At 44.4% G+C, this 230686-nt stretch carries 195 protein-coding genes (2 of these 195 only partly in view); 136 read left to right on the forward strand and 59 right to left on the reverse strand.

The genetic code is table 11. The features are described from left to right. Positions 1-587, reverse strand: partial view of a GntR family transcriptional regulator gene (locus tag FK220_RS11130; protein ID WP_238718992.1) — the 5' portion only. It extends 115 nt beyond the left edge of the window; only the first 587 of its 702 coding nucleotides appear in the window; it begins with the start codon at positions 585-587; its stop codon lies off the left edge, out of view. A gap of 108 nt (positions 588-695) precedes the next feature. On the opposite strand from FK220_RS11130, the gene FK220_RS11135 reads away from it, so the two are divergent. The 8 genes from FK220_RS11135 (at position 696) to FK220_RS11170 (ending at position 9570) form a co-directional block, all read left to right on the forward strand. Further along, on the forward strand, positions 696-1895 hold the full coding sequence (locus tag FK220_RS11135) for a T9SS type B sorting domain-containing protein (RefSeq protein WP_166204879.1): 1200 nt from the start codon (positions 696-698) through the stop codon (positions 1893-1895). Positions 1896-2057: 162 nt separating this feature from the next. Then, on the forward strand, positions 2058-2828 hold the full coding sequence (locus FK220_RS11140) for a polyphosphate polymerase domain-containing protein (protein WP_152574406.1): 771 nt from the start codon (positions 2058-2060) through the stop codon (positions 2826-2828). Then, positions 2828-3445, forward strand: a complete 618-nt coding sequence (locus tag FK220_RS11145) for a DUF4956 domain-containing protein (RefSeq protein WP_152574407.1) — start codon at positions 2828-2830, stop codon at positions 3443-3445. Before FK220_RS11140 ends, FK220_RS11145 begins: the two co-directional genes overlap by 1 nt. Before the next feature lie 5 nt (positions 3446-3450). Next, positions 3451-4125, forward strand: a complete 675-nt coding sequence (locus FK220_RS11150) for a DUF2490 domain-containing protein (RefSeq protein ID WP_166204881.1) — start codon at positions 3451-3453, stop codon at positions 4123-4125. Between the two features lie 121 nt (positions 4126-4246). Continuing rightward, positions 4247-5041, forward strand: coding sequence for a hypothetical protein (locus FK220_RS11155; RefSeq protein WP_152574409.1), 795 nt, complete (start codon positions 4247-4249; stop codon positions 5039-5041). A 135-nt stretch (positions 5042-5176) separates the two neighbouring features. Then, on the forward strand, positions 5177-7066 hold the full coding sequence (locus tag FK220_RS11160; RefSeq protein WP_152574410.1) for a CocE/NonD family hydrolase: 1890 nt from the start codon (positions 5177-5179) through the stop codon (positions 7064-7066). A 42-nt stretch (positions 7067-7108) separates the two neighbouring features. Beyond that, positions 7109-7615, forward strand: coding sequence for a DUF4251 domain-containing protein (locus FK220_RS11165; RefSeq protein WP_152574411.1), 507 nt, complete (start codon positions 7109-7111; stop codon positions 7613-7615). 1025 nt (positions 7616-8640) lie between these two features. Continuing rightward, on the forward strand, positions 8641-9570 hold the full coding sequence (locus FK220_RS11170; protein WP_152574412.1) for an EamA family transporter: 930 nt from the start codon (positions 8641-8643) through the stop codon (positions 9568-9570). Between the two features lies 1 nt (position 9571). Here FK220_RS11170 and FK220_RS11175 read toward each other — a convergent pair whose 3' ends face one another. Continuing rightward, a complete protein-coding gene (locus tag FK220_RS11175) occupies positions 9572-10177 on the reverse strand; it encodes a hypothetical protein (protein ID WP_152574413.1) in 606 nt (201 codons plus the stop codon). A gap of 217 nt (positions 10178-10394) precedes the next feature. On the opposite strand from FK220_RS11175, the gene FK220_RS11180 reads away from it, so the two are divergent. After that, positions 10395-11027, forward strand: coding sequence for a class I SAM-dependent methyltransferase (locus FK220_RS11180; protein ID WP_166204883.1), 633 nt, complete (start codon positions 10395-10397; stop codon positions 11025-11027). 65 nt (positions 11028-11092) lie between these two features. On the opposite strand, the gene FK220_RS11185 is transcribed toward FK220_RS11180, so the two are convergent. Continuing rightward, the gene (locus tag FK220_RS11185; RefSeq protein ID WP_152574415.1) at positions 11093-11311 is read right to left on the reverse strand and encodes a hypothetical protein; all 219 of its coding nucleotides are present in this window, start codon (positions 11309-11311) and stop codon (positions 11093-11095) included. 380 nt (positions 11312-11691) lie between these two features. On the opposite strand from FK220_RS11185, the gene FK220_RS11190 reads away from it, so the two are divergent. The 5 genes from FK220_RS11190 to FK220_RS11210 all read left to right on the forward strand — a co-directional run bounded on the left by FK220_RS11190 (position 11692) and on the right by FK220_RS11210 (position 16886). Further along, entirely contained in the window at positions 11692-12657 is a 966-nt protein-coding gene (locus FK220_RS11190; RefSeq protein WP_152574416.1) for a helix-turn-helix transcriptional regulator, read from the forward strand. A 244-nt stretch (positions 12658-12901) separates the two neighbouring features. After that, positions 12902-13357, forward strand: a complete 456-nt coding sequence (locus FK220_RS11195; protein ID WP_152574417.1) for a cold-shock protein — start codon at positions 12902-12904, stop codon at positions 13355-13357. 149 nt (positions 13358-13506) lie between these two features. Continuing rightward, positions 13507-14193, forward strand: coding sequence for a DUF6624 domain-containing protein (locus tag FK220_RS11200; protein WP_152574418.1), 687 nt, complete (start codon positions 13507-13509; stop codon positions 14191-14193). Then, positions 14168-14884, forward strand: coding sequence for a 3-keto-disaccharide hydrolase (locus FK220_RS11205; RefSeq protein WP_152574419.1), 717 nt, complete (start codon positions 14168-14170; stop codon positions 14882-14884). Before FK220_RS11200 ends, FK220_RS11205 begins: the two co-directional genes overlap by 26 nt. Positions 14885-15140: 256 nt before the next feature. Then, positions 15141-16886, forward strand: a complete 1746-nt coding sequence (locus FK220_RS11210) for a patatin-like phospholipase family protein (RefSeq protein WP_152574420.1) — start codon at positions 15141-15143, stop codon at positions 16884-16886. Between the two features lie 18 nt (positions 16887-16904). Here the strand turns inward: FK220_RS11210 and FK220_RS11215 are convergent, their stop codons facing one another. Next, positions 16905-18257 carry a sensor histidine kinase gene (locus tag FK220_RS11215; RefSeq protein ID WP_152574421.1) on the reverse strand — a complete coding sequence of 451 codons (1353 nt, stop codon included), beginning with the start codon at positions 18255-18257 and terminating at the stop codon, positions 16905-16907. A gap of 107 nt (positions 18258-18364) precedes the next feature. After that, positions 18365-19729 (reverse strand): sigma-54-dependent transcriptional regulator, encoded by a 1365-nt coding sequence (locus tag FK220_RS11220; RefSeq protein ID WP_152574783.1) that lies wholly within the window; start codon positions 19727-19729, stop codon positions 18365-18367. A gap of 205 nt (positions 19730-19934) precedes the next feature. Between FK220_RS11220 and FK220_RS11225 the strand changes: the two genes are divergently transcribed. The 17 genes from FK220_RS11225 (at position 19935) to FK220_RS11305 (ending at position 48572) form a co-directional block, all read left to right on the forward strand. Further along, complete coding sequence (locus tag FK220_RS11225) at positions 19935-21281, forward strand: TolC family protein (protein WP_152574422.1); 1347 nt, start codon at positions 19935-19937, stop codon at positions 21279-21281. A gap of 21 nt (positions 21282-21302) precedes the next feature. Next, positions 21303-22553: an efflux RND transporter periplasmic adaptor subunit gene (locus FK220_RS11230; protein ID WP_152574423.1), complete on the forward strand. Its 1251-nt coding sequence runs from the start codon at positions 21303-21305 to the stop codon at positions 22551-22553. Between the two features lie 95 nt (positions 22554-22648). Then, entirely contained in the window at positions 22649-23344 is a 696-nt protein-coding gene (locus FK220_RS11235; RefSeq protein WP_152574424.1) for an ABC transporter ATP-binding protein, read from the forward strand. Positions 23345-23398: 54 nt separating this feature from the next. After that, positions 23399-25825 (forward strand): ABC transporter permease, encoded by a 2427-nt coding sequence (locus tag FK220_RS11240; RefSeq protein ID WP_152574425.1) that lies wholly within the window; start codon positions 23399-23401, stop codon positions 25823-25825. Between the two features lie 35 nt (positions 25826-25860). Then, complete coding sequence (locus FK220_RS11245) at positions 25861-28260, forward strand: ABC transporter permease (protein ID WP_152574426.1); 2400 nt, start codon at positions 25861-25863, stop codon at positions 28258-28260. Between the two features lie 33 nt (positions 28261-28293). Beyond that, the gene (locus tag FK220_RS11250) at positions 28294-30726 is read left to right on the forward strand and encodes an ABC transporter permease (RefSeq protein WP_152574427.1); all 2433 of its coding nucleotides are present in this window, start codon (positions 28294-28296) and stop codon (positions 30724-30726) included. A 40-nt stretch (positions 30727-30766) separates the two neighbouring features. Next, the gene (locus FK220_RS11255; protein ID WP_152574428.1) at positions 30767-33196 is read left to right on the forward strand and encodes an ABC transporter permease; all 2430 of its coding nucleotides are present in this window, start codon (positions 30767-30769) and stop codon (positions 33194-33196) included. A gap of 11 nt (positions 33197-33207) precedes the next feature. Further along, entirely contained in the window at positions 33208-35517 is a 2310-nt protein-coding gene (locus FK220_RS11260) for an ABC transporter permease (protein WP_152574429.1), read from the forward strand. 27 nt (positions 35518-35544) lie between these two features. Beyond that, entirely contained in the window at positions 35545-37941 is a 2397-nt protein-coding gene (locus FK220_RS11265; RefSeq protein WP_152574430.1) for an ABC transporter permease, read from the forward strand. A 117-nt stretch (positions 37942-38058) separates the two neighbouring features. Continuing rightward, positions 38059-40416, forward strand: coding sequence for an ABC transporter permease (locus FK220_RS11270; protein WP_152574431.1), 2358 nt, complete (start codon positions 38059-38061; stop codon positions 40414-40416). Positions 40417-40444: 28 nt separating this feature from the next. Then, on the forward strand, positions 40445-42853 hold the full coding sequence (locus FK220_RS11275) for an ABC transporter permease (RefSeq protein ID WP_152574432.1): 2409 nt from the start codon (positions 40445-40447) through the stop codon (positions 42851-42853). A gap of 49 nt (positions 42854-42902) precedes the next feature. After that, positions 42903-43565: an ABC transporter ATP-binding protein gene (locus FK220_RS11280; RefSeq protein ID WP_152574433.1), complete on the forward strand. Its 663-nt coding sequence runs from the start codon at positions 42903-42905 to the stop codon at positions 43563-43565. 371 nt (positions 43566-43936) lie between these two features. Continuing rightward, a complete protein-coding gene (locus FK220_RS11285) occupies positions 43937-44386 on the forward strand; it encodes a hypothetical protein (RefSeq protein ID WP_152574434.1) in 450 nt (149 codons plus the stop codon). Then, entirely contained in the window at positions 44362-45393 is a 1032-nt protein-coding gene (locus tag FK220_RS11290; protein ID WP_152574435.1) for a hypothetical protein, read from the forward strand. The genes FK220_RS11285 and FK220_RS11290 overlap by 25 nt, the downstream gene beginning before the upstream one ends. A 119-nt stretch (positions 45394-45512) precedes the next feature. Beyond that, entirely contained in the window at positions 45513-47159 is a 1647-nt protein-coding gene (locus tag FK220_RS11295; protein WP_166204885.1) for a patatin-like phospholipase family protein, read from the forward strand. Between the two features lie 120 nt (positions 47160-47279). Continuing rightward, complete coding sequence (locus tag FK220_RS11300) at positions 47280-47768, forward strand: hypothetical protein (RefSeq protein ID WP_152574437.1); 489 nt, start codon at positions 47280-47282, stop codon at positions 47766-47768. Between the two features lie 42 nt (positions 47769-47810). Further along, positions 47811-48572 carry an SDR family NAD(P)-dependent oxidoreductase gene (locus tag FK220_RS11305; protein ID WP_152574438.1) on the forward strand — a complete coding sequence of 254 codons (762 nt, stop codon included), beginning with the start codon at positions 47811-47813 and terminating at the stop codon, positions 48570-48572. 46 nt (positions 48573-48618) lie between these two features. Here the strand turns inward: FK220_RS11305 and FK220_RS11310 are convergent, their stop codons facing one another. Further along, positions 48619-49206 carry a Pycsar system effector family protein gene (locus FK220_RS11310; protein ID WP_238718993.1) on the reverse strand — a complete coding sequence of 196 codons (588 nt, stop codon included), beginning with the start codon at positions 49204-49206 and terminating at the stop codon, positions 48619-48621. Between the two features lie 394 nt (positions 49207-49600). Between FK220_RS11310 and FK220_RS11315 the strand changes: the two genes are divergently transcribed. From FK220_RS11315 to FK220_RS11345, 7 genes are all read left to right on the forward strand, one after another. After that, positions 49601-50077 carry a hypothetical protein gene (locus tag FK220_RS11315; RefSeq protein WP_152574439.1) on the forward strand — a complete coding sequence of 159 codons (477 nt, stop codon included), beginning with the start codon at positions 49601-49603 and terminating at the stop codon, positions 50075-50077. A gap of 22 nt (positions 50078-50099) precedes the next feature. After that, a complete protein-coding gene (locus tag FK220_RS11320) occupies positions 50100-51968 on the forward strand; it encodes an adenylate/guanylate cyclase domain-containing protein (RefSeq protein WP_152574440.1) in 1869 nt (622 codons plus the stop codon). A 137-nt stretch (positions 51969-52105) separates the two neighbouring features. Further along, positions 52106-52822, forward strand: coding sequence for a protein-L-isoaspartate(D-aspartate) O-methyltransferase (locus FK220_RS11325; protein ID WP_152574441.1), 717 nt, complete (start codon positions 52106-52108; stop codon positions 52820-52822). 45 nt (positions 52823-52867) lie between these two features. Beyond that, positions 52868-53920, forward strand: coding sequence for a DUF3667 domain-containing protein (locus FK220_RS11330; protein ID WP_152574442.1), 1053 nt, complete (start codon positions 52868-52870; stop codon positions 53918-53920). A 236-nt stretch (positions 53921-54156) separates the two neighbouring features. Continuing rightward, on the forward strand, positions 54157-55308 hold the full coding sequence (locus FK220_RS11335) for a methionine adenosyltransferase (protein ID WP_152574443.1): 1152 nt from the start codon (positions 54157-54159) through the stop codon (positions 55306-55308). A 135-nt stretch (positions 55309-55443) separates the two neighbouring features. Then, complete coding sequence (locus tag FK220_RS11340) at positions 55444-56163, forward strand: CheR family methyltransferase (RefSeq protein ID WP_166204887.1); 720 nt, start codon at positions 55444-55446, stop codon at positions 56161-56163. Between the two features lie 3 nt (positions 56164-56166). Then, positions 56167-57471 (forward strand): APC family permease, encoded by a 1305-nt coding sequence (locus tag FK220_RS11345; RefSeq protein WP_152574445.1) that lies wholly within the window; start codon positions 56167-56169, stop codon positions 57469-57471. A gap of 54 nt (positions 57472-57525) precedes the next feature. Here the strand turns inward: FK220_RS11345 and FK220_RS11350 are convergent, their stop codons facing one another. Together FK220_RS11350 and FK220_RS11355 are read right to left on the reverse strand one after the other, a co-directional pair. Next, positions 57526-59718 carry an amino acid permease gene (locus FK220_RS11350; protein ID WP_152574446.1) on the reverse strand — a complete coding sequence of 731 codons (2193 nt, stop codon included), beginning with the start codon at positions 59716-59718 and terminating at the stop codon, positions 57526-57528. Between the two features lie 262 nt (positions 59719-59980). Beyond that, the gene (locus tag FK220_RS11355) at positions 59981-61078 is read right to left on the reverse strand and encodes a hypothetical protein (RefSeq protein WP_152574447.1); all 1098 of its coding nucleotides are present in this window, start codon (positions 61076-61078) and stop codon (positions 59981-59983) included. A 282-nt stretch (positions 61079-61360) separates the two neighbouring features. Between FK220_RS11355 and FK220_RS11360 the strand changes: the two genes are divergently transcribed. Then, a complete protein-coding gene (locus FK220_RS11360; protein WP_152574448.1) occupies positions 61361-63328 on the forward strand; it encodes an amidohydrolase family protein in 1968 nt (655 codons plus the stop codon). Positions 63329-63479: 151 nt separating this feature from the next. Here FK220_RS11360 and FK220_RS11365 read toward each other — a convergent pair whose 3' ends face one another. Then, positions 63480-64418: a lysophospholipid acyltransferase family protein gene (locus tag FK220_RS11365; protein ID WP_152574449.1), complete on the reverse strand. Its 939-nt coding sequence runs from the start codon at positions 64416-64418 to the stop codon at positions 63480-63482. 102 nt (positions 64419-64520) lie between these two features. Between FK220_RS11365 and FK220_RS11370 the strand changes: the two genes are divergently transcribed. The 3 genes from FK220_RS11370 (at position 64521) to FK220_RS11380 (ending at position 67239) form a co-directional block, all read left to right on the forward strand. Next, entirely contained in the window at positions 64521-65435 is a 915-nt protein-coding gene (locus tag FK220_RS11370) for a sugar phosphate isomerase/epimerase family protein (protein WP_317168330.1), read from the forward strand. Between the two features lie 453 nt (positions 65436-65888). Beyond that, the gene (locus FK220_RS11375) at positions 65889-66521 is read left to right on the forward strand and encodes an SDR family oxidoreductase (RefSeq protein ID WP_152574450.1); all 633 of its coding nucleotides are present in this window, start codon (positions 65889-65891) and stop codon (positions 66519-66521) included. 46 nt (positions 66522-66567) lie between these two features. Further along, positions 66568-67239 carry an FAD-binding oxidoreductase gene (locus FK220_RS11380; protein ID WP_152574451.1) on the forward strand — a complete coding sequence of 224 codons (672 nt, stop codon included), beginning with the start codon at positions 66568-66570 and terminating at the stop codon, positions 67237-67239. Between the two features lie 291 nt (positions 67240-67530). Here the strand turns inward: FK220_RS11380 and FK220_RS11385 are convergent, their stop codons facing one another. Beyond that, positions 67531-68301: a DUF481 domain-containing protein gene (locus FK220_RS11385; RefSeq protein WP_152574452.1), complete on the reverse strand. Its 771-nt coding sequence runs from the start codon at positions 68299-68301 to the stop codon at positions 67531-67533. Positions 68302-68548: 247 nt separating this feature from the next. Between FK220_RS11385 and FK220_RS11390 the strand changes: the two genes are divergently transcribed. The 15 genes from FK220_RS11390 to FK220_RS11460 all read left to right on the forward strand — a co-directional run bounded on the left by FK220_RS11390 (position 68549) and on the right by FK220_RS11460 (position 87117). After that, positions 68549-70195, forward strand: coding sequence for a tetratricopeptide repeat protein (locus FK220_RS11390; RefSeq protein ID WP_152574453.1), 1647 nt, complete (start codon positions 68549-68551; stop codon positions 70193-70195). Between the two features lie 280 nt (positions 70196-70475). Beyond that, a complete protein-coding gene (locus tag FK220_RS11395; RefSeq protein ID WP_152574454.1) occupies positions 70476-72047 on the forward strand; it encodes an MFS transporter in 1572 nt (523 codons plus the stop codon). A 154-nt stretch (positions 72048-72201) separates the two neighbouring features. Further along, positions 72202-72894 carry a class I SAM-dependent methyltransferase gene (locus FK220_RS11400; RefSeq protein ID WP_152574455.1) on the forward strand — a complete coding sequence of 231 codons (693 nt, stop codon included), beginning with the start codon at positions 72202-72204 and terminating at the stop codon, positions 72892-72894. Positions 72895-73050: 156 nt separating this feature from the next. After that, positions 73051-75012 (forward strand): hypothetical protein, encoded by a 1962-nt coding sequence (locus FK220_RS11405; RefSeq protein WP_166204888.1) that lies wholly within the window; start codon positions 73051-73053, stop codon positions 75010-75012. 6 nt (positions 75013-75018) lie between these two features. Beyond that, positions 75019-75855, forward strand: a complete 837-nt coding sequence (locus FK220_RS11410; RefSeq protein WP_152574457.1) for a DUF2490 domain-containing protein — start codon at positions 75019-75021, stop codon at positions 75853-75855. Between the two features lie 36 nt (positions 75856-75891). Further along, positions 75892-76743, forward strand: coding sequence for an MORN repeat-containing protein (locus FK220_RS11415; protein ID WP_152574458.1), 852 nt, complete (start codon positions 75892-75894; stop codon positions 76741-76743). 299 nt (positions 76744-77042) lie between these two features. Next, complete coding sequence (locus tag FK220_RS11420; protein WP_152574459.1) at positions 77043-78248, forward strand: PQQ-dependent sugar dehydrogenase; 1206 nt, start codon at positions 77043-77045, stop codon at positions 78246-78248. Positions 78249-78502: 254 nt separating this feature from the next. Beyond that, positions 78503-79591: a sensor histidine kinase gene (locus FK220_RS11425; RefSeq protein WP_152574460.1), complete on the forward strand. Its 1089-nt coding sequence runs from the start codon at positions 78503-78505 to the stop codon at positions 79589-79591. After that, the gene (locus FK220_RS11430) at positions 79581-80321 is read left to right on the forward strand and encodes a LytR/AlgR family response regulator transcription factor (protein WP_152574461.1); all 741 of its coding nucleotides are present in this window, start codon (positions 79581-79583) and stop codon (positions 80319-80321) included. The genes FK220_RS11425 and FK220_RS11430 overlap by 11 nt, the downstream gene beginning before the upstream one ends. A 464-nt stretch (positions 80322-80785) precedes the next feature. Beyond that, positions 80786-81637: a phosphatidylserine decarboxylase gene (locus tag FK220_RS11435; protein WP_152574462.1), complete on the forward strand. Its 852-nt coding sequence runs from the start codon at positions 80786-80788 to the stop codon at positions 81635-81637. Between the two features lie 296 nt (positions 81638-81933). Continuing rightward, complete coding sequence (locus FK220_RS11440) at positions 81934-84036, forward strand: elongation factor G (protein WP_152574463.1); 2103 nt, start codon at positions 81934-81936, stop codon at positions 84034-84036. Between the two features lie 218 nt (positions 84037-84254). Beyond that, the gene (locus tag FK220_RS11445; RefSeq protein ID WP_152574464.1) at positions 84255-85118 is read left to right on the forward strand and encodes a universal stress protein; all 864 of its coding nucleotides are present in this window, start codon (positions 84255-84257) and stop codon (positions 85116-85118) included. Positions 85119-85260: 142 nt separating this feature from the next. Continuing rightward, positions 85261-85809: a 2'-5' RNA ligase family protein gene (locus tag FK220_RS11450; RefSeq protein ID WP_152574465.1), complete on the forward strand. Its 549-nt coding sequence runs from the start codon at positions 85261-85263 to the stop codon at positions 85807-85809. Positions 85810-85989: 180 nt separating this feature from the next. Continuing rightward, a complete protein-coding gene (locus tag FK220_RS11455; protein WP_152574466.1) occupies positions 85990-86607 on the forward strand; it encodes a DUF7486 family protein in 618 nt (205 codons plus the stop codon). A 114-nt stretch (positions 86608-86721) separates the two neighbouring features. Further along, a complete protein-coding gene (locus FK220_RS11460; protein ID WP_152574467.1) occupies positions 86722-87117 on the forward strand; it encodes a c-type cytochrome in 396 nt (131 codons plus the stop codon). Between the two features lie 11 nt (positions 87118-87128). Here FK220_RS11460 and FK220_RS11465 read toward each other — a convergent pair whose 3' ends face one another. Continuing rightward, positions 87129-89186, reverse strand: coding sequence for a helix-turn-helix domain-containing protein (locus tag FK220_RS11465; protein WP_152574468.1), 2058 nt, complete (start codon positions 89184-89186; stop codon positions 87129-87131). A gap of 229 nt (positions 89187-89415) precedes the next feature. On the opposite strand from FK220_RS11465, the gene FK220_RS11470 reads away from it, so the two are divergent. The 10 genes from FK220_RS11470 to FK220_RS11515 all read left to right on the forward strand — a co-directional run bounded on the left by FK220_RS11470 (position 89416) and on the right by FK220_RS11515 (position 101210). Further along, positions 89416-89988: an ankyrin repeat domain-containing protein gene (locus tag FK220_RS11470; RefSeq protein WP_152574469.1), complete on the forward strand. Its 573-nt coding sequence runs from the start codon at positions 89416-89418 to the stop codon at positions 89986-89988. 22 nt (positions 89989-90010) lie between these two features. Beyond that, on the forward strand, positions 90011-91096 hold the full coding sequence (locus FK220_RS11475) for an acyltransferase family protein (RefSeq protein ID WP_152574470.1): 1086 nt from the start codon (positions 90011-90013) through the stop codon (positions 91094-91096). A 156-nt stretch (positions 91097-91252) separates the two neighbouring features. After that, on the forward strand, positions 91253-91864 hold the full coding sequence (locus FK220_RS11480) for a hypothetical protein (protein WP_152574471.1): 612 nt from the start codon (positions 91253-91255) through the stop codon (positions 91862-91864). 312 nt (positions 91865-92176) lie between these two features. Then, positions 92177-93865, forward strand: coding sequence for a leucine-rich repeat domain-containing protein (locus tag FK220_RS11485; protein ID WP_152574472.1), 1689 nt, complete (start codon positions 92177-92179; stop codon positions 93863-93865). A 118-nt stretch (positions 93866-93983) separates the two neighbouring features. Further along, the gene (locus FK220_RS11490) at positions 93984-94208 is read left to right on the forward strand and encodes a hypothetical protein (RefSeq protein WP_152574473.1); all 225 of its coding nucleotides are present in this window, start codon (positions 93984-93986) and stop codon (positions 94206-94208) included. A 323-nt stretch (positions 94209-94531) separates the two neighbouring features. Next, positions 94532-96478, forward strand: a complete 1947-nt coding sequence (locus FK220_RS11495; RefSeq protein ID WP_152574474.1) for a PQQ-binding-like beta-propeller repeat protein — start codon at positions 94532-94534, stop codon at positions 96476-96478. A gap of 374 nt (positions 96479-96852) precedes the next feature. Continuing rightward, positions 96853-98007 carry an RtcB family protein gene (locus FK220_RS11500; protein WP_238718994.1) on the forward strand — a complete coding sequence of 385 codons (1155 nt, stop codon included), beginning with the start codon at positions 96853-96855 and terminating at the stop codon, positions 98005-98007. Between the two features lie 130 nt (positions 98008-98137). Next, positions 98138-98797: a response regulator transcription factor gene (locus tag FK220_RS11505; protein ID WP_152574476.1), complete on the forward strand. Its 660-nt coding sequence runs from the start codon at positions 98138-98140 to the stop codon at positions 98795-98797. A gap of 40 nt (positions 98798-98837) precedes the next feature. Beyond that, positions 98838-100709 carry a sensor histidine kinase gene (locus FK220_RS11510; RefSeq protein WP_166204890.1) on the forward strand — a complete coding sequence of 624 codons (1872 nt, stop codon included), beginning with the start codon at positions 98838-98840 and terminating at the stop codon, positions 100707-100709. A gap of 165 nt (positions 100710-100874) precedes the next feature. Then, entirely contained in the window at positions 100875-101210 is a 336-nt protein-coding gene (locus tag FK220_RS11515; protein ID WP_152574478.1) for a hypothetical protein, read from the forward strand. 152 nt (positions 101211-101362) lie between these two features. Here FK220_RS11515 and FK220_RS11520 read toward each other — a convergent pair whose 3' ends face one another. Next, positions 101363-101944 carry a hypothetical protein gene (locus tag FK220_RS11520; protein ID WP_152574479.1) on the reverse strand — a complete coding sequence of 194 codons (582 nt, stop codon included), beginning with the start codon at positions 101942-101944 and terminating at the stop codon, positions 101363-101365. A gap of 480 nt (positions 101945-102424) precedes the next feature. Between FK220_RS11520 and FK220_RS11525 the strand changes: the two genes are divergently transcribed. The 7 genes from FK220_RS11525 (at position 102425) to FK220_RS11555 (ending at position 107937) form a co-directional block, all read left to right on the forward strand. Beyond that, a complete protein-coding gene (locus FK220_RS11525; RefSeq protein ID WP_152574480.1) occupies positions 102425-103468 on the forward strand; it encodes a leishmanolysin-related zinc metalloendopeptidase in 1044 nt (347 codons plus the stop codon). Positions 103469-103903: 435 nt separating this feature from the next. Continuing rightward, the gene (locus FK220_RS11530) at positions 103904-104785 is read left to right on the forward strand and encodes a hypothetical protein (RefSeq protein WP_152574481.1); all 882 of its coding nucleotides are present in this window, start codon (positions 103904-103906) and stop codon (positions 104783-104785) included. A gap of 40 nt (positions 104786-104825) precedes the next feature. Next, complete coding sequence (locus FK220_RS11535; RefSeq protein WP_152574482.1) at positions 104826-106310, forward strand: hypothetical protein; 1485 nt, start codon at positions 104826-104828, stop codon at positions 106308-106310. A 40-nt stretch (positions 106311-106350) separates the two neighbouring features. Beyond that, positions 106351-106581 (forward strand): hypothetical protein, encoded by a 231-nt coding sequence (locus FK220_RS11540; RefSeq protein WP_152574483.1) that lies wholly within the window; start codon positions 106351-106353, stop codon positions 106579-106581. A gap of 188 nt (positions 106582-106769) precedes the next feature. Beyond that, positions 106770-107015 (forward strand): hypothetical protein, encoded by a 246-nt coding sequence (locus FK220_RS11545; RefSeq protein WP_152574484.1) that lies wholly within the window; start codon positions 106770-106772, stop codon positions 107013-107015. A 71-nt stretch (positions 107016-107086) separates the two neighbouring features. Next, positions 107087-107629: a glycoside hydrolase family 108 protein gene (locus FK220_RS11550; RefSeq protein WP_152574485.1), complete on the forward strand. Its 543-nt coding sequence runs from the start codon at positions 107087-107089 to the stop codon at positions 107627-107629. A gap of 56 nt (positions 107630-107685) precedes the next feature. Further along, entirely contained in the window at positions 107686-107937 is a 252-nt protein-coding gene (locus FK220_RS11555; protein WP_152574486.1) for a hypothetical protein, read from the forward strand. 15 nt (positions 107938-107952) lie between these two features. On the opposite strand, the gene FK220_RS20200 is transcribed toward FK220_RS11555, so the two are convergent. Next, a complete protein-coding gene (locus tag FK220_RS20200; RefSeq protein ID WP_262887908.1) occupies positions 107953-108084 on the reverse strand; it encodes a hypothetical protein in 132 nt (43 codons plus the stop codon). A gap of 106 nt (positions 108085-108190) precedes the next feature. Here FK220_RS20200 and FK220_RS11560 point away from each other — a divergent pair, with 106 nt between their 5' ends. The 13 genes from FK220_RS11560 to FK220_RS11620 all read left to right on the forward strand — a co-directional run bounded on the left by FK220_RS11560 (position 108191) and on the right by FK220_RS11620 (position 126617). Then, entirely contained in the window at positions 108191-109690 is a 1500-nt protein-coding gene (locus FK220_RS11560) for a phage tail sheath family protein (RefSeq protein ID WP_152574487.1), read from the forward strand. A gap of 58 nt (positions 109691-109748) precedes the next feature. Continuing rightward, positions 109749-111092: an ATP-binding protein gene (locus FK220_RS11565; RefSeq protein ID WP_152574488.1), complete on the forward strand. Its 1344-nt coding sequence runs from the start codon at positions 109749-109751 to the stop codon at positions 111090-111092. 264 nt (positions 111093-111356) lie between these two features. Further along, on the forward strand, positions 111357-112970 hold the full coding sequence (locus tag FK220_RS11570) for a glycosyl hydrolase family 18 protein (RefSeq protein ID WP_152574489.1): 1614 nt from the start codon (positions 111357-111359) through the stop codon (positions 112968-112970). Positions 112971-113647: 677 nt separating this feature from the next. Further along, complete coding sequence (locus FK220_RS11575; protein ID WP_166204892.1) at positions 113648-116560, forward strand: WD40/YVTN/BNR-like repeat-containing protein; 2913 nt, start codon at positions 113648-113650, stop codon at positions 116558-116560. Between the two features lie 551 nt (positions 116561-117111). Then, positions 117112-117708, forward strand: a complete 597-nt coding sequence (locus FK220_RS11580) for a TIR domain-containing protein (protein ID WP_152574491.1) — start codon at positions 117112-117114, stop codon at positions 117706-117708. A gap of 7 nt (positions 117709-117715) precedes the next feature. Beyond that, positions 117716-118180, forward strand: coding sequence for a TIR domain-containing protein (locus tag FK220_RS11585; RefSeq protein WP_152574492.1), 465 nt, complete (start codon positions 117716-117718; stop codon positions 118178-118180). Between the two features lie 61 nt (positions 118181-118241). Further along, entirely contained in the window at positions 118242-118748 is a 507-nt protein-coding gene (locus FK220_RS11590; RefSeq protein WP_152574493.1) for a toll/interleukin-1 receptor domain-containing protein, read from the forward strand. Positions 118749-118760: 12 nt separating this feature from the next. After that, on the forward strand, positions 118761-119552 hold the full coding sequence (locus tag FK220_RS11595) for a TIR domain-containing protein (protein WP_152574494.1): 792 nt from the start codon (positions 118761-118763) through the stop codon (positions 119550-119552). Positions 119553-119562: 10 nt separating this feature from the next. Continuing rightward, positions 119563-120654: a patatin-like phospholipase family protein gene (locus tag FK220_RS11600; RefSeq protein ID WP_152574495.1), complete on the forward strand. Its 1092-nt coding sequence runs from the start codon at positions 119563-119565 to the stop codon at positions 120652-120654. Between the two features lie 232 nt (positions 120655-120886). Further along, positions 120887-121789, forward strand: coding sequence for a hypothetical protein (locus FK220_RS11605; protein WP_152574496.1), 903 nt, complete (start codon positions 120887-120889; stop codon positions 121787-121789). Next, positions 121786-122997: a TRAFs-binding domain-containing protein gene (locus FK220_RS11610; protein WP_152574497.1), complete on the forward strand. Its 1212-nt coding sequence runs from the start codon at positions 121786-121788 to the stop codon at positions 122995-122997. Before FK220_RS11605 ends, FK220_RS11610 begins: the two co-directional genes overlap by 4 nt. Positions 122998-123021: 24 nt before the next feature. Continuing rightward, positions 123022-125763 (forward strand): TIR domain-containing protein, encoded by a 2742-nt coding sequence (locus FK220_RS11615; RefSeq protein WP_152574498.1) that lies wholly within the window; start codon positions 123022-123024, stop codon positions 125761-125763. A gap of 419 nt (positions 125764-126182) precedes the next feature. Beyond that, the gene (locus tag FK220_RS11620; RefSeq protein WP_152574499.1) at positions 126183-126617 is read left to right on the forward strand and encodes a hypothetical protein; all 435 of its coding nucleotides are present in this window, start codon (positions 126183-126185) and stop codon (positions 126615-126617) included. A 47-nt stretch (positions 126618-126664) separates the two neighbouring features. Here FK220_RS11620 and FK220_RS11625 read toward each other — a convergent pair whose 3' ends face one another. The 7 genes from FK220_RS11625 to FK220_RS11655 all read right to left on the reverse strand — a co-directional run bounded on the left by FK220_RS11625 (position 126665) and on the right by FK220_RS11655 (position 132966). After that, positions 126665-126973 (reverse strand): hypothetical protein, encoded by a 309-nt coding sequence (locus FK220_RS11625; protein ID WP_152574500.1) that lies wholly within the window; start codon positions 126971-126973, stop codon positions 126665-126667. Positions 126974-127714: 741 nt separating this feature from the next. Next, positions 127715-128587, reverse strand: a complete 873-nt coding sequence (locus tag FK220_RS11630; protein ID WP_152574501.1) for a DUF5694 domain-containing protein — start codon at positions 128585-128587, stop codon at positions 127715-127717. A 94-nt stretch (positions 128588-128681) separates the two neighbouring features. After that, a complete protein-coding gene (locus tag FK220_RS11635; RefSeq protein ID WP_152574502.1) occupies positions 128682-129233 on the reverse strand; it encodes a hypothetical protein in 552 nt (183 codons plus the stop codon). Positions 129234-129323: 90 nt separating this feature from the next. Next, positions 129324-130091 carry a TerC family protein gene (locus FK220_RS11640; protein WP_152574503.1) on the reverse strand — a complete coding sequence of 256 codons (768 nt, stop codon included), beginning with the start codon at positions 130089-130091 and terminating at the stop codon, positions 129324-129326. 295 nt (positions 130092-130386) lie between these two features. Further along, positions 130387-131409 (reverse strand): BPSS1187 family protein, encoded by a 1023-nt coding sequence (locus FK220_RS11645; protein ID WP_152574504.1) that lies wholly within the window; start codon positions 131407-131409, stop codon positions 130387-130389. Positions 131410-131833: 424 nt separating this feature from the next. Next, on the reverse strand, positions 131834-132400 hold the full coding sequence (locus FK220_RS11650) for a DUF4251 domain-containing protein (RefSeq protein ID WP_166204894.1): 567 nt from the start codon (positions 132398-132400) through the stop codon (positions 131834-131836). A gap of 221 nt (positions 132401-132621) precedes the next feature. Further along, a complete protein-coding gene (locus FK220_RS11655; protein WP_152574506.1) occupies positions 132622-132966 on the reverse strand; it encodes a hypothetical protein in 345 nt (114 codons plus the stop codon). A 202-nt stretch (positions 132967-133168) separates the two neighbouring features. Between FK220_RS11655 and FK220_RS11660 the strand changes: the two genes are divergently transcribed. Beyond that, positions 133169-133471: an HPF/RaiA family ribosome-associated protein gene (locus tag FK220_RS11660; RefSeq protein WP_152574507.1), complete on the forward strand. Its 303-nt coding sequence runs from the start codon at positions 133169-133171 to the stop codon at positions 133469-133471. 99 nt (positions 133472-133570) lie between these two features. On the opposite strand, the gene FK220_RS11665 is transcribed toward FK220_RS11660, so the two are convergent. Both FK220_RS11665 and FK220_RS11670 read right to left on the reverse strand, forming a co-directional pair. Continuing rightward, positions 133571-133930, reverse strand: a complete 360-nt coding sequence (locus tag FK220_RS11665) for a hypothetical protein (protein WP_152574508.1) — start codon at positions 133928-133930, stop codon at positions 133571-133573. A 151-nt stretch (positions 133931-134081) separates the two neighbouring features. After that, positions 134082-134522, reverse strand: coding sequence for a hypothetical protein (locus tag FK220_RS11670; protein WP_152574509.1), 441 nt, complete (start codon positions 134520-134522; stop codon positions 134082-134084). Positions 134523-134611: 89 nt separating this feature from the next. Between FK220_RS11670 and FK220_RS11675 the strand changes: the two genes are divergently transcribed. Continuing rightward, a complete protein-coding gene (locus tag FK220_RS11675; protein ID WP_152574510.1) occupies positions 134612-135121 on the forward strand; it encodes a YceI family protein in 510 nt (169 codons plus the stop codon). A 14-nt stretch (positions 135122-135135) separates the two neighbouring features. Here the strand turns inward: FK220_RS11675 and FK220_RS11680 are convergent, their stop codons facing one another. Further along, positions 135136-135510 carry a hypothetical protein gene (locus FK220_RS11680; protein ID WP_152574511.1) on the reverse strand — a complete coding sequence of 125 codons (375 nt, stop codon included), beginning with the start codon at positions 135508-135510 and terminating at the stop codon, positions 135136-135138. 163 nt (positions 135511-135673) lie between these two features. On the opposite strand from FK220_RS11680, the gene FK220_RS11685 reads away from it, so the two are divergent. Continuing rightward, positions 135674-136633: a TerC family protein gene (locus tag FK220_RS11685; RefSeq protein ID WP_152574512.1), complete on the forward strand. Its 960-nt coding sequence runs from the start codon at positions 135674-135676 to the stop codon at positions 136631-136633. A gap of 133 nt (positions 136634-136766) precedes the next feature. On the opposite strand, the gene FK220_RS11690 is transcribed toward FK220_RS11685, so the two are convergent. The 12 genes from FK220_RS11690 to FK220_RS11745 form a co-directional block, all read right to left on the reverse strand. Next, positions 136767-137195 (reverse strand): hypothetical protein, encoded by a 429-nt coding sequence (locus tag FK220_RS11690; protein WP_152574513.1) that lies wholly within the window; start codon positions 137193-137195, stop codon positions 136767-136769. After that, positions 137188-137430 carry a hypothetical protein gene (locus tag FK220_RS11695; RefSeq protein ID WP_152574514.1) on the reverse strand — a complete coding sequence of 81 codons (243 nt, stop codon included), beginning with the start codon at positions 137428-137430 and terminating at the stop codon, positions 137188-137190. Before FK220_RS11695 ends, FK220_RS11690 begins: the two co-directional genes overlap by 8 nt. A 3-nt stretch (positions 137431-137433) precedes the next feature. Next, the gene (locus FK220_RS11700; protein ID WP_152574515.1) at positions 137434-137685 is read right to left on the reverse strand and encodes an acyl carrier protein; all 252 of its coding nucleotides are present in this window, start codon (positions 137683-137685) and stop codon (positions 137434-137436) included. A gap of 70 nt (positions 137686-137755) precedes the next feature. Beyond that, positions 137756-139030 carry a beta-ketoacyl-[acyl-carrier-protein] synthase family protein gene (locus tag FK220_RS11705; protein WP_152574516.1) on the reverse strand — a complete coding sequence of 425 codons (1275 nt, stop codon included), beginning with the start codon at positions 139028-139030 and terminating at the stop codon, positions 137756-137758. Then, on the reverse strand, positions 139023-139472 hold the full coding sequence (locus FK220_RS11710) for a 3-hydroxyacyl-ACP dehydratase FabZ family protein (protein WP_152574517.1): 450 nt from the start codon (positions 139470-139472) through the stop codon (positions 139023-139025). The genes FK220_RS11705 and FK220_RS11710 overlap by 8 nt, the downstream gene beginning before the upstream one ends. A 76-nt stretch (positions 139473-139548) precedes the next feature. Further along, positions 139549-140361: an enoyl-ACP reductase FabI gene (locus tag FK220_RS11715; protein ID WP_152574786.1), complete on the reverse strand. Its 813-nt coding sequence runs from the start codon at positions 140359-140361 to the stop codon at positions 139549-139551. Positions 140362-140591: 230 nt separating this feature from the next. Continuing rightward, positions 140592-141647: a type III polyketide synthase gene (locus tag FK220_RS11720; RefSeq protein WP_152574518.1), complete on the reverse strand. Its 1056-nt coding sequence runs from the start codon at positions 141645-141647 to the stop codon at positions 140592-140594. Then, positions 141644-142369, reverse strand: a complete 726-nt coding sequence (locus tag FK220_RS11725; protein WP_152574519.1) for a methyltransferase domain-containing protein — start codon at positions 142367-142369, stop codon at positions 141644-141646. Before FK220_RS11725 ends, FK220_RS11720 begins: the two co-directional genes overlap by 4 nt. After that, complete coding sequence (locus FK220_RS11730; protein WP_152574520.1) at positions 142363-143490, reverse strand: NAD(P)/FAD-dependent oxidoreductase; 1128 nt, start codon at positions 143488-143490, stop codon at positions 142363-142365. Before FK220_RS11730 ends, FK220_RS11725 begins: the two co-directional genes overlap by 7 nt. A 326-nt stretch (positions 143491-143816) precedes the next feature. Further along, entirely contained in the window at positions 143817-144515 is a 699-nt protein-coding gene (locus tag FK220_RS11735; protein ID WP_152574521.1) for an OmpA family protein, read from the reverse strand. Between the two features lies 1 nt (position 144516). Then, entirely contained in the window at positions 144517-144993 is a 477-nt protein-coding gene (locus FK220_RS11740; protein WP_152574522.1) for a lipocalin-like domain-containing protein, read from the reverse strand. A 146-nt stretch (positions 144994-145139) separates the two neighbouring features. Further along, positions 145140-147116 carry an alpha-ketoacid dehydrogenase subunit alpha/beta gene (locus tag FK220_RS11745; protein ID WP_152574523.1) on the reverse strand — a complete coding sequence of 659 codons (1977 nt, stop codon included), beginning with the start codon at positions 147114-147116 and terminating at the stop codon, positions 145140-145142. Between the two features lie 302 nt (positions 147117-147418). Between FK220_RS11745 and FK220_RS11750 the strand changes: the two genes are divergently transcribed. The 6 genes from FK220_RS11750 to FK220_RS11775 all read left to right on the forward strand — a co-directional run bounded on the left by FK220_RS11750 (position 147419) and on the right by FK220_RS11775 (position 152856). Next, positions 147419-148369 (forward strand): isopenicillin N synthase family dioxygenase, encoded by a 951-nt coding sequence (locus FK220_RS11750; protein ID WP_152574524.1) that lies wholly within the window; start codon positions 147419-147421, stop codon positions 148367-148369. Between the two features lie 99 nt (positions 148370-148468). Then, entirely contained in the window at positions 148469-149695 is a 1227-nt protein-coding gene (locus FK220_RS11755) for a porin family protein (RefSeq protein ID WP_152574525.1), read from the forward strand. Positions 149696-149697: 2 nt separating this feature from the next. Further along, a complete protein-coding gene (locus FK220_RS11760; RefSeq protein WP_152574526.1) occupies positions 149698-150024 on the forward strand; it encodes a translation initiation factor in 327 nt (108 codons plus the stop codon). Positions 150025-150155: 131 nt separating this feature from the next. Beyond that, a complete protein-coding gene (locus FK220_RS11765) occupies positions 150156-151088 on the forward strand; it encodes a DUF1835 domain-containing protein (RefSeq protein ID WP_152574527.1) in 933 nt (310 codons plus the stop codon). Position 151089: 1 nt separating this feature from the next. After that, the gene (locus FK220_RS11770) at positions 151090-151959 is read left to right on the forward strand and encodes a nucleoside phosphorylase (protein ID WP_152574528.1); all 870 of its coding nucleotides are present in this window, start codon (positions 151090-151092) and stop codon (positions 151957-151959) included. A gap of 45 nt (positions 151960-152004) precedes the next feature. Beyond that, a complete protein-coding gene (locus tag FK220_RS11775; RefSeq protein WP_152574529.1) occupies positions 152005-152856 on the forward strand; it encodes a substrate-binding domain-containing protein in 852 nt (283 codons plus the stop codon). A 15-nt stretch (positions 152857-152871) separates the two neighbouring features. Here FK220_RS11775 and FK220_RS11780 read toward each other — a convergent pair whose 3' ends face one another. After that, entirely contained in the window at positions 152872-153276 is a 405-nt protein-coding gene (locus FK220_RS11780; RefSeq protein WP_166204896.1) for a response regulator, read from the reverse strand. Positions 153277-153623: 347 nt separating this feature from the next. Here FK220_RS11780 and FK220_RS11785 point away from each other — a divergent pair, with 347 nt between their 5' ends. Next, positions 153624-154058 (forward strand): hypothetical protein, encoded by a 435-nt coding sequence (locus tag FK220_RS11785; RefSeq protein WP_152574531.1) that lies wholly within the window; start codon positions 153624-153626, stop codon positions 154056-154058. Positions 154059-154191: 133 nt separating this feature from the next. Here the strand turns inward: FK220_RS11785 and FK220_RS11790 are convergent, their stop codons facing one another. Both FK220_RS11790 and FK220_RS11795 read right to left on the reverse strand, forming a co-directional pair. After that, positions 154192-154857: a uracil-DNA glycosylase gene (locus FK220_RS11790; RefSeq protein WP_152574532.1), complete on the reverse strand. Its 666-nt coding sequence runs from the start codon at positions 154855-154857 to the stop codon at positions 154192-154194. A gap of 74 nt (positions 154858-154931) precedes the next feature. Further along, positions 154932-155996 (reverse strand): DUF6340 family protein, encoded by a 1065-nt coding sequence (locus tag FK220_RS11795; protein WP_152574533.1) that lies wholly within the window; start codon positions 155994-155996, stop codon positions 154932-154934. Between the two features lie 185 nt (positions 155997-156181). Between FK220_RS11795 and FK220_RS11800 the strand changes: the two genes are divergently transcribed. Continuing rightward, the gene (locus FK220_RS11800) at positions 156182-158365 is read left to right on the forward strand and encodes an endonuclease MutS2 (RefSeq protein ID WP_152574534.1); all 2184 of its coding nucleotides are present in this window, start codon (positions 156182-156184) and stop codon (positions 158363-158365) included. 187 nt (positions 158366-158552) lie between these two features. Here the strand turns inward: FK220_RS11800 and FK220_RS11805 are convergent, their stop codons facing one another. After that, on the reverse strand, positions 158553-160151 hold the full coding sequence (locus tag FK220_RS11805) for a thiol-activated cytolysin family protein (protein ID WP_152574535.1): 1599 nt from the start codon (positions 160149-160151) through the stop codon (positions 158553-158555). A gap of 307 nt (positions 160152-160458) precedes the next feature. On the opposite strand from FK220_RS11805, the gene FK220_RS11810 reads away from it, so the two are divergent. From FK220_RS11810 to FK220_RS11825, 4 genes are all read left to right on the forward strand, one after another. After that, positions 160459-162351, forward strand: coding sequence for a tetratricopeptide repeat protein (locus tag FK220_RS11810; protein WP_152574536.1), 1893 nt, complete (start codon positions 160459-160461; stop codon positions 162349-162351). Then, complete coding sequence (locus tag FK220_RS11815) at positions 162348-164201, forward strand: tetratricopeptide repeat protein (RefSeq protein WP_152574537.1); 1854 nt, start codon at positions 162348-162350, stop codon at positions 164199-164201. Before FK220_RS11810 ends, FK220_RS11815 begins: the two co-directional genes overlap by 4 nt. 24 nt (positions 164202-164225) lie before the next feature. Continuing rightward, on the forward strand, positions 164226-164648 hold the full coding sequence (locus FK220_RS11820; RefSeq protein WP_152574538.1) for a thiol-disulfide oxidoreductase DCC family protein: 423 nt from the start codon (positions 164226-164228) through the stop codon (positions 164646-164648). Positions 164649-164755: 107 nt separating this feature from the next. Continuing rightward, entirely contained in the window at positions 164756-166864 is a 2109-nt protein-coding gene (locus tag FK220_RS11825) for a mucoidy inhibitor MuiA family protein (protein ID WP_152574539.1), read from the forward strand. 93 nt (positions 166865-166957) lie between these two features. On the opposite strand, the gene FK220_RS11830 is transcribed toward FK220_RS11825, so the two are convergent. The 5 genes from FK220_RS11830 to aroC all read right to left on the reverse strand — a co-directional run bounded on the left by FK220_RS11830 (position 166958) and on the right by aroC (position 172675). Continuing rightward, positions 166958-168130 (reverse strand): flavohemoglobin expression-modulating QEGLA motif protein, encoded by a 1173-nt coding sequence (locus FK220_RS11830; protein WP_152574540.1) that lies wholly within the window; start codon positions 168128-168130, stop codon positions 166958-166960. Further along, positions 168109-168954 carry an N-formylglutamate amidohydrolase gene (locus FK220_RS11835; protein ID WP_152574541.1) on the reverse strand — a complete coding sequence of 282 codons (846 nt, stop codon included), beginning with the start codon at positions 168952-168954 and terminating at the stop codon, positions 168109-168111. The genes FK220_RS11830 and FK220_RS11835 overlap by 22 nt, the downstream gene beginning before the upstream one ends. After that, on the reverse strand, positions 168947-169978 hold the full coding sequence (gene gshB / locus FK220_RS11840) for a glutathione synthase (protein WP_152574542.1): 1032 nt from the start codon (positions 169976-169978) through the stop codon (positions 168947-168949). Before gshB ends, FK220_RS11835 begins: the two co-directional genes overlap by 8 nt. Before the next feature lie 76 nt (positions 169979-170054). Continuing rightward, positions 170055-171383, reverse strand: coding sequence for a dicarboxylate/amino acid:cation symporter (locus FK220_RS11845; RefSeq protein ID WP_152574543.1), 1329 nt, complete (start codon positions 171381-171383; stop codon positions 170055-170057). Positions 171384-171610: 227 nt separating this feature from the next. Continuing rightward, a complete protein-coding gene (gene aroC / locus FK220_RS11850; RefSeq protein ID WP_152574544.1) occupies positions 171611-172675 on the reverse strand; it encodes a chorismate synthase in 1065 nt (354 codons plus the stop codon). Between the two features lie 226 nt (positions 172676-172901). Between aroC and FK220_RS11855 the strand changes: the two genes are divergently transcribed. Then, positions 172902-173774, forward strand: coding sequence for a UDP-2,3-diacylglucosamine diphosphatase (locus tag FK220_RS11855; protein ID WP_152574545.1), 873 nt, complete (start codon positions 172902-172904; stop codon positions 173772-173774). Here FK220_RS11855 and FK220_RS11860 read toward each other — a convergent pair. Then, positions 173751-176663, reverse strand: a complete 2913-nt coding sequence (locus FK220_RS11860; protein WP_152574546.1) for an FAD-binding and (Fe-S)-binding domain-containing protein — start codon at positions 176661-176663, stop codon at positions 173751-173753. The two genes, FK220_RS11855 and FK220_RS11860, sit on opposite strands and share 24 nt — an antisense overlap. Before the next feature lie 89 nt (positions 176664-176752). Between FK220_RS11860 and FK220_RS11865 the strand changes: the two genes are divergently transcribed. Both FK220_RS11865 and FK220_RS11870 read left to right on the forward strand, forming a co-directional pair. Further along, complete coding sequence (locus tag FK220_RS11865) at positions 176753-177259, forward strand: hypothetical protein (protein ID WP_152574547.1); 507 nt, start codon at positions 176753-176755, stop codon at positions 177257-177259. A 99-nt stretch (positions 177260-177358) separates the two neighbouring features. Then, on the forward strand, positions 177359-178489 hold the full coding sequence (locus FK220_RS11870) for a TlpA disulfide reductase family protein (protein WP_152574548.1): 1131 nt from the start codon (positions 177359-177361) through the stop codon (positions 178487-178489). 75 nt (positions 178490-178564) lie between these two features. Here FK220_RS11870 and FK220_RS11875 read toward each other — a convergent pair whose 3' ends face one another. Both FK220_RS11875 and FK220_RS11880 read right to left on the reverse strand, forming a co-directional pair. Next, entirely contained in the window at positions 178565-180202 is a 1638-nt protein-coding gene (locus FK220_RS11875; RefSeq protein ID WP_152574549.1) for an LVIVD repeat-containing protein, read from the reverse strand. A 144-nt stretch (positions 180203-180346) separates the two neighbouring features. Beyond that, positions 180347-180997, reverse strand: coding sequence for a rhomboid family intramembrane serine protease (locus tag FK220_RS11880; protein ID WP_152574550.1), 651 nt, complete (start codon positions 180995-180997; stop codon positions 180347-180349). A 55-nt stretch (positions 180998-181052) separates the two neighbouring features. On the opposite strand from FK220_RS11880, the gene FK220_RS11885 reads away from it, so the two are divergent. Continuing rightward, positions 181053-181964 (forward strand): lysophospholipid acyltransferase family protein, encoded by a 912-nt coding sequence (locus FK220_RS11885; RefSeq protein ID WP_152574551.1) that lies wholly within the window; start codon positions 181053-181055, stop codon positions 181962-181964. A gap of 28 nt (positions 181965-181992) precedes the next feature. Here FK220_RS11885 and glmM read toward each other — a convergent pair whose 3' ends face one another. Continuing rightward, positions 181993-183381 (reverse strand): phosphoglucosamine mutase, encoded by a 1389-nt coding sequence (gene glmM / locus FK220_RS11890; RefSeq protein ID WP_152574552.1) that lies wholly within the window; start codon positions 183379-183381, stop codon positions 181993-181995. 94 nt (positions 183382-183475) lie between these two features. On the opposite strand from glmM, the gene FK220_RS11895 reads away from it, so the two are divergent. The 3 genes from FK220_RS11895 to FK220_RS11905 all read left to right on the forward strand — a co-directional run bounded on the left by FK220_RS11895 (position 183476) and on the right by FK220_RS11905 (position 186632). Next, positions 183476-184060: an acyl carrier protein phosphodiesterase gene (locus FK220_RS11895; RefSeq protein WP_152574553.1), complete on the forward strand. Its 585-nt coding sequence runs from the start codon at positions 183476-183478 to the stop codon at positions 184058-184060. Positions 184061-184159: 99 nt separating this feature from the next. Continuing rightward, positions 184160-185851, forward strand: a complete 1692-nt coding sequence (gene ggt / locus FK220_RS11900; RefSeq protein WP_152574554.1) for a gamma-glutamyltransferase — start codon at positions 184160-184162, stop codon at positions 185849-185851. Positions 185852-185918: 67 nt separating this feature from the next. Beyond that, on the forward strand, positions 185919-186632 hold the full coding sequence (locus tag FK220_RS11905; RefSeq protein ID WP_152574555.1) for a hypothetical protein: 714 nt from the start codon (positions 185919-185921) through the stop codon (positions 186630-186632). A gap of 14 nt (positions 186633-186646) precedes the next feature. Here the strand turns inward: FK220_RS11905 and FK220_RS11910 are convergent, their stop codons facing one another. After that, positions 186647-187720, reverse strand: coding sequence for a transporter substrate-binding domain-containing protein (locus FK220_RS11910; protein ID WP_152574556.1), 1074 nt, complete (start codon positions 187718-187720; stop codon positions 186647-186649). Between the two features lie 130 nt (positions 187721-187850). Here FK220_RS11910 and FK220_RS11915 point away from each other — a divergent pair, with 130 nt between their 5' ends. Beyond that, a complete protein-coding gene (locus FK220_RS11915; RefSeq protein ID WP_152574557.1) occupies positions 187851-188279 on the forward strand; it encodes a GNAT family N-acetyltransferase in 429 nt (142 codons plus the stop codon). A 9-nt stretch (positions 188280-188288) separates the two neighbouring features. On the opposite strand, the gene FK220_RS11920 is transcribed toward FK220_RS11915, so the two are convergent. Next, positions 188289-189053 carry an XRE family transcriptional regulator gene (locus tag FK220_RS11920; RefSeq protein WP_152574558.1) on the reverse strand — a complete coding sequence of 255 codons (765 nt, stop codon included), beginning with the start codon at positions 189051-189053 and terminating at the stop codon, positions 188289-188291. Between the two features lie 122 nt (positions 189054-189175). Here FK220_RS11920 and FK220_RS11925 point away from each other — a divergent pair, with 122 nt between their 5' ends. Then, complete coding sequence (locus FK220_RS11925; RefSeq protein WP_152574559.1) at positions 189176-190438, forward strand: putative DNA modification/repair radical SAM protein; 1263 nt, start codon at positions 189176-189178, stop codon at positions 190436-190438. A 2-nt stretch (positions 190439-190440) separates the two neighbouring features. Then, on the forward strand, positions 190441-191217 hold the full coding sequence (locus tag FK220_RS11930) for a TIGR03915 family putative DNA repair protein (protein ID WP_152574560.1): 777 nt from the start codon (positions 190441-190443) through the stop codon (positions 191215-191217). Between the two features lie 57 nt (positions 191218-191274). Here FK220_RS11930 and FK220_RS11935 read toward each other — a convergent pair whose 3' ends face one another. After that, entirely contained in the window at positions 191275-192180 is a 906-nt protein-coding gene (locus tag FK220_RS11935; RefSeq protein WP_152574561.1) for a nucleoside hydrolase, read from the reverse strand. A 58-nt stretch (positions 192181-192238) separates the two neighbouring features. After that, the gene (locus FK220_RS11940; protein WP_152574562.1) at positions 192239-192766 is read right to left on the reverse strand and encodes a hypothetical protein; all 528 of its coding nucleotides are present in this window, start codon (positions 192764-192766) and stop codon (positions 192239-192241) included. 210 nt (positions 192767-192976) lie between these two features. On the opposite strand from FK220_RS11940, the gene uvrA reads away from it, so the two are divergent. The 13 genes from uvrA to FK220_RS12005 all read left to right on the forward strand — a co-directional run bounded on the left by uvrA (position 192977) and on the right by FK220_RS12005 (position 209761). Continuing rightward, complete coding sequence (gene uvrA, locus FK220_RS11945; protein WP_152574787.1) at positions 192977-195826, forward strand: excinuclease ABC subunit UvrA; 2850 nt, start codon at positions 192977-192979, stop codon at positions 195824-195826. A 42-nt stretch (positions 195827-195868) separates the two neighbouring features. Beyond that, positions 195869-196555 (forward strand): LOG family protein, encoded by a 687-nt coding sequence (locus FK220_RS11950; protein ID WP_152574563.1) that lies wholly within the window; start codon positions 195869-195871, stop codon positions 196553-196555. Between the two features lie 14 nt (positions 196556-196569). After that, positions 196570-199425 carry a metalloprotease gene (locus tag FK220_RS11955; protein ID WP_317168331.1) on the forward strand — a complete coding sequence of 952 codons (2856 nt, stop codon included), beginning with the start codon at positions 196570-196572 and terminating at the stop codon, positions 199423-199425. A 161-nt stretch (positions 199426-199586) separates the two neighbouring features. Next, positions 199587-201998: an alpha-ketoacid dehydrogenase subunit alpha/beta gene (locus FK220_RS11960; protein ID WP_152574564.1), complete on the forward strand. Its 2412-nt coding sequence runs from the start codon at positions 199587-199589 to the stop codon at positions 201996-201998. Positions 201999-202106: 108 nt separating this feature from the next. Beyond that, the gene (locus tag FK220_RS11965) at positions 202107-203303 is read left to right on the forward strand and encodes a helix-turn-helix domain-containing protein (protein ID WP_152574565.1); all 1197 of its coding nucleotides are present in this window, start codon (positions 202107-202109) and stop codon (positions 203301-203303) included. 125 nt (positions 203304-203428) lie between these two features. Next, positions 203429-203926: a DoxX family protein gene (locus tag FK220_RS11970; RefSeq protein WP_152574566.1), complete on the forward strand. Its 498-nt coding sequence runs from the start codon at positions 203429-203431 to the stop codon at positions 203924-203926. A 4-nt stretch (positions 203927-203930) separates the two neighbouring features. Beyond that, complete coding sequence (locus tag FK220_RS11975) at positions 203931-204416, forward strand: hypothetical protein (RefSeq protein ID WP_152574567.1); 486 nt, start codon at positions 203931-203933, stop codon at positions 204414-204416. 10 nt (positions 204417-204426) lie between these two features. Then, a complete protein-coding gene (locus FK220_RS11980; protein WP_152574568.1) occupies positions 204427-204825 on the forward strand; it encodes a hypothetical protein in 399 nt (132 codons plus the stop codon). Between the two features lie 10 nt (positions 204826-204835). Further along, entirely contained in the window at positions 204836-205714 is an 879-nt protein-coding gene (locus FK220_RS11985; protein ID WP_152574569.1) for a GIN domain-containing protein, read from the forward strand. Between the two features lie 89 nt (positions 205715-205803). Further along, positions 205804-206187, forward strand: coding sequence for a helix-turn-helix domain-containing protein (locus tag FK220_RS11990; protein ID WP_152574570.1), 384 nt, complete (start codon positions 205804-205806; stop codon positions 206185-206187). Positions 206188-206435: 248 nt separating this feature from the next. Next, a complete protein-coding gene (locus tag FK220_RS11995; RefSeq protein WP_152574571.1) occupies positions 206436-206960 on the forward strand; it encodes a hypothetical protein in 525 nt (174 codons plus the stop codon). A gap of 139 nt (positions 206961-207099) precedes the next feature. Continuing rightward, entirely contained in the window at positions 207100-209352 is a 2253-nt protein-coding gene (locus tag FK220_RS12000; RefSeq protein ID WP_152574572.1) for an aminotransferase class III-fold pyridoxal phosphate-dependent enzyme, read from the forward strand. A gap of 31 nt (positions 209353-209383) precedes the next feature. Next, positions 209384-209761, forward strand: coding sequence for a DoxX family protein (locus FK220_RS12005; RefSeq protein ID WP_152574573.1), 378 nt, complete (start codon positions 209384-209386; stop codon positions 209759-209761). On the opposite strand, the gene holA is transcribed toward FK220_RS12005, so the two are convergent. Beyond that, on the reverse strand, positions 209762-210763 hold the full coding sequence (gene holA, locus FK220_RS12010) for a DNA polymerase III subunit delta (RefSeq protein WP_152574574.1): 1002 nt from the start codon (positions 210761-210763) through the stop codon (positions 209762-209764). 26 nt (positions 210764-210789) lie between these two features. Between holA and FK220_RS12015 the strand changes: the two genes are divergently transcribed. From FK220_RS12015 to FK220_RS12025, 3 genes are all read left to right on the forward strand, one after another. Next, positions 210790-211236, forward strand: a complete 447-nt coding sequence (locus FK220_RS12015) for a type I restriction enzyme HsdR N-terminal domain-containing protein (protein WP_152574575.1) — start codon at positions 210790-210792, stop codon at positions 211234-211236. Positions 211237-211376: 140 nt separating this feature from the next. Beyond that, positions 211377-212381 carry a glycosyltransferase family 2 protein gene (locus FK220_RS12020; RefSeq protein WP_152574576.1) on the forward strand — a complete coding sequence of 335 codons (1005 nt, stop codon included), beginning with the start codon at positions 211377-211379 and terminating at the stop codon, positions 212379-212381. A 97-nt stretch (positions 212382-212478) separates the two neighbouring features. Beyond that, a complete protein-coding gene (locus FK220_RS12025) occupies positions 212479-213336 on the forward strand; it encodes an OmpA family protein (RefSeq protein WP_152574577.1) in 858 nt (285 codons plus the stop codon). Between the two features lie 134 nt (positions 213337-213470). On the opposite strand, the gene FK220_RS12030 is transcribed toward FK220_RS12025, so the two are convergent. The 3 genes from FK220_RS12030 to FK220_RS12040 form a co-directional block, all read right to left on the reverse strand. After that, a complete protein-coding gene (locus FK220_RS12030; RefSeq protein ID WP_152574578.1) occupies positions 213471-214091 on the reverse strand; it encodes an L-threonylcarbamoyladenylate synthase in 621 nt (206 codons plus the stop codon). A gap of 176 nt (positions 214092-214267) precedes the next feature. Next, a complete protein-coding gene (locus FK220_RS12035; RefSeq protein ID WP_238718995.1) occupies positions 214268-215149 on the reverse strand; it encodes a glycoside hydrolase family 16 protein in 882 nt (293 codons plus the stop codon). 66 nt (positions 215150-215215) lie between these two features. Further along, positions 215216-217540 carry an ATP-dependent helicase gene (locus tag FK220_RS12040; RefSeq protein ID WP_152574579.1) on the reverse strand — a complete coding sequence of 775 codons (2325 nt, stop codon included), beginning with the start codon at positions 217538-217540 and terminating at the stop codon, positions 215216-215218. 142 nt (positions 217541-217682) lie between these two features. Here FK220_RS12040 and FK220_RS12045 point away from each other — a divergent pair, with 142 nt between their 5' ends. The 5 genes from FK220_RS12045 to FK220_RS12065 all read left to right on the forward strand — a co-directional run bounded on the left by FK220_RS12045 (position 217683) and on the right by FK220_RS12065 (position 222559). Further along, the gene (locus FK220_RS12045; protein ID WP_152574580.1) at positions 217683-218228 is read left to right on the forward strand and encodes a DsrE family protein; all 546 of its coding nucleotides are present in this window, start codon (positions 217683-217685) and stop codon (positions 218226-218228) included. Between the two features lie 10 nt (positions 218229-218238). Then, complete coding sequence (locus FK220_RS12050; protein ID WP_152574581.1) at positions 218239-219552, forward strand: amidohydrolase; 1314 nt, start codon at positions 218239-218241, stop codon at positions 219550-219552. A 6-nt stretch (positions 219553-219558) separates the two neighbouring features. After that, positions 219559-221133 (forward strand): FMN-binding glutamate synthase family protein, encoded by a 1575-nt coding sequence (locus FK220_RS12055; RefSeq protein ID WP_152574582.1) that lies wholly within the window; start codon positions 219559-219561, stop codon positions 221131-221133. 60 nt (positions 221134-221193) lie between these two features. Further along, on the forward strand, positions 221194-221964 hold the full coding sequence (locus FK220_RS12060) for an OmpA family protein (protein WP_152574583.1): 771 nt from the start codon (positions 221194-221196) through the stop codon (positions 221962-221964). Positions 221965-222040: 76 nt separating this feature from the next. Further along, on the forward strand, positions 222041-222559 hold the full coding sequence (locus FK220_RS12065) for a DUF7935 family protein (protein ID WP_152574584.1): 519 nt from the start codon (positions 222041-222043) through the stop codon (positions 222557-222559). Positions 222560-222624: 65 nt separating this feature from the next. Here FK220_RS12065 and FK220_RS12070 read toward each other — a convergent pair whose 3' ends face one another. Together FK220_RS12070 and FK220_RS12075 are read right to left on the reverse strand one after the other, a co-directional pair. Beyond that, entirely contained in the window at positions 222625-223536 is a 912-nt protein-coding gene (locus FK220_RS12070; protein ID WP_152574585.1) for a patatin-like phospholipase family protein, read from the reverse strand. Between the two features lie 2 nt (positions 223537-223538). Then, a complete protein-coding gene (locus FK220_RS12075) occupies positions 223539-225617 on the reverse strand; it encodes a M1 family metallopeptidase (RefSeq protein WP_152574586.1) in 2079 nt (692 codons plus the stop codon). 81 nt (positions 225618-225698) lie between these two features. Between FK220_RS12075 and recG the strand changes: the two genes are divergently transcribed. Then, positions 225699-227804, forward strand: a complete 2106-nt coding sequence (gene recG / locus FK220_RS12080) for an ATP-dependent DNA helicase RecG (protein WP_152574587.1) — start codon at positions 225699-225701, stop codon at positions 227802-227804. Here recG and FK220_RS12085 read toward each other — a convergent pair. Further along, a complete protein-coding gene (locus tag FK220_RS12085) occupies positions 227797-228906 on the reverse strand; it encodes a DUF2911 domain-containing protein (RefSeq protein WP_152574588.1) in 1110 nt (369 codons plus the stop codon). The genes recG and FK220_RS12085 overlap by 8 nt on opposite strands. A gap of 246 nt (positions 228907-229152) precedes the next feature. Here FK220_RS12085 and leuC point away from each other — a divergent pair, with 246 nt between their 5' ends. After that, on the forward strand, positions 229153-230568 hold the full coding sequence (gene leuC / locus FK220_RS12090; RefSeq protein ID WP_152574589.1) for a 3-isopropylmalate dehydratase large subunit: 1416 nt from the start codon (positions 229153-229155) through the stop codon (positions 230566-230568). A gap of 70 nt (positions 230569-230638) precedes the next feature. Beyond that, on the forward strand, positions 230639-230686 hold the start of the coding sequence (gene leuD, locus FK220_RS12095) for a 3-isopropylmalate dehydratase small subunit (protein WP_152574590.1). Its footprint extends 549 nt past the window's final position; only the first 48 of its 597 coding nucleotides appear in the window; the start codon lies at positions 230639-230641; its stop codon lies off the right edge, out of view.

Here is a 230686-nt window from a genome sequence, read left to right on the forward strand (position 1 = left end):
TGCTGGTTGTCCGAGTTATAGTAAAATGATTCGTCGGACATAAAGGCCTTCTCGTAAAGGAAAACACGGGTTTTTAAATCCCTCAAAATTTGTTGTGCTACGGCGTTCCGATAATTTTTGGTCAACAGGTGGTGAAATTCCATGTAGGCGTTGATTCGATCTAAAGGGTCTTCCGCCTCTTGTATCAATTTTTGCTGTAACCGAAGTGCCGCAATAGTCTCTTCGTCGAAAACCGACTGCTCTAGGGCCAATACTTCCAACTGGGCTACGAGCTCGTATAGGTTTTTAGCCTCGTTATGACTGAGTTCCTTAATGAAAAATCCCCGATTTGGAATGGCCTCGATGACCTGTGATTGCTGCAATTGGGTCAATGCCTCCCGAATAGGGGTAACACTTACATTCAATTTACGAGCCAAGGCCGCTAAATTTACCGATTCTCCCGCATTGAGATTGCCTTCCCGCATTTGCTGCAACAAATACTCCCGTACTTGATCCCTAAAGATGGTTTTAGTAATCATTTTGCTAAAATAGTATATCGTATACGATTTACACAACGTATTGGCGGTCTTTTTTGGTATATATTTCATTTTTTTTGTTCAGTTTTTTAGTATCAGCGTTCAATAGCGACCAATTTTACATCAATACCTGGGAAGATTTAGTATCTTAAAGGGCTATAGTCTGTGAAAATGAAAAAAATGGTGCTCCTTTTTTTGGTGCCTTTACAGTTCGCTTTAGGACAAGCTTTGGATTGTACACAACTCCTTTCTCCGGCAAATGGAGATACCAATGTTCCGTTGACCCCTACGTTTGAATGGAACCAAGCCAGCGGGGCGACGGGATATCTTCTTAATGTCGGAACAACGCAGGGAGGGGTAGAAATTTTTAACGAACGCGACCTGGGTAATGTTGTTTCCTTTGAGTTTCCACAACAATTACCTCCACAGAGTGATATTTACGTGTCCATTATCCCGTACAACGATACCAACAGGAATGACACGTGTGCTGAAATTTTCTTCACGACCGCTCCTCGTACGGTGCCAAGCTGTACTGAAATTATCAATCCTACAGATGGGGATGCCCTAGTATCCGTTTCGGCAAATATAACCTGGATTCGGGACTTTAACGCCAACGGCTATCTGATGACTATCTACGAGGGGGATCCAAATGGTATTTTGATATGGGACAAGGTAGATGTAGGAAACGGCACCAATGCACAACCTCCGGAATTTAAACCGAGAACCCGCTATTATGTAACGATAATACCTTACAACGAATTTGGGGAAGCACCTGGTTGCCAACCAATAACCTTTACCACGGGCGATGGGTTGCCACCACCGGATTGTGCTGAACTGATCTTACCTGAATCCGGGTCTACCGAGGTTCCGGTCGATACCAATTTGGCGTGGGCAGAAGTTCCTGGCGCCGAATCCTATATCCTTTCTGTTGGAACCCGACCTGCCGGTACCGATATTGTCGATAATCGGGATATGGGTCTTTCCACTACTTTTGAACTACCGAACGACCTACCCCAGGGAACGCGAATTTACGTTCAAATACGCACTAGTGAAGGGCTTCGGGAGTCGGAAAGCTGTACCCCCCTTTTTTTTGATACCTTCAAGCCTACGACCACGGCCCTGGAAAATTCCATACCCAGATTTTTCACACCCAACAGTGACGGAACCAACGATGTTTGGTCTGTCGATTCCGTTGAAGACCTGATCGTGGAAAGTGTTTACATTTTTGACCGCTACGGAAAGATGCTAAAACAATTGGCGCCAGGCGAAGGTTGGAACGGTACCTTCAACGGACGCGCTCTTCCATCCGGCTCTTACTGGTACGCTGTGAGCGTTGAAAACTATCCCAAGCTAAAAGGTCATTTTCTTCTCAAACGATAGCTTTCTCCCTTTTTTGTACGATTAAACCAGATAGTCCTAAAGGAGTGTTCAGGGCAACGCACCCAAACGTATTGAGCAATCGGTTTTGTTACCTTTTATATCCGAAACCAATAAGATCGTAAATTAATAATTAGATTTGCTTTAGTCTTAAGATAATCCCCTATGGATGATGCCGCCGCAAGGCCCCTTGAATTGAATGCCGTTATCAATGAATATAGGCCCATTCATTTGAGTCAAATGAATGGGGTTTCCTTGATGGAGCGAATTGACACAAAGTTTCTGTTTCACGGAAGCCAGCTTTGCCCAATTTTGGAAAATGCCGTGAACCGCTACAAAGTACTTGAAATTGATGGTTTAAGAACCCAGAACTACAACAATCAATATTTTGATACGAACAATCGCAAGTTCTATATGGATCATCATAACGGAAAAGGCAACAGAATAAAAGTGCGCATCCGTGAATACACCGAATCTAAAAAGTATTTTCTGGAGGTGAAGAAAAAAAGTAATAAGGGTCGCACGAGTAAAAAACGACACCAATTAAACGATTTCCAGACCAGGTTATCAACGAACTCCCAGAATTTTGTAACACAACAAACAGGATTCAATATACCCTTGGTTCCTATGCTACGGAATTCTTTCCAACGTATCACATTGGTCGATGACCATAGCAGGGAAAGAGCCACATTCGATATGTATCTTTCTTTTGATGATGGTGAAAACGAACTGGACATGGGACCATTGGTCATTGCCGAAATTAAACAACCAGTTTTCAATAGGGCCAGTAAGCTGTTTCAGATTCTGAAACAGGATGCCATAAACCCCTATCGAATCAGTAAATACTGTATTGGCATGGCTAGTCTTTACGATGACCTTAAGTACAACGCCTTCAAGGAAAAAATCATTAAAATCAATAAAATACTGGCTGCCTAATGGAGTTCTTGGAAATCCCCTTCTACGATGACGATTTATTAAAGATGTTGTTTCGCTTTGCCATTAACATATTCTTTTTGACCATCATCATCCGCTATTTGTATTACCCAACCACAGAGCGAAAAGACTACCTCTTCACGTATTATCTGATAAGCATCATCGTGTTTTTTATCTGTTTTACGCTAAAAAAATATGAGTTGGATATCGGCATGGCACTAGGGCTCTTCGCCATTTTTGGTATCATACGGTATCGTACCGATCCCATCGAAATCAAGGAAATGACCTATTTGTTCGTTGTCATTGGGGTTTCGGTCATCAATTCACTGGCGAACAAGAAGTTGAGCTATGCTGAAATTATCATAGGGAATATGATTGTAGTGGGGGCAATAACCATTCTGGAACGCTTCTGGTTGCTAAAAAATGAGGTAAGCAAAGAAATTGTCTATGAAAAAATAGAGAACATTCATCCAGACAATTATGAGCTATTGAAAGCCGATTTGGAAAAAAGAACTGGAATCTCCATCAACAGAATACGGATTGGTGATATCGATTTTCTAAGGGATACTGCACGGCTCACTATCTATTATTACAGTGAAAAGTCCCGTTTAAATAAATGACCTTCATGAAGTTCCCTTTTCAACTTGTAGGCTTCGTCCTCGTACTATTATGGACCAGCATCACCATGGCCCAAAACAGGGACTTTCTAACATGGTCTTCCGTCGAATTAGGTTATGAACCTAGCAAAACTTGGAATTTTGACCTGGAGGGCCAGCTACGGCTCAAAGACGACTCTGCCACCATCGATGAATATTTTGGCCAGTTTCAGGTAAACAGACGTATAGTGAAGGGATTGAATATTCGGTTTGGGATTCGCTACATCTTTGAAAATGATAATCAGGGTCGTGTTCAAGGATACGAGAATCATCTTAGGTACCATACCGACTTGCGATATCGGCACAAGATAGACAGATTTACACTTAAATATCGTTTCAGATACCAAAATAAAAACGAACTCGGTGTCGATGACGACCCCCGTCAGTTCTTGCGACTGAAGGCTGGTTTTGTTTATAATATAAGGGGCTGGAAGTTGGATCCGGACCTGTCCGGTGAACTTTTCAATCGCCTCGTAACCGATGATGGAATAATCGATAAATACCGTATTACCCTGCGAACAAGATACAAGATAAAAAACGCCGGACACATCGGTGCCTTTCTAAGATTTCAGAGCAGTACCGAAGATGAAGATAGGGAATCAGCATTCATAATAGGTTTACAATACGGTTATACCCTTAAATAAAAATCCTGTAAGGGTCGACTGCCTTCTCCCACAATTTGTCCAATTGTTAAAATACCCACCGCCTCACACTAAAAGAGGGGCTATAGGCGTTATTACCCTCTAAACCTTTAATTAGTAAAACATGAAAAGCTTCGTTTTTAACGTAAAACAGTTACTGCTATTATCTGCCGTCTCTTTGATGGTCTTTGCTTGTAGCAAGGATGGGGATGATCCGATCAATGACTCCGCCGAGCTCTCAAAAACAGAGGTCAAAACGGTTTTGGAGGCCGATGAAATTTCAGGGATTACCGACGAGGTTGTCACCGAAATTTTTCAAAACGGTCAATCATCTGCCAAGTCCGCTAAGACGGTAGACTGCTATGAGGCAACCTATACCGAAACAGGCTTCACGGCTACTTTTATTAATTGCGGGGAAGAAGACGGGAATCTTAACGGAACAATCTCCGCAATTTACGAAATGGGGGATGCCGGCACCGTTATAAGCGTCACCTTTACCGATTTCATGGCCGGCGACATTAGCATCAATGGTACGAGAACCTTCACATTCTCAAATACGGATACCGAAAACATCACTTATAACGTTACCAGTGATATGACCATCATTATGGCCGACGGTTCGGTAATCAAGGAAAAAGGTGCGAAAACCTTGGGTCTTGTCTTCGGTGAGAATTTTAGTGAGGGTAAGTTTACCCTTGACGGTAACTGGACTATCGAGGCCAACGGAAATACTTATTTTGCAAACATTACCACCTTGTTAGAAACTACTTTCGGCTGTGAACATGTGGGCACAGGTGTTTTGGTATTGGCCAAGAACGGACTGGAAGTATCCGTTGATTTTGGTGATGGTACTTGCGATGATATGGCAACACTTATCTATCCCGATGGAACAGAGGAAGAATTTTCGTTAAAGGACTAACGAGTATCCAAAAAAATAGAAGGCCCTATCCTTAATCGGATGGGGTTTTTTGTTATGCAAAAATCATCTTGGGTTGCCACGGGATTTTCGTACTTTAGAAACGTAATACGACAAATGCATACAACCCGGGAACTTATGAAGAAATTGTATTTCCTTAACTGCGCATGGCTATTAATTTACCTTACCTCCCCTTATATTTTAAAGGCCCAGGAAGATGTTTTTACACAGCTGGAAGAAGTTGCCGTAGTCGATCAGAAGGTTATGATGCCCATGCGCGATGGTATTCGACTTGCCACGGATATTTATAGACCTAAAACGAATAAGAAGGTACCGATTATTTTTTCAAGGACTCCTTATAACTTTAATTCCTGGAACGATGGGGAGCGGCGTACCAGAACTGCGGAGACTGCTTTGAAGATGGTGAAGCACGGCTACGCCTATGTGGTGCAGAATGAACGGGGCAGATATTATTCCGAAGGCGAATGGGACATTCTAGGGACTCCTTTGACCGACGGGTATGACGCCTTTTCCTGGATGAAAGAGCAGCCTTGGTCTAATGGCAAAATTGGAACTTTGGGTTGTTCTTCGACGGCGGAATGGCAAATGGCCGTTGCCGCCTTGGACCATCCGGCGCATGCTGCAATGGTGCCACAATCTTTTGGCGCCGGGGTAGGAAGGGTCGGAGACTACTATGAACAAGGCAACTGGTACCGGGGAGGTGCGGAACAAATGCTGTTCTTTGCCTGGTTGTACGGGGTAGAACACGACAAGTACAAACCTAGGATTCCCCCAGGGGCCTCCCAAGAAGATCTCATTCGTATCTCAAGGTTCTACGATTTGGCTCCCGAAAACCCAAGGGTAGATATGAAAGAGGCCCTTACCCATCTTCCGATGAAGGATATTCTACAGAATATTCATGGCAAAAGGGAGATTTTCGATAAGATGGTCGTTCGAAAGCCCAACGATTCCGCATGGTATGAGGGCGGACTCTATCATGATGATATGGATATCGGGGTTCCTAGCTTTTGGTTCGGCTCATGGTACGATGTGTCTATTAGTCCGAATATCGCGTTGTTCAACCATGTCCGCAAAAATGCCACGGATGAAGAGGTAAGGGATAATCAATATTTTGTAATTGCGCCTGTATTGCATTGTTCATATACACGGGCAACGGAGAACACCATCATTGGGGAACGAAGTGTGGGCGACGCACGATTGAATTACGAAGAACAAATCTTCGCTTGGTTCGATTGGTGGCTAAAGGGGGAAGAAAACGAATTCAAACAGAAAACGCCTCGAATACAGTACTACACTATGGGTAGCAATAAATGGCAATCAGCGGAAGAATGGCCACCCAAGAAAGCCAAAATGACCACGTATTATTTGACCAGTAAGGGCAAAGCCAACAGCTTGTACGGCGACGGAGGGTTGGTTACTTCAAAACCAAGCAATAACGGTACGCCCGACGAGTTTGTTTATGACCCAATGAATCCGGTACCTTCCTACGGAGGCAACGTCTGTTGTACCGGTAATGCGGTTGAAGGTGGTGCTTTTGACCAACAGGTAATGGAAACACGAAACGATATTTTGGTTTATACTACGGAGCCTCTGAAAAAAGGAGTGGAGCTTAGCGGATTTATCGAATCAAAGCTCTATGTTTCCTCGGATGCCAGGGATACCGATTTTACGATTAAACTTATCGATGTATATCCCGATGGGAGCGCTTATAATTTAGATGAAACGATTCAAAGGGTACGCTATCGGGAAGGATATGATAAAGAGGTTTTCATGGAAAAGGGAAAGGTTTACGAAATAAACCTCACTCCCATGGCCACCAGTAATTATTTTGAAAAAGGACACCGCATACGAGTTGAAATAAGCAGCAGTAATTTCCCACGATTCGCAAGAAATCTGAATACAGGTGGAAACAATTACGACGAGAAAGAGGCGGTGGTGGCCCGCAATAGGGTTCATCACTCAGCGAAATTTCCCTCACAAATAAGGCTACCGCTAATTGCGGAATAGCCTGGTACTATTTTTGATACAAAAAGGTTAAAATGTAGGGCTATGATTAGGCTATTGTTTATGGTATTATTGGGAGTATTGTCTTCAACCCATGCACAGACCAAAAGTCAAAAATCGGGCCATCGATTTGCCCAAACCCTACACCTTGTAGAATCGGGAAGCTTTCTGTTCGAGGCCAATACTGTTACGCCAAGAACGTCCACTAGCTTCAGTCTGGCTAATTTAGATAATTATTTAGCCATTGATGAGGGTCACGTAAAGGCGCGTTTGCCCTATTTTGGGGTCGAACGTTTTCCGGATTATAACGGTCCCAGATCGATTCAAATCGATGGAGTTTGGCAAAGTCACTCCCTAAAAATCAAGGAGAAGAAAAAACGATTGGTCTTGAAGTTCGTCGTTAAGGACGAAACTGGCCAACATACGGTCATCATGATGATCAATGGGTCTGGTTGGACGAATGTTGCCGTACGCTCGTTATCGAGACCCAGTATCTCTTATTACGGAAAGATAAAACCCCTATCGGAGAAGACCCAGGTATCTGTTGAATAGGGATGCCACCCAAAAAATAAGGGGAATATCCTACTGAAAGGATATTCCCCTATGAAATCGGCCTTTGGCCCTTACTAGTGAAGGTAGTGTCTTGATTCGGCCCAACGGATTCTTTTACTTTCCTTAAAATTAGTGAAGTAGGAGAACCTTCTTGATTCCGTGGGTGATTGATTGATGAACGTTTTCATGACTGTTTCGTTTTTTGATGATGATTGATGGCTACCCGTGATTAGCGGTTAAAGTTCCTGTGCTGCGCCCATTGTACCCGTTTACTGTTCCCAAAAGAAGAGAAATAGCTGAACGTTTTGGACTCCGTGGCTGTTCTGTTGATTGATGCTTTCATTTTTTTCGTTTTTTTGATGTTTTTGTTAGATTGATAATCGTGATTAGCGATTAAAGTTCCTGAACTGGGCCCATTGCGCTCTTTTACTGTTGCTAAAGGAGGAAAAATACTGCCCGGATTTTGATTCTGTTGCTGTTTTTGTGATTGACGCTTTCATCTTTTTAGTTTTTAAGGGTTTCGTTTTTTTTAATATGTTGCTCGTAACTTCTGTCTGTATTCCAACCAAATCCTATTCTAAAATATATTTTTGGTCGTACTAAATGTGGATGTATAGTTCTCATGGTATTGTTGTTTTTTGATTGACTTACAACTAATAGACGACGGAGGATTAATTTTGTTACAGTACTATGCATAAAAAGGTACTATTTATATCAATTTTAACATTCAATAGATACTTCCTTTTCGCAATAATACATCATATTCATTTGATATTCAACTCATTAAACTGTTTTATGCTGTTAGTAAGAGGGTTGGATGAACTGTAAATATTTTTCATTTACGGCTGTGTATTGGCAAAACAAGAACAAAAAATGCGTTCAGTAAGCTCGTTTTGGTTACCCTAATAGGGTAGGGGATTTCATCAAGAATTAGAAAGGGCCTAAGAAATAGTAACTATATTTACGAAGAAAGTATTTGCAAGGAAGACGCAATAAAAAAACCTAGGAATATATATCACAATTATATGGGCCAACCGCGGAATACCCTTCTCATCATCCTTGCATTTTTTGCAATCTACGTGATTTGGGGTTCCACCTACTTGCTCAACAAGATCGCAGTGACCGAACTACCGCCGTTCATGTTGGCCGGTATGCGCTTTGTAGTCGCCGGAATGTTGATATTTTTATTGTGCAAGGTAATGGGCATCGATATTGGAATTACAAAGAAACAATTTCGCAATACGGTCATTGCGGGTTTCTTGTTCCTCACCTTTGGCAATGGTGTAGTCGTATGGGCCCTAAAATATGTGGACAGTGGGTTTGCGGCGCTGGAAATTTCAGCCCAGCCTTTGGTGGTGCTTTTGTTGATGTGGGTAGTCGATGGAAAGAAAATAAAAACCATGTCGATTATAGGGGTAGTTCTTGGAATCATTGGCATCTATCTTTTGGTGGGTCAAAAAGAGGTCGTTTCAAAAGAGGGTTCAATAATAGGTATGCTTATGATATTCGCCTGTATGGTTAGTTGGGGATACGGCAGCCTCTTTGTGGGAAGGGCCGATTTGCCCATCAACTACTTTGTCAATACAGGATATCAAATGCTTACGGGTGGCATGCTGCTCTTCTGTGCAAGCTTCTTATTTGGTGAGCAATGGACTTCACCGACTGAATGGAGTACTCCCGTGTTATATTCTATGCTTTTGTTGATTGTTTTCGGAAGTATACTGGCATTTACCTCTTTCAATTACCTGCTAAAAGTGGTTTCCCCAGAAAAAGTGGCAACCTCGACCTATGTGAATCCCATAATCGCCTTATTACTGGGCTGGTATTTTTTGAACGAACAGATTACTGTGCGGTCGATGATAGCCGCAGCAGTGTTGTTAACCGGAGTCTATTTCATCAATACCACTCGAAAATGGGCTACGCGTGAAAAGTTTGGTGACAAAACGATTAAGTAGATCATTCTTTGTTGAGCTCTTCCAAAAGCCGGTCGTAGTTCCCTATAGTAGTGAATAAACGTCCACCTAGATTAATGATAGGTTGTTCTATGGAATCCAAGGGTTGGGAGAAAGATCTTTTTAACTGTTCTTTGATAGCGGGATTCTCGCTTAATTTTAAGGCTTTGAATAGATAATTGCTTTGTTCCAAGGGTTGTAGGAGGCTATCACACCCCACACATCGCTCGGTAATGTACAAAGTAATTGACTTTTTGGGTTTGATTTTAATCCTTTGAAATTCCATTCTCAAGGCCCTTTTTGAAAGGCTATCGTTCACTTTTAAATCAAACGTGTAACTGGGTTTCTTTCCCCTCATCAAAACAATGGTCTTTAAGCGCACCTTCGAAGCTCCCGGAACCCTTACATATCTTGGTCTGGCCTTACTCTGGCGAAAGTTGGTTCCTTTGATGGTGAGCATCACGTCATAATCTTTCTCTGTTTCATTGACTGCGTAAAACGCCAAGCGATTCGAAATTTCCTGGGTCTCTACTTTAATAGGGCCCTGTTGGGCGCTTATTTTTAAAGTAGCCAATAAAATAAACAGGGTAATCCTTTTGATCATCATCATTTTTTCTTGAAAGGGCAAGATAGGTAATTCTCCATTTTTAAGTGTTTAAACCCAATGAAATGCATTCGCGTGACGATAAATGGTATTCTCTTTAACATCGTCCAGATTCATAAGGATGAAAAATGATATAATTGTAAAGGTTTAAGAGTATTTTAAGCAAAACCAATCTTACAGGTCTTAACTTAGTGGAATGCGATTCATAAAATTGTGCCGATACATGGCATTTTTTTCACTTGTGGGTTTCACATGTAAGGCCCAGTACACCAGTGAAGATTGGAACGATAGGGATACTTGGATGCAGGTCCCCAGGTTGATGGCTCTTGCCGAAGTTGGCGAGAATAATAAAGTAGCTGACCTGGGTTGTCATGAAGGCTATTTTACTTTCCATCTTTCTGAAAAGGTAGGCGATAAAGGGAAAGTATACGCTGTTGATGTATCGTTATATCGGTTAGACGACTTAAAAGAGCATTTAAAGGAACGTGCCGTGACCAACGTGGATGTTATTCTTGGCGACCCGGACGACCCAAAGCTCCCGATTTCCTCTTTGGATGTGGTCATGCTTATCGATACCTACCATGAAATCAGAGATTATACAACAGTATTGGAAAAGATAAAGAAGGCCCTTAAACCTGGTGGGCGTCTTTTAATCCTAGAAAAGTTAAAGGCCCATAAAAAGGGCAAAGGAAGAGAGGAACAAGCACTTGCGCATACGTTATCCCCAAAGTATGTAAAACAAGAGCTAGGTGATGCAGGGTTTTTGGTCGGTAAGGAAGTTACCGATTTTGGCACCTGGAATCATGAGGACGAAAAACAAATGTGGGTAGTGGTCGCTACCAAACCCGATGCCTAGTTTTTTCCCGAATCTGTTTTCCTTTCGCTCTTACAATCCTGTCCAACCAAATTGGTAAGAGCCCATCAATGCAATTCATGGCATTGGTAGTCATAAGCATTCATGAGCGCGGTTACAGCTTGGCTGATCTCGGCATTCGCCTCTACCCTTAGGATACGATCGCAATCTTCCAAATCAAAATTCCATCGTCCATGTGGCTGAATCAATTGATTCAACAAGGGTTCCAATTTCCGGACTTCTCTCGAATTGGTCACCGAAGTCTTAAAAACCAATACATTGTTCATATTCGTTTGTTTTAAAAATGGGATTAACCCGTATCGTTAGGAGTTCATTGCCATAAAGCTAACCAGCATCGGTGACAGCAGTTTGTCAGTAATAAAACTATGGTCAAGCTTTTTTAGATTTTCTTCAAAACTTCCCAATTCAATAACACTGTTGAGGCATCAAAATTCTTTTTGCTCCGATTGCCTTCCTAACTGATATTTTCTAATGATAGTATCCGTACAACTAAAACAGACAGCTGCTGACAAACTGCTGTCATCCTCATCTCATTTCTTTGCAATACAATTCTGGTTTGCTATGGGTGATTTACATGTATTCCATAGGGAAGAAAATAAAATAGGCTTATATCCGAAGCCTTATATTTGGGGTTTACATTATTGATATGGGTGTTGATACTATAAAACGATTTGATAGGATAGTGGCCATCATGATTCAGTTACAATCCAAACGGGTGGTCAGGGCGCAGGAATTGGCAGACCGCTTTCAGGTAAGCCTACGAACTATTTATCGGGATATCAGAACGCTCGAAAGCTGTGGTGTGCCCATCGTAGGTGAGGCTGGCCGAGGATATTCGGTGATGGAAGGGTATCGTCTGCCACCTGTAATGTTTACAAGAGAAGAGGCAGGAAGTTTTTTGGCTGCTGAAAAGTTGATGCAGAAGTTTACCGACAGGTCCTTGGGCGCACATTATGAATCTGCCATGTTCAAGATAAAATCGGTTTTAAGGGGCAAGGAAAAAGACTGGATTACGGCCCTGGAAAATCAGGTCGTTATCGAGCCAACACAAAAATTGTTCAATGAAAATAGTCCGGATGCCCTTGAAATACTTTTTGAGAGTATCGTCGAAAAAAAACAGGTTTTCTTGCGATATGGCTCTCTTCGGGAAGAAAAGCCTACGGAAAGAACCATTGAGCCTGTTGCGATTTTTAATGAAAACCATTTTTGGTATGTTCTGGGTTATTGCCATTTCCGAAAAGACTACCAAAACTTCCGTACCGACCGGATGTTACGGGTGCAACGCACCAAGAAGCTTTTCAGTCTGGAGCATGGTACCATCGAAGAGTATCGAAATAAAACCGCACCCATCAAAAAGACAAAAGTGCGTATCCTGGTCGATAAAACCATTGCCCGTTATATCAAAAGTGGAAGGGAACGTTATGGATTCGTTTCGGAGCAATTGAAAGGTGATCAGATAGAAATGACCTTTATGAGTTCGGATATTGAAAATGAATTTCCCAGGTGGTATATTATGTTTGGTGACTATGCCAAAATTCTGGAGCCCCAGCGTCTGAAGAAAAGGGTATTGGACCTGATTACCAAAACCGAATCCAAACTATTTGAATCATGAGGGCCATATGCGATAAATACTCCTTCATTTTACGGTAATAGCAATAATCCGGCCAATAAATGTGTTTTAGTAATATGGAAGTATTATCTTAGTAGTGGTTTAAAGTACAAGGGAATTATATGCCCTGCGATTTAACTGGTTTAACATAGACAAACTGTTTTTTACATTTTTCTTTCCATTGCATTCGTTCCGTATTTTAAATTTCTTTTAAATACAAATTAGTTAACGTATATACAGTAAGCGAATGGCAAAATCCCAGCAAACCTATAACAAGATTGAAAAGGAAAAACAAAGACGTAAAAAGCGCGAGGAAAAGCAAAAAAGAAAAGAAGCCCGTAGAGCCGAGGCCAAGGAAAAGGGTGGAGGAATACAATTTGCCTACGTGGACCATAACGGTAACTTGACCGATACACCGCCTGATCCTACCCAAAAAACACTCGTTGAAGCAGAAGATATTGTTCTGGGAATTCCTAAAAAAGAGGAAACGGATGAGGATAAGTTCAACCCGATTAGAAATGGAAAGGTTAGTTTTTTTGACCATTCCAAAGGATTTGGTTTTATCATAGACACGGAGAATAACGAAAAATACTTTACCCATGTAAGTGGGCTGATCGATGAAATAGTAGAAAACGACACCGTAAGCTTCGAATTGGAAAAAGGAGCCCGTGGTATGAATGCCGTTAAGGTCAGCAAAATTTAATTCAGTACGGATACCGCACAATAAAAAGCAAGACTGGCGTCTTCCCAAGGATTGTTGACAGAAAAATACATACTACCTTCCTATGGTTCCGAGGGGTTGTAACAATCGGGGAAAATAAGTAACTTTTTTGAAAATCAACACCTTTTCCAATGAAGATTCTCTGGATCAGTGTCTTATGCTCGTTCATTTTATGCCCAGTTAGAGACCTACATGCGCAAAAAGACCTTCAACGGCCCAAAGAGACCCTCGATAGTGTCTTACTAACAAAGCTAGATGCGATGAAAAAGGTCGATCAATACTATGCAGGCCAACCCCAAGGAAAATATCAGGGTGATTGGGAAAATTGGTATAAGGCGAGGGATAGTATTAGTAGGCTTCATATTAAGGTGTTAGACAGTATTCTTGATCGACGTGGGTACCCCGGTTTCGATTTGGTGGGCAAACAGGGTTCCTTGAGTTTTTGGTTGATAGCACAACATGCAGATTGGAACCCCGATTTTCAGCAAAAAGTGTTGCTTTTGCTCAAGGAAGAGGTCGACAAAGGCAATGCCAATGCCCAAAACTACGGGTATCTGGTAGACAGGGTACGTATCAATACAAACAGACCGCAAGTTTACGGTACGCAACTTGATTACAATGAAAAAGGACAGGCGTTTCCCAAGAATCTGGAAAATCCAAAGAATGTGAACAAAAGAAGGGCGGAATTGGGGATGGAAGTTCTCGAAATATATCTGAACAGTGTGACCAAGGCACACTTTAAGAGGAATAGGGCATATCTGGTAAAACAAGGGATCATGGCACCAGTCCTGTATGAAGTACCGAAAGACAAATACTAGGATTCTTTTGCTGTTGGGGGCTATCGTTTTTAGCCAGTCCTGTGTATCGCAGGTTTCCAAAAACTTATTCAATGGTAAAGACCTCGATGGCTGGCATATCGATGTTCCCACGATGGATAGTATTCCCAGTGCGATTAATCCGTTTATCGTGCGGGACGGTATGCTCGTGAGTCTTGGAACGCCTCAGGGACATCTGATTACCGACAAAATTTATAAGAACTACCGGTTAGAGATAGCCTATCGCTTTGTGGCAGAACCGGGGAACTGTGGGGTTCTCGTACACGCTTCGACACCAAGGTCGTTATATAAAATGTTTCCCAAATCTATTGAAGTACAGATGATGCATGAACATGCAGGTGACTTCTGGTGCATTGTAGAAGACATAGTAACCGACAATATGATTGAAAGAAGAGGGCCAAAGGAGCATTGGGGCATTACAGAGGGAAAGGCAAGGAGGGTCAAAAACCTAACGGACGGTTCCGAGAAGCCTTTGGGGGAATGGAATACCATGATCATTGAATGCCTTGAAGACAAAGTAAAGGTGTGGGTCAATGGCGATTTGGTGAATTATGGATACAACGCTACGGTCGACAAAGGTCAGATTGCAATACAGGCGGAAGGTTCCGAAGTAGCGTTTAGTAAAATTATGCTTTCCCCCATAACTAAGATGAGCGGCACCACCCCTGAATAATGAAACCCTTATAATTTTGGATAAATCCCTTTAATTGTTGAAGATTTTTCATACTTTAACAAGTAGGGAGGCAATCGCTTCCCATTGAGACTTCCCCTATAAGTTCCCCCTGATGATAAAGTACCCCGACCGATATATACTCGTTCTATTGAACGTTGAAGTCTGATTAGCCCTCATATACGCCGAAATCACAGCGCAAACTGTGGTTTCAAATCGATGTTTAACTTGAATCACTTAACAATAAATCAACTTATAAATGAGCAGTACAACCGAACCTACCTTCCACTTGGGAATTACAATGGCCGGGGCAGTTTCTGCGGGAGCTTATACCGCTGGATTTATGGACTACGTTCTGGAGGCCCTGAATGAGTGGGAAAAAGCCAAGGAGAAAAACCGAAATGCCGTTCAAGGACAATTCGACAAGCGAATTCCCATGTACAATGTACAAATTGATGCTATTGGCGGTGCTTCTGCCGGGGGTATGGTAAGTATGATCACTGCCTTGATGTTTCATTATAAGGAAATGAAACCTGTTCGGGAGGTATCGTATACCAAAACAGGAAACATACTATACGACAGTTGGGTTTTTCTGGATGACGACATGACCGAAAAGGATAGAAATAAAAGGAAAACTACCTTTAGGAAAATGCTCGAAATCGATGACCTTAAAGGTCAAAAGGGAGCCCCTTCATTGTTGAATTCAAAACCTATCGACACGATTGCGGAAAGGGTATTCAACAATCTTCCTTCAGATGCCGGCCCACATAATTTTCCCAAATACGTGTCCAAAGATTTGCATGTATTGCTTACGGTCACAAGCCTACAGCCTTTGGCGTACACGGTTAATTTTAGCCGTATCAAATCCAAGTTTATGGACACGACCCCCGGGCATCGTATTGGAAATCACGACATAGTGGCCCATTTCAAGATTGCCTACGATCCATCCAAGGATAAGGACGAATACTTACCGTTTTCCCCAAATGATAATGATTCCAGGGCGTTACTGATCAAAACCACCAAGGCTACGGGTGCCTTTCCGATAGGATTGGCACCACGACATTTTGAACATGAATTCTCGTCAAAATATGTGCAGTCTAATTTATCGAAAAGAAAGGCGTTTAGTTCCGACACCGATATCAGGTTTGATGACGACGGGGATACCTTCAGGTTTACCGGTGTCGATGGCGGAGCCATAAACAACGAGCCTTTCGATGAAGTCATAAGACAACTGATTGCCAATCATGAAGGTTACGACCCAAAGGAACCAAAATTCGGTACCATTATGATCGATCCGTTTCCAAATTTTGAAGAGCCGGCCAATGGGGATCAAGAACCATTACGGTCGGGCCTTTTATCCTCTTTGGGAAAACTGATCCCAACTATTTTGGATCAAGCCAGAAATAAACGCAATGACAGTTATGGTAACGGACTTTTCAAATTATTGGCTTTTCCCATTAAATGGGAAAGTCCCGGAAAATTGAAACCACATCCGCCTTTGGCAACGGGCGGTATAGGTGGCTTTGGAGGTTTCCTGGATTTGGATTTCAGAATACATGACTTCTTTTTGGGGCGTGATAATGCCCGTAATTTCCTGAGAGCTTTCAATTTTCTTGAATATGACAAAGCAGCGCCTATATATCTTTTTAAAAAGGTCGATCCCGAGGCGGTAGAAGCATTTTCAAGAACCATTACCGACAAAATTACGGGTGAACAAAAAGTTTACATGCCCATTATTCCCGATATCAGTCGCCTAACCGGGGATACAAACCCCTATTATTATACCGTGGATTCCTTTCCAAAACTAGATAGGGAACGATTTAAGACATTAAAAAAACCGCTTAGAAAAAGAATTCGGGCCGTAATCACCGCAGAACTGAACGAACGGGTCGATAGCTGGTTCCTGAGAGGTATTATCGGAACGCTCAAGGGACTGTTGGTACGAAAACTTACCAATTGGGTCATGGAAACGATCGAGAATGATTTTGCGCGCCGCCAGATGTGATAGCCTTTGCCTAAGAGACTAGGCGAATGTCATCACGAAAGAAGTTCCTCTGGAAGGGGCCGAATGCACTTTGATGCTTCCGCCATGGAGGTGCATGATTTGTTTGGACAAGCTGAGTCCGATTCCTGTACCTGTGGTTTTAGTGGTAAAAAAAGGAACAAAAATCTCGTCGATCAGCTCAGGAGGTATTCCTGGTCCGTTGTCCCATACCTCGATAAACTTCTTTCCTTGCCGCGTTATCCCGGAACTCAGTTTGATCATTGCGTTTTCTTTCTCACCGAGGGATTGAAGGGCATTTTTGCTAAGATTAACCAAGTTCTGGGTAATTTGTTTTTCATCTATAAAAAGTTCCAAGTCCTTCGGTTTCACTTGAACCTTGAAATCAACCTTTCCTTGTACGTTTTCTTGGTTCATCAGAAGCAACACTTTGTCTAAAAGTCGCTGTGCGGAAACAAGCGCTTTATCCGGTTTTGGCAAACTGAGGAAGCTGCGATACGATTGCACAAACTGCATTAAATCTCCTCCTTGCTCTTTGATAACTTCCAACCCTTTAACGGTATTGGAAATTTGCTCTTCGTTAAATTCCTTTACGGAGACCAGGCCATTTTTTCCCTTGTAATATTTCAATATCGACTCGGATATCGAGGTGATAGGAGTGATCGTGTTCATGATTTCATGTGTCAATACCCGGATTAAGCGCACCCAGGAATCGGTTTCCTTTTCGTCCAGTTCCTTGTGAATATCTTGAACTACAACCAACAAAAGAGACTTGCCGTCCACCGTGATTGCAGTGGCTTTTAAGGCCAACTGTGAGTTTTCCCGTTCATTGGCCAATTGAAATATTTTGCCTTCGAAAGGCTGTATATCGGCAAAAAGGGCGTACAACTTTGGGTCGATTTGGTTGAATTGTTTAATGTGGTTCAACGGATGGTAGTTCAAAAGCTTCTCAATGGTGCGGTTGGCAAAAAGAATATGTCCTTTTGAATTGATGGTAAGTATACCGATGGCCGCTTGCTTTATAATTTCCTGATAGTACTGTTCCTGCGCCTGTTTTTTAAGATGAATCTCCTGAATCATCGCATTTAACATATTGAGGCTGTGATTTAGTTCTTCCAATGATTTGACACTGAGTTTCTCGGGAAACCGAAGCGTAAAATCCTCGTTCTTGATCGCATCAAAGAAGTAGGCGATTTTTCTGTTGGTCTGATTGATGTATTGGATTAAAAAAATAGTCTGAAGAACAAGTATCAAAAGGAAAAAACCGCTGAGAACGTATTTCGTCTTAAAATAAAAGAAGGCCAATAATAATGCGGAAAGGGAAATGAGGATTATACGAAGTATGAGCTGTAAATAAATGTTGCGACTTACCATTTTATAAGTTCAAGTGTCTGAATAAACCACAGGTCCAAAATTTGCAATAAGGGGTAAAAGGTACCACATTTGAGTATCACTTTTAAATCTTTGGAAACGCATAGGTCCTATTTACCCATTTTCTTCATTTTGTTATAAAGTGTTTGCCTTGAAATACCAAGCTGATCCGCCGCCGCACTGTAGTTTCCTTCATGTTGGTCCAATGCATTCAAAATCATCAAAAGTTCCATTTCTTCCAAGGTGGTAGGGCCACTATCTAAGGTAATACTCGCTTTCACATGAAGGGGGAAGTCGTTGGGCTTTAGAACATTTCCTTCCGATAGGATGACGGCGCGCTCGATGGTATGCAATAATTCACGTACGTTCCCTGGCCAGGCATAGGCCAACAATTTATCTTGGGCGTCTTGGTTCATGCGCAATCCCTGCTTCCCATATTTGGACTTGAATTTGTTTAGGTAAAAATCCGCCAATAGCAGGATATCGCCTTGCCTTTCCCGTAATGGCGGTACTTCGACCTGTATGGTATTGATTCGGTAGAGCAAATCTTCCCGAAAAAGTCCGTCCGCGACCATTTGGTCCAGATTCTCGTTGGTCGCACACACCAGACGAATATCTACGGGTATCGGTCGATTGGAACCAACCCTAACGATAATCTTGTTTTGAATAGCCGATAAAAGCTTTGCTTGAGTCTGTAACGACAAGTTTCCGATTTCATCCAAAAATAAGGTTCCCTTATTAGCCGCCTCGAACTTTCCGGCGCGATCTTCCTTGGCATCCGTAAATGCTCCCTTCATATGTCCGAATAGTTCGCTCTCAAAAAGATTTTCGGAAATCGACCCCATATCGACCGATATAAATACTTCGCCATTTCGCAACGATTGTCGGTGTAGTTCCCGGGCAATTAGCTCTTTACCAGTACCGTTCTCTCCGGTTATCAAGACATTTACTTCCGTTTTGGCGACCTTTCTTACGAGTCCCAACACCGCATGTAGTGCTCTTGAATTACCGATGATATATTCCTTATTCTGGTTGATTACCTGCTTTAGATTGTTTTCTTGTTGTTTAAGTTGATCGATTTCCTTTCGCGATTTTCGTAATGCATAGGCCGATTTTACGGTAGCGAGCAATTTGTCGTTGTTCCACGGTTTTAAAACAAAATCGGCCGCTCCCTCTTTGAGGGCTTGTACGGCCAGGTCCACTGCGCCGTATGCTGTCATCATGATAACCGATATCCCAGGAACTTTCTTTTTGATCTCCCGCAACCAAAACAATCCTTCATTTCCGGTATTGACACCAGCCGAAAAATTCATATCCAATAAAACGATGTCGATATCCCTTAAATCCTTAAACGATGGTATCTGGTTTGGATTCGATAAGGTGCTCACACTTTTGTATTCAAACTGCAACAAAATTTCCAAAGCGCTCAAAACGCTTTTATTATCATCGACCACCAAAATTTTTGCATCCAACATACTAGGGAGATTCAAAAGGACATTTTAAAACTACGATTTGAAAATCGGAATCACTACTAAGTGTCCAATTTTTTGACAATATCTGTACAATTATTTTACAGCTGTCAACAATTTAACGACGCTACCGTTCTTTAAACTTCTGATTTGTAGAATTTTATATTCTTGGCACACCAATAGTTGTCCAAATGGCATACCAATAATGAATATGTTTCAAAAAACGAAAACCATGGTGTTGCTCTTTTTCTTGATCGGCGGTAGTGTAATGGCCCAAGAAAAATGGACGTTGGATGAGTGCGTGTCGTATGCGCTTTCACACAATCTGCAATTAAAGGATTTTCAGTATACCGAAGCCTCCGGCAAGGAAACCTTTAAACAATCTATTCGTAACCTGTTGCCCAACATCAGTGCCAGCTCGAATTATACCATCAATTTCGGACGCAGTACCGATCCGTTTACCAACGATGTCGTCACTACCGACTTTTTCTCCAATAATTATTCCTTGGAAGCGTCTATCGGCCTCTTTCAAGGGTTCCAAAGGTTGCACACTATCAAAGCCTCCAAATTCCTTTATAAGGCCACAAAAGAAGATGCTCTACAGCAAAAATATTTATTGGCATTTAGGGTGATGCAGGCATTTTACGACATCCAATTTTTTGAGGGGCTGGTGGCCATCTCAAAGGAGCAATTGGCTGTTTCGCAAACAAATCTGGATTTGGTAAAGAAGCAGATCGAACTGGGGCTTTTGGCCGCGGCAGATCGTTACGAGGCCGAATCGCTTTTGCTTACCGATAGCCTGAATCTGACCCAAAGTGAAAATCAATTGGCAGCGGCCAAGCTGCGATTGATCCAAGAAATGAATCTCGAAGGGGTTACGGAAATTTCCATTCAAAGCGATTTAATCCAAAATGAGTTATCGATGGAAGACACGGAAATGCACGTAGATTCCATTTATTCGGAAACCACTGGTTTTTTACCGTCACTAAAAGCAAGCGAATTGAGGGCCAATGCAGCAAGAAAACAACTGGCTGCCGAAAGAGGGCGGTTGTATCCATCGCTCTCCCTTTTTAGTGGGGTCGGAACCGGCTATTTTGAGACCACAAGGGATACACTCGGGGTTACGGTACCCTTTAGGGACCAGTTTCGCGACAACACCTTTCAGTTTATTGGAGTGAGTCTCAATATTCCCATCAGCAATGGCTGGTCGGCCCGATCTAGGGTCAAACAACAGAAAATAGAACGGAAGCGTGCAGAGAACAATTTGGAAATACAGGAGCAACTGGTCTATCAGACCATTCAGACCTTGGTTCAGGAACATGACGCACTTTTGGTTGAACACGAGCAAACCACCAAAAATATGGAAGCACAGCGTATGGCTTTCGCCATCGCCCAAAAAAGATATGGGAAAGGACTCATCAATGCCCTGGAACTGTTTACGGCGAAGAACCTGTTTGCCAACGCACAGAACCAGAACCTTCAGGTAAGGATGCGGTCGGAAATCAATAGGAGTACGTTGAATTTCTACCGAGGGCTTCCGGTTTTTAATATCAATTAAGCATTAAAAGGAACTACGTAAATGGACATACAACTCGAGAAGAAAAAAGGATTACGCCCCAAACATTACGGCTATATTGCCCTAGGGCTTTTATTGCTCTTTGCGGGATATCAATTGATCTTCGGAAATTCGGTCGCTACCTTTAGAACCGAAAAAGACAAACTTTCCATTGCCGAAGTAAGTCAGGGCAAATTTGATGATTACATCACTATCAACGGGAATGTGGCGCCGATTTCGACCATTTATATGGATGCGTATGAAGGTGGACGCGTTACCGAAAAATTGATAGAGGAAGGGGCAACGGTCAAAAAAGGGGATATCATCCTCAAATTGGAGAACATGAATCTTTACGAACAGATTTTGGCCAGCGAAAGCAACCTAGCCCTAAAACAGAACGACCTCCGATCTACCAAGTTGACCTTTGATCAACGTCAGGTAGAAGGACGACGGTCATTGGCGACCGCCAGCACGGATCTGCAACGGTTGAAACGGAATTTTGAACAAAACCAGGCTTTATATGACGAGGAGTTGATTTCAAAGGAAGCCTACTTATTATCAAAGGAGAACTATGAACTTTCCAAGAAACAATATGATATTATAAAATTACAGACCGAGAACGATGATCAACTGCGAAAGACTTCATTGACGGGATTGGATGCCGATTTGGCAAGAATGCAAAAAACCTTGGGTATGGTGTATCAACGTTTGGACCACTTGAACGTTCGTGCCCCTGCCGACGGACAATTAGGCTTTTTAGATGCGGAAATAGGACAGAATATCTCCCAAGGCCAGCGTATTGGCCAGATCAATGTGCTCACCGATTACAAAATAGAAGCGAGTATTGACGAACATTACATAGACAGGGTGATTCGGGACCTTACCGCTGTTCTGGAAAGAAACGGGAAGGAATACCCTTTACGGCTTCGAAAAGTGTACCCGGAAGTACGCAACGGTAAGTTTAAGGTAGACCTCGTATTTACCGATGAAAAACCTGAGACCATCCGGACCGGTCAAAGCTACAACATCAAATTACAGTTGGGAGAGTCATCCGATGCCCTTTTATTACCAAAGGGGAGTTTTTTCCAAAGTACCGGCGGGCAATGGATCTTTGTGGTAGATCCCAATGGGGGAGAGGCCCTGAAACGACCGATTCGTATTGGTAAGCAAAATTCCAGATATTATGAGGTGTTGGAAGGCTTGGACCCTGGGGAACAAGTAATCACCAGTAATTATGATAGTTTCGGAGAGGCCGAAAGAATAGTGCTGAAATAACAAAAAAAATGAATTAAAAATTCAAGGGAATACTGTCACACAAAGACTCATATATTCATCTTTAGAAGTAGCATAAACAATAAATCGATCAAAAAATGATACAAATTCAGAATTTAAAAAAGAGCTTTCGCACCGAGGAAGTGGAAACCTTGGCTTTGAACAATGTAAACATGAAAATAGAAGAGGGAGAATTTGCCGCGATCATGGGGCCTTCTGGTTGTGGTAAATCCACCCTCCTCAATATCATCGGTATGCTGGACAACCCCACGGAAGGTAGCTATCAATTTGCCGGCCACGAGGTAGGAGGCCTCAAGGAACGCCAGCGTACCGAACTTAGAAAAGGTAATTTGGGATTCGTATTTCAAAGTTTTAACCTGATCGACGAGCTTACCGTGTTCGAGAATGTGGAATTACCGCTGATTTACCTCAAAATGAAAAAAGCCGAGCGACGTGGGAAGGTAATGACGGTGTTGGAGCGTATGAAAATAGCCCATCGCGAAAAACACTTTCCACATCAACTCTCCGGGGGTCAGCAACAACGGGTGGCCATTGCGCGTGCGGTGGTAACCAATCCCAAGCTGATCTTGGCGGATGAGCCGACGGGAAACCTGGATTCAAAAAACGGAATCGAAGTTATGAATCTATTGACCGAGCTGAACCAGGAAGGTACCACCATTGTAATGGTGACACACTCCGATCGCGATTCCCACTATGCCCATAGGGTCATCAACCTATTTGATGGGCAAATTGTGACCGAAAGCCAGAACAGGGCCATGGGAGCCATGATGTAGGTTTAGGAGATTTATTCATCGATCAATAGCAATCATCATCAAAAAACGAACGTCATGCTCAAAAATCATTTCAAGATAGCTTGGAGGAACATAAAAAAAGACAAGCTATTTACCTTTATCAAAATAGGAGGTTTTGCCATAGGAATTGCTGCTTGCCTATTGATTACATTGTTCGTTTCCGACGAACTCGCCTACGACCGGCACTATCTTAAGAAGAATCGCATCTTTAGAGTGTATACAAAATCCGTGGTAGACGGGGAATTAGAGCAGGATGCGTGGCATCCCGCTCCTTTCGCACGTGCGCTTACGGCCGATTTTCCGGAAATCAAAAAGTCGGGAAGACTTTTGAACAGTGAACTTTTTGGGGCAGGAAGTAAAGAACTTCGGTTAGAAGGTGATGACCAGAGCAATTTCGAACAAGGATTTGTCTTTGTCGATCAAGAATTACTCGAGATTTTAGAGATACCCTTTTCCCAAGGGAATTCGGAAAATGCACTGTCAGAACCAAATACCATTGTCATTTCAGGAGATAAGGCAGCAAAATATTTTCCGGAAGGTAATGCGATTGGCAAAAGTGTCGTACTAGACAATGATCCTGCGAAATCGTACAGAATTACCGGTGTGATGCAAGAGACGGATACTAATTCCCACTTTGATTATGACTTTTTACTAACGACCGAAGGGAGGGATTTTTATCCTGGGGAAGACGACAACTGGGCAGCACAAAACTATTTCACCTACGTATTATTGGAGGATGGCGTTAATACGGCTGATCTCGAAAAAAAATTGGTCGCTATCGTAGAGGACTATCTAGCTCCCCTGGCCCGCGAGATGGGAAGTATAAGTGCCATTGAATATTTAAAAAACACGACCTTCGGGTTACAGCCTATTGCTGAAATTCATCTTAAATCTATTGATATCAATGATGGATTCAAACATGGCGATATTCGCTTTATTTGGCTATTTGCGGCGATAGCGGGCTTTATTCTGCTGTTGGCCTGTATTAACTTCATAAATCTATCCACCGCAAAATCGGCTAATAGGGCAAAAGAGGTAGGACTGCGAAAAACCGTGGGAGCCTTCAAGACCAATTTAGTTTTCCAATTTTTGACCGAGGCCATTCTGTTCAGCGCCCTTTCCTTTATTTTGGGAACTTTATTGGCGTGGCTGCTCTTACCAAATTTCAATAGTATGGCCGCAAAATCAATCACCATGCCCTGGGGGCAATGGTGGTTTATCCCGACCCTGACGATTTCTGCCTTACTGATAGGGGTATCTGCCGGACTATACCCGTCATTTTATCTGTCCTCGTTTCGACCCGTTACTGTTTTAAAGGGAAGCATAAGTGCTGGTAGCAAGAGTCGAAGACTCCGCAGTGGTCTGGTCGTTTTTCAATTTACCACCTCGATCATTTTAATTATAGGCACGCTTATCATTCATAAGCAAATGGATTATATCCTACGTAAAAAACTGGGGTATGATAAAGAACAAGTACTACTCATCAAGGGCGCCAATACTTTGGGTGATAAGATTCAAAACTTTAAGGAACAGCTGTTGACGGTCAACGAAGTGGTAAATGTTTCCATAAGTGATTATTTACCGGTAGAGGGAACCAAACGAAATATGAATCCGTTTTGGAAAGCAGGCATGGAACAACAGGAAAAAGCAGTAGGAGGACAGCTCTGGAGAATCGACCATGACTATCTCAATACATTGGGCATTCAATTGAAAAAAGGAAGAAATTTTTCCCGTGAACTGGCATCGGATTCTACCGACGCTGCCATCATCAATGAATCAATGGCAAGGGGCTTGGGCTTTGTGGATCCTATCGGTGAAAAAGTGTCCAACGGCCAGCATAAAACAATCATCGGTGTCGTTGAGGATTTTCATTTAAATAATTTAAAGGAAGAAATTGTTCCCTTAGTGCTTACTATTGGTAATAGCAGGGATATTGTAACGGTAAAACTGAACACCGAAAAAATGGATGACGCGTTGGAATCGATCACTTCGATTTGGCGGAAAAATGCTCCCAATCAACCAATTAGATATTCTTTTCTAGATCAAGACTTTGCCTTGATGCATGAGGATGTTAGGCGCATAGGCAAAATATTCAACAGCTTTGCGGTTTTTGCTATTTTGGTTGCTTGCCTAGGGCTGTTTGCCCTTTCCGCCTTTTTGGTAGAGCAGCGGAAAAAAGAAATTAGTATACGATTGGTACTCGGGGCCCCTTTCAAGAGCATTTATACCTTGCTCACCCTCAACTTTTTAAGGCTTGTATTCATTGCAATTCTAATTGCGGTACCGATAGGATGGTTCATGATGAGCCGGTGGCTCGAGGATTTTGCATATCCTATAAAGATAGGCTGGGAGATTTTTGTCATGGCAGGGGTCCTTTCACTTATTATTGCGCTGGTGACCATCAGTTATCAATCGGTGGGGGCGGCTCTGATACAACCATCAAAAAGTTTGCGCGCTGAATGAAATAGCATCTGAACCATCATCAAAAAACGAAAATCATGTTTAAGAATTATCTAAAAATCGCCTGGCGGAACCTCAAGAAAAATATGGGTTATTCTGCCATCAATATTGGTGGACTCGCCTTGGGGATGGCCGTTACATTAATCATTGGGCTCTGGGTGAATGACGAGCTTGCATACAACAACTATTTTAAGAAAAAGGACAAAATTGCCCAAGTGTACCAATCCCAGACCTTCAATGGTGAGACCGGTACCGGCCAGGCACTGCCACGGCCTTTGGAAAAGGCATTAAGGGAAGGTTACGGGGATAACTTCAAATATTTGGTAATGGCGTCGTGGACCAATGACCTCTACCTGAAATATGGGGACAAGAGTCTCTCCAGACCCGGGAACTATATGCAGCGGGAAGCCCCTGAATTATTGGAACTGGAAATCATCAAAGGGGAAAAAGACGGTCTACGGGAAATCAATTCCATCATGCTGTCGGAGTCTACGGCGGAAGCCCTTTTCGGAAAAGAAGACCCCATCGGTAAGGTCATTAAAGCCAGTAATCAATACGACCTAATGGTGACGGCCGTGTATCGGGATATTCCCTTCAACAACTCTTTTAACGATACGGAGTACCTTATTCCCTGGGACCAATACGTCGCCTACCGTGAGTGGGTGCAGGAAGCGGAAGACAACTGGGGAAATAACTCCTTTCAGATGTTTGTACAACTTGCCGACAATGCCAATATGGATCGGGTTTCGGCTACTATTAGGGATGTAAAGAAGAATTTGAACGAAGACACGGCTGAATTCAATCCCCAGATATTCCTCTTTCCCATGAAAGACTGGTACCTAAGGGGTAATTTTGAAAATGGAAAACAGGTGGGGGGACGGATCAAGTATGTTTGGCTTTTTGGAATTATCGGAGCCTTTGTACTTCTTCTGGCCTGTATCAACTTTATGAACCTGAGCACGGCCCGTTCCGAAAAGCGTTCCAAGGAGGTCGGCATCCGAAAGTCGATCGGATCTCAAAGACGGCAACTGATTTATCAATTCTTAAGTGAGTCTTTCCTGGTAGTCCTTTTTGCATATGTACTCGCCATCCTAATCGTTTTATTGTCTTTGAACGGCTTTAATGATTTGGCCAGAAAAGAGATTGCATTCCCTTGGTCGAATGGTACGTTCTGGGTCGTTTCCTTGGCTTTTGTACTTTTTACGGCACTATTGGCTGGCAGTTATCCAGCATTGTACCTTTCCTCTTTTCGCCCGGTCGATGTGCTGAAAGGCACCTTTAAGGCCGGAAAATATGCGGGGTTGCCCAGAAAGATATTGGTAGTGCTCCAATTTACCGTGTCCGTAGCATTTATAATCGGCACGGTCATCGTAATGCAACAAATCAATCATGCCAAAAACCGACCTGTAGGGTATGACAAGGAAGGTTTAATTCAAATTCCGACATTCAGCGAGGATTTTTTTGGAAAATACGACTTGATGCGAGATGAGTTTTTAGCATCAGGAGCGGCCATAGAAATGTCAACTTCCAGCAGCCCTACCACCAGGATATGGTCGAACAGGGGCGGGTTTACCTGGGAGGGAAAGCCCGAGGGCTTTCAAGAAGATCTAGCGTGGACCGAGATTTCTCCGGAATACGCCAAATCGCTGAATCTGAAAATTATTGAGGGAAGGGATTTTTCGCGTGAGTTTGCCTCCGATTCCCTAGGGGTCCTCATCAATGAAACCGCAAAGAAATACCTAGGGATGGCCAATCCCATAGGCAAATTTTTAAAGGATGATGACGAGGAAGACCCGAGCCCACCCCTCAAAATTATAGGGGTGGTACAGGACATGATCGCCCAGTCACCCTATGAACCGGTAAAACAAGGGGTATATGTATATGATCGATTCAATAACTCGAGTTTTTACAACCTACGATTGAACCCGAACCAAAGTGCAAGTCAGAATCTGGCAACTATCGAGCGGGTCTTTACCGAACATTTTCCCGACATCCCCTTTCAATATGACTTTGTAGACGATGAATATGGGGAAAAATTCGCCGCGGAAGAACGTATCGGTACTTTATCGGGCATTTTCACGGCCCTTGCCATTCTCATCAGCTGTCTGGGCCTTTTCGGGCTAACATCCTTTGTGGCCGAACAGCGCACGAAAGAGATAGGGGTGCGTAAGGTTTTGGGAGCTTCGGTTTTCAACGTCTGGAACATGCTTTCTAAAGATTTTTTAAAATTGGTGATTATCTCCTGTTTTATTGCCATACCGATTTCCTACTACGTGATGAACGGATGGTTACAGGATTATCCGTATCGAGTCATTCTCGAATGGTGGATATTTGTTTTGGCAGTAATCGGAGCACTTGCCATCACCATTTTGACCGTGAGTTTCCAGGCGATCAAAGCGGCCAATGCCAACCCGGTAAATAGTCTACGAACCGAATAACTAAGTAAGAAGTATCATCAAAAAACGAGAGCCATGTTTAAAAATCATCTAAAAATCGCTTGGAGAAGCCTAAAAAAACAACCTTTTTTTACCTTCCTAAACACCTTCGGATTGGCCATAGGTATGGCCGGGGCGCTTCTTATTGCCTTATACATCTACGACGAACTGAGTTTTGACAAGATGTTCGCCGATGCCGACCGTATCTATAGAATCGATTCCGATATCAAGTTTGGAGGGGCCGAAATGAAAGCCTCCGAGGCAGCCGCTCCCATGGCAGCTGCCATGCAACGGGATTTTTCCCAGGTAGAATCCACGGTACGATTCCGAGATCGAGGAAGTCTACTGCTCAGAAAAAGTGGTACCGAGGCGAATACCAAAGAGCTTAGGGTCACCTTTGCCGATTCTACGGTTTTTGACTTTTTTGGAATCGACTTACTCGTCGGTGATGCAAAGACGGCCTTGACACAGCCCAACACGCTGGTTCTTACCAAAACAGCGGCCGAAAAGCATTTTGGGATTCGTAATGCCCTAGGACAAAATATAATCTTAAACAACACCGACACCTATACCGTAACCGGGGTCATCGACGATTTACCAAAAAATTCATTTCTGAGAGACCATACGGTCTTTATGGCGATGGCAGGCTACCCGGATTCAAGATCCGACAACTGGGGTAGCAGTAATTACTTCACGTTCGTCAAACTGATCCCGTTAGCCAACATAGATGATTTTGACGAACTCTTACAGGGAATGTTGGAACGCTATATGCTTCCTTGGGCCCAGGAATTTTTTCCGGGGATGACCAAGGAGTCCTTTGAGGCTTCAGGGAATTATCTGCGATATCACACTATGGCACTCACGGATATTCATTTGAATTCAAACCGTCAATCGGAGATGAGCGCGAATAGCAGCATACAGAACGTCTATATTCTTTGCTTTATTGGTTTGTTCCTTATCGTACTGGCGAGTGTCAATTTCATGAACCTTTCTACTGCGTACTCGCTAAAAAGGGCCAAAGAGGTGGGAGTCCGTAAAACCTTGGGTTCCAATAAAAGGGAGTTGATTCGACAGTTCTTGACCGAGTCGGGCCTAATTTCCTTTATTTCCCTTCTTTTTGCGCTACTCGTGACCATGGCTGTGCTTCCTTTTTTCAATGAGCTGGCCGGGAAGTCCATTTCCATGCCCTACACCAGCCCGATTTTCTGGGTTATTATGGTCGTGACCACGTTCGGACTAGGGCTCTTCTCCGGCAGTTACCCCGCCTTTTTCATGTCTCGGTTCATGCCTGTAAAGACCCTAAAGGGTGGCGGACAGTCCGAAGTTGGTGGAGGAAGGATTCGAAACGGACTGGTCGTCTTCCAATTTGCCATATCCGTTTTTTTAATCGTGAGCACAATGGTGGTTTTTCAGCAATTGAAATATATTCAAAACAAAGATCTCGGCTTCGCCAAAGATCAAGTCCTTCTGATCAACGATACTTTTGCCGCAGGAAATCAAGTAAAGGCCTTTAAGGAGGAAGTCCTAAAATTGGCCCAAGTAGAAAGCGCTACCATCAGTAGCTTTTTACCGACACCCTCCGCAAGATCGAATAGCTCTTACTTTAAGGAGGGGGCCATGACCCAGGAAAATGCCATTCAGATACAAACATGGGATGTTGATCACGACTATCTAGGGACATTGAACATGGATTTGGTTGCCGGTCGAAACTTCAATAGGGAATATACGGGCGATTCCACTGCGGTCATCATTAATGAGGCGACCCTACCGGTTTTGGGAGTAGACGCCCAAGAGGCCATTGGGATGAAGATATCGCAGGATATCGAGCTTGATAGACCCCAATTCTATGAAGTTATCGGAGTCGTGAAAAACTTTCACTTTGAATCGTTGAGGGAAGATATTGGAGCTTTAGGTCTTTTTCTTCGTTCCTCGACCGGCAATATGGCCATTAAGTTAAAAGCAGGGGATTTTTCCAATTCCATCGCTACCATACAGGCTTTATGGGGCAAACTGGCACCCGGGCAACCGTTTGACTATCAGTTTATGGATGAATCGTTCAATACCACCTACCGGTCAGAACAACGCTTAGGCGAAATTTTTATAGTCTTTACCGTGCTGTCCATTTTAATCGCTTGTTTGGGTCTTTTCGGACTTGCAGCCTTCAATGCCCAAAAAAGGACCAAGGAAATAGGAATTCGAAAAGTGTTGGGTGCCAGTACCGAACAGATTACCTATCGCCTCACCACCGATTTTTTGAAGTTGGTTGGTATCGCAGTGCTTATCGCACTTCCATTAGGTTGGTATGCTATGAACAAATGGTTGGAAGACTTTTCCTATCGAATTGAAATTGCTTGGTGGGTATTTGTCCTGGCAGCCTTGTTGGCGGTACTGATTTCTATAGTCACGGTAAGCTATCAAAGCATCAAGGCCGCTATCGTGAATCCAGTGAAGAGTCTGCGCACTGAATGAAATAAGAACTGATACCGACTATCATCAAAAAACGAAAACCATGTTTAAAAACTATCTAAAAATCGCGTGGCGCAACCTGTCGAAAAACAGAACCTTTAGTCTGCTCAACATCCTGGGTTTGGCGGTAAGCATGTCCGTTTGTCTATTAATTATATTGATTATTGCCGATCAGTACAGCTTCGACCAGTATCATGCGAACAAAGACCGGATTTATAGGGTACATACCACCCGCTATGACTCAAATGGTATGGAAACTGCGAGCTCGGCCCTACCACTGGCCCGAAAATTACGGGAAGAATACCCCATTGTCGAGACCGCGGTAGGACTCAATAAGCAGATAGGAGGGGATTTGATCTACCAAGATCGTTATGCCACGGGAGGGGGATACTTCACGGAAAGCGCTATTTTCGATATTCTCGATTTCACCTTTGTGGAGGGTAATTCCAATACGGCATTGGACCAGCCATATTCCCTTGTTATTACGACAGAAACAAAGCAACTATTGTTTCCGGACGAGCCTGCATTGGGTAAAGTGGTAACGTTCCATGACAAGGGCATATTGGCGATTGGGGTAGAGGAAGGTAATTTTGAGACCGACTACGGTAATTTTACGATTACCGGGGTACTCGCACCCAATCCCGGGAAGACACATTTGCCCTTTACATTTTTGGCTTCCCAGCGTACGATGTTGTCCCTAAGAAACGCAGGGCTCTTTTCCTTTCAAGATAATGACTGGGCCAATGTATGGACCAACTACACCTATATATTGCTTAAAGAGGGCCAACAAAAAGTAGCGCTGCAAAAAGCGCTCGACCAAATTTCAGGGGAACAATATGAAGGCAAAACAACCGATAAATTCGCTTTCAAGGCAATATCGCTCAAGGAAATTACACCAAGTGGTTTTATTGGAAATACCACCCATGTATCGATGCCAAAAATGGTTTTGTTGATTCTTACCATCCTATGTTTGGTCGTTATGTTATCGGCTTGCTTGAATTATACCAACCTTTCCGTTGCACAGGCTTTGAATAGATTCAAGGAAGTAGGGGTTAGAAAGGTGGCCGGTGCCGGTAGGGGCCAGATATTTACCCAATTTATTGTAGAGGCGGTGTTTATTTCCCTGATAGCGCTGATTTTCTCGTATGCCATATTGTGGGCGCTTCAGAATGCCTTCTCAGGACTTTGGCTCAATAGTTTTTTGGATATTTCCTTTCGACAAAACCTACCGCTTATCGGGATTTTTATTGTTTTTAGTATTGTGGTCGGACTCATTGCGGGCACGCTGCCGGCAATTTATATCTCGGCTATAAAACCGATAAGCCTATTCCATAGATTCAGGGGAGTACGTTTATTCAAAGGTGTCGGGGCACATAAGGTGCTCATGGTCGTCCAATTCGTCGTGGCATTGGTATTTACGATTTCAGTACTATTACTTCATGCCCAAGCCAGGCATTTGCTCAATTTCGACTACGGTTTTGACACCCAGAACATTGTTACGGTGAAGCTATACAAGTCCGATAACTATGATAGATTTGCACAAACTAGCAGCAACATTGCCGCTGTAAAAGAGGTGGGCGCAACCTCCATACTACCTGCAGGAGGTATTAGCATGGGTGCTATTGCGATGGTTCAAGACAATCCGAACGATAGTATACAGATAAACTACATCGATATCGATCATAAGGCGGTAACCGTTTTTGAATTGGAAATTCTGGAGGGAGAAAATTTGCCCAAAGGCAATAACAAAAATTATGTCCTGCTCAATGAACTTGCCGTTGAAAACTTCCAATTTATATCCAACGAAGACGCTATTGGCAAAAAAATCCTTTTGGAAAACCAAACGGTAGAGGTGCACGGAGTGGTCAGGGACTTTAATTTTCTGACACCGGATAGGCCCATTGAAAGTCTCATATTGCGAAATAGAGCCGACCAATTTGCTTTTGCTGCCATAAAGATTGATGCCCGCAATCAATCAAAAACAATTACCGCACTTGAAGAAAGTTGGCAACAGGTCAATCCGAACACCAAATTCGTATACAAGTTTTTGGATGACGAATTGTTGTTCATACATACGCTACTGACCGATGTGCTCTATGTAATTGGATTGCTGTCGTTCTTGGCCGTTTTTATCTCATGCTTGGGGCTTCTTGGTATGGCGGCATACAACGCAAAAACAAAGGTGAAGGAAATAGGAGTTCGAAAGGTGTTGGGCTCCGGGGTTCCCCAAATCATCTATCTGCTATCAAAAGGCTTTATTAGGTTATTGTTCATTGCGGTTGTAATTGCCATCCCGTTGGCCTATAATCTCAATAAAACCTGGCTAGAATCCTTCGCTTCCCATGTTAGTGTACACCCTGGATATATCGCTTCGGGAATCCTTTTGGTGTTGGTAGTGAGTTTCTTGATGATCTTCACCCAATCCTATCGGGCGGCTATGACAAATCCTGCCAAAACTTTACGAACCGAATAAAAACGCAAACCATGATTTCGCTAAAAGCCTATCTAAGACATCTTATCAAAAACAAGTTGTACACCTTGGTGACGGTGGTGGGCTTCGCTATATCGCTCACTTTTGTCTTGCTACTGAGCGTCTATATTAAAAATGAACTCTCGGTCGATGATTTTCACAAAAACAAAGACCGCATCTATCGCATAGAAAGTGCCGATACCGACTTTTCCGGACCTATAGCCGTGAACCTTAGGGATACCTACGCTGAAATCCAGGATTTTGTACGAACCTACGAATATCAGGGGATTATAACCCCTAAGGCAAATCAAAATTTTAATATGGGCTACTTGGCGGTAGACAACTCTTTCTTTGAGGTCTTCTCGTATCCATTGATCAAGGGAGACCCCTCTAAAGTTTTGGCGACCAAAGACCAGATCGTATTATCAAAATCGCTTGCATTACGATTGTTCGGAACGGAAGATCCGGTAGGTAAGGAAGTCACTATCGATACCCGTTTGAAGTTTACCGTCTCGGGCGTCATGGAGGATTTTCCCGAGAATACGCATTTAAAGCAACAGGATGCCATTATCAATATTCAAAATATGGTCGATATTTTTGAGTACGAAGGCTTTCTGACCGATATCGGTTTTTGTTCGATGAGCATTTACTTCCTAGAGAAGCCGAATGCGGACCTTAGGGCGAAGACTTCCGAAGTCTTAAAATCCTTTAAAAAGGATTTCTGGTTGTACCAGGAAGGCTATGCGAATACCCTGTACTTCACCCCCCTGAAAGAAATCTATTTCAGTGACAAAGTAGGCCCCGGTACTAAAAGCAATAGCAGAACCTTGGTAGTGGTCTTGTCGGTAATCGTTTTACTTATCCTTTTTCTTGCCATAGGCAACTACGTAAATCTTACCATAGCGCAGTCGACTTTCCGGGGTAGGGAAGTGGCCATCAAGAAGCTGCTGGGCGGTTCCAAGAAACAGCTGTTCCTTCAGTTCATTAAAGAATCCATTATCCTATGTCTCATTGCCGTTTCCCTTTCGCTTCTGTTTGCAAAACTGGTCGAGCCTGTTTTTAATTCCTTACTGGAAACCAAATTGCATCTCAATGCACAGCTTACTCTCGGGAACCTTGTTTTATTTAGTGGTGTTTTTATAGGTATTGGTTTCCTTTCCGGACTGGTACCGGCATTGCGCATTACCAGTTTTAAACCGATCGAAGTCGTAAAAGGCACTTTTCGTAAAAAAGTGAAAGGTGTCTATGGAAAGGCTTTTATCACCTTTCAGTATACGGTAACAATCGCCTTATTGGCATGCAGCTGGATCATTGTAAAACAGACATATTTTCTGACCGAAAAGGATTTAGGATTCAAAAAAGAGAATATTGTTTGGGCGCCCTATCTGGCAGGGACACAGAAAAAAACAGCCGTGAAGGCCGAGTTGATGAAGATTCCCGGGGTCGAGCAAGTATCCCTGGTTTGGGGAAGCCCCTTAGATGGTGGAAGCAACCAATCTTTTGTTTATAAGGAAAAACCCCAGAGCTTTCAGGAAATACGGGTCGATTCGGCTTTCTTTTCAATGTTCGACATCAAAATAAGTCCAACCGATGTGGCCTATTCCAAGGAAGGCGTCTACTTTAATCAAACTGCCTTAAATTCACTTGGTTTTGAATCTGCTCCTGCTTCTTTCAAAATGTATGAGCGAGACGAGCCGATTATCGGTGTTGTCAACGATTTCAATTTCAAGGAACTACGTCAAAACATCGGACCATTGGTCATTCGTCAACAAAATGACAGTGCTTATGCGAGTAAAATGTTCCTAAAAATTAAAGGGAACAATCAGTTGGCCACCTTGAACCAGGTGAAGACCACTTACACTCGACTTATCGACAACCTGCCTTTTGATATACGATTTGTAGATGATACGATTGACCAATGGTACGTAAAAGAGGTCAAAACCGGAAAAATCATCGGCTATTTTACCCTTTTGTCATTCATCATTTCGTTTATCGGCATTTTGGCCATGTCGACCTTTTATATTCAGCAACGCTACAAGGAAATCGGAATTCGTAAGGTAAACGGTGCCTCGATTACCCAGATTCTAGCACTCTTAAGTAAAGATTTTATCAAGTGGGTGGCCTTGGCATTTACCATTGCCGTGCCCATTTCATGGTATGCTATGGGAAAATGGCTGGAAGGTTTTGCGTATCGGACAACCATCAGTTGGTGGATATTCGTCTTGGCAGGGCTGACGGCTTTGACCATCGCTTTGTTGACCGTTAGCTGGCAAAGTTTTCGTGCCGCGGTCGCCAATCCTGTAAACGCCCTAAGGGAAGAGTAATTATTCATCATTCAAAAAAACAGCATCATGTTCAAAACTTATTTAAAAGCTGCTTGGCGAAATATGTTGGAAAAAAAAGGCGAGTCCATACTGAATATAGGAGGACTTGCCATAGGAATGGCCGCCGCCCTACTTATTGGGATGTGGGTCGTTAGCGAATTGTCGTTTAACAAGGAATTCGAAAACTACGACCGTATTGCCCAGGTTATGCAAAGCCAGACCTTTGGAGGGGAAATCAGTACAAACACGTTTCAACCGATGCAGCTGGCTCCGGTACTAAGAGACACCTATGGTGATTATTTTAAACAGGTGGTTACCGGTTCGTTCACGAATGCAATGCTTTTGACCGTGGGAAAGAAAAAGGTATCCCGTACCGGCAATTTCATGGAGCCCGGCATTACCGAAATGCTTTCGCTAAAAATGATGCAGGGCAGGCGCGATGCCCTAAATGATCCCGGTTCAATTTTGCTATCGGAAACCACGGCAAATACGTTATTCGGAAATGCGGACCCCATGGGAAAGGTCGTGAAGATCGGCACAACCATGGAAACCCAGGTAGCGGGAATCTATGAGGATATTCCGGAGAATTCGGAATTCGGCAATCTCACCTTTATTGCACCTTGGGAATTATTGAAGATCACTGCCAATTTTGAGGAAAGGGTAGGATGGGGCAATAATTGGTTCCAAACCTATGTGCAGTTAGAGGACGGAGCCGATTTTAGCACTGTCTCGAACTTGATAAAAGACGTAAAATACAACAACATTAAAAATGGGGACGACCCTTCCAGTATCAGGACGAAGCCCGTGATACACCTTCATCCTATGGAGAAATGGCACTTGTATTCGAAGTTTGAAAACGGCGTCAATACCGGGGGGCTTATAGAACGTGTTTGGCTATTCGGTATTATCGGCGTATTTATTCTTTTGTTGGCCTGTATCAACTTCATGAACCTGAGTACGGCCAAATCGGTCAAACGTGCTAAAGAGGTAGGTATTCGTAAGACAATCGGGTCGGTCAAAGGACAATTGATTACCCAATTTTTGAGTGAAGCCTTACTACTGGTCACCATGGCATTTGCGATATCGTTTGTCCTAGTTCTGTTAGCCCGACCATTCTTCAACGAACTTACCGGAAAAGCACTTGTTATTCCATGGAGTACCCCCCTCTTTTGGGTAGTGTGTGTTTGTTTCGTTCTGACGACCGCAATCATCTCAGGAAGCTACCCAGCCTTTTACTTGTCTTCCTTCGAGCCTGCCAAGGTATTAAAGGGTACGTTTAATAGGGGACAGGGGGCCTCGCGTTTGAGAAAGGGGCTTGTAGTTTTTCAGTTTTCCATCTCGATCGTGTTGATTATCGGTACCATTACGATATTCAGTCAAATCGAATATGTAAAGGAAAGGCCTGTGGGATATGACCGGGAGCAATTATTATACGTCCCCATCACTACTTCTGGGCTTATAACCCATTTTGATACCTTGCGTGACGAACTTTTAGAATCAAGTGATATCGCCGAAGTGGCTGCATCGGATGTCTTGGTGACCGGTACCTTTACCACCAATGGTGGGTTCGACTGGAAGGGAAAAGACCCCAATATGAGTGAGCAATTCAATACGCTACGGGCGACCCATGGATATGGGGAAATGATTGACTGGGAAATTAAGGAGGGGCGGAATTTCTCCAAGGAGTTCAAAAGCGATTCCCTTGCCTTTATCGTCAATGAAACGGCCGTAAAATATATGGGGCTCGAAAATCCCGTCGGCGAATACGTACAATGGGGCGATATAGGTAATTTCAAAATTATCGGGGTTATAAAGGATATGGTCACCCAATCACCTTACGATGAAGTGCGCCCCATGCTTTTCACACTTCATTACGGCGATTTTCTGAATTTCATAAACATCAAAATTGGGAACGACAGTAACACCAAGGATGCGCTGGCCCATATTGAATCCGTATTACAAAAGTATGATCCGGAAAGTCTCTTCACCTATACGTTTTTTGACGAGGAGTATGCCCGGAATTTTATTAACGAGGAGCGAATGGCAAAACTGGCCAGTTTCTTTTCCTTATTGGCCATTTTAATCAGCTGTTTGGGAATTTTTGGTCTTTCGGCCTTTGTCGCGGAGCAGCGTTCCAAGGAAATTGGAATACGAAAGGTGCTGGGTGCCTCGGTCTTGGGACTATGGAAAATGTTATCTAAGGATTTTATCCTTTTAGTAGCCCTATCAAGCTGTATTGCCGTTCCCCTTGGGTATCACTATATGAACGAGTGGGTTCAGGAATATTCCTATCGAATAGCGATTAGCTGGTGGATATTCGCCATCGCGATACTGGGTGCATTGGTGATTACCCTATTGACGGTAAGTTTTCAGGCTTTCAAGGCAGCGGTAATAAACCCCATTAAAAGTTTAAGAACTGAATAATTAACCGCGGTAAAATACAATCATTTAGTATGAAACTTTTTCCATCACCAATGAAAATGGAATGATTATGAAACAAAACAGCGTACCCTTTTAGCGGAACATCGAAAAACAACGATTATGTTAAAACGAAGAATGGTTTTATTTTTAAGAAGGGTTCAAAAATCGAGACGTACCTTTTTAATCAATTTTGTGGGTTTAGCTACCGGCCTAAGCTGTGTATTACTCGTATATTTATGGATAAGTGATGAGTTGAAAGTCGATAAATTTCATGAAAACGACCATCGGCTTGTTCAGACCATGTTGCGGCATAATTCAGGCGACCAAATCAATGTGATTTTCAATAACTCCACCTTACTGGCTCCTGTCCTAAAAGATGATTTTCCAGAAATTGAAGAAGCAGTGAGGACGGTCGATGCAGTACAGAAAAGTACATTGTCCTATGGTGATAATTCCATTAATGGTCAGGGGCTGTATGCGGATAGGGAGTTTTTCCAGATCTTTAGCTTTCATTTACTACATGGTGCCAAAACCGAGGTTCTTTCGGGTGCGGGAAACATTGTAATTTCAAAGAAACTTGCCGCAAAATTATTTGGTTCGGTTGAACAGTCTCTGGGACAATCCGTAACATTCAACACATCACACATCTTTCAGGTATCCGGGGTTTTCGAAAATGTTCCCACCGCGTCGACGATGCAATTCGATTTTGTATTGCCCTTTGACCTGCTTTTTGAACATTATCCGTTCTTTTATGAAGATTGGAGCTTTTCTTTTGCAAATACTTTCTTGCTGCTTAAACCGGAAACCGAGCTCACTGCTTTCAACAAAAAGATTGAAAATGTTTTGGAAATACACGAGGGAGATGAAACAACAACCTTATTCGCAAGACCTTACTCCGAACGGTATCTATATGGTACATACGAAAATGGGGTTCAAACAGGGGGACGTATTGATTATGTGAAATTATTTGCGCTGATCGGCTTTTTCATTTTAGTGATTGCCTGTATCAATTTTGTCAATCTTTCAACAGCTAGGGCTTCCTTGCGGATGAAGGAAGTGGGGGTCAGAAAGGCGCTCGGCATTAAAAGAAGGTCTTTGGTGATGCAATTTCTTATCGAATCTACGCTTTTGGTGGCTTTGTCGCTCGCTGCAGCCATATTCTTAACAATCTTCTTACTTCCGGCATTTAATCGGATTACGGGCAAAGAGATGACGCTTCCGATAAATTGGGAAATAATCCTATTTGGCACAATCATCACACTGCTAACCGGTTTTATTGCAGGAATCTATCCAGCATTCTATATCTCTAGATTCAAGATTGTAAATGCCTTGACCGGAAAGCTTAAAACCGGTGTCGGGGAGTTTATGATTAGAAAGGGTTTGGTGGTATTTCAATTTACCTTATCTATTATTTTAATAATAGGTGTGCTGGTAATTTACCAACAATTGGAGCTGATACAAAGCAAGAACCAGGGATTTGACAGGGAAAATGTAATTTATTTTGCTATGGACGGCAAACTAAAAACGAATGTAGAGACATTTCTTTCGGAGGTCAAGAACATTCCTGGCGTTAAGGAAGCCGCAAGCGCCTCCTCTGGAATCTTTGGAGGAAACGGACGTACATCCGATTTACATTGGAGTGGAAAGGAAGAAGGCGTTGAGCTGGGCATGCGATATTTGGTCGCTGATTACAACCTATTGGAGGTTTTGGACATGAAAATGATAGAAGGAAGAACTTTTTCGAGGGAATATAGTGCCGACAGTACAAAAATTATTTTCAATGAGGCTGCCATTGAATTAATGGGATTGCAGCATCCAGTGGGATCAACAGTACGATTATGGGGTGAGGACAAAGAAATTATAGGAGTGGTTCAAAATTTTCACTTGCAATCGCTTCGTGACCCTTTAGCGCCGACTTTTATCTTCTTACAACCAGATCGTCTGCATACCGTAATGGCAAAACTCGAGAAAGAAGACCTCAACGAAACCATTGGCAGTGTTGCGGCTTTCTACGAAAGCTACAATCCGGGTTTCCCTTTTGAATACCGGTTTTTGGATGAGGATTTTCAAAGACTTTATGAGGGCGAGAACCGAGTATCTGCCTTGTCCAAGTATTTTGCAGGTATGGCCATTCTGATCTCATGTCTGGGGCTTTTTGGCTTGGCGATCTTTACATCGGAAAGAAGAAGAAAAGAAATCAGTATCCGAAAAGTGTTGGGGCAAAGCGTCGCACAGGTAACACTGATGCTCTCCAAAGAGTTTGCTAAACTTGTTGTATTGGCTATTCTAATTGCATTGCCCATAGCCTATTTCTTATCGAATGACTGGCTTTCAGGTTTTGCATATCGCATTCCTTTAAGGCTTTGGTATTTTACGGTAGCAGGTATGGTAGCTTTGATAATAGCAATGCTTTCGGTAGGTAGCCAGGCGATACGGGCAGCGAATCGAAACCCCGTGAACGCCTTGAGAGAGGAATAGTCCTGTATATCAAAGTAAAAAAGTCATCATGCTAAAAAACTATCTTAAAATCGCTTGGCGGAATCTATGGAAAGATAAGACCTACTCAAGCATCAATATACTCGGTTTGTCCGTGGCTTTTGCGGTCGCCATACTCCTGTCAATGGCCGCCTTTTTTGAATTGTCGTATGATAATTTCCATGAGCACAAAGACCGAGTATTTCAGGTCTATAACGTACAACAGACACCCGATGGGCCCGAGGCGGGTACCAGCCAGCCCACCCCTTTTGCGGAAAGTCTGAAAACGGAAGTGCCCGGGGTCGACCATATTACAAGAGTCCTTCATGATAATGCCCTGGCCATCTACATCGAAAAGGAAATCAATCTTGATATCGCTTGGGTAGATCCCGATTTTTTCACCATGTTTACGTTTCCTATTATCGAGGGCGACCAATCAACCCCCTTAAATGAATTGGGATCGGTGGTCATTTCCAATGAAGCCGCAAAAACCCTTTTTGGTGACACCGATATTGTAGGGAAAAGCTTACGGCTTTTAATCAACGGGGAAGAACGGCCTTTTACCGTAGCGGCCGTGATGAAAGACACCCCTCGAAACAGCACTTTTGACTTTGACATGGCCCTACGTTTTGAAAACAACCCGGAATATGCTTCGACAAAAGATAGTTGGCAGGCCCAATACCACGAAGTGTTTGCCATGTTGGCAAATTCAGTATCTGCGGAACGGTTTGAATCGAATAGCCATGCCTTCATCGATCTGCATTACAACGAAGCCATTGAAAACGCAAAACGGGACGGCGCCCAGCCTGATGCGGATGAAAAATATCGTCAGGTTGAACTACTACCACTGCGTGATGTACGTTTCACTAGCTTCCGAAAAGGGTTCGCAGAGGTCAGTAGAAGCAACCCCTATCTGATTTTAAGCGTGGCCTTGCTGATTTTGTTTATCGCGGGTGTCAACTATATAAATATGAGCATGGCAAGGAGTGCAAAACGCCTCAAGGAAATAGGCATGCGAAAAACCTTGGGCGCCAGAGGAAAACAGCTATTTTTTCAATTTTGGGGAGAAAGCCTATTGCTATTTCTGGTGGCGATGGCCCTCGGGATACTCCTAAGCGCCTTGTTGGTAGATCCCTTTAAAAGTATGTTCCGTACGGGGGCGACCTATGACCAATTAAGTTCTCCACAGTTCATCGTGATAGGGGGGCTTTTGGTATTGATCATTAGCCTGATCGTAGGGGGATATCCGGCATTCCTGTTAAGTCGTTTCGGTACGGTACAATCCCTCAAGGGGACCTTGCAGGCGAATGGGGCCAACTGGGTCAGGAATACCTTGATGGTCGTCCAATTTGGTATCGCAATGTTATTAATTACCAGTACCTTGGTATTGCTCGGCCAGATAGATTACATGCGGAACAAGGATCTGGGATATGAAAAAGAGCAAGTCATTTCATTTCCCCTGAACGGGAAAAGAGGTAGTTATGCCGTTTTGGAGCTTCTGAAACAAGAACTAAAGGGAAACCCCGATATCCTGGGCGTCACGGGGGCTGACAACAACCTAGGACGCGGTAGGGATGGCAATCAATATTCGAGTGCCATCGGTTTCGAGTACAAGGGGCGCACGGTAGGTACCAACTTTTTGGTGGTCGACCATGATTATGTAGAAACCTTGGGGCTTGACATGGCCATGGGCCGAAGTTTTAAAAGCCCTGCCGACAGCACGGGTATATTGATCAATGAAGCTATGGTAAAGGAACTACGTGAACAAGACCCCATGTCGGCATACCTGCAGATCAATGGTGATTTGAAGTCGCCTGTCCTTGGTGTGGTGAAAGATTATCATTTTCAGGATCTTGACCGCGCGATTGCGCCGTTGACCTTTTTTATGAGCCGAGATCTGGAACTTGCCTATGCATACGTAAAAGTAGCCCCGGTGAACATGGCGGACTCCTACGAGCATGTTAAGGAGGTCTGGGGGAAAATCGAACCCAATGCAGACTTTTTGGGTTCGTTCCTCGATGAAAATGTAGATCGCACCTTCCGTAGGGAGCAGGCCACCGCCAAACTGATTGCGAGCGGATCGGTGTTGGCCATCCTATTGAGCTGTATCGGTCTTTTTGCAATGTCGATGCTCATAGTTTCACAGCGTGTGAAGGAAATTGGTATTCGAAAGGTCATCGGCGCCAGCGTATCCTCGATTACCTTTATGCTTACCAAGGATTTTTTAAGACTACTACTACTATCCCTTGGTATCGCCGCTCCGATTTCTTGGTGGTTCTTGCAAGAATGGCTTGAAAACTATGCCTATCGTATCGAGTTACATCCTGGGTTCTTTCTAGCTGCCGGGATTATGGTGGTCGTCATCGCTATCTTTACGGTCAGTACTAAAACAATCAAAGCGGCCTTGCAAAACCCGGTCAAAAGCCTAAGGACCGAATGAAGGAAAGAAACCGATAACACAAAACCAACAAATTCAATAAGAACAAACTATGTTACTAGAACTAAACAACATTTTTAAATGGGTACAGCAAGGGGGCCAGCGTGTTTTCCTTCTAAAGGATATCAACCTGAAAGTAGCGGAGGGAGAGTTTATCTCGGTCATGGGCCCTTCAGGTTCTGGGAAGTCTACTCTGTTAAACGTTATCGGCATGCTTGATGGTTTTAATGAGGGAGAATATCACTTCATGGATGAATCGGTACACACTCTCAGGGAGAAGCATCGGGCCGAACTGTATAAGCAGTATATCGGTTTCGTGTTTCAGGCCTATCATTTGATCGATGAACTAACGGTGTACGAGAACCTGGAAATGCCGTTGCTCTACAAAAAAATAAAGGGATCTGAACGCAAGGCGATGGTGGCCGATATGTTAGATCGTTTCAATATCGTTGGCAAAAAAGACCTGTTTCCGACCCAGCTTAGTGGGGGACAACAACAGCTGGTGGGAGTGGCCAGGGCCTTGATCAGCAAACCCAAATTGATACTGGCCGACGAGCCCACTGGAAACTTAAATTCCAAACAAGGACAGGATATCATGGAACTTTTCAAGCAATTAAATAACGAGGGCGTCACCATCATTCAAGTGACCCATTCCGAGAAGAATGCGGAATACGGTTCCCGAATCATTCAGTTGTTGGATGGACGTAAGGTCTAGAACGGGCCAAGTAGTTACTACCTACGTTTTAAAAAATCCCCTCCCTATCTTTCAATAGGATTGGGAAGCCACATCGAAGCCGGGAAATACCTAGGGTTAAAATTCACCTATTTAAGTAAGGGTATGTCTATCTATTCAAATAACTTCTCCTACTTTTTTAATAGCAAAAGTATTTTTTGTAACTTTTGACTATCCTAATCGAGGACTCCACATTTTTTAGCTTCCCCCTGCGTTGTTTAAATCGTTTTTAGCAATATCCCCGAAAAGGGATTTCAAAGCATTTATATCTTGATAAGATTCGGTATTTGAACAACGATTATTAGTACGAACAGATGTCCCCCGTATAATAGCAACCACAAAACCAATTGGAAATGGCAAACCCAGGCTACTGCATGATCGATCCCGAAGGTGGACCACTGCAAGTACAACTATCCGTTAACAATGGAATTAAATCCGCTTCCCTTTTTGTCTTATGGGAAAAACCGGCGGATGAATGGGAGCAAAAGGAATCTTTTAAACTTGTTACGGAAGATGATGGGGTCGATGAACACTTTCTATTGGAAAAACCAGGGAAATTGGAAAACGATGTTCTTGCTTGGAATATTCAAAGCTGTGCCCAAATCGATGGAGCCAATAGAGGAACGTTCCTAGTAAGTATTTATCAAGATGATAAGAAGATTTGGACCAAAGCTTCCAACAGAAAGGTACCCTATTGCAGCAGTGGCGAACATCGTCTCTTTGGCAATGAGGTAATCTTCAAACACAAGATTCAAACCAACTCTAGACACTCGGAACTATGGCTTCTTACGGAAAACCCATAACGCTTATTGCTTTCTTGATAATCATTTTGGTTTCCCATGGTCAGGACGATGGGGGCGGGGACATAGAGAGGGAAGCATACCACTTTAAACTCGACTACAATGTTCCCGAAAGTCCGGCTTTTTCGGTTCTGGATGCGAACCCTACCACTGTAATGCGAGGCAACGCGGCCCAAGAAGTGGTAGTGAACCTAGCGTCTAACTTCATCGGCAGTCAAGGGGTAAATCCTGGTCTCGCGGTAGACTTTAATCCCTATTTTGTTTTTGGAGGTCGACTCAAAAGTTTGAATGAGTACAGGGATAATCCCGGCAAAAGAATGTTGGCCAATACACAAGTTTCGCTGGCGACTGTATCTTCCCAGGATTTTCCGGATGACCTTCTCTTTTCCGGAGGTGTAAGGGTTACCCTGTTCGATTCAAAAGACCTGCAGTACGACCTGTTATTATCAAAGGATATAGACGATGCGCTTTCCGAGTCCATACCGGTACCCATGCCGGGTCAATCCCAGGACCGTATCATTAAAAACCCTTCTTTGAAAAAGGCCTATGAACGAGCCAAAGCCCGATATAGGCATGCAAAAGGAGGATCCCTATCTTTTGGTTATGCGATGGCTGGCAGGGCAGTGAACCGATCTTTTCAGCTGGATAGTATTCTTACGTACCGACATCAGGCGTGGTTCGCAGGTCAGTACGATTTTGGGAAATCACAAATGAGCCTCAACGGAATGTTGATGTACCGATATGAAAAAAATCCTATTGACGACAGTAATGGGGTCATCGGCGGTTTGGCGGTGCGTCATTTTGGAAAAAAAATAATTCTTACCGGGGAGCTGGTATATGATGAATTAGCCAATGAAATTGGTTTTGGCGCCTATATTGAAGCCTACCTGATGCCAAACATTTCGATATATGCATCCGTAGGGCGAGACAGTACCCGCCTGGACGGCAGTAACGATTACGCCTTTAAACCAGGAATCAAATGGAACTTAAGTGAAGCCAAAACTGAATAATGAATATTCGAGAAGAGGAAAGTCCCTTATAAATAACCTAGCAAAGGAATCACCCAATGGGTCGACCGTTTTTGTCACTTGGTTTTTCAGTGTTAATCCCTAACCCAAAACTTGATAGTATGACCGAAGATTTCATCCCATTCAACAGTATTGGTCTTTGCTTTAGCGGCGGGGGCTACCGTGCCACTTTTTACTCATTGGGGGTAGTTAGCTACCTTCATCGTATCCAATATATGAACGAGTCGCTGCTCACCAAAGTAGAAGCGATAAGCACGGTGAGCGGCGGTACGCTGTTGGGGGTCGCCTATGCAAAGGCAGCACAATCCGAAGATTTCGATTTTCCCAAATTCTATAAGGAGTTTTACGAAGCCTTTGAACCTGATAACGACGTGCTCCTCGAAACGGCCATCAGCAAGCTCGAAGACGATGTGGTCTGGAAGGCCCACCCGCATAAGAAACGCTCCTTGATCAATGCGTTTGCCCTTACCTATGCGAGTATGCCGCTTTTCGAGGGTGATTTCAAAATATTCGATAATCCCGAGCACACCAACCTGAAACACGTTTGTTTCAATGCCACCGATTTCTCGTTCGGATTGGCCTTCCGGTTTCAGAATACGGGAAGATTTGGAAACAAACCGCTAAACAATACACAAATAAACCAATTGAAGTACCACATACCACTAGGGGATATTATTGCTTCTTCTTCCTGTTTCCCTTTGGGTTTTGAGCCCTTGGTATTTCCCGATGATTACTTCAAAGATCATAAATCACCTTCCTACAGGGCCTTGAAAAGCCTAGACCGATTTATTGATGGTGTCGGGATTATGGACGGGGGTATCGCCGACAACCAAGGTATTGGCAGTATGATCAACATCAGCCGACAGTCAAAAATGAAGGGTCGCCTTAACCTAATCATTGTAAATGACGTCGGTAGCTTTAAAATGGACCCTTGGAAACCCGATACCACCGGACTCCAACCAAAGAAAACATTGAAGAATGCCGTTCTAAGTTTTTTAAGTCACTTTGGGGTCAAACCGTTGTACTGGATCATTCTTTTGACGGGTGTTTTGCTCTTGGTTCTAAATTCAATGGGAATCATAAAGAACCAGGTATGGCCTGCACTCTATATCGTAGGAAGTATCATTACGGGAATAGGCCTGACACTGCTCATTTTTGGCCTGATAGCATCGGTGGTCAAAACCTTTGGTGTGGGCTGGCTTCGTTCGCTGTTTAAAAAGAATGTTCCGGAAGTGCTTCTAGACGACGTGCTTACCTTCCAAAAATTGGACATCGGACTTATAAAGCGAATGCTCACGGATCGCATAACATCCGGTATTAAAATGATCAACGATATTTTTTTGAAGCAAATTCGTCGCCTCAACTATGACCTGCTGTATCAAACCAAGGAACTACAAAATAAGATTATTACTTCCAGGGTTTATGAATTGAATGGCCAAAGTACGCCTTATCACGATTTTAAGGTCAATGAGGCTATTAAACCTGCGCCTAGTACGTTGCTGAAAAATGTGGGCCTCACTGCTTCGGAAACCCCGACCACCTTATGGTGGGATCAAACCGATAGAAGCGTTGACCGCATGGATACCTTGATTGCTTGTGGTCAGTTCACTACCTGCTATAATTTAATGGACTATATCTTGAAATTAAAGAAGGAGAACATTACAACCGATGAAATCGAAGCTATGTACGAATTGCTGGAAACAGACTGGAAAGCATTTAATAAAGACCCCTTTATGATGTTCCATTAAATTTCTACAAGAATGCAGTAGTCGATGTTCCTTACGTTCAATGGCAGTGGATTGTAAATACCATATCAAAAAAATGTATATTTAGAAATCAAACGTCACGAAGCAAAGGAATTTGGGCCAATGAAGAAAAATTACATTTTAGTATTTCTTATCGCTTTAATCGGCTTCACCGTCAACGCGCAGGGAGCCGGTGACAAAAAATCCAAAAGGGAGCAAAAAAAAATACGACAGTACGAAGGTATAGTCTCGGCATTGATGCAGGCAAAATTCAGCATTGGCACCGAGAACAGGGTAACCCCTTTTGGAGCCTCAAAATTTTCATGGGGGATTCTCATCGTCAATGGCGATGCCGGTGAGGCGCTGGAATTTCAGTTGGAACGCACCAAGGATAAGGATACTCCCATTACGGAGTTGCTGAAAATTTCCAAATATCGGGCCATACAGGACAAAGAGAACCATACGGTCAATGCCTATTTCAATACGGTGCTTCAAGGGAAACCCGTTTCCATTTCCATTACGGCAGGTTTGGGTCGTAAGGCCATCATGAAAATAGCCGAAACAAACGGGGCTATCAACAGCTACGAGGGTCGCATTCGAAGCAAGCTGTAAGGAACCATTTGTGACTGAGGTGGTAAAACGACTAAACAACCAATGATCACAATCGATTTAAGAGGTAAGACAATTTTGGTTACCGGGGCTTCGGACGGTATCGGTAAAGCGACCGCCGATTTTTTGATGACGATGGGAGCCCGGGTGGGGGTACATTATCATAGCAACAAGTCAGCCGCAGAGCAACTGGTGGCAAAACACGGGATTGGGTCGCACACCTTCCAAGCGGATTTGTCCAAAGAGCAAGAAGTCTTCCAACTTTTTGAGTCGGTAATAGCTCATTTCGGCAAAATTGATGTCATCATTGCCAATGCTGGGGTATTCTTATCACATTCCACGAAAGAAAATACCGCTGCGTGGCTAGCGGTTTGGAAAAGGACTATAGAGGTCAATCTAAATTCCGTAGGTATTTTGACCAAATTGGGCATTGATCATTTCAGGACCCATCGGGAAGGGCGGTTCATATACATCGGCAGTAGGGCGGCATTCAGGGGTGAAACCGAGGAATATTTAGCCTATGCGGCTTCCAAGGGTGGTATTACTTCACTGGCTAGAAGCGTTGCCCGGTCTTTTGGAAAAGAAAATATCAAGGCTTTTGTAGTCGCTCCCGGTTTCACCCGTACGCCGATGGCGGAAAGCTTCATTGCGAAATATGGGGAACAACGGGTCTTGGACGAAATCGCTTTGAACCAGTTAACGACACCCGAAGATCTTGCACCTTTGATTGGCATGCTCTGCAGTGGTGCCATGGACCACGCGACCGGTGCCACCATTGACGTAAATGGCGGCAGCCATATCCGTTAGGTTTTCGATTACCCTACTGGGCTCTTAAGGAATTGCTACAAAATCATTAGCCCAAAACAATAATCGCGTGCGCGAACGCGGTTATGAAAAGTAGCAACAGCCCCAAGGCCAATAATAGAATCGATCGATTGACATTCTTAAACTTCAGGGAAGCAATTTTAGAGTTGATGAAAACTTGTTGTCCCAGTTGGTCGAATAATTGTTCTTCATCCAAACTGATACGGTAAAAAGTTTTGGAGAATTCCTCAATAGATCCGTATTTACTGATAACATCTTTAAAAAAGAAGATGTTTTTGTTAAATCTGGATTCGATTCGGGGCATGAAACAACGAATACTAAAAAAAATAGACCCCACGGTGGTAAATCCCCATAACCCGAGCAAGACGTAGAAGAAGGGATATGTAGAGGCCTCTGAAACCACCAAGCCCACATTCTGATATACAAAGCTGAATAGAATACCGTAAAAAGAAAGAATCAATCCCGCTTTCAACTCCGAAGCTTTGATCAATCCAAAAACATAATTGATACTTCCCCAATAATGGTCTACCAATTCTTCGGCATGCCCCTTACTGTTTCGCGTTTCCTGGATAGAAGGTCGTTTTTGCCTTTGCTTTGGTTCCTGTGGTTGGTTCATGGTCAGATTTTTAATATGAGGGGGAACAAAGGGAAAAAAATAGCGTTTCGCCTTTGAAAGATACTAAATTAACCATGAAAGAGATCGTAACCTGCACCAAGAGTATTCGGCATCCCATAAATTGACGAAATTCAACACGTTTTATGTAAGCTTTTCTTAGTCCCCGATAACTCATGGTGGGCATTCGGACAAAAAATAGGAAGCTTTGCACAAATAAGCAGGTAAAAAGGGGAATATGGATTAATTTTCCTAATTTGAGAGCAGTTAGGGTATACGCTTATTACTCCCCCCCACAGCAAATACTTCTAACAAATTTGTTTGTAAGCCGGTCAAATCCGAGGTCGTATGCCTCGAGGGGTCGGTTGACCTTAAAAAAAACCAAATAACCAACTCAATGAAAACCACAGCTATTTATTTAGTGCTCGCGCTATCTGCGAGCCTCGTATCCTTCAGCGGTGTATTTGCCCAGGAAACGCGTACGATTACCTTATCGGTCGATATCGACCGTTTGAACAATGGCAACCCTTCCATGGCCTGTAGTTTTGATACCGATTCCAATACACAGGTATTGGATAATAGCTCCCCAGAAAATTTTACGATTTTGGTCAACGAGGAAGATACCGTCATATGGGAAGCGTTCTCGACAAGCGGAGATGAAATCGATATCGAAAGTATCCAATTCGAAGAGGTCAGGGGCAGAGCGGGCTTGTTCAGCGAGCCAAAGCTTAATGGAATGGGTAATAACGGAAAGAAAAAAGCCAAGGGAACGATAAATAAAAGAACCAAGGGCAATGAATACAAATATGCCATCGAGTTCAGTGTTGATGGGGAGTTCTTTTTAATCGACCCCAAAATTAAGGTAGGGGCTTAATGACCAGCATTAGAGATTCCCCATGAATACAGATTTTTACTTTACTTCCGTATCTAAAAAGGTCTATTTTCTGTTGGGCTTTTTTTTTGTCCTAAATGCTATGATGTATGGCCAGAACCAAAAGCTGGCCGATAGCCTTGAGACCGTCTACTCCAATAAAACCTATCGACCGGAAAATGAGTTGCGTATTCTTGAGAAGCTAGCTTACGTACATCCCGACCCGAACAAAGCACTCGAGTACAGCGAAATATTACTACAAAAAGCACAAGCAGTTGATTCCACGGAATTGGTCATAAGTGCCTACCTACAAAAAGGAAATGCCCTAACCCTTAAAGGGGATGTCAGCGCGGCTTTGGGAAGCTATCTCAATGGGGTGAAACTCGCTTCGGACGAGGGCCAAAACCGAGAGTTGGGCCTTTTATACACTGCGATCGCCGGGGTGTACTCCGTTATGGGAAATCGTGAAAACACCATTTTCTACTATAAGAATGCTATTGCCATTCTGGAAAAAGAAAAAGATAATGACCCCTTGAATTACGCATCGGTCCTGGAGAATTTAGGGGATGAATACAATCTTAATTTTGCACAACCCGATTCGGCCTTGCTATTTTTCAAACAGTCCGGTGCCATTTTTAAGGAGCTTGGTCATAAGCCTGGGATGGCCTATAACCTGGGAAATATCGGTCTCGCCTATGCCCAAAAAGGTGAAAACTCAATAGCTGAAAAAAACATCGTTCAAGCGATGGAAATGCTTAAGGAATTGGGAGATTATTACCCAATATGCGTCTATCTCACCTATATGTCGGACATCTATGCGGACCAGGGCAATCTCGATGCGGCCTTTACCTATGCCCAAAGGAGCTTGGAGCTCGGACAGCAGTATGGGCTTAAGGACCAAATAAGTGATGCCAATTTAGCCCTTTCAGAGCTGTACGAGCGTCAGGGAGATAATGCAGCTTCATTGGCCTACTACAAATCCCACATTGCTTACAAGGATAGTGTGCGCAATATTACCTTGGCACAACAGATGGCTGATCAACGAGCCGATTTTGAAATCTCCCAAAAGCAAATAGAGGTCGACCTGCTCAACCAGCAAAAAGAGAACCAGCAAATAATTGCCATTGCGACCACTATTGCCTTGTTCTTGATTGCTTTACTGGCCTTCGGCCTTTATCGACGAAATCGATTTATCAAAAGAACCAACCAAATAATCAGGAAGGAAAAAGACCGATCGGACACTCTTTTGTTAAATATCCTTCCGGAGGAAACCGCAATCGAATTAAAGGAAAAAGGTAGGGTACAAGCAAAGAAATTTGAATCGGTTACCGTTTTGTTCACCGATTTTAAGGGGTTTACGTCTTTTGCCGAAAATCTTCCTCCCGAAGAATTGGTAAAAAGTGTAGACTTTTACTTTTCAAGGTTCGACAAAATCATCGAAAAACACGGGCTGGAAAAGATAAAAACAGTGGGGGATTCCTATATGTGTGCGGGGGGATTGCCATTTCCCGATAAAAATCATGCGTTCAATGCGGTGCGGGCGGCGTTTGAAATCAACGAATTTGTGGAACAGGCAAAGGAGCGGACTGGGAATGGTACCAGTTTTGAAGTTCGTGTGGGTATTAATACAGGCCCCGTTGTTGCGGGGGTAGTCGGTACAAAAAAGTTTGCCTACGATATTTGGGGCGATACCGTGAACGTTGCCTCCCGAATGGAAACCATGTCAAAACCAGGTAGAATCAATATCAGTGAAAGCACCTATGACTTAATAAAGAATCATTTCAATTGCGAACCCCGTGGGGAGATTTATGTGAAGAACAGGGGAATGATGCAAATGTATTTTGTCAACGGTACCAAGGCGGCCAGTACCTCGGTTACTGCTATGCATCTGTAAAGGCTTGATGTTCAAGTCCAGCTATTTTAGATTTAGAGGGTTTGCTTTAAAACCGTGGTGACCAAGGTCATTTTGAAATTTTGAACAAAACCCTATTTTAGCGTATTGGTTACCGTTACGGTCGAATACCACCCGCTATGAGCAAAACCCTCTTAACAGTTACAATCGTTCTTTTCATAGGTTGTGGCACTTTGGTTGGCCAAACGGACTTTGCAACCCAAAAAGAGCAGATGGTAAGAATACAACTACAGGGTCGTGATATTACGGATATCGAGACGCTTTCGGCACTCTTGAACGTTCGGCGACATGAATTTGTTCCGGAGAATTTGAAAAATCTGGCCTATACCGATGGTCCATTACCAATAGGCAATGGTCAAACGATTTCCCAACCGTATATTGTCGCCTTTATGACCCAGGCCCTGCGTTTAAAGTCAAATCACCGCGTGTTGGAAATCGGGACTGGGTCTGGATATCAAGCAGCGGTATTGGCTAAAATCGTTGATTCGGTATATACCATTGAAATTGTGAAGGACTTGGCCACCACGGCAGAAAAGCGATTAAAACGTTTAGGCTACGACAATGTCAACGTCAAATGGGGCGATGGGTATCACGGCTGGCCCTCAAAGGCCCCTTTTGACGCGGTAATGGTCACCGCGGGAGCCGATTCGATTCCCCAGCCCCTGATAGATCAATTAAAAGTAGGTGGAAGAATGATCATACCCGTAGGCCCGCATCACGGGGTTCGCCAGTTGGTGCTGATAACTAAAAAGAAGAATGAGGTAAGGACCAAAAGCCTGATGGCCGTTCGTTTTGTACCCTTTACCAGGAAAGATTCGATAGACCCGGATAGATGATGGGTTTCAGTAAGTGACAAATACCTAGGAAAATTACACCCCTGCATGGAGTTACCGACCACCAAATGCAAAAATTGTGAAAAAAGTTTCGATGCTACTTTCGACTACTGCCCTTATTGTGGGCAGGAAGCGGCAGACAACCTCACTATCGGGGTGTTGTTCAGCAACACGATCAGCAATTATTTTTCCGTGGATGCCCGTTTTTTTAGAAGCTTTATACCCTTGTTGACCAAACCGGGGGTATTGGCGCGGCGCTTTGTCGATGGAAAACGTGTGACGTACTTGCATCCGGCACAATTCTACCTCTTCATATCGGTGGTCTTTTTCTTCGTGTTCTCCTTTAACGTTCGAAGGGCCGACAACGAAGTGTCGCAAGCATTAAAAAAAGGCTTTGGGAAGGAAAATATTTTGGATTCCCTTCAACTGGCGAAAGACTCCGTGGCTTTGGAAATGGCCCGGGATGCCCTTAAAAAAAATGCCGTTGTCACCGGAATTTCCGAGCAAGACCTAAAGGCAATCGACTCCGTTATTTTAGCAGAGCAAAATAACCCCGACGTATCCTTTTCGTTCAAAAGGGAAGCGTTGGATTCATTGATCGCTATCAACGCCACGAAATCCGAGAAGTTAAAGGCTATGGGCTTACAGGACGATGCCGGTGCTTTCACCCGGATGTTCTATGAACAAATGCTCAAGTTCTATGAGCAACAAGGAGGTGGCATCCTTAAAACCTTGTACGATACCATTCCCATAGCCATGTTCTTCATGTTGCCATTATTCGCCCTTTTGTTGAAGCTATTTTATTGGAAGCGAGGAACCTTCGCACACCACATGGTGTTTAGCTTCTATTTTTTCACCTTTCTTTTCACCACTTTTTGCTTGCTCATTTTAGCCAACCGGCTACTTGACATCCCCACTTGGTTAGAGGTGTTGATCTTTTTATCTTTTGTAATCTATTTGATGTTGGCCCTTAGAAATTTTTACAAAAGTAGCTGGATTGGGGCCTTTTTTAAGGCCAATACCATCTCCTTTATTTACCTTCTTTTTATTGTTCCCATTGCCCTGTTTGGGGTGATGTTCGCGTCTTTTATGTTGTATTAGTTCAGTGACGGTTTATGCACTCGCTTTGATGCCGAACCGTACTGTAACGCCGTGGTTGAATCATCATTCCTCGTCGGGGTCGAAAAAAACGGAACCCAGTAGGGTATATTGACTGAATGACAAGGGTCATTTCAGTCCCGCGACCAAAGTTCTATTTTCGGTACCTCTCAATTTGGAATCAATGGTATATAAGCGTTTTCCCGCTTGATACTGCGACAGCTGGTAATTGGTAAAAAATGACAAATACTATTGTTATAGGAAATCTTGAAGATGACACTATAGAAATGACCGAGCGCAAAGGAATTGGTCACCCAGACACGATATGCGATGTCGTTACCGAGCAGATTTCGGTAGCACTTTGTCAATATTATCTGGAGGAGTTCGGGGCCATACTCCACCACAATGTGGATAAGGCCCTTCTAGTCGGTGGACAGTCACGGCCGGCCTACAATGGCGGAGAGGTCGTTCAACCTATTTCATTGACGATTGCCGGGAGGGCGACCCATCAAGTTGGGGATAAGAAAATACCGGTTCGGGAAATTGCTATCGAAACGGCAAAAAAATGGGTCCGGGAAAACATCCGGCACCTGGATGTCGGGAGGCATCTCCGGGTAGAGGCGAAAATACGCCCCGGTAGTGAGGATCTGGTGAAGCTGTTCCAACGGTTTGGACAGGGGGAAATTCCCCTAGCCAATGACACTTCTTTTGGAGCTGGGTTTTATCCAAATTCCCTTTTGCAAAAATTGATTATTCATATAGAGGAGTTATTGAATATCCCGGAAACAAAAATTAAATTTCCCTTTATAGGGGAGGATGTCAAGGTAATGGGTGTTAAAGGCCCCTCCGGAAACCATTTTACCGTCGCAATAGCCATAATCGACCAATACATAAACGATTTAAACGATTACATCGCAAAAATTGAGAGGGTAAGAGAGTGGGTGGTCACCAGGTTGAATTTATCGGGTTCAACAGTTCAAATCAATACCGCAGATGACTACCCCAGCGAAAGTATTTATCTTACCGTTACCGGCACGAGTGCGGAACATGGTGATGACGGCCAAGTGGGTAGGGGAAATCGAATCAACGGATTGATTACCCCTTATCGTCCGATGAGTCTGGAAGCCACTTCTGGCAAAAACCCAATTAACCACACCGGAAAAATTTATAACTACCTCGCTATGGATCTGAGCCGTGCCCTTGTCGAAAACCAATTGGTGGACGAAGCCAGAGTGTTTCTTCTATCCCAAATCGGGGAACCCATCAACGAGCCGCAGTTGGTGCATCTTCAACTGAAGAATAGGAAGGTTGATAAAAAGTTGATTAAGGATTTGACCCGAGAGAAGCTCCTCGAACTGCCAAACTACTGGAAGCGAATTATATATCAATAGAAATTACGCTTAAGCTACCCTTTGATGAAAAACGATTGTATCAAATTTTTGCAGTGGGCGCTTCCAAGGATGAGGATGCGATGGGCCGGTTTTCGGAAAGTACATAAGCAGGTTTGCAAACGAATACGTCGACGCATGAAAGTTTTGGACTTACAAAGCTTCGAGGAATACCGTAGCAGGCTAACGACCCAAGCTTCAGAATGGAATATACTGGATGAAATGTGTAGAATTACTATTTCCAGGTTTTACCGTGACTGGGCGGTTTTTGATTTGTTGAAGGATGAAATACTCCCTGGATTGGCCTTCAAGGCAAGGTTGGAAAACCGTCCACTTCGATGTTGGTCCGCCGGTTGTGCATCTGGTGAAGAACCCTATACACTTTCCATCATCTGGCAATTGGTCCTTTCAGAGAAATTTACCGAGACGGATTTCGAGATCATAGCAACGGATATAGATGAGAACCTCTTGGAGCGGGCCAAAAAAGGATGTTACCAGTTAGGGAGCCTAAAGGGATTGCCTAAAGATTGGTTGACCAAGGCCTTTTCCGTAAAAGAAGATCGTTATTGTATCCATTCTGGATTTGGTGACCGTATTACCTGGATGCAACAAGATATTCGCAGTACTACACCAGCAGGAAAGTTTGGTATGCTGTTGTGCAGAAACCTGGTTGCCACCTACTTTGAACCTGAACTTCAATTGGCTATTTTTAACCAACTGAAATCGGTTCTTAGACCAGGGGGCATCTTGATATTGGGCTGCCATGAGAAACTGCCGGAGGGATTACAAGGTTTTAACTCGAAAGTCGAAAAATTGAATATCTATGAAAGGACGGGCGACCCACATATCTCTCCATAGCCTATGACAGAATCCAATTCCATAGGATTACCGACGGCGACCGCCATTGTAGTGGCCAACATGATCGGTGCCGGCATCTTCACAAGTTTGGGGTTTCAGTTGATGGATACCACCAATTCCTGGTCGATTCTGATACTGTGGTCCCTCGGAGCGTTAATGGCTTTGTGTGGTGCCCTTAGCTATGCGGAAATAGCCACCTATTGGAAACGTTCGGGTGGGGAATATCATTTTCTATCAAAGGCCTTTCACCCACTCTTGGGGTACCTATCGGGATGGGTCTCCCTTACTATCGGATTTTCTGCGCCGATTGCCCTGTCCGCAATGGCATTGGGAGCCTACATTGGACCATATCTCGGTATTCCAGAACAGGTTTTGGCGGTATTTACCATTGTTATCATCAGTGTTTTCCATTCGATGAGTATTAAACGAAGTAGCATACTTCAAAATACCTCTACCTTGCTCAAGATACTGCTGATTATCCTATTATTATATTTTGGATTGACACGGACCCCCGTCGTCTCCGCTTTCCTTTGGGACGGTAGTTGGAAACAGGAACTCTTCTTGCCCGCCTTCGCCGTCTCCTTCGTCTTCGTTACCTTTTCCTATTCGGGCTGGAACGCAGCGGCCTATATTGTTGATGAGATTCGGGAAGCACGTAAAACACTACCAAGGGCCCTGCTTTTGGGTACCGCTGTGGTAAGTTTGCTTTACTTACTATTGAACTATGTATTCCTCAGACAGAACCCCTTGGAAACCATTAAGGGAGAGTTGGAAATCGGACAGCTCACCGCAATTTCCCTTTTTGGGGAAAAGGGTGGGGAGATGATTAGTTTCGGCATAGCCTTGATGCTCATCTCCAGTATCAGTGCCATGGTCTGGGCAGGCCCGAGGGTAACACAGGTAATGGGCGAGGACCACGCCTTATGGCGTTGGTTTTCCCTAAAAACAAAACGCGCTATTCCACTAAGGGCCATTTGGCTCCAAACAGCAATCACCCTGTTGTTATTATTCACTGGAACCTTTGAACAGGTAATGGTCTACAGTGGTTTTGTATTACAGTTGTTTGCGGCCTTGGCGGTTTCCGCAGTTTTTGTCGTTCGACGTAAAAGTAATACCAAAAGCGGGTTTCGGAGCCCGTTGTTCCCCATTCCACAAATCATCTTCTTGATTCTCAGTGTCTGGGTACTCGTTTATTTGGTATTTGCACAACCCTTGGAAACCGGCCTCGGCATACTTAACCTGGTCGTGGGTTTTCTGGTTTATAAAACGGATGGATTTTACGGCAAAAGGCAGGGATTGCCATCCTGAATATCCCTATCGGATGTAGTATTCACGCGAAAAACCGTCGGTGGGGCAATGCAATTATGCTAAGATACTTTCGTGACCCGAATCTTTGACAAAGAGGCAGGAACTTTGTGTTTTTATCGACATTTCCTTTACAAACTTGAACGGAAGGTCTTCATCCATTCCAAAAATGTTCACATCGGCAGAGGGTGCTTTCTCGACAATAGTACTAAAATTACCAACGTGTACTTCGGTCAATGTCTTCGGCAACCGGGCCAGATTAATCAATGAACTCAAGAATTTTTTAGCGTTCTCTTCTTCTTTGGGGTCGGTAACAACAGTGATCAATCGAATACGTGCGCCCCAATTCATTTTTAATTTATAAGCCACTAGAATGGAAAGATCCAAGTTTCCAATATCCCAACCCAAACTCCAATTGCCCTGTCGGTCACTGACCCAAACATTAATGGTATTACGTTGCCCTAACAAGGCTGTTGGATGCGACAAATACAATAAAACCCCGATTTCCAGTCGAATGGATTCTTTCATCACCGGTCTTAATTCGGTTTCATAATTGTCGTGGTCCTGCATATTCAAAAACACGATGTTGGGGCGAAAAAAAGCACCTTGAAGTGCTTGGCTTCCGTAATTGATGCCATTCGCAAATTCATCGGTGTGAATAACCGTAGAGGAAGAAAAAACTCCCTTTTCCCGAAACGCGGCCGAGATAGACTCCAATTCGGAAGACAAGGTGTTCGATTCGGAAAAGGATTCGATACCTACTAATTTTATAGAACCCTTGGGCTTGGCTATATTCCGCAAAAACTCAAAATTTCCCTTTAGTCCGTTTACATCCCTTACGGGAACCATTAAATTCGCCTTCCAAGCCCGTTGCTGCATTTTTTTCATGCCCCAGGTATGTTTGGCCGCCCATTCCGCAAAGGAGACAAATAGGCCCGAACGCACATCTTCAAAGGGTGTTTCCAAGTTTTGGCGCGACAAATACCAATACACCATCAGCACGATCATGATGGATAACAAGCTTACTGCAGGGTTGATAATGAACATGGCAAAGACCGATGATATTAGTCCAAACCACGGCACCCATTTATGAATCTTGAATACGGGGCGATAACTAATCAATCCAAGTCGCTGCTCAATGATAACAACAATGTTGATCATGGCATAGGTTATCAAAAAGAACAAGGTTACCAAAGGGGCAACAGCGTTGATGTTTCGCAAAAGCAAGGTCAAAAAAATTAATATTCCGGTCACCAGCATAGCGTTTCTTGGCTGACCATTTTTGCTTTGTCCGTATAAGAAATTGGAGTAGGGCAATACTTTGTGTTCCCCCATAGCAAACAGAATACGTGATGAACCCACGATAGAGGCCAAGGCTGATGAAAAGGTGGCTCCTAGGATTCCTGCAATAACCAGAGGGCCTATAAATGCTTTGTCTACCATGATATAATAATTAGTGAGCAGTTCCTGTTCCGTAGCGCTTCTTGCAATCCAGAAGGCTAGTAGCATATAAATGATAAAACTGACTCCTATGGCCCAGAGTGTACCACTTGGAATACTTTTTTTGGGATTTTTAAGTTCACCGGACATATTGGCACCCGCCATGATGCCAGTCGCGGCAGGAAAGAAAACTGCGAAAACAACCCAAAAATTGCTACCACTAAAACCATTTTCGACAGAACCCCTGAATGATCCCCAGCTTAGGGCATCGCTCGTTGGGATTGTCATCACGCCTTCATAAGCGGCGACCACTATTGAAATTAGCGACAATATGATAATTCCCATGATGATGAATTGGGTTTTAATAGCCAAGTTCGCACTTACGTAGGCAATTGAAAAGAGTATTCCAAAAACGATAATGTCTACTAAAAACGCATTATGATCTGGAAAAATACCCAACCAACCCTCCCTAAAACCAAAGATATACATGGTCACGGCCAACCCCTGGGAAATATATCGGGGTATACCCAAACTTCCCCCAACTTCCAAACCCAAGGCCTGTGATACAATAGCATACGCCCCGCCGGCCCCAATGCGGATGTTGGTCGTGATAGCAGACATGGAAAGCGCGGTACATAACGTAATCAAAAAAGAAATTAAAATAATCAACCAAGCACCCAAAAGCCCGGCGTTTCCTACGACCCAGCCAAGGCGCAAGTACATGATAACCCCTAGTATGGTAAGTAAGGTCGGCGTGAATACACCGCCAAACGTTCCGAATTTTTTTAGCTTGTTGGGTTGGTTGTCCATTAAAAGAAACCGTTGGAATTTGATGTTTAATGTACTAATTAAATAGCTATCTATTTTAGATATCCCGAATTATAGCTAGTAACGATAAAAATTTGCGAGCTAGGGTACGTAGCCACCATAGGATTTACCCTATTGGGTCGGAGGGGGTATGCAGCTGTTTGGAGGTGGCTTTTTGTTCCGATAGTCAAGAATTCACCGGTGATATCCAAGTTCAAACGGCCAACGGTGGTATCAAAAGCACAAAGGGGCACAATTCATTCTATTATTCCGGTGTCGCTATTCCTTTCTTAGGAATTGTTTTCTTAAGCTCCAAGTAGAATTGAAGGGTCCTATAGGTGTCGACATCCGGATAACCGTTCGTGGTCGGAGTTAGGGTTTCGTAATGATCGGGGGGGAAAAGTGATTCACTTACCAGGAGGTCGTACATTTCCTTATCGGGGGGAGGTGTAGGCCCCACGGTCATGGTGGGGGGCAGTCTGCCATTTCCTTCCCGACGGATGCCCCAGCGAATATTTCCAGCCCCGTCCCTCACAAATTCAGCAGCCTCCTTGGTATGCACTTCCGAGTCGATGGCCAGGGCCAACCCCCTCGCCTCACCTGGGTGGGAGAACCCGATCATAAAAGCGTATTGCTTTCCGGCTTCCAGAATCAGTTCCGAGGCGTTTAACAAATCACATCGAAAATAGCGTAAATGTCCTTCCTGTTCTCCAAAGGGCTTCCCATCACCCTTATCATACACAAACTGTGTGGTCGGGGGTATTTCTGGAAAAATACCCCCTTCGGAACGATGGAGGAATACATAGTCCACGCCTTCGATATAGTCATCGGCTCGATTGAATTGAACGTCAAAACCATGGGTGGCTTCATCCCCTTTGGTAGTGCCGTTCCCATTGATTCGGATTTCTTGCCCCTTTGCTTTCTCAACTTCATAAAAAACTACATAGAGCGCAGCACCAGGTGTACCGTACATTACGGCATTATCTCCCCGGCTGGTGCGCAAAACCAGGGCATCCAATTGCACATCGTGGGTGGCAGGTACCGTGAATACCTGTCCTAAGTCCCTATTCCGTTGAAAATACCCATATCCATTTCCGTTAGGGTTGCCTTTCCAAACGAGGTGTTCGGCATCCATATTTCGGATACTGGTATTCCCGCCGACCACGTTGTCGTCTTCCTCGATGTGATGGTACAATCCTTGAAGTAGTTTTTCCTTGAGAGGACGGTACTCCTTCCCCAGGTCCTCGATGACCAATCGGTCCGTCTCCATCTCGCAGCCCACTAGAAATAATGAAAAAATCAATAAAATCCGATAGGATACGCGGGTATACTGCATTTTTGATGTAATTGATTCTGCTGCCATCTTTCGTTAACGTTCCAATATAAGGTATAAACCCATTAGTCTTGTCGATACGAGCATCTCTGATAAAATAGTGTCATTTTACGAGAATATCCTTTCATCCATCGGAAAGATGGTGGTACGTAATTTTTATCAAAACTACGGTGGCGTGATATTCAAAGTACGACACTCCAGAGACCCGAAGCAAAAAATCGGAGTGTTCCTGTTACATTTTCCCGTTTCGGGACTATTCAATATAAACCACCTTTACAAAAGGTCATTTTAACAAATCATCAATCTAAAAACATGAAAAAACAACTGCTCTCCATCAGTGTCGTATTTCTTGGGGCACTATGCCTTACGAACTGCGCACCCGACCCATCCTATGATTTGGCCATTCAAAACGTGCTCTTGTTCGACAGTAGGAACAAAAATGTCATCGCAAACAAAACGGTGTTAATCAGTTCCGACACAATTGCCGCCATTATCGACGCAAGTGGGAATTTCGATGCCCAAACTACCATTACCGGTAACGGTCGGTTGCTCGTCCCCGGATTCATCGATACGCATACCCACCTCATGCAAAATTATGGAAGCAGCAGTGAAACTGCCCCTGAACCGCTTCCACAGGATGATTTGGATTTGATAAGGGATTTGATGACCCACCAGTATCTATCCTACGGGGTTACCACAATTATCGATATGGGACAACCCGAGTCTTGGATGGATGTTACCCTCAACTGGCAAAAAAATCCCGATTCCGACCACCCTAATCTGTTCATTTGCGGAGGATCGATCGTTTCGGATGAAGACCGTAGGCAACCCCAGCACCATATTGAGGTGATGGGCCCCGAGGATGGTCGCAGGAAAGTGCGCACCTATGCCGAAATGGGGCTCAAGCATATGAAATTGTATCGCAAACTGCAAAAACAGGATATGGAAGCCATGGTCGATGAAGCCAAAAAATATGGGATTACTATCAACACCCATACGGACAATAACGTGGTCACCATTCAAGAGGCCATGAATATGGGTATTAAAAATTTCGAACATTTCTTTACCGTGACCCCGAGCATTCTCGACTATGATGAACATTGGACCAAAATGAACGAAGAGTACGGTATCCGCATGTCTCCCAGCATCGATGAGTTTGCCGCCCATATGGTATATTTCTTCGGATATATCAACGACCACCCGCAATTTGAGGCACGTCTCAAGGCTTTGTTCGAGCATATGGCCCAAGAAGGTGCCACCTTGAGTACGGCGGTAAATGTGCTCGCCTCTGCAGCCGGTAAAACGGATTTCTTTACTTCCTTCGAATATTTTCCCATTCGAAGAAAACCAATGGTTTCCTATTCCACCACACAAAAGGAACAGTTGGAAAAAGCCTTTGACCACATGATGGGGTACCTAAAAATGGCACATGATAAAGGAGTAAGACTACGTATTGGAACGGATTGTCGCTTCGGAGGGAAATCATTGCTCCGAGAGCTGGAATTATTTTACAAAGCAGGTATTCCCATGACCGATATTTTACAGATCGCCACCTGGAATGGCTATGAGGCCATGAAACTGGAAGATCGATACGGGTCGATTGAAGTGGGCAAGAAAGCGGATGTAGTACTTTTTGACAAAAACCCTTTTGAAGACTTTGAGAACCTGAAATCTGAAAAGATCATCATCAAGGGAGGAAAGCTTTTGGACTATAAAAAATCCCTCGCCTACGACTTACGAGATCTAATGATCGATGAGGGCATCGATGTCGCAAAAGACTGGTTCAACCGGAATAAAAACAATGGGGCCTATGGCGAAATGGACCCCGCGGAGCTGAAAAATGTCATCAGTGAATTGCTGGGTACCGGAAGAATGGAGGAAGCACTAGCAGTGGTCAAAATACGTTCCGAATACTTTCCGGACGTCCCCATGAAGGTAGACGGTATCGGTTTGGTAAATGGCACCTACGCCCTTTTAAGAAACAACGATGTTTCGAAGGCAATCGCTCATTATGAATTCTCTCAAAAACACTTTCCGGAAGCCCGGACCACCCTTCCTTTGGCCCTGAGGATAGCGACTCTACAAGATGGCGTAAAGGCCGGCCAGAAACGTTTTTCGGATTTGAGGGGGAATAAAAGATATACGCTGGAGGAAGCGGAGATGAACGGAGTGGGATACCTTTTAATGCAATTGGATAGGCTAGAGGAAGCCATTGGTGTTTTTGAACTCAACGTTTCGGCTTTTCCAGACTCGTGGAATGTATACGACAGTTTGGGATAAGCCTTCCTGGCAGCTGGAAATAGGACGCTCGCCATTAAAAATTATCAAAAGTCGGTAGAGCTAAATCCTGAAAATCAATATGGTATCGCGGCGTTGAGGAAATTGGGAGTTCACTAAACTTTCCATGCACCTGTGCAAGGGCTTCGTTATGTTACCCATAAAGGTTGTTGAGCTTCCATCTACGGTGGCTCCATAACCAAAGAAAAGGAAACTGTTTGATCGTTTTTTCCAATGTTTTGGAAAAACCATTGATAGGGTCGCTCTGATCATTAGCGCGTTGTGAATTGTGAAAATGCTTGAATTCCAACTCATAGCGCCCCCTTCCGGTTTTGGTCAAATAGGGAAAAAGGAATACCGCATTTGTCCTGGCTCCAATCTTGTCCGGTCCAGTCAGGAATGCGGTACGCATTCCAAAAAAATCCTGCCAAGACTTTTCTTCGTTCAGCCGCGGACTTTGATCCGCTATAAGACAATATAGGACCGCTTTACCACGTTTCATTTGAGTTAAAACCAGACGATAGCCGTCTTTCGCTTTTGTACATTGCACCCCAAAACGTTGTCGAACCAATAGGAACAAATCGTTGAAGTAATTGTTCTGAAGGGGCTTGTAAAATGTATGCATTGAATGTTTTATGTACAACGGCATGCAAACCAACCACTCCCAATTACCCAGATGGGCGGCATAGACCAGTACATTTTGCCTATTTTCCAAATACGTCCCAGGCACCTCGGGATTCTTCACCACGAAACGTCGTTCCATACTTTGTTCGGAGATAGTCAATGTCTTGACCGCTTCGAAACCCAAATCGCAGAAATGTCGGTAAAAAGCGTGTTCGATCTTTTGGATTTCATCCAAGTCTTTATCGGGAAAAGCCGCGACTAAATTTGAACGCACAACTTTTTTACGGTACCCGATACCGTAGTACACCACTAAAAAAAGTACGTCTGAAAATCGATACAGGAGCCACATCGGCAAAACGGACATCAGATAGAAGGGAAAAAAACGAAGTACGGTACCCAATTTCTTCATCAGCTCATGTAAAAAGACCCTTACAAGAACGTCGAAATTACTTTTCTTGACAAAAAACATCAAACCTTTGATTGTTATATTATCGTTAAAATACTTTCATACGGCCACTTGATCATATGGCTAGGATTCCCTATTTTTGAAGGGCCCCCAAACCGGTATCCTGTGAATATATCCAGACCCTTGAAACGACGAACCTTTGTAAAACAAGCCGCGCTGGCACTTTCCGCCACCTTGTTAAATATACCCCAGTTTGCCATGATTCGAAGAAAAAAATATCCTATGGGCCTACAACTGTTTACCGTTCGGGATGCCATGGCCAAAGATCCGGCAGCTACTTTGAGGCAAGTAAAGGACTTGGGCTACGATGATTTGGAAATTTACGGCTATGATGCCGAAAAGAATTCGTATTACGGCTACAAGGCTTCCGATTTTAAGGAGCTACTCAATGACCTGGGATTGACCGTTTCAAGTGGCCACTACGCTTTTTCCGACTATTTCGATAAATCCTCCGATGAGCTCAAACGATATGTAGACCAATGTGTTGAGGGTGCCAGCACGCTTGGCACATCGTACATTACATGGCCGTGGTTGGCACCGGAATACCGAAGCCTTGAAAGCTATAAGGTACTGGCGGAAAAACTGAATGTGATAGGGGAGCGTGTCCATAAAGCGGGGCTTGGTTTTGCCTATCACAACCACGACTTTGAATTTGCAGAACATGAAGAAGGACAGATAGGGTATGACATTATTTTGAGGGAAACCGACCCATTACTCGTAAAACTGCAAATGGACCTTTATTGGGTAATGCATTCTTCAAAAAAGAGCCCGGCAGCATGGATCGCCGAGCAACCGGGGCGCTATGTCATGTGGCATATAAAGGATATGGACACGTTGACCCGGGATTACACGGAATTGGGGAACGGATCGATTGACTATGTGGATATCCTATCAAACATTAATATGGACGCCCTGGAATATTACTATCTGGAACAAGGTGGCAATTTCGCCCATAGTTCGATGCAAAGTATTTCGGATAGTGCCGCTTACTTCAAACAACATTTACGACGTTTCCTGTAATCGGATTCTGAGGGCTCTTTACCGATGTCGGTATATGTGTCTTCTCGTTATCAAATCGGTATTGCACTAAAAAAATATTCTTTTGTGCTCATTTTTAAAGAGGGAATAAAATAGTTTTACGGCAGGTATGCGAGCAGGGAATGACTATAAAGAGCTGAATTCTTCATGGCAAGTCCGTTACAATTCCGGGTAAAAACGGTACCCTTGTGAGTAGATTTTTGTTAGTTAAGAACCATAGGTCGTTATCAGCATAACGGCCTTGGTTTTTTAAAGTTGTGACTACGGTTTCGGGGAATGGTCATCGTCGCTATTTCCGTGAATACCAAATCCCGGTTTAAGAATACCTATGCAATTAATAAGATTTAAGCTTTTTCTGGCATATGGGTCAATAATCTTACAATACGCATTAAATGGCTGTTGAATTAAAACGCATCTTTCCGTAAAATTTTAATTATGGAAAAAGTACTTGTTGCAGGCGCTACAGGAAAAACCGGCAGGAAGGTGGTTCAACTCCTAAAAACCTCCCAATATTTTAGACCTGTTGCCATGGTTAGGAAAGAATCCCAGAAAGCACAGTTTGAAAAAGAACAGATTGATACGGTTTTAGGGGATCTTAAGGAAGATGTTGCCCATACAGTCCAAGATATCGATAAAGTGGTCTTCGCCGCCGGCTCAGGAGGAAAAGAGGTCGTGGCGGTTGACCAAGAAGGGGCCAAAAAGCTCATCGATGCCTCAAAAAAAGAAGGAATCAAGAAATTTGTGATGCTAAGTTCTATGGGAGCGGGAGCGCCGCAAAAAGCAACGGAATTACAGGAATATCTGGAAGCTAAACACAAGGCTGATGAACACTTAAGGGAAAGCGAATTACGTTATGCCATCGTACGCCCAGGACCCCTGACCAACGAAAAAAGTACAGGAAAAATTAAGTTGGGCCAACGGTTGGGCCAAGACGGCTCCATTTCCCGTGAAGATGTGGCCCAAACATTGGTCAGAGCGTTACACGATGACACCGCTAATGATAAGACCTTCGAGATTTTGGAAGGGGATACCTTGATAGGAAAGGCTATGGACAAGATTTCCAGCTAATATCATCGGAACTTCCAATACACATTTAATTCATAAGGAAAGTAATATGGAACATCAGGTACTTCTTAAAAAAATCGAATTCGTAACACATAATGTGCTACATCTGGTCACGGAGAAACCGGAGGGATATACGTTTGTTCCGGGGCAAGCTACTGAATTGGCCATCGACAAGGAGGGGCTGAGAGAGGAAAAAAGACCCTTTACCTTCACCAGTTTGCCCGAGGATGGGGAATTGGAATTCACTATTAAAGTTTATCTCTCCCACGACGGGGTCACCAAACAGTTATTAAATCTCAAAGTAGGGGATAGGTTGATAATTGGCGATTCCTGGGGTGCCATAGAATATAAGGGAGAGGGGAGTTTTATCGCAGGTGGTGCCGGTATCACACCTTTCATTGCCATTCTGAAAGACTTACATCGAAAGCAGCGGTTGGATGGACATCAACTCTTTTTTGGAAATCAAACCGAAAAGGATATTATCTATAAAGGACTTCTGGAAACCTGGTTGGGCGATAATTTTTACAACATCCTTTCCGATGAGGATAAGGAAGGCTATCCGCATGGACATATCGATAAGAATGTTTTAACACAACACGATTTGGATGTTACCAAGCATGTCTATTTATGCGGTCCACCACCAATGATGGATGCACTGCAGGCAGATTTGTATGCGATGGGCCTATCCAAAAAGCTTTTGGTCGCAGAGGGGCTGGATTAAGATACACGATTAGAATGTTCAAATAAAGATAATCTCATGCGCTACTGTCTATACCGATGCAAACAGGCTTGAGCCCATTGGAAGTAACGATTCATTAAAAGTCCCAATGAACTAGTACGAACAACACTATTGGTCGGTAGCCAAAACAAAAAAATTGTCTGGATGTTTGGTGATTTAATCTAAACCGGTCTTTGCAAGAAAATAGACGCTTAGGGATTCAATATTTTTCATGGCTCTTCGAACGTCGATATGTATTGTTTGTCGATATCTACCCAACGGCATCTAGCACAACTATAAAGTAAAGGTGAGTCCTACCCTGAGATTGGAAGATCGGTCATTTTCGGAATTCGGCAAAAAGCTACTGAAGAAATAATTATAGAGCGCTGAAAGACTCACTACTTGGGTTATAGGTACTTCTGCCTTTAGTTCACATAACACCCGATGATTGGAAATGGTGCGATACAGTGGTTGAAAGTAAACCGTTCCCGTAAAATCGATTCTTGGCTTCTCCAATGCTTGATTAACAGATAGATAACTGCTATTTCTGTGGTTATAAAATTCCTGTCCGGTAGCAGCTATTCTCTCCGTTTCATACATATAGGCATTTCCAAAATAAACCTTGGTTTTTTCCTCGGAGACCAATTTCAAACGCACTCCTGCTCCTATCAGGTTTCGAGAGGTAATAATCAAACGCTCGTTGTTCTGATTCTGCAGAAAAGCTTCCAGACGCCATAAGTCGCTGAGCTTTTGATTATACCTAAAATGGAAAAACCAGGAATTTTGAAAATCCTCGTCCCTGGTTCGGATCAGGTTATAATTTCCTATGAAGAAATAGATTTTTTTTAAATCCTTGGATTTAAGTTGTGTGGTTAGGTTAGAGCCGATTTGCAGGATATAGTTACCGTTGTTATCGGTATAGTTGAAGAGAAGGTCGCTCTTCAGCGTCAAACGGACCGAATCGCGCTGCATCCGTTTGGATTCGATATTGACCAACTGTGCGCGAAGGTGGGACAAACCACCCACCAGGAGGCACAACCAAAACATGACCCTAAGAATCTTCATAACCTGCTCGGTTTAAAAGCACCAAAAATATCCAAAATATGCGATGGATGGAATAGCGGGTAATAATTGGGAGATTTGTCTCGGTATTGTCGCAAGTCTTTCACTTTGGTTGTCTTCCATAAATAAGCACACTATCAATTGAAAAGTTGCAGGACAATCATTTCAAGTATTGTTGTAACTTTTCGATCTTGTTTCAGTCCAATAAGCACAGCTATCAAATTACACACCCACGACAAATATCCCTAGCATGAAAAATACTCTTTTGTTCATGGTCTTTTTCTACCTTTTCACTATTGGCGCCCAAGAAAAAATTACTCCTTTGGAATGGCAAAAAGATTTGCGTTTCCTTCAGCAAACGGTGCATGATGATTATCCCTTTTTGTTTAAAAAGACCCGTGCTACCGAATTTGATGCCGCTATCGATAAATTTTACGCGGCCCTTCCCCAAATGCAAGATCATGAAATAGTGGTAGGCTTTGCAAAGATTATTGCCTTATTCAAATATGGCCACACGAGAATGAGCTTTAGCGAGACGGGTATACCTTACCACCGATTACCGTTAGAAGTATACCTATTTCCCGACGGGCTTTACATTACGGGGGCGCACAACGACTACGCCTCACTGGTCGGTTCAAAGATTACGGCAATCGAGGGGAAATCGACCGAAGAAGTTTTGGAAGCGATTTATCCCGTGGCCCCTGTGGAAAATGAGCAGTTTTTTAAAGCCTATGGTTTGGGATATGTACTCATACCGGAGGTGCTTCACGCCCAAGGGGTGACTACGAGCTTAAAGCAAGGCATCGATTTAAGTCTGGAAAAAGGTGGGGAAGCCATGAATACGATGGTAACAGCTTCGAAAGGCGGGGAAGAATTGCCGCTTCAATACGGAGAGGTAAAACCGGGGTCGGACTGGGTAAGTGTTCGGGACGTATCCAATAGCCCATTGTATCTAAAAGATTTGGACAAAATCTACTATTTTGAATATCTCCCGGACCAGAAAGCCGTATACGTTCGGCACAGCCAAATCCAAGACGAACCTAGTGAGAGGATTCCGGCCTTTTACGAACGTTTGTTCGAGTTCATTGAAAACAAGGAGGTAGAGAAGCTGATATTGGATGTACGGTTGAATGGCGGTGGCAACAATTACAAGAACAAACCCATCGTTACTGGCATCATCGAACACCCAGAAATCAATCGGCCCGGGAAGCTTTTCGTCATCATAGGTCGGCGTACGTTTTCGGCCTGCCAGAATTTGGTGAACGAGTTGGATAACTATACCGAAGCGATATTCGTAGGGGAGCCGACTGGCGAGAATATCAATTTTTACGGGGACAATCGACGGGTAGTGTTGCCCAACTCAAAACTCCCGGTATATCTCTCTTTTGCCTGGTGGCAGGACAAGCCACAGTGGGAAAATGCCGATTACACGTCACCACATCTTCCTGTGGTACCTACTTTTGCCGAATATAGCGGCAACAAGGACCCGGCCCTCGACGCAATTCTCAATCTCAAGGGCGAAGTGTTCATAAGAGACCCGATGGGATATCTGACCCAACTCTTTATGGAAGAAAAATTTGATCTGTTGGCCACCGAAGCCCAACGCATGGTAAACGATCCCATGTATCGGTTTTTTAATTTTGAAACAGAATTTGGCAAAGTTGGTTATCGATTATTGGGTAATGATAACGAAGCCGCCCTGTATGTGTTCCAATTGACGGCCCAACTATTTCCTGAATCCGCCAATGCCTGGTTGGGTCTGGGGCAGGCATATCAAGAAATTGGAAACATCGACAAAGCCAAGGAGAGTTTTCAAAAAACCGTGGAGCTAGATCCCGAAGGGCCACTTGCTAGCAGTGCCATAGCCCTGCTCCAACGATTGACCGAGGAGGATTAGAAATACGATTGTAAACAAAGAAATATACCGACCGTTAAGACCTCCTGTAATTCCACTGGTTATTGCGAAGTGGCAAACTGCCGATTACCGCAATCCGCTCAACGGGCTCAGCTAATTTTTTTCTTAAAACAATACATCTAGCATAAAAACGGGATATCTTTAGATTTTAAAGTATACCCTATAAAAGTCGTTTTGGGTATGTATACAGTATCCCTAAATGCTAGGAAGCTTTGATACAGGAAATCAAATAATGAAAATTTTATTGATTTAATCGCCAGCGATGAGTAAGGAAAAAACTACAGGCCCTTATCAAAATACCTTCTTTTTACTCTTTGTAACGGCCACCTTTGTTTCTAATGTAGGTACTTGGTTGTTTTCTGTTGGTTCTGGGTGGTTGATGACCGAGTTGGATTCGTCGGCCTTTATGGTTTCCCTGGTGCAGACCGCTACCTTGATACCCTTATTTGTACTGGCAATCCCTGCCGGTGCCATCGGTGATATTTACGACCAGAAAAAAATCATCGTCATTACCCAGTCATTATTGATATTGAACACGCTGGTATTTGCCTATATCGTTTATTTGGGAAAGGCATCGGTAACCCTCTTATTGGTTTTCACACTGTTGAACGGGGTAGGAGCCGCATTTTCTCGCCCGATCATGGCTGCTTTGGTTCCTAGGCTAGTGCAGCGGTCCCATTTGCGAACTGCCGTAAATCTTACCGGGATTGCCTATAATTTAAGTAGGGCACTGGGACCTATTTTAGGCGGTACACTCATTACCTTATACGCCTTAGACATGCCTTTCTGGATCGATGGCCTTTCGTTTGGGGCCGTAGTATTGGTCATTTTGTTCTGGAAGAACGATACAAATGACAACGATTTGCCAAAACAAAAACTAACGTGGGCAATGGGGGATTCCATTCGATTTTTAAGATATACCCCGGCATTGTACCACAGCATCCTTAGGGCTGTATTGTTTTTCTTTCCAGCCGCCGCCCTGTGGGCCTTAATGCCCCTAATTGCCAGGGAACAGTTTGCAGGAGGTCCCGACCTGTACGGGTATTTGTTAGGAGCGTCGGGATTCGGTGCCGTTAGCAGTGTGCTATTTTCCAAGGTAGCCTCAAAAACTATCGGAACCAATCGACTCACGGTTTTGGTCTCTTGTATGTTGGGAATATGTCTGTTGTTATTGGGTTTTGTTGCTTCCAAATACGTGGCTTTGGGGATTTGCCTTGTCGCGGGAATTTGTTGGCAATTGGCCTTTACCAATTTAATGACCTCTACCCAATATGCACTGCCCAAATGGTATGGTGCCCGGGGAATGGCGTATTTTCTAATGGCGATGTCGGGCAGTTTGGGAATAGGAAGTGCCCTTTGGGGCGTTTTTTCGGATGAGACCAGCCTTACATATGGATTATATGCCGCTGGTATCTTAAGTATCGTAATTGCCTTCATCGGTACTCGATTCCCGTTGGACCAGGCCAAATCGGGGAACTTTACTGCGGCCACCGATATTCCCGAGCTATCGATTCCCACTGAAGGGGAAAATGAGGGATGGGTGTTGATTCATATCGAATACGCGTTGGGAAAGGTAGATAGGCAAGAAGCCATCAATAAAATTCGAACCCTAAGAAATAAACGCTATCGAAGCGGTGCCATCGACTGGAAGTTGTTCTCGCCCGCCGACCGATCCGATACGTTGATTGAATCCTTTTATGAAGTATCGTTGGAACAATACGAGCGGCACAGGGAACAAATAACACAGTACGATCGTGAGCAAATCGAGGAACTCATCGCCTGGTTCAAAGACCATCAGGGTAGCGTTGATCGAAAACATTACCTCGAAGTATAAGTAATTAGTACTAGGTCTGCAGCACCTGTGAACAACAAAACCAAAGAGACAAAATATGATGACATCCACATGGTTGCCTCGGCTTAAAGTAAACCTAAAACGATACAGTTTTATTAAAAAATTACTCCAATTTCTCCCAATCGTCGTGATAGCGATGTCACTTTACCAGTGTCAAGGACAAACAGAAACCCCCAATAAGACCAAGGAGGGGCCCTACACCTACAAAAATGGGGACCCAAACGGAATCGGTAAATGGTACATGGGGCGTGAGATTGCCCATGTTATGGGTTTTCAAGGAATGGGATGGCTCGACCGACCCGAACGGGAAGCGGAGGAAAACACCGCTACGCTCTTGGAAAATATGGCAATATCACCAACAGATACGATAGCCGATATTGGAGCGGGCTCGGGCTACCATGTGTTGAAAATGTCAAAAATGGCATCCAAAGGGTTGGTCTATGCGGTGGACATCCAGGAAGAAATGTTGGCGGCCCTTCAACAAAAGAAAGAGGAGCGCCGGCAAAAGAACATCCACCTTGTCAAAGGGAGCGAAAAAGACGTGAACCTTCCGTCGAACTCGGTCGACAAGGTTTTGATGGTCGATGTATACCATGAATTCAACTATCCGCTTGAAATGATTTCCTCAATTAAAAAGGCCTTGCGGCCCGATGGGAAAATCTATCTCATCGAATATCGAGGTGAAGACCCCAACGTTCCCATCAAAAAACTTCATAAAATGAGTGAAGCCCAAGCGGTTAGGGAGATGAAGGCGGCCGGCCTTAAATTGGAACGCAATATCGATAATCTCCCTTGGCAACACTGTATGGTATTTGTAAAAGCGGAATAGGCTAAGGAGACCATATCCAAAACATCTTTTCCATAAAGCCTTTTTTTTAACGCGGTTCAATGTATTTTTCCCATTGGAACTTCATAAAAAATGCGAAGCCTCTAATTTTCTATAAAATCCGCTGTACTTATAAATTTAATTTAGTTTTTTTGCCGAATGAATCGGTTGAAAAAAGCATGCGCCGTTTGTACTCCGCTACTGGCCCTGATACTAGGCTTGCCTACTATGGTACAGGCCCAAGACCGTCTTCTCTACCAAGGGCCTTTTGAAATTGACAGGTACAAGGGAGAGGCAAAATACTATTATCTAAAAGTAGGTCAAGACAGCCTACTGGATGGTTCTTTCCAATTGCAACGTTCCAATTTGGAGGCCCTTCTGGAAAAGGAGGACGCCGCCTTCTCGATTACCGGAGCTTTCAATAGGGATATTCCCGAAGGTCCATGGCGCTTCCAATTTGGTGAATTTCAATCGGAAAGTGTATCACAGGTAGTCGATTATCAATATCGGGTGAGCGTCAGCGGTACCCAGCAAGTAGCCGAAGGGCGCATGTCCGATGGTAGGCCCGATGGCCCTTGGAAATACGCTGTGCGGCGCATTAAGGACTCCGAAATCGATACCACCCTTTTTGAAAGTACTATCGAATTTGAAGGTGGTATCCCCCAGCGCAGTTTCCGGATAGGGAACGACAAAAGTACCTTGGTCGGAAGATTGCTTCGAAACGGATTGGCCCATGATGAATGGTCACTTTTTGTCAATGATGAAATGGGTACGGTGGAGAGTTGGGTCTTTGAAAACGGAATTTTACGAACCATTCAAATCGAACAAGAAGGTATTTCTACAACTACCCCGGTTTTTGATACTGCCTATGCAATGATGCAAACAATCCCTTTGGACCAGCGTTACCTTCAATTGTTATCGCTGTACCTAACAAAAGGCAATACTCTTGCTCCCATACAAGGAACCATGTCGCAATTGCTAACGGAAAACGCTCGGTACTACAATAAAATCGATACGATATTCTCCAAGCTCGGAAAGGCATCCTTTTCCCCCGGGTTCAAGGTACAGGTACCTTTATTTCCATTGGATTCCTTGGAAAAAATACAACTGGAGGCTATCAAAAGAAATTTCGGAAAATCAAAAACGGTAAGTAGCGACTTCCTGAACGATACACAACTCAACATTCTAAGACGGTCCGATAAAGAAGCACAATTCCTTTATTTGGTCATACAGGCCCTTTCGCGGGATTTTCTAAATCCTATGGAAAAAGTAGTAAGCTACGGGAAATCCAATCTGCTGGAGTACGTACCGCGCAATGTATTAACCGAAAAGTTGTGGCCCTTGGGAAAACCAGGCACTGATATCAAGGTGAATCAAGGTAGTGAGCCTACAGACTCCCCGGTCATTTTTAAGCTGCCGAATGCGGCTCAATTTGATTTTAACGGCGGCAATCTGGCTTCAATACAAGAACTTTCCCGGTATGCAGCGCAAAGTTTGGATTCGATACAGCGTATTTTAGATCTTAAATTAAGCAGGGAACGGGGTCAGCAAGAGCTTGCCGGATTAGAGGAACAACTGATTACCCAGAGCAACATACTGAAAGAACGCATCGATTCGGCCGGTATCCAATTACCGGGAGCACACACCAAGGCCTTGCTAAATATCAAAAAAGTAGGCGAGTCCGGCCTCAGCGATTATTCAGGCTTAAAGGAAGTCACCGCCAAACTTGAACGCGCCCGGATGTTGGTAAAATGTCTTACGGATTTGAATGGTCTTGCCGAGGCGATCATAGTGCTACAGGGGCAAGAAAAAAAAATACAGGAGACCTATCAAGACCGTATTTGGAATCCGTTTACGGCCACTTTAATGGACGAAGAGGTCAAAAAGCGCATTACGACGGCCTATCGAAACATACTAACACCCTATTTTCTTGAAAGGGTACAAACCGACCTTACCTGCGAAAATGCCCGCGATATAGCGAGCCTCATGGGAAGTACCTATGAAAGGATGTTGGCGCTTAGACAAGAGGAGACCTCCAAGCTTGAACGGAAGCTTCGAAAAGAGAGGGATCCCGAGACGGTTCTTCGATTGTTCAACCTGCCATCGGCCACTAAGGAATAACCGGGAATGAAACAGTACCATAACCATTCCTTTCCGTTGCTCTGGATAGCCCTTTTACTTGTTGGTTCTTTTTCGGGGTTAGCCCAAGAAGATGAAGTGGAGGTATTGCCTTCGGAATCCGAATACAAGGAACCCGTTTCCAAAGTATGGTTCAATACCTATGGCAACATCCGGATTTCAAAACGTCTTTTTTGGGACGCACAGACCCACTTTCGATTCGAAGAAACGGGGAGTACACCATTTATCGGACAGATCGCCCAAATTTACAACCGACACGCCATCGGCTATATCTATTCAAAAAAGTTCAATGTAACCCTGGGTGGGGTGGTACGGGTCAATTTCAATACCGACCCCACATCCCCGGATCGGAACGTGGTTCCCGAATGGCGTATTTGGCACCAATATCAGTTTGCCATGCCCCTTGCAACGACGATGATTTACCACCGCATACGGATTGAACATCGGTGGACGCAAGGTTTTGCGGACAACAGCGAGTACATTTTTAGGAACCGTTGGCGGTATATGTTCCGAATGAAGGTTCCCCTTAACAGCCATAAATTCCAACCGAAGACTATTTATGTGTCGCCCGAGGCCGAACTCATCATGCAGAGTGGGAAGGCCGTAGTAGCAAGTCCCATGGAAGACCTGAGGCTCACTACCACCCTTGGGTACATTGTTACTCCCCGTTTGACCTTTGCCGCCGGACTCATGTACTCGCAAGGACAACAATTGGAGAACGGCGGTATTTACAAGCAAAGCTGGACCATGCGCTTCCATATGTACTTCTCCCCGGACTTTAGAAGGGTAAAAAATAAACTTCCCGAAATCCATTTGGATGATTAATCCGTATCTACCAGCGATAGCATACAAAATCTACCAATGACTAATAAACGTATCCCATATATCGTAGCGTTCGCAACAACCGTGGCAGCCGCGGTACTCGTTATCAAATCCCAAGATTTGAAAAGAAAGCTGGAAGCGGTAAATACCGACCGGGCCCTTCTTCAAAATAAATTGCAGGCGTATCAACAGTTTACCAATATTGATTCGTTGCTCCTCAAAGGAGACTACCAAACGGCAGTAAATACCTATCGAAATACGGCGGATTTCGAATCCGAGCAAAAAGGTATTATTCCGTTGCGAATTGCCTTGGCCGAACGCTTATTGGCGGTCAAGACAAAGGAACGGCAGTTTCGGGTCGTCGAGGAAAAAAACGTCGATTCCGCCACTGCACCGGAAAATATTTCACCAATGGCGGCCAGAAAATATGATTCCTTGAGTTTTGTTCTTGAAAAAGCGAAAGTAAAGCTGGCCCGTGCGCAGCGGCAACTGAAAGCAAAGTCCTTTGGGGAATATTTGACTTTTAAGAATAGTAAGGGTCACGTGATGCATTACGTAGGCCAGGTTAAAAACCACAAGGCCAATGGCTATGGAATTGCCATTCTGGATACCGGTGGCCGGTATGAAGGCACGTGGAAAGACAACGAACGGGATGGCGAAGGCACCTATTATTGGCCCGACGGCGAATACTATGTGGGCGGCTATCGGAATGACAAGCGAAACGGCTTTGGTACCTATTATTGGCCCAATGGCGAAAAATACGCTGGCCAATGGAAAGAGGACAAACGAAGTGGTTCCGGGGAGTTTTTTGGAACCGATGGCGATATGGTTACAGGGGGTGTGTGGAACGATGATAAATTGGTACAGACAGATAAAAAGGGGAGAAGGTAAGATTGGCGATCTGGTGGGTTCCTCGTTCACTCCTTCATTTTAAATTGCCGTTGTCTAGAGATTAAGCCGGTGGCACCACAATCATATAAAGGTTTTTAGACGGCCTTTTTTTTTCCGGACCCTGATAAGATTCAAAAAACGTTTTGGTAGTAGTTGATTGTGGAAGGCGCACATGGTTTTCATAAAGCAGCAGTCCGAACGGCCTATTTTTGCTTGTTAATTAATAAGAAGGTCGTACATTTAAGCCTATTTCCGATAGTCTGATGAATCTTGGTTCATCGCTTTCAAAACCCATCGATATGAAAACAACGGCACTCACACAAAGAATGATGACCCTGCTTGCGATAAGTCTTCTTCTTGCAGCATGTAAGGAACAAAAGGACGAGACACCCAAAGAGGTGGAAGAACCCTTGGTACAATATGTGGAGCCGATTTCCAAGTTACCTATTGAACGATTAAAACTTCCGGATGGATTCAAGATCGAAGTCTATGCCGATAGTATCGATGGGGCCCGTTCCATGGCGATGGGGGAGAACGGTACCCTTTTCGTAGGTACCCGTAATGAAAATAAGGTATATGCGATACAAGATCGCGATCAAGATTATAAGGCCGATAAAGTAATGGTGCTAGATACCACTCTTGAGGTACCGAATGGTATTGCCTACAGAAATGGTTCACTGTATGTGGCCGAGGTGAATCGTTTGCTTCGATATGACGATATCGAAGCACAGCTCGATAATCCGCCGCAACCCACTGTGGTCTATGACGATTACCCAACGGAGTTTCACCATGGATGGAAATACATTGCCTTTGGACCGGATGACAAGCTATACGTTCCCGTAGGGGCACCCTGCAATATTTGCGATAGTACGGTAAGTGACCAACGTTTCGCCACCATCACACGTATGGATCCCGACGGAAGCAATCGCGAAATCTACGCCCATGGGGTTCGGAATTCCGTTGGTTTTAGCTGGCACCCCAAAACAAATGAGTTCTATTTCACCGATAACGGTCGGGATATGATGGGCGATGATGTGCCACCCTGTGAACTGAACCGTGTTACCGAAGCGGGCCAACACTTTGGATATCCCTTCTGCCATGGTGGTACGATAAAAGACCCCGAATTCGGGAATCAACGACCTTGTTCCGACTTTGTGGCCCCAGTGCAGCCGTTGGGTGCGCATGTGGCTCCCCTGGCAGTGAAATTCTACACGGGCGATATGTTTCCCGAGAAGTACAAAGACTATGCGTTCATTGCCGAACACGGCTCATGGAACCGCTCTAAAAAAGTGGGGTACCGTATTTCCTTGGTACAACTGGCCGATAACGAGGCGGTCGCCTATGAAACCTTTCTGGACGGTTGGTTGGACGAGGCCTCCCAAGAACAGTTTGGGCGACCGGTCGACCTATTGTTTCTGAACGACGGTTCACTACTGATTTCCGATGACTACGGGGATGCGATTTATCGTGTGACCTACGAGGGTACTCCCGTGGCGAGCAACTAGCCCCGGGTACTGACTATGCTTTGGGAATAATTGCCCAGGCGGATACCATTTTTCGTCTACCGAAGATTTGGACCCCCTTAAAGTCCGAGAAGGCTACCAAGTGGCTACATTTTAACCCGATTTCCTTTTCACGTAAAACGTTTACAGCAATAAAAGGGGCTTTATCGGTTAAAAGCCTGTCGTTTGCCTCCGTTATTTTATCAGCTTGTGGGTAATTAGTAATTTCATGACGTATTGGGCGCTAATAAATACGCATGATCGACAGGGTTTTAAATAGCAATAACAGCATATACTACCATATCCTTTTTTGGATGGCGTATCTGGCGCTTTACACGCTGATGTGGGGTAGTTATGATGAGGAATATTGGCAGCAATTTCAGATACTGTTATTCCTTCTACCCTGGAAAATGATTCCAACCTATATTACCCTCTACTATTTAATGCCCACCTTTCTTTATCCAAAAAAAATGGTTCAGTACGTATCGCTTTCAATTCTTTTGGCCATTGCTATGGGATTGATAGACAGGTATATGACCTGGGCTTATATTTACCATTGGTTCAGCCCCGAAAAAGAGCACTGGAAGACCCCCATGCTGTACTTTCCCAAAGTATTGAACTCCATTGTTGCGGTGTATACCCCTGTTTTTGTGGCCATGGCGATCAAATTGCAATTATTTTACTATCAAAAAGACAAAGTCAACAAGGAACTGGAAAAGGAAAAGGTGGCGACGGAACTTAAATTTTTAAAGGCACAAATCCATCCGCATTTTTTATTCAATACCTTGAACAGTATTTACTCCCTTTCCCTATCGCAATCAAAGAAGACGCCGGAAGTGGTCTTGGGTCTATCCAAGTTTTTGGACTATATGCTGTACGAATGCAATGAGCGATTTATACCCATCGGTAGGGAGTGGGAACAATTGATGAATTTGGTAGCTTTGGAACGGATACGTTATGGGGAGGGTTTGAGTATCAATGTTTCCGAATCTATCGATAATACCGATACCCTGATTCCCTCACTGTTGTTATTGCCCTTCGTAGAAAACGCATTTAAACATGGAGCGGATAACGAATTATCCGATTCCTGGATTACGATCGACTTAAAGCTCACCGGGAACCAATTGGTGTTCATGGTCGAAAACAGTAAGAGTAGTGTCCCATCGGAAAAGAGCTTGGATACGGATAAGAATATTGGGCTAACCAACGTAAAAAGGCGATTGGATCTTTTTTTTCCAGAAAAACACGAACTGAAAATTTTTGAGGAAAAAGATAGTTTTCTGGTAAAGTTATCCCTTGACCTGAGTGGCATTCCGGATTTAATTAGGCAAGAAAATGTCCAATAAGATTAAGTGTATCATTGTAGACGACGAACCCTTGGCCAGAAACGTTTTGGTGAATTATGCCGAACAAATTGACCAGTTAGAGATCGTGGCAAGCTGCAGTAATGCCCTGGAAGCTTTTGAATACATGCAGCAAGGGCAGGTGCAGTTGGTTTTTTTGGATATCAAGATGCCCAAGTTGAGCGGTTTGGAGCTTATGGAATCGATCAAGAACCCACCATTGGTCGTTTTTACGACCGCCTATAGGGAGTTCGCCATTAAGGCCTTTGAATTGGATGCCATCGATTACCTCTTAAAACCCATTTCCTTGACCCGCTTTCTAAAAACAATTTCCAAGGCGAACAAATACCTTCAGGGGCAACATAACGACTCAAATGATGAAGAATCGGAAACTGCCGACGGAAATCACACGACTACCCCACAACCGGACTTTCTCTACATCAAAGCGGATCGCAAAGTGATGAAATTGGATTTGAACAGTATTTTTTACCTGGAAAGCTTGAATGATAAGGTAATCATTCATTTGGCCGACAAGGAGGTGATTACTACCCAACGCATCAGTTATCTGGCGGAGAAACTACCCAACCAACAGTTTGTTAGAATCCATCGCTCCTATATTATTTCCCTTAAGCACGTTACCGCCTATAACAACATCATGGTCGAGATGAAGGATAGTGAGCTTCCCATCGGGCGCAACTACCGCTCCAAGGCATTGGAAGCCTTACGTCAGTAAATACCCGTTCTTAGAAGTATCAAAAGATGATATCGATGATAGGGTCAATATGTCGGGTACCTGTCTTTGAAAAGCCTTTCACATTCCTTTCTGTTAATCATTCCTTAAATGTGGGGCCAACGACTTTTTATTGGTCCCAACGACCTCCTTCACCCGGTTTTCGGCACCGATGGTCCGTTAAAAGTCATATACCCTCGAAAGCGGGTCATTTACAAAAAAGCCTTGATAATACCCCACTGGCATCCTTACTTTGGAATATCAACAAAGAACGGACAGTCTTTTTATACATCGTTCATCACGTTTTAAAAGACTACCATCCACTGGTTTTCCCGATGTCCACGTTGGATATCGGGAAATTCACCGGTTGCTTCGTAAACAGTAAGTTCTTACCTTGAGGGTTGCCACGATGGCACTTGAGGAAAGAATGCAACTATAAGTTACAGTAATCAATTAAATCGAAACGTATGCAGTCTATTTCCATCTCTGACCCAGACATCCATTTTACCGTTTTTAAGGTACCCCGTTGGCGAGCGAAGATCTATCAGTTTTTATCCGTGCGGATTTGGGGTAATTTACCAAGTACGCTACAACGCCGATTATCTGCCTGGTATTCGAGGTTTTATACCAAATCGTTTTCGAAGAAAATCATCGGACCCTACCTGAAAATCAATTACTCCGACAAAGACTATCTACGAAAGTTCAAACCTCCTTATGGAAAAAAGGAATTCGACACTTTTCAGGATTTTTTCATTCGGGAATTTAAGGAACACCCCCAAAATAGCAGTGACCGTGTGTGGCCTTGTGAGGGATTGCTTTGCGACACGGGATTTGTAGATGACCTATCGGTATCCAGTATCAAGGGCGACAAACGTCGTATCACAGCTATTTTTCAAGCAGATCAAAACCCAATTCCCAACGATTATTTTTTTTCGAATGTGTTCCTGCACAATAAGAACTACCACCGTATCCATGCTCCCATATCCGGTACAGTGAGCAGAATTCAGCATGTCCCCGGGGATCTGGTGGTGCTCCGACCATGGATATATAAACAGAACCCTTCATTACCCGCCTTACGAAATGAACGGTATAATATCGATATTGTGGATGCGCTGGGGCGTACTTGGTACCTTTCCATTGTCGGTGGTCCGGCCGTAGGAACCATCGCAATTCCAAAGAAGCTGGTTGTGGGCGCACAAGTAACGAAATTGGAAGAGATCGCACTCTTCTATTTGGGCTCTACCTGCTGTATGGCGGCTCCTGAAAAGCCAAGGTACCATTCCAAAAACACCTTTGTAGCGGTGGGAGCGACGTATTGAGCACCATTGGTTCGTATCCAATTCGTTATCAGGGGTTTCGTCGAGGCTGGCGTCCGAAGCCCTTTTTAGTTTCCGTCCAATTACTATCCAATACCATCATCTTGCCCCGTACAAACTTGTCCATACGTCAAATTGCGTGGGGCAAGTCTTTTGTACCACAGGTTTTGGTGCATTGTTCAAAAAGTATCACCAATTTATTCCCAGAAGATGGTAAAAAGTCATATTTTAAGGACGGGGATGCCCTTATCTTTATCCCTTTACCCAACGAATTTGGCTAACTTCTAATAGCAGAACCTATGAAAGTATACGACGACAAACATATCAAAAACATTGTTTTGGTGGGTGCCCATAACAGCGGCAAGACTACCTTGGCCGAAACTATGCTATTTGAGGCGGGACTCCTCAACAGACGAGGTACCGTGGAGGGGAAAAACACGGTTTCCGATTATCATGACATTGAACACGAGCGTGGTGCTTCTGTTTTCGCGACCCCCCTACATACCGAGTGGCGTAATTACAAGATCAATATTATCGATACCCCCGGGCTGGACGATTTTATTGGGGAAATCCTTGCCTCCATACGCGTGGCGGATACCATCGTAACCGTTATCAACGGCCGTCACGGGGTCGAGATCGGTACGGAAATCATCTGGAGCTATATCGACAATTACAACAAACCCACCGTGTTTGTCGTGAACCAAATCGACCATCCAAATGCCAATTTTGAGGATAGCTTTAGGGATATCAAGGGATTGGTCGGAAACAATGCCGTGAAGATCCAATATCCCATTAGGGTTGACGGGGCCCAATGCATTATTGACGTATTGAAGATGAAATGCTACAAGTTTTCACCGGAAGGAGGGAAGCCCGAAAAAATGCCCATTCCCGAAAATCAAAAAGAGGTAGCGGACCAATTGCATAATGAACTAGTGGAAAAAGCGGCCGAGAACGATGAGGAATTGATGGAACTATTTTTCGAGAAAGGGACCCTCTCAGAGGATGAGATGCGCCAGGGTATCAAAGCGGGCATGCTGAACCACGAGCTGTTCCCTGTCTTCTGCGTGTCCGCCCTGAACGACATGGGCAGTGGCCGATTAATGGGCTTTATCGACAATGTGGCGCCGGCAGCAGCCGACCTAAAGCCAGAACAGAGTGTAGAGGGCAAGACCATAGCACGTACCACTGAGGCACCGACGATCCTTTTCGTATTTAAGACCGTACACCTCCCTAATTTGGGGCAAATATCATTCTTCAAAGTGAAATCGGGTGTGGTCAAGGCGAATGATAAGTTGGTCAATTCCAGAACCGGGGAAACCGAAATCCTTCATCAGCTGTACATCATGGACGGAAAAAAACGGGAACCCGTTTCCAGACTGGTCGTTGGCGACATTGGAGCGACCTTGAAACTAAAATACACCGAGACAAATGATACCCTTCAAGCAGAGGGGCATCAGGTAACGATACGGCCGATCGCCTATCCCGAACCTCGCACTAAAAAAGCGGTTTTTGCCGTGAATCAGAACGAGGATGAAAAATTGAGCGATGCCCTGAAAAAAATTCATAGCCAAGACCCTACTGTGGTCGTTTCCTTTTCCAATGAACTGAAGCAACAGATTTTGGGCTGTCAAGGTGAATTGCATTTGGCTACCGTCGCCTGGGCCTTGGAGAATAACTATGGGGTCAAGGCCGAGTTCAAACAACCCCGCATTGCCTATCGGGAAACGATCAAGCGTTCCTCAACCGCCAATTACCGTCATAAGAAGCAATCGGGTGGTGCCGGCCAGTTCGCTCAGGTACATATGAAGATAGAACCTTGGTACGACGGCATGGCAGAACCGGAGGGGTTCAATATACGGGGCAAGGAAGAGGTAGAACTCCCATGGGGCGGAAAACTGGTATTCTACAATTGCATTGTCGGCGGAGTCATCGATCTGCGGTATTTGCCCTCCATCAAAAAAGGAATTTTGGAGGTGATGGAATCAGGCCCATTGACAGGTTCCTATATCCGGGACGTACGGGTGATGGTCTATGATGGCAAAATGCACTCCGTGGATTCCAATGATATCGCCTTTAAGATTGCAGGGGCCCATGCCTTTAAAGCGGCCTTTATGAATGCGAAGCCCAAACTACTGGAGCCGATTCGGGAACTGACGGTAAAGGTCCCGGAAGAAATGGTGGGCAGCGTCATGACCGACCTACAGGCGCGCCGATCCATAATCCTGGGTATCGATAGCTCGGATCATTATCAAATATTAAAGTGTGCTACTCCCGAATCGGAATTATACGGCTATTCCACCAACCTACGTTCGCTCACCCAAGGGAAGGCTACCTTTAAGTCTGCGTTTTCATCCTTTGAGCCGGTGCCGGAAAACATTCAACAGCGTTTGGTGAATGCCTGATTGCTCATCTAGCTGGAAAACACCTGGCCTTGGGAAGAATCCGGACGGCGTAGAGCTTCCCATCATCTGTACCGCTTTCCCCAGGTTTTTAAGGATGCCTAGGTATCGTCATCAAGGCTTTATCAGTATTGTGCTGTATACCTAGGCATCGGAAATTTCCTAAGGTATCGTTAAATTTATCATATTTGATGGTTTTTATCCTATCTTAAAATTATGGCATGGCATTATCCAACCTTTCCGTGACGCGGATGGGAGAATATGCCCTCTTTTTTTACAACAGAATAAAAATGGAAGATATGAGCAGGAACACTACGCGGAATAGTATTTTGGTCCTTACCGATTTTTCCGAAGGGGCGACTATTGCACTTCGAAATGCAGCCAAATTGGGGAAACTCATCAATGGAAAGGTACATGCCTATTATGTGCAACCGGTCAAAGGGATGAAAGAAGAGAACCAACTCGCTTTGAGTAGAAAGCTACGCGAGACATATCGAGAAACCCAGGCCAAAGCCAAAAAGTTAATTAACACGATAGCGGATGAAGAAGGGGTGAACATTTCCTTTGCAATGGACTATGGTAATGTGAAAAATCGGATACTGAATAAAATAGAGGCTACCGGTCCGGAATTGGTGATTCTCGGAAAGCGCAAATCAAGACTATTGGACCTTATCGGGGATAGAATTACCGAATCGGTTATCGACAATTGCGACGCGAACATCTTTATAAGTGCTAGCAATCGTGAATTACAATCCCTATCAGACCTGTCCCTTGGCTTTTTTGGTGAAATCGAAGATAAGGGAGAATTTAAGATAATCGACCATTTACGTAAAACACCCCGTTCGATTAAATATTTCGGTATCCGAAATAATCGGGAAACCATGGATTCCGGGGATACAATAGAAAAAAGCGGTTCTACCTATATGTTCCCCCAGGAAGGGACCAAGGCCATAGACGCCTTGACCACCTATGTCGCACGCACTAAAACCGAGCTCTTTTGCATCCCAAAAAACAGTGGTTCCAAACCCCAGCCGATAAAGGAAATGGTGGGGCGCTTGGATATCCCCGTATTGGTGTATCGATAAATTGGGCATTGCACTTGGTTTGAACACCGCCCATATGTGAATGACAGGAAATCGGTTCTAAAAAGTATGACTGAGTGTTTAAAACCAACCTATCGTAAGGCCGGACATTCGCTTTGGATTGTATTCTTTAGCCCTTTATCCCATGCGGACTATCAAAGCATACAACCTTCGAATTGTACCGCCCAGTCCCATTTTTGAGGAAATCGTTCAATTCAAGCAACAATTTATCCAAACCTTTGGAAAACAGCCCTATTCGGGCTCGAAGCCCCATATTACCTTGGCATACTTTATAATGCATGAAGAATATCAGGATATGTTGGCACACATTTTTAATCAGTTGTCAAGTTTTAAAAAGTTCAAACTGAACATAGAAGGTTTCGATTACTTTGAGAACAGGGAGTTCGTATTGTATCTGAACGTTCCGATGACAAAAGACCTCGAACGGATTCATAAACATATCCGAATCCTTTGGCAGCGCGATTTACATCAAAAACCTGGAAGAATCTCCATTCCGAAGACCCCACATCTCACCATTTCAAAAACCAAAGAAAGGGAACTGCTGCATAAAAGCCTTTCCCTTTTTGGGGAAATACCCTTTTCAAGACAGATTACCGTCGACCACCTCACTTTGGTGGCACGCCCTGTGGATGATACCTGGGATTGGGAACATACCATCCCGCTTTCATCATAGACAGGGCGAAGTTAATAAAGTCGGAAACAATCCGTTCCAAACTAGTATATCATTTTTAGCTGCCTTTTGGACCCTTGGAAATACTGAAAAGAACAGGAGGGGAGGTCTTTATCTAAACTGACTATTATCATAGCGAACATCGGGCAACATTTCTATATTCCGATTTTTAAAATCGAAACAATGAAAGTAGTTAGATCAACCAATGCCCCTTACCGCCTTGCCGTGACAATAGCCCTTTTTATATCGGGTCTTGCATTCGTGAACGCACAGACCGGCGAGGCCATCAAATCGGAACCCCAAAAACCAGCGGTGGCTTCGCAGCCTCCCATCTATTGGCAGGTGAAAGCCTTTCGCCCCCAAGCAAGTTTGATGAACATCAAGGCCATTGACAAAAAGGGGGACATGCATGATGTCAAGGCCATCCAAAGTTCCGATGATACCAGCATCCTGGATGTCAAGGCCCTCGTAAACGGCGAACAACTGCCCATAAAACTGATTGTCAAGAAAGATGATCGCTATTATCCGGTAAAGGCCATCGACAACGACGGGTATCTCATTAACATCAAGGCGGTCACGGAAAACGGGGACATCCTGGATGTGAAGGGGGTAAGTAGATCGGGCAACATCGTGCATCTGCGGGCCATTGACAAACACCTGGTGGCCTACACCATCATTGCGGTGTCACCAGAAGGCAAGGTTAACGACATAAAGGGTATTAAAATGTTGGATACGGAAGTGGAAACCGTTATCAATGGGGTACAGGTATTCGCGCATGTGAAATCATTGGCACAGCAGTAAAAATACTTGGTACCATGATCTATGCTTCGGTCCGGGTAGGATAGTGAAAAGAATTTGACATCAATGGTAGTCGTTTAATCGATAGCACTAACAAATGCGTTTTTTCTTCTATTTATGGGATTTCTGGTATTTTTTGGCTGTAACACTGATAAAAAATCAAAGGAGGTCAAGGATAAGGGGATGCCCCAACGGGGAGAATTGAGTTGGGAATCCCAGATTTTTCTTGGGAATCGACTGTTCTCGGAAAAAACGTGTATTACCTGTCACGATGTGAACAAGAAAAAAATCGGGCCTTCCATTAAGGAAATCCTATCTGTTTACAAAGAAAAAAATGGGGATATGGTGGCCTTCCTAAAGGGAGAGGCCAAACCCATTGTCGATACTACCGCTAGCCAAGTAGCCCTGATGCAGGCCAATATTGAAGGGTTTTTAAAGGATATATCGGACGAAGAACTGAAACTGATTGCTACCTGTGTACAGCTCATCGATGAACTGGGTTCGCACGACTAGAATTTAATACATTATAGCAACCCCTTATCGACCAACAACTTTTTCAATTGGCTTTGATTTTCCCAAAATCGATCTTTGATATTCCTCATGATTGCGTCGAACTCCGGATGGCTTTTCAGCGGTTCGACCATTGGGTCCTTCTCAAAGAATAACAAAATCCAGTACTGATAGTTATTTTGGGTTGCGAACACCTTGAGCTGCTCAATGGCCAGGTCGTTTTTCCCTTCATACGCATATTTTACGGCAGTACTGGCGGCCTTGTAAATAGACTGATCTCTTTCGCAATAGTCACTGAAACTCTTATAGAGAGTAGCCGCTTCTTCTTTCAGACCCATCTTTTCGTACACCCTGGCGATCTTGATATCGTCCTGAGGGTAAATGTCAAGGCCGTATTGTTCCCTGGCATTAACGAATTTCTCATAGTACAAAAAAGCATTTTCATAGTCTTCCTGGAAGTAATGTATTTTCGCCACTTCCTGTAAAATGTCCAGGCGGGTGGTGTCTTTGCTCCATTCTTCCATCAAAAGGTTTTTGGTCTGCTCCATATCCCCATCCTTTGCGTATAGGATATAAGCTCTCACCATGGGGGAATAATAATTCCCGGGGTGGTAGTCCAGTGACTTGTTGATATACTCGATCGACTCATCGACAAAACCGGTTTGAATCAATGCGTTACTCAAATGCAAATAAATATAGCTTTTGGAGACGGAGTCATTAGCGGCGATATCGAGTTGAATACCTTTGAGGGCGTACTCCAGGTATTTACCGGTATCGGGAATGACCCGGGCATATATATCGGCCAGTATCTGAACCACCGCTGAAGAGTTGGGATTGTATTCCAGTGCCTTCTCCAAATGCGGTAGCGCCAATCGATATTCCTCGGTCTGTAGATAGTAAAGGGCTTTGGCGATGAGGCTTTCTGCAGACTTGGAATCGTAGAGCAGGGCCTTGTCAGCGTAGTTATTGAGTTGTTCCGTATACTGTTTCTGCTTCAGGTATTGATCTAGAAAGTAATAGGATATGGCGATGTTTGCATAGGCTAGGGAGAACTGCGGATCCTGTTCAATGGCCTGCTCAAATAACGGAATGGCTTCTTCCAGACCCTCCTTGGTTCTTTTGTGATACGGGTCCAGTGCCTTGAGGTAGTACTCGTAAGCCAATAAATTTTTGGTAGGCTTTTTCTCAATTTGCTCCAATTCAGCGGGTGTCACGATGGCCTCAATGGCATCCGTGATTTTACGGGCCATCTCATTTTGCATGGCAAATACGTCCCCAACTTTACGACTGTATTGCTCTGACCAAATAGGTCGGTCAGTGGAAGCTTCAATCAGTTGGATGTTAAGTAAGACCTGGTCCCCGACACGCTGGCCACTACCCTCTACCAAGTAATTCACCTTGAGTTCCTCGGCAATCTCCGGGGCGGATTTTTCCGTGTTTCGGTATTGTTCCACCGAGGTTCTGCTGATAACGCGAAGGTCCTCGATCTTTTGAAGGTTGTTCAGGGCCGATTGCATGAGCCCGTTTACGAAATAAAGGTTCGTAGAATCACTGCTCTCGTTCCTGAATGGCAATACTGCTATGGATCGCTCCGGCACCCCCTCGGAAGAAGTAGTCGTCCGGATATAAAGTACCATGGAAACCACGACCAAAATTAGGGATGAAGCCATGACAAGTGGCCATAGAAGACGCTTGGCGGGGTTTCCTTCGACCACGACCTCTCCCGCTACCGCTTCCATTTTCCCTACCTCGCCCGGGGGATAGCCATACTGTTCCCGAAAGCATTTAATGAAATAGGAAGTACTTCCAAAGCCGACCTGGTAAGAGACTTCGGAAACGGTCAAGGTGCCCTGTTGAAGCAGTTCCATGCCTTTTTTTAGGCGCATCTGCCGAATAAACCGACTTGCGGAAAGCGCTGTGTCCTTTTTAATTTTTCGAAGCAGATTGGAACGGCTCATGTTCATGGCACTAGCCAGTTCGGAAACACCAAACTGTTCGTCGGCCAGATTTGCTAGGACGATAGCTTCCGCCTTGTCGATAAAACTTCCTTCGATATGTGATGCGTCCGACATAGAATCTTTTGGCGTATCGAAAGTAGAAAAAATATATGGTAAACACACCTAGTTCGATGATCCCCATAGGAAGGGTAAAAACAAGCGTTTGCGTCATAAATCATATTGCTGCGCCATAGTTTTAATGCGCGCCGCAAACTTTACGGAGTTCACCGCATAGCTTATAGGGTTTGCATCTGCCGCTGTATGACCTTTGTATTGACAAAATTAGTAATCTAAAACCTATATCATGAAAACAGTCAAATTGAATTCTTTTAAAGCGTTTTGCAAGCTATTGCTCATCGGCATCCTATCCTCCGGGTGTGCACAATCGAACCATAGCCCAAAAGATAAGGCAGCGATAGCGGCACCGAGTATGGATATCCATACGGCCGTTTTATCCGGTGACCTGGAGGTGGTAAAGCAGCACATCGCGGCAGGTACCGATATCAACGAAAAGGAGCCTTTCAATGCCTCGACGCCCTTGATCTCCGCGGCCGTCTTTGGAAAGACGGAAATCGTCAAAACACTCCTTGATGCGGGTGCCGACATGAGCTTGAAAAATAATGACGGTTCAACGGCCCTTCACACCGCCGCTTTTTTCTGCCGGGTCGAAATTGTACAGCTTTTGATAGACGCCGAGGCCGATAAGACCTTGGTAAATAATTATGGTGCTACCCCAAGGGAAATAGTAGTAGGGCCATTTAGCGAGGTGAAGCCTATCTACGAAATGCTTCAGCAGCAGCTGGCGCCCCTTGGTTTACAGCTCGATATGGATGAATTGGAAAAAACCCGTCCCACCATTGCGATGATGTTGCAGTAGGCAATCCAAAACGTATACACACATGAAATTTGAAAGAAGACACGATATCGATTGGTTGCGAGTCATCGCTATTGGCCTGTTGCTAGTGTATCACATCGCCATCATTTTCCAACCCTGGGCCATGTTCGTTGGCTTTATTAGGAGCGATGCTTTGATGGAAGATCTGTGGAAACCCATGACCCTGTTGAACGTCTGGCGAATTCCGCTACTGTTCTATGTATCGGGCATGGGGGTCTATTTTGCCATCCGCAAGCGCAACTGGCGGCAATTGTTGCTCGAGCGTTCGAAACGAATCCTCTTGCCTTTCGTTTTTGGGATTATTGCCATCGCTCCCTTGCATCTATTTATTTTTCAAGGGCACTACAAAATGCCCTTAAGCTACTATCCGCATGCGGGTCATTTGTGGTTCCTCGGCAATATTTTTGCCTACGTACTGTTGTTGTCACCCCTTTTTTTCTATCTGAAGAAAAAAGAAGGTGGTCGGTTCATGAGGATACTGAAATCATTCATGCGGCATCCATTGGGACCCTTATCGATTTCTGTCTTCTTTGTAATAGAGGTGTTGTTGGTGAAGCCACAACTATTTGAAATGTACGCGGAAACCTGGCATGGCTTTTTCCTTGGCTTTCTTGCCTTCTTTTTTGGTTTTCTGTTCGTGTACAGCGGAAAGGTTTTTTGGAAAACGATGTTGGGATGGCGATGGTTTTATAGTGGTTTGGCGGTCATTTTGTACACGGTACGACTACTGGTTCTCGATTTGAAATCCCCTGACTATCTGATGGCCCTAGAGTCGAACTGTTGGATATTCGCCCTTTTCGGCTTCGGTTACAAATACCTGAACCGACCCAGTGCTACCCTGAGCTATTTGAGTCAAGCGGCATACCCGGTATACATCATTCATATGTTCGTACTGTACGCCATGGCGGCGATAGTCTTGCCGTTGGAAATACCTGTTCTATCAAAATTTTTGGCTATTGTAACATTTACCGGAATCGTTTGCTGTCTACTCTATGAATTCATTATCCGAAGAATCGGTTTCCTACGCCCTTTCTTTGGGCTTAAGTGGCGCTACAAGCAAAATGTAAAAGTGCTTGAAAAATCCTCGTGAGCATGGCGACAACAAAAGGCCGTTTTGGAATGAAGCTAAAAGTGGTTTTTGCTGGCTTTGTTACCAGCAAGACATGCCTGGTATCGTAGCCTAAATTTTTTTATATTGTATTGACTAATTTTTAATCGTGGTACCTACGTACAAAATTCAACGCGAATGCTAACCAGTGTCATCGTTTCGGTCATTGCAGGTGCGATCTGTATTTTGTTGGCAGTGCTTTATAAAAAGAGTGCGGGCGTGAGCGTCGCTTTCGGTAGTATTGGAGTAGTACTGCTGATTTATGGTGGTTTTACCTATGGATCGATGTACCCTGTTGCCTATATTGAAACCTTCGATACCGGAAATAAGTTGCAAGTGCAATACCCGATTACAAAAGTACAGGTACTATCGCCTGTTGATGGGGATGTCGTGAAATGCCGTATTCTTAGCATGGGTGTTTATCCTGAAAGCCATACTAAAGACATTTGGGTGCTATTACGGCCCTCCGACGAGAAATACTATCCACAGTCAGATCACACCAATACGTCCTATAAAGAGGGAGGAAGATGGCAGGTAGTGACCCGATTTGGGGGCGACCAGGGGGAGTCGTATGATCTGTTTGTATATGAAGCCAACGTGGAAGCCTCCCGATTTTTTACCGAGACGATCGCCAAATGGAAAGCGGCGGATGACTATGTAGGCTTGGAAGTTGACGAATTGCCAACGGGAGCCGTTGAAATAGACCGAATCCAAGTGACCCTGGAGAACACGTGTCGGGGCATTCATTAATGCGAATACGGCTTCTTCAATCAAAATTGTTCGACCTATTTGATACAAATTGATTTCCTAACAGGCACTAGTATTTTTCGATGTGATGGTACGCTGCCAATTGCAACACGGAACACTTTTAAATCATGAAATGGCCTGTACTAGGCAGCTCACAGAGCATAGGCGGGTAGGAGAGGGGCGCTTACTTTATCCAGAGAGCCGGACGACACGAAGCTATAAAGATGATGTGTGTGTACGATAACGCTCCGTGGTGCGTTATACGATTATGTCCGAGTGGTACACTTGTAATACTTCCATTTGAAACCATCAGTTATGAGAAAAAAAATACACTTTCTTTTATTGCTATTCATTTTCGCTTCATGTTCTTCGGACAATGACCGGTCTGTAGTTTTGGAAGACGATGATTCTTCGATGATAACTGGTATGCAGTCCTTTAGCATTGACTTTACCGAAATAACGGCAAAGAACATATCAAACAAAACCCTTAAAGCCCTCGAACCGGCTTTCGCCCTGATAAGTATTGCCAATAAGGATGGGAGTACGGTACTTACCAGGGAAAAAATTGCGGTTCAAAAAATAGATGGAAAATTGATAACGGAGGCAATCACCCTAGCGGCAGGAACCTACAGTCTTACGGAGTTTATTATAACCGATGCAACGAATGTGGTTATATCATTGGTCCCGATGGGCAGCGCTACCTTGGCCCAACTCGTAGAAACCAGCCTACCATTTGATTTTAGGGTGGAGGCGGACAAAACCAATGTTTCTCCGACTGAAAACCTGGAAGCGGCAGGCCTCACCGCTGTCGATTTCGGATATGGACAATTGAACCTAGAATTTCCCGAGGCCACCGATTTCTTCAGTTTGTCTATTGACGAATCAACGCTTATCACTGGGAAAACCCTCGTTTTAAAGTCATTGACAGCCTCAGACTATGTAATCGATTGGGGAGATGGTACTATTGATGAATACACATCCACCGGTAGTGATGTTCCGGAAGAAAATGCGCTAACACATACCTATGCTGAAATGAACGCCTACATTGTAAATATAAGTGGTCCCTTGGAGGTTATAACGTATTTCAAATTCCAAAGCAATGATCAGGCAAACAGTTTTCAGAGCAACGTAGTTTCGGTCGACATCAAAAAATTGACATCATTAAGAGTATGTGAACTATATGCTGGAAAGCTTACCACATTGGACACCTCCCAAAACGTCGTCCTGGAAACGTTATCCTTGGGATATAACCAACTAACAAGTCTGGATCTTAACAATAATACTGCCTTAAAAACACTCTGGTTAAGATACAATCAGCTAACCGAACTTGATGTTTCCCGGAATGTCGATTTGGAGTTTTTATGGGTTACGGGAAATCAAATTTCAGGGCTGGATGTTTCCAATGCCTCCAAGTTGGAAAGCTTGTTGGCTAGGGAAAATCAATTGACCTTTTTGAATGTAGCCAACAACCCAGCACTAAGGATGCTGGACCTGAGTGATAATTTGTTGCCGAGCATCGATATTTCAAGCAACAGCAACCTGGAAGAGATCAACGTGGGCAGAAATGCACTTACGGCCATCGATTTATCGAATAATGGCAATCTCCAGCGTATCGACTTATATGGCAATCAAATCGCTGCCATCGATGTTTCGGCCAACTTGCTTTTGAGGGATTTGTACATCGACGGAAATTTACTGATGGCCATCGACCTATCCAATAACCCCGAAATGGAACGCTTGATCATTGGGAACAACGATTTGAGCGATTTGGACCTGAGCAACAATCCCAAAATATTGAACCTTGAAATAGGTGGCAATCAGTTCAGTGCTTTGCAGCTGGACCAAATTATCACCCACATCTATGATCAAGCAGTGTTGAATGCGATTATGGATGGTTACATGGATTTCCAAAACAATCCAGGAACCAATGACATTACTGGGAATACTACGACTAAAATAGAGGAATTGATAAGTACGTATAATTGGTCTTTCAATAATAACTAGCCCTTTGTAAATCGGCGCAAAATGAGATGGTGCTAAATTTATTGCTACCAGTCGATAACTTAGCGTAAACAAGAACAAAACCCACCTACTGTCGTATGTTTTGGAAATACTTGGCCTTTTGCCAGTCCCTTTGACCTACTGGACGATACCCTTGGTTTTTTGGATACGCCACCTGCTTTCTATAGTGCTCCCAATTGGGAACTTGGATATAAACAGCCGCTTGCAATGGGAGTACCGACCGCTGTCCTATGTGTATGTGGTCTTGACGGATAACTACAACGACCAATTAAACCAAACCAACTGGGGAGTGGCTGTAAAGGTGAACTATCGATTTGATTTTTAGAAGCACCCCTTTCATAGGCCATAGCGATGTTGATTTCTTGAATTTTAAAGTCCAACTGAAATACCTTGTAAACATGCCTTTTATTGAGCTTAGAGCGTATACGGTCGGGGGTAGGGCAACGTGAAACCGGCAAACCCCATAGTAGTGGTAGCTATGTGGAATGGTATCGAATAAATCAAAGGAGATCGGATGGTTGTTCTCCTGCGATACAATTAAAAGCGTTCTGTGTTACAAGTCGATTCCACGACCATCGATATCAAAAAGAAGGGCGAATCGTAATAAACTAGGGCATTCGGCGTTCTATCTAGACTAAAAGTTGGAATATGAGCCCTATAAAATCGTTTTTGTTCGTACTGTTGATTGTTCCTTTTGCGAGCTTTTCCCAGGTGGAAATGAAATGGAACAAGGATTTGCCCACCGAAATCCAATGGCAAGAAGTTACCTCCCTAGGAAACCTTATCGTAAGCTCCAGGGAAGAATTGATAGGTATCGATACCGAAACCGGGGATATCAGTTGGGGAAAGAGAGCCTTTGGCAATCTGGAACGGGCCGCCTTCGAAGAACTTCCCAAAAGTCCATTTTTTGCGGTGACCACGGATAATACCTTGCATTTAATCGACCAGTTTAGCGGTCAGGAGGTCTTTAATTCCCTGAATGCAGGCCTACGTGAAGTTGCAAGTTATCATTTCTTGTACGATTCGGATGCCATACTCGTTTCCGGAACGGACCATAACGGAGAACCTCTCATGGTTTCGGTAAAAATGTCGGATGCCACCGTATCCTGGTCGATGAGTGAGAAATTTGGCCGTATCGTGGCCGCCAACGAGCTGGACAATCAGGAATTGCTGATCGTTACCCTGTTCAACAACTATAAGCTCAATGCCACTACCGGAGCGATCATTTGGAAAAAAAGCAACTCCAAGGAAGCGGAGCAAATCGATAAAATGGGGAAGTTTGGCGCCTTGTTAAAACAGGCTGCCGAGAACATGTCCCAGGGCATGGACATTCAACTTCGTTACTACCAGCCGGCAGGCAGTACTATTTTCTACCTAGGGTCGCAAAAAGAACGACAATCGGGTATGACCTCGTCCGCTGGAAATACCATCAACTATACGAATCATTACAACGCCTATGATATCAACGATGGCAGTTTGGTATGGGACAAGGAACTACAGGTGAACGGGGCGCTCAGCCAGGTCTGTTTTTTGGAGGAAGGGATGTTGGTGTTGCCCGATGATGGCAATCGCACAAAAATAAACCTGTTCGATTATGAAACCCGGGAAGGTCTTTGGGGCAAAAAGGGCCGGGGCATTGCCATCAAAGGCGGTGTGTACGATTATTTGGATTCGGGTGACGGCATTTTGTTGGTATCGCGCACGGCCAATAAGGATTTTCTCAATTATCTGGACCCAAGGACAGGAACGATCACCTTCGAAAAGCCGGTAAAAATTGATGGGACGGTCGTGGGTATTGTACCACTTGCCAACGCCATCCTGTACATCACCACCGAATCGATGAACATCTTAGACCATCAAACCGGCACCTTGAAATGGAAAAAAAGCATTCGGACCCGTCCGAGCCTGACTGCGGAGCATCAAGGCAACATCTATGCCTTTGACCACAGCTCGGGACTTTTGAAAGTTGTGGAAAAGGTGACTGGGGAAGTACGTGATTTTTCACGATCGGAACTTCGCTTTGAAGGGAAAGAGTCCCCGACGAATCTGGAAGTTTTACCGGATGGAATTTTTGTGCATTCGGATCAGAACGTAGCCAAATTCGATTTTAACGGTGCGTTGGTCTATCATGAATACTATCCCGCTCCCAAGGAGGCGGGCTGGAAACGTGCCTTGTTGTATGCCTCCTCCATACGGGCGGCCTATATTGGTGCCAGCTCGTACTATGTTTCGGGTGCCTTGGCCGCAGCCGAAAACGACGTACGCCGGGAAGACCGGGTGGCAGGGGAACTGGTAGCCCAAATAGGTGATGCCTATGGCGAATTGGGCAATGCCGCTTCCAGTTATGCCGTGGCTGCATTCAAACAGGCGAATGCCCGACTCAAAGCCACAAAACAGGGGAGGGACTTTATGTTCATTATGTCCAAGCAGGAAAAAGACATTGTCTTGCTAAAGGTCGGTAAAGCATCGGGCAAGATAGAAGGTCAAATTAATCTTGGGAAAGACCGGGAACCCATCTATGCCGTAGACGATATTACCGGACAGGTGTACTACCGTACGGGAGACGCGGCCTTGACCTCGTATCAGGCGCGTTAACAATAGCTGCAAGACGCATTCTGCCCATTTGATCAGCTGACAAGGCTTCTTGACTTTTCAGCCTAGAAGTAGCGATAAGTGCCTTGTAGGGTAACAGACGCACCTTGGGTGTCATTTAAGCATCCCAAAGAAACGCGATCGGAATAGTCGTTCAGGTAAGCTTCAGGAAAATGATTCGACATCGACCAGCATTCCATTCGTCGTTCGCAAAGCTCCTTTCCATAACCTTTTGAACAAGGGGTACGAAACTCTTTCCAAATTCAGATGGGCATATGCAAACCTGATTTGGATCATTGGCACTTCGATAATTTTACGGTAGTTTCCAGTTTCCGCTAATCGGGATGTTTTGCCCATAATGCGACTAGATGAAATTGATGCTCACCACAGAAAGGATCCCCATTAAATTATGGTTGGACGACATTGAGCCGGATGCCTTGATACAGGCCAGGAACTTGGCCAACCTACCGTTCGCCTTTCGACATATACCTTTAATGCCCGATTGCCATCAAGGGTATGGAATGCCTATAGGGGCCATTTTGGCCACAAAGGAAGTGGTGGTTCCGAATGCGGTCGGGGTCGATATCGGTTGTGGGATGTGCGCAATGCGGACTTCGGTCCGGGACCTTGGTACGAGCGACTTGAAAAAAGTGCTGTCCGCTGCGAGAAAAACCATTCCCCTGGGGAATAAATCGCATCAGGAGGCACAGGACGAGGCATGTATGCCCAAAGGACATGAAACCCTGAATATCGTGGGTAGACAGTATACCAAGGCCTTGAAACAAATCGGTACCTTGGGCGGGGGCAACCATTTTATCGAAATCCAAAAAGGGTCCGACGGTTATGTTTGGCTTATGGTGCATTCCGGGAGTCGAAACTTGGGGTACCAGGTGGCCACTTGGTACAACGATATTGCGGTCGCATTGAACAAACGTTATTATTCCGTAGTATCAGCCGAAATTGATCTCGCCTTCTTACCACTGGATACGCAAGAGGCACAGGACTACATAAAGGAGATGAACTATGCAATCGCCTTCGCATTTGCCAATCGAAAACTTATGATGAAACGCATGTTCGAGGCATTGCAAAGCGTAACGGGGGCATCTAAACATGGCAAAATCATTAACAAGCCCCATAATTTTGCCGCCTGGGAAGACCATTTTGGCAAACGGGTACTAGTACATCGCAAAGGGGCCACCCGTGCCTTTGAAGACGAATTGGGAATGATTCCAGGCTCCCAAGGCAGCAACTCGTACATTGTTAGGGGCCTGGGCAATCCGGAAAGCTTTAAATCGTGCTCCCATGGGGCAGGGCGACGAATGGGTAGAAAACAGGCCCAACGGGAGCTAGACCTGGAAGCGGAAATCGCCATGCTCGACCAAAAAGGGGTCGTTCATGCCATTCGGCACCGGAGCGACCTGGATGAGGCCCCAAGTTCCTATAAAGACATCGATGTCGTTATGGAAAATCAAAAGGACCTGGTTGATATTGTAGTCGAATTGGCACCCATGGCAGTGCTCAAGGGAACCTAGTCCGGGGAAACGGGCTTCACTACACGTCACGGACTTTTGTCTTTTTACCATGTTCACGGCCAAATCGCCATTTCAATCGTAATTATAATAAAGGCATACGTTTTTATAGGTTCCTAATTCCCCACCTGAGATGACCGAGACCAAGACAATTGATATTCTTCTGATTGACGATCATGTGATGTTTGCAGACGGATTGCAGTCCATCCTAAAATCCAATGCGAACGTGGGAACCCTTACGAGTGCGGCCAGTGCCGAGGAAGGCTATGAGTTGCTGGCCCAACAACCCTTTTCGTTGGTCATTACCGATATTGGCCTGCCAGAAATGAACGGCATCGAATTGATCAAAAAAGTGAAGGCACGCAATAGGACCGTTCCTTTTTTGGTCCTGAGCATGCATATCGGGAGGGAGTTGGTCAAAGAAATTATGTATGCCGAAGCGGAAGGCTATTTGTTGAAAAAAGCCAGTAAGGCAGAGTTGCTAAACGCCGTCGATCGAATCGTTAATGGCGGTACCTATTACGGTAGTGAGATCTCCTCCATCATGATGGATCTGATCAACGATAAAAAACCCAATAAACTTAAGACAAAGGGAGAACTCACGGCCAGGGAGCGAGAAATTCTGCAGCTCATCTGTCGTGAACTATCGAGTAAACAAATTGCCAGCGAATTGAACATAGGGGTGTGTACCGTAGAGACCCATCGCAGGAGCATGTTTCAAAAAACAAATTCCAAGAGTGTCATTGGGCTAATTCGATATGCCGTAGAAAACAATCTGGCCATTTGGGAATAATACGGTCGTTACAATGGTATTCCCCTCCAAAACAATAGCGATGAAGTACCGTTATCCCACCTGGATTTGTCTGTTCGTCACCGCCCTTGCCTTTTCGCAGGTTTCCGATGACCGGCTGGCAACGCTAAAACAGACCGCCGATTCCCTATACGATTCCCAGGCCAGCTACCATCTATCCTTACAGGTGTTCCTGGAATTGGATTCCTTGTTAAGGGATGATCCGAGCTCGGATTTGGCTTTGTATACCAAATCCCGGATCGCCAAAAACTACAATGCCATTGATAATACCGACAAGGCGATAGCCTACAGTAAAGACAATCTGTTGCGTTCAGAGCAAGCAGCCAATGCGTATTACCAGACGGATGCCCTCTTAAACCTGGTCGTGAGCTATACGCTAAAACGCGAGTTTGATACCGCGATGGACTATTATGAACAAAGCCAGCAATTGATGCGTCGGCATTATTCCGATTCATTGAATATGGATGCAAAGAATGCCTTGGCCTTTCTGAACATCGTCAATGGGGATACGGACCAAGCCATCGTCAATTATCAAAAGGCCTTGGAACTTGCCACAAAACTAAAGGCGCATCGCCTAAAGAACAAAATAGCGGCGAACCTGAGCTATTGCTATATGAACAAGGAGCAATATGACCAAGCGATCGCCATTGGCAAAAGGGCATTGGCAGAAAGTAGCATCAATAATTTTAGTCCCAAATACATCATCCCCAGCAATATCGGATCAAGCTATCAACTTTTAAAGCAATACGATTCTGCCCTTTACTATTTTGAAATGTCGCATCGGCTGGCTTCCGATTCGGGAGTAAAACTTCACATCGCCACCGCGGATTACGATATCGGTTCCTTCTATTTTGACCAAGGGATGCCGGAGAAGGCCATTCCTTATTTTATGCAGAGCTATGCACTTTCCGACAGTATCGAAAGTTATCCGGCCATCGCCAGGGCCAGTAGAAGCCTATCCCATGCTTATGAGCAACAGGGTGATTACCGGAATTCCCTACGTTTTTTGAAAAAACATCAGATTATTGAGGATACCCTTGCGGAACGATCCAAGCAAAAGAAACTCGAAGAATTCCAAACCAAGTATGCGACCAAGGAAAAGGAGGAACAAATATTGATTTTGGATAAGGAAAACGCCCAAAAAGCGGCCATTATCCAACAAAAGGAATACCAGAGAACCCTCTTATGGACCATCTTCACCAGCATCGTACTCCTGCTAGGGTTCGGAATGTGGGGCTGGCACCGCATGAACAAGAAAAAGTTATTATCCAAACAGGAAAACCTACGCTATAAAAGTATTATCGAAACCGAGCAAAAAGAACGCAAACGAATCGCCCAGGATCTGCACGATAGCCTGGGACAAACGATATCCGCGATCAGAATGCAGGCGGCATCGCTAACCCTACCTGAGGACCAGGAACCGGCACACGGGAAACTGATCAAACAAGTAGATCATGCCTATGATGAACTACGGAATATTTCCCACAATATTATGCCCGATACGCTTATCAAACTGGGCTTGGTCCCTGCGATTCGGGAATTGGTGACCGAACTGACCGTAGACAATATGCTGAAGATCGAATTGCAGGCCGAAGAACCCGTGCAGCATTTAAGTGAGGATGAGAGCGTGAATTTATTCAGAATCGTTCAGGAAATTTTATCGAATACGATAAAGCACGCCCAGGCGACCTTGGTCAATGTGATTTTGGAAAACAACAATAAACACTTTGCCCTGCGTATTTCGGACAACGGAAAAGGGATGGACCCCAATACAATAGATGTGTCCAAAGGGTTGGGATGGAAGAACATCGTGTCACGGGCGACACTGATTTCGGCTAAAATGGATGTGAAATCACAACCCGATCACGGCACCACCATTTCCATTCTGCTTTAAAACGGCTCATGGTTTACCATGAGGCCTATTCCCGGTAAACCATGATACGGGCTTGTACGCAATTTCAATACATTTAAAATATGAAACATAGCAATCAGGATTAGAAATGGCGGAAACCGAAAAGCCAATCCCATTTTAGAGTAGGTTCACATCAAATATACGCTTATGAAAACAATTCAATTGAGATTATGTTGCCTCACCATGCTCGCCATTTTGGCAAGCGTGGCCTCAAGCAGTGCCAAAGTGCATGAAGAGCAATCTTATGGCGACTCCCAACCCGTAATTTCCATCGTGGAAACCGTAGACAAGCTCCATCGGAATACCCCGGTCATTGTTGAGCTCAACAGCTTTGCCTTGCCCATAGCCAATACATCTTGTTATGCGCGAAAACGAGTATGGGTGTGGTCTGGATGGTTTCCAAAACGGGTATGGAAATGGGTACGTGTAGCTTGTTCCCAACCGGCGACCCGTGGTCCCGGTACCACCATTCCGCCACACTAGGACAAAGGTCCTGGATAGATCGCAACGTTTTTAGGGCTACCAAGACCCGCGTTTGGTAAAAACCGTGTCCATAAGGTATGCGAAATGGATAATAAAAAGGGTATCTCGTTGGGAGATACCCTTTTTTGTGGGTGTATCGGCTCCTATGGCCATCAGGTACAAAAACTAAAATAGCATACCAGCGAACATAGCGCATAGGCCGTCCCCGCAGTCGAGGTGGCGCATGCTGCCACACAGACCGTGTATTTGGCGATGTTCCTCCAATTTCTCCATCCGCTACATTTCCCCTTACCGGTACCGTCAAGCGCGTATCCCATGGTCACAAAGGGATCCTCATACACTTGGCCATCATCGACACGGCTTTCCAAGTCCGGATATCTGTTGTTAATGGTTTGTGCCAAGGTCCTGATGCGATGGTTTCGCTCCAGCATGGCATTGACATCCAAATTTAGGGCTTGTGCAATCTGTGCCTCGTCATTGGCCTCGTACATACTTCGGAACGCATCAATACTGATATTTTGCTTCTTTAACGCAGCTAAAATTTCATCGGCGTTCTCCTCGGCCAATCGCATCATCTCAAGTGCGTCTTGGTCGTTTTCCAAAGCTGTTTCCAAGCTGTTGTCGGTGGAAATAGGTTCTTCTGTCCTTTCTTTTTGACAGGAAGTAACGAACAAAAGCACCATACCGATGGCCGCTAGCCCGTTCCTAACGAATTTAAATTTCAAAGTCTTCATAATCTGTGGTTTAAAAATGTATACCTACTCTGTTTTGTTACGGCTTTTCGGTTTCTGCCGTTAAGAATCGATTCATAAGACAAACTTATGGTCTAATTGCTTGTGGCGAAATACCTTAAAATGATGAATTTACCTCATGGTAAACGATGACCGCAGGGCCTATTGCCACTACCAAAAGTTAGCGGTTTCGAGTAGTCGGGATACCCCTGTCCGTTTTCAGAAAAATGTCTTCGGCGGAACCTTGCGGTGTTATGGTGAAGATGGAGGCTTTGGCGGACTGCCGGTCCTTCATATCATTTAGAAGGGTGTATATTGGTTTTCAGCACCTACGCATTTCAGTCGGTTCGGGGTCAAAAATTACCCATGAAGTATATTTGTTAACAATTTATTGTAATTGCTTGGTTTTTGTGTTAAGTTAGGCCCGATTTGAACGAACTGAAAATCAGTTCTATTGTTATAACCTTTAATTTTTGATTTATTATGAAGAACACATTTAAAAGTTCCCTACGGCTGTTCGGTTGCTGCATGGGATTGAGCGCCTTGCTTTTTACCTCTTGTTCCGAGGAGGAGGTAGTGTCGCCCGATACCCCATCGGTTACCGATGCGCGTGACCTTACTATTGCGCTTAAGGCAACTCCCACTGACCCCATTATCATCGATGATTTAGGTACCGATGCGCTTAAAACTACCGAAGCACCCGGTATCGACCGTGGTCGTTTCAATATTACCTTAAGCTATCTTTTACCACCGACCGACCGACAGCTTGAAGTTTTTGAGGCTGCCGCAGCGCGTTGGGAACGAATCATTATCAAGGACGAGCCATCCTTTACGGGCACCCTTCCTTCGGCATTTCTGGGATTCCCACCACTAGTGGATGAGGGAACCGTGGATGATATTATTATCGAAGTCGCCTTGGCACCCATTGACGGCCCTGGAGGAATCCTTGGTCAGGCCGGACCGCGATTTGTACGTACCGATGACTTCTTGACCCTATCGGGAGTCATGTTCTTTGATGTGGCGGACCTGGACTTTTTGGAACAACTGGATTTGTTCGAGGAAGTGATCGTGCATGAAATGGGCCATGTTTTGGGTGTGGGTACCCTTTGGAACGTAGCCCCTTTTGGTTTTGACAGAACACTTCGCGGCGGTTCCGATGACAACCCTTATTTCTTGGGTAGAAAAGCCAATGTTTTCTGGAATGCCGAGGGAGGTACGCTCGAATTGCCTATCGAAGGTGATTTTGGTCCAGGAACCAGATTTGGCCACTGGGATGAAGAGGCGCTGAACAATGAATTAATGACCGGCTTCTTGAATTTGGGTGAAAATCCATTGAGTAGAATTACGGCCGGATCTATGAAGGATTTGGGGTACGGTTCCGCTTCTGTGGGCGAATCCTATGACCTGCCCAAGGGCACTCCCGGGGTAGCCGCCAAAGGTACGGCTTCCAGTGAGGGACTTCATATTGCCAGTATGGAAGAATTGCTTCAGCCCATCGGTTTTGTAAACATCAAGGAAAACAAATAAAAAGCCGTCTTTCCAATACCGTATGGTAAAGGAAAGAAATAGGTAGATAAAAGCCTGTAACGGACACCCTGTTTCGTTACAGGCTTTTTTATGGATGGTTCGCTCCTTTGTAAGGAATGGGGTGGGATGACCGATTGATGCCTGTCCACCAAAGCAGCGCGTGCAATGAATCAAGGTGTTAGGAATAGGTTACAACCAAAAATGTGGTGCTAAAAGCAAAAGACAGGTGCTATTGAAAACCATGGGTATCGGCATACCGTTCCATCCTTCGGACAAGAAAAAGGAGCTTTCGGACAAATATTGAAGGGATTCGTCCTCCGTTATTTCGTACATATAGTTTAAAGTGATACCTTATTTTCTAGTACCATATTTCCTGTTTGACCCTCAGGAATATAGTATTTCCAAATCCCCTTGTTAACTATATAAGATACGTGTATGAATAAGCCAAAAAGAAAACAGGTAGGCCCGATAGGAGCGGATACGAAAAAAACAACCGAGGCATCCAAAGTGTTCGACAACCCTATTGATGAAAATACGGATGATTTGCAGTTTAAAGAGATTTCGAACGCTGAAATGAGGACGGAATGGACTTTTAACAATCTTGAATTTGCATACTCTTCAATTGCGGAGAAAATAATTAACAATGCCAAAGGTTTCATAGATGAGTTTTTAAAGGAAATTGGACCACATCAATCAAAACCGGTCGTTCAAGATGTATACAAGATGTTTAGAGAAGCCATGAACGTGAAGGAGGCACAAAATTATATTCCTATCGTTGAAAAAATCAAACAACACACGCCTGGCAGTTTCGATGATTTACTAAAGGCAAAATATGTATTTGAGCAAAGTAGCCATAAATCACAAACAGCCTTTATGTTAACCAGTATAAAGGGCGGGGCAGGAATAGAGACGGCAATCGTGAATTGGAAATTTGCCGAACAATCATTTTATGAAGCAAAAGAGAATGCCGAATCCACCTTTAAGGAAGCAGTTTATGCCGCCCGTGCCGATGGCAAGAACAAATGGGAGAAAAAATATTCCTCAATAGCAAATGAAATATTGGCGCATGTGAATCACTTTAGTTATGCATCGAGTGTGGCAAATGCCACAGATGCATATGGAAAGTTAATGGCGAAGGCCATTTCCGATCTTACTACCGCCAATTCCAGTCTTATCACCGGTTTAACGACTAATTGGAGTCTCGTGGCACAGGGTGAAGCTACCTTGATTGCATCGAACCGGAAAGATTCGTTGGCGTTATGGACATCCATCAAAAATTCATACAATAGTAAAGTCGGTGGAAGTCGCAAATTTTAATAAATAGTATTCAACAATAACTTCATTCTAAATTAAGAGTATGCCTACATCAACAATTCCATTTGATCCAAGCCTTGTGTTGGGGATGGTAGTAAAACCGGATAAAATTACTCAACTAGAGGCGATTGCCAATCTTCAGAAACCAGTGGACGCCGCTAGGAATAAAGTGAATGCCCTATTACGGCAAAAGCTTAGTTTGGATATGACCTTGAGAGAGTTGACAAGCCTTGGAGCGGGCGCTGGTGATGCCATGGATAGTTTTAAAAAGAATCTTGATCAGATAATGGATGCAATCTTAAAAGCGTCGGTAGAACTAAGTGAAGCAGTGATGCAATCAGAGACCGCTATTGCTGACTTAATGTCCAATCAAGACGAAAAACAAATCAGTTCCGAAGTTCAAAGCCCGCTCGATTTTGCCGCTTCCCAGTTAAAGCCCATGCCTATCAGTTCCGATACTATGAATATGGATGTTCAGTATTATCGTTACGAGACCAACGATGAAAGCGACACCTCTACGGCAGATGCGGTTTCTGCATTTGTGGCCACAAAAGTTACGGAGTTATTGGGCCCTGATTGGGGTGCCTCCGCTGGTGGGTCGGCCCACTCCGCAATCGATAATTCGCGGAAAGGCCGTAATCTTCTGGGCACTGTGGTAATTTGTGCCAATTGCACCCATAAACAGGCCCAAATGTTTTCACCGCTTATTCTTGACGTTGAAGACACCATCGAAAACTACGTCCTCTATACGGGAAAAAAATGGGATGCAGACCCGGAAGACCCTGATGAAATGCTGAAAAAAGCAAGCGTACCCATTGACCCGGATGACGAGAAGAGTGGAATGCCGGTGCTAATAGGTGCAACCTATGGGTCCAGTTTTGTCGGGTTCGTTCATTTTGAACAAATCGAGGGGACGCAAAGTCGTCAAAGTTCGCAGTCGGCCGCTGCACAGGCCAGCGGCTACATTGAAGCCGGGCTTTTGGGGAGCTCGCTGGAAGGATCATTTGGTGTAGACACCGAAACGGCCAAAAGTGTAAAAAGCTTACTGAGCACCTCGGATGTCCAATCACACTGCAGTCTTATTACCATGGGATTGATTCCATCGATCAAATCAAATGAAATCACCACCGTGGTAGACCACTTACAGGGTGGGCCTGCGGAACACATGAAGGAGTTGGCAGCCATGCAGGATGCCAGTAATTCGGGCATGTCGTCCATGGCTTCCATTGCTGGAAAAGCCAAAACGGGACAGTCTATCGAAAAAATGAAAACGGACTACATCAAGGGATCGGTAGAGGCGGTGGCGGAAGTCGATACCACGAATAATAGTGTTATAGACATGAACTCCCTGATGACCGCTTTTGATGATTTTGTCAAAAAAGCAGCGAACGCACAAGGCGGGGTTCCAATCAATTTTTATCTAAAATATATTACGGAACGGACCATAGCGGTTCAATGGATGAAAAAATACCAACCGGATATGCTGCATCCGCCCAAGAAGAAGGGCGATGATAGTGGGACACCCTAATAGTAACCAATTGAAACAACAATCCTAAAATAAAAACGATATGGCAACAATTACCTTGATTCAAGCTGCGGCCCACACGGCCGATCATATTCATCTAATGACGGCGCAACCCATGAATGTCGATTTAACAGGCCTTCAGGGCGGCGCGGTTCAATTTAGATGCACCAACGCCTTTGCTGCCATTAAAGGCGCCAAGCAGGTACAGATTACCTATGACGCCGGGGTCGGTAGCCATCATCAAAACATTGCAGTGAGTTCAGTGCTGCCATGAAAGTGAAGACTGCGGATCTCCGATACGACCAAAAGCATATCCTGATTGGATAGGGAAAGATTTGTGTGGCCCAAGCGATACATCAAGGAAACATTCAGAACACTTGGAAAAGGAGTTCAAGAAGCTCGACATAGAGCTTAAATGCATCAACCAATAAAGAATACTATTCATTCATAAAACAATTTACTATGGGGTGGGGAAGAGTAACCATTACGTATGCGCCAACGGGGTATGCACAAAACTATAAGAGAGATAACGTAGTGTATCACAATGAATGTCAAAATATGGTAGCTGATGCTGTCGCAGATTCGGTCGTGAAAATCATTGCCAACCCGCCCGCGGGGGGAATACCCCATATGGGTCCGATTGTAAACCGGGAAAATATCGCTCAGAATTTAGCGGTTGACCCCGGAATTAATTACCGGCTCATTTAAGAATCGGTTGTGGGCCGTTTATTTTAAAAATAGCCAAATAGGTCACCTATCACTCATTATACATATTGACTATGGCAAACTTCAATACCTTCCTGCCCATGCTGCTCGAATTTGAAGGTGGCTGGGTCGATGATCCGGTCGATCCCGGAGGAGCAACCAATAAAGGCATTACCTTTCAAACGTTCAAAGCCTATGGTCCGCGGTTGCTGGGTATTCCAGCGACCTTGGAAAACCTAAAAAAATTGACCGATGCTCAGGCCGGAACCATTTATGAACTTAAATTTTGGGACAAGATCGATTGTAATCATATTGCGAATCAGGATTTAGCCAATATCCTGGCAGATTTTTATGTCAATGCCGGCTCCAACGCCATCAAGATATTGCAACGCATCCTAAACAATAATTTTTCTGCAGGCATCAGTGTCGACGGTAGTATGGGCCCTGCTACCTGTGCAGCAATGCAGGCTGCCGAATCAAAGGATTTGCCAAGACTTTATAATACGTATAAGTCAAACCGAATTCGCTACTATCGGGATCTTGTGGGCCGTAAGCCTGAATTGCAAAAGTTTCTCAAAGGTTGGCTAAACCGGGTCGCCAAGTTCCCGGAAATGTAGTAACCAAAAGTAGACGAACCCAAGCAAGAAACGAAAATAACCCTTACCACATACTTATGGAGTTTTACATTCAAAAAGAAGAAGAATTGGTCCTGAACATTAGTGTTCAAACGGACGATGATCAAAATTTTGCACTCGTACCGGAAACACCCCATCTGGCAACGTCTTCCTGTACCCATATTCTGCTACATGTCCCTAACTTTCAACATACTATTCATGGTAATACTATGGCGGCAAGGGATCAGGGTGTTTATCTTGTTTCGTTGGAAGCTAATAATGATTTGACCATACATCGGGTTGGTGGATAACCTTGGGATTTTAGGTCAACATAGGAACAAATGCCTATAATCGCCCGACCAATCTGTACTATAATGTACCGTGTGATGCGTGTCCACCAAAGCAGCACAGGCGATGAATACATGTGTGTAGCATTGAAATAGTGCTACGTACTTCATACACTAAAAGTTTTATTCACTACCTTATAGAAAATTGACCAACTATTCGGTCAATTCATGTAACGTCCTATTTACCTACATTATTTAAACGACCACCTCGGAAAACATGGCTAAAATAGTAAAGACCCCGGGTATTTATATTGAAGAAAAAAACGCTTTTCCGGGATCCGTGGTGGAAGTAGCAACAGCTATACCCGCATTTATCGGCTATACCGAAAAGGCCGATAGAAAAGGGAAGTCCCTGGTGAACATTCCTACAAAGATTACCTCTTTCACGGAGTATACCGAGCTATTTGGAAGGGCCTTCGTTCCTAAGTTCCAATTAAACCCAAAGGCCACGGACCCCAATAAATCGGATCAACATTTAATAACCATCAACGGCGAGGAAAAGGCCCTATCCTACAATGATGACCATGAGTTGTACCTGTTTAGAAGCATCCAGCTGTTTTTTGCAAATGGTGGTGGCCCTTGTTACATGGTATCCGTAGGAACCTACGAGGGGAAACCAAATGGGATAGCCATCAGGAAGGAAGCATTGCTTGGTGGCTTGGACACGCTTTTGAAAGAACAAGAACCGACCATTGTGGTCGTGCCGGATGCCGTAAAGCTTACTTCCGACGATTGCTATGCCGTTTACGCACAAGTTCTTGCTCATTGTGCAAAGATGCAAAGTAGGGTAGCGATATTTGATATTCATAGTGGTAGCGGCGAGCGGATGCAACCCCAGGGGGATGTAATAGGGATATTCAGGGAGCAGATCGGATCAGAATTCCTAGACTATGGCGCAGCTTATTATCCGTGGCTGAACACGACTATAGTGGGCAAGCAGGAAACCACCTTCCAAAACCTTGCAGACTCGGTGAAACTGAAAGATATCCTAAAAGAAGAGGAGGCTCAGACTATTATCCGGGAATACGGTGACCCTAAGGGAAAAACTGGTCAGGAAATTTCGAATTTTCACCGAGGATTAGTAGCAAGCAGTGCTACGTATGTTCGTCTTCTGGACGCGATTCGCAAAATCATGAATCTATTGCCGCCGTCCGGAGCATTGGCAGGATTGTACACCACGGTCGACAATGACCGCGGGGTGTGGAAGGCCCCCGCAAATATCCCTATCAATAGGGTAATCAATCCGTCTTTACACATCACCCATGAACAACAGGAATCATTAAATGTAGATGAAAAATCAGGTAAATCCATTAATGCCATACGAACGTTTCCAGGTATCGGCACCCTTGTATGGGGCGGAAGAACACTTGATGGCAATAGCCCGGATTGGCAGTATATAAATGTTAGGCGGACGTTGATCATGTTGGAACAATCCATAAAATTGGCGTTACGGGCCTATGTCTTCGAACCAAACGATGCCACTACTTGGTCAACGGTCAAAAGTATGATCGTCAATTTCTTAACGGACCAATGGAAACAAGGAGCTTTGACCGGGACTTCCCCGGAGGATGCATTTGACGTACAAATAGGTCTCGGTACGACCATGACGAGTCTCGATATCCTGGAAGGCAGCATGTTGGTATCGGTAAAACTAGCTGTTGTGAAGCCGGCAGAATTCATTGTGGTCACTTTCGAACAGCAGATGCAAAAACCCTAACCGGGTAGGTAAGAAGTCGCTTTTGAACTGTGCAAAAAGAGTACTAAAATTCCAAACCATGGTTACATCGAATGTTCATACCATCACCCAAGAACTCGATTGGTTCCAACAGCTCTTGGCGCTACGGGTAAAAATCACCTTTGAGCCGTCTAAGTCAGAGGCCGAAATGGCCAAGGTAACGCCGCCCTCGCTTGCGAACGATAATTCACCCTATGCCCAACTGATTCATAAATACCAAATGGACATGCAAGAACGACTTGTCCTTATCCTGGCATTGATTCCCCACATAAAGCCGGCATTGCTTGATATACTCAATATGAAGAATGAGCTCTATGACATACCATTTACGGAGTTCGGCGGTGTGCGCCTTGACAAACATAAAGGCGTTCTGCCCACCGGGGAAACGGCCGCTTTTCTACTGGCAGGTTCCGACCTTGAAAAACGGTTTGCGGTATCGTCCCTGTTTGGGAAGGCGCATTTTTTTCATCAAGAAGGTATTGTATCCTTACAACCTTTTTCATCGAATGAACCGCTTCTCTATGGCGTATTGCAACTATCACCAACATACCTTTCGCTGCTAACAACCGGAAAGGTGTTCAAACCCCATCTTCACCCCAATTTTCTGGCCAAACGAATCGAGACTGCCCAACAATGGGACGATCTTGTCGTGTCTGATCAACTTCAAAACGGACTGGAAGAGATCAAAACCTACATCCAATACGGCAAACAATTGAAAAACGACTATCAATTCGGTACCAAAATAAAACCAGGTTTTAGGGCCTTGTTTACCGGTCCGCCAGGTACGGGCAAAACCCTTGCCGCAGCACTGTTGGGGAAATCTTGCCATACGGATGTGTACAGCATAGACCTCTCTGTGGTGGTCTCTAAATATATCGGAGAGACCGAAAAAAATAGCTCCCGGATATTCGACCGTGCCGAAAAAGAAGATTGGATCCTATTTTTTGAGGAGGCAGATGCCTTGTTCGGCAAGCAGACCGATAGTAACGAAGTTGACAATCGCTATGCTAACCAAGAAGTGTCTTACTTTTTACAACGTATGGACGACTTTGACGGCCTTATCATAGTACGTTCAAATTCCAAAATGACGGTAGATGATGCTTTTATTAGAAGATTTCAATTGGTATTGGATTTCGAAATTCCGAATGTGCATCAACGATACATCCTATGGCAGCAATCGAAAACCGAAGAATTTAGCTATGATGATGCCGTCAATATAGCGTTCTTGGCGGAACAACACGAACTGACCCCGGCTTCAATTATCAATATCCTACATTACAGTATGTTGAAATGTATGGGCCGAGGAGACACCTTGATACAACTTGCGGATATTGAAGCAGGGCTAAAAATAGAACAGCGAAAGGAAGGAAAAAACATCATTTAGGCACCAAAAAGGGTATAAAATGGGTGGTACGGGTCGTTCGGGAACCAATTTTAACATCATATCCAACATAAAACAGGAGGTAGTGTAGCGGCAAGAGCTCCGTATTGGAATTGACCCCGAAGGATGAACCATTGCCAACACTTGAAAAATATTTGACAACAATCCGATGAAATACAAAGCATTGATGGCTTGAAACAGACCATTGATCAAATTACCGCGGATACAAAAGCCATCACCAACAGCATAGATGTAAAATAAAGCTTCATGAAAACCACCCTTTTTGTTTTCTTACTAGTTATTGTGTCTTTCAATCCAACCGGGACCAGTGCCCAGGATACGGTACCAGAGGCCACTATCCGGGACCCGTCGGATAGCCTCTATCATCCCAAGGAGACCGACAGTTTTTTCAAAAAACTTCTTCAACCTTTTAAGTTCAGGGAAAATAGAAACAGAAGGGATAAAGAGAGAATCCGTCGGTTTCTAACTGAACGTATAAAAGATAATGACTTGCATCTTAGCAATGATTCCCTTAAAATCTTTTTGGATTCTATTGTTATGCACCTGAAAGATTCAATCTACGCCGAGACTCTAGGGAAATTACAATCTGTACGCTATTCCTGTAGCTTTTTGGAGCAGGCACCGGATACTGCCTTGATCGCGAAGGATAGGCTTTGTTTACGTCCAAAGGTCCAGATTATCGGATGGCATCGATCAGGTGCAGGAAACCGCTTTAAAAACTATAACTACAAGTATTTGACGGCAATCAATTTATACGGCTATGAATTGGGCATTGATGGAAGTTCCAAAAATCCAAAAAGCTGGCAAGAGTTCAATGAGGAGGGAGGTGTCATAGCGCTTGCCCAAAATAATGGTGTCGATACCTACCTTACCATTTATAATGAATCCGCTAGCGAGGTAACCCAGTTTTTAAATAACCAGGCCGCCCGGCATCGTTTATTCAATACTTTGGTGAAGTACAAGGCATCACATAAAATAACCGGCCTTACCATTTATTTTGATCATATTACAGCCAAAGACAATGCGAGATTTTCATCGTTTATTGCGGAAATGTATAATACATTGGACATGGGAGCTGATGACAATTTCGTTTTGAATATTTCCATTCCGGCAATTGATGGCCGGAATAGTCCGGGAAAGGCAAACGCCTATGATTTTGCGCGACTTAATAATTGGGTCGATTATTATTACCTACGAACCGATAGCATCACAAGGTCCAACAGTGCCAGTGCGGCACCGAAGAGTCCGTTAGGCGCAACCGATGATGTCGAATATGGATCCATACAATCAACTATAGCCTTTTATAGTAATGCTAACATATCAGTGTCCAAACTTGTTATGACCGTTTCATATTCCGGGATTCAATGGCCGGTAACTGGTTTTAACGGTATGGTCAGGCCACTTGGTCGACCCAACGACATTCCGTACAAAGCTATTCGGGCTTCCTTTTTGCAAAACAAGGATTTGCAAAGTGTCATTGAACAGGGATATGATTCGGTAAGCGCGACCGCTTTTTTGAACGTTAAAGGGAGCAATAAGAAGAATACCCCGGAATACACCCAAATTTGGTATGAAGACCGGCACAGTCTGTCAAGAAAGTATGAATGGTTACTGGACAATAAGCTTGCCGGTGTTTCCATTCGAGGTCTTGGTGACGATGACGGTTATACCGATTTATGGGATGTTCTCGGGGCATCATTGATTCAAATAGACAGTGTACAAGTTACTTCCAGCCCAGTTGAGCCCCAAGAAGACCCCAAAACGCCTTTCAATAATTCAATGCAAAAAACGGTAACTATAGCAATAGTGGTAGTAATGGTTTTGGTCGGTATCTTTTTAGTGTACAGAAAGGCTAATTAGCCTAGTGCAGTACGCACTATGGGCCAAAAGCGCGGGCCTTTTGTACCACCTAATTCTTTCGCAGCTGTACAGGCTCCCTCCAATTTTAGAAGATGCCCAATCCTATAAGCCTAGGTCGTCTTCCAAAAACATTCCTCTCAAAAGGCAATGACATCGACGCAGGAGATGCATGAGCACCTTTAAGAACAACAGCAATCTTGCGAATAAACCGAGGTAAGACGTTCATTAATACCATAAAAAAACAATGGAGGAGCAAAGAATAAATCGAGAATCGCTAGATTCTAGATTCACGAGCACCCGTTTCCCAAAATAAAGGTGTAGCGAGTAAACACTTTTTACACAACCCGACGAGCCTGTCCACCGAAGTTTTAACGGAGGTGGGTAGGAGTGAAGGCAATGTGTGTGGAATGGAATTAATCCAATGACCACTTTATTGGAAAAGGTAATAAATACTATTTCAAAGCTGACTTGAATCAGACAGTATTTTCTTACACAGAATGACGAATATCATTGCCAGTTCAAATAAATGAGCTTACCTTGGTTAGGTAGTGAACGATTGGTAATGTAGGTCAAAGTAAGATTATAGTAATGTCAGTAATATTATGATAACGATTCATTACCGTACTCAAGAGACCAAATCTATATCTTCAACAACAAAAAAGGAAATATTCAATGTTATGTCTGCAGGAACTATTAAATACCTCTGTATTTTTATCGCGATATGTATCCTTAATGCATGTAAGGTAATAAAACACCCAGTAGAGATTAAAGCCGGTGGTAGAGCAGGGATTATTTCTGTTCATCCCAATGATAATAAGACAATGTTGGTCGCATCTGAAACTGGCGGTTTGTTCAAAACCACCGATGGTGGAGAGCATTGGTCCCATGTTAGCGGTCTACCTAGTTACTTGGTGAATAGCGTTGCCTATTCACCTACAAACCCAGATATTGTGATTGCTACAACATGGGCACGCTATCGGATCGGTGAAACCGGTATCTGGCGCAGTACTAATGGAGGAAGGTCATGGTCGATACCCACTTCTTCCCGAATGCAACCAAGTGAAAAGTGTGCCGATGTAATAAGGTCTTATGGAATTGCATTTGAACCTAATAACGAAAATAAAATTTATGTAGGGACGGACTGTGGTCTTGCGATTAGTAATGACAAAGGGGAGACCTGGTCACATATCAGGTTAGACCCAGCTTTATCTCCAATTCATAATAAACTTCAAAACAGAGTAACTGCTGTTCTTGCTTTACCTAATAACAAAGTACTTGCAACTGGTCAAGATGGAATCTGGCATTCAGAAGATCAGGGTGCTACTTGGACAAAGGCGTCAACTGGTCCAAATGAAGGTTCAAGATGGGAAATTCAGGCTTTTGCAGTATCACCCTATGATAATCAACATATATTCCTGACCCACCTGGCTAATAGGAAATCGAAGTTATACTTATCTATTAATGGCGGAATTGATTGGAACTTACAAGTGGAATTTGAGAAACCGTGGGCTCGCCCATTATTTGTACGTACAGCTCGATTTGGAATTCCGAATCCACCGAAATATATTGTTTATTTTGGAGAAGGAACCAGGGTTATGCAAGGTATTTTTAACCATGGAGCAACACCATCACTGCTTGGAAGTTGGACCAAATTAAAAACAAATCATCCCGATCCTTCTGATATTGCAATCCATTCAAATGGGAGAACACCGTTATTATTAACAACAGATGGCGGCGTACACACACTGCAAAATGGAGAATGGAGAATGAATGGGGCAGGTAGCAATGGTTTTGATGCACTACAAATAACTGAAATAACGGGTCAGACTGTTCAGGGACCACGTAATCCACACAACGATCTATACTTTGGTACCCAGGATAACAATATCTATGCATCAGCGAACGATGGAACGACCTGGCCATTTTCGATTTGTTGTGAGGGATTCTTTCTTAGGGTTCCCCCTAAATCAGCATGGCATCTTAATACTAAAGTAACCGGTGTAAAATGTGGCGGTTGTACTGATTTTATTGCTGATGCTCATTTATCGAACCAAAAAAAATGGCCAAGTCCTCCAGATGAAGACACTCTTGATGATGATGATGGAGATCCTTTTCTCCTACCTACACCTGGTCATTATATACAACAAGCTATTAATAATGATGAAAGCCCAATCATCCATAAGTTCAAACTTACGAAGAATACAGGTGCTACATGGGAGGATTCATTCATAGTAGATCCCACCCCGATAAGCATACCAGTTATCGCGGGGTCTTCTAGCGATCCATCAATCTATCAAGTTGTTCGGCGTCCCGGACGGACAACCAACGGCCTTATAAAGCATGGCCTCATCCGTGTTCAGGGAGTTTACAACGATTTGGGAACTACTAGTATCACGAATGCCGATATTACTGGACTCGGAGGACTAGGGACATTTGCGACGATGTTTGCTTGGTACTCAGTTCTTGGTGTGAATCCGAGATTTACCAACCAGTTGATTGCTCCGGACGTTGAGTCTGAGCAAATGAAATTTAGTCATGATGGCGGGCAGACTTGGCATGCACATGAGCAACTCACAGATTTGGTTACAGACAATGGTAAATTCGCTTTTAGTGAACGACAATTTCCCATTGTAACAGTAGTCAAATACGATCCGTATAATCCATGTCATGTGCTGGTTGGTACCAGTCAGAATGGTATTTTTCAATCAATTAATGGAGGTGTAACTTGGAAGAAGATTAAGAAGTCTGACCAAGTGACCAATGTCTCCTGTTTCTATTTTCCACCGAAGGGTAAAATATGGGTTTCAACTTATGGCAGAGGGCTTTGGAAACTGAGATTACCTCGTGGAAAAGGTTGTATGAAATTCGATATGCCTCTGCCACAGGAACTTGTGCACCCTTTAGAGTGGGATATCAATACAGGTCGACGATTTCCTTTCACTTGGCCACCTGATAAAGACAAATGGTGTTCAGGGTGTGAATATATCATTGCTAAACACGGAGTGATAACAGGATTTCAAAGTCGAGGTGGATTATTGCAGAAAGTGTCAATCTCTGGAGGCTTTATCAACCAGTACAATAATTCAGGTGAAGAAATACCACTACGTATACCTAACGACTATGCTAACCTCAAACAAAAATTGACCGTCAAAGAGATTTTGAAGGATAGTGCAATTACGAAACAAACTTCAGGCCCAATACGAGGCATTTTGATAGAGGGAACCAAATTGCGAGGAATAATAACATCCGGAACTGATTTGCCAGTCGAACCCCAGAGAATACCATATATTGAAGTATTATCACAGACCAATATAGGAGGGTTAGCAACCGTTCTTGCTGGAGACATGATGACAATTTCCGGTAAAGGTTTTGAGAAGACTATTAATAATCAAACCACCGTTTCTATTCTTATTGAAGATATCGTGGTCGCTGAAGATGTTGAAGTTCTTGAAAATGGGGTATTTCGTGTGCAGGTGAAGATACCAGGTTTATCATCTGGAAGCTATTCTATTAAAGCGAGGCAACAGCATGGAAGTCGTGTTTCTATTGATCAAACTGCTTTTCTTGTAGTTTCTAAAGATGAGGAATGAGTTTGATTGATTTATTATGACTATAAACGCATCTATGCTCATATAGTTTCTATTTGGTATGATTATAAATCATCCACAGGGTAATCCATAATCAATAATGTACTATAATGTTCCGCGTTATGTAACTTTGCTTGGGTAGAGCAAAGTTTTATGCTACCCATTTTCTTCAAATTTTTCTTCTAAAAAGTTTCTTCTCAAAAGGTAATGAAACCGAAAAGCATTTTCGCTTTGAGGTTCATGAATACCTTTAAAAAATAATAGACAAGCAATGAATAAACACTTATTATGCGACCCGACCCCGAGCACTCGGGGGAGGGGAGTGTAATGTGTGTGGAATGGTTTTTACTACATGTTTTATTTTTCTAATTAATTTCCGTAATTAATTACTTGTTAATTTTATTTATCTTTAAAGTCCTCAAAGATTTAAATCCTACAATTTATTTTCAAAAATTACTGAATTGAATACCCCACTAAAGGGTATTTCTCTTTTGGAGGTATTTATTCATTTTTAAAACGAAATTAATTTAATAACAAGAACTACGAATAGATAGATGGCAAGAAAATGTTTTATCTCATTCAAAACCGAGGACTTTAGATACAAGAATTACATTCAGAATCATTTAGATGTAGATATGATAGATAAATCACTGAATGAAGCAATTAATTCTGAAGACTTGGATTACATTCTTAATAAAATTAGTAAGGAGTATTTAGCCGATTCAACAGTAACAATACATTTAATTGGACAATTTAGTTCGGAAAGTAGAGGTAGTTACGAGCAGAGATTTATTAAAAGAGAGTTGCAAGCTTCTCTTTATAATGGTCTAGGGAATACAAAAAGTGGAATTCTGGGCATAGTTTTACCCGAAATGTACCGTGCTATTTATGGTGACCCCTATAATTGCTCATATTGCGGAGGCACGCATAATTATGTAGGAATTAATGATACTACAACAATCAAAGAATTTAGTGCTAACTATTATATCCAAAATTCGGCGGGAAATAAATGCTCATGGGGCGAAGACGATAGGTATTGTGTTCTTGTTAAATGGGAGGATTTTATTGTAAATCCAGAATTTTACATTGAAAGAGCGTTTGAGAAGAGAGGTCTTCCAATATCCAACAAAACTAAGGTCAGACCACAATAAAGAAATTATGCAGATACTATTGAAATGGATTATTGGTGGGCTAATTGCTAAAAGTGCTTACAACCAACTTGTAAAAGAAAAGGTACCTCAGAGAAGGGTTTTCATAAGTCACTCTTGGAAAAAAGGGTCACTTGACTATGAAAAATTAATAAAGAAGATAAAAAAGGAGAAGATTTTGATATATAATCACTCAATCCCCACGGACAAAGCTTTTGATGAAAGAAAGAAAAAAGAACTTGAAAAAATCTTTAGAAAACAAATGATTTATTGTAGTAAGGTTTTTGTCTTGGCAAATAAAGGTCTTCGTAGTGATTCATATGTTCAAACGGAAATTCGAATTGCTAAAGAATTAGGTAAAGAAATAATAGCTGTTAAACCGGTTGGGCAAAAAGGCATACCCTATTTCATTCGCAATAAAGCCGATAAGATTATTGCTAATAAGATAAATTCAATAAAAAAGGTACTTAAATAATTTACAATTGGTACTAAATCGTTTTTATTGGCCTACCAAGTATAAATCTCGAAATGAATTTATGATTCAAAAGGTAAAATGTGTTTTTATATCATATCAAAACAAGGATAAATCGGATGCTAAAAAGGTAGCGGATTACCTTATTGGTGCTGGCATTGATGTTTATTTTGATGAGTATGACAAAGATTTAAAGCTTTCAAACCAAGGTAAACATCCAGGTAATGTTACAGATTCATTATGCAAAGGCATAAATAATAGTTCGCATATGTTGGTTATTGTATCGCCAACAACCCTAATATCAAAATGGGTTCCTTTTGAAATTGGGTTTGGTTATGACAAAACAGATTTGGCAGTTTTATGTTTAAAGGGTATTCCCAGAGGTGGACTACCTGGATATATAAGGACTGCAAAAGTGATAAGAGATATTTATGATTTGAATGTAAAAATTAGTAATATAAAGGGGGTTGGAAAAGAAACACTTTTGGAAAACAAAATGTTGTACTCCCACAGTTCCATTGAAAACCCTCTTAATAATGTCATGGATAAATCCATTATTATGAAATATTAAGTTGTAAGCTTTATGAATAAATGGGCGGATTATTTAGTATCAAAAGAAAAGTGGATTCCAAATGTGAAACGAATTGAAAGTTTCTATGTACATCATGATAACGGGGATACAATTTCTAGCGGTTTCGAAAAGGAAAGAAGCTGGATTGTACAGCAAATTAATAATGGGAAAACCTTTTCTTGCATTACTAAAAATTCTAATGGTGTTTGGATTCAAAAAAGTTCTTTGACTTTAACAAATAAGGGCGGGTTAAATTGGAGTGACAATTTGCCTTTGATTCTACCAAGACGAAAGGCATTTATCAGTTATTATCACAAGGATGATAAGGAATATAAAAAGAGATTCTACAAATTAACGTCAGACCTAATAATTAACAAATCGGTTGAGGACGGAGATATTAAATCAGATAATGGAGCTGATTATGTAAAACAATTGATTAATAAAGGATATCTATCTGACACCACAATTTTAATCGTATTAATAGGCCCCAAAACAAAGTGCAGAAAACATATTGATTGGGAAATAAGTGGTGCATTGAATTACAAGGTTGGAAATAGTTACGCTGGCTTACTGGGCTTAAAATTACCAGGTCATCCCGATTATAATACTGGAAAATTCTCCCATACTTTACAACCCCAAAGATTAACAGATAATTTGAAAACTAAATATGCACTAATTAGGGATTATACAACAAATCGGCGAGAACTTCAGAATTACATTGAACTGGCTTATGAAAAACGAAAATCGATGTTTTACAAACGCGACAATTCAAGATTACAAATGAAAATTAATACATGCAGTTAAAATAAATATTATGGAAAACACAAAACCAAAAAGAATATTGGCACTCGACGGAGGTGGAATAAGAGGGGCATTGACCTTAGGATTTCTAGAAAAAATTGAAGAAATAATCCAAGATAAAGAAAACAATCCCGCTTTGCGACTTTGCGACTATTTTGATTTAATTGGAGGTACAAGTACTGGTGCAATCATTGCAGCTGGATTATCCATTGGTATGTCCGCCTCAGACATAAAAGATTTGTATCTAAATATTGGGGATAAGATTTTTGGAAAAAAAAGAAGTTGGTTGTTGAATCCTTTAAAAAGATATAAAGCAGAATTCGATTTTAAGCCTCTTGAGGAAGAACTTAAGAAAGTCTTTGGAGATATAACAATGGGAAGTGACAAGATTTTAACAGGTCTTTGCATAGTAACAAAAAGGGCAGATACATTAAGTACATGGCCAATACTTAACCATCCGGAAGGAAAGTTTTTTGAAAAGAACAAAGGAATGCTTTTAAGGCAAGTGGTGCGTGCGAGCGCGGCTGCACCAAGCTATTTTGTTCCACAAAAAATAGATGTAGGCCAAGGTGAAATCGGGGCTTTTATAGATGGGGGCGTTAGTTTAGCAAACAATCCAGCTTTGCAATTGTTTTTAGTGGGAACATTAAGTGAGTTTCCATACAAATGGCCAACTGGAGAGAACAACATTTCGTTATTTTCCATCGGAACAGGTACATACACAAAAAAATATGATGCTGATAAAATTGCAAAACAAGGTTTACTAGGTTGGGCAACTATGGTTCCAGACTTGTTTATGGAAGATGCTAATTATCTTAATCAAACCATGCTGCAATATTTATCAAACTCGCCAACGGCAAGAATGATCGATAGTGAAATTCTAGATCTGAAAAATGACTTAGTGACAGAAAAAGCTGCTTTGCATTACATTAGGTATAACGTTATGCTGGAAACTAATCCTTTACAAGAACTTGGATTTCAGTTCAATGAAAAGGAATTGGATTCATTAAGAGAGATGTCAGATGCTCATAATAAGGATGACTTGTATGAGATAGGAAAAAAAGCAGCTGCAAAATATGTAGAAAAAAAACACTTTAACTACTAAAGAATAAGTGCGTAGTTTGATTGATTTAGTATTCGCTCCACTTAAAACTGCAAACCCGAAAATACTTTGGTTCAGGTGGGCTTTTATGATTTTGATTTCGATTTTATTATTTCCTTTTTTTATTAAGACAGGTTTTTTATGGTTGCTAATTTTGAGGTGGATACTGTTTTTGTTTAGTCTTCCATATGATATCGAAATGACTAGGAAAATGACTGCGAAGACATTTAAAAAAATGGGCAAAGAGTTTAATTTAAAGAATCCTCTTAAAAATTTAAATACCTCATTTGTTTTATCGGCCTATCCTCTCTTTAGCACCATGATTAATCTGTCGTTTTATGTCATTTTGTATTATTTCTTCAAAAGTTTAGACAAGCAGTTTGTTTTCTTAGAAAATGAAGAATTTTTTAGATTTTCATTATATGCGTTTTTAATTTTTTTTATAACGAAATACCATTTTACTCATGCAATCTTCATGGTTTTAAAAGGGCGAGTTAACCTCAATACCAGAATTACTGTTTTTAGAAATTACTCAGAAAAAGAAAACCTTTTTTCTAGAATTATAGTTGTCCTAGCTGCTTATGGAAGAATTCAGATTCTTACAGATAATCAGATTAGAAATGAATCGAGGCTAGCTCGTGGAAAGCTTAAATCTGTTCTTTTGGAACAATATTTATACTTAGATATCTACAATTTAGATGTCCTAAACTTGACCGAAAGGCAGATCTTTGTCCTATTTGAAAATGGATTTAAGACTATTGAAAATGGAAAATATGTACTTGACGAACAAGTAATTAAAAATGCGCTTGAAGAAGATGAACAATGGAAATATTTTGCTAAAAAATTTATTAATAAATCTGATTTTGTAGTTTTTATAGTACAAGATAAACCTACTGAAAATGTATTATGGGAAATCATGCAAACTATGCGCGTCAAATATGATTATGAAGTCCTGATAATATTAGATTTAAATTATCTTAAAGAAGACAAGCTTCAAGAAACAATGCTTTTACTTTCTAGGAATATTAATTTAAATGAAAATTTAATTCATTTTATCAACAAAGGAGATTTTATCTTGGATTTAGCAAGAATAATGAGGGGTCGAAGAAAATTAATTGAAGAAAATAATTTGATATGAAAAAAACATGTTTTGTAATAATGGGGTTTGGAGAGAAATCAGATTCTGGGAAGACATATGATTTAGATATGACTTATAAGAATATAATTAAACCTGCCGTTGAGGAATGTGGCCTGACGTGTATTAGAGGAGATGAAATAAAGGATTCTACTTTGATTGATAAAAGCATGTATGCCTTACTTGTTCAAACAGAGTTAGTTATTGCGGATATTACAACGTATAACCCTAATGCTTTATATGAGTTAGGAATTAGACACGGTTCAAAGCCCTTTTCTACCATAATCATCAAAGGGAATGATAGCCTAATACCATTTGACATTAATCATAATAGAATATTTCACTATAAGCATGGCGGAGAAGATATAGGTAAAAGTGAAGCCGATAGATGCGTAAAAAAGTTAAAAGAATTAATAGAAATTGTATTAAAGAATCAAGAAACTGATAGCCCACTGTTTGAATTCATTCCATCTGCTCAACCCCATGTTATTCCTGAAGAAGAATTTAGTGGTATCATTAAAGAGTTAGCGGAAAAAGAAGAACATCTTTTCGGTATAGTTGAAAGAGCTAAACTTGAAATGAAGACAGAGGACTTCGAAGAAGCAAAAAAGCTTTGGAAAAAAGCACATGAAAGTGTAAATGATGAACCATATTTTATCCAACAACATGCTTTAGCAACTTATAAAAGTAAAACCCCTTCTGAAAAAATTTCTTTGCAAGATGCTCTTCAAATCATTTCTACTCTGAACCCTGATGACACAAATGACCCTGAAACTCTCGGCATTACAGGGGCCATTTATAAAAGGCTATGGCTATTAGATAATGAAAAGGAATACCTAAATCGCGCCATTCAATATTATCGTAAAGGTTTTCAATTGAATGATGATTACTATACAGGAGAAAATTATGCTCTATGCCTTGACTTCATGTCTAACATAGAAGAAAATATAGAAGAAAAAATTTACTACAAGGTTGAGGCAAAAAAAACTAGGGAGAAAATAGTTGAAATCATTAAAGAAATTTTTGCTGAAGATAACTACGAAAGTAGAACAGATATTAAATGGCTTTATGCCACTATGTCTGTTTGTTCTTTTGCTTTGGATAAACAACCGGAATACGAAAAATATAGAAAGTTGTTCGAGAAAAAAGTAGAGGCTAAATGGGAACTTGAAACTTTTAAGGACTCGATAAATCATATCGAAAGCCTTTAATAATACTTTATCAAAAAGTTTTGAATGAAATACAATCTCTTCATAAGCTATTCCACTGATCCTGATTATGAGTTGTCTAGAAAAATAGAAAGTTTTTTAGAATCTTTTCATAATCTGAATGTTAATGGAGAATACAAATTGAAGAAACTCAATATTTGTCGTGATGGTAGTGATTTTGAGTTGCCAAAACTGAACCAAGAGACAAACCCAAAACTCCATGACGTAGATAATAAAGATATTGTAAAAAGTATCTTGATAAAATACCTTGAACAATCAGAGAATTTATTGGTTTTGTGTTCTAGGAATTCCGCATTGTCAGATCATGTGGGTTTTGAGATTGAGTGGTTCCTCAATCACAAGCCGGACGGTAAAATTTTCTTAGCTGTAACGGAAGGTAAAGAACTAAATTCAAAAACAGTAGATTTTTTTGCCCCTACTATTCTTGAAAACGGACTCCCTTATGAGCTTTCCTTTGACTTTAGGCAAAGTAAAGCTCAGAGCAAAAATTGGAAAAAGGTCAAGGACTTTAACGACGAAATTACTGGGTTGGCGTCGCAACTCAATGGTTTTTCAAGTGGTGAACTTAGACCGATATGGAGAAGAGAGCAAGAGATAAAGTTGAAACAAGAAAAGAGTAAGCTATTAAAACAAAGAACCTTCTTAATTGTTTTGGCTTTAATAGCAGCTGTCGCCGCTGGAATTGCCTTTATTCAAAAGAGTGTCGCAAATGAAAGAGCGAAAATTGCTGAGTCAAGAAGTTTGGCGTTACAATCAAATGTTTCTATGGACAAAAGTTTTGAGGAAGCTTTACTCTTAGCATCTCAATCATACACCACATCGGAAACATTAGAAGCAAAAGGGGCATTGTTAGAAGTTCTCAATTATAACCCGTCCTTAGATTTCTATATGCCTTCTAAAGACGTCTTTCAGCAAAATGGTCTTTTTGATCGTACGAATGATTCTATTCTAATTACTCACGGCTTTCACGATGAATTAAGAGTTTGGAATTTGCAAAAACGGCAAATGATAGCCTCTGCCAAATTAGGTTCAAATATATCCACGATTAACATGAGTGAAAATGGCAAAATATTGGTTGCGGGACATATAAATGGTGATATCACTGTTCTTCAAGACTACCCTAGCTTAAATAATCGTTTAATACATCCTCAAATTGGTGATTCTAAAATAAATAGTATTGCTTTTGTTACTAATAACTTATTTGCATTTACTTCTCAAAAGGGTGTTTCCTTATACAATCTTTCAAACGGCAAAGAGACAATTTTATCTTCCGACGAAAAAGATCAATCAAGTATATTGGTTTATAAATTGAAGGATTCGACACTTGTAGCAACGGGGTCTTATGGATTTATTTCCTTTTGGGATCTCTCCAATCCAGAAGAAATTGAAAAAAAACAATTTACGGCAAAAGCAGACATAGCTTATTCAATGTCCATCAATGAAGACGAAAATTTCGCTGCAATTGGCTATCATGATGGTACTGTTTCACTTTGGGATTTAAATAATAGACATTCTATTGGTGCCTTTCCAACGAATGGGAGAGTCTTAGCTCTTCAATTTATAGGAAAGTCTAAACTACTTATTTCAAGCGATGAAGGTCAAATTCTACTTCGCGATTTAAGAGATGTAGAAAAGTTCAAAGTTTTCAGGGCTAACAATGCCTCTGTAAATAAAATAATTGTTGACCGTAATAAAGAGAGGATGGTCTCCCTAAGTCGTGATGGAAAAATCGCTATATATAATCTGAACAAGCGATGTCAACTTATAGAAAATAAATTTTCGGTTGAGGTAAATGACTTCCCTCAAATAGATGTAAGCCCAGACGTTGAGTTCATTCTATTAGGTGCCCAAAAGGAGCTCTTCACATATAATATCAAAAAAAAATCAATTCAGTTATTAAGTACATTTCGCCACGACATTAAAAGCATAACAATAGACAAAAGTGGCACGGGGTTCGTTACATCACATAGTAATGGCAAGTTGATTTCTTGGAGTTTGAAGGATAAAAAATATATGCGAAAAGATAGTATTGAATTAAGGAAACCTGTTATAGACTCAAAGAGTTATTCCAACAATAAATTTATATTACGAGACTCAGAAGGCAAATTCTTTGAATTTGATTTTTCTAATAGTTCCCTCAAAAGATTAAAAATGCCAACGGATACCTTAAAGGATGAAGTCATCGCATTTCAGAAACAAGCAGGTGGACACATATATGCAATTGCCCTTAATAACTTTAAAGTAATTCTTTACGATTCAAATAAAAATGAAACCTTAAAGGAGTTAGAATTTGATACTGAGATAAGGCATCTTCTTTTTACAAAGGACGGATCTAGACTTTTAATTGCTGATTGGAATAAAACTAAAGTTTGGTCTATGTTGGACAATAGATTTGAAACTAAGAGTTTAACAACTAACGAATTGCCTATTAGCAAGATACATATTAACGAAGACCCGAATTATATAATTGCTGCAGATAATAATAAAGCTATAACAATATGGGATTTAAATAGTTTAAAGCAACTTGGGCCATCAATAAATGGTTTTATCTCCAATCCTCAGTTCATTACCTATAACAAAGAAAGTAAGTATATAATTTTTATTGATTCAAGATTCGAGATTGTTAAAACGGATTATTTCCCTTTTGAAAAGGGGCGACGTTTCTTGGATATTTACGAATTGAATATGGGGTTTGATGAACTTAATGATAAAGTAAAAGGCATATTGAATAATGAAATGTCCAATTGAATTATAAAGTGTTGGAATTGTACCGTCTGTATTTAGATTTGCGGGTACCTTAGTTAGGGTAATAAGTTCATATTTCAAGGATACGACTTATTAAAATTCGAGAGGTAAAAACGGCCTAAGAGAATTTTAGTTCATGTCATTTTTATTGCTTTTCTCAGGAATTCATGAACCTCGCAAGCTCGGTTTGGCGAAAACAATAGGGGAGAGGAGCGTTAAAAATTTTGGTGGGTGTGTAACAATTTTTATTGGTCGCCGAAATTGTTCAAAAAAGCTCAAAGCGATTTTAAGGGTTAGTATGGATCCTAAAATTTAGCGATCGACCCGTACATTGTTTCCATCCCGAAGCTTCGGGAATCTGTGAGCCTTGATTTTTTTGTTTCTTTTTTTATCAAGAAAAAAAGAAAGGATAACTTCATTTAATGCAAGATTTCCAAAGCCAGGCAGAAAGTATCTTAATGTCAGAAATGACCAATGCAGGCCTCGAAATCAGCCCAAAAGAAAATGATAGTGGAGGAGTTTATTTTTTGGTAAAAAGCCCAAATGGTAAGTTATCTGAGGTATTTCTGCAACCTATGGACTTGATTGCGCAACAAAGTTCAAAAGTTCCAAAAGAAAAGTTGGGCGAGCCTAAAGAAAGTCTTTGGGTAGCATTAGTAGGCTTTATTCCTGAGAAAGAACCTTTGATATTCTTAATTCCGTCGAAAACCGTCGTAAAACCAGATGATTTTGTGTTTTTCGAGCATGATGTCAGTCCACATACGTATTTATCCAATTGGGAAATAAAGGTCTTTACCAACGGTATGAAAGTATTAGGCGAGTTTGTTTTTCATAATAAAATAGAGAATTTCAAGTAACTAGCATATCTCTACATTATGTAAAATACGACGTAAAAAGTGAAGGTCTAGTAGACCTTTGATTTTTTCGGGCGAGACGATGCGGCTGCGAAAGAAAGGTTTCTAGGAACATGGAAGGTAGCAAGTGCTAAGAAATTATCTCGCTCCGCCAACGCGCCATCTCGCTCAGATTTTAAAAGGTCTACAAGACCTTCCAAAATACTGCCGTTAGCTTTTGCGGCAAGCTGACCGAATGGCTGTGAAAAATTTGTTGACGAAAAGATTCTCGTATTTAGGAAATTTAATAAAAGTGAAAAGGTTTTGCTTTTTTTGGCGTTGGCAAGCGGCTGGGAATTGCGTATAAAATAAATTGCCACAAGCAATTTGATTTTATGAAAGCAATCGAGCGTTTGGCAGCGGCAATTTTACATAACGACTAATTATAGATACAGACGTAATGTTTGTCGCTGGGATTTTCTAAGAATTTGAAGTTTTCTAAAAAGATTTTTGTCTGCTCAAATTTCGAAGCTACGTGAATTAAAAAAGTTGATGACCCTGCTTCCACGCTGAATAAAAAGAATGCTGTTGAGGGATATTTTACATAATAGAATTATAGCTTACAGCTAAAAAGTTGAATCATAAATACATATAAACCAATCTGTACTATAATTTATATTATGTAAAATAGGATTTTTCAAACTGGGCGCTGTCTAAATTCGCCGCCCTATCCAATGCTTTGGTACAGTACCCCTACCACACTAAGGATATTTTTAAAATTCTGAAGTGTTACGGCCTTGAAGTAGCACACACCTTGTGTCCACCAGTAACATGATTGGCACGGGCCGCAGTTTTCGTTGGTACCGTACAAACAGTGTCGCTTTTGCTCTCTTTAGAAATTTTATTTTGGCCAGCATCGTCAAATACCGTCAATAGTCCAAAAATGGCCCCTAACCAAAGGCTATAGAAAATCAAGAAGTTACGGTGTTTTTTCATCTGATTACCCCTATAACCTCAAATCCTTCGGTTTCGTATGTACAAAATGGTAATCTTTTCCCAAAATTGCCAGCTATTCCGGGTATGGGAACGTATTAGTGGCGTAAGGCACTCACCTTCGTTGACTACTTCACCAATTCCTGCAGCGTTACCATCCGATAATCCGGTGATGAATTCGCCAAAAAATTCAGAATCGGCAAATGTCCGGAGCCGATCAATACAAATACCTTGTCCTGCCCAGGGTTCGTAATGCCCAGGATGTTCGCAAAAATCCGTAGGTTTCGGGTATACCACCAAATGGCACCATCGGCCCCGAGATACTCATCGCCCTCGTTCATCCTAAAATCCCCGATCAAATAATGCCCGTGGCTGATCCGGAGTCCCTCCGGGTCGTTTTCACCCAATAACTGGTCCAACAGCGACACTTGGGTCTTGCGTACATCATCCGCGGCGTACATCGCCATAAAACGGTTGTGCAGGTCTTCATCCCTCGCAACCGTCGGTGCGCCCAGTTTTTCGGTAAAATAGGCCACTTTTTCCTCATATTCCTCGTCGGTGAGCCCATCGTCAAAACTTCGGGGACGGGCATCGATGGCATAGACCTTGTCATGGCCCAATGCCTTCGCCATCCGAAACCCGATCTGGTAGATCTCATTGGCTGTCAATTCAAAACGCCCCGCCAAATATGCGTCATAAAGCGAATCCAATTGGGCCTGTCGGGTTTTTTGCCACTCCACCGCAATCTTGGTGGGCTTGTATTTTCCGATAATCTCCAAAACCTCCTGCAGCTCCTCCTGCCGCTCTTCCGAAAGGATATCCACATCGTACTGGGGCTTGTAGCCGTCCAGCCCGGCATCCTTGAAATGAAAGGTACCCAATAGAAAGAGGTCCGATTTCTCGACACCTTCAAAAGGGCTTTTAGAAGGACTTTCAGTAGTCTGACTTAAAGTACTAGTTGAAATAAATAGTAATGTGAATAGCAATAGCAATGGTCTCATAGGTGGTGTTTTAGTCATGTAATGTTGCTTTAAAAGAGTGCCAACAAAAACGTTTGTTACAGTAGTTGTGTATACAAGAAAGCGTGCACTACCCTCAATCTTTCAACGCTTCCGGCAGTTGCTCCATGGCGTCCATGGCCGAAACGAGTCGCCAACGGTCCCCGTAGATCGAACGGTATTCGATTTCATAGGAAAACCGGTCCTTGGTAAGTTCTTTTGCGGCCTTTAAAAAATCGTTATAACTTTTGGCGCCCCCACCAACGGTCAGTACGTTGATGGCATCTCCGGAACGCAAGGCGGTTCCCTTTAAGATGGTCGTATAGTTGATGACCTGCACACTGTCCGTTCCCGGAAGATATTGGGCCACGAAATCCCTTAACTGCATCGAATAGTCCCTGCCCAGGTAACGAATGTTGGTCCGGTCGATAAAAGCCGGACCCACCCCGTGGTTCACCAAATCAATGGAAAAGGTGTTGGTCGCGCCGCTCTCCGAGGTTTCCACCAATATATAGGGCATGACCGACAGGTGGCTTTGCTGTTCAATGATATTCGTCTGCCGAATAAAAATAAACAAGGTCAGCAGACTGATAAAGATGGCGACAAAACTCACGATTTTGTCCGCCGTCCAGAATCGGAACTTTTTCATGGGGTGTCTCGGTTGATTACGACCTGAAAATACAAAACTCCCTTCTGCAAATCAACGCGTATCGGGCCGCAAGTTGATAAACCATCGGCCTTACACCCTACGCGACAATTTTTTCTGATACCGGGACTGCACCACATCGATGACCACCAACACCACGATCACGAAATAGAAAGTGGTCTTACTCATGGGCGTGACCTCATTGCCAAACAGTTTGAGGTGGGCCAAATGGCCGCCTTCCGACAGCAGCATGATGCCTACGATAAAGAGGATAAACAGTCCCAAGACCTCGTACATGCGGTTTTTCTTTAAAAACGTGGTTACCCGGCCCGACAACCAGATCATTAAGAGTCCGCCTATGATAATTGCGGTGGCCATCACCCAAAATACATCCGTCAGGGCCATGGCACTCAGGATGGAGTCGAAGGAAAAAACGATGTTCATGATCACGATGGAGAAAATGATCATGTTGGTGCTCTTATGCTTTACCTCCAGCCCCTCTTCCACTTCCAGGCTTAGCATATGCCAGATTTCCTTGACGGCGGTATACATGATAAAGATGCCCCCGGCCAGGACGATCAGGCTATGCAGGTTAAAGCTTCCTTCGAGGATATCGGTGAAATCAAAACCGAATACCGGGTCCTGGAAATAGGCAATCACCCGGATCAGGATAAACAGCAGGGCAATCCGCAATATAATGGCCATCCCGATGCCGAGCGACCGTACGCGTGCCTGTTGGGCCTCCTTGGCCCTTTTGGATTCCAGCGAAATATACAAGAGATTATCGAGCCCCAAAACGGCCTGGAGCAGGATCAACATAAAAAGCGTAACGATGTTGTCGAGGGTAAAAATAGATTCCATAAAGGCTGGTCAGTGGTTGTTTTTTAATCGAAACGGCGAAGATAGGAAAATCGTATCCAAGGGAGGTTGGTAATTAGTGGTTAGTGTGGATGGTATAAAACTAAAATCTTGGAATTTGGAATTTGGTACATGAATATGAGTTTGAAAAGAACGGATGCGTAATGCGCGATGCCAAAAACAAACCCAAGGTGATGCCGCACCCTTTGGGCTGGCTCAGGAAATGCCCGTCGAGGCACGGGTACAAGGTTCCACGTTTTATTGTTGGTATTTGGATGTTGGAATTTGGTGCTTTCCCTTATTGCAACAAATATTCCCAAACGTCTTTGTAAAGCGACTCGCCCTCACTGTCCAACGGCACAAACGGATCAACGATTACCCCGTTATGGTAGTTGTCGTCATGGAACCAATGGTCGTAATCCACCGTTTCGGCATTGGTGACCAGGGTATGGGAATTGTCGTAGGGTGCGGATGTTGCGTCGACCAACACGATTTCCCCAAAGTCGGTAATCCCATAGCCTTCCCAATTCTTGAGCATGATCTGGTTGGGGCCGAAAAATCCGGCTTCGTCCTGGAGGTGCACAAAGGCATAGATACGATCGGAGGGGGTCTCCCCTGCTTCCAACACCCAATTGGCGGGTGCCGTTTTAAACCAATCGCTGGCACTGAACATAACTACCCTGTCCACCTGGTGCAACTTACCGATAAAGCCGGCGTAGCCACCGCCTTGGGAATGGCCGGCGAGCACCAGCTTATTCCAGGCGATCGCAGCATCGTTGGTATATTGTCCCCATCCTTGATCGGGATAGTTTTCCTCCAAGTACTGCAGCAAGCGTAAGACCCTATTTTCAATGGAATGATTCCGGTCAACGGACACCTCGTCGTGGAGGTCTTCGCCCGTCAACACCTCCATCCGCGCATTTCTATGGCAATCCACGTTCGTTTCATCCGCACAAATCTCATAAATGGGGGTGATGTTATTATAACGGAGTACGACGACATGATAGCCCATGCTGGCTGCCTGTTTTCCTATCATCTGGTGCCAGGAAGGCAGGGAATTGGTACCGGGAAAGAACAACAAAAGTTTGTTGCGTTTCGAAACCTGGGGATTGATAAAGGCCCAGTTTTTTTCATCCGGACCCACGACCTCGTCCCCCGCGATCACATCATTGATGGCACTGTCGGTTTCACTTCCCGCAATGTCGTATACCAAGGTGGATGCAATGGGTTCATTGGTGTTCTCGGGTGTTTCCACCGCTTCTTTAGAACAGCTGATACAAAACAAAAGAAGGCCGGCCAGGCAGTACAAGTAGGTTTTCATGGTGATTGTTTGGGTCTTTGACGCTTAGAACGCCAAATGGTTTAACCCTACCATAACGAAAAAATGAGGGATATCGTATCCCAAGGAAGTTGGCAGTTAGTGGTTAATGACCTAGTTGGTCAGTGGCAGTTGGCTGTTGGCAGTCAATCAAGGTTTAAGGTTTTAGGTTCGAGCTTGTGTTTGAGTATGTATTTGAAAAGGACGGATGCGTGCTGTGTGAAGCGCGATGCCAAAAACAAACCCAAGGTGATGCCGCTCCCTTCGGCCTGGCTCAGGAAATGCCCGTCGAGGCACGGGTACAAGGTTCCACGTTCAAAATTCAAAGTTTCAAGTTTTGTACTTGAATTTGAATGTATGTTTGAGTTTAGCTTGTGTTTGTGTTTGCGTTTGACACTTGAGTGTGAACTTGAACTTGTCCTACCCCTTAGTTCATCACGGTGCCGGTCGGCTCTTGATCTGGCAGCGCCTTTACCCACCCCTCATAGCGTATCATAAAACGCTGGGAGGTAAATACATTGATACGGGCCCTATGGTCGGGATACAACCAGGCCTGTACCCGATACAATTCGGAATTGTGCGGGATGGTGAAGCGCATGAGGTAGCTTTTGGATTTTTCGTCTTTTTCGATTTCGAAGTCGTCCGGTACCCCCTCAAAGGTGATGCCGCGATCGGAATTGTAGCCCCCGGCCATTTGTCGTTCGCCATAATACGGTAAATAGGCCGATACGGAATCCCCTTCCATCCGCAGATAATTGGCGTTGCCAATCAGACTGATGCGGCCCAGATTGTTTCCGGGTGCAAGGAGTCCCGCATTCGCCACTGCCGCCATGCCGGAGGTGACCTGCGGCCGTGCCCATTCGGATTCGATTTCGAACGACCGGTTCGTGACCCATTCGTCCAATTGCCTGCTCTTCTCGGTTTCCACCACTTCCTTGGTCGTACCACAGCCGAATACCACGACCAATAGCACCAAATACCATCCCTTATTCATTTTTTTCGTTTGTTGTTCTGTTGTACAATGCACAATTCCTATGCCAAATGAAAAATCCGTTCGGTTTTTCCGTCGAATCCTTAAAGTCCATCCCGATAGGCACCGGGGGCCACCCCCTTGCTCCCCTCCTACCTGGCCTCTTCCTTCACCGAACAGTGTAAAAAAATACATCCACTGGCGTCACCAATGGATGCATCCTAACGAGGGCGCCATAGGACATCTTAGCAATTCTTGGCCCCTCGAATATACTCTTCTACTCCTTGCTGCATGGAATTGAACTCGGCAAACTGATTCCTGATGCGTTCCACATAATTCTCAGCGCTGCGCTTGCGGTCCTTGACGTTTGCTATGATGGCGTCATTGTCGGCCCGCAACTTTTCGAGGCCTTGTTTGAGCGATTCGATACGTTCGAACAGACTGTATGTCCTTGGTTCGCAGATATAGGAGTTCAGCTTCTTCCGAAGCTGTAGCAGGTCTTTTTGGTGCCGCTCCAATTTGAGCACCAGGGCATTTTTTTCATATTCCCGAACGGAGCTGGGCCGGGCTAGGTTGCTGTCGTTTGTCATGAAAAAAAATTTAGGGTTCGTAGAAAATTCGTACGGTGTTCTTAAGTTACGAAAAAAACAAATGCGTTAGACCATCGGAAGTACCACGTTACCAGACTTTAACGTTTTGTTCATAGTTAATTAAGATTTGGCAGCGTACTTTTATTTGGTAGTCCCAATCCTACGTCTTAATTTAAAGCTTGCTAAAAAACCCTTCTCCCCTATGAACATCAATTTTGAATACGATGGCGTCAAAGCCAGTAACCGACTGGAAATCCTGGCGGCCAAAAAAATCGAAAAATTATTTGATAAGTACGATTTCATCGTTCGTGCCGATGTTTTTTTTAAGACCGAAAACACCTCCAAACCGGATAAGGGGATGATTTGCAACATGCGCCTGAGCGCCCCGGGACCCCGAATGTTCAGCGAGTCGAGTAACGGTTCCTTCGAGGCCTCCATCGCTCAATCTGCCGATGACCTGGAACGTCAGTTGCAAAAAAGGAAAGCAAAAATGAGGGCACGTTGAGGGTTTACAGTGAGCGGTAAAAAGGGCTCGGTGCCAAGTGTTCCAATGTATCCCTTGCTACTACTAAAGGGACTAACATGGATTTCATACTAGAATCGCTCAGTCGTCGATACCGTCGTCGTCCTCGAACTTGATTTCGGCCATCGTACGGTTCAATCGGTCTGAAAACGGATTGTATTTTAAGTCCAGCAACAGCTTCAAACGTCGCCGTTCCGGAATATCCAAGGTATCGAGTACACGCCGGCGGAATTCGATTTCGGCCATACGGTCCAAACGCTTCTGCTGCCGTTCCTCGGCGGTCAAGGAGATATCGGGGGCGAATTTTTCCATCACGGTATGCCGTTGCACCTGGGTCGCTTTATCGGTTTCCGTTTTCTTGGGAAGGTCTTGGGCGGTCATCACCGCAGCGCCAGCAAAAAAGAGGCACAGGCATACCACCCAACAGTGGGGTATTTTCATGTTAGTATTCATATAGGTTCTCGCAATAAAAATACATACTTTCTTCAACCAATCGATAAATGACCGGTGCCCGTGCCTTTTATCGATACCAACGGTCGTTCATCGGGAAAACAACAGCCCGGGAAATACCCACCTGTTAACGTGTCACCCCCTACTCTTCAATATCTTCCTCGAACTTTGTATCGACAACCAGGATTTTCTGCAGGCGTTCCGTCCAGCCATTTTTATGCAGGTCCTTTAGCAATTTTCGCCGCTTACGCTCGGAAATGTCCATGGTATCCAATATCTTTCGGGTACGTCGTAGTCGTTCCCTTTTGGCTTCTACGGATAACAGATAGTCGGGCTCGAATCGAAAGATGGCAGGACCTTCGTCCTCCTCCCCTTGGGGCATGCCCACAGGCTTTTCGGGTTGCTCTTGGGAAGTTTGGGCAATACCGTCGGAAGTACCCAGTACCATACACCCCAAAACCATCAGCAAGGATAGTAACGTTCTCATTTTCTTGGTGTTCAGGTACAAGGTATAAAAAAAAGCAATACCGGTAAAGCCAAAAGCCGGGGCAATACTTTTTTGGTTTTCGACGGATGTACCCATAGATTTACCGGTGAATTTCGTCAATTATCGATACCTTTAGTGCGACTCTTATTACCAAGGGTGCCTTCTAAAAAAGCAAACAACAACGAATGAAATCCATCTTATTGTTCCTCTTCATACTGAGTGCCCCACTTTGTGGCGTAGCGCAAAACAGCGGGGAAATCGCTTCCTCGGAAATAACCTTTGTCTACCTCTCCAACGATGTGGACGGCAGTGTGTCCGGTTTTACATCGGACTCCCGAATCGATTTGGAGAATCCGTCCAACTCGGTCTTTAAGGGGTCGGTCGCGACGGAAACAATCAAAACGGGGAATTTTTTAAGGGACTGGTCGATTCGGGGCGGCAAGTACTTCGATGTGGACACCTACCCTACCATGAGCTTTGAAAGTACCTCTGTGAGCGCCGACGCTGAGGGATGGAAGGTAACGGGCGACCTCACCATTAAAAAGACGACCAAACCCATTACCATCAATTTCACGCGTAATGGGAACAAACTGACCGGTACCACCACCCTCTACTCGTCGGACTTCGGAATCAATGTCAAAAAGAAAAAGGAAGACAACAAGGTCAAAGTAACCCTGGTCTTCCAGTTGAAATAATAGCGCATCCGTACTTATTCTACCTCGCCTACTACGACCTGTACCGGCTGTATTTCCTTTTTTAACTCCCTATACCGTTGTAGCTGTGGCCTGGTCAAAATATTGGCCATTTCGGCGGTCTCCTGGTGCGATAGCTGCTGTAGCAGTTGCAGCTTATCCCGGGTGGTCATATCCAATGCGTTTATTTTTTGCCTGCGCAGCACGAACTCTTCGATTTTATTGTTAAAACGCACCACCTGGTCGGCAGGCATTCCCAATGCTCCCTGATACTTACTACTGATGACCCGGGTCAAGGCGTCCGCCTCCGCATTGGATTGTTGCAAATAGGGGTCTTGGGCGTTGACAAAAAAAGTGATGAGGGCAAAGGCCAATGTGTATATATATTTCATAGGATATGTTTAAAATAATACTTTGTTTCATGATAATGTAAAAATCCCAAGCCAAATTCCTTGACGCATTTGAACGAATCCCTGACGGTATTCCCATTTTCTGTTCGTTCCCGCTATACGAAATCCAAAGGATTAGTACCTTCGCATTTTCAAAATCGTATCAATGGGGGTATGGATTCTTTTTATCGGCTTGGTCCTCGTGTTCCTGGCACTGGACCTAGGGGTATTTAACAAGAAAGCCCATGTAATCAAAAGCAAGGAGGCCAGCATGTGGACGGCCGTTTGGGTAAGCATCGCCTTGGGATTCAGCGGGGTCATCTACTGGTTGTTTTCGAGTGGCCTAGTCGACAACCCCACGGGGCTCACCCCAAATAATGCAGTACTTAAATACATTACGGGGTATTTGATCGAACTCTCGCTCAGTATCGATAATGTTTTTGTCATTGCCGTTATCTTTTCCTCCTTCAATATTCCATCCCTGTACCAACATAGGGTACTCTTCTGGGGTATCCTGGGGGCCATTATTTTTCGTGGCTTGACCATTTTATTCGGGGTAGCGCTCATTAACAAGTTCGACTGGATCATCTATGTATTCGGGGTCTTTCTGCTATACACCGCCTTTAAGATGCTCAAGGGAGAGGACGAGGATTTCGATCCCAAGAAGTCTTTTGTCTTCCGACAGGTAAAAAAAATATATCCCATCACCGGGACGATCAAAGGGGAGCAATTTTTTGTAAAACGCATGGGCATTACGGCCGCTACACCCTTGTTTATAGCCTTGGTCATTATCGAACTGACCGACATTCTGTTTGCATTGGACAGCATACCCGCCATTTTGGCGATCACCGCGGACCCTTTTATCGTGTTTAGTTCGAATATCCTGGCCATCCTTGGCCTTCGATCTATGTATTTTCTGGTATCCCGAATGCTCCAAAAGTTTCGCTTTATCAACTACAGCCTGGTCGTCATCCTGGCCTTTGTCGGACTCAAAATGCTCTTCTCGCATCAAATTGAACTCCCGGAGTGGATTTCCTTGGCGGTGATTTCGGTTTCCTTGGTTGCAGGCATTGTGGCTTCCTTGCTAATCAAGGAGAAGGAAGAAGTGGTAGGTAACGAATCGTAATGGGTATTGGCTACGACCTACTTACGACGTGGGCGGAACGGTAATTTTCCTTTTCCTTGGTCACCAAGGCGATTCCCCAAACAAGGTTGAGGCCGTAGGACCGGGAACGGTACTTGCTCCTAAATGGATACTTTCAAGCCCTCTTAAAGAGGAATCCGTAAAGCTTTCCCACGCCCCAGTTCCCCAACGGAAAATAAAGGGCGAAAAACAGTGCCATGGCCAAACTGAAGTTTCGAATGTTGAAAAATTGGTCCAGTACATTATCGGGATAGGCATAGGAGGAACCAAGGGCGTAACCACCGAATTCCAACAATCCCATAGCGATGAGTCCGTACGCATATTGGGCGTGAAAGGGTAGTTTTCGCAACAAGAGGGAAATGGGTACCATATAGAGCACATACACCGTCAGCACCTGCCACCAATGGGTAAATCGCGCAATTTCAACCTGGGTGCCGAACCAGTCCATTCCCATGCCCCAGAGGAAATAAACGATACAGTACAGCAGGAGTAACTTTTTATCTACCCGCAATTGTTCCCTCGCCCAAAAAATGAATTCATTCATTGCGCGCTTTCCTGTTCTTAAGTTGTTCCCCTAAAAAACCTGCTTTGATCAACAATACCAGCCCAAGGAGCACCACACATAGCGAAAGGGTACCCAAGGATATCCACTTCCAGGAAGGGGCGTCGGAATGTTTTAAAAAACCGGATTCTACCACGGCGCACAACCCAAAACCAAAGAGCGAGGCACCTACCCCACCCTGCCAGAGCCATCGTTTTTTGAGTTTGCGTCGATCCATGATTTATTCTTTTAATTTCCCATCGATGATATCCAGGGCATCCTGCACGGTCTGCATCTGATCCATATCCTCATTTTCCAAGGTAATGTCGAAAGCATCCTCCACATCCAGGACGATGTCTACCAAATTCGCCGAATTGATGTTCAACTCATTGATAAAGTGGCTGGAAGCCGAAATCTCGGTAACCGCAACATCTTCCGGCAAGTAAATCCGAATAATTTCCTTGAGTTTTGCGTATCTGTCCGTCTCCGTCATAGGTGGTATATTCCAAATTCCAAGCACCAAAATCCAAAGTGCTGATGTTGGAAATTAGTAGCTCGAGGAATCAGTCGTTAAACTGGCTAAAAATAACACAAGCATTCACATCTCCAAAGCCAAAACTTGCTTTTGCCAGAATTTTAGGTTGGTGTAGGATCGTTTTTAAAGGGATTTTGGAACGATGGACGATTTCCTCGATCTCCGGATGCAGGTCCTCGCAATTGACGTTTCCGAACACCTGTCCCTTCCCAATCTGCAAGACGGATGCCACACACTCCATGCTTCCGGCGGCGGCAAGGCCATGACCGAAAAGCCCTTTGAACGAATTCACAAAGGGAAAATCGGTTCCCGTATCCTGTAAGGCCTCACTCCAGTTCCGGATTTCAATGGGATCTTTGCGTGTGGCGGTCAGGTGCCCGTTGATGGTATCTATTTCCGACACATGGATACCCGCATCCTCCGTAGCTTTCCGAATACAGCGCACCACCGATTCGCTATTCGGGGCCGTCATGCTCCCTTCACCACGTTGACCCCCGCTATTGACCGCACCCCCCAGAACTTCCGCGTAGATGTTGGCACCGCGTTCCCGGGCACTTTCCAGGGATTCCAATACCAGGGCCCCTGCCCCGCTCCCCGGCACAAAGCCAGCAGCCGAAGCGCTCAAGGGCCGGCTCGCTTTCGAGGGATTCCCGTTATAGTTTCGCGGTAGAATGCGCATGCTGTCGAAACCGGCCCAGATGTAGGGTCCGCTATCGCTACAACTCCCGGTTAGCATGCGTTTTGCCTTTCCCGATCGAATGCGCTCATAGGCCATGAGTATCCCTTCAGTGCCCGTGGTACAGGCGGAGGAATTGGTGGTCACTTGATTGCCGGTTCCCAGTATGCCCCCTAAATAAGCACTGATGCCACTGGCCATGACCTGCATCACCGAGGTGCTGCCCAGACGACGTACATTGCCTTCATCGATGGCATAGATCGACTCCCGGAACTTATCGGCTCCCAGGATTCCCGTTCCAAAGATGATACCACTGTCCCAATCGGGGCGATCCTTGGGGGCGATGGGCAGGCCGGCATCGTTCCAGGCATCGGTGCCGGCGATGACGCCATAGACCAGACCACTGGCATTCAGTCCACGTAATTGCAAGGGTGAAAAATAGTGCTGCAGCAGATTGTCCTTGATCAACGGTTCCCCGGCCACTTGACAGGAAAACTGCAATTGCTTGAGTTTCGGCTGAAAGCGAATACCACTGATACCATTTTGCAAGGAGTGGGTAAAAGCCTCCAGACCAACTCCGTTCGGGGCACAGATACCAAGCCCCGTGATCACCACGCGTTTATTCATCGGCGGTATTTTTAAACATTCCGGAAAGAATCCCTTTACAGACCAGCTGTCCCTCTTCGTTATGCATTTTCACACTGCATTTCAACTTATTAAATCGAAAATACACCTTTTCGGAATGCACCGTTACTTTTTCGCCGGGATAAACGGGCAGTAGAAATTCCATCTCCGAACTGCTTAGCCCCACTTGGAGGTTCGACATTGGGACCCCCTCCCCCTGCAACAGATAGATACCCAAACAGACCAGGCCTATCTGGGCACAACATTCGGTCAATAAGACCCCTGGAGTAACCGGATGATCTTTAAAATGGCCTTGGTAAAAATACATTTCCCGGTGAAATGTAAAACTGCCGGTAGCGCCTTTCGTATCTACATGGGTCAATTCGTCCACAAAAAGAAAGGGTTTTTCGTAGGGTAAATGGGATACGATGTGTTGATGGTTCATAGCGGTATTCAGTGCGCAGAAATGTAAGCAATAAATGGCAAACCTTGAATAGGAATCAGGGTACAAAACACCAAAACTATCGCAAACTTTCCCCGCCATCGACCTTGATGACCGTTCCCGTAATCCATTTCGCCTCTTGAGTGGTCAACAGATAAACGACATTGGCAACATCTTGGGGCGTGGTTAGCCTGCCGCTGGGGTTGCGTTCAAGGGCGTTCCCTTTCAAGAGTTCGCTTCCGGGAATGCTGCGGAACGACTTCGTATCGGTCACCCCTGCCTGGATGCAGTTGGCCTTGATACCCGAGGGCGCAAACTCCAGGGCGATATTCCGGGTAATCGCTTCCAAAGCGGCTTTCGCTGCCGAGACGGCCCCATAGTTGGCCCAGGCCTTGGTATTGCCCTCACTGGTAAAGGAAACGATCCGCGCATCGGCTGCAAAAAGCCCCGCATCTACCAGGGCTTTGGTCCAATCGTAGAGACTGATTGCCATCGCGTCCAAGGTAATCTGAAAATCCTGATGGTCCAATTCCTTTTCCCGTTCCGATTGCATGGGCTTGAGGTTTCCCTTGGCCAAACTGTGCACCAATACCTTTACCTTGTTTTCTTCTCCCAACAACTCCTTTAGTTGGGATATCATGGCGTTCCGTTTCTCGGCGTTCACCGCATCCAAATTAAAGGAGTGCAATGATACACCTCTTGAAGTAATTTCTTGGAAATGTGATTCAACTTCCTCTATATCAGACCTTCTATCTCTATGAACGATAACGATGTCATATCCGTGCCGCGCCAATTTCTTCGCGGTCGCCAGGCCTAGACCGCTACTGCCGCCTAGGATTAGGGCCGTTTCTGCGGCATCTTGATTGAAATTCGTGTCGTTTCCCTTTTTCATCTGCATAGTAATACTTAAGTCCTTGTCACCTGCTGCGCGCCGTTACGCAACCGTTTGTGCCTCCGCAAAAGCTATGGCGACACGCGGACGGCGGACGAAGGTCCTGAAATCGTTTGCTATCTACAAATCGATTAAATATACGCATCTCCCCTTTTTTTAGACGAATGTATCCTCCTGATTTACTGGAAATCTTTGTGTTTGAACTTGACACTTGAACGTGTGCTTTCTTACTACCACTCCAACAAAACGCGTTGTGCCGAAAATCCGGGACCAAAGCTTAACATCAATCCCTGTTCACCTGCCTTGATTTCTTTTTCCAGAAAGCGCTCCAACACATAAAGTACGGTAGCACTGCTCATATTACCATACAATCGCAGTACTTCCCGGGTATCATCGATATTCTTTCCCAGTTTCCCGAACAATTCCTCCACCGTTTGAACGATTTTTTTACCACCGGGATGGAAGATCAGATGATCGACCGCTTCAATGTGGGTACCGTACCGTTCCAAAAATGGATGGACAATAGCCGGAAAATGGTCGGAAATCGCCTTGGGCACATCCGGGTCTAGAATCATTTTCAATCCAAAGTTCGTCAAATCAAATCCCATCAAATGGGTAGAATCCGTGAAGTGGTACATCTCCGAGCCTACAATTTTAGGGCCGGTGGTGTTGGATTCCGAGGACAGGAGCACACAAGCGGCCCCATCGCCGAAAATGGCGGCACTGACCATATTCGCCATGGAGTAGTCGTTCAACTGAAAGGTGGCGGTCGGACTCTCCACCGCTACAACCGCCGCCCTTTTGCCAGGATGCGCCCTTAGGAAGTTTTGGGCATAGATCAATCCGGAGATGCCCGCGGCACAGCCCATTTCGGTAACGGGCAGGCGTACCGTGTCACGACGCAGTCCCACGGAATTGATCAAATAGGCATCCAAGGAGGGAATCATAATGCCAGTACAACTGACGGTAATGATATAATCCAAGGAATCAGGGGCCCAACCAGCTGCGGACAAGGCTTTTTCCAATACCCGGGTCCCCAATAGTTTTACTTCCCGGGCATAGATAGCGTTCTTGTCCTCGAAGGATGTTGCCGTGAACACCTCTTCCGGGTCCATGATGCTATAACGCTTATCGACGGCCGCTCCCTCAAAGATCTTAATGACCTTACGCCGAAAACGGGGCTCTTGTTCGCCGAGCCACATCTCCACAAAAGGAAGGATATCCTTGGTTTCCCTGCTGTATCTGGGTAGTTCTTTGGCTACCGTGGCAATGCGGATGTCGTTCATAGGGTATTTGGTCGCTTGGGTTGCATAATCCATACATATCTAAAGGCCCATTTCCACTGAATGTGATGCAGCATTTGGGGCAATTTTTTTGAAAGGGCGACCAAGTCGCGTTTTTTAAATCCTTTTCGAATCGAAATGAGTCCATCTATCCTGGCCGTTTCGGTCTTGATAAAAACGGCGCTGAACGCTTTGAACAGATAAAAGGCCAAACGGCTTCGGTGTAGATCGTTGTTCACGACCGCCATATCGGCCAAACGGGCGAACTGCGCCAGGAGTATTTCCAACTGGGTATTCGTAAAGTGGTGGGTCATCAAGGTGGTAACCAGAATGTCGCAATTCAAATCCAATTTTTCAAGCTCCAATACGTCCTGTTTCAAGTAGCGTATTTCCGGGAAATCGCTTGAGGCGGCTTCCGCCAGCACCAGGGCGTCCCCGTTCAGGTCAATACCCACGAAATCCGCTTTGATATCCTTTTTTCTGCAGTAGCGGGCAATTGCCCGGAGCATCGTGCCATCGGCGCAACCCACATCCATAATGGTATAGGAATCCCTGGGATGCTGCTTCATTAAACGGGCTACCGCGGAGATGGTAATCTGATTCCCACCCAAAATTCGGTTTACCTTGTTGATGTCTTGCAGTACTTCCTCTAGGGATTCGATACTTCCTTTAAAATTATCCATCAACTCGGGTTCCGTGCTCCTGGCCTCCAACTTTGCTAACATACGATCGGTTTTCCATGGGTTTGTTCCACTATCTTCTGCAATAACCAAGACGATCGTGCCACCGTGGCCATGGCGGCGCGTGAAAGCGATTCATTCAGCAACAGACGCTGTAGGCGTCGACCCATCTGCAAGCGGGCGCTAAAATGCGTTCGCCATTGAGCGCTGTAGGCCTTTTCCAAGGTTGCACGGTCTTTCTTTTTTTCCGAAAAATAGTCCACTAGCAGTTCGGAGGCAATTTTGGCACTGTGAATGGCCATGGCCATACCGTTACCACAAAGGGGGTGTATGAGGCCTGCCGCATCCCCGCACATCAACATATGGTTCTCCACGACTTTCTTGGGGTCGAACGATATTTGGGCAATGGTCATCGGTTTTTTGAATAGCGGATCGGCTTTTTGTAGGAAGGCAGCCAAAAACGGATTATTGGCCACTACCTTTTCATTGAACTCCTCGATGTTGCGATAGTCCTGAAAGGAATCGTAGGAAGCCAAATAGCAGAAATTCACTGCGCCCGTCTCTGTTTTGGAGAGTCCGCCGTATCCTCCATCAAAATTGTGCAGGGCGACCGTCTTGTCCGGGAATTCATCAAAACGATAGTGGGCCTTTACCCCTAACCAAGTGGATTTCTTCAGGATGAAATCCCGCTGCAAATCCTTATCGAGGTGACTTCGCTTCCCGTAGGCACCAATGACCATGGTCGCTTGATAGGGGTCCTTATCGGGTACAGTTACCCGAAACGAATCGTCCTGAAAGGAAACGGAACGTACCCTTCGGAAGATTACATGGACGCCGACATCCTTCGCCCGTTGGTACAATAAATGGTCAAACGCATACCGGCTGATTCCGATGCCCCCTAAAGGTAGCCTCAGTTCAATGGATTGCCCCCTTACCGTACTCAACTGCAATCTATTGATCGCCTTGACGGAAAGAGCCTGCATGCCGATACCCAAACTGTTCAAATAAGGTATGATTTCGTTGGAAACGTATTCCCCGCAAACCTTATGGTGGGGAAAGGCCTCCTTTTCAAACAGGCATACCGATAGCCCCGCTTGGGCCAAATGTATGGAAGCCGTTAATCCGGCCAGACCTCCTCCGACGATAATGACATCATAGCAATTCATCGAAGTGAAGATACTACCTAAACCACCTTCGGGCAAGCCTGCAAGGTATTAAAATTCCAAATCCAACACAATGGATTCCCGATGATGTCGGCAAAATTCAGGCCCATTCCCCACAGTTATACCAAATTGGCTTAAAAACGAAAGCTGATATGGTGTAGGAGGTTCAATTCTTGGGGGTAAAACAAAAAATCCCGACTACTGGAATCGGGATTTTGAAATGAAATGTATTTTCGAAGAGGTTGTAGCGGATTGACCAATATGCGGTGAAACAGGATTTCCTGAACCCTCCTACCATGCTTTCCGTTCACAAGGTACGGACCACTTCCTTATCGTCCACCGGTTTTTTCCCTGGCCTCTTCCTTAAGTTCCTCATCGGCCACGATAGCCAGTTCTACCCGACGGTTTTGGGCTTTTCCTTCTTTGGTGGTATTATCCGCGATTGGCTGGGTTTCCCCGTACCATTTGGTCGTAAACCGTCCCTTTGAAATTCCTTTGGCCACCAAATAGTCGGTGACCGATTCGGCTCGTTGTCGGGATAAGTTCATGTTATAATCCTCGGGGCCGGCACTATCGGTGTGGCCTTCCACCAGAATATAGGAATTGGGGTACTCTTGAAAGATACCGGCCAATTTATCCAAGGTAGCGGCGGACGTCCCTTTCACATTCGATTTATTGGTGTCGAAGTACACGCCTGCATCTTCGGTAAAGGTTACGTTGATTCCCTCTCCGACACGGGTTACCTCCGCGCCAGGGATTTCCTCTTCGATACGTTCGGCCTGTCGATCCATTCGATTCCCGATATAGCCGCCGGCGGCACCTCCTATGGCGGCGCCTATGATAGCCCCTAGGGCGGTGTTGTTTCCTTTACCTACGTTATTCCCTATGACACCGCCGATGACGGCGCCACCGGTAGCACCGATAACGGCACCTTTCTGGGTTTTATTGGCATTTTGGACGGTTTTACAGCCGATGACCATCGTGGCGGCCATGATAATGTATACTGATTTTATGAGTCGATTTTTCATACTATTGTTTTTTGGTAAATTGATAAACGATGGTGACACGGTCGTCACCCACCGTCGAATTTGATCTAAGGGTCATTTCATTGGCGGTCAAGGATGAAATGTTCAAACGGTACCCAAGTCCGCCTGAGATATCCTTGTTCTTTTCATCGATCAACTTGAATTGTAGTTGATTCGGACTTCCGTCGATTACCGACCATCTGATGTAGCGATCACCGCCATTGCAGAGAGAAGAAGGCGCAATGGTGTAGCGTCCGGTACTGTTGTTGTCCCTGAAGAACCAGTCGCTGCCTTCAAAACAGATATCCTTGGCATCATTGAAGAGTACCGACTGAAAATTACCACTGCTGTTTTCATACGAAATGTCGTTTAGGATCCACGTACCGCTCAAAAGGTTACGTTGACCCCTTGCCGCCTTGGAAACGGAACAGGCACTTGCCAACATCGCGAGCGCCGCCAAAATCATAAAAGGTTTATTCATTGTTGTTAGTTTTAGGATTGTCCTATATACGAACGGCTTCTGCCGATCGACTTTTCAGGAACGTTAAATCTTGTTAATCCGATACAAAACAACCGAAGATTTCGATGAACGGTTGCCTTGTTTCCTACATTATTTAGCCCGCATCATCAATAGGCCTGCAAATCGAGCAGCGCCTGTTCAAACCGGGCTTTGGGCAAATAGTTGTTTTCCAACGTCTTGGCAAAGGGCACCGGGGTCTCGAGGCTGGCGACCCGTTTTATGGGAGCGTCAAGGTATTCAAAACAATTTTCCATTACCAAGGCGGAAATATCGCTAGCGACTCCACCGAATAGCGTGTCTTCCTGAAGAATGATCAATTTTCCCGTTTTCCGAACGGAGGCATAGATGGTATCCGTGTCCAACGGGGCCAACGTCCGTAAATCAATGAGATCTGCCTCCAATTCGGTATGTTTATGCAAAGTATCCAACGCCCAATGTACTGCGGCTCCATAGGAAACGATGGTGATATCATTGCCCTCCCTCAATAGGGCCGCCTTTCCGAAGGGCAAAGTGTAATAAGCGGTCGGGACTTCTTGATAAATGCTACGGTATAAGGCTTTATGTTCAAAAAACAAAACTGGATTAGGGTCGTTGATCGCCGTCGCCAACAAGCCTTTGGCGTCATACGGAAATGCAGGATATACCACCTTTAAGCCGGGGGTCTTTGTAAACCACGCCTCATTGGTCTGGGAATGGAAGGGCCCTGCTCCCACATCGCCCCCGCAGGGCATTCGGATGACCACATCGGCCTTTTCGTTCCATCGGTAATGGCTTTTGGCCAGATAATTGACGACCGGATTGAAGCCGGTACTGACAAAATCGGCGAACTGCATCTCGACCACCGCTTTCATTCCGTTGATGGAAAGTCCCATGGCAGCCGATACCACGGCGGATTCACAAATGGGGGTATTGCGTACCCTTTCCTTCCCGAAAGCCTCCATAAAACCGTCGGTAATCTTAAAAACCCCACCATAATCGGCGATATCCTGCCCCATGATCACGAGTTCATCATGTGTTTTCATCGATTGCTTCAAGCCTTCGGAAATCGCATCGACCAACCGTATCTTTTTTGTTTCTTTATTTGGTCTATATTCCTCATATTCAAATCTTTTGAATACATCATTCAACTCAACACTTTCATTGTTTTGAATGACTTCCTCCTCAAAAGCGATCTGGAGGTGCTCATCGATTTCGTGGATAATTTCCTTTTTTATCCGTACCTCTGCTTCCTCCGTAAGGATTTCGGCATTCCTCAGGTACTCCGCGTAGTTCTCCAAGGGGTCCTTTGCGGCCCATTGATCTAGCAAGTCCTGGGGTACGTACTTTGTGCCACTGGCTTCCTCGTGTCCGCGCATGCGAAACGTCTTGAACTCCAATAAAATGGGGCGTGGCTTGCTACGTACGCTTTTACAAAGCCGGTCCATCATCGAATACACCTCCAAAATATTGTTTCCATCGATGACATAGGATTCCATGCCGTACCCGGCACCGCGATCGGCCAGATGTTCACAGTTATATTGTTCATTGGTAGGGGTCGATAGTCCGTATCCATTATTCTCGATACAAAAAAGGACTGGTAGGTTCCATACCGATGCAATGTTCAAGGCCTCATGAAAGTCCCCCTCACTGGTGCCTCCCTCCCCGGTAAAGACGGCGGTAACCTTCTTTCTTTTCCGGATGACGTCCGCTAAGGCAATTCCGTCGGCAACGCCCAGTTGGGGCCCCAAATGCGAAATCATTCCCACAATCTTATATTCTTGGGTCCCGAAATGGAAACTGCGGTCGCGTCCCTTGGTAAAACCACTGGCCTTGCCTTGCCACTGTGCGAACAAACGGTACAACGGGATTTTCCGGGTAGTGAAGACCCCGAGGTTGCGATGCATGGGCAGTATATATTCATCCTCGTTCATGGCCATGGCAACCCCGACCGAGATGGCTTCCTGCCCGATACCGCTGAACCATTTGGAGATTTTTCCCTGACGTAGTAAGATGAGCATCTTTTCCTCGATCATTCGAGGCTTTAACATGTTGACATAGAGAGAAAGTTGAACCGCTTCCGAAATGCCTTTATTTTGATATCGCATGTGATAATCCTAGGTTGTTGCCTGAAAAACGGGGTAAATGTAACAAAAATGAACACCAAAATTGCTATTCGCTATTCGTACATTCCCTTCAATATTTACTAAATTTGCCCAAGAGACGATTTGGAAATAGGTCGTTGGAATTGGTAGGGCCTATTTTTGTGGCGGAACCCGGCGACCCCGCAGGCTCGGGGTTCAACATAGCGAGGCTACGGCAGGAAATTTTTGCGAAGTGATGCGCAAAAAGAGATAGCGAAAAAACAAGGAGGCTATTTCCAAACGGTCTAAACCCATAAAACCAAAGCATGAGTGGTATCCCAAGCGTAGATTTACAGGATTTTATTTCAAACGAACCGCAGCGAAAACAGAAATTCACCCAAGAAATCGGGGCAGCCTTTGGCGACATTGGATTCGTCGCCTTGAGCGGACATTTTTTATCCGAAGCACTTGTCGACGATCTCTATTCGGAAATCAAGAAGTTTTTTGAACTACCCCAAGATGTGAAGGATTCCTATGAAATAGAGGGTATCGGCGGGCAGCGGGGGTACACTTCGTTTGGGAAGGAACATGCCAAAGGCAGAAAGGTAGGGGATTTAAAAGAGTTTTGGCATTTTGGGCAATATGTGGAGGACAATCCGAAATTGGAGGCAGAGTACCCGGCAAACGTAATCGTTAAGGAACTGCCCAAATTCAACGAAGTCGGCAAGGAGGCCTACAAAATGTTAGAAAAGACGGCCAAATACGTCCTGCGCGCCCTGGCCTTGCATTTAGGTTTGGAGGAAACCTACTTTGATGAATATATCAAGAACGGGAACTCCATATTGCGTCCCATTCATTACCCACCCATAACCGAAGAGCCCAAAAATGCCGAAAGGGCCGCAGCACATGGCGACATCAATCTAATTACCCTTTTGATGGGGGCGCACGGAAAGGGACTCCAGGTCCAAAATCACAAAGGGGAATGGATCGATGCCATCGCCCGACCCGACCAGTTGATGATCAATGTGGGGGACATGCTATCTCGCCTGACCAATAACAAACTGAAATCGACCATCCATAAGGTGGTGAACCCGCCACGGGAGCTGTGGGGCACTTCGCGGTATTCCATCCCATTTTTTATGCATCCCATCAGTGAGATGCCCTTAAATTGTCTGGAAAACTGTATCGATGCGGAACATCCAAAACAGTTCGAGGATATTACCGCCGGGGAATTCCTACATGAGCGTTTGGTGGAATTGGGGTTGGTGAAACCCTAAAGCAATCATGTTCATGGAAACAATTTTCTGCGAATTACAAAATATGTAGCCGAATACTGCGTTATGCCTGCACTATAAATACCTAACCCCCGGACTGTTTTGAAAAAGTGTTTTCTATCCCTCCTGTTTTCAGGAATATTTTTTACGCTGTATGCCCAAATAGATTTTGAAAAGGCCTATTTTATTGCCAATAACGGAAACAAAACCGAGTGTTTTATCCGTAATGTGGAGTGGAAAACAAATCCCACCTACTTTGAGTACAAGCTTACAGAAGATGGTCAGACCTTATCTGCCTCAATCGATGGGATACAAGAATTTCAGGTGGCCGATGCAGCACGATACGTACGTTTTAGAGTGCAAATGGATAGGTCTATTGACCAAACCTCAAAACTGAACTATGAAAAAACATTCAAATTTAAAGAGGAGACACTCTTTCTAAAAGTGTTGGTTTCCGGAGCTGCTACCTTATATCATTTCGAGGATAAAAATTTGGAACGTTTCTTTTTTAGCGTGAAAAACCAGCCGGAGCCACCCAAACAATTGATTTACAAAAGATACCGAACTACTACTTCCGAAATTGGTGAAGTAAACACCTTTCGACAACAGCTTCTCAACACACTTGAATGTGAGGGCATAACCTCTAAAACGTTTAGTCGTTTACGCTATAGAATGACTGATTTGGTGCAGGTGTTTGAATCGTTCAACAGATGCATAGATCCTGATTTGAAATTGAAAGGACCTTCGGATAAAGAACTTGAATGGCATTTATCAATCAGACCAGGTATTAATTTCACTTCCTATTCTATTAGTAACTCACTCAGTGGATTTAGAAGTATTGATTTTAGCCAAAAGACGGGACTTAGGGTCGGACTTGAAATGGAAGGTGTTTTCCCATTCAATAAAAATAAGTGGGCAGCTTTTATCGAACCAACCTTCCAGGCCTATCGTGATACCCGGGTCAATCCATCCGTCGGTGTCTTCGGCCTGACAGCAGAGGTAGATTATCAATCAATTGAATTACCAGTGGGAATAAGGCACTACATATTCCTAAGCGAAAAGTCAAAATTTTTCCTCGATGCAGCTTTTATATCTGACTTTCCCATAAGTTCAGGCATTACATATACTATCTCTACCCAAACCGAAGAGCAAGTAGAATTTGGCTTCAGCGGTAGTTTTGCTCTGGGAGTAGGATTCAATTATAATAATTTACTAAGTTTGGAGGCCCGTTATCTAGGCGAAAGGGAAGTTTTGCCCAACGACGTCTCGGTATTTTATACCTCCTCCTATGGAGGATTTTCAATTATACTCGGCTATACCCTATTTTGACAATGGACCTGCAAGATCAACTGAAAAACCTATTCCCCGACCACGTTCCTCAAAACGACGAACCGGCCCCGGCCAAAAGCGATATTTGGCTTCAGGACGACCCCATTCTTTGTAAATACGAAAAGCGAAAAGGAAAACCCATAACAATTTTGGAAGGGTATAACGGGGCGGAAAGCGACTTTAAGAAACTGGCAAAGGAACTCAAGACCCGACTTAGTGTGGGGGGCAGTTTTAAGGAAGGAAAGATTATCATCCAAGGGGATTACCGCGACAAAATCATGCACATACTTAAAGAAAAAGGCTTTAACGTAAAACGAGTCGGCGGTTAAGGTCGCTAAACCGACCCATCTGCGGTATTCCTGTTATTTATTAACACATTTGAACCTACTTTGTGTTAATTTTGTTTTGTTTATTTCGATTAAATGTTACTTTTATTGGTCAAAACCTAAACCGCTCCCCAATGAGTTCACTTTTGCACATTACCAATGGAGATAGTTTTACCTCCCGGCTTAAGACCTTGGAGATTAAAGGAGATATTATTACGTGGCGGGAGATGTTGTGTGAGGGGAAGACATTGACGAATGTGGGCAGCGAGACTTTTTGGAAAACCCGATTCGATTTTCTACACAAGAATTATAAGGTATCCAAATCCTGGTTCATCGAGAAAACCTTGAAAGAATACCGTTCCCTTTGTAACCACAAACAACAAGATGAGATCGTACTTTGGTTTGAGTACGATCTTTTTTGTCAAATAAACATGCTCGCGGTTATTAGCTGGCTCAAAACCCACCGGAAGTATGCCCAAATTTCTTTGGTATGCAGTGGCGACGAGGATGATACCGACACCCTGTATGCCCTAAACGACCTCTCGGACGAACAGCTACTGAAACTGTATAAGAACAAGACGGTATTAACCCAGGACGATATCGAATATGCCGACTATGTGTGGCAATTGTACTGCAGTGACAACCCCATACGATTGGAAAACCTTTCCGATTTTCAAAATTACCAATTCGACTATCTGTCAGGGGCCATTCGTACGCACTTACACCGTTTTCCGACCATTCGCAACGGTCTCAACGAGATGGAAAACAACATCCTTCGACTGGCTGTTGAAGAGAAGCCCAAAAATAAAAAAATGTTTTTGGGAACCCTGCTCAGAAACCAGGAATGGCTCGGTTTTGGGGACAGTCAATACGAACGTGCCCTAGGGAGGCTAAAACCGCTCTTCACCTCCTTTAGCCCCGTACGGCTTTCCAAAAAGGGAAAGGAGATTTTAGAGGGAAAAACCAGCTACTACTCCTGTATACAGGATAACGATGTCTACTTGGGGGGCGCACTCAAATACAACTTCCTTTACAACACCGCATCCGATAAAATACTGAAATTGTAGCATGGCTTTGAGTCCATCGGAGCTTATCCTTAACCCAGACGGCAGCATTTACCATTTAAACCTTCTCCCGGGGGACATAGCTCCCACCATCATTGTTGTAGGGGATCCCGACCGGGTTTCCCAAGTTTCCAGTAAATTTGATGTCATCGAAACGCGCAAACAAAAACGCGAATTTCAAACACACACGGGCCGTTTGAACGGAAAACGGTTGACCGTGATCTCAACCGGCATCGGAACGGACAATATCGATATTGTCATGAACGAACTGGACGCCCTGGCCAACATCGATTTTACCACCAGGACCATTAGAAAGGAATTGAAGCAATTGGATATCATCCGAATCGGCACCTCGGGAGCCGTGCAACCCGACATCCCCGTCGATTCATTTGTGTTGAGCGAATTTGCCATAGGATTGGATGGATTGAAACACTTCTATAAAACGGAGGATGCAATGGAAAGCAGCATGGTCAAAGCGTTCGTCGCACAAACCGGTTGGGCGGGTGAAAAGGCCCTCCCCTATGCGGTGGAAAGTGATAAAAACATGCGGGAAGAACTGATGTCAAATCGTATACGATTAGGGGTAACCGTAACAAATTCAGGGTTTTACGCCCCTCAGGGGAGAAACCTGAGACTAGAAAATTCAGACCCCGATATGCAAGCCAAATTAAAGGCATTTAACCATAACGGCATGCGCATCACCAACATGGAAATGGAAACATCGGCGATTTATTTGCTTGCAAAACTATTGGGACATCGGGCCGTCTCCATGAACTGTATTTTGGCGAACCGAAGTACGGGAGACTTCTCGGAAAATTCTAAAAAAGCGGTCGATGGACTGATTCGTTATGTGTTGGAAAAGATAACATCGTAACCATTCCGAAACTTTCGTCTCCCACACGGAAAAAGTATTTAAACCATGAAAAAAGTCAATATAATCGGTGTTCCGGAGCATTTCAACCTTCCATGGCATTTGGCCATCGAGGAAGGTGCCTTCGAGCAAAGGGGAATCGATTTGAAATGGACCGATATTCCTGAGGGTACCGGCAAAATGTGCCAACTATTGCAGGAAGGCGAAACCGATTTGGCGATAATACTCACCGAGGGCATCGTTAAAAGTATTACCGAGGGGAATCCTTCCAAAATCGTTCAAAAATATATTGAAACGCCATTGCAGTGGGGCATTCATGTGGCGGCAGACAGCAATTTTCAGATGCTTTCGGAGCTTGAAAATACCAAGGCGGCCATCAGCCGGTTTGGAAGTGGAAGCCACCTGATGGCCTTTGTACAGGCGAAAAATCAAGGGTGGGATCCCCAGCACTTACAGTTTGAGCTGGTCAACAACCTAGAAGGGGCCGTCAAAGCCCTTACGGAAGGTAGGGGCGACTATTTCATGTGGGAACACTTTACCACCAAACCCTTGGTCGACCAGGGAATTTTTAGAAGATTGGGCGACTGCCCTACCCCATGGCCTTGTTTTGTCATTGCCGCTACCGACCACTTTCTTGAAAACCATAGAAACACACTGCGGCATATTTTGGAGATCATCAATCTATATACCTCGGAATTCAAGAAGATTCCAAGTATCGATCGCACCTTGGCCAACAGGTACGGGCAACAACTAGCGGATATACGGGAATGGCTTGGAATAACGGATTGGAGTCAAGCACAACTGGATCCCAACACCTTAAAAAAAATTAAGGAGCAATTAATGGAACTAAACCTACTAAAAAAGAAGTTGGAACCGAACGAGCTATTATTCGCGATGTGAGGTCGTTATATACCCCTAAAAATATTTTTTGATCAATCGTTGAAACTTCAAGTCCGACAACGGTTTTTGAATATACTGCACCACATACGGATTCTTTTTCGCCTTTTCCATATCCTCATGGTCCGTACTTACCGTAATCATAACGATTACGATGTCATCCTTTATCACTTGGGGTATAGACGTATGATAGGCTTCCAAGAACTCCCAGCCATCCATTACCGGCATTTTTATATCCAACACGAGCAAACAGGGGCCTTCAAATGAATGTCGAAGATGGTCGAGCGCCTCAAGCCCGTTGAGTGCGGTGCTCACCTTTACCCCCAAACCCAATTGGTCGATAAAAATCTTATTGATAAAATTATTCGAATGGTCATCGTCTACCAAGAGAACGGACTTGAGCGTAGGAGTATTGGATTTCAAAAGGTTGGTTTTAGTCTGATATTCTATGATAAAAGTAATATTTTTCTCAAATAAAATAGGATTAATCGTATAAAAAGTACGATCAATGGCCCTTGCCCGTATCCTAAGCCTTGAAAGACCTGTACACAGAGTAGTCGTCTGGCCGCCATTTGAATCAATGCCGTAGCCAAAACCCAGGGTTTGCAAAGACATAGCCCAGACAATGGCAGTTCATTCCCGTTGGTATCACCGCCCTGAACCCTTCAGTATTTTAGGGTTTTTTAAGAAAAGAAGCCTTGACAAATAGTCGTTTCGTGGATTAACTTTGTAAAGAGACGAATCGAGTGATATTAAAATATTGGAATCCTATGAAGACCAAACCACTTTCATGGGGAGGAATGATGATTTTAATAGCTTTATCGTTCCTTCCCCTTAATTCCAGTGCCCAACAAACACTGTATGCCCTTAAAATAGACCGTCGAATTCGCGCCGAGGCCGCCGACATTACAAGGCAGTACCAACCCAGATTGGTGATGGGCATCGACCAAGCCATGCTTTTCAAAACCAAAGTCGCCGAATTTTTGGTGCGACGTCGCGAAGTATCAAGGGACGAAACACTCTCGCCGGCCGCGAAATACAAACTTTTAAAACGCTTATCGAGCCAGGAAACCATGGAGATGGCCGACATTCTTGAATCCTATCGTTGGGACGAATACCGTCGCATTAAAAATGAGATACAACCCATCCCCAAACCAGAGGACGCAAGGGAAGACTTGATAGCGGTGGATCCACGAGACCATTGACGGTTACCCGTCCTTTTTGTCATTTAGGTGTAGCTGGTACGCACCTATCCTTAGGGTCAATGTAAGTCAGACCTCCAAGGAATTGGAAGAAACCAGTTTCCAACTTTCCAATGGTGTTCCGTCTATCCGGAAACTACCATCGAACAGGGCTTTTCCCATTTTTTTCTAAAATACCATTGGTCGTACTAAAATGTCGATTTCCGAACCAAAGCCCCCGGTTGGCACTTAGTGGTGAAGGGTGGCCCGAAGTGAGGATGTGGTGTTTTGAAGGGTCTACCAAAGCTGCTTTTTTCTTTGCAAAACCGCCCCAAAGTAGAAAAACAATGCCCTCGCACTCCATTGAAACTTTCCGTATGACGGCATCCGTGAAGATTTCCCAACCTTTTCCCTGATGGCTGCCAGCCTGATGGGCACGTACGGTCAGGGTGGCATTGAGCAACAATACCCCTTGATCGGCCCAACGCTCCAAATTGCCACTTTTTGGATACGGTTTCCCCAAATCACTTTCGATTTCCTTGAAGATGTTGATCAACGAAGGGGGGTGTGGTATGCCATCCTTGACGGAAAAACAAAGTCCGTTCGCCTGACTCGGACCGTGGTATGGGTCTTGTCCGATTATGACCACTTTCGTCTCATCAAAGGGGCAATGGTCAAATGCGGCAAAAATATCCTTGCCTTTCGGATAGCAGGTATGCTGGGTGTATTCGGCTCTAACGAACTGGGCCAGGGTATTGAAATAAGGTTGTTCAAATTCATTGGATAGTCGCTGTTTCCAGCTTTGGTGAATGTTTACCTTCATTACATACGACTTCAATTAAGTCGTTAAAAATAAACCATTGCCCAATGATAGGCAACCCGAACGAAGACCCAACCTTATTTTGAAAATTCGTTTTGCGCCAACTGCCGCGCTACCAATCGCTTTTGTGCCATACGCCATTTTAAGGCATCCAAATATTCTTGGTTATTCTTTGATCTGTCTATATCGAACGATCTGGAAGCCCAGTCCATTGCCAGCTCTAAATTACCCTGATACTCGTGCAGCACTGCAAGATTATGACAGGCTCTACTACGTATTTTGGGGGTTGGATGGGAAGCTTCCATAGCCCATAGCGCCAGGGCGCCTTCCAAATCCCCCTGTTGTATCCTTTCATCGGCCTCCACAAAACTGTTCGTTCCCCTCACATAATAGTCCCGTAAAATATGACCTTCGGAGGGCATCATTCGTAAACCGTAGTTAGTGCCGGTACTTCTACTTTGTTCGAGTATGGATGTTTTGCGATCTCCGATTGCCTGATAGGCCGCAATGGGATCTGTGCCCTTGCCCGTAGCTATAATTTGGTCGTTGAATACGATTTCGTCGATCAAGCGTCTGTTTTTGGGGTCGTAAATCCGCCAACCATTTTCTATCAAGGTTTCCAAAGTAATTTGCTTTGCCGGCACCTTTACCTTTACCCGCATCAGATTGGGTTGCATCATAGAGGATTTCTTAATGGAGACCTTGGTATCCGTTTCGTAAAACGCCAATGAGAATAAGGCGTCTACCCCATGCTTTGCACAAAGTGCTTCGACCTCGTTCCATGGAACCGTTCCAAGATCGGTCCCGAAATCCTCCACAGCGCGGGGCACGCTGTCTAAAAGCTTGATTACTTCAAAACGCTTATCTTTCAATAATTCGTCGAACAGACCGGTAATAGCTGCATCGGTACCTTTTTCGGTAAGCCAGCGTTCTTCCGATGCAATGATTTGGTCCAATCGCGTTCTCACGGCTGTTCCCTCGGTCGGTACGCTCGTATCGATGATGCCTATTTTCTTGATATCGTCTGAAAAGGCTACGGGAGAGGGCTCCATGGTATGAATGGAGATTTGTTTGGTAGCGTTGCAGCCAGAGAGCAACGGCACCAGGAGTAAGAAAACCAGGTATCGGTTGGTATTTTTCATGATTCAATTAGTTTAATACGCTCATTTTGAGGCGTTAAAACGTCCCAGTCGTTCCTATACAACAGTCTTTTCAACAAAAATATTGCCCAAAAAAGCCAAAATGACGGTGTAACAGTTCTTACCCATCCTGTCACGTTTCCCATATCGGCCCTAATCCATACCTTTGCCGTCGATTTCAACCGATAATGCGTACCATTCAAAAGAAAACCCTTCAGGATTTAGAATTTCCGACGGTTCTACAACAGCTTGCGAGCCGTTGTAATACCGAATTGGGAAAGGAGACCGCACTTGGCATTCAACCTTTGACCGATACGCATTTGATCCTATCGGCCTTGGGCAAAACCTCCGAATACCTCTCTTCCCTTGTCAGTGAAAATCGCATTCCCAATCATGGTTTTGACTCCATCAATGGAGAGCTACAATTATTAAAAATTGAGAATACCACTTTGGAGGTCAGCGGCTTTCGGCGTGTCGCTGCACTCTGTAACACGGTAACCACCCATAAGAAGTTCTTTAAGAAATTCAAGGAATATTACCCTTTGCTATTTGGGGCGTCCGATAAAATAGAGGCAAACGCGGAAATTCCCACACAAATCGATGCGGTTATCGACCGTTTCGGCGAGGTTAGGGATCGGGCATCGGACAAATTGCTAACTATCCGCCGACAAATCAACCAGGTACGCGGAAAAATTGGCCAGAGCTTTGCCGCAGCCCTTAACTTATATCATGGTTCCGACTATTTGGACGACATACGCGAGTCGGTAGTCGAAAACAGAAGGGTATTGGCGGTCAAGGCGATGTATCGTAGAAAGGTAAAGGGCACGGTGATGGGGTCTTCCAAAACAGGCAGCATCGTCTATATCGAACCGGAGGCGGCCCTAAAATACAGCCGGGAGTTGAATAACTTGGAATTCGACGAAAAAGAGGAAATACAGCGTATCCTCAATACGTTGACTGCCCTGATACGCCCGTTTGCGCCTTTGTTGCTGGAGTATCAATCCTTTTTGACACAAATGGATGTGACGGCCGCCAAGGCCAAATACGCCTTGGAGATGAATGCCCTGATGCCCGAAATCAATGAGGACAAACGGCTCTACCTGCGTGATGCGTTTCACCCGTTACTCTTCTTGAGCAATCGCATACAGGGCGAAACGACCTATCCCCAGACCATCGAATTGCATCCCGAGAACCGGATTATCGTGATATCAGGTCCGAATGCAGGGGGGAAAAGCATCACCCTGAAGACCATCGGCCTACTTCAAGTAATGCTTCAATCCGGACTCTTAATTCCCGTTCATGAAAGGAGTTCCGTTTGTTTTTTTGACCAAGTGCTGACCGATATCGGGGACAATCAGTCCATCGAAAACCACTTAAGCACCTACAGCTACCGCCTGAAGAATATGAACCAATTCCTGAAGAAATGCAATGCGGAGACCCTTTTTCTGATCGACGAGTTTGGCACGGGGAGCGATCCGGAACTGGGAGGGGCGTTGGCGGAGGCGTTTTTGGAGGTCTTTTACGAACGGGGCGCCTATGGCGTCATCACCACCCACTATGCCAACTTGAAAGCCTTGGCCGATGAACTGCCCCATACCGCCAACGCGAACATGCTTTTCGATGGGAAGACCTTGGAACCGACCTTCCAATTGGTACTCGGGGAAGCTGGAAGCTCGTTTACCTTTGAGGTGGCCCAGAAGAACGGCATCCCCTACTCGCTCATCAACAAGGCAAAGAAGAAGGTAGAACGCGGCAAAGTCCGTTTTGATGCCACGATAGCCAAATTGCAAAAAGAACGCAGCAAAATGGCTAAAACCGGCTCTAGATTGCAGGAAGAGGAGCAAAAGGCAAAGGAAGAAGCGGCCCGATTGGAAAAATTGAACGCCAAGATCAAATCGAAGTTGGAAAACTACCAGGAATTGTACGACCATGACCAACGGATGATACATTTGGGCAACAAGGTAGACAAGGCGGCCAACAAATACTTTCAGGACAAGAAAAAGAGGGCTTTGGTATCCGAATTGTTACGCATCGTAGAGACCGAAAACAGCAAACGAAAAAAGAAATCGGCCAAGGAAGCCAGAACCGAACGGGCCAAAAAGGCACAGGTGGCCCAGGAGGTGCAAAAAGAGGTAAAGGTGATTCGCGAGAAAAAGAAGGTCGAAAAGAAAAAAGCGGTCCAGAAAGAAAAAAACAAGCCGCCACCTGTTTTCAAGATAGGCGACCGCGTTCGTATGCTCGATGGGAAGGCCGTGGGGAGTATCGATTCACTCGAAAAGGGGAAAGCCATTGTAAACTACGGCATGTTCACGACCAATGTAAGTATGGATCGACTAGAATTGGTCGAACGCAAGAAGAATGGCTCTAAGTAATTTGATTATCAGTTTTTTATGTAATATCGTATACGATTCTCCCATGCGGTTGGCTTGATTATGTTATGTCAGTTTTACTCAAATTATCTTGTTGCACCATGAGACAGGTTAAAAACAACAGCCGGCATCAGGTTGTTGAATCCACAACCTACGACGCCGACTGCGTACCTATAAAAAAACTCGATGATCAATTACAGTTCACGGTCTTGACGGTTATTTGAAACACTCCATCAGCTTCATAGCACCGCTCCCTGGTATAGTAACCAACATTGAAGTCCCCTAATCGTCGCCAAACAAAAGCATCTTGGAACTCGAATTCGATTTCCACGTCATGCGCCCCGTTGGGTGGACTTTTAATCGATCTTTTGTTTTGGCTCACTTCCGTAAAACCACCGGTCCTACTGTTATTGGTACCGGCATCTTTATAGATAAATCGATAGCGGATGTCATAGATAGAGTTATTTTCCACTACCGCGTTTTCATGGTCGAAGTTGAAACTGCCACAGTTCTGGATACTGTAGTCCGTAGTATAACCCATTTTGGCCAAGGTATTGTCCTTCAAATAGCGGATTGTATAGGCAATCGGCACACCGGGATTGTTACGGCTATATACGGCGTTTTCCCCAGTTAGTATATAATTTAAGGAGCCTGGACCATCTTCGATGTTGGCGGCATTGATGGCCTCGGAGGCCACCTCGGCGTTCCCCCCGATGGTCACAACCGTGATGCTCGAATTTTTAAGAACGGCATCATAGGTGGAATTTACGGTCCCGGTACCACTCACGCCACTGGCATACTCCAATACGGCATCCACGGAGATGGAGGTATTGGTATTCTGGGTTTCCATCCGGAACATAATAATACGTCCGTAGGAAACAGAGCTTACATAAGCTGGTGGATTGTCAGAGGAAATTGCGGCCGAAACTTGGGCCTCCGTGACATCCGGTCCAAAAACACTGCCAGGATTGTTGGTCTCGGGGGTATCCATGGTTACCGTGTAAAAGACCTGTTTAAAGGCCATGGTAGCGACTCTTTTTTCGGTATCGCTTTCATATTCGAATTGAGAGGCGACCGCCCCGGTGGCCCATTCCAAATTCAGGCCGACATCCAAGCTGGTCTGTTTCGAAGAATAGGAAGTAGTGGCTTGATAGGACGAGTTGGAAGCATTGACATAACCGTCTTGATAGGCATTGGCATTCCACCATTCCAAGGCATTGTCGATCTTGGTTTGCACTTCAGAGTTTCTGGAAGGGTCCTCTACAACAATATTACCTTGTTCGCCGATTCCGGGCAAATCCAATCGCAAGGTAACCGGCGCTCTCCCCAATGTTAAAGGGTCGGGTGCCCCGTCGAGCATACCGGCATTCCCAACCACAAGGGCCCCTGGATAGATAACTCCATTCGTAGGGCGTAGAATGGCTACATCGTCAAAATTCGATTCCATATTATATTCCTCTGTAAGGCAGGTCTCGATGATCCCTTGGTTTGGACCTGAAGTCGTACTGCGTTCGTCTGTTTTGGTCTTTTCGGAAGGGGCCCCTCCGGTATCCTGTACATTCAAAAGATCCTCGGTACTATAGGATAAATTGGAAATCAATGAATTGATAGCGGCCAAATCCGGGTTCCCCTCTGGTTCTGGTTCCGGGTCGGGATCTGGATCTGGATTAGAGATAGGGTCCGGTTCCGGTGCTGGTTCGTCTTTACTACACGAAGGAAAGGAAAGCAAAAGCGATCCGATCAGTAAGAGGCAAAAAAACTGTCTGGGTGTAACTTGTTTTGTTTTCATAATACTTTTGGTTTTAAAGGATTCAACGAGTCAAATCTACCTGCAAACCAAGGCGCTACCTAATTTTGTCCATGGACAAAGTATGGACAGGCCCTATGGACTTTAACAAAAGTTTACATGGACAAACAACTATTCCCGAAAACACAAATGTTACCTCAATCCCCATAAATAGGACGTTTAGCGGGATATCTTACCAACTGGACATCTGAGAAAAGTATGGACTTTTTATGGACACGGCCATTTCGAAGAAGGGATATGCCCTTTTCAGGGAATGTCATAATGCTTATCTTGGAACAAAAGACTCAAGATGTTATTCACCGTGGCCAAAAACTTTTCTCTATTAATAATTACCTTATCGTCCTCGTTTCTAGCAAATGCGCAGATAGAAAAAAGGGGAGACAGTCTACTTTCCCTTTATTCTACCTCCGAAAAAATTGAAACGAGGGTGACGCTGTTGGAATCGCTCATCGACAATTATATCTATAACGATACTGAAGTAGCCAAAAGCTATATCCAAGAGTTAATGACGATATCACAAAAATCCAATTATGCCGAAGGCGTGATTCTGGGACAGCTTAACCTCGGCTATTATTACTATACCATTGAGAAAATGGATTCTGCCTATTACCATTTAAACAGGACGTTGGAGATAGCGAAAGAAAAAAACAAAAAAATAGGCGTTGTAGATGCGCTTTCCAACCTTTCTTTAGTTCAGGGACATAAAGGGCAATATGAAGAGGCCATTCGATTAATGGATTCTGTCGCGCAGCTTTATCTCGACAAAGGTGATTATCTAAACTACGGGGTTTCCATTAACAATTCTGCCGCCCATTACTATGATAAGGGCGATTACCTCAAAGCCATGCAAGGATATCGAAAAGCATTAAAAATTTTAGATACCATTACCAGAGAACCCTATAGAAAAGCGGACATACTCAGGAATATAGGAAAGCTGAATACCCGGCAGGGTAATTTAGATCAAGCCCTAAAGTATTTCGAATTAGCACTTGAAACGTATTTGGAAATCGAAGACCACGTGTATGCTGCATCGACCTACAGCGATATCGGGGCCGTACATTCTGATTTGGATGATGAGATTAGGGCAATCGAATTTTATAAAAAGGGGCTGGAGATCGGGGAGTCGAGTAACAACGAATCGGTCGCCATCATTTCACTGGGAAACATAGGCATCGCTTATAAAAATTTGGGGAATTACGATTTGGCGATTGAAAATCTAAAGCGATGTTTAAGTTATGATAGGGACGAACTTTCGGATATCAATGAAGTCATTTATTTATACCATTTGGGCAACTCGTTCACCTATATCAAAGAATATGAAATTGCAGAATCTTATTTGAACGAAGCTATTGTACTGGCAACAAAAGGGGAAATAGGGAATGAGCTATTGAATGCCCTAGATTATCGTGCATATAATTTTGAACAAAAAGGTGCGTTGGGATTCGCATTGGTTGACTTAAAAAAATCCCAAATAATACGAGACAGTTTATTCTCCCTTGAAAATGCAAAGCAAATCAGCGAGTTACAAACTGCCTACGAAACCGAGAAAAAAGAGGCTGCCATCGCTCTGCAAAAAGAAGAAATCAACACCCTTAATGAAAAAGCCAAGGTCGATACCTTGACCAAAGGGCTCTATGCGGGCGGTATGTTCTCTTTTGTGGCCGTATCGGGACTATTGTTCTTCGGTTTTCGACAACGTATCAAAAAGAACCGCATTGCACGCGAAAAACAGGAGGAAATCTACAAACAGGAAATCGAACACAAAAAAAAGGAACTCGCGAGCCAGACCCTGCACCTGGTGCAAAAGAATACCTTTATCCAAGAACTGATGGACAATTTGGAAAACATTAAAAACTCCCCGGAGAAATTCAAGATGGAGTTCCGTCGGATCGTGATGCTCCTAAAAAAGGAAAATGCCTCGGATAAGGACTGGGAGGTCTTTAAAACTTATTTTGCCGAGGTGCACAACGATTTCGACCAGAAACTAAAGACACTTTATGCCGATATTTCCGAAAAGGAAATACGCTTGGCGGCCTTTCTGCGTATGAACCTGACCACCAAAGAGATCGCCGCCACCTTGAATGTGTTGCCCGATAGTATTTTAAAGTCCAAATACCGATTGAAAAAAAAATTGGGACTGGATAAAGAAGTAGACCTTACCACATTTTTGAATACACTATGAAAAAGGTAGTTTTTCTCTTAAGCTGTTTTGTCGTCACTTTACACGGACAAAAAAACAAAGACCCAATAACCAACCGGGTGCCTGTCGAGCAAATTGAAGAATACTCGCGTAAATTCGACGAAATCTTTATAGATGACCCCTCCAAGGCCATCCTATTGCTTGAAAAAGCCCTACAGGAGCCTGAAATACGTTCAAGTGCCTACGGGCAGGCGGAAATGAATTTTCAATACGGACGCTATTTTCTGGACAAGGACTTATCCGATTCAGCCTTGCACCGATTTACATCCTCCAGAAAGCGATTCATCGATTTAGACAGCATTTCAAAGGTTAATGAGATCGATTATTACTTGGCCGTTTTGGAGAATGGAAAAGGCAACTATGCCAAAGCCCAGGCAATTATCGACGAGGAAACCTCGGTCGCCCCAAAAGATAGAAGGGACTCCTTGTTGCTTTTGCGCTTTATCAATTTAAGGGCCACGGTGTTCTCTAATATCGATGACCAAAAAAGTAGTATCGAGCGGGGTCTTGAGGCCTTGGAATTGTCCCGGAAATTAAAGGATAAACCTCGGGAAGCGTTAGCGTTGAAGGCCTTGGGAAGCAGTTATCATTACGCATCCAATTATGAACGTGCCTTGGAATACAAAAAAAAGGCACTGGCCGCCTATCGGGAACTGGGTGATATGCCGATGGTGGGCGTACTCTTGAACAATATCGGAAACGGAATATCGGTAATGGGTGATGAAGAAGGAGCCATCCCGTATTTTAAGGAGAGTTTGGGGATTTCGGAAAAGTATGAAAACTTCAACATGGTAGCCATCACCTCTTTTTGTTTGGGAAGAAGCTATGTGCGCCTCGATCGGGCCGTGGAAGGACTCCCCTTTCTCAAAAAATCTTTACAAATCTCCCAAAATATCACCAAAGCCCCAAAAACCGAAATGTGGGCCCTAAACGGACTGGCCAACGCCTACAACCGACTAAACCAACCCCAACGCGCCATTCCTCTTTTGAACCGAACCATTAAAATTTCAGACTCCATTCAAAGAAGAGCCGATAAAGTGGTGGCCTACGAATATCGATCAACATCCTATGAACTCCTGAACGACTTGGAAAAATCGCTGGAAGACCATAAACGTTTTAAAATCGCTTCGGATTCGTTGGCCACCATCGAACGCATCAATGAAATCGACCAACTTACTATCCGGTATGAAACCGAAAAAAAAGAAGCAGAAATCGCCCTGCAAAAAGAGGAAATCAAAACCCTCAATCAAGAGGTCGAGATTAGCAATCTCCGAAAGGGACTCTATGCCGGGGGCATGGCCTCTGCCCTAGCCTTGTCCGGACTTTTGGTCTTCGGTTTCCGTCAACGCATCAAAAAGAACCGCATCGCCCGTGAAAAACAGGAGGAAATCTACAAACAGGAAATCGAGCATAAAAGAAAGGAACTGGCCAGTCAGACCCTGCACTTGGTGCAAAAGAACACCTTTATCCAAGAGCTGATGGAGAATCTTGAAAAAATCAAAAACTCCCCGGAGAAGTTCAAGATGGAGTTCCGTCGGATCGTGATGCTCCTAAAAAAAGAAAATGCCTCGGACAAGGATTGGGAAGTCTTCAAGACCTATTTCGCGGAGGTGCACAACGATTTCGACCAGAAGCTAAAGACGCTCTATGCCGATATCTCGGAAAAGGAAATCCGCCTGGCGGCCTTTTTACGCATGAACCTGACCACCAAGGAGATCGCTGCCACCTTGAATGTGTTGCCCGATAGTATTCTAAAATCCAAATACCGCTTAAAGAAGAAATTGGGGCTTACAAAGGAAACCGATTTGACCACTTTCTTAAATACATTATAAAAACGATCGTGGAAATGCTGTCGGTTGTATCTTTGTACCGTGGAGAATCCTAAAAAAATCATTCTTTTCGACGGTGTTTGCAACCTTTGCAACCGTTCCATTCAATTCGTTATCAAGAGGGACAAGGCAGATTTGTTTCGTTACGCCGCCCTGCAGAGCGAGGTCGGGCAAAAACTACTTTCCGAACGAAATATCGATACCAAAACCATCGATTCCATCATTTTGATCGACCCGGGCGTGGCCTACTATGTAAAATCGGATGCAGCCCTACAAATCGGGAAGCATCTCAAAGGGTATCGCTCCCTCTCCTCTATTTTAAATTTGATTCCCAGCAAGTTACGAAATATCGTATACGATTTTGTGGCCCGTAACCGCTATAAATGGTATGGTAGAAAAGACCAATGTATGGTGCCTACTCCTGAATTACAGGCGAAATTCTTGGGGTAACTAAGTCAACACCCTTCTACACTCACCGAAGCCCCCCGCTCCCCCATTTTAAATTGGTATTCATCCTGTTTGCCGGTAGGTTTACCTCTAACTTAAAAACAACAACGATGAAAAACCTCCTTCAAATTCTGACGCTTTGTCCTTTTCTACTACTGGGCAATTTCGACCCCAAACTTCCTTCCACCGTCAAAGAAGTGACGGTATACCTCAACGGTGCACAGGTAACCCGCACAGCCATTTGCAATATCAAGGCGGGCACCTCCAACATAACATTGACCGGCTTATCAACGAAAATCGATGAAAGCAGCATCCAGCTATCCGGACTACAATCCGTGTCGATACTCTCGATGGACTATGACATCAATTATTTATCCGCCCTTGAGAATCCTGAGGAAGTTCAGCCTTTGCAACGACGGATCGATGAAATGCAAACGCAGATTGCCCTATTGAACAATACCATCTCGGGCCTAGAGGAAGAAGAACAGGTAATTTATGCCAATCGGTCGGTCGGTACCCGGTTGCAAAACCTCAGCCTTGAGAAAGTAAAGGAAATTAGCACCTACTACCGTGAGCGTATAACGGCCATCAAAAACGCGATATTTGACGCGAACACCCAAATCAACGATTTGAACGAAAACATTCGAACGATTCAAAAACAATTGGCCGAATTGAACAAAACACCCGAAAAGGAACAGGGAGAGCTCACCCTGAAACTGGACGCCCCCATAGCCACCAGCCTACGGTTGACAATTTCCTATCAGGTTTCGGATGCAGGTTGGATTCCCAATTACGAAATCAAGTCCAACGATATCGATCAACCCTTACTATTGGCCTACAAAGCCCATGTGTATCAAAAAAGCGGCGTCGACTGGAATAATGTTAAGATCACCCTATCGACCGGAAATCCTAAAAGCAACCTGGCGAAACCCCATTTGGGCACGAAATATTTGAATTTTACGAACGGTTATACCCATAGACGCCCTGTAGCAATCCAAAAGCAAAAATATGTCTACAACCCCTCCGTCAAAAAGATTACAGGAGTAGTGACGGATGAATCGGGTCTTGCACTTCCAGGGGCCAACGTCCGAGTGAAAGGTACTTCGGCGGGCACTCAAACGGATTTCGATGGCTATTTCTCCCTTGAAGCGAAAAACGGTTCGTCCCTAGTGTTTTCCTATCTCGGATATCACGACCAAGAAATCCCCATTTATGCCTCTATGATGAACGTTAGGATGCAACAAGATGCCACAGCCTTGGAGGAGGTCATAGTAACCGGCCAAGGTACCCGTCGAGAGAAAAGGGCGCTAGGCTATGCGGTAAGTAGTGTTGAATCTGAGGATATTTCAAGAACCTTGAACGGAAGGGCTGCGGGAATTAGCATACGAGGAACAAATACAGTACGTGGTGGTTCCATTAAAACAGCACCAAGGTCACCGCTCTACGTTATTGATGGGGTGCCGGTCGATGATTTTGTGGAGGGTGACCTGGATGAAAGCGAAATTCAGTCCGTTGAAGTCCTTAAAGGAGCGAATGCTACTTCCGTCTACGGTACCCGGGGTGCCAACGGGGTGATCATCATCACCACCAAAAAAAGTACGGCCCGAGACGGATTGAATCGAACGGATTTCGAAATTAAAAAATCGTATACGATTGTTTCGGATGCCGACATTACCGCCATTGAAATCAATACCTTTCAGTTACAGGCAGCCTATTCGTATTTTACGGCTCCCTTGGTAAACGAGAATGTGTTCTTGACCGCCACTTTTAGCAACTGGGAACAATACAATCTGCTGCCCGGGGAGGCAAGTATCTATTTCAAGGGCGGATACTCGGGAAAGACTACGTTGGATCCCTATACTACCAAGGCGGAAATGGTCGTCTCCCTGGGTATCGACCCCAACATTACGGTTACCCGAACACAGAATAAGAATTTTAAAAGTAGGTCTTTTACGGGAAGTAATCGAATCGTAAACCGTACGTATGATTTGGAAGTGAAGAACAACAAAAACCGTAGCATCGAGCTGAAACTACTGGACCGTATCCCTATTTCGCAAAACAAGGACATTAAAGTAGACGATATCGTGACGAACGATGCCCTACACGATATCAAAAAGGGACTCCTGACCTGGAAAATAAGCCTTCCGCCGCTGGAATCCATCACGAAAAGCTTTTCATTTCAGGTGAAATATCCCAGATACCGCTCGATATCGTTATAGGTGCCCAAACCCGGAAATACTACAAACCTTCCATGAAATGAGGGGTTGTTTTATTCTTCAAGAAACAGCGATTCAGCTAGGTTATATGCTAGCTTACTTAAGATTGTGTAGAATAAAATCAAGCGTTTTATTCGTATTCAAATTCTGTTGGTAGGCCAGATTACGATGGGTAATTTTTTTGGCAAGCCCCATTTGATAGAGCGCTTTGATGGCTTCTTCGTACTCAATGGACACTTTTCCCGTGAGCAGGTTGTCCATACTCGATTCTTTTCGATAGCGTTTGTATATTTTCCGTAAACCGCTCAAATACAAGCGGTCTTTGGTGAATCCGCCCCCTCGATGTGCCCGCAAGGTAATGGAGAAAGCATCGTTGCGATTGAGCTTGTACTGGTTGTGGATCATATCGAAGGTGTCGGCAAAACTGTATCCCTTGATCAAACTATCGGAAGCCAACACGCGATAGGCCAATTCCTTGAGCCTTTTTAGGGTAAGGGCCCCACCCATGTATTCACTCAATACCGCGAGTCCCTCCTGGGTTTCCACGTTATTGGGAAGGCCATTGGAAAAAATCCTCAATGGCTGAAGCTGACCATTATAGGTTGTTACCAGGTGTACCCCGATTTCATGATGGGCCAAGGTAAGCAACTGATTTTTGCTGAACCTGGTATTTTTCTTGATCAACAGGGCCTGTGACACATTGCTGACCATCGCATCGGCGGCAATATGTGTCGAAAACTTGATGTTTAACGGAAAGTCATATTGTTTGGCAAAGTCCTCGAAATAGGCCTTGGCTTCCTCCGGACTGAAAACCTTTTCCATATCCATGGAGTCCGGTTCATTGGAATAATGCAAAATAAAACGGGCATTTTGAACATCCCTTTCGGTCGGGGAGCCATATACACGCAACGAGTTATAATAAAAATCCTTCCCCGCCCCTATCGTCTCTATACATTGTACCATGTTTGAGTAATAGTAAATGATATCCTGATATAATTTGCGGATCGCATCATTCTCGATGCGCTCCAGGGGCTGTGAAAAAAAGAGCTGATGCAGTTTGTAGGGGTCAAATTTTAATTTTGGATAGCGGAACTGAGGGTTTTCAGCGTATTTTGAGGCAAAAAAACGATGTTTCTCCTTCTCGGTGTTCAAGGGGTTCACGTAGCTCAGCAACTCTATTTTCTTGACCAAACGGTCTAGCTGCCTATCGATTTCGAATAAGTCGCGGTGTATTTTTTTGTTTTCGGTCAATTCCCGTTCAGGTCCCATAAGTCGCTATCGTGAAATTCCTGTGCCTGCAAAGGTATCAATTCTTTCAATTGCTCTTCTACGGAACGTACTACTTCCGGATATAGTATCCCGGAAAGCTCATCGCAGTATACTTTTGAGATTTCCGTAGCAAGCACCAGGGTATTGTCGAAGTTTTGGGTGATGTACTTTAAAAAATAGCCATTTCCCTGAAAGGTGTCGTTAATTTTTGAGGTGGATTTGATGCCGTTGGGCAGTTGCATCCCACCCAATTTTTTACTCCAGGAATCGGCAATCCCGCCGTAGCGATCATTGTCGATATTCGCGGTACCAAGGTTCCATGTCGGTACTTCGCGGTCCCAGCGTTTCCAGTTGTAGCTGTGCATATCAAAAACAATGGCTTTGCCATATTTGGCTTCGATTTGGTGCACCAGGGCCGTTACGACCTCATAGAAATTGGTATGTTTCCCAAGACTTTGGTTTCGTTCCGTCTGGGATAAGGGGTTTTTCCACAGCTGCTTGCCCCAAGCATCGGTGTAAATCGCGGTTTCGGGAGCACGGTTCAAATCATATTCGAAGCGGCTATCACAGCCGGCTATAACAATGGGATGAGACCGAACCATTTCCTTGGTACAGGGATCTTCTTCATACCATCGCTCATATTCGGAATGCAGGCAATTTTCCCAAAGTGATCTACGAAATTGGTGACCATCGTGCACCGCCCCACAGATATAGGGCGCATAGGCGTCTATCTTGATGGTAAACGAATAATCCTCGGAGACTGCCTCAAAGGGGACTTCTTCCTTGATCTTTGAAATGATATTTGAAATACCGAGCTTAAGCATTCTCTACCTCGTCTCGCAGTCGGGTGCGCCGCTGAAAGGCCTGTAACTTATCCATGACCTTGCTCTCCACAAAATCGATGACCTTACATTGAATCTTGGTCTTGTATACCTTGTTCATGTAGGTGATACCGCCAGGGGACATGACATTGACCTCGACCAGCTTGCCACCGATAACATCGATACCCACAAAGTAAAGTCCGTCTTTCACCAATTTAGGACCGATTTGTTTACAGAGTGCCTTTTCATCCTTTGTCAATTGATGCTTGGCAACCGACCCCCCGGCGGACACATTGCTACGATGGTCATCGGAACCGGGTACGCGCCTCATGGCCCCGATAGGCTCCCCATTCAGCAAAAGAATACGTACGTCTCCCTGGTCCGCTCCTTCAATATATTCTTGAAGTATTACATAGTTAGACGTTCCATCAGAGTTCGTTACATAAAAATCAAGCAATGATTTGATATTACTCATGGCGGATTTTTCGATCAGGATGACCCCAGATCCACCAAAACCGTTCAGAGGCTTGAGAATCATCTGGTTCGAACTCGATTCCTTAATCTGTTCCAACAGGTAGTCCTTGTTCTTGGATACGTGGGTAGCAGGAATAATATTACCGTGCGAATCGCCAAAAGCGGCAGTATAGAGTTTATTGTTGGCTTCCCGAAGACCCTGCAATGAATTCACGATAAAAACATCGTCCTTTACGGAGTCCAAAAAATTGAGCATGATCGGATCCAAAGGGGGATTTGCCCTCATAAAAATAACGTCGAAACCCGCCAAAGGCAACATTTCTTCCCGCAGCCTGGCTTGTTTGTAAAAGGTTTTCAAGTTACCCGGTACCTTATCCATACGACCTATCACGGTGCAAAACGCATTCGTGACACTATTTCGGATCGTCAGGTTGGCGGGCGAACAGATCGCCACCCCATGCTTGCGCTTTACACATTCGTGTATCAAAGCAAGACTGGTATCGTTCTCGGCATCGATATCCTCCCAAGGATACATTAAGAAACAGATATTCATAAACTTCGATTTTTTTATTATCGGTCACCGGTGATCCTGGCCAGGTAGCCGGTCCCTTATTACAAACTACCAACTATTAAATTACTTCTTCCAAATGATCGTCCCATTCCTTTGGATGGGGCTTTCCCAATTTCCCGACCGATTTGGCCACCACCATGGAAACCGTAGCGTCACCGGTAATATTGACTACGGTCCGGCACATATCCAACGGACGGTCGACAGCAAATATCAAAGCCAGCGCAATGGGATACAACTCGGGTGGAAAACCTATGGATTCCAATACGATTACGAGCATCACCATGCCCGCCCCGGGTACCGCTGCAGAACCAATAGAGGCTAATAGCGCGGTTAGTACGATGATGATCTGATTACTGAACAACAAGCCTTCGGGCCATAAGACCTGCATCGCGAAAACCGCCGCCACCCCTTGGTACAGACTGGTACCGTCCATATTAATGGTTGCCCCGACAGGTAATACGAAACTCGAAACCTCCTTATCAACCCCTATGTGTTCCTCTACCCTTTCCATGGTTACCGGCAAAGTGGCGGCACTGGAACTGGTCGAAAAGGCTAATAATTGGGCAGGACTGATTTCTTTCAAAAACCAGAAAGGGTTTTTCCCAGTGTACATCGACACTACGAACGAATAGAACACGATCATCAAAAAGAGCCCCAGTACCACGACACCCGAATACTTCAACAGGGCGACTAGCAAGTCCGGGTCTCCGGACGAGGACACCACGTTTGCCAAAAGGGCAAAAACAGCATAAGGGGCCGTCAGCATGATCAAATCGACCATCTTTAGCACCACATCGTTCAGGGCGTCAAAGAAATCCTTGAGGGGCCTTGCCTTTTTTTCCCCGATCAAAAGCATCGAAATACCTAGGAATATGGTAAAAAAGATGACCTGGAGCATCAAGGCGTTATCGCTCATGGCGGCAATCGCATTATCGGGCACCATATCCTCGAGAAACTGCAAGGGTCCTCTTTCCCTTTGTTTCAATGCCTCATCCAACTTGGAGGTAACGCCACTATCACCGGCATAGGTCGTAGAGAGCTTGTTGATCGTGTCTTCGGAAATACCATCCCCCGGCTTTAATACGTTGACCAATAAAAGCCCGATTGTGATGGCTACTATGGTCGTAAACACATAAATACCAATAGTCCTCAGTCCGATTTTCTTGAACTTGGAAATATCCTTCAAATCGGATATCCCCTTGATCAAAGAGGCCAAAATCAGTGGAATTGCAATAAGCTTAAGAAGTTTTACAAAGATGGTTCCAAAGGGATTTATCCAATCGGCAACAAAGTCCCGGCCCCAATCCGGATAGGTCATTACGAAGCCAAAAAGCAACCCCAGCAACATTCCTATCAAGATTTTCCAGTGCAATTCCAGTTTCCGCATGTATCGTATGGTTTAGGCAGGGAAGATACTATTTTTGAACGTAAGAAGAAAAGGGAATGGTTGAAAGAAACAGGGTCGCTCCCCAAAGTGGACTTGACTTGGATTGGCATAAAATCCATCTATTTTTAGATTTGCCGACATCGAAGCAACCCTGGATAAGGGATACCCGAGTATGATTGACCAGCTTGCCCTATGCAACAACCAGAACCTACTGTACGATGAAAGCCCTATTTCTTGATGGTTCTGTTGAGGAGTACAAAATCGGCGAGGACCAGGGCGGCCATGGCCTCAACGATGGGTACGGCCCTGGGAACCACGCAGGGATCATGGCGACCTTTTCCTTTCGCCTGTACCTTGTTTCCCTCCTTATCAATCGTCTCATAGCCCTGGATGACGGTAGCGACCGGTTTAAATGCGATATTAAAATAGATATCCATACTATTGCTAATGCCCCCCTGAATGCCTCCACTGTAGTTGGTCTTGGTACTGCCATCGGTATTGAAGGGGTCGTTGTGCACGCTACCTTTCATTTTAACGCCTTGGAAGCCACTACCATATTCAAAACCTTTGACCGCGTTGATCGAGAGCATCGCCTTGCCCAACTCGGCATGTAGCTTGTCGAATACCGGTTCCCCCAATCCTATCGGTACATTTTGGATGACTCCGGTAATGACCCCACCGATAGTATCGCCCTCTTTCCGAATGTCCTTGATATAGGCCTCCATTTTTTTGGCGGTATCGGGATCCGGACAACGTACGGGGTTGGACTCGATTAGCGAAAAATCCATCTCCTGATAGTTTTTGTCGATCTTTATCTCGCCGACCTGGGATACGAAGGCATTGATTTCAATATCCTCCAAAAACTGTTTGGCAATAGCCCCTGCCACTACCCTACTGGCAGTTTCCCTGGCAGAGCTGCGTCCTCCTCCACGATAATCCCTAAAACCATACTTGCGGTCATAGACATAATCGGCATGGGAGGGACGGTAGGAGTCCTTGATATGGGAATAGTCCTTTGATTTTTGGTTGGTATTACGAATTGCAAAACCGATGGGGGTCCCGGTAGTCTTTCCTTCGAAGATTCCAGAGAAGAATTCCACGGTATCGGGCTCCTTCCTTTGGGTCACAATGGACGACTGCCCTGGTTTTCGTCGATCCAATTCCTTTTGGATGGCTTTGAGGTCGAGTTGTATTCCGGCCGGACATCCCTCTAAAACTCCTCCAATCGCCACACCATGGGATTCGCCAAAAGTCATCAACTTGAAAAGGTTTCCGAAGGTATTGCCCGCCATATGCTTGTTTAAGGATTAAACGAAGCCACAAAAGTAAATCTTAAATCAGAGCCGACCAAAATTAGACAGGAGGTAATGTTTACTTAACATTTCTATTCTTCGGATAAAGATAACTTAACCTACTATTCGCCAATTGTTGATATCCTGTTCATCCTTAGTTGATACCGATAGGTTTATTTTGCAGGAATAATTGTTGCGTTTAAAAAACAGCAGGAAGCGCTTGTACATGAAAAGACGTAAAATTGATATGGCGGTCGTTTCTGATGTCCATTTGGGGACCTATGGCTGTCATGCAGAGGAATTGCTGACCTATTTGAACAGCATTCAGCCGAAAAAATTGGTCCTTAATGGGGATATCATCGACATCTGGCAGTTCAGCAAACGCTATTTTCCTCCGGCTCATATGAAAGTGTTACGGAAGATTATTGGGATGGCCTCCAAAGGCACGGAGGTATATTATATTACCGGTAACCACGATGAAGCCCTGCGAAGGTTCTGCGGCACGGTGATGGGAAATGTTCGTATTGTAAATAAATTGGTATTACCACTCGACGGAAAAAACGCTTGGTTCTTTCATGGCGATGTGTTCGATGTCTCTATTCAAAATGCCAAATGGCTGGCTAAATTAGGAGGATACGGCTATAGTCTTTTGATTCTGATCAACCGACTGGTCAACTGGGTATTGATAAAGCTCGGCAGGGAAAAATACTCCCTATCAAAAAAAATAAAGAATGGTTTTAAAGGGGCGCTACGGTATGTTTCGGACTTTGAAAAGACTGCAGTCGAATTGGCCATTGAAAACGGCTATGATTATGTGGTTTGTGGACATATACACCACCCTAAAAAGGAGCTGATGATTACCAAGAAAGGCCGGTGTACGTACTTGAACTCAGGAGATTGGGTAGAAAATCTTACTGCCTTGGAATATTCCTTCAAACGCTGGAAAATATATCGATACAATCACGACAAGCTTTCGCCCTTCTTTGCAGATGAGGAGATAAAGCACATGGACATGCACGAACTGGTGGCCTCCCTTACCGATAAAAACGAGGACAAGGAGCGTTACGGCGAACCCTTAATTGATGAGGGCCTTTCGTAAAATAGAGACAGGATGTAATGCCTTGCGTTTGGTGCCATCATATATCTGATGCCTGCAACTGGTACCATTTGCCGCTATGATCACGTCATCGGCGGTTTTTCGCACTGAAGGAAACAGCTTCAGTTCCCCAATTTGCATACTTAGCTCGTAATGTTCTTTCTCATAGCCAAAGGAGCCCGCCATTCCGCAACAGCCGGAACTAATGATAGACACCGAATAGTTTTCAGGAAGGTTTAAAATATCAAAGGTGACTTTCTGATTACTCAATGCCTTTTGATGGCAATGCCCGTGTATTTTCACCGTTTTGGCTTCCTTCGTAAAGCTAGATGAGGCAATGGTCCCTCTTTCAATCTCGCTGGATAGAAATTCCTCGATCAAAAAGGTGTTGGATGCTATTGCCGCCGTACTGGTTGCATCATCGAAAAGTCTTTGATATTCATCCCTGAACGTCAAAACGGCTGAGGGCTCAAGTCCAACCACTGGAATATCGGCATCCGCAAATGCCTTCAGTTCCGGGATATTGACCAGAGCAAGTTTTTTGGCCTGTTTCAGAAAACCCTTTGAGATGTAGGTGCGACCACTTTCTGCAAAAAATAGGGTGACGTCGTACCCTAGTCGCACCAAAACATCGATGGCATCCCTACCCAGGTCGGTATCCATATACCTGGTGAATTCATCGATATACAAGGCCACTTTTTTATTTCTTGTACTATTTTGATTTTGAACTTCTTGTAAATACTTTTGAAAATTAACACTTGAAACTTTGGGGAGGCTTCTAGCCGTCGCGACCCCTGCCGCCTTTTTAAGCAAATCGCCCAACAAGGGGAAAGTGTACACCGCGTTGGTCAAGCCGGCTACCTTGCTCCCCAGTCGATTGAGCTTCGCATTATGCGCAAACAGCTTGGCCCTTAACGGATAACCATTTGCCTCTTGGTATTGGTATTGGAACTCCGCCTTTAAGGTAGCGACATCGACATTGCTTGGACATTCACTGGCACAGGCCTTACAACTAAGACACAGGTCGAATACCTCTTTCAGCTCTTTTTGATCAAAACGGTTCTTTTGGTCCGACGTGGTTAAAAACTCCCGAAGTGCATTGGCCCTGCCCCTAGTGGTATGCCTTTCGCTTTTGGTGGCGTGGTAACTCGGGCACATGGCACCCTTCATTTCATGGGTTTTGCGACAATCACCGCTACCATTACACTTTTCGGCCGCTTTCAGGATGCCTTCACTGTCGGCAAAATCCATAAAGGTCGCTACCTCCGGTTCCTCCCGGTCGATTTCATATCGGAGAGACGCATCCATGGCATAGGCATCCACTATTTTCCCTGGATTAAAAATAGTGTTGGGATCGAAATATGATTTAATACGTTTCAATAACGCATAGTTCCGCTCCCCTATCATCAAAGGAATAAATTCCGCCCGAACGATACCGTCGCCATGCTCCCCACTGAACGACCCGCGATATTTTTTTGTCAATTTGGCCACATCGGTGGTAATACTTCGAAATAGGGCAACATCCTTGGATTTCTTTAAATTCAGAATAGGTCGCAGATGCAATTCGCCTGCCCCTGCATGGGCGTAATACACCGCTTCCTGTCCGTATCCTTTCATGATTTTCGAAAACTCCCCTATAAAATCATTCAAGTCTTCCAACGCCACCGCGGTATCCTCGATACAGGCCACTGCCTTTCGGTCACCCACGATATTCCCTAGTAGTCCCAGTCCCGCCTTCCGCAGCTCAAGGGCCTGATGAATCTCGTTGCCCCTCAAGACCGGGCTGGCATAGCTACGACCCGATGCTTTTATGGTGGCCAAAAGTTCCTCTAGCTGGGCCTGCAAATCCGCTTCGATATCCGCCTTTACCTCCAACATAAGGAGGGCGGCGGGATCCCCGGCTACAAAAAATCGGTTTTTGAGCTGTTCCCGATTGTTCTTGGTGCAATCGAGAATTACCCTGTCCATCATCTCGCAGGTATGCAGCCCGTGCTTCATTACCGGCGCCACATCCATCAAACAATCCTCCAGCGTTTGGTAATGGGTCACTACCATCGCGGAGAGGTTTGGGGGCAGCTCATCCAATTGCAAGGTGATTTCAGTGGTGAAAGCAAGCGTACCTTCGCTTCCACTTAAGAGTTTGCAGAGATTGAAGTTCCCCTCGTCACCGCCAAAAACACTACTTTTTAGCAGCTCATCAACCGCATATCCCGTGTTTCTTCGGTGAATCTGCCGTTTGGGAAATTCAGAGGCAATTTCTTTCTGTATTTCACTGTTTACAAGCTCTTTGTATATATTTTTATAAATTGAAGATTCAAGTGTATTCCCGTCCATCTTCGCTTCTAGCTGCGCCTGCGATATCGACTGGAACGCTACCTCGCTGCCATCGGACAGCACCGTTTTGAGCGCGACCACCTTATCCCTTGTAACCCCGTACTTGATAGAAGTGGTACCCGAGGAATTATTGCCGACCATTCCCCCGATCATACAGCGATTGGCGGTGGAGGTGTTTGGACCGAAGAAAAGTCCATATGGCTTTAAAAACAGGTTCAACTCGTCCCGGATCACCCCGGGTTGCACCTTCACCTGTTTCCGTTCCACATCCAACTGTAAAATATTGGTGAAATTCTTGGAGACATCGACCACGATGCCATCCCCTACACATTGCCCGGCCAACGATGTACCCGCTGTTCTTGGAATAAGGCCTATACGATGCTCATTCGCAAAATGAATTAGCTTTTTAATATCTTCGACCGAGCTGGGATAAGCAACTGCCAGTGGTATTTTGCGATATACCGAGGCATCTGTAGCATACAGTGCCTTGGTAAGGGAATCGTTGAGGAGCCTTCCTTCCAATGAACTCCCCAGTTGTTTTAGTAAATTTTTATCCAAGGTCGAACAATTTTGTGGGCAAAATTAAGTTTTTATTGGTTGAGGCGGGCATGTTCACCGCCTTTTATTAAGAACCAAAACACATACCTATGAAGATTGTAAAAACAGTAACGCTTTTATTCTTTTTTGGCACAATGGCCATGAACGCACAGGAAATCTCCAATCACGCCCTAGGATTGCGATTGGGGGATAGCGACGGTTTCGGGGCGGAAATCTCGTACCAAAAACAGATCAAACGCACCAATCGTTTGGAGCTGGACCTCGGATGGCGGGACAGCAGAAACTATGATGCTTTCAAATTGGCCGGATTATATCAATGGGTGTTGCCCATCGATGGTGGATTTAATTGGTATTACGGTTTTGGGGGCGGATTGGGAAGTGTAGATTTCGAGCCTAGATTCCGTGACGACGAGCCCTTTGATCCGGATGGTGGCCTTTTTATTTTCGCAGCGGGAGATATTGGCATCGAATATAATTTTGACTTTCCACTACTCCTCTCCCTGGATTTTAGACCTGAAATAGGGCTTATTGGCTACAACGACTTTTCGGATAATTTCGATTTTGACATCGCCCTTGGGGTCCGATATCAGTTTTAGTAAGAACAAAATAGGATTTTCGAAGCCCTGACCTAGACAGTCAGGGCTTTTTTAATACTCGGTATATGATTACCTTTGCCCTTTAATCAAGAGAAAAAAATGAAAAATAGTATTGTAGCCCTTGGTGTTATAGCAGTATTGTTCGCTTGTAACAGTAAGCCGGATGGGTATACCGTGAACGGCAGTTTACGGGGCGAGGTCGAAAATGGAACGAAGGTATATCTCAAAACAATCGGAGATAACAACCAGCCTGTTGATGTGGATACCACCACTGTGGAAAACGGAAAATTTGTTTTTACGGGGATGGCCGGTATTCCCGAAATGCACTACCTCTTTATAGACCAGGTTCAAGGAAATTCCGCTTTAGTCCTAGAAAATGGGGAGATTGAATGGTCGGCCCAGAAGGATAGTTTGAATGTGGCCAAAATCCAAGGCACCCCACAGAACGATATTTTTGCGGATTATCTAGAGAAGTTCCAAGGGATTTCCAAAAGGGCCCAATCGATTCAGGAAGACATGCAAAAGGCAAGTACTTCAAGAGACGATGCGACGCTTACGGCCCTCAAGGAAGAAATGAACGAATTGCAGGAAGAGTATAAGAACTTCGACCTCACCTATATCAAGGAACATCCCAACGGACTCATATCGGCCTTGTTGATCGATCGGGCCTTGGCGTCCCGTACGATTCCAACCGAGGAGATTCAAGCCATGTATGATGGACTTTCCCCTGAAATAAAGGAAACAAAAGCCGCCAAAAAGGTATTGGAAAAGTTAGAGGAGTTCAGGAAAAAGGAAGAAACGGCCAAAAATACCGAAATCGGGGCAACCGCTCCAAACTTTAGTGCTCCAGACCCCAACGGAAACGAATTGAGCCTGGAAAGCGTGAAAGGAAAATTGACCTTGGTTGATTTCTGGGCCGCTTGGTGCCGCCCCTGTCGTGCCGAGAACCCGAACATCGTGAAGGTGTATGAAAAATATCATGACAAAGGCTTTAATGTCATCGGTGTATCATTGGATAGAAAGGCAGAGGACTGGAAAAAGGCCATCGCTGATGATAAATTGGCCTGGAACCAGGTCTCGAACTTGGCATATTTTAACGATCCCATTGCAAAATTGTACAACGTGGACGCCATTCCTGCCGCTTTTCTGTTGGATGAGAACGGTGTAATTGTAGCAAAAAACCTTCGAGGGGACGCCCTAGAGGAAACGGTGTCCGAACTTTTGAACTAACCAATCGATTTTCAAAAAAATAAAAGCCCCAACGGAATGATCCATTGGGGCTTGGTTTTTTATATCGGTATCGGTTTAGAACTTATTCTGTACGTCCCTGAAGGTACCTGTTATTTCGGTATTGCCGTTTCTGACAACGTCACCGAAAACATTCACTACGGAATTGGCACCTAGAAACTCCAAGGTAGCACCTTCATTCAAAATTAAATCACCATAGATGGTCAGATTTCCTTCCACCCTAAAAGTAGCGCCCTCACCCAAGGTAACATTTCTTCTTTTATTGTTTCGGGCGACCACCAGTGTTCCGTTCATTTCGAAAACGGCATTTTCATTGATGTTCACAGCTTCCCTTACCGTCCAAGAACCGCATAGCAAGAGCGACCCGTTTACATTCAAGGTCCTAAATCGCTTGGAACCACTATAGGCCAAAATAGCACCCGTATCAACACTCAAGTTTGAACTTCCTTCGTAAATAGGGGTTTCAGTACAAGCTGCTACCAGACTGGCACTGGGCTTGTTCATTTTAATGATCTGGAGTCCTGACTTTCCTGAGGCGGCAAAAGCATAATCACCCTTAGACTCTACATAGTTGATCGATCCGTTCAACTCGATAATTCCGACCAAGTCGGTATTGTTTCCGTTGTCTTCCGACAAACATAATCCGGCTCCACCATTGGCCATGAGCACCACCCCTTCATTGATTGCCACCGCATTTGTTACGATGTCCGAACTATCTACTCCGTCGGGATTAATCAAAATGGGGACGTGTTCCAAGAGCGTTCCGGAACTTAAATCATAAACACCGGCACCTTTGGAACCTTCAGAAACAATAATCTTATCTTCATAAAAATCAAGGGTACGTTTGGAAAAGTCCCCAAAGTCGGAGTTGATGGCAATATCTTGTTTCGTTTCCAGATTCGCGTCAAGCAGGCTAACCCCATGACTTCCGTCCAAAATGGCAATATCGTTATCTTTTACCGCCATCGCCCTTAAGTCGGCAAAAGGTACCTCCTGTACCATTTCTACGGTATTTTTATCATATACTCGCAATAAGCCGTCCTTACCACTGGCCACTAAAAGCTTATCGCCCATTACCTTGACATCGGTGGCATTAAAGCCTTCTTGAAAACCATAGGTAATCCCGCCCCCAAGGTCAAACCGACCATTTGAAACCGTTATTTTTCCAACGAACGAGTTGAAATCCGCGGTTGCGGATTTTTCAGAGTCGAAGCCACCTGCAATGTATACATAGCCGTTGTCGTATTTCACAGCGTTGATATCCGCGTTCGTGTAGTATAGTCGACCTGTTACCCTTGGATTATTGGGGTCACTGATGTTAATCGCATCCACACCGCCTAAATAGGTTGCGCCTGCCGTATTATAGGAGACATAGGCGTAATCGCCCTCTACATCTACATGGGATGCGGTAAGCAAAGTACCACTATAGGTAGGTGAATTCACTTGGGCCACCAAGGTCAAGGGGTAATCCCCAGCCTCACCGTCATTACTGCTTTTTGAGAATCTTCCTGTGGACTTATCCTGCTCAAAAATATCAAGCACCCCGGAATTATCGAAGCTGATACTGTTGTCAAGAACACTTTGATCGCCTTCTAGGACCACATCGTCTTTCGGGTCGCTATAAACGGTAGTTTCGTCGCTACAGGACACTAAAAATGCCATGGTGGCCAATGCCACTAGGGAAAGTTTTTTCATACTAAGTAGGTTATCCAATTAGATTTGGGTTCTAATCAAACGCTAAACTACGGCAGATGGTATAAATTCCTACTTTTTTTTCGATGAACGACCTGTTTTCACTATTCAATCGTTGCCTACCAGAACTTCTACGCAGTACTATTGCTAAATTTTTCCCATTTTTTCGAGTACAAAGAGGATAACGATGGGAATTGCCAATAAAACGACCATTAGGGTCTCGGTATACAAAAGATTGGGAAGAAAGAGCAAGGTAATGACATAGCCCCCCATTGCACCACCGAAATGGGCGGTATGACCAATATTGCCTACCCGGTTTTTCATTCCATAAATAGAATAGAGCAAATATCCGATACCGACCACATAAGCCGGAATTGGAACGGGAATGAAAAATAGATAGAGACTCATACTGGGTTGCAACAGGATTGCCGCATACAGCACACCCGTAACCGCACCGCTTGCCCCCACCGCACTATAATAGGGTTCATCTTTGTGGAAGAATACCGCCAATAAGCTACCGGCCGCCAGACTGATGAAGTACACCCCTAGAAACTTGCCCACTCCCAACCAAGAGATTACAACACCCGCAAAGAAATAGAGGGTCAACATGTTAAATAGCAGGTGGGTCCAGTCTACGTGTAAAAAACCGGAGGTAAGCATTCGTTCCCTTTGTCCCGACTGAATCGGGGCAATTCCAAATTTATAACGTTCAAAGAAAGCACGGTCGTCAAACCCTTTAATGGATACCAATACGTTGGCGGCAATAATGGCAATGGTAGCAATATGTATGTCGTACATCCAGTTCGATTATGTTACGTGCCAAATATAGCTATATTTGTCTAGATTTTTTTGAATGCAATTACTCGTTTTTATACTGGCCTATCCGTTTATTTGGCTTATTTCCATCCTTCCGTTTCGGCTGTCGTACCTGTTTTCAGATGTGGTTTTTTTTCTGGTATATCATGTAGTAGGTTATCGAAGAAAAGTAGTGCGCGAAAACTTGCAATTGGTTTTTCCTGGGAAGTCGGCGGTAGAGATCAAACGGATCGAAAAAGCCTTTTTCAAACATATGTGTGACGTTTTTCTGGAGATGGTCAAAACGATGAATGTCTCCAAAACGGAAATCGCCAAGCGGTACCGCTTGAAAAACATTGAGCTCATTCAACGAATCGAGCAACAAAAAAGCATTCTGGTGGTGTGCTCCCATTACGCCTGTTGGGAATGGAATATGAGCATGAACGACCATATACAATCCAAGGGTTATGCGGTATACCAGCGTATCACGAACAAGTATTTTGATCGATGGGCTCGAAGGGTGAGAGCCAAATGGAATACCACCCTGATAACCCAGCAAGAAACGGCAAAAACGGTTGTTCGCAACAAGCAACAGCAGATTACCGGTGTTTTCGGAATGGTCAGCGATCAGTCGCCCCAAGCACACAGGGCCCAATATTGGACGGAATTTATGGGAATTAAGGTACCGGTCATCAACGGGGCGGAGACCCTGGCCCGTAAAATGGATTTGGCGGTGGTCTTTCTTAAGGTCTCAAAGCTGAAGCGAGGGCACTACGAAGCTGAATTTACTACGATTACCACTGCTGGAACACAAACGGAAAAAAACGAGATTACCGATGCCTTCCTGCGCATGGCCGAACAGCAAATCTATGAGAAGCCCGAGTACTACTTGTGGACCCATAAACGTTGGAAACATCGGGATAAGGTTCCCGAGGCGTTCGCCTCAAGTTCCAATGCAAAAAATTCCTAATGCCAAAAAGGTCCGTTCTTTTTGAAATTTATTCCTTTACTATTTCTTCAATTTCTTCAATTATCCTATCCGCCAGGGCATCGGCTTCCCGCTGGCTTTGTGCCTCGGTGTAGATACGAATGATGGGTTCGGTATTTGATTTCCGTAGATGCACCCAATTCTCCGTAAAATCGATTTTCACCCCGTCGATGGTAGATAGTTCCTCGTCTTCGTATTTTTTGGCCATGGCCTTAAGAATTCCGTCTACATCCAATCCCGGGGTCAATTCAATTTTCTTTTTGCTCATAAAATAAGATGGGTAGCTTGCGCGTAATTGGGCAACGCTACCGCCCCTTTCCGCCATGAGCATCAGAAACAAGGCCGTACCCACTAGGGAATCCCGTCCGTAATGGCTTTCAGGGTATATAATACCGCCATTCCCCTCGCCGCCGATAATGGCATTGGTCGCCTTCATTTTGGTTACTACATTGACCTCGCCTACTGCGGCAGCCTCATAGGTGCCACCGTGCTTCTCGGTAATGTCCCGCAAAGCTCTCGAGGATGACAGGTTCGACACCGTATTTCCGCTGGTCTTTCCCAATACATAATCGGCACAGGCCACTAAGGTGTATTCTTCCCCGAACATTTCGCCATCATTACTGATGAAGGCCAGTCGGTCTACATCGGGATCCACCACAATTCCGAAATCGGCTTTTTCCTTTACCACCAATTCACAGATATCCCCCAAATGTTGTTTCAAGGGCTCCGGGTTGTGGGGGAAATGCCCTGTGGGCTCACAATACAACTCGATCACTTCGACCCCCAAGGCCTCGAGCAACCTAGGTATTGCGATTCCTCCCGTGGAATTGACCCCGTCAACGACCACTTTGAACTTCGCTTGTTTGATGACATCCACATCGACCAGCGACAGGTTTAAGACCTCATCGATATGGATATCGATGTAGGCATCGTTTCGGGTAATCGTTCCCAAATCATCCACTTCGGAAAAGACAAAATCCTCATTCTCCGCTATTTCAAGAATTTTGGCACCTTGGGCAGCATCTAAAAACTCTCCTTTTTCATTCAAAAGTTTAAGGGCATTCCACTGCTTGGGATTGTGGCTGGCCGTTAGGATGATTCCACCATCCGCCTTCTCCAAAGGAACGGCTATCTCTACCGTGGGTGTAGTAGAAAGGTCCAAATCGATCACATCGATTCCAAGACCTACCAAGGTAGCTACCACCAGATTTTGAATCATTTCACCGGATAGCCTTGCGTCCCGGCCGATGACCACGGTAAGCTTCTCTTTTTGGCTGTAGGTTTTGAGCCAACTACCGTAGGCCGCGGCGAACTTCACCGCATCGATCGGGGTAAGATTGTCTCCGGGCTTGCCTCCAATAGTACCACGTATTCCTGAAATAGATTTAATAAGTGTCATACTCTATTAAAAAGTTTTTGCAAATATAGAAGGTTGCCTTTAATCAACGAGGGGTAATTCGTAAATTCGACCCTAACAAGGTACCCGAACCACTATGAACTTTTTAGCCCATATTTATTTGTCCTTTGACGATGACGACATCACCCTTGGTAACTTTATCGCCGATAGTATTCGTGGCAATAAGTTTGGCCATCTCCCGGCACGCGTACAAAAAGGCATCTTACTTCATCGGGAAATCGACACGTTTACCGATACACACCCTATTCCCAAGGAAAGTAGCAAGCGATTGCACCAAAACTACAGTCATTATAGCAGGGTAATCGTTGATATATATTACGATCATTTTTTGGCCAAGAACTGGAAACGGTATTCCGATACCCCCTTGTCGCTTTTCGTAGAGCGGTTTTATGATTTGCTGGAAGAGCGCTATGAGATACTTCCGGAAGGCATCAAAAGAATGATGCCCTACATGATTTCCGACAATTGGATCTATAACTATTCAAAGATGGAAGGCATCGCAAAAGTGTTGAACGGCATGAATCGAAGGACTCGAAATCGCTCCAAAATGAATTTTGCTATTTTAGACCTCGAAGAACATTATGAAATCTTTGAAAAAGAGTTTACCGACTTCTTTGAGGAACTAATGGTTTTTTCAAAACAGAAGTATAATTCCTTATAAGGGAATTGGTAAAAAACGAATTACTTGAAACAGCTTCCATAACCGACAACAAACGTATCACCTGAACTATAAATCCAATTGAAATTCCAAATATCCACGATGAACCGCTTAAAATTACTTCTCCCGCTCCTCAGCCTATTTTTTAGTATCAATTGTGCCAAACGCCTTGTCCCGCCTACGGGCCTAATCACTGAAAAGGCGATGGTCGTATCCGCTAGGGAGGAAGCGTCTAAAATAGGGGTCGAAATCCTTCAAAAAGGGGGTAATGCCTTCGATGCCATGGTAGCGACCGAAATGGCACTTGTGGTAGCATATCCCTTTGCAGGAAACTTGGGAGGAGGAGGCTTTATGGTCTATCGCAAGGCCACCGGGGAGGTAGGCGGATTGGATTACCGAGAAAAAGCCCCTTTGTCGGCCTATCCGGACATGTACCTGGATTCTTTGGGAAATGTTATTCCAGGGATGAGTACGATGGGAGCTACGGCTGTAGGTGTTCCCGGAACCGTAGCGGGAATTGTGGAAGTCCACGAAAAATTTGGGTCGCTCCCTTTAAAAGAAATTATGGCTCCTGTAATCGCCTTGGCCAAGAGGGGTGTCGTCGTTACGGAGAAACAGGCGGCACGTTTTGAAAACTACAAGGAATCGATTTTGGAAATTAACGGAGGACGCACCTCTTTTCCTATTAACGCCAAGGTCGGGGACACCCTGAAATACCCTGTTTTAGCCAATACCTTCAGTCGTATTTCCGAAAATGGGCGAGACGGATTCTACAAAGGGGAAACGGCGCGTACACTTGCCTCCTTTATACAGGAAAAAGGAGGTTTTGTCACTGAGGAGGATTTGGCCAAATACAAGGCTGTATGGCGCGAACCCATCATTTTTGACTATAAGGATTTGAAAATAATTTCCATGAGTCCGCCGAGCAGTGGTGGGGTTACTATCAATCAGATTTTTAAGATGATGGAGCCCTACGACCTGGGTGATTATGGACACAATTCCCCTAAGACCATCCAACTATTTACCGAGGCTTCCCGCCGCGCCTATGCAGATCGCAATTATTTTCTCGGGGACCCTGATTTTGTCAATATCCCACTAGAGGTCCTGCTTAGCGATGGGTATCTTGACGAACGAATGGCAGATTTTTCGTTTGAAAAAGCCACCCAATCCTCCGAAGTGGAGAGAGGTCAAATCGAAGTGGTGGAAAGTATGGAAACCACCCACTACTCTATTGTAGATGCCGCAGGAAATGCGGTTTCGGTCACTACCACCTTGAACGGCGCTTACGGATCGAAACTCTATTGCGATGCGCTGGGATTTTTCCTGAATAACGAAATGGACGATTTTAGTGCAAAACCCGGGGTACCCAATATGTTTGGACTCATCGGAGCCGAAGCCAACAGCATTGCTCCTGAAAAAAGGATGTTAAGCAGCATGACCCCAACCATCGTGGAAAAGGATGACGAATTGTATATGGTCGTGGGAACCCCAGGGGGGTCTACCATTATTACCGCTGTGGCACAGACGATTTTAAATACCTACGAATTTAACATGAGCATGCAGGAAGCGGTGAACGCACCCCGTTTTCACCACCAATGGCTACCCGATATGATTATGTTCGAACCCGAAGGGTTTTCGGAAGAATTGAAAACGGTCCTCAAATCCAAAGGATATATTATCAATGAAGGACGCACCCCGATTATTGGAAAGGTCGACGCTATAAGAGTGTTGCCTAACGGTACATTGGAAGGCGGTGCCGATAAACGGGGAGATGATGCGGCCGTAGGGTACTAGGCTCCGATTTGGGTTCGCCCAAGAAAAGGAAGTGCTGTTAATAAGAGCGAAAACGAACAACAATGATATGGGAAGACTTGGCAAAATTCTTTTAAAGTCGCTTCTTGGACTCCTATTGTTGGGGGTGATAGCCTTTGGGGTGCTATACCTGGTCTATAACGAACCCCTACCCCAAGGCAATACCGGCCCTGCTGCGGATGCACTGGCCAAAAAGATGCTCAAAGCGGTCAACTACGAACAGTATAAGGCCACGCGATTTTTGGAATGGACCTTTGCCGGTGGGGCACATCGATATAAATGGGATAAGGAAAACGGCAAGGTAAAGGTCTCTTGGTCAAACCATCAGGTGAACTTGAATTTAAACGACCCTGGAAGTAGTACTGTTTTGCAAGATAACGTTTTCATAACAGGAGAAGGGAAAGTCGCCTTGACACAAAAAGCCTTGGACTATTTCAATAACGATTCTTTTTGGTTGGTGGCTCCTTTCAAGGTCTTTGATGAAGGCACCGAGCGGAGTCTCGTGCAATTGGAAGACGGTTCCAAGGGCTTGTTGGTAAGTTATACCACGGGAGGAACGACACCAGGGGATTCGTACCTATGGAAACTAGATTCCTCTGGTTTTCCCAAAAGTTATCAAATGTGGGTAAAAATCATACCCATTGGCGGTCTGGAGGCCACTTGGGACGATTGGAAAGTGATGCCAAACGGACTGTTTTTACCCGCTTCCCATAAAATAGGACCGATTACTTTGTACATAGGGAATGTGGAAGCCTATAAGTAAATCCAGGGGGTACCCTAAATCTCCGTGAGTCCGTATTCGTTTAGAACTATGCGCCACTCCTCGGTCTCGATAATTTCCAAGATTCGTTGTGAAATGGCCTGTTCCAGTGCCACCTTGTCCTTGGCCAGACCAAAGGCATAAAACTGCACGTCGAACTTAATGGGTAAAATTGAAATAGTACCAAGGGTCGAATCCGTTTGAATGCGATATTGCAAAATAGGCTCATCGTACACAAAGGCCTCTATTCGATTGTTCTTTAAACTGTTGAGCCCCACCGAAACATTATCGAAGCCCTTTACGTTTTTAAAGAAATGGGCCCTAAGGAATTGGATGCTCCCAGTATTATTGACCGATCCCACGGCCCGGTCCTTGAACTCGTTGAAGCTGTCCGGATTACTACTTAGCTGATTCACCGTGAGGCTTGAGGCAATACTGGCCGTTAGCCCGGAGATGAACAAAAGTCCCGTAAACATCAGGATCAAGGCGGCTACCTTTCCATAGCCGCTTTTGGGAGCCTTATCTCCATAACCCACGGTAGTCAATGTGACAGCCGACCACCACAGGCCATCCCAAATCCCCTTGATACCGCCTCTAAAATGTTCGGGATTGGCTTTCCGTTCGAAATACCATCCTACAAGCCCGAAAAGAATAATAATTCCCAATAAGACCAAGAGGCCTTTTAGAAAGTTCAGACTAAAAAAGCCTTGTATGAATTGTAGGAGTTTTTGAAAGGAGGATTGCTCCGCAACTGCTATGGTAGCATTCGAAGCGTAAAAGGAGTGGGTAAACTCCATCAACTTACTTCGTTCGCTGGTAATCGTCAAAGGGTTGATGCTTATATCGATACTTCCTGCTTTCAAAGAATCCAACATGGGTGAAAAAGACATGGGGACCATTCGATATTCCAAATCCAAATCCTTGGCAACCCTTTCCCATAACCAAACGTTGATACCTTGGGCGACCCCGTTGTTCTCTACGATGAAGGGAGGAGCGGTGGTATATCCGACTAGCAGCGTGTCTTTCTCCTCTTGAGCGGGAATGGTTTGTAAGAGTAGCACCGCTGCCCAGAAAGCTAAAAGTCTTTTCATGAAAAATAGTTCGACCCGTTTAAACCTGGTTTAAAAACCAGGGTAGAAATATACAATATTTGACAAAGCTTTTGGATACCTACCAGCTTACCTATCCAATTTTCTTATTTTAGATACAAAACCATTGGCTATGGTATTGAAAACCTTACATTCCTTAGACGTAAGCGATGACCTCCAACGGCAAGTCACCCGACTCTACAGCCAACTCAACTCCCGTATCGACCAGCTTGAATTGTCACGGGTATTGGAAAATGATGATCGTATTGTTTTTGTGTGCTGCCTTGTGGAAGGAAAAATCGTGGGTATCGCCTCTATGGCGCTTTATAAAGTTATTTCCGGACATAAGGGCATGATCGAGGATGTGGTGGTCGATGCGAATGAACGTGGCAAGGGAATCGGAAGAAAACTGATGGTAACGCTATTGGAAGAGGGTAAAAAAAGACATTTGGATGAAATACTGTTATTTACGGGACATCATCGATTAGCGGCAATTCAATTATACAAAAGCCTTGGCTTTAAACTCAAGGAAAGTGGCATCTACAACCTACGGTTTTCCTAGCCACCTATTCTACACCTTTTTTACGTGCTTGAATTGACTTTTCAATTCATCCATCGACTCCTGTAGTTGCTTTAACAAGCCTTTATCGGTGGTGGCATCCAGGCTGAAGGTAATCTTGCTGTTCACTTCCCATAATTCCTGTATTTGAAAGGGTTTTATTTCGTAAGGCGGATAACTTTCGTTGAGGGAAATAAGGGTTATGTTGTTGGAGTTTGGACGTCTTTCAATTTTTTTTACCAGTACGGCATCCTCTAAAACCACTACGTACATCCTATTGGCATTCACATAATCGATGTGCTCTACGGCCCTGGCCAATACCCAATCGCCCGGTTTCAAATTGGGGTACATACTATCACCCTCCACCTGAAATCCGCGATAGGTGGCATTTCGAAATTCGGGAATCGGCAAATCAAATGCAGGTAGTTGTTGGTACCAACTGGTATCCTGAATGTTCTGCGGATATCCCGCCGCTGCCTTGGCATTGACCAATACCATGTTATCCTGGTCGGAAGTGTCGACCGTTACCACTTTTGGGATTACGCTCACATTGGATGGCTGTAAATATTTCTCCTCGCTTTCCCCGAACAACCAAAGCGGGTTGACCTTGAACTGCCTCAAGAGTTCGGCGACCACTTTGCCGGATAGTTTGGTCCGTCCGCGTTCAATGTCGGCGGTTGTGCTCGAAATACCCAACAATTTGGCAAACTCTGCTTGGGTATAGCCGAATTCCCGTCGTAATTCCGTAAAGCGTTTCAATGTAAGTTCGTTTTCCATGGTGTCTAAATCGTTGCAACTTCTTCAAATATACGAAATTTGGAGTATGTCCAAAATTAAATTTGGATTATTTCCATAATTAGGAATTATTCCATATTTTTGGATTTATTACAACACACGCCATGTCCTTCGAAAGAATCCGTGAAAAACTGAACATCCTGGCCGACGCGGCCAAGTACGACGTGTCCTGCTCCAGTAGCGGTAGCACGCGTACCAACAAAAGCAAAGGCTTGGGCAACAGTACCGGAATGGGTATATGCCATAGCTATACGGAAGACGGGCGCTGTATTTCCCTTCTAAAAATATTGCTTACCAACCACTGTATCTTTGATTGCGCCTATTGCGTGACCCGAAAGAGCAATGACATCAAGCGGGCGGCTTTCAAGATTCAGGAGGTGGTAGACCTGACGATCAATTTTTATCGGCGTAACTATATAGAAGGACTCTTCCTGAGCTCCGGTATCTTTAAAAATCCGGATTATACCATGGAGCGCCTGGTATCTGTGGCCAAGAAGCTCCGATTAGAGGAAAACTTCAATGGCTATATTCATTTGAAATCCATTCCAGGGGCCAGTGACGAATTGATGTACGAGGCCGGATTGTACGCGGACAGGCTTTCCGTGAATATCGAAATCCCCACTATATCGGGCCTTCGTCTATTGGCACCGGATAAAAAGCACGAGGATTTTACCAAACCCATGCGTAAGGTCCGTGATGAAATACGACGCTACAAAGCGGAAAAAAAGGTGATCCGTAGTACCCCGACCTTTGCCCCGGCGGGACAAAGCACCCAAATGATTATCGGAGCTACGGGAGAGTCGGACAAAGATATCATGTACTCCGCAACCCACTATTACAGTACCTACCGTATGAAACGGGTCTATTATTCAGGATATGTACCCGTGGCCGAAGACAGTCGCCTTCCCGGTATTGGCTCACAGGTGCCTATGCTTAGGGAAAACCGATTATATCAAACGGATTGGCTGCTTCGGTTCTATGGGTTCGATGTGCGCGAAATCCTGAATGACCATTATCCCAATCTGGATGTTGAGGTCGACCCCAAGCTAAGCTGGGCTCTACGGAACCTGCATCATTTTCCCGTAGATGTCAATCAGGCCGACAAAAGGATGCTTGCCCGTGTTCCGGGAATCGGAATGCAGTCGGTCGATCGGATCCTAAAGGCCCGGCGCTTCCGGAAGTTGAACTGGGAACATCTCAAAAAAATTGGGGTAGCACTCAATCGGGCCCGGTATTTTTTGGTCTGTGACTCGCGGCATTGGCATCAAAAAGATTTGGAACCTGCGACCCTGAAAGGGTTGATATTACAAAATTCCCAAGGGAAATTCAGAAAAAACTACAGTACACAATTACAATTATTCGACTAGGGATGGAAACTGCTAAAATTTTAATCTACGACGGAAGTTTCAACGGATTTTTAACCACGGTGTTCAAGGCTTTCGAAGAGAAAGTACCGGTAGCCGATATACAGCGGAATGGTAGCTGCCAAAACGGACTATTTTCGGAAACGGAAACGGTCTTTACGCAAATGGACAAGGCCAAAAGGGTTTGGAAGGGTATCCAGGCCAAAAGTAACGAGGCGATCAAGAATGTATACTTTGCCTACCTCAGCGGTCAGAGGGGTATCGAGTTCGTGCTCTATCGGTATATTCGAAAACTGTTTTCCAAAAATACCACCAGTACTTTCGACTTTTCGGATGACCTGATTTTGAAGATAAGCCAATTGGCCCGAAGCGTCGGTCGGGAAAAACATCGAATGGAAGCCTTTGTACGCTTTCAACTAACCAAAGACGGTATTTATTTTGCCAATATCGAGCCCGATTTTGACGTATTACCGCTGATTTCGAAACATTTTCGTTCGCGCTATGCAGATCAAGAATGGATTATTTATGATGTGAAACGAAAATATGGATTATACCATAATCTGGAATCCGTTGAGATTATTTCCTTGGACCTCAAAGAGATTTATGCCAACAGCGTTCGAAAAAACGATGTTTTCCAAGGAGAGGAATACCGATACCAAGACCTATGGAACGATTACTTTAAGAGCACACACATAAAATCACGTATCAACAGAAAGCTACATACGCAACACGTGCCCAAACGCTATTGGAAGTATCTCAGCGAAAAGAAAGAGGCGGTTTAGAGCATGGATAGCTTCTGAATTTGGAAATGGGTCTGTACCTATTCCTGTTGTCTGTTTTTAAGGTCTTTTGTAAGCTGTAATTTTTTGAAAGAACCCTTTTCGCATCCGGTCCGCATCAAAGTCCCTGTAATAATATATGTTGCGATTTCCATTATCTTTTGAAGTGGTTATTTGGACTTCTTCGGCCCATTCCGGGTTTATAAAGGCATCAACAATCGATAAGTCCCAAATAGTACGGGCCCTTCGGCCACTATCGATATGATCGTCCCAAATCTTTAGTAGGTAGTCCCCCAAAAAGTGTCCCTCCAGTTTTTGCCTTGTTTCATCGTATTTGAATTGCATCTTTGCCGCAACGTTCACGGGGACGATGTGCATTTCGACTTTTGAGAAAAGTAGATGGGTAAAGGCATATTGGTCCATCGCGCAGTTGAAATCGTTTCTGAGCAATATCCCCTCCTCGAAATCGTAACTACTGCCGAGCCAGTACAATTTTAGCTTGGGTGCGATTTCAGGATCGATAAATACGGCAGAGGCGACGTTTGTCAAGGCTCCCAAAGCGATGATATTCAGCTTCTCCCCTTCCTTAAGCAACTTCGTTTGTTTGATGATCTCATAGGCAGCGGCCGAGTGACGGGCGCGGTCGCCCCAATCGTACATTCTAGCGGCTCCTCCACGATTCGTCTTAACGGAAAGCCCCATAACCCCCAATAACATTTGATTGAGTCGGTGGCTATCTTCCATAGAATTCGGAGTTGTCCAATGGCTGGCCTGCCATTGGGTGGCGTTTAGGGCAATCACCTCCACGGACGGTTCCATCAAAATGCGGGCAAGTGCGAACAGATCATCTACCTCGTTGGCGGTATCGGCATCTAAAAGTACCTTGGTCTTTTCCTGCGCGAAGGAAAGGTTTAAAACAAAACTCAATAAGATGCAGCTAACGAAACGAGAAAAAAAGGAGTTCATGATGGTCGACTTTTATTGGTTGGACTTGTTTTCTAAGACAGGAAAAATTGCAGTGTGCCTACTTTGACCGTTCCCCGACGAATTGATCGCCCTTACTCTTGAACAGTACGTTAAAAGTGGTCAAACTACCGTAGATACGGGTAATATACTGTTGTAAATCCACTTTTTCCTGGTCGTCCAAGTTTTTGCTCGAATTGATTTTTTGTTCCATCACCCGTAACCTGTCCCGCACCATTACAATTTTATGAAAAAAAGTGTCAATGGGCATCTCCTTATCCGTTAGATTGGCATCCCCGGGTTTGAGCACCAGACTACCCCCCTTCCATTTATCCGCAATGGGCGTAAGTGAGGTGGCATCACTCCATCTTCTGAGAATGGATATGAGTGATTGCTCCACTTCGGAGAAACTAATGGTGTCGACCTCGTCCTCGACCGCTTCGATCACCTCGACGTCACTATCCAAATCAATGGTCTCCAATCCATTTTCCATGAATGTGACCCAATAGTGTTTAGCCGTGACATTGGTTACTACCCCTTTACCAAATTCACTGTGCCGAATTCTAGATCCGATTCCTAAAAGCTGCATTTCAACATTTTTAATTTGGTTGCTAATTTAGAAGGAACCTTGCAATTAACAAAGATATAAGCCGACTTGATTTACTTTTTAGTAGTCAAAATTGTAACTTCGCAACTTTGCTTTGAAATGAGAATTTATAATGATTGAAACGATTTCTTTGAAGCGTTTCAACGGAATTCCATCTGTTTCGGAAAAGCAACACCCATTTAACAGATGAAAATGATCAACTACGAGGAAAATATTGAAGTACGGGGCGCCAGGGTCCATAACCTGAAGAATATCGATGTCACCATCCCTAGGGAGAAACTAGTAGTCATCACCGGTCTATCGGGCAGTGGTAAATCTTCCCTTGCGTTCGATACCATCTATGCCGAGGGACAACGACGGTACATCGAAACCTTCTCCGCCTACGCCCGCCAGTTTCTCGGCGGGCTGGAACGGCCCGACGTGGATAAGATCGATGGGCTTTCCCCCGTAATCGCCATCGAGCAAAAGACGACGTCCAAATCGCCCCGGTCCACTGTGGGAACGATTACCGAAATCTATGATTTTCTTCGCCTGTTGTATGCGCGGGCTGGTGATGCCTACAGCTATAATACAGGTGAAAAAATGGTTAGCTACAGCGACCAACAGATCAAGGACTTGATCATCGAGTCGTACCGGGATAAGAAAATCAATATTTTGGCGCCTGTCATCAAGTCAAGAAAAGGCCACTATCGGGAACTTTTTGAGCAAATCGCAAAACAAGGTTTTGTAAAAGTGCGGGTCGATGGCGAGATTGTCGACATCATCAAGGGTATGAAGGTCGACCGTTACAAGACCCATGACATCGAAATTGTTATCGACCGGTTGAAGGTAACCGACTCCGGGGATTTGGACAAACGACTTTCAGAAACCATCAATACGGCCATGTACAGTGGAAACGACGTACTGATGGTCTTGGAGGAAGGAGCGTTGGAGCCAAGATATTTTAGCCGGGATCTGATGTGTCCGACTACGGGTATCTCCTACCCTTCCCCTGAACCCAATACCTTTTCGTTTAATTCCCCTAAGGGAATGTGTTCCAAGTGCAATGGTCTCGGACATGTATACGAGGTAAACGAAAACAAAATTTTTCCAAATAAAAAATTGTCCGTCAAATCAGGCGGTATCGCACCATTGGGAGAATACAAAAAGTCTTGGGCCTTTAAACAAATAGAGACCATCGCCCAGCGTTATGGTTTTGAACTAACCGACCCGATAAGCAAGATACCCGAGGAAGCCATCAATATCTTATTGAACGGGGGACATGAAGTATTTGAAGTCGATTCGAAAACGCTGGGGGTTAAACGAAATTACAAAATCGACTATGAAGGCATCTCGAACTTTATCAAAAACCAGTTTGAGCAAGCAGATTCAACCTCCATCAAGCGTTGGGCCAAGGAGTACATGGATAAAATCACTTGCCCAACCTGTCTGGGATCTCGGTTGAGAAAAGAATCGCTCAACTTTAAAATAGATGAAAGGAACATTGCCGAACTCGCCCATTTGGATATCGGTGAATTGGCCGATTTCTTTGAGGAGCTCGAAAAAAAACTTAGCGGTAACCAATTAAAGATCGCGGAGGAAATCATCAAGGAAATTCGTGCAAGAATTCGATTTCTATTAGATGTAGGACTGGAGTATCTCTCACTACACCGGAGTTCCAAATCGCTCTCTGGTGGAGAAGCGCAGCGCATTCGTCTGGCGACGCAGATCGGGTCGCAACTAGTGGGCGTGCTGTATATTTTGGACGAGCCCAGTATTGGCCTACATCAAAGGGATAATGATCGCTTGATCAAATCGTTGGAATCTTTGAGAGATATAGGGAACTCGGTAATCGTAGTGGAACATGACCGGGATATGATCGAGCGCGCGGACCATGTTATTGATATCGGTCCGGAAGCAGGCCGGCACGGCGGCGAAATCATTTCCGAAGGTACTCCCGATGCGTTAAAGTTCCATCACACCTTGACTGCGGACTACATAACCGGTGTTAAAAAAATTGAAGTCCCTAAGAAGCGTAGAAAAGGAAACGGTAAAAGCATAACCTTGTCCGGTTGCACCGGAAATAACTTGAAAGACGTTACGGTGAGTTTTCCACTGGGACAAATGATCGGGGTAACCGGCGTATCGGGAAGCGGAAAGTCTACCCTCGTCAATGAAACGCTGTATCCGATTATGAACGCCCATTATTTCAATGGAGTGAAAAAACCAATGCCCTACAAAAAAATCAAGGGCTTGGAGCATATCGATAAGGTAATTGATATCAACCAATCCCCGATTGGCCGTACCCCGCGTTCCAATCCAGCGACCTACACAGGCGTTTTCAGTGAAATACGAAACCTATTCACGAAAACACCCGAAGCGGCGATACGCGGTTATAAACCCGGACGTTTCAGCTTTAATGTAAAGGGCGGTAGATGCGAGACCTGTCAAGGAGGTGGTCTCCGCGTGATTGAAATGAATTTTCTTCCGGATGTATATGTGGAATGTGAAACTTGCAACGGAAAGCGTTTTAACCGGGAAACCTTGGAAATACGCTATAAAGGGAAATCTATTGCCGATGTATTGGAGATGACCATCAATGAGGCGGTCGACTTTTTTGAAAATATCCCAAAGATTTACCGGAAGCTTAAAACCATCCAAGATGTTGGTTTGGGCTATATTTCGTTAGGGCAGCAATCTACCACACTTTCGGGAGGGGAAGCACAACGAATTAAATTGGCCACTGAGCTATCAAAACGGGATACGGGGAATACTTTTTATATTTTGGACGAACCTACCACAGGCCTACATTTTGAGGATATTCGGGTTTTGATGGAAGTTCTGGACCGGTTAGTAGACAAAGGAAATACGATTTTGGTCATAGAGCATAATATGGATGTCATCAAAATGTGCGACTACCTTATAGATATCGGTTATGAAGGAGGTCGCGGTGGCGGCATGGTTGTTGCTAAAGGTACCCCTGAGGAAATCATCAAAGATGAAAAAAGCTACACCGCAACGTTTTTGAAGCGTGAGCTACAGGAAAGTGTAGTGACCCATTAGCCATATAATAATGAATCAATTAACCGAGGTTAACCAATAAAAATGAGAAACGAAAAGCACCATAAGGGATGGAACGAGATGAAAACCAACGATTCCTGGGCCATTTTCAAGATTATGGGGGAATTTGTCAACGGCTTTGAGCGCATGAGTACCATTGGACCTTGTGTCTCCATTTTTGGATCTGCAAGAACAAAGGATAAAAGTCCAGAATACCAGCTGGCGGTAGACATAGCCAAAAGTATAGCCGAAGCCGGTTATGGTGTAATTACCGGTGGAGGTCCGGGCATTATGGAAGCCGGGAATCGAGGGGCGCACCTCGCCGGTGGAACTTCAGTGGGACTAAACATCGACCTTCCTTTCGAACAGCACGACAACCCCTATATCGATGATGACAAAAGCTTGGACTTTGATTACTTCTTTGTCCGGAAGGTGATGTTCGTCAAGTATTCGCAAGGATTCGTCGTAATGCCCGGCGGTTTCGGAACCTTGGATGAACTTTTTGAGGCAATTACCCTGATCCAAACCAACAAAATCGAAACATTCCCCATAATTTTAGTAGGAACTACCTTCTGGAGCGGTTTGCTCGATTGGGTGAAGAATACCATGTTGCATGCCGGGAATATAAGTGCGCAAGATCTTGATCTGATCCATATTGTTGACACCAAGGAGGAAGTAGTCGAAATCATCGACGCTTTCTATAAGGGTCATCTTTTGAGTCCCAACTTCTAAAATGTAGATTTTCCTTGAAAAAAACCGTCTTCATAGGTTGCATTTTACCCTTTTTATCCGTTTTCCTCCAGACGGATGCATTGTATGGCCAGCACACCAATATTGTGACGGCGAATTTGAATCCGGAAACCAAGGAAATTACCGTCAATCAGGAGTTTACTTATAAGAACGATTCCAAAATCGCTTTGGAAACGCTATATTTTAACGACTGGGCACATTCCTATTCCGATAAAAACACCGGTTTGGCGAAACGTTTTGCAGATGAATTTAGGCGAAGTCTTCACTTGGCAAAGGATAGCGAACGTGGGCGCACCTTGATTATTAGTGCCGTGGACAATGATTACCGCGGATTACAATTAGACCGGACCGCTGAAAAAGACATTATTAGAATTAAATTGAACGAACCCCTTGGCCCAGGGGAATCCGCCAAATTATTCATTACCTACAATGTAAAGCTTCCTCCAAAGAAATATACCGACTATGGATATACCAATAGGAACTCCTATTATTTGAAAGACTGGTACCTGACCCCTGCAGTATTTGATGGGGAATGGCAATTATACTCCAACCACGATTTAGAGGATCTGTATACCGGTGTTACCAATACGACCATCAACATCACCTATCCCTCAAGGCTATTCATTGCTTCGAACTACGGTGTCCTAGGCAACACTGAGTTTCCCAACGGGCAACAATCGCAACTGATTGGTAAAAATCGCAAGAGTTGTGAAATTATCTTGGAACCGGAGAATCGTTTTGTGACCCACGTAACCAACCAAATGACAATCGTAACCGATATCGACGCCCCGAAATACGACGAAATTTCCCAAGGAATATCAATTTTGAAAATTTCCGAGTTTATCGCCGAAAATCTAGGGCAGTATCCCCATTCCCAGTTATTGGTTAGCGAAATCGAATACCGTAAAAATCCACTTTACGGTCTGAATCAACTTCCTCGATTTATTAGACCCTATGAGGAGCAGTTTCAATTCGAAATGAAGTTCCTCAAAACGGCCCTCAGGAGCATCTTGAACGAGTCGATATATCTGAATCCCAGAAAAGAGCAATGGGTGAACGATGCGATTGCCAACTATTTAATGATCGCTTATGTAGAACAATATTATTCAGACCAGAAACTACTTGGGAAACTGTCTAATATATGGGGAATCAGGAGCTTTAATTTGGCGAAGATGGATTTTAATGAACAATATCCCTTCCTGTACATGCTTACTGCCAGAAGAAACCAGGACCAACCCTTGAGCACCCCACAGGATTCCCTGCTGAGATTCAATCAAAAAATAGCGAACAAATACAAAGCCGGACTAGGACTGGCCTACCTGGCAAGTTACATCGGTAAGGATAAGGTTGATAGCAGCATAAAGACATTCTACAAGTTTTACAAAAAAAACCGGGTGAAGACCCTTGATTTTGAATCGATACTCAAAAGATCAACGGATATCGACATCAATTGGTTCTTTCAAGAATACGTATCGACCGATCGCCGTATCGATTTCAAAATTAAGGAGGTCGAGAAGACCGAGGATTCGCTTTATGTTACCCTAAAGAATAAAAAAGGTACCAATGTACCGATTTCCCTGTTCGGTCTGCGGAATGATTCCGTCGTTTCAAAGTATTGGTTCAATAATATCGAGGACCAGGAGACATTTACCATACCGAGGAATGGTGAAGAACGCCTAGTGCTGAACTATGACCAGAAAATACCCGAATTTAACCAACGTGACAACTGGAAATCGCTAAAAGGTTTTTTTTCAAGCAATAAGAAATTAAAATTCACCTTCTTTCGTGACTCCGAGAATCCGTATTACAATCAGGTCTTCTATGTACCCGTGCTGAATTTTAATATTTACGACGGATGGACCCCTGGTCTACGATTGTACAATAAAACCTTTTTAGAACGCCCTTTCGTTTATGATGTGGCTCCCTCCTACTCCTTCAGGGAAAAGGCATTTGTTGGTTACGGTAGCTTCAGTTACCGACAATACTTGAACAAAAGTGGGCTTTATGTCGCAAATTATAGAATACGGGGGTCTACTTCCCACTTCGACGTCAATTCACGATACTCGACCTTCACCCCTTCGATGAGCCTTGGATGGCGACCTAAAGATTTGAGGTCGAACAAAAGACAATTCCTTTCTTTTCGATACATTAATATTTTCAGGGATTTGGACGAGGGCCTTATTGCCGCCGGAAACGCGCCCGACACCCCCGACTATAGTGTTTTTAATGCGCGATATATCAATATCGACAACAATATTGTCGACTACAAATCGTGGGTCTTGGACTTTCAACAAGCAGATAAATTCACGAAGTTATCACTAGAGGCCGAATATCGAAAACTCTTTGAAAACAACACCCAGTTCAATATACGATTCTACGCAGGAAAATTTTTGTGGAACAACATAGACCCTGAGATCGATTTTTTCAATTTTGCCTTGGACCGCCCAAAAGATTATCTATTTGACTACAATTACTTGGGACGATCTGAAGAAACAGGCATTTATAGTCAACAGATTATTATCGCCGAGGGCGGATTCAAATCGATTTTAGACGAACGCTATCGCTTTTCCAATGACTGGATTGCCACTGTAAACACCAGTGTAAATCTATGGAAATGGGTCGAAATGTACGGGGACTTGGGTTATGTGAAAAACAGGGGTGTCGATGGCAAGTTCGTCTATGATTCCGGGATACGCGCAAATCTCGTCACCGATTACTTCGAGCTTTATTTTCCCGTGTACTCCAACAATGGTTGGGAAATTGCCCAACCCGACTACGGCGAAAAAATACGTTTCATCGTGACCGTAGACATCAAGACCCTCATAGGTCTCTTTACAAGGAAATGGTTTTGATATTTATGGTATTGTCAAAAAATTGATGCCTTATCAATTTGAATTTGAAATATTTCTAATTATTGTTGTATTTTTTTGAGAATAATTTAATAATTATCGTCTCGAAGCCATTGCAAAAATAGTTTGGATGTACTATTTTTGTGCGAAACAAATGCCCCTTTATGAAACTCTCTTCCAAAACTAGCAATGACATTTCTTTTGAGGATTTTAAGACACAGATTTTCTCGGATTATGAAATAGCGGTTTTGAGTAGAACCTGTAGCCTTATGGGAAGGAAAGAGGTGCTTACGGGGAAGGCCAAATTTGGAATTTTCGGGGATGGAAAGGAACTTCCCCAATTAGCCATGGCGCGATCGTTCCAGGATGGGGATTTTCGTAGTGGCTATTATCGGGACCAAACCTTTATGATGGCGTTGGGCCTACTGAAGCCAAAAGAGCTCTTTCACGCCCTCTACGCCACCACGGATATCGAAAAGGAGCCCATGAGTGCGGGACGACAAATGGGCGGTCACTTTTTGACGTATAGTCTCAACGATGATGGTAGCTGGCGCGATTTGACCCAACAAAAGAACAGCAGCGCCGATATTTCATGCACCGCGGGTCAAATGCCCAGATTGCTGGGTTTGGCACAGGCGTCAAAGATGTATCGACAACTAGAGAATGTCGATTCGGGCAAATTTTCGAAAAACGGCGGTGAAGTTGCCTGGGGCACCATTGGAAACGCCAGTACCAGTGAAGGCATGTTCCTCGAGACCATCAATGCAGCCGGAGTGTTGCAGGTTCCTATGGTCGTAAGTATCTGGGACGATGGATACGGTATTTCGGTGCCCAACAAATACCATACTACCAAGGAAGATATTACGAAAATGCTGAGCGGATTTCAGCGGGATGAAAACCATCCCGGGTTTGAGCTCCTCCAAGTTAAGGGATGGGACTATACCGCCCTGATGCATGCTTACGAGAATGCAGGGGATATAGCAAGAGAAGAGCATGTACCGGTTATTATCCACGTCACCGAACTTACGCAACCTCAGGGCCACTCCTCCTCCGGTTCCCACGAGCGCTACAAAAGCAATGAACGATTGGAATGGGAGGCTGAAAACGATTGCAACAAACGTTTTAGGGAATGGATCTTGGAATCCGGTATCGCCACCGATGAAGAGCTGCAGACGATAGAGAAAAGAATTAAGAACGAGGTACGAGCCGCCAAAAAGGAAGCTTGGGCGGAGTACCTTTTGGAACACCAACAATCAAAACGAACCTTGGTCGGTCTCTTGGAGCAAGCTGCTCAAAACAGTGTCAACAAAACTTTTTTGACAAAAATCAAAAACGATCTGATAGCGGTAGAGGAGCCTGTTAAAAAAGACTTGGCGGTCGCTGGCAGAAAGGCCTTGCGATACCTCCTAGGCAATGAAACCACCGAAAAAAGGAATCTAAAAAAATGGATCGACCGATTTTTGGAGGAAACCCAACCCAAATACAGTGCCAACCTATATAGCGAGCTTCCTAACAGGGCGAGTAATATTAAGGCGGTAAAGCCTACGTACGATTCGAATCCCGAGGAAGTGGATGGTCGAATAATCCTTAGGGATAATTTTGACAAGCTGTTCGAAAAGTATCCGGAGGCATTGGTCTTCGGAGAGGATAGCGGAACCATTGGCGATGTTAACCAAGGACTCGAAGGGCTTCAACAAAAATATGGGGAGTTACGGGTAGCGGATACCGGTATACGGGAAACCACTATTATAGGACAGGGAATTGGTATGGCCCTAAGGGGTTTGCGGCCCATAGCCGAAATACAGTATTTAGACTATATATTCTATGCCCTGCCAACCTTAACCGATGATTTGGCCTGTTTGCGATACCGTACCTTTGGGAAACAAAAAGCACCTTTGATCGTTCGCACCAGGGGCCACCGCTTGGAAGGCATTTGGCATTCCGGTTCCCATATGGGTGGATTGATCCATGTTCTGCGTGGTATGTATATTCTTTCCCCTAGAAACATGACCCAGGCAGCAGGTTTTTACAATACGCTCATGAAAAGCGATGAACCTGCCTTGGTTATCGAGAGTTTAAACGGATACCGTCTTAAAGAACCCCTTCCGAACAATCTTGGGGAACTATGCACACCCATTGGGGTTGTAGAAACCCTGAAGGAAGGAACCGATATCACTTTGGTATCCTATGGCTCCACGCTTCGCATTGTACTCCAAGTGGCGGAAGAGCTGAGAGAGGTCGGTATCGATGCCGAGGTTATCGATGCGCAAACGCTTTTGCCCTTTGACATAGGTCATGACACCGTTAAAAGTGTTCGCAAAACCAATAGATTGTTAATTATTGATGAGGACGTTCCCGGTGGATGCGCCGCTTACCTTCTAAACGATATCGTCGAAAAACAAGGGGCCTATGAGTATTTGGATAGTGCCCCACAAACACTGACGGCCAAGGCCCATAGACCTGCATACGGTACCGATGGCGATTACTTTTCAAAACCCAATGCAGAGGACATTTTCGAAAAAGTATATGCCATTATGCATGAAGTCGACCCCGAGGAATACCCGAAGCTGAGATAACCATTTATCGGTAGGGGTATCTTTCTTGTAAAAGTGTCCCATTTTGTTCCCCTTCCCTTTGAGGCCATCGGATTTCGTTATATTTAGCTTCAAATTAGGAATAGCCGAATGTTTCTTGTTTTTCCAAACTTCAATCTCTTTTCGACGCCCCTTTTGGTATTAGTGAGTCAAGGCATCATTTTTGGGCTCCTTTTACTGCAAAAATTCTGGAAAAAAAATACCCTCCCGTATCTGTTTTTAGCCCTGCTGGTACTCATCACCTGTTACCATCGTACCACCTATACTATTGGTTTTATGGAATGGTACGATACGTATCGCAACACCAAGATCAACTACTGGCTCATCAATTTTTCCTTAGCCATAGGCCCTTTGATTTACTTTTACGTAAAATCGATCACTGTTTCCAATTTCAGCTTTAAACAACAACATCTTTGGCATTTTATTCCCGCCTTGGCGTATGCCTTGTTCAGAATTGTCATATTTGTATACGACGCCCGGCAGCCTGGTTTTAGCGATACCCAAAACGGTGTCCTAATGTCGAAACTTTTCATGGGACCTACAGGGACCTTTATCGAAACCTTTAGTTTATTGCAACAGCTTCTTTACCTCTCCTTTTCGCTACAGCTCTATTTTGCCTATCGCAAACGAATCAAGGATTATTTTTCCAATACGTACAGGATTGAACTGAACTGGGTTCGCAACTTTCTCTATATCTATACTTTTTTGTTTCTCTATTCCATCATTCAACAACTGGTCGATTTTACAGTGACCGAATTGAGTTGGATACAAAAATGGTGGTACCAGTTTTTCTCCGCTCTCGCGGTTATCTACATAGGGATCAAAGGTTTTTTTACCGATACCTCTTCCCTGACAAGCCTCAATTTCCCTGCTAACGGTCAGCTAGCAGGGGAACGTTCCGTGGCCTATGAAAGTTTAGTGCCGACCAAACCCATTGGTAATCTCGAGCTTGAAGCCAACAAAAAAAGGCTACTTGACTTCATGGAAACCCAACAACCCTATCTGGACCCGGAATTGAACTTAAAACAATTGGCCGACGCCTTGCTACTAAGTCGAGCCCAATTGTCGGAAACCATTAATACCGGTTTTGGCAAAAACTTTAACGATTTCGTCAATGAATATCGGGTTGAACTGGTCAAAAAACTTTTTTCCGAAGGGAAGCAGAAAAAACTTTCATTGCTAGGCGTTGCCTACGATTCGGGTTTTAATAGCAAGGCCACCTTCAACCGTGTCTTTAAAAAGTTCACCGGTAGCTCTCCGTCCGAATTCCTCAAAAACGTAAGCTGAGCGAATAACCCGGTACCATTTGAGACGTCTCAAATCGTATTTGGGACGCTTCGGGTACCATTTGAAACCCGCAGTCACCATTCGATTCGCAATTTTGACCTGTTCAATCTTAAAAATCGATTTCGATGAAAAAAAAACTAAACGCACTGATTACTCCCAGATTACAGGAACATTGGATTGCCGATTTGACGTTTGCGATCATCAGATTTGTTTGCGGCGTTTTATTGGCCATTGATTTTGGAGCTTCCAAATTTGGGATGCCCTGGACGCCCGACGGCCAAAATCTTAAATTGTTCGAGGTAGCTGCTTGGTTCCCCGAAGATGTGGCCCAATATGGAGGAATCTTTGCGGTCGCCCCTGCTTTTTTCGCGTGGATGGGCGCCTTTAGTGAAGCCGTCGGTGGCCTATTCCTGGCATTTGGCCTCAAAACACGGGTGGCTTCCTTTCTTATTATGTGTACCATGTTGGTGGCCATCTTTCTTCAGAAATGGGGTCAAGGCACTTGGGGCATGCTTCCGGCCATGGGATTTCTTTGGGTAGCCATCTATCACCTCTATTTGGGTTCGGGTCGATTTGGGCTGGACTTCGTTATCGCAAACAAATTACAATTCATTAAAACCTAAAACTATGAGAACTATTCTTTTACTGGCGTTGGCCTTTTCAATAAACGCCTTAAACGCACAAACCACCCTTACCGCATCCGACTTTAAAAATCTGGATGGTACTTCATGGAAAGGCAATTTGATGTACGTGAACTACGGTGATGGTCGAGAGGTAAAGCTACGCACCACCATGCAACTAAAAATTAAGGGTAACAAAATCAGTATGGACACTCAATATACCGATGAGCCCAGCGCCAATGGAACCGATACCATTAAAATCAGTAGCGATGGCAAGTACTTGGGAAAAGAGGAAGTCATCGAAAAAGAAGTCGGTGAAAACGGGTATCTGAAAATTGTGACCCGCTATGAAGGGAAGGATAATAATCGACCCGCAATTATGACAAAGACCTATCTGATCACTGAAAATACGTTCTCGGTAAGTAAGGAGGTATCCTACAAAGATACCACAGAGGTGCTGATTCGGAATAAAACATCCTACACAAAACTATAAAAACAAGGCCATGATGATACAGCGATCCAAAAACCTCGTCCCCCTACTGTCCATAATTTTTGTGTGCTTTACAAGTTGTGTCCAGGAAACCCATCTAAAGACGGTTACATTTAAGGTGGATGCAACAGCAATCGACAGCATCACCGCAGTAGGAATCAAAGGAAACTTTACCTCTCCCCCTTGGGACCGAATCATACCGATGTCAGATGAAGAACAGGATGGCATCTATGAGTTGAAGGTTACAAGGAAAACGGCCGATCATCAAGCCGAGTTCAAATTCGTGGACCAAAACGGAATTTATGAGTTGAAGGGTCAAGGCAATAGGGTACTTCATTTCAAGTATGAACCTGAGAGGCTGACCTATATTGCAAGATTCAATGATCCCCATGGAGAACAAATAAAACAGTAAAACCAGCGATATGAAAAAGCTACTAGTATTAATGGTGTTCGTAGGAACGACCGCCATCGCCCAGGTGAAAGGAAACGGGAATATAGAGACAAGGGGCTTCCCCGCTACGAACCTGACGGATTTGGAGATCGGCCTCTATGCCGATATTCTTATAGACCCAAGCAAACCTGAAGGGTTCCGAATCACTACCGATAGCAATTTGTTCGACTTGATCGACACAGAGGTTGTGGACGGTACCCTCAAGCTCGATCAGGACGAGTGGATACAGGCTTCGAAACGGATGAAAATCGTCATCGGGGGCCCAAACATCAAACGTGTACAGCAAGGCACCAACGCCATGGTCAGAATCATTAATCTGGATACGAAGACGTTTAATGCCGTCGCACTCAATGGAACGATCCTCATAAGCGGTAAAACCGACATCTTGGGAGTGGGGGCTGAAAACGGATGGGTCGATGCGGGACAAACCAAAGCCAAGGAGGTATTCCTGAACATCTGGGGACATGGGAAAGCGGTTATCGACCCCATCGACCTTTTGGATGCCAAACTTTCAAAGGAAGCCAGTTTGGAACTTATAGGGCAACCTAAAAGAATAAAGGGAAACATTAAGAATGCGCTTTCCAATGCAAATTCGGTTACCAATGGAACAATTCGCTATATCAGTTTCAAAATAAAGAACAATTCCAACAATAGAAATAATTTCTATGTCATTGGCCCAAAGCCCGACGGTAGGAACTTTAGCTACGGCTTTCCCATGATGCCCGGCAAGGTTCGAAAGGAAAAATGGACAACGGGAACCAAGGTATACAAGGTAAATCCACTAGGGTTAAAGAAACTCCTGGTAACCATTAAAGCGACCGATGAGGATACTATCGTAGAATTATTTTGAGGGTATCCATTGTATCGTGCTTAGGCTTTTCATATAGTCGTCGTAGGTCCGAACAGGGAAATAGCATCGCAATTAAAAAAACCAGATAAATGTTAGTTTTTAAAAATGATATGGTCGCATTCGAACAACAGCTCAAAATGCTTCGGCACTTGATGGAATACGAGCGTATTTATCGCAATCCTGATCTTAATTTGACCTTGCTGGGTAGTAGGCTACGAATTTCAGAACGCAGCACCTCCAAACTTATCCAACGAGGCTTCGAAAAATCCTATACGACCTTCGTGAACGATTATCGACTCGAGGAGGTATTATATCGGTTGCGTAACCGTCAGTATATTACGCATACGATTATTGGCCTTGCCTTGGAAGCGGGATTTCCCTCCAAGTCGACCTTTTACCGATTCTTCAAGGAACGACTCGAGATGTCTCCTTCCGAATTTGTGAAACGGCAACTTGAAAACAAAACCTCCTGAACACTTTTTAGGACATTCACTGCACTTTTCGGGACTCTAGGTACATCGCTCTGTGTTATCATTGCCTAACAGTCAAAGGAATGGCCTTGGTGACTATCATCGTGAAGGAGATGACCGGCAAGCTGCCCAAAGAGAGAACCGCGATCTGATCTAAAAACCGACCGAATAAGAGAACGAAAGAACCAATAGATATCCCCGCCTTGATGAAAATAATCCGAAATGGAATCAATGTTCTAAAAAAAACCAATGTGAACATTGTAGTAGCTAGTACAGCCCTTTTTGTGAGTTTTTCAGCATTGCTCATTTCGGTACAAGAAGTACGCATACTTAGGATGCAGCAAAAAGCCACTATGTATCCTTACCTAACCCTAGGAAAAACATACAATTCCAGAGGTTTTGGAATTGTCCTCAAGAATAGCGGTAATGGATTGGCAAGGATTAATTCATACCAGATCTTTAACGATAGTATTTACTTCAAAGATTGGGAGCAAGTGCTCAAAACACTGGCTCCCGAAGCGAAGAACATCAATTTTGATGTTATTAGCACCAATGGCAACATTCGAAATAAAATGATAACACCCAATGAGGAGGTGAATATCATTTTTCTTCAATGGACCGACGAAACCAGAAGATTGGAGCGCACAATGCATTCCCTGCAGCTAAGAATTTGCTATTCCTCCCTACTTGATGAACATTGGGAACTACGGAAAGAAACTCCCATAACGATCGACACCCGATGTACCGCGGAATCCACGAAAGAGTTTGGTACGTAAACCGTTCGACCAATTACGTCTCTCCACCCGATTTTGGCAACATCCTAGAAAATATTATTCTACCAAAATAATGGTTTCCCTAGGGGGGCTTTTCATTTTCTTTGTGCTAAGTTTACAATGGTATCCAAGAAGAATATCGATGGTAGATTTGGTTTTAAAGGAGCGATTTTCAATTCCCAAAGCAAGGCTGACCCCCCTCGAAGGCTATGAAAGTACCAATTTTAAAGTAGAAAGCGATAAAGGGGTCTTTGTATTGAAACAATATCCCTTTACCGAAGAGACCTACACGTTACTAGAGGCGGAAAACAAACTTTTAAGTACTTTGGGGACCAACAAGGAGTATGCGTTTTCCAATGCCCTTCTTTCCAACGAAGGTATGGGATTGACGGTAGCAAACGGATGTATCTATCGCTTGCTGACCTATGTGGAAGGGGATTTTCTAGGGGATGTCGAGCATTCCGAGTCCCTACTCCACTCCCTGGGACTCTTTTTAGGTAAAATGGACCAAACTATCTCCCATACCTACGATGCTGCCATTGCGGCCAAAACTACCCGTTGGGATCTACAACACTTTAAGCGTAATTATCGTTACCTCCCTTACATTACGGACCCTAAGCAAAGGAGCCTGGTTGATTATTTCTTTTTGCAGTTCGATGAAAACGTTTATCCGGTACAAGATGTATTACGAATGGGAATCATTCACAACGATGCCAACGACTGGAACGTTCTCACCAAGAATGGGAAGGTGTCTGGCATCATCGATTTTGGTGATATGTGCCATTCGTGGCAAATCAATGAATTGGCCATCGGGATTACGTATGTGATGATGGGAAAGGAAACCCCATTGGCGGTGGCAGCAAAGGTCATAAAGGGTTATCAAACCGTTTTTCCGCTGGAAGAAGTCGAGGTCGATGTGCTTTATTATCTAGTAGCGGCCCGATTATGTACCAGCGTCTGCAACTCCGCTTATAGCAAAACGCTGAAGCCCGACTCTTCCTATATTATCGTCAGTGAAAAACCCGCGTGGGACCTTTTAAAAAAATGGCTGACCATAAATCCCATAAAAGCGGGTGACGTATTCAGAAAAGCGGCAGGTTTTAAACCTTCCCCCAAAAGAAAGTTGGTCCATCAGCTAGAGCGCAGGAATACCTTTTTGAGCAGTGCCCTTTCCCTAAGTTATGATAGGCCTCTTCAAATGCATCGATCGGCCTTCCAATATATGTATGATACGGAAGGGAACGCTATCTTGGACGCCTATAACAATATCATGTTGGTTGGGCATTCGCACCCCACGGTGGTTCGTGCCGGGCAGCGGGCCATGGCGAAACTGAACACGAATACCCGCTACCTCTACGACGAGTTAATGGACTATAGCGAGCAACTGCTCTCCAAGTTCCCCCCTTCTTTGAACAAGGTGTTTTTCGTGAACTCGGGCAGTGCTGCAAGCGACTTGGCCATACGGATTGCCATGACCCATACCCGAAAGCGAAAGGTAATGGTTTTGGAACACGGCTATCATGGCAATACCCGTATCGGAATAGATATTAGCCACTACAAATACAATCACCAAGGAGGCCCCGGCCAACAAGACTATATTCTGCCCACCCCAATGCCGAAGGCCTTTGGGTCGGGTATGCCGGACGATGGAACTGCGGGAAGGCATTTTGCAGAGATTGCCACGGAAGAGATGATGGAACATCAAGATATAGCCGCCTTTATTGCGGAACCCATCGTAGGCTGTGGCGGACAGGTACCTTTGGCCAATGGATATCTCAAAGAGTTATATCCAAAAATACGGGCACAAGGAGGAATATGCATCAGTGACGAGGTCCAGGTCGGATTTGGTAGATTGGGAGATTATTTCTGGGGGTTCGAAATGCATGGAATCGTCCCTGACCTCGTAATCCTAGGGAAACCTATGGGCAACGGACATCCCATCGGGGCCGTTGTCACCACGACGGGGATAGCGGAGAGCTTTGACAATGGGTTGGAATTCTTCAGTTCTTTTGGCGGAAATCCGGTTTCCTGTGCTATCGGACTTGCAGTGCTCCAAGTTATCGAAGAGGAAGGTCTTCAACAGCACGCCAAGGAAACCGGGGATTATTTAAAATCACTATTGGATGAACTGAAACGGCATTATCCCCAAATAGCCGATGTTCGGGGCAGTGGTATGTTTTTAGGGATTGAAATAGAGGACAAGGAAGGGGCACCGAACACTGTTTTGGCCTCCAGACTCAAGAATGCACTTCGCGAAAAAAATATATTGATCGGTACCGATGGTCCCTTCGATAGTGTGCTTAAGATCAAACCGCCCTTGTCTTTTAATAGGACGGATTGCAGAATACTTGTCGGCGCCATCGAATCGGTATTATCGGATTTTGCTAAAAAATGATACTTTTGACCTGAAAAAAATCTTTTGGAATATGCAAAACAACCTCCTCGGAAATATTGGTTTGGCACTTTTACGTATTGTCCCCTCGGCATTGATGCTCACTCACGGAATTCCCAAGTTTCAAAGGCTCATCAGTGGTGAAATAGAATTTGGGGACCCCATAGGAATCGGTCCTGCACCCTCGCTTTTCCTAGCGGTTATCGGGGAGGTACTATGCCCTATATTACTCATACTCGGTTTTAAAACCCGTTGGGCGGCCATTCCCGCGGCAATTACCATGGCAGTAGCCGCCTTCATCGTACATGCGCCAGATTCATTGCAGAAAAAGGAGATGGCACTATTGTACTTGGTCTTTTTTGTTGCAATTGCCCTTTTAGGCCCTGGCAAATACAGTATTGATAGAAAGTAGTTAGAGAATCTTTACCAATAGTTCTTTAAGTAGGTCGGTCTGGGGAAGTGCATTGGCGCCTACCCCTTTACCCTTTAGGTCCATTTCACGAAGATGGGAAACGATTCGACTCACTTTTTTCATGGGATAGTTTCTCGCCGCTGTCTGGAATTCGCCCACAAAATAAGGATTGATGCGCAGGGCACTGGCCACATTCTTGGGGGAATGGTCTTGGAGACCGTGATACTTGAGCAATTGCGAAAAAAAGGTATGCAATAAGGTTACCGTCAATACAAACGGGTTGTCTTTCGGATTCCGTGCAAAATAATTGATAATGCGGGTCGCCTTGACCACGTTACGTTCTCCAATCGCTTTTTTCAGCTCAAAATTATTATAGTCCTTACTGATGCCTATATGTTCCTCTATATGCTCGGGACTTATCTCGGTGCCTTTTGGTAACACCAATTGTAGCTTTTCCAACTCATTGTTGATACGGCTAAGGTCCGTACCCAAAAATTCCGTCAACAGGACGGCTGCCTTGTGGGAGATAGGGTATCCTTGTGAGCCCAGTGTTTTTCGTATCCAATCGGAAACCTGGTTTTCATAAAGTTTCTTGCTTTCAAAGAGCACACCGTTCTTTTGAATGGCCTTGTATAGTTTCTTGCGCTTATCCAGTTTTTTATATTTATAACAGACTACCAGCACCGTAGTAGGCTGTGGATTATCGGCGTAGGCCGTTAGATTTTCTATCGTACGGGATAAGTGCTGCGCTTCCTTGACGATCAGCACTTGCTTTTCGGCCATCATCGGATATCGCTTGGCGTTTCCAACAATATCATCTATGGTTACATCCCGGCCATAGAGCGTCATTTGGTTAAAACCTTTTTCCTCCTCCCGCAGTACATTCTCCTCGATATACTCGGCAATTCGGTCGATATAATACGCTTCCTCCCCAAACAAAAAATAGAGGGGGCTTGTATTTCCATTGCGTATGGCCTCTACTATTTTTCTAACTTCATCCATCCAAAAAAAAATACCAAATTTGTGCTATGCAAGCACTACACTTTCCTGCCTATGACTTTCGTTTCAAAAGTAGCGAAAATAAAGTCCAAATTTTTGACGTCATCCGTAAAAAATTCGTGGTCTTGCAGCCAGAGGAATGGGTACGTCAGCATGTGGTACACTATCTCATGCTGGAAAAAAAATATCCAAAAAGCCTCATCAATGTTGAAAAACACCTGAGCCTGAACGGAATTAAAAAAAGATATGATGTAGTGGTCTTCAATCCGACCGGGGATATCGGGCTCTTGGTAGAATGCAAGGCCCCTTCGGTTTCTATTGATCAAAGCGTATTCGACCAGATAGCAAGGTACAATATGCGATTAAAGGCAGTTTATCTGATGGTGACCAATGGTCTGGTTCATTATTATTGTAAAATGGACTATGGGAATGAGAAGTATACCTTCCTGTCCGACATCCCCGATTACAAGCGTTAACCATCACTATTTATGTATCGGAAACGATTTTGTGACCGCTTTGTGACCGAAGTATACCACCACCATTCTAAAATATTTCTTTACTTTGTCGGCTTTCATGGTAAACTACAACGCCACCTATAAGGATTTGGCAACTATTCATGTCAAAAATCGCCATTGTCATATTAAATTGGAACGGACAGCTTTTACTGGAAAGCTACCTTCCTTCGGTACTACGGTATTCGGAAGATGCGGATATCTACGTTGCCGACAATGCTTCTACCGACGGTTCCGTTGCTTTTTTAAAAGCGCATTTTCCAAGTGTAAAAATAATCCAGAACACCGTGAACGGGGGGTTTGCCAAGGGCTATAACGATGCCTTGAAGCAGGTTGACGCAGATATTTTTTGTCTTCTGAATTCCGATGTCGAGGTCACCGAAAACTGGCTCGTTCCTATTCAAAGACTTTTTGCCGAAAATCCCCAAATAGCCATCGTACAGCCAAAAATTCTGGATTTGATCAAAAGGGATCATTTTGAATACGCCGGGGCCGCAGGCGGTTTTTTGGACCAACTTGGGTATCCGTTCTGTAGAGGGCGTATTTTTCAGGCCTTGGAGAAGGATGAAGGGCAGTACGATGACACCAGGGAAATCTTCTGGGCAACGGGGGCCTGTATGTTCATACGAAAAACAGTTTTTAACAGTCTGGGAGGTTTTGACGAGGCTTATTTTGCGCATCAAGAAGAAGTAGACCTATGCTGGCGTGCCAAGAATGAGGGCCATCAGGTATACTATGTCGGGGAATCAAAAGTCTATCACCTGGGGGGGTCTACCCTGAGTAATATGAACCCCAAGAAAACCTATCTTAATTTTCGTAACTCCCTTTTTTCGATTACCAAGAACCTACCGCGCAGAAAGGCATTGCTGATTATCATGATTCGTTTGTTATTGGACGGTGTCGCAGCCTTACGTTTCATCTTTCAATTCAAATTCAGCCATTGTTGGGCGATACTTCGTGCGCACTTTAGTTTTTACAGGCAATTCGGGAAGATGTACCGCAAAAGGGAAAAAGCCAATTTTATATTAAAGTACTATGTAGTTAAATCCATAGTGTGGTCCCATTTCGTACATCAGATAGAAAAGTTCAGCGATTTAGTAAAAGATTAACTAATTTCGCGAGAGCTAGATTCAGCGATTCTATAATTTTGTCGCTTATTTTGGATATCAAAACAAATAACAAACATTAATACTTAGCATTATAATTATGAAAAAAATCATTTTAGGCTGTTTAGGAATTACCTTATTACTGTCTTCTTGTGTGTCTCAAAAAAAATACGCCGATTTGGAAGCGAAGCAAAAAGAAACGCAAGATCTTTTGAATTCAGCGACGGTGAAGCTGAATGATTGTCTGGAGGAAAAGGCGACCGCTACTTCCCGGATGAAAACCTTGGAGGACCAAAACGCGTTCTTGAAGGCCAACAATCAGGAATTGATCAACAACATGGGCAATTTGACTACCTTGACCACCAAGGGAGCCGAAAATTTGGAAAAATCATTGGAGAGCCTGAAGGAAAAGGATTTGACCATACGAAAGCTGAACGATGCGATTACTCGAAGAGATTCCGTGAACCTGGCTTTGGTACAGAGTTTGAAAGGTGTTCTAGGAAATTTGGATGACGAGGACATCGAAATCAGTGTTGAGAAAGGTGTGGTATTTGTTTCCATCTCGGACAAATTGTTATTCAGCAGTGGAAGTTACAATGTGACAACCCGTGCGAAGGAAGTTTTAGGGAAAGTGGCCCAAGTAGTGAACAACAAGCCAGATTTTGAGTTTATGGTAGAAGGCCATACCGATGATGTCCCCTACAGTGGAAGAAATGGCGTTTTGTTGGATAACTGGGATTTGAGTGTGAAAAGAGCTACCGCCGTTGTCCGTATCCTGCAAAACGATTATGGTGTCGATCCCAAGCGTATGACCGCTGCAGGTAGAGCGGAGTACGTTCCGGTTTCTCCGACAGAGAAGTCTAAAAACAGAAGAACCAGAATTGTGGTATTACCCAAGATCGACCAGTTCTATAGCATGATCGAGGAGGGAATGAAAGACCCTGCAATCAACGATTAAGCTTTCAACATAATTTATAAGGAAAAGTGCGCCAAAGGGCGCACTTTTTTGTTACGAGGGTTTCGATACCAAACTAATCTTGAAACTTCCATCCATATGGAATGGAACCCCTGTTCTTCTAAAAACACTACTTCCTAGAAAATATCGACTGCTCCTTTTCCCTCCCGGATTACTACCGGCTCCCCTTCCGAAAGGTCTATAATGGTCGAGGCCACATTGCCGCCGTAGCCGCCATCGATTACGATATCGACTAGATTCCGCCATTTTTCATAAATCAATTCCGGATCGGTGGTGTATTCCAGCAGTTCATCCTCATCCCTTATGGAGGTGGAAACAATGGGGTTTCCCAAGCCTTCTACCAACGCCTTTGCAATGGCGTTGTCCGGCACCCTTATTCCCACTGTCTTCTTTTTCTTGAAATCCTTCGGGAGATTATTGTTGCCAGGGAGGATAAAGGTATACGGACCCGGAAGTGCCCTTTTCAATATTTTGAAGGTCGCCGTATCGATTTGCCTTACATAATCGGATAAGTTGCTCAAATCGGCGCAAATAAAAGACCAGTGGGCCTTGGCCAGTTTTACCCCTTTGATTCGTGCAATGCGTTCCAACGCGCGGGTATTGGTGATGTCGCAACCCAAACCGTATACCGTATCTGTGGGATAAATTACCAATCCGCCATCACGCAGTACATTCACCACCCTCTGAATTTCCTTTGGGTTGGGATTTTCCTCGTATATTTTGATAAACTCTGCCATGCTCGACACTTGTTACTTACTAAGGTACTAGTTATTCTTAGGATAATTGATCTTTCTTCCATTATTCCTATCGTGCTGCTATTCGATGCTCTTTGTAACATATCAGGACCACAAGGCCCTTGGTCTCGTTAAAAAAGCAGTGTCGGTTTGGTATCGGCACCTATTTGTACATCAATTTATTTCACCTGATACACCCTCACATAATCGACTTCCATGGTTGCGGGGAAAATGGCGTCATCGACCCCTTCAAGGCCTCCCCAATTACCCCCTACTGCAATATTCATCAAAAAATAAAAGGGCTTTGAAAAGGGCCAATTATCCTCATTATAAGTAGCCGGGCGAAGAAAGGAAAGCTTCACGTTATCCATATCATCGATATAGAACTTCAGGTATTTGTCCGTCCACAGCACCCCGTAGTTGTGAAACTCCTCCTCGATGGTATCCAGCGTCAACGGACCGGAGGTAATCTGGGTGCCTTTCACATGATTATTGGCCGTACTGTGAATGGAAAAATGCATTTTGTTGGGATCGAAACTCACATACTCCATGATATCGATTTCACCACATGCGGGCCAACCGACGGTCTTTATGTCCGATCCCAACATCCATAGTGCGGGCCAGATCCCGTTCCCCTTATGTTCGGGAATTTTTGCCCGAATTTCCATTCTCCCATAGCGAAAGGTTTTTTTGCTATTCAGTCGTGTAGAGGTGTAGTCGGCGGTACCGCTTTTTTCTTTCTTTGCGATGAGCTTTAACGTTCCGTTGCTCACCTCGACATTGTCATCGACTACGTAATTCTGCAACTCATTGTTACCCCAGCCGTGGGATCCGGTCTCAAAAATCCAGTTATCACCCACTAGGGCATCCCCATCGAATTCATCGTTCCAGACCAATTCTGCCGTATCCCAAAAATCATCGGCAAAAACATCCTCCGCAGTAGGTGGTACCGGTTTTTCTTCAGCCATCCTAGGGGGTTCTTGGATTTCGGAGTCGCCACAGGTAGTCAAAACCAGCAACATCAACGCTAGCGGACCCAACTCCATTTTGAGCGTTTTCATGGCAGTGATTTTTTGTGTGTTATGGTTCGTTTAAAGGGTCGCTCCGCGTATTGGAAAAGCGACATGCTATAGTACTTCCAATTTCGCAAAGCGCAGCAACAATTTTTTGACATCCCCCTTTTCAAATTGAATTTCAGCTTTTCTATCGTTTCCGGCACCTTCTATTTTTATGACCTTACCACGGCCGAAACGGGTATGGTTGACCAAGGAACCTTCCGCAAGACTGGGATCTATGGCATTGGTGTTTCCAACCGGTCTCGACAATTCGGGCTTCAATTTTCTAAGTTTTCTCAGTTGGGTCTCATTGGGTTTCAATACATTTGGCGGAGTTCCATTCTTCGGTTTCGACTGTCGCAACTTACTTTTGTCGACATCGCCGAAAATATTGGAATCTATCAAAGGTTGGTAACGGTATCCACCATCCAAGGGTGTAAGATTTTCCACATATTGCCCATCGATTTCCTCTAAAAACCTACTGGGCTCGGCATCGATCAGTTTTCCCCATCGGTACCGGTTTTGGGTATAGGTCAAATAGGCCTGTTGTTCGGCCCGTGTCAATGCCACGTAAAAAAGTCTTCGTTCCTCTTCCAGTTCACTCCTGGTATTCATACTCATGGCAGATGGGAAAAGGTCTTCCTCCATACCCACAATATATACATAGGGAAACTCAAGCCCTTTGGCCAAATGAATGGTCATAAGGGCAACCCTGTCATCATCCCCGGTATCCTTATCCAAATCGGTGGCAAGTGCTACATCTTCCAAAAACTCCCCCAAATCTCCTTTAGCATCCGCCAATTCTTTTTGCCCTTCCACAAAATCCTTGATACCATTGAGCAGTTCCTCAATATTTTCCATTCGGGCAATACCTTCCGGGGTTCCGTCTTTTTTGAATTCCAACAAAATCCCTGTTTTTTTGGCGACATGTTCGGCCAGGGCAAAGGCGTCGACCCCTTCGTTCATGATCTGAAAGCTTTTGATCATTGTCACGAAATCGCGCAATTTGATCTTGGTACCGGAATTGATCCTCAAATCAATTTTATCCAAATGCTCTATTACCTCGAAAATGGAACGGCCGTAATGATTGGCAGCGACCACCAATTTATCAATGGTCGTTTGCCCGATACCCCTTGTGGGAAAGTTAATGATGCGTTTAAGCGCCTCCTCATCCTTTGGATTGAGAACCAACCGCAAATAGCTCAATACATCCTTGATCTCCTTTCGTTGATAGAACGAGAGACCGCCATAGATACGATAGGGAATATCTCTTTTTCTCAACGCGTCCTCTATGGCACGCGATTGTGAATTGGTTCGATACAACACCGCAAACTCCCCATTGGCCATTTGATGTTGCATTCTATTTTCCCAAATAGATCCAGCAACAAAACGACCCTCCTCCGCATCGGTCGGACTGCGGTGTATCTTGATCATCGCCCCTTCATCATTGGCCGTCCATACGACCTTTTCCAACTGGTTTTTGTTCTTTGCGATAATCGAATTGGCCGCGTTGACAATATTTTTGGTCGAACGGTAGTTCTGTTCCAGTCGGTATACCCCTACATTGTCATAATCCCTTTGAAAGTTGAGGATGTTCGTAATATTCGCACCACGGAACGAATAGATACTTTGTGCATCATCGCCCACCACACAGATATTCTGATACCGGTCTGCAAGGGCTTTTACGATCAAATATTGGGAATGGTTGGTGTCTTGGTACTCGTCGACCAGTATATACCGAAACCGATCTTGATACTTCATCAATACCTCAGGAAAACGGTTTAGCAATTCGTTGGTCCGGAGCAGCAGATCATCGAAGTCCATCGCACCTGCCTTAAAACAGCGATCCACATAATTTTGATAGATCTCGCCCATTCTAGGTCGTTTGGCCATCGCATCGGCTTCTACCAATTCGGGATTATTAAAGTAGGCCTTTACCGTAATGAGACTGTTTTTGAAGGATGAGATACGATTCTGAACCTGTTTGTATTTATAAATATCCTTATCAAGTCCCATCTCTTTGATGATGGAGGCAATTAGTCGCTGGGAATCTTGTGTATCGTAAATCGTAAAATTGCTTGGAAAGCCCAGTTTATCGCCATCAAAACGCAACAGTTTGGCAAACACCGAATGAAACGTGCCCATCCAAAGATTTTTGGCCTCTGAGGCACCCACGATCTCGGCAATACGCTTCTTCATCTCACGGGCTGCCTTGTTCGTAAAGGTCAATGCAAGAATATTGAACGCATCGACGCCTTGTTCCATCAGGTGGGCGATCCGGTAGGTAAGTACCCGTGTTTTGCCCGAGCCTGCACCGGCTATCACCATCAAAGGTCCGTCTTTGTGGAGAACCGGGGCTTTTTGGGCATCGTTCAACTCGTCTAGGAAATTGCTCAACTCTTACGCGGTTTTAATAAACTGGTTCAAGATGTGAAATTAGCGATAATTGAGGGTTTACTAAAATCAAGTGAATCATAATTATAAACAATAACTGGTGATTCTCTCGATTTTGGATATATTTAGGGATTAAACTAAACACATGAGGAAGGTCTTACGCTTGCTGACCATTTTTAGTCTTCTTTTGTTACTGGTTCCCCTAAATGCCCAGAAGAGAACAAAGGGACCGATTATCAAGGAATTCGGGGAAGTCTTTGAAATCAAAAATCCGGATTTCAAGGTAGACACCACAAAGACTTACAAAGCGGTTTTCGATATCATGAATTCGCCCGAGGGCCATGATGCACTTAACAAAAGTATCGAGACGGCGGCACGATTTCTCAATATGCATGCCCAAAGTGGCGTTCCCTTGGAGCGGTTAAAGATAGCCTTGGTCGTTCACAACCAAGCCTCGAAGGATATCATCACCAACGAGGCATACCAAAAACGCTACGGCACCGACAATCCCAACCAAGCATTGATTAAGGCCCTATTGGACGTCGGTGGAGAAGTGATTTTCTGCGGACAGTCGTCCGAGTCGCGGGGCTTTCCCAGGGAAGATTTGATTGAGGGGGTACAGTTATCCCTTTCGGCCATGACCGCCTTGATCGATCTACAAAATCAAAACTATCGACTTATAAAATTTTAAATCAAAGCAAATGAAAAAATTAATGGTAGCAGGAATCCTATTTTTTAGCGCCGTGGCACTGGCACAGACCCCAGATCTGTCCAATGACTACAGCGCGATAGAAAACAAGGTAATCGAATGGCGAAGAGACATCCATCAACATCCCGAACTGGGAAACAGGGAGTTCAAAACCGCTGAAAAAATAGCGGAACACCTTACATCCCTCGGGATAGAAGTACAGACCGGGGTCGCCCACACGGGGGTAGTCGGACTTTTGAAAGGGGATCAGCCCGGTCAAGTGGTCGCTTTGCGTGCCGATATCGACGCACTGCCGGTTACCGAACGCAACGACCTTCCCTTTAAATCGACGGTAACCTCTGAGTTCTTAGGGGAAAAAGTCGGTGTAATGCACGCATGTGGACACGACACCCATACGGCTATTCTTATGGGGGTCGCCGAGGTACTTGCCAACAACAAGGACAAAATCAAAGGAACGGTCAAATTCATCTTTCAGCCCGCCGAGGAGGGTCCGCCACCGGGAGAAGAAGGCGGTGCACTGTTAATGGTAAAGGAAGGCGTTATGGAAAATCCGAAAGTAGATGCCATTTTCGGTCTCCACATCAATTCCCAAACTCCCGTCGGGATGATCAAATACAAACCTGGCGGCGCCATGGCGGCCGCGCAGAGCTTTACCATCAATGTGAAAGGGAAACAGAGCCATGGGTCGCAGCCGTGGTCCGGGGTAGACCCTATTTTGATCAGTGCCAAAATAATCGATGGACTTCAAACCATCATCAGTCGGGAGGCAGAGTTGACCAATGAAGCCGCCGTTATCACCGTCGGAAAAATCAAAAGCGGGGTACGGTTTAATATCATTCCCGAAAGTGCCGAAATGATAGGCACCATACGCACCTTGGATTATGGAATGAAAGACCATATCAACAAACGTATGAAAGAAATGGTCGCGACGATTGCCAAAGCCTATGGCGGCGAGGCTACCTGCGAAATTCGGGAAGCCACTGAGATTACCTATAATGAGCCCGCGCTGGTAGATCAAATGTTACCAACAATTCAACGTGTTGCGGGTCCTGAAAACGTAAAGCTGCAAAAAGCCATTACCGGGGCCGAGGATTTCTCGTATTTTCAAAAGGAAGCTCCTGGTTTCTTCTTTTTCCTGGGAGGAATGACCCCGGGGAATACGGAGTCGTTTCCGCATCATACCCCGGATTTCCTTATAGATGATAGCGGCCTTTTATTGGGAGTAAAGGCGTTGACCGAAATGAGCCTGGACTACTTGAACAGCGCGGACAATTCGGCCGTTGCTCCAACCATCAAAGGAAAATAATACGCGGTGGGGCAATTTGTCGATTTTTTTTCGGGCATCCCATGGTGGGCATGGGTGTTCTTTGTCATTCTACTCGTCGCCATCAGGGATATCTTCTTCCAACGCGCCCATACCATTTCGCATAATTACCCCGTCGTGGGACATTTGCGCTATTGGTTGGAAAGTATCGGGCCCGAGATGCGGCAGTATTTCGTAGCCAACAATCGCGAGGAGCTCCCTTTTAATCGCATAGAACGCGGATGGATATACGCTTCGGCGAAAAAACAAAACAACTACGAGGGCTTTGGTACCGACCGGGATATCTACGCCCATCAACACATCTTCATTAAAAACCAGATGATGGCCTACAGGGTACCGGACAGCCATCCCAATGCATCGGACAAAACATTTGTGCCCTGTGCCAAGGTAATGGGGGCTTATAACCGACGTCAAAAACCCTATCGTCCGGCATCGATTATCAACGTGTCGGCCATGAGCTTTGGTTCCCTCTCAGCAGCGGCCGTTGAATCCCTGAACAAAGGCGTTGCAAAGGCGCAAGCGTATCACAATACGGGGGAAGGCGGCCTTTCTCCCTATCACAATAAAGGGGGTGATGTTATTTTTCATTTTGGCACCGGATACTTTGGCGTTCGCTCGAAGGATGGCAATTTTTCCATGGAAAAAATGAAGGAACTGGTTTCTAGGAAACCGTGTATAAAGGCCATCGAAATCAAGCTTTCACAAGGTGCGAAACCCGGAAAGGGCGGGGTTTTGCCGGGAGCAAAAATTACTCCTGAAATAGCCAAAATAAGAGGCGTGGAAGTGGGGAAAGATGTCCTCTCCCCCGCTACACACAAAGCCTTCGACAATATCCCCGAACTTATGCAACTGATAGAGGATATTGCCGAAGAGACGGGGCTTCCGGTAGGCATCAAGGGCGCTATCGGAAAGCTAGATCAATGGGAGCAACTCGCCGACTTGATGCTCAAAACCGGGAAAGGACCGGATTTTATAACGGTCGATGGTGGTGAAGGCGGTACGGGGGCAGCACCTCCCTCCTTTGCCGACCACGTTTCCCTACCCTGGGTCTACGGGTTCTCGAGCCTTTACAAAGTATTTCAAACACGGAATCTCACCGAACGCATCGTCTTTATAGGAAGTGGAAAATTGGGGTTCCCGGCAAAGGCGGCCATGGCCTTTGCCATGGGTATCGACTGTATTAATGTCGCTAGGGAGGCCATGATGAGTATCGGATGTATTCAAGCACAGGTGTGCCATACCAACCGATGTCCTGCCGGTATCGCAACCCAAAACAAATGGCGGCAACGAGGTATCGACATTCCCTTAAAATCGGATCGTTTGGCCCAGTACTTCAAAACCTTTCGAAAAGAGCTGTTGGAGATCACCCATGCAGCCGGCTATGAACATCCCTGTCAGTTCAACATGCAAGACGTACAGGTAAACGTAGACGATACCGACTTGAATAGGGACCTAAAAGCTACCTATGGCTACGACAAGACCGAAGTTGCATTTACTTCGGTCGAGGAACTTTATCGATGTGAATATCTCGGCGGAAAGGATTTCCAAAAAACTTTCGAATAACATACTTTTGTGCAATTCATTCGATGAACGATCCCAGTTATTAATCTAGAAAACTACCCCATGAGAACATTTATACTCCTAACCTTCCTACTATGTGGCACCGCAGTATTCGGGCAGAAGAAAAGCGAGCTCTTTGCTCAAATCGAGAGTTTGAAATCGCAACTGGATTCGGTGAAAGGGCTGGTGTCCGAGGCGAAGAAAAATGAACGTATCAGTAAAGCGAAGGCCGAATCGTTCGAAAGTCAAGTATTGGAACTACAGGATGCCAATGCAACCTTGCTCAAAAACCTCAGTAGTTTTGCCGAAGTCTCCAATAAAAACTCGGAGAACATCAACAACGCCCTTGCAAGCCTATCGGAAAAAGAGGCCCAGTTAAAAGATATCAACGATGCCATAGCCAGTAATGATTCTACGGCCATCGTGGTGCTGACCAACGCCAAACAGTCGCTGGGCGAAAATGCAAGGGTCGCCGTTTCCAATGGGGCCGTTGTCATCTCGGAAAGCTTGGAGTCGCTCTTCGGGGATGGGTCAAAAAGTAACATCAGTGCAGAAGCCGAGCCTTGGCTCGGGAAAATTGCCGGGATATTGAAAGCCAACCCGAAAACGGCGTTGACCATTGAAGGACTCAGTATGACCGGGGAGTTGGATTTGGCCGCGCAACAAGCGGCAACGATTTCCTCGGTACTTCAAAAGAATTTTGAAATAGACCCGAACCGCATCATGGCACTTGGAAAGGACGGTAATTTCAAGGAAGGTATCAACTTTAAAATACATCCGAAGTTCGATGAGTTTTACTTGATGGTACGGGAAAATATGAGAAACGCCAATTAGTAGCCCCAATTGACTTTCCACATATAATTTTTGGTAAAAACCTTCGTTCTACATCGTGTAATCAATAGCCAAAAACATGACTGGAGAAGGAATATTTCAATTATTCGCTTATTTATTGCCCGCCGTGGTAACCGGAGCGGTCGCTTTTTATTTTTTTAGACTACATACCAATAACGAGGAAGGGAGAAGACGGTTTCTGTTGCATAAAGATTCCCAAAAAAATACCCTGCCGATACGATTACAGGCTTATGAACGTATGGCGTTGTTTCTGGAGCGCATCGCCATTCCCAGTTTGGTTGTTCGCGTGGCTCCTAAATCGCCCGACAAGAATGCTTATGAAAACCTGTTGATCAAGACCATCGAGACCGAGTTCGACCACAACCTTTCACAACAGATTTATATGACCGATGAATGTTGGAACATCATCAAGGCGGCCAAAAGTGCCACGATTCAGATGATCCGCAAGGCGGCCATGAGCGAGACCGATTCCGCCGACAAACTGCGGGAAGACATTTTGACCGAGACGATGGACAAGTCGTCCCCTTCGGCAACCGCCCTCTCCTTTGTCAAAAAAGAGATCGGCGATTTGTGGTAAAACCAAAAAGCGCAGGTAAAATCGATAACAAATCCTTTTGATCCATTCCGGGTACCTTTTGCCGACTAATCCAATTCAGGCTCGATTTGGTTGAGTTCCACATTTTTATACTTGGCGTAGTTATAGCCACTCTCCCACCAAGCCGTCATTTTCTCCTTGTCAAAAATTAAGGAGTTGGTAGTCAACACCGTTGGCGTGTAGTAAAAATTGATAATGGCATCATGATGGTTCGCTACCAGTTTTCCGATCCGAATATTCTGATGTTCGATACGATCCAGGATAAACTCAAAAATAGTGGTCAAGAGCGAAAATGGGTTTTTTGAAGGCATCCGATTAAGGTGACTTACCTCCGTCTGCAAAACGATCACATCGATATCCGTCGCCCCCCGTTTCACCGCCTCTTCTATGGGAACCATATTTCCAAGGCCCCCATCGGCATACTCGCAGCCATTTTTACGCACCAGGCTCATAAAGGGAGCATAATTACAGGAAATCCAAATCCATTCACAAAACTCATCGTAGCTATAATCATTGATACTTTTGTATTCTACTTGATTTAGGGAAAGATTGGAAACGGTCACGATAATCTCCATAGGGCCGTCCTTCAAGGTTTTAAACTCCTCGGGAGTGATACTTTCCTTAATCAATTTTAAAAGGTTATGACTTTCCCCAAAGGTCTTTCCTCCCCTATAAAAGTTTTTGAGAACATTCCAGTGGTTGATACTGATGTTGTGAACCCCGTATTTTTTTTCGATGTGGAACGGACAATTGCTAAAAATACTTTCCTGGTTCACCGAGGTGTAGACCGATTTGATTTTCTGGATTTTCTCGAGTGCCAGATGGGAAATCAACAGACTGCCTGTAGACGTACCCAGAAAAAGCTCGTAGCGATGCCCCAACTCCTGCATCAAGTATTGCGCCACCCCGCCCGCAAACGCCCCTTTGCTACCACCCCCGGATATGACCAGTGCCCGCATAATCAGTTCAATTTGCTTTGAATATACCGTTTTTCGTCCGGTTCTAGTTTGCCGACGAGCATCGAAATACGTTCTTTATAGACCTCATCCTGTAAAAGGCTGTCCAAAAGAGCTCGGGAAAACTTCCGAAACTGCCAGGAATGATGTGCCGTTGCTTCGGCCAAATCCAACAGATTCTGTTCCGTAAAACCGAAGGCCTCCTTAAGATACTGGAATGCGATTTGCCGTACTTCAAAAGAATATCGCGGATTGGTATATCCGCTCAATTCATCAAAGTAGTTTTTCGTATCCGAATCGTCGTAGCCGTTTGTCAATATGGCCAAAGTAAGCCATAACAAGCGAACATTTTTGTTTGGCAGTCCAACAATGCCTTTCGTCGCATTTAAATAGTTCGGTCGGTCCTCGGGATATGCCATCCAAAGTTGTAACAAGGCATTCTCAATGGTGAAATAGCTATGGTCTTCCAATAAGGTTTCAAATTGGGCCTTCGGAAACGTTTTTGGATCGTCGACCATCGACAAGGCTTGGCGTACAGTGACGGTGTCGGAAGCAAAGGCCTTCCCGATGATTTCCGCGGGCAGCACCTTGCCATAGTTGCCGACTATATGTTGTTTTAGGTGGATGGAAGTCGTTGTATTCCAATACCCCGAATAATCAATGTCATCACCCTGCGCCTGTTGTACATCTTCCTCCATTTTAAATAATAGCTCCAAGGAAGGCGAATCGGCTGCCAATACTTTTTTTGCTTGTACAAAGGGCAGGTCGTCGTTTACCAACCAATCCTCTTTAAACCGCGACAGCTCCTTGCCGCCAGCTCGTTCCATTTCATTAAGAAAATCATCCACCGTCACATTTTTAAACCGGTATTTTCTTAAATAACCTACTATCCCTTTTCTAAAAACGTCATCCCCGACATCGTGCCGTAGCATATGCAAGGCCCACGCCCCTTTTTCATAAAAAATGAGACTGCTTGCCTTGGGGTCGAGCAAGCTCTGCCCTTCCCCACGCTCCACCACTTCTTGCAATGCCAATAGGGAACGGTATAATTTCCAAAAATAATGGTCGTCCCCAAAAATTTCCTTTTCGGCCAAATAAGCATAGTAGGTGGCGAATCCCTCATGCAGCCAATGATGGTTGCCGTCGACTTCGGTGACCAGATTACCGAACCACTGATGTGCGAGTTCATGGGCATTCACGTTTACATAGTTTTTATCGACGAAGGCCGTAGAATCGATGACATACCCATCGGAAAAAATGGTCGTGCCCGTATTCTCCATTCCGGCATATAGAAAATCCCGCACCGGAATCTGTTTGTAGTTCTGCCAAGGATAGGGCACCCCGATTTCCGCTTCCAGGAAATCGAATATTTTTTTGGTATAACGGTAGGTAGGTTCGGCCCTTAGACTATCGCTCGGATAATAATGGTTATCTATGGGGATGCCACTTTCCGATGTCAATTGCTGTTTTTGATACTTCCCGATGGCCAGTGCCAACAAATAGCTGCTCATCGGATGTTCCATGTCGAAGGAATGAATAACATCACCGTTTTGACTACTTACTATTTCCTTTAACTTACCGTTGGCTACTACGTCGAATTTGGGATTGGCGCTTATATTCAAGTCAAATTCCACTTTTTCGTTCATGTCATCGAAGCTGGGCAGCCAATGGCTGGTGTACTTCCCTTGTCCCTGTGTCCATATCTGCTCATTTCCCTCCACATCGTCTTCCCACCCCATAAAATAGAGCGTTTGTTTGGGTTGTGTGGTGTATCCCAGGGTCAGGGTATGGGAATTCCCTTGCTTGAAAGGATGGTGAACGGTGATGGTATTTCCGTTATTGGTAAAGTTGGGTGTTTTCGAATCGAGCAATGCTGAAGTGAATTCCATATTTTTCGCATCCAGAAACACCGAATCCACGTTTTGCAAAACGGTAAATGTATAGGTCACGTGGCCGTTGATCTGTTTTTCCTCCGGAATGGGTTCCACGAACACCTCCCCCCGTATGAAATCGACCCGATCTTGCCGTTGTGCAAACGATTGGGTTATCAATAGGGACAAAATGATGAAATACAATACCTTCATATGGGGATGAAAACAAATAATAGGCCAAATTTACCATTTTAGTTTGTTGCACTTATAGGGTCGAAGCCCTAAATTCGTTGCATGGACATCCGTCTCTTACAGACACCGATCGTATACCTCAAGGGAGTAGGCCCGAATAGGGCCCAGACCTTGCAGTCCGAATTGGGAATCGGCACCTACCAAGACCTACTCAATCTCTTCCCCAACCGCTATATCGACAAAACCCAGTATTACAAAATTGGGGGGTTGCAGCGCAGCAACGCCGATGTTCAGATCATCGGAAAGATTATCAACATCAAGACCGTTGAGCAGAAACGGGGAAAACGGTTGGTGGCCACCTTTGTCGACGAAACCGGACAAATGGAGTTGGTTTGGTTCCGAGGTCAGAAATGGATTCGGGAAAACCTACAACTCAACACCCCCTACGTAATTTTCGGCAGATGCAATTGGTACAACGGGATGTACTCGATGCCCCACCCTGAAATGGAACTGCTTTCGGAACATGAAAAAGGACTCAAAGTAAGCATGCAGCCCGTATACCCCTCCACCGAAAAACTAAGCGCAAAGGGCATTACCAATCGGGTCATCAATAAACTGATGCAACAACTGTTCATGGAGACCAAAGGCCGTTTTTCGGAATCACTCTCGCCCCACCTGCTACAGGAACTAAAACTACTATCCAAAAAGGAGGCCGTCTTCAATATTCACTTCCCAAAAAACCAGAAGCTATTGGCCAAGGCCCAGTTTCGATTAAAGTTCGAGGAACTGTTCTTTATACAACTGCAGCTGATTTCCAAAAAACTGCTTAGAAAGCAAAAAATCAAAGGCTATAATTTCGACAAGGTCGGCCCGCTTTTCAACGAGTTTTATGCCAACCACCTGCCTTTTGAATTGACCGATGCCCAAAAACGGGTGGTGAAAGAAATTCGGGCCGATTTGGGAAGCAACGCCCAAATGAACCGCTTGCTGCAGGGCGACGTAGGTTCGGGAAAGACTATCGTGGCGGTCATGACCATGCTGTTGGCCATTGATAACGGTTTTCAGGCCTGCTTGATGGCCCCTACCGAAATATTGGCCACCCAACACTATAACAGTATTCGGCAGCTGTTGGAAGGCACGGGCGTAAGCTGTAGCCTGCTCACGGGTTCCGTGAAGCAATCGGCACGCAAACCCATCCATGAACAATTGGAAAATGGGGAACTACGCATACTGATCGGTACCCATGCCCTGTTGGAGGACAAAGTGAAGTTCAACAATCTGGGCTTGGCCATTGTGGACGAGCAACATCGGTTCGGGGTGGCCCAACGCTCCAAGCTATGGCATAAAAACGACATTCCGCCCCATATCCTGGTGATGACGGCAACACCGATCCCCCGTACCTTGGCGATGAGCCTGTACGGGGATTTGGATATTTCGGTTATCGATGAGTTGCCTCCCGGGCGAAAACCCATTAAGACGGTACACCGCTACGATAGCAATCGGTTAAAGGTATTTCAATTTCTGAGGGACGAAATCAAAAAAGGTCGGCAAATTTATATCGTTTATCCCTTAATACAGGAATCGGAAGCCCTGGATTACAAGGATTTGATGGATGGGTACGAGAGCATCGCAAGGGACTTCCCGCTGCCCGCCTATCAGATTTCCATTGTACACGGAAAAATGAAACCGGCGGACAAAGACTACGAGATGGAACGTTTTGTAAAAGGCGAGACCCAGATTATGGTAGCCACCACGGTGATCGAGGTCGGCGTAAACGTGCCCAATGCCTCCGTGATGATCATTGAAAGTGCCGAACGTTTCGGATTGTCACAACTGCATCAGTTACGGGGGCGTGTAGGCCGGGGAGCGGCGCAAAGCTTCTGTATTCTGATGACGGGCCACAAGCTATCCTCGGAAGCCAAGACCCGCCTGGAAACGATGGTCCGCACGAACGACGGGTTTGAAATTGCCGAGGTAGATTTGAAACTTCGGGGACCCGGGGATCTCATGGGGACCCAGCAAAGCGGTATTCTCAATCTGAAGATCGCGGATTTGGTGAAGGACAACGATATTCTAAAGACGGCTCGCTACTACGCCCTAAAAATCTTAAAGGACGACCCGGCACTGGAGCATCCGGAAAACCAAACTATCCGACATACCTATGCCAGGTTGATGAAGCATAAGACCATTTGGAATTATATTAGTTGATATCCTCGTTATTCTCCAATTTTACCATAAATCCGGTAATGGCATCCTTATTCAATTGATCGGGCGCCCTACCCTCGGCAATTTTCAGATGTTTTAGGGCTGTTTTATAATTACCCATAGCGGCATATCCCCTGGCAAGTCCAAAATCGACCGGCCAACTACCCTTGTGCATTTTAGCGTTTTTCTTGAATACTTCCATCGCCTTTTCCTTCTGACCTTGGGCAATCAGTTGTCTTCCATACCCGTGAATTTCAAATACGGTCCCCAAGGCCATGGCTTCTTCCATAACCGCATCGGCCGCCGCCGTTTTTCCCTGCTTTTCCAGAATACGGGCCTTAATGGCCAAATTGGTAAAGTTTTTCTGGCTAAAGAACTGTCCCTCGATCGCTGCATCAACCCAGCCAAGCGCCTCGTCCAAGTCCCCTCCATTGTTCAATGCAAAGTTGGCCGCCTGTTCCCAGGTCTGGCGATTGAAACCCGGTGAACTCTGTAGTTTCTCCCGAATATCGGTCAGCACAATGTTCGTAACATCAAACTCGACCGTAAAGGGAATTCGTTTCTTTTCCCAATCCAAGGCCACTACCGCCGCACGTGGCTCCACGTTTACAAAACTATAGGTGAGTTGTTCGGTATGGGGCGTCTCCGTTGTCTGCACATCTACCCGCAGCGCATCTTCGGAAGGGTCGTAAAAATAGCTTCCCCATGCGGTACTATTCTTGGAAAAAATCACAGTCGCGGAATCATCTTCATTGACGATCATGTGCAGTCCATACGTCCCTGCCGGTAGGGGTTGGCCTTCGATTTGGGCGTCGTGCGAAAAGGTAATCACCGTATTTTCGTTGGCACCGGCCCGCCAAGGGGACTCTTTCGCGGTACCAAACCCTAGGTTGTTCATTCCGTAGGGTACGAGGCTCCCCCAAATTTCACGGTCCCGGACACTGGGTCTGAAATAGGTAATGGTAACTTCGGAAATCCCGATGGTCTGTGTTACACTTGCTTTTTGACTTCCGGTCGGAAGCGTAAGCTGTGCGTTGGTTTCGGTCGAAAAAAATAGAAGCCCTACAAAAAAGAGCATCATGGCAGTGTTGTACTTTCGTTTCATTTTTTGATTGTTTTCTGATTACTAATTGATACAGGTTGTCTTCTTAAAAGTACGGTTCTGTGCGACTCGATTTTGTTAGTGTTGCGTTAAAGTACCTGACGGAATGTTAACGGCAATCCCGATAAACATCGGGTCTACAGTGAAAAAGGATTCCGTGGCCCTAGGTTGAACATCGTAATTTTAAATCGCATAAATTTCTTAAAAGCACTAGTTTGCTTAGTTTTGTGAGCTTAGAAGACACAGATTATGAGTGCAAAACAGACACTATTCGACAAAGTTTGGGATTCCCATGTGGTACAGCGCATTGAAAATGGCCCCGATGTCCTGTTCATCGACCGTCACATGGTTCATGAAGTTACGAGTCCCGTAGCTTTTCTCGGGATTAAAAACCGTGGCATCCGTGTGATGTATCCCGAGAAGACCTTCGCCACCGCAGACCATAACACCCCTACGATCAACCAGCATCTGCCGGTCGAAGACCCGCTATCGGCCAATCAATTGAAAATGTTGGAAGAAAATGCGAATGAATATGGGATATCCTACTGGGGATTGGGCCATGAAAAAAATGGTATTGTACACGTAGTCGGACCCGAGTATGGCATTACGCTGCCGGGAGCGACTATTGTATGCGGGGATTCCCATACTTCCACCCATGGGGCCTTCGGGGCGATTGCCTTTGGTATCGGCACCTCGGAAGTTGAAATGGTATTGGCCACCCAATGCATCATGCAGACCAAGCCCAAAAGCATGCGTATCAATGTAGAGGGAAAACTGAACTTCGGAGTGACTCCCAAGGATGTCGCTCTTTATATCATTTCCCAGTTGACCACCTCGGGGGCCACCGGTTATTTTGTCGAATATGCCGGCCAGGTATTTCGGGATATGTCAATGGAGGGACGCATGACGGTTTGTAACCTAAGTATCGAAATGGGCGCTCGTGGCGGCATGATCGCACCGGATGAAAGGACCTTTGAGTACGTGAAGGGAAGGGAGTTCGCTCCCAAAGGGGAAGCATGGGATACCGCGATGGCCTATTGGAAGACCCTCCCTTCCGAAGAGGGGGCGGAGTTCGATAAGGAAATCACCTTTGATGCCGCTGCTATTGAACCGATGATCACCTATGGCACCAATCCAGGAATGGGTATCGGGATCTCTAATGGCATTCCCCTTGCGGAAGCCGTTGAAGGCGGTGTCGCCACTTATAAGAAATCGCTTGAGTACATGGATTTCCATGAAGGGGAAGCCATGATGGGCAAAAAAATCGATTTTGTCTTCCTGGGCAGCTGTACCAATGGCCGTATTGAGGATTTTAGGGCCTTTGCCTCCATCGTAAAAGGAAGGAAAAAAGCGGAACACGTGACCGCGTGGTTGGTTCCAGGCTCCCACAAGGTGGAAACCGCCATTAAGGAAGAGGGTATTTTGGATATCCTTCATGAAGCCGGTTTTGAACTTCGGGAACCGGGGTGCTCGGCCTGTTTGGCGATGAACGAGGATAAAATACCACCCGGTAAATATGCGGTCAGTACTTCCAATCGAAATTTCGAAGGCCGTCAAGGCCCCGGGGCACGTACCTTATTGGCGAGTCCCCTAGTGGCGGCGGCGGCGGCGGTGACCGGAAAGGTCACGGACCCCCGTGAACTGATGACCATGGAAATGGCGTAACCCCTTTATAAAACCTAGAAAACACAAATAAGCGTATTGCGACCGGCGATATGCGCATAGCAACACAAAAATGGCATACGATAAATTCAATATATTGACTTCCAGCGCGGTTCCACTT

The sequence above is a fragment of the Pelagihabitans pacificus genome (assembly GCF_009371985.2).
In the GTDB taxonomy this organism is placed as follows: Bacteria; Bacteroidota; Bacteroidia; order Flavobacteriales; family Flavobacteriaceae; genus Pelagihabitans; species Pelagihabitans pacificus.

Bases quoted from the DNA above. Each gene is read 5' to 3' on its own strand.
- FK220_RS11540 (WP_152574483.1), top strand. From the start codon at position 106,351: ATGGCAACAATTACCTTGATTCAAGCTGCGGCCCACACGGCCGATCAT.
- FK220_RS11760 (WP_152574526.1), top strand. From the start codon at position 149,698: ATGGACCTGCAAGATCAACTGAAAAACCTATTCCCCGACCACGTTCCT.
- FK220_RS11690 (WP_152574513.1), bottom strand. From the start codon at position 137,195: ATGAATGAATTCATTTTTTGGGCGAGGGAACAATTGCGGGTAGATAAA.
- FK220_RS11235 (WP_152574424.1), top strand. From the start codon at position 22,649: ATGATACAAATTCAGAATTTAAAAAAGAGCTTTCGCACCGAGGAAGTG.
- FK220_RS11710 (WP_152574517.1), bottom strand. From the start codon at position 139,472: ATGAACCATCAACACATCGTATCCCATTTACCCTACGAAAAACCCTTT.
- FK220_RS11360 (WP_152574448.1), top strand. From the start codon at position 61,361: ATGAAAAAACAACTGCTCTCCATCAGTGTCGTATTTCTTGGGGCACTA.
- FK220_RS11410 (WP_152574457.1), top strand. From the start codon at position 75,019: ATGAAACAGTACCATAACCATTCCTTTCCGTTGCTCTGGATAGCCCTT.
- FK220_RS11135 (WP_166204879.1), top strand. From the start codon at position 696: ATGGTGCTCCTTTTTTTGGTGCCTTTACAGTTCGCTTTAGGACAAGCT.
- FK220_RS11435 (WP_152574462.1), top strand. From the start codon at position 80,786: ATGCAGTCTATTTCCATCTCTGACCCAGACATCCATTTTACCGTTTTT.
- FK220_RS11895 (WP_152574553.1), top strand. From the start codon at position 183,476: ATGAACTTTTTAGCCCATATTTATTTGTCCTTTGACGATGACGACATC.
- FK220_RS11510 (WP_166204890.1), top strand. From the start codon at position 98,838: ATGAAGTACCGTTATCCCACCTGGATTTGTCTGTTCGTCACCGCCCTT.
- FK220_RS11970 (WP_152574566.1), top strand. From the start codon at position 203,429: ATGAAAAAAAAACTAAACGCACTGATTACTCCCAGATTACAGGAACAT.
- FK220_RS11720 (WP_152574518.1), bottom strand. From the start codon at position 141,647: ATGAACGACATCCGCATTGCCACGGTAGCCAAAGAACTACCCAGATAC.
- FK220_RS12030 (WP_152574578.1), bottom strand. From the start codon at position 214,091: ATGGCAGAGTTTATCAAAATATACGAGGAAAATCCCAACCCAAAGGAA.
- FK220_RS11620 (WP_152574499.1), top strand. From the start codon at position 126,183: ATGCAAGATTTCCAAAGCCAGGCAGAAAGTATCTTAATGTCAGAAATG.
- FK220_RS11180 (WP_166204883.1), top strand. From the start codon at position 10,395: ATGGCATTTTTTTCACTTGTGGGTTTCACATGTAAGGCCCAGTACACC.
- FK220_RS11765 (WP_152574527.1), top strand. From the start codon at position 150,156: ATGAGTTCACTTTTGCACATTACCAATGGAGATAGTTTTACCTCCCGG.
- FK220_RS11480 (WP_152574471.1), top strand. From the start codon at position 91,253: ATGCTAACCAGTGTCATCGTTTCGGTCATTGCAGGTGCGATCTGTATT.
- FK220_RS11160 (WP_152574410.1), top strand. From the start codon at position 5,177: ATGAAGAAATTGTATTTCCTTAACTGCGCATGGCTATTAATTTACCTT.
- glmM (WP_152574552.1), bottom strand. From the start codon at position 183,381: ATGACACTTATTAAATCTATTTCAGGAATACGTGGTACTATTGGAGGC.
- FK220_RS12060 (WP_152574583.1), top strand. From the start codon at position 221,194: ATGAGAACATTTATACTCCTAACCTTCCTACTATGTGGCACCGCAGTA.
- FK220_RS11805 (WP_152574535.1), bottom strand. From the start codon at position 160,151: ATGAAAACAAAACAAGTTACACCCAGACAGTTTTTTTGCCTCTTACTG.
- FK220_RS12005 (WP_152574573.1), top strand. From the start codon at position 209,384: ATGCAAAACAACCTCCTCGGAAATATTGGTTTGGCACTTTTACGTATT.
- FK220_RS11610 (WP_152574497.1), top strand. From the start codon at position 121,786: ATGAAAAAAACATGTTTTGTAATAATGGGGTTTGGAGAGAAATCAGAT.
- FK220_RS11775 (WP_152574529.1), top strand. From the start codon at position 152,005: ATGAAAAAAGTCAATATAATCGGTGTTCCGGAGCATTTCAACCTTCCA.
- FK220_RS11550 (WP_152574485.1), top strand. From the start codon at position 107,087: ATGGCAAACTTCAATACCTTCCTGCCCATGCTGCTCGAATTTGAAGGT.
- FK220_RS11785 (WP_152574531.1), top strand. From the start codon at position 153,624: ATGAAGACCAAACCACTTTCATGGGGAGGAATGATGATTTTAATAGCT.
- FK220_RS11865 (WP_152574547.1), top strand. From the start codon at position 176,753: ATGAAGATTGTAAAAACAGTAACGCTTTTATTCTTTTTTGGCACAATG.
- FK220_RS11715 (WP_152574786.1), bottom strand. From the start codon at position 140,361: ATGAAAAAGGGAAACGACACGAATTTCAATCAAGATGCCGCAGAAACG.
- FK220_RS11290 (WP_152574435.1), top strand. From the start codon at position 44,362: ATGGCTTCTTACGGAAAACCCATAACGCTTATTGCTTTCTTGATAATC.
- FK220_RS12000 (WP_152574572.1), top strand. From the start codon at position 207,100: ATGGTAGATTTGGTTTTAAAGGAGCGATTTTCAATTCCCAAAGCAAGG.
- FK220_RS11670 (WP_152574509.1), bottom strand. From the start codon at position 134,522: ATGGGTACATCCGTCGAAAACCAAAAAAGTATTGCCCCGGCTTTTGGC.
- FK220_RS11310 (WP_238718993.1), bottom strand. From the start codon at position 49,206: ATGAACCAACCACAGGAACCAAAGCAAAGGCAAAAACGACCTTCTATC.
- FK220_RS11640 (WP_152574503.1), bottom strand. From the start codon at position 130,091: ATGGAATCTATTTTTACCCTCGACAACATCGTTACGCTTTTTATGTTG.
- FK220_RS11175 (WP_152574413.1), bottom strand. From the start codon at position 10,177: ATGATGATGATCAAAAGGATTACCCTGTTTATTTTATTGGCTACTTTA.
- FK220_RS12035 (WP_238718995.1), bottom strand. From the start codon at position 215,149: ATGAAAACGCTCAAAATGGAGTTGGGTCCGCTAGCGTTGATGTTGCTG.
- FK220_RS11335 (WP_152574443.1), top strand. From the start codon at position 54,157: ATGACAAATACTATTGTTATAGGAAATCTTGAAGATGACACTATAGAA.
- FK220_RS11795 (WP_152574533.1), bottom strand. From the start codon at position 155,996: ATGAAAAATACCAACCGATACCTGGTTTTCTTACTCCTGGTGCCGTTG.
- FK220_RS11355 (WP_152574447.1), bottom strand. From the start codon at position 61,078: ATGGCAGCAGAATCAATTACATCAAAAATGCAGTATACCCGCGTATCC.
- FK220_RS11275 (WP_152574432.1), top strand. From the start codon at position 40,445: ATGCTAAAAAACTATCTTAAAATCGCTTGGCGGAATCTATGGAAAGAT.
- FK220_RS11580 (WP_152574491.1), top strand. From the start codon at position 117,112: ATGGCAAGAAAATGTTTTATCTCATTCAAAACCGAGGACTTTAGATAC.
- FK220_RS12025 (WP_152574577.1), top strand. From the start codon at position 212,479: ATGAAAAAAATCATTTTAGGCTGTTTAGGAATTACCTTATTACTGTCT.
- FK220_RS11600 (WP_152574495.1), top strand. From the start codon at position 119,563: ATGGAAAACACAAAACCAAAAAGAATATTGGCACTCGACGGAGGTGGA.
- FK220_RS11185 (WP_152574415.1), bottom strand. From the start codon at position 11,311: ATGAACAATGTATTGGTTTTTAAGACTTCGGTGACCAATTCGAGAGAA.
- gshB (WP_152574542.1), bottom strand. From the start codon at position 169,978: ATGAATATCTGTTTCTTAATGTATCCTTGGGAGGATATCGATGCCGAG.
- FK220_RS11425 (WP_152574460.1), top strand. From the start codon at position 78,503: ATGATCGACAGGGTTTTAAATAGCAATAACAGCATATACTACCATATC.
- FK220_RS11225 (WP_152574422.1), top strand. From the start codon at position 19,935: ATGTTTCAAAAAACGAAAACCATGGTGTTGCTCTTTTTCTTGATCGGC.
- FK220_RS11495 (WP_152574474.1), top strand. From the start codon at position 94,532: ATGAGCCCTATAAAATCGTTTTTGTTCGTACTGTTGATTGTTCCTTTT.
- FK220_RS11555 (WP_152574486.1), top strand. From the start codon at position 107,686: ATGGAGTTTTACATTCAAAAAGAAGAAGAATTGGTCCTGAACATTAGT.
- FK220_RS11195 (WP_152574417.1), top strand. From the start codon at position 12,902: ATGGCAAAATCCCAGCAAACCTATAACAAGATTGAAAAGGAAAAACAA.
- FK220_RS11870 (WP_152574548.1), top strand. From the start codon at position 177,359: ATGAAAAATAGTATTGTAGCCCTTGGTGTTATAGCAGTATTGTTCGCT.
- FK220_RS11345 (WP_152574445.1), top strand. From the start codon at position 56,167: ATGACAGAATCCAATTCCATAGGATTACCGACGGCGACCGCCATTGTA.
- FK220_RS11530 (WP_152574481.1), top strand. From the start codon at position 103,904: ATGAATAAGCCAAAAAGAAAACAGGTAGGCCCGATAGGAGCGGATACG.
- FK220_RS11705 (WP_152574516.1), bottom strand. From the start codon at position 139,030: ATGAATAAACGCGTGGTGATCACGGGGCTTGGTATCTGTGCCCCGAAC.
- FK220_RS11465 (WP_152574468.1), bottom strand. From the start codon at position 89,186: ATGTCGGACGCATCACATATCGAAGGAAGTTTTATCGACAAGGCGGAA.
- FK220_RS11835 (WP_152574541.1), bottom strand. From the start codon at position 168,954: ATGCTTAAGCTCGGTATTTCAAATATCATTTCAAAGATCAAGGAAGAA.
- FK220_RS12020 (WP_152574576.1), top strand. From the start codon at position 211,377: ATGTCAAAAATCGCCATTGTCATATTAAATTGGAACGGACAGCTTTTA.
- FK220_RS11545 (WP_152574484.1), top strand. From the start codon at position 106,770: ATGGGGTGGGGAAGAGTAACCATTACGTATGCGCCAACGGGGTATGCA.
- FK220_RS11700 (WP_152574515.1), bottom strand. From the start codon at position 137,685: ATGACGGAGACGGACAGATACGCAAAACTCAAGGAAATTATTCGGATT.
- FK220_RS11350 (WP_152574446.1), bottom strand. From the start codon at position 59,718: ATGGACAACCAACCCAACAAGCTAAAAAAATTCGGAACGTTTGGCGGT.
- FK220_RS12015 (WP_152574575.1), top strand. From the start codon at position 210,790: ATGCAAGCACTACACTTTCCTGCCTATGACTTTCGTTTCAAAAGTAGC.
- FK220_RS11830 (WP_152574540.1), bottom strand. From the start codon at position 168,130: ATGGGACCTGAACGGGAATTGACCGAAAACAAAAAAATACACCGCGAC.
- FK220_RS11145 (WP_152574407.1), top strand. From the start codon at position 2,828: ATGGAGTTCTTGGAAATCCCCTTCTACGATGACGATTTATTAAAGATG.
- FK220_RS11665 (WP_152574508.1), bottom strand. From the start codon at position 133,930: ATGAAAATACCCCACTGTTGGGTGGTATGCCTGTGCCTCTTTTTTGCT.
- FK220_RS11420 (WP_152574459.1), top strand. From the start codon at position 77,043: ATGAAAACAACGGCACTCACACAAAGAATGATGACCCTGCTTGCGATA.
- FK220_RS11165 (WP_152574411.1), top strand. From the start codon at position 7,109: ATGATTAGGCTATTGTTTATGGTATTATTGGGAGTATTGTCTTCAACC.
- FK220_RS11380 (WP_152574451.1), top strand. From the start codon at position 66,568: ATGGAACATCAGGTACTTCTTAAAAAAATCGAATTCGTAACACATAAT.
- FK220_RS11960 (WP_152574564.1), top strand. From the start codon at position 199,587: ATGAAACTCTCTTCCAAAACTAGCAATGACATTTCTTTTGAGGATTTT.
- ggt (WP_152574554.1), top strand. From the start codon at position 184,160: ATGAACCGCTTAAAATTACTTCTCCCGCTCCTCAGCCTATTTTTTAGT.
- FK220_RS11460 (WP_152574467.1), top strand. From the start codon at position 86,722: ATGGGATTTCTGGTATTTTTTGGCTGTAACACTGATAAAAAATCAAAG.
- FK220_RS12065 (WP_152574584.1), top strand. From the start codon at position 222,041: ATGACTGGAGAAGGAATATTTCAATTATTCGCTTATTTATTGCCCGCC.
- FK220_RS11255 (WP_152574428.1), top strand. From the start codon at position 30,767: ATGTTTAAAAACTATCTAAAAATCGCGTGGCGCAACCTGTCGAAAAAC.
- FK220_RS11210 (WP_152574420.1), top strand. From the start codon at position 15,141: ATGAGCAGTACAACCGAACCTACCTTCCACTTGGGAATTACAATGGCC.
- FK220_RS11515 (WP_152574478.1), top strand. From the start codon at position 100,875: ATGAAAACAATTCAATTGAGATTATGTTGCCTCACCATGCTCGCCATT.
- FK220_RS11230 (WP_152574423.1), top strand. From the start codon at position 21,303: ATGGACATACAACTCGAGAAGAAAAAAGGATTACGCCCCAAACATTAC.
- FK220_RS11395 (WP_152574454.1), top strand. From the start codon at position 70,476: ATGAGTAAGGAAAAAACTACAGGCCCTTATCAAAATACCTTCTTTTTA.
- FK220_RS11285 (WP_152574434.1), top strand. From the start codon at position 43,937: ATGGCAAACCCAGGCTACTGCATGATCGATCCCGAAGGTGGACCACTG.
- FK220_RS11810 (WP_152574536.1), top strand. From the start codon at position 160,459: ATGTTATTCACCGTGGCCAAAAACTTTTCTCTATTAATAATTACCTTA.
- FK220_RS11885 (WP_152574551.1), top strand. From the start codon at position 181,053: ATGCAATTACTCGTTTTTATACTGGCCTATCCGTTTATTTGGCTTATT.
- FK220_RS11930 (WP_152574560.1), top strand. From the start codon at position 190,441: ATGGAAACTGCTAAAATTTTAATCTACGACGGAAGTTTCAACGGATTT.
- FK220_RS11880 (WP_152574550.1), bottom strand. From the start codon at position 180,997: ATGTACGACATACATATTGCTACCATTGCCATTATTGCCGCCAACGTA.
- FK220_RS11455 (WP_152574466.1), top strand. From the start codon at position 85,990: ATGAAAGTAGTTAGATCAACCAATGCCCCTTACCGCCTTGCCGTGACA.
- uvrA (WP_152574787.1), top strand. From the start codon at position 192,977: ATGATCAACTACGAGGAAAATATTGAAGTACGGGGCGCCAGGGTCCAT.
- FK220_RS11750 (WP_152574524.1), top strand. From the start codon at position 147,419: ATGAGTGGTATCCCAAGCGTAGATTTACAGGATTTTATTTCAAACGAA.
- FK220_RS11525 (WP_152574480.1), top strand. From the start codon at position 102,425: ATGAAGAACACATTTAAAAGTTCCCTACGGCTGTTCGGTTGCTGCATG.
- FK220_RS11815 (WP_152574537.1), top strand. From the start codon at position 162,348: ATGAAAAAGGTAGTTTTTCTCTTAAGCTGTTTTGTCGTCACTTTACAC.
- FK220_RS11300 (WP_152574437.1), top strand. From the start codon at position 47,280: ATGAAGAAAAATTACATTTTAGTATTTCTTATCGCTTTAATCGGCTTC.
- FK220_RS11320 (WP_152574440.1), top strand. From the start codon at position 50,100: ATGAATACAGATTTTTACTTTACTTCCGTATCTAAAAAGGTCTATTTT.
- FK220_RS11595 (WP_152574494.1), top strand. From the start codon at position 118,761: ATGAATAAATGGGCGGATTATTTAGTATCAAAAGAAAAGTGGATTCCA.
- FK220_RS11680 (WP_152574511.1), bottom strand. From the start codon at position 135,510: ATGAAATATATATACACATTGGCCTTTGCCCTCATCACTTTTTTTGTC.
- FK220_RS11365 (WP_152574449.1), bottom strand. From the start codon at position 64,418: ATGTTTTTTGTCAAGAAAAGTAATTTCGACGTTCTTGTAAGGGTCTTT.
- FK220_RS11250 (WP_152574427.1), top strand. From the start codon at position 28,294: ATGTTTAAAAATCATCTAAAAATCGCTTGGAGAAGCCTAAAAAAACAA.
- leuC (WP_152574589.1), top strand. From the start codon at position 229,153: ATGAGTGCAAAACAGACACTATTCGACAAAGTTTGGGATTCCCATGTG.
- FK220_RS11605 (WP_152574496.1), top strand. From the start codon at position 120,887: ATGGGCAAAGAGTTTAATTTAAAGAATCCTCTTAAAAATTTAAATACC.
- FK220_RS11270 (WP_152574431.1), top strand. From the start codon at position 38,059: ATGTTAAAACGAAGAATGGTTTTATTTTTAAGAAGGGTTCAAAAATCG.
- FK220_RS11950 (WP_152574563.1), top strand. From the start codon at position 195,869: ATGAGAAACGAAAAGCACCATAAGGGATGGAACGAGATGAAAACCAAC.
- FK220_RS11390 (WP_152574453.1), top strand. From the start codon at position 68,549: ATGAAAAATACTCTTTTGTTCATGGTCTTTTTCTACCTTTTCACTATT.
- FK220_RS11325 (WP_152574441.1), top strand. From the start codon at position 52,106: ATGAGCAAAACCCTCTTAACAGTTACAATCGTTCTTTTCATAGGTTGT.
- FK220_RS11150 (WP_166204881.1), top strand. From the start codon at position 3,451: ATGAAGTTCCCTTTTCAACTTGTAGGCTTCGTCCTCGTACTATTATGG.
- FK220_RS12045 (WP_152574580.1), top strand. From the start codon at position 217,683: ATGAGGAAGGTCTTACGCTTGCTGACCATTTTTAGTCTTCTTTTGTTA.
- FK220_RS11265 (WP_152574430.1), top strand. From the start codon at position 35,545: ATGTTCAAAACTTATTTAAAAGCTGCTTGGCGAAATATGTTGGAAAAA.
- FK220_RS11405 (WP_166204888.1), top strand. From the start codon at position 73,051: ATGAATCGGTTGAAAAAAGCATGCGCCGTTTGTACTCCGCTACTGGCC.
- FK220_RS11980 (WP_152574568.1), top strand. From the start codon at position 204,427: ATGATGATACAGCGATCCAAAAACCTCGTCCCCCTACTGTCCATAATT.
- FK220_RS11315 (WP_152574439.1), top strand. From the start codon at position 49,601: ATGAAAACCACAGCTATTTATTTAGTGCTCGCGCTATCTGCGAGCCTC.
- FK220_RS12085 (WP_152574588.1), bottom strand. From the start codon at position 228,906: ATGAAACGAAAGTACAACACTGCCATGATGCTCTTTTTTGTAGGGCTT.
- FK220_RS11845 (WP_152574543.1), bottom strand. From the start codon at position 171,383: ATGCGGAAACTGGAATTGCACTGGAAAATCTTGATAGGAATGTTGCTG.
- FK220_RS11630 (WP_152574501.1), bottom strand. From the start codon at position 128,587: ATGAGACCATTGCTATTGCTATTCACATTACTATTTATTTCAACTAGT.
- FK220_RS11965 (WP_152574565.1), top strand. From the start codon at position 202,107: ATGTTTCTTGTTTTTCCAAACTTCAATCTCTTTTCGACGCCCCTTTTG.
- FK220_RS11485 (WP_152574472.1), top strand. From the start codon at position 92,177: ATGAGAAAAAAAATACACTTTCTTTTATTGCTATTCATTTTCGCTTCA.
- recG (WP_152574587.1), top strand. From the start codon at position 225,699: ATGGACATCCGTCTCTTACAGACACCGATCGTATACCTCAAGGGAGTA.
- FK220_RS11500 (WP_238718994.1), top strand. From the start codon at position 96,853: ATGCTCACCACAGAAAGGATCCCCATTAAATTATGGTTGGACGACATT.
- FK220_RS11635 (WP_152574502.1), bottom strand. From the start codon at position 129,233: ATGAAAAAGTTCCGATTCTGGACGGCGGACAAAATCGTGAGTTTTGTC.
- FK220_RS11915 (WP_152574557.1), top strand. From the start codon at position 187,851: ATGGTATTGAAAACCTTACATTCCTTAGACGTAAGCGATGACCTCCAA.
- FK220_RS11375 (WP_152574450.1), top strand. From the start codon at position 65,889: ATGGAAAAAGTACTTGTTGCAGGCGCTACAGGAAAAACCGGCAGGAAG.
- FK220_RS11570 (WP_152574489.1), top strand. From the start codon at position 111,357: ATGAAAACCACCCTTTTTGTTTTCTTACTAGTTATTGTGTCTTTCAAT.
- FK220_RS11725 (WP_152574519.1), bottom strand. From the start codon at position 142,369: ATGTTAGCAAAGTTGGAGGCCAGGAGCACGGAACCCGAGTTGATGGAT.
- FK220_RS11825 (WP_152574539.1), top strand. From the start codon at position 164,756: ATGAAAAACCTCCTTCAAATTCTGACGCTTTGTCCTTTTCTACTACTG.
- FK220_RS11385 (WP_152574452.1), bottom strand. From the start codon at position 68,301: ATGAAGATTCTTAGGGTCATGTTTTGGTTGTGCCTCCTGGTGGGTGGT.
- FK220_RS11330 (WP_152574442.1), top strand. From the start codon at position 52,868: ATGGAGTTACCGACCACCAAATGCAAAAATTGTGAAAAAAGTTTCGAT.
- FK220_RS11730 (WP_152574520.1), bottom strand. From the start codon at position 143,490: ATGAATTGCTATGATGTCATTATCGTCGGAGGAGGTCTGGCCGGATTA.
- FK220_RS12050 (WP_152574581.1), top strand. From the start codon at position 218,239: ATGAAAAAATTAATGGTAGCAGGAATCCTATTTTTTAGCGCCGTGGCA.
- FK220_RS11675 (WP_152574510.1), top strand. From the start codon at position 134,612: ATGAAATCCATCTTATTGTTCCTCTTCATACTGAGTGCCCCACTTTGT.
- FK220_RS11280 (WP_152574433.1), top strand. From the start codon at position 42,903: ATGTTACTAGAACTAAACAACATTTTTAAATGGGTACAGCAAGGGGGC.
- FK220_RS11905 (WP_152574555.1), top strand. From the start codon at position 185,919: ATGGGAAGACTTGGCAAAATTCTTTTAAAGTCGCTTCTTGGACTCCTA.
- FK220_RS11660 (WP_152574507.1), top strand. From the start codon at position 133,169: ATGAACATCAATTTTGAATACGATGGCGTCAAAGCCAGTAACCGACTG.
- FK220_RS11735 (WP_152574521.1), bottom strand. From the start codon at position 144,515: ATGAAAAATCGACTCATAAAATCAGTATACATTATCATGGCCGCCACG.
- FK220_RS12075 (WP_152574586.1), bottom strand. From the start codon at position 225,617: ATGAAGGTATTGTATTTCATCATTTTGTCCCTATTGATAACCCAATCG.
- FK220_RS11450 (WP_152574465.1), top strand. From the start codon at position 85,261: ATGCGGACTATCAAAGCATACAACCTTCGAATTGTACCGCCCAGTCCC.
- FK220_RS11935 (WP_152574561.1), bottom strand. From the start codon at position 192,180: ATGAACTCCTTTTTTTCTCGTTTCGTTAGCTGCATCTTATTGAGTTTT.
- FK220_RS11215 (WP_152574421.1), bottom strand. From the start codon at position 18,257: ATGGTAAGTCGCAACATTTATTTACAGCTCATACTTCGTATAATCCTC.
- FK220_RS11535 (WP_152574482.1), top strand. From the start codon at position 104,826: ATGCCTACATCAACAATTCCATTTGATCCAAGCCTTGTGTTGGGGATG.
- FK220_RS11440 (WP_152574463.1), top strand. From the start codon at position 81,934: ATGAAAGTATACGACGACAAACATATCAAAAACATTGTTTTGGTGGGT.
- FK220_RS11655 (WP_152574506.1), bottom strand. From the start codon at position 132,966: ATGACAAACGACAGCAACCTAGCCCGGCCCAGCTCCGTTCGGGAATAT.
- FK220_RS11615 (WP_152574498.1), top strand. From the start codon at position 123,022: ATGAAATACAATCTCTTCATAAGCTATTCCACTGATCCTGATTATGAG.
- FK220_RS11855 (WP_152574545.1), top strand. From the start codon at position 172,902: ATGAAAAGACGTAAAATTGATATGGCGGTCGTTTCTGATGTCCATTTG.
- FK220_RS11170 (WP_152574412.1), top strand. From the start codon at position 8,641: ATGGGCCAACCGCGGAATACCCTTCTCATCATCCTTGCATTTTTTGCA.
- holA (WP_152574574.1), bottom strand. From the start codon at position 210,763: ATGGATGAAGTTAGAAAAATAGTAGAGGCCATACGCAATGGAAATACA.
- FK220_RS11445 (WP_152574464.1), top strand. From the start codon at position 84,255: ATGGCATTATCCAACCTTTCCGTGACGCGGATGGGAGAATATGCCCTC.
- FK220_RS11205 (WP_152574419.1), top strand. From the start codon at position 14,168: ATGAAGTACCGAAAGACAAATACTAGGATTCTTTTGCTGTTGGGGGCT.
- FK220_RS11430 (WP_152574461.1), top strand. From the start codon at position 79,581: ATGTCCAATAAGATTAAGTGTATCATTGTAGACGACGAACCCTTGGCC.
- FK220_RS11920 (WP_152574558.1), bottom strand. From the start codon at position 189,053: ATGGAAAACGAACTTACATTGAAACGCTTTACGGAATTACGACGGGAA.
- FK220_RS11415 (WP_152574458.1), top strand. From the start codon at position 75,892: ATGACTAATAAACGTATCCCATATATCGTAGCGTTCGCAACAACCGTG.
- FK220_RS11650 (WP_166204894.1), bottom strand. From the start codon at position 132,400: ATGAATAAGGGATGGTATTTGGTGCTATTGGTCGTGGTATTCGGCTGT.
- FK220_RS11910 (WP_152574556.1), bottom strand. From the start codon at position 187,720: ATGAAAAGACTTTTAGCTTTCTGGGCAGCGGTGCTACTCTTACAAACC.
- FK220_RS11560 (WP_152574487.1), top strand. From the start codon at position 108,191: ATGGCTAAAATAGTAAAGACCCCGGGTATTTATATTGAAGAAAAAAAC.
- FK220_RS11520 (WP_152574479.1), bottom strand. From the start codon at position 101,944: ATGAAGACTTTGAAATTTAAATTCGTTAGGAACGGGCTAGCGGCCATC.
- FK220_RS20200 (WP_262887908.1), bottom strand. From the start codon at position 108,084: ATGAAGTACGTAGCACTATTTCAATGCTACACACATGTATTCATCGCC.
- FK220_RS11800 (WP_152574534.1), top strand. From the start codon at position 156,182: ATGCGTACCATTCAAAAGAAAACCCTTCAGGATTTAGAATTTCCGACG.
- FK220_RS11220 (WP_152574783.1), bottom strand. From the start codon at position 19,729: ATGTTGGATGCAAAAATTTTGGTGGTCGATGATAATAAAAGCGTTTTG.
- FK220_RS11925 (WP_152574559.1), top strand. From the start codon at position 189,176: ATGTCCTTCGAAAGAATCCGTGAAAAACTGAACATCCTGGCCGACGCG.
- FK220_RS11575 (WP_166204892.1), top strand. From the start codon at position 113,648: ATGTCTGCAGGAACTATTAAATACCTCTGTATTTTTATCGCGATATGT.
- FK220_RS11590 (WP_152574493.1), top strand. From the start codon at position 118,242: ATGATTCAAAAGGTAAAATGTGTTTTTATATCATATCAAAACAAGGAT.
- FK220_RS11260 (WP_152574429.1), top strand. From the start codon at position 33,208: ATGATTTCGCTAAAAGCCTATCTAAGACATCTTATCAAAAACAAGTTG.
- FK220_RS11295 (WP_166204885.1), top strand. From the start codon at position 45,513: ATGACCGAAGATTTCATCCCATTCAACAGTATTGGTCTTTGCTTTAGC.
- FK220_RS11400 (WP_152574455.1), top strand. From the start codon at position 72,202: ATGTCACTTTACCAGTGTCAAGGACAAACAGAAACCCCCAATAAGACC.
- FK220_RS11470 (WP_152574469.1), top strand. From the start codon at position 89,416: ATGAAAACAGTCAAATTGAATTCTTTTAAAGCGTTTTGCAAGCTATTG.
- FK220_RS11155 (WP_152574409.1), top strand. From the start codon at position 4,247: ATGAAAAGCTTCGTTTTTAACGTAAAACAGTTACTGCTATTATCTGCC.
- FK220_RS11985 (WP_152574569.1), top strand. From the start codon at position 204,836: ATGAAAAAGCTACTAGTATTAATGGTGTTCGTAGGAACGACCGCCATC.
- FK220_RS11940 (WP_152574562.1), bottom strand. From the start codon at position 192,766: ATGCAGCTTTTAGGAATCGGATCTAGAATTCGGCACAGTGAATTTGGT.
- FK220_RS11990 (WP_152574570.1), top strand. From the start codon at position 205,804: ATGTTAGTTTTTAAAAATGATATGGTCGCATTCGAACAACAGCTCAAA.
- FK220_RS11240 (WP_152574425.1), top strand. From the start codon at position 23,399: ATGCTCAAAAATCATTTCAAGATAGCTTGGAGGAACATAAAAAAAGAC.
- FK220_RS11585 (WP_152574492.1), top strand. From the start codon at position 117,716: ATGCAGATACTATTGAAATGGATTATTGGTGGGCTAATTGCTAAAAGT.
- FK220_RS11475 (WP_152574470.1), top strand. From the start codon at position 90,011: ATGAAATTTGAAAGAAGACACGATATCGATTGGTTGCGAGTCATCGCT.
- FK220_RS11695 (WP_152574514.1), bottom strand. From the start codon at position 137,430: ATGGATCGACGCAAACTCAAAAAACGATGGCTCTGGCAGGGTGGGGTA.
- FK220_RS11645 (WP_152574504.1), bottom strand. From the start codon at position 131,409: ATGAAAACCTACTTGTACTGCCTGGCCGGCCTTCTTTTGTTTTGTATC.
- FK220_RS11745 (WP_152574523.1), bottom strand. From the start codon at position 147,116: ATGCGATATCAAAATAAAGGCATTTCGGAAGCGGTTCAACTTTCTCTC.
- FK220_RS11200 (WP_152574418.1), top strand. From the start codon at position 13,507: ATGAAGATTCTCTGGATCAGTGTCTTATGCTCGTTCATTTTATGCCCA.
- FK220_RS11975 (WP_152574567.1), top strand. From the start codon at position 203,931: ATGAGAACTATTCTTTTACTGGCGTTGGCCTTTTCAATAAACGCCTTA.
- FK220_RS11245 (WP_152574426.1), top strand. From the start codon at position 25,861: ATGTTTAAGAATTATCTAAAAATCGCCTGGCGGAACCTCAAGAAAAAT.
- FK220_RS11790 (WP_152574532.1), bottom strand. From the start codon at position 154,857: ATGAAGGTAAACATTCACCAAAGCTGGAAACAGCGACTATCCAATGAA.
- FK220_RS11740 (WP_152574522.1), bottom strand. From the start codon at position 144,993: ATGAATAAACCTTTTATGATTTTGGCGGCGCTCGCGATGTTGGCAAGT.
- FK220_RS11875 (WP_152574549.1), bottom strand. From the start codon at position 180,202: ATGAAAAAACTTTCCCTAGTGGCATTGGCCACCATGGCATTTTTAGTG.
- FK220_RS11340 (WP_166204887.1), top strand. From the start codon at position 55,444: ATGAAAGTTTTGGACTTACAAAGCTTCGAGGAATACCGTAGCAGGCTA.
- FK220_RS11190 (WP_152574416.1), top strand. From the start codon at position 11,692: ATGGGTGTTGATACTATAAAACGATTTGATAGGATAGTGGCCATCATG.
- FK220_RS11565 (WP_152574488.1), top strand. From the start codon at position 109,749: ATGGTTACATCGAATGTTCATACCATCACCCAAGAACTCGATTGGTTC.
- FK220_RS11685 (WP_152574512.1), top strand. From the start codon at position 135,674: ATGGGGGTATGGATTCTTTTTATCGGCTTGGTCCTCGTGTTCCTGGCA.
- FK220_RS12070 (WP_152574585.1), bottom strand. From the start codon at position 223,536: ATGCGGGCACTGGTCATATCCGGGGGTGGTAGCAAAGGGGCGTTTGCG.
- FK220_RS11140 (WP_152574406.1), top strand. From the start codon at position 2,058: ATGGATGATGCCGCCGCAAGGCCCCTTGAATTGAATGCCGTTATCAAT.
- FK220_RS11305 (WP_152574438.1), top strand. From the start codon at position 47,811: ATGATCACAATCGATTTAAGAGGTAAGACAATTTTGGTTACCGGGGCT.
- FK220_RS11505 (WP_152574476.1), top strand. From the start codon at position 98,138: ATGACCGAGACCAAGACAATTGATATTCTTCTGATTGACGATCATGTG.
- FK220_RS11770 (WP_152574528.1), top strand. From the start codon at position 151,090: ATGGCTTTGAGTCCATCGGAGCTTATCCTTAACCCAGACGGCAGCATT.
- aroC (WP_152574544.1), bottom strand. From the start codon at position 172,675: ATGGCGGGCAATACCTTCGGAAACCTTTTCAAGTTGATGACTTTTGGC.